The organism is Citrobacter sp. Cb041, from assembly GCF_030336655.1.
Taxonomy (GTDB): domain Bacteria; phylum Pseudomonadota; class Gammaproteobacteria; order Enterobacterales; family Enterobacteriaceae; genus Citrobacter; species Citrobacter braakii.
In genome coordinates this window covers 230687-461372 of sequence record NZ_JAOWDD010000028.1, presented here as the reverse complement: position 1 = coordinate 461372, position 230686 = coordinate 230687, and the positions used below count along the sequence as shown (strand labels likewise).

Sequence of the window (230686 nt, the reverse complement as noted above, 5' to 3'; positions counted from 1 at the left end):
GCATGATACGCAGCGGCTGTAGGTTGTTGCTAAATCCTGCGTAGAACAGATCCATGCCGCTTTGCATGATGAAATTGTCAGTCATGCGACGGTTCTGATAGCGCTTCAGCACCGGCTGACTTGCCCAGGACTCACCGTAGCTGCGCGCATTCACCAGCACGTCAATCAGCGCATCCACATCACGGAACCCCAAATTAACGCCCTGCCCCGCCAGCGGATGAATGGTATGCGCGGCGTCCCCCACCAGCGCCAGTCCTGGCTGCACATATTGCAGCGCGTGACGGCGCGTTAGCGGGAATGCCCCCGCTGCCACAGGCGTAACGTTACCGAGTCGCGATGGGAAATGTTTGGCGATCTCCGCCTGCAGTTGCGACATATTCAAACCTTGCAACTGACGGATACGCGCCGGTGAGTCGTACCACACCAGCGAGGCCCAGTTATCAAACAGCGGTAAAAATGCGCGCGGACCGTCAGGGGTGAATTGCTGCCAGGTGCTGTCTCCCGGCGAATTCTCGCATTGTACGGTTATCAACATACAGGACTGCGCATACTGCCAGGCATGGATACCAATCCCGGCCATTTTCCGCACCTGAGAATTTGCGCCATCGGCGCCGATGACCAGCTTCGCGCTGATTTTTTCGCCACCAGCCAGCTCAAGCTCATGCCGATCGTTATGTTGATGCAGAGAGAGCAGCGACGCAGGCACGCGCAGCGTGACTTTGGGGTGAACGTCCAGAGCCTGCCAGAGCGCCTGTTGCAGGACCGTGTTTTCCACCATATAGCCCAGCAAGGGCAGCTTAAGCTCGGCGGCATCAAACATCACATGGGCATTTTCCCATTCCCACGTTTCCAGACGACGGTAAGGATGGCTGCGCATCCCCTGAACCGTATCCCAGACGCCCAGCCCTTTCAGTAACGACACGGAGGCGGAGCTGATGGCCGAAATTCTGACATCAGGCTGTCCGTCAGCCACAAACGGCGCGGGAACGGCATGCTCAATGACCGTTACCGTAAATCCATGCTGCGCCAGTCCTAGCGCCAGCGCGCCGCCGACCATCCCCCCGCCGACAATGGCAATTTCCGTTGGTTGATTTGTCATGGTCAATTATCCTGTTACATGTATTGTGTAAGTTTACAGGATTTTTTACCCCTTGAGGCTGACATCCGTCATACTGGTCACAACCGCGCCAAAGCAGTACACTATGCGCCCTGCATTTCAGCCACAATTTCGCAAGAGCAAGTCGATGACCAAAAAACTCCATATTAAAACCTGGGGCTGTCAGATGAACGAATACGATTCATCGAAGATGGCCGATCTGCTGGATGCCACCCATGGGTATCAACTGACCGACGTGGCCGAAGAAGCGGATGTGCTGCTGCTGAATACCTGCTCTATCCGTGAGAAGGCTCAGGAAAAAGTCTTCCATCAGTTGGGCCGCTGGAAGCTGTTAAAAGAGAAAAACCCCAAGCTGATCATCGGTGTCGGTGGCTGTGTTGCGTCTCAGGAAGGCGACCATATTCGCCAACGCGCGCACTATGTCGATATTATTTTTGGGCCGCAAACCCTGCATCGTCTGCCGGAAATGATTAACAAAGTGCGTGGAAGTACCACCCGTAGCCCGGTGGTTGATATCAGTTTCCCGGAGATCGAAAAATTCGACCGCCTACCGGAACCGCGTGCTGAAGGTCCAAGCGCTTTCGTGTCAATCATGGAAGGTTGTAATAAATATTGTACTTACTGCGTGGTGCCATACACCCGCGGTGAGGAAGTGAGCCGTCCGGCGGACGATATCCTGTTTGAAATCGCTCAGCTTGCGGCGCAAGGCGTGCGTGAAGTGAACCTGCTGGGACAAAACGTGAACGCCTGGCGCGGTGAAAACTACGACGGCACGATCGGATCTTTTGCCGATCTGCTGCGGCTGGTCGCGGCGATCGATGGCATTGACCGTATCCGCTTCACCACCAGCCATCCGATCGAATTCACCGATGATATCATTGAAGTGTATCGTGACACGCCAGAACTGGTGAGCTTCCTGCACCTGCCGGTACAGAGCGGTTCAGATCGCGTACTGAACCTGATGGGACGCACCCATACCGCGCTGGAATATAAAGCGATCATCCGCAAACTGCGTGCAGCGCGTCCGGATATCCAGATTAGCTCCGACTTCATCGTTGGCTTCCCAGGCGAAACCACGCAGGATTTCGAGCAGACCATGAAGTTGATTGCAGACGTCAATTTTGACATGAGCTACAGCTTTATCTTCTCTGCGCGTCCAGGCACCCCTGCCGCCGATATGGTTGACGACGTGCCGGAAGAAGAGAAAAAACAGCGCCTGTATATTCTGCAGGAGCGTATTAACCAGCAAGCCATGGCCTGGAGCCGTCGCATGGTCGGCACGACCCAGCGCATTCTGGTTGAAGGCACATCGCGTAAAAGCATCATGGAACTGTCTGGCCGTACCGAAAATAACCGAGTGGTGAACTTTGAAGGCAACCCGGAGATGGTCGGTAAGTTCGTGGATGTAGAAATTACCGATGTCTGGACGAACTCCCTGCGCGGTAAAGTGGTGCGCACCGAAGACGAAATGGGTCTGCGCATCGCTGAATCCCCTGAGTCAGTTATTGCGCGTACCCGCAAAGAAAACGATCTGGGCGTCGGTATTTATCAGCCTTAATCTTCAATGCCCGATGGCGCTACGCTTATCGGGCTTACTCTTCTGGGCTCGCTGCCCCGGCGGGCCTTGTAATCTACCTCATCATCCCCATATTTATCGCAATGCTTGCGCCTTTCCCCCATGGCGTGAATAATTTCCTTAGATGCCGGTAAATGTTCAGCGTCCGGCAAGACATGCAAAAGAGGAACAGTTTGAACATAGACACTCGTGAAATCACCCTTGAACCCGCAGACAATGCCCGCCTGTTGAGCCTTTGCGGCCCATTTGATGACAACATCAAGCAGCTGGAACGTCGCCTCGGCATCGAAATTAACCGCCGTGATAACCACTTTAAGCTGACCGGTCGCCCAATTTGCGTCACCGCGGCGGCAGATATTTTACGTAGCCTGTACGTCGATACTGCCCCAATGCGGGGTCAGACGCAGGACATTGAGCCTGAACAAATTCATCTGGCAATTAAAGAAGCGCGAGTGCTTGAGCAAAGCGCAGACAGCGTGCCGGAATTTGGCAAAGCGGTGAACATCAAAACCAAGCGCGGGGTAATTAAGCCGCGTACGCCGAACCAGGCACAATACATTGCGAATATCCTCGACCACGACATCACCTTTGGCGTTGGCCCTGCGGGTACGGGTAAAACGTATCTTGCGGTTGCCGCTGCGGTCGATGCGCTTGAGCGTCAGGAGATCCGTCGAATCCTGCTGACCCGTCCGGCAGTGGAAGCGGGCGAAAAACTCGGCTTCCTGCCGGGTGACCTCAGCCAGAAAGTCGATCCCTACTTACGACCGCTGTATGACGCACTGTTCGAAATGCTCGGGTTTGAGAAGGTCGAAAAGCTGATTGAGCGTAACGTCATTGAAGTTGCGCCGCTGGCCTACATGCGCGGTCGTACGTTAAACGATGCGTTCATCATTCTTGATGAGAGCCAGAACACCACCATCGAACAGATGAAAATGTTCCTGACCCGTATCGGCTTTAACTCTAAAGCGGTTATCACCGGCGATATCACCCAGATTGACCTGCCGCGAAGCACCAAATCCGGTCTGCGTCATGCCATTGAAGTACTGGCTGAAGTCGACGAAATTAGTTTTAATTTCTTCCATAGCGAAGACGTGGTTCGCCACCCGGTGGTCGCCCGTATCGTCACGGCGTATGAAGCCTGGGAAGAAGCAGAACAGAAACGCAAAGCCGAGCTGGCTGCAGAACGCAAGCGCGAAGCTCAGGAGCAGGAACAAAAATGAGTCAGGTTATTCTCGATTTACAGCTGGCATGTGAAGACGAATCCGGTTTACCAACAGAAAGTCAGTTTCAGGGTTGGCTGGATGCGGTGATCCCCCAGTTTCAGGAAGAGTCTGAAGTTACCATTCGTCTGGTCGATGACGCGGAAAGCCACGAGCTGAACCTGACCTATCGCGGGAAAGATAAATCAACCAACGTACTCTCTTTCCCGTTTGAAGCCCCGCCGGGCATTGAAATGCCGCTGCTGGGCGATTTGATCATCTGCCGTCAGGTAGTCGAGAAAGAAGCGCAGGAACAAGGCAAACCGCTTGAGGCCCACTGGGCGCACATGGTGGTGCACGGTAGCCTGCATTTACTCGGTTACGACCACATCGAAGACGATGAAGCGGAAGAGATGGAATCCCTCGAAACAGAGATTATGCTTGCTCTGGGCTATGAGGATCCGTACATTGCCGAGAAAGAATAAGCATTTCGAAATCTTGTAAGCCTGATAAGGCGCAGCCGCCATCAGGTATTGCGCCTTATCCGGCTTACCTGGTTTGAAGTACGATGAAGAGACATGCCGTCAACAGCTGAATATACGCATGACGAGCTTTGTATTAACTAACATGAGAACCCATACGACGCCATGAGCGACGACAATTCACACAGTAGTGACACCTTAAACAGCAAAAAGGGATTTTTCTCCCTGTTACTGAGCCAACTTTTCCACGGTGAACCAAAAAACCGCGACGAACTGTTGGAGCTGATCCGTGATTCCGGGCAAAACGACCTTATCGATGAAGATACGCGCGATATGCTCGAAGGGGTGATGGATATTGCGGACCAACGCGTGCGCGACATCATGATCCCTCGCTCTCAGATGATTACCCTGAAACGCAACCAGACCCTAGACGAATGTCTCGATGTCATTATCGAGTCTGCCCACTCGCGTTTCCCGGTGATCAGCGAAGACAAAGATCACATTGAAGGGATTCTGATGGCCAAAGATCTGCTGCCGTTTATGCGCAGCGATGCCGAAGCCTTCAGCATGGAGAAAGTGTTACGCCAGGCGGTTGTCGTACCTGAAAGCAAGCGAGTTGACCGCATGCTGAAAGAGTTCCGCTCCCAGCGTTATCATATGGCTATCGTCATCGACGAATTCGGCGGTGTCTCAGGTCTGGTGACCATTGAGGACATCCTTGAACTGATCGTGGGTGAAATTGAAGATGAGTACGACGAAGAAGACGATATCGATTTCCGTCAGCTCAGTCGCCACACCTGGACCATTCGCGCTCTGGCGCCGATCGAAGACTTCAACGACGCTTTCGGTACCCATTTTAGCGACGAAGAAGTAGATACCATCGGCGGGCTGGTCATGCAGGCCTTTGGTCATCTACCCGCGCGCGGGGAGACTATCGACATTGATGGTTACCAGTTCAAAGTGGCAATGGCCGACAGCCGTCGTATTATTCAGGTTCATGTCAGAATTCCGGACGACTCACCCCAGCCCAAACTGGACGAATAAACCCGAAACTGGATCTAAGACTACATGGCATTTGCCCCATTAATTGAACGCCAGCGCATTCGCCTGCTGCTGGCGTTATTATTCGGTGCCTGCGGGACGCTGGCTTTCTCTCCGTATGACATCTGGCCCGCTGCGATCGTTTCGCTGTTGGGCCTGCAGGCTCTTACCTTCAATCGCCGCCCGCTCCAGTCTGCCGCAATCGGCTACTTCTGGGGATTGGGGCTGTTTGGCTCCGGCATCAACTGGGTTTACGTCAGCATCGCGCAGTTTGGCGGTATGCCGGGTCCCATTAATGTGTTCCTCGTGGTTCTGCTTGCCGCATACCTTTCCCTCTACACCGGCCTGTTTGCCGGCGTGTTGGCGCGTCTGTGGCCGAAAACCACCTGGATACGCGTGGCGATTGCCGCGCCGGTCGTCTGGCAAATAACCGAATTCCTGCGCGGCTGGGTACTGACCGGCTTTCCGTGGCTACAGTTCGGCTACAGTCAGATCGACGGTCCGTTAAAAGGGCTGGCTCCGGTAATGGGCGTTGAGGCGATTAACTTCCTGCTGATGGTGGTTAGCGGCCTGCTGGCGCTGGCGCTGGTGACGCGTAACTGGAAGCCGCTGATTGCCGCGCTAGTGCTCTTTGCTCTGCCCTTTCCGCTGCGCTATATCCAGTGGTACACGCTTGAGCCGGAAAAAACCACTCAGGTCTCGATGGTGCAGGGTGACATTCCGCAGTCGCTCAAATGGGATGAAGGTCAGTTACTCAACACCCTGAAGATTTATCTCGACGCCACCCAGCCTGAGATGGGCAAATCACAGCTGATCATCTGGCCAGAATCCGCTATCCCGGACCTGGAAATTAATCAGCAGCGTTTCCTGGGCATGATGGATGACCTGCTGAGATCGAAAAACAGCACGCTGATTACCGGTATCGTTGACGCGCGTCTGAACAAGCAGAATCGTTACGACACCTACAACACCATCATCACGCTGGGTAAAGACAGCCCGTACAGTTACGACTCCAGCAACCGCTACAACAAAAACCATCTGGTACCGTTTGGCGAGTTCGTCCCGCTGGAATCGATCCTGCGCCCGTTAGCGCCGTTCTTTGACCTGCCAATGTCGTCTTTCAGCCGTGGGCCTTATGTGCAGCCACAGCTGCATGCGCACGGCTTTAAGCTGACGGCTGCCATCTGCTATGAAATCATTCTTGGCGAACAGGTACGGGATAATTTCCGCCCGGATACGGACTACCTGCTGACGATTTCCAACGATGCCTGGTTTGGTAAATCCATCGGCCCGTGGCAGCACTTCCAGATGGCGCGTATGCGTTCCCTCGAGCTGGCGCGCCCTCTGCTGCGTAGCACCAACAACGGTATTACGGCGGTGATTGGTCCACAGGGTGAGATTCAGGCGATGATCCCGCAGTTTACCCGCCAGGTCCTGACCACCAGCGTGACGCCAACAACGGGCTTAACCCCTTATGCCCGTACCGGTAACTGGCCGCTCTGGCTGCTGACCGCGCTGTTTGGCTTTGGTGCGGTGGTAATGAGCCTGCGCCAGCGTCGTAAGTAACCTTCCTTTCCTGGCCGGATAACGTTTCGCTTATCCGGCCCACAAAACATTTCCCGCTCCCCATTCTGGCACGTCTATTGCTTTGTTCTACAAGACAAATGCAGTTTTGGCTGAATGTGCAACCTGGTCGCACCAACGTTGAGCGCCGGTAGCACCTGAAAAGTGCAACAAGATATTTTTGCCCCCAAATGGTGCGGCGCACCTCGCAAAAATAAACAATAAAACAGCAAATTCTTTACATTCATCCAAACTAAATGTTAACAAACATATACAAGACTGCACGTTTTAGTAGCAAACAATAACAACATCACAATGGGTATCAATGCGTCCCTGGCGCAGACGATAAAGGAGTTGGATATGCAATTACGTAAGCTCGCCACAGCCATGCTGGTCATGGGAATGTCCGCCGGTCTGGCGCACGCAGAAGACGCAGCACCAGCGGCAGGCAGCACGCTGGACAAGATCGCCAAAAACGGCGTGATTGTGGTCGGCCACCGTGAATCATCGGTACCGTTTTCTTACTACGATAATCAACAAAAAGTGGTCGGTTATTCACAGGATTACTCCAACGCGATCGTTGAAGCCGTGAAGAAAAAGCTGAACAAGCCTGACCTGCAGGTGAAACTGATCCCGATTACTTCACAAAACCGTATCCCGCTGCTGCAAAACGGCACCTTCGACTTTGAATGTGGCTCCACCACCAACAACGTCGAGCGCCAAAAACAAGCGGCTTTCTCTGACACCATTTTCGTTGTCGGTACTCGTCTGCTGGCGAAAAAAGGCGGCGACGTCAAAGATTTCGCCGATCTGAAAGGTAAAGCCGTAGTCGTGACTTCGGGTACCACCTCAGAGGTGCTGCTGCACAAGCTGAATGAAGAGCAAAAAATGGATATGCGCATCATCAGCGCGAAAGACCACGGTGACTCTTTCCGTACTCTGGAAAGCGGCCGCGCCGTTGCCTTTATGATGGATGACGCCCTGCTGGCTGGCGAGCGCGCGAAGGCGAAGAAACCAGACAACTGGGAGATCGTCGGCAAGCCGCAGTCTCAGGAAGCTTACGGCTGCATGCTGCGTAAAGATGACCCTCAGTTCAAAAAGCTGATGGATGACACTATCGCCAAGGCGCAGACCTCAGGCGAAGCTGAGAAATGGTTTGATAAGTGGTTTAAAAATCCAATTCCACCGAAGAACCTGAACATGAATTTCGAACTGTCAGACGAGATGAAAGCCCTGTTCAAAGAACCGAATGATAAAGCGCTTAACTAATTAATTAGAAGAGTACACAAAACCTTTCAAGTTATATCGAGGCGGCAACTGAGCGAATTCCCGGGCGCTTACATGAGTAAGTAACCGGGATGAATAAAGGCAGCCAACAACGAGATATCTTGAAGGATGAAGTGTAATCAGGGAGGCTTCCCCTCCCTCTCGATTGCTACTCAGCACGGACAGACTATAAGCCTGATGGTCGTTCCCCATCAGGCCTGAAAACCGCAAAACGCTGAATAACAATCTTCGGGGGTAGCGCTGCTACCCTTTTTTTTCTGGAGTAGATTTATGTCTATAGACTGGAACTGGGGTATTTTTTTACAACAAGCCCCGTTCGGCAACACCACCTATCTCGGCTGGCTCTGGAGTGGTTTCCAGGTCACTGTCGCGTTATCTATCACCGCCTGGGTTATCGCTTTCCTCATCGGCTCTTTATTCGGCATCTTACGTACCGTACCAAATCGTTTCCTTTCCGGGATCGGCACGCTGTACGTCGAGCTGTTTCGTAACGTTCCGCTCATCGTCCAGTTTTTTACCTGGTATCTGGTCATTCCTGAACTGCTGCCGGAAAACATCGGGATGTGGTTTAAGTCTGAACTGGATCCCAACATTCAGTTCTTCCTCTCATCCATGCTTTGTCTGGGGCTGTTTACCGCTGCGCGCGTCTGCGAACAGGTTCGTGCCGCTATTCAGTCTCTGCCTCGCGGGCAGAAAAATGCCGCGCTGGCGATGGGGCTGACGTTGCCGCAGGCCTACCGCTATGTTCTGCTGCCAAACGCTTACCGCGTGATTGTTCCGCCAATGACCTCAGAGATGATGAACCTGGTAAAGAACTCCGCGATCGCCTCCACTATCGGCCTGGTCGATATGGCTGCGCAAGCGGGAAAACTACTGGATTACTCCGCCCACGCATGGGAATCGTTTACGGCCATCACTCTGGCCTACGTACTGATTAACGCCGTCATCATGCTGGTGATGAATCTCGTCGAACGCAAAATCCGCCTGCCTGGCAATTTGGGAGGCAAATAATGTACGAATTTGACTGGAGTTCTATCGTCCCTTCCCTGCCGTATCTGCTGGATGGGCTGATCATCACGCTGAAAATCACCGTCACGGCAGTCGTCATTGGTATCGTATGGGGGACCATCCTTGCGGTAATGCGTCTGTCCAGCTTCGCGCCAATTGCCTGGTTTGCGAAGGGCTACGTCAACGTATTCCGCTCCATTCCGCTGGTGATGGTGCTGCTGTGGTTCTACCTGATTGTGCCCGGCTTCCTGCAAAACGTGCTGGGTCTGTCGCCAAAAACCGATATTCGCCTGATCTCAGCGATGGTCGCATTTTCGATGTTTGAAGCCGCGTACTATTCCGAGATTATCCGCGCCGGTATCCAGAGTATTTCTCGCGGGCAGTCCAGTGCCGCGCTGGCGCTGGGGATGACCCATTGGCAGTCGATGAAGCTCATCATTCTGCCGCAGGCATTTCGCGCGATGGTGCCGCTGCTGCTTACCCAAGGCATCGTACTCTTCCAGGATACCTCGCTGGTCTATGTATTGAGTCTGGCAGACTTCTTCCGTACCGCCTCCACCATTGGCGAGCGTGACGGCACGCAGGTTGAAATGATCCTGTTCGCTGGCGCCGTTTATTTTGTATTCAGTCTGAGCGCATCGTTGTTGGTCAGCTATTTGAAGAAAAGGACAGTTTAATGATTACCCTGAAAAATGTTTCTAAATGGTATGGTCACTTTCAGGTGCTGACCGACTGCTCCACGGAAGTGAAAAAAGGTGAAGTGGTGGTGGTCTGCGGCCCGTCAGGTTCAGGTAAATCAACGCTTATCAAAACGGTGAACGGGCTGGAGCCGGTACAACAGGGCGTCATCACCGTTGATGGTACCGTGGTGAATGATAAAAAGACCGATTTGGCCAAACTGCGCTCCCGCGTTGGCATGGTGTTCCAGCACTTTGAACTGTTCCCGCATCTGTCGATTATTGAGAACCTGACTCTGGCGCAGGTAAAAGTGCTTAAACGCGATAAAAAGCCGGCCCGCGATAAAGCGCAAAAGTTACTGGAACGCGTTGGTCTGTCAGCGCATGCCGAGAAGTTTCCAGCTCAGCTCTCCGGGGGCCAGCAACAGCGTGTCGCCATCGCTCGGGCGCTGTGCATGGATCCTATCGCTATGCTGTTTGACGAACCGACGTCAGCGCTCGACCCAGAAATGATCAACGAAGTACTGGACGTCATGGTTGAACTGGCCAATGAAGGGATGACCATGATGGTGGTTACCCACGAAATGGGCTTTGCGCGTAAAGTGGCTAACCGGGTGATCTTCATGGATGAAGGGAAGATTGTTGAAGACTCACCGAAAGAAGAGTTCTTCGCTAATCCAAAATCAGACCGTGCCAAAGACTTCCTCGCGAAAATCCTGCACTAATCTTGCTGGCGCGCACCTCCATGTGCGCGCCACCTCACGATTTATCTCTTCACTTCTCGAAACAGGCACAGCCCAGCGTTAACCTTGTCACAAAGTCCCACTTACAAGGAGCAACAATGGCACTTCCTATCCTGTTTGATTGCGATCCAGGTCATGACGACGCTATCGCAATTGTTCTCGCCCTCGCTTCACCTGAACTGGATGTAAAAGCGATAACCTCCTCTGCCGGTAACCAGACCCCCGACAAAACGCTGCGGAACGTATTGCGTATGTTAACGTTGCTCAACCGTACGGATATCCCAGTGGCCGGTGGCGCAGTCAAACCGCTGATGCGCGACCTGATAATTGCCGATAACGTCCACGGTGAGAGCGGGCTTGATGGCCCGGCGCTGCCTGAACCCGCTTTTGCTCCACAGGACTGCACCGCTGTGGAATTGATGGCGAAAACCCTGCGTAACAGTCAGGAACCGGTGACGATTGTCTCCACCGGGCCGCAAACTAACGTGGCATTGCTACTGAATAGCCATCCTGAACTGCACCCCAAAATTGCCCGTATCGTGATCATGGGTGGTGCAATGGGCCTCGGAAACTGGACGCCCGCCGCTGAGTTCAACATCTTCGTGGATCCAGAAGCCGCTGAGATCGTGTTCCAGTCGGGCATTCCGGTGGTGATGGCTGGACTGGATGTCACGCATAAAGCGCAAATACATCGTGAAGATACCGAACGGTTCCGCGCTATCGGCAATCCCATTTCGACAATCGTTGCTGAGCTACTCGACTTCTTCTTTGAATATCACAAAGATGAAAAATGGGGATTTATTGGCGCGCCGCTGCACGATCCATGCACCATTGCTTGGCTGCTGAAACCTGAACTGTTTACCACCGTTGAACGCTGGGTTGGTGTGGAAACTCAGGGCAAATACACCCAGGGAATGACCGTGGTTGACTACTACTTCCTGAGCGGCAATAAGCCCAATGCCACCGTAATGGTGGACGTGGATCGCCAGGGGTTTGTCGATCTGCTAGCGGAGCGTTTGAAATTTTACGCCTGATATTTATCATTGAGTAAGATCGCTATGTTGAATCATAGCGATTTTACTGTTAGCTAATAGCGAACGTGAATACTGCGTTACTTCATTAATTTGTCAGGTAATACTGAATAAATCCCCCAGCAGATTAATGTATCATGCAACATCCGGCACAACAAATCAGAGGAACATTGAATGAATGCTTCAGATTATCTCAGGGTAAGGTTTCAGAATAACAGGCAGTTATCCATATATATTGATAATGGATTCACAAATACGATACAGGCCGCAAAAGGTATCGCCTCTGATATTTATTCAGGAATAGAAAGAGCTAGCTGGTATTCGAGCTGTTTAATCCCCAGATATAATGATGTATGTCAGGAATTGAAATCTGAAGAGATAAGGACTGTTTATTCCATCATGTCTATATTCAGATACCGTGATGTTATTACATATATGCTGTATTTATATTTCCTGACCGTGAGCAAAGATGTTAAAGAAGGTAACAAAGAAGGATCTGCCCAAAAGATGGTTCGCAACGCAGCAAACCTTACTGCTCGTATAACAGTGGCAAGTGGTACACGGTTTGCTGTTGCCTCAGCTATGGCGGAAGCTATTGCACAGTCAGATTTTCTGTCAAAAGCCGTTGCGCAAAAACTGGCTGGTAAAATGCCAGTTGGCGTTTATCTTCTGCAGGTCTATGGGTTTCAGCAAAAAGCAGCTATGGCAGCCCGGGCACTGAAAGCAATAGATCCAAGTTATTATTGGATTCTTTACCAAGCAAAGCTGGAGATGCTCTATTACTTCGTTGAGCCAGCTCTTTCAGAAATAATTCAGAAAGTTCATGCTGGTATCTATTCTAACCTCGATCAGCTTGCCGACGAAATCATGGAAAGATTCGATGTTTAAGAGTCTAATATCAGTTGTACTCTATAATCTTGTACTCCCAGCAATCTTGATTTTTTTTGCCGTACTCTGGTTATATTTATTTCCTGAACACTGGTGGGAGCTAATGCTAATCAGTATTATTGCTATTTTTTGGTTTTATCCGTTCATTACAGAAAAATTCGAAAAATTCAAATAACCCAATATTATATATTTATTAAGCCAATACATAAAAGGAATTTATAATGTCTAATCCAGCTTATCTTTGGTTAGTTGATGCTAATGGTTCCCCGCTTGTAGGTTCGTCTCTGGTCTCTGATCGAGTAGGTGCTATAGAAATAAAATCCCTTACCCATAATGTAAATATTCCAACAGATGGTAATACAGGGCGGCTAACAGGTACGCGCATTCATGCTCCAATCCAATTTCAGAAAGAATTTGATCGTGTAACTCCCCTGCTATATAAGGCTCAAAGCGAAGGAGCGACACTTAAATGCGCAACGATAAAAATGTACACGCTCACCGAAGCTGGAATGGAAAAGGAGTATTTTAATATCATTCTAAACAATGTAAAAATCACATCCATTACCGCAGATCTTTATCCTGGAGCTTCAACCGGGACACATCTTGAAACCATTCTGCTACGCTATGAAAGCATCACATGGAAGCATTGCGATGGAAATATCATCTATACAGATGCCTGGAATCAACGCGTTGTGGCGTAACACATTCGCAATCCCTCACAGAGCCGCGTTAGCGGCTCTCAGGTGAAAATCACGGCTCAAACGGTCGACGCTGGAACTGATCGTGTCCGCATTTCGGGCATAGCGGCAGCACATCAGGAGTGTACACCGCCAAATGGAAGTGGCACTTCTCGCAGACCAGATTGCCCAACCCGACCACCTCGCCGCTGTGATAAACCCCGTGATGGCTGAGGTCCTGGAACACTTCGCGCCATTCGAGCTGCGTTTTATCGGTAATATCGGCCAGTTCCTGCCAGATACTCTCTTTGATAACCCGCATAAAGACGCTGTCGGTCTCCTCATCGAGGCTTTCTTCATAGCTCAGAGCAAACTCTTCCAGGTCGCGTCTGACGGCCCGGGTGAGCTCTTCCACCTCGGTGCGCGTTAACTCCCCGGTCTGCATAACGCGCTGACGCGCCTGTTCCACCAACGCATCAATATCGCGTTCGCCATTACGCAGGCGTTCACTCAGTGAAGCCACCAGTTCACGGTAATATTGAGCAACCTTGTTCATCGCTTCGCCTCCTGGGTCGTTAACTGTCTATAATAATAGACGTTATTTACGCTACGCTTTGCAAGACTGTCCACAGAGTGTGTAAATTCGTGCAAGAATTATCCTTACGGGAATTCAACGTTGAATGCGCGAAAGGCTGTTTTGGCGCGGGCGTTTGGGCTATGCTATGCGGATCTAAAACACCACATCTAGAGCTACGTTTGTAGCTGTATTGAAAACAGGACCACTGGCTGCCATGCAAGAGCAATACCGCCCGGAAGAGATAGAATCCAAAGTACAGCTTCACTGGGATGAGAAGCGCACATTTGAAGTTACCGAAGACGAGAGCAAAGAGAAGTATTACTGCCTGTCTATGCTTCCCTATCCTTCTGGTCGACTACACATGGGCCACGTACGTAACTACACCATCGGTGACGTGATCGCTCGCTATCAGCGTATGCTGGGCAAAAACGTACTTCAACCAATTGGCTGGGATGCGTTCGGCCTGCCTGCCGAAGGCGCTGCGGTTAAAAACAACACCGCCCCGGCACCGTGGACGTATGACAACATTGCATACATGAAAAACCAGCTCAAAATGCTGGGTTTCGGTTACGACTGGAGCCGTGAGCTGGCAACCTGCACCCCGGAATACTACCGCTGGGAACAGAAGTTCTTCACCGAGCTGTACAAAAAAGGCCTGGTGTACAAGAAAACGTCCGCGGTCAACTGGTGTCCGAACGACCAGACCGTACTGGCGAACGAACAGGTTATCGACGGCTGCTGCTGGCGTTGCGATACCAAAGTTGAGCGTAAAGAGATCCCGCAGTGGTTCATCAAAATCACCGCTTACGCTGACGAACTGCTGCGCGACCTGGATAATCTGGATCACTGGCCTGACACCGTGAAAACGATGCAGCGCAACTGGATTGGCCGCTCTGAAGGCGTGGAAATCACCTTCGATGTGAACGATTACGACAACACGCTGACCGTCTACACCACACGCCCGGACACCTTTATGGGTGCGACCTACCTGGCGGTTGCTGCAGGTCATCCGCTGGCGCAGAAAGCCGCTGAAAATAACCCAGAATTGGCTGCCTTCATTGACGAATGCCGCAACACCAAGGTTGCTGAAGCCGAAATGGCGACCATGGAGAAGAAAGGCGTCGACACTGGTTTCAAAGCCGTTCACCCGCTGACTGGCGAAGAGATCCCGGTTTGGGCAGCAAACTTCGTGCTGATGGAATACGGTACAGGCGCAGTTATGGCCGTTCCGGGTCACGATCAGCGCGATTACGAATTTGCGACCAAATATGGCCTGACCATCAAGCCGGTAATTCTGACCGCTGAAGGCGCAGAGCCGGATCTGTCTGAACAAGCGCTGACCGAAAAAGGCGTGCTGTTTAACTCCGGTGAGTTTGACGGCCTCGACTTCGAAGCGGCCTTCAACGCCATTGCTGACAAGCTGGTAGCTAAAGGCGTGGGTGAGCGTAAAGTTAACTATCGTCTGCGTGACTGGGGTGTTTCCCGTCAGCGTTACTGGGGCGCGCCGATTCCGATGGTGACGCTGGAAGACGGTACCGTCCTGCCGACGCCAGAAGACCAACTGCCGGTTATTCTGCCGGAAGACGTAGTCATGGACGGCATTACCAGCCCAATCAAAGCCGATCCGGAGTGGGCGAAAACCACCGTTAACGGTATGCCTGCGCTGCGTGAAACTGACACCTTCGATACCTTTATGGAGTCGTCCTGGTACTACGCGCGCTACACCTGCCCGCAGTATCAGGAAGGTATGCTGGATTCCGACGCGGCGAACTACTGGCTGCCGGTTGATATCTACATTGGCGGTATTGAACATGCCATCATGCACCTGCTCTACTTCCGCTTCTTCCACAAACTGATGCGCGACGCAGGCATGGTCAACTCTGATGAACCGGCTAAACAGCTGCTGTGTCAGGGGATGGTTCTGGCCGATGCGTTCTACTACGTTGGCGCAAACGGCGAACGTAACTGGGTTTCTCCGGTTGATGCCATCGTTGAGCGTGACGAAAAAGGTCGTATCGTTAAGGCTAAGGACGCAGAAGGCCATGAACTGGTGTATACCGGCATGAGCAAGATGTCCAAGTCGAAAAATAACGGTATCGACCCGCAGGTCATGGTTGAACGCTACGGCGCCGACACCGTACGTCTGTTCATGATGTTCGCTTCTCCGGCTGATATGACGCTGGAATGGCAGGAATCCGGCGTTGAAGGGGCGAACCGCTTCCTGAAACGTGTCTGGAAACTGGTTTACGAACATACGTCCCAGGGAGATGTTGCTGCCCTGAACGTTGATGTGTTGAGCGAAGATCAAAAAGCGCTGCGTCGCGACGTGCATAAAACCATTGCTAAAGTCACCGATGATATCGGTCGTCGTCAGACCTTTAACACCGCGATTGCGGCGATTATGGAGCTGATGAACAAGCTGGCGAAAGCACCGCAGGCAGACGAGCAGGACAGAGCCCTGATGCAGGAAGCATTGCTGGCTGTTGTACGCATGCTCAACCCGTTCACCCCACACGTTTGCTTCACCCTGTGGCAGGCGCTGAAAGGCGAAGGCGATATCGACAACGCGCCGTGGCCGGTGGCGGACGAAGCAGCAATGGTTGAAGACTCAACGCTGGTTGTGGTTCAGGTAAACGGCAAAGTACGTGGCAAAATCACCGTTCCGGTAAACGCCACTGAAGAGCAGGTTCGTGAACGTGCTGGCCAGGAGCATCTGGTGGCAAAATATCTTGATGGCGTTACCGTACGTAAAGTGATTTATGTACCGGGTAAACTCCTCAATCTGGTCGTTGGCTAAGCGCGGGAGGAAGCGTGCGACTTCTGACAACATTGTTGTTATCGCTGGCGGTGCTTGTCACCGCCGGGTGTGGCTGGCATCTGCGTAGTACTACGCAGGTTCCACCCTCAATGAAAACCATGATCCTGAACTCTGGCGATCCGAACGGCCCGTTAAGCCGCGCGGTGCGTAATCAGCTGCGTCTGAACGGCGTTACGCTGCTTGAAGACGGTACCATGCGTAAAGATGTGACGTCCTTACGTCTGGGTGCGGTCAGCCTTTCGCAGGATACGGCATCGGTATTCCAGAACGGTCAAACGGCTGAATACCAGATGGTGATGTCCGTAAGTGCTACTGTGCTGATTCCAGGTCATGATATTTACCCAATCAGCGCCAAAGTTTATCGTTCGTTCTTTGACAACCCACAGGCTGCACTGGCGAAGGATAACGAGCAGGACATGATCATAAAAGAGATGTATGACAAAGCGGCTGAACAGTTGATTCGTAAGCTGCCAAGCGTACATCTGGCCGATACTCAGTCATCCAATGCTGATGCTGAGCCTGCGGTGAATAAAACCGCAGCGCCTGCGTCATCTCCGGCGCGTGTCTCCACCACGCTGGGTAACTGATGCTCAAGTTGTACCCTGAACAACTCCGCGCACAGCTCAATGAAGGGCTGCGCGCGGCGTATTTACTCTTGGGCAACGATCCCCTCTTATTGCAGGAAAGCCAGGATGCCATCCGTCAGGCTGCCGCAACACAAGGATTCGAAGAACACCACGCCTTCACTCTGGACAACAGCACCGACTGGGGAGAGATTTTTTCACTCTGCCAGGCGATGAGCCTGTTTGCCAGCCGTCAAACCCTGCTTCTGCAATTGCCTGAAAATGGCCCTAATGCCGCCATTAATGAACAGCTCGCGTCACTCGTCACTCTGTTACATGACGATCTGCTGCTGATAGTTCGCGGCAACAAACTCACCAGGGCACAGGAAAACGCCGCATGGTATACGGGGCTTGCGAATAACGCGGTTCAGGTAAGCTGCCAGACGCCGGAACAAGCACAGCTTCCTCGCTGGGTTGCCGCCAGGGCGAAACTTAATAACCTGCAACTGGATGACGCGGCCAATCAGCTTTTGTGCTATTGCTATGAAGGTAATTTGTTAGCACTGGCGCAAGCGCTGGAACGATTAGCGTTGCTTTGGCCTGACGGCAAGCTAACGCTGCCTCGCGTGGAGAAAGCGGTTAACGATGCCGCGCACTTTACCCCATTCCACTGGGTAGACGCGCTGCTAATGGGCAAAAGCAAACGCGCGCTGCACATTCTGCAGCAGCTACGCCTGGAAGGTAGCGAGCCGGTTATTTTGCTGCGAACGATCCAGCGTGAGTTACTGTTGCTGGTTAACTTGAAACGGCAGTCGGCCCATACGCCTTTGCGCACGTTGTTTGATAAACACCGGGTGTGGCAAAATCGCCGGGGCATGATGGGAGATGCGCTAAACCGGATGAACCCGGCGCAACTGCGTCAGGCTGTTACGCTTTTAACGCGTACGGAAATTACGCTTAAACAAGACTATGGTCAGTCAGTGTGGGCGGAACTTGAGGGGCTTTCCCTTTTGCTCTGTCATAAATCGCTGGCCGATGTTTTTATTGATGGTTGATATGAAATCATTGCAGGCTCTGTTCGGTGGCACCTTTGATCCGGTGCATTACGGTCATCTTAAACCGGTTGAAATTCTGGCGAATCTGATTGGCCTTTCCCGGGTCATCATCATGCCCAATAACGTGCCGCCACATCGTGCGCAGCCCGAAGCGTCCGGTGAGCAACGTAAGCGTATGGTTGAACTGGCCATTGCTGATAAACCGCTGTTTTCCCTGGATGAACGCGAGCTGAAACGCGATACCGCCTCCTACACCGCGCAAACGCTAAAAGAGTGGCGCGAGGAGCAAGGCCCGAACGTGCCATTAGCGTTTATCATTGGTCAGGATTCGCTGCTAACCTTCCCTTCCTGGCATGACTACCACACGATTCTGGGTAATACCCACCTCATCGTGTGCCGACGTCCGGGCTATCCACTCGAAATGGCGCAGGAAAAACACCAGCAATGGCTGGAGGATCATCTGACCCATTCAGCAGATGACCTGCACAACCTGCCTTGCGGGAAAATTTACCTGGCCGAAACGCCGTGGTTTAACATCTCCGCCACGCTCATCCGTGAGCGCCTGGAAAAGGGCGAGCCGTGCGACGACCTGATGCCAGACGCGGTGCTTGACTATATCAATCAACAGGGACTGTACCGCTAAGCGCCTTGCGTAAGGCCGTCAGCAGGCGGTTATTCTCTTCCTGGCTGCGAACGGCTACCCGATAATAGCGCGCATCCAGCCCCGGATAATTGGCGCAACTGCGAATCAAGACATGCTGTTTCAGCAACGCAAGTTGCAGATCCATATCCGCACGATCGCAGCGTAATAAACGATAATTTGCCCGGCCGGGATACGCCGTCAGGCCGGGCAGATCTTGCAGTTGATGATCAAACCGCTCCCCCTCTTGTTCCAGCCATTTCCAGGTAGCCCGCTGATACGCGCTATCGCGTAAGATAATCTCGCCAGCCAGGGCAGCAAACGCATTAATTGACCACGGCATTTGTTGGCTGCGCATCTGTGCAACCGCCTGTTCGTTACTGTTGACCAGATACCCCAGACGCAGTCCCGGGATCGCATAGAACTTGGTGAGCGAACGCAGCACCCAAATATGCGGGTTCTCGTGCAGTAACGGGATAAACCCCGACTCCCCGGCAATAAAATCGATAAACGCTTCATCAAGGATCAGGGCGATCCCCAGCGACTCGCAACGCGTGGCAATTTCACGCAGCAGGCGGGTTTCGGGCAACAACCCGGTGGGATTATTGGGCGTACAGAGAAACAGGCAGTCCAGCTCAGGCGTTAACGCATCGAGGATCGCATCGGTAAGCTGCCAGCCATCGTCTTCGCACAGCGCAAACTCATGGATCGTACACTCTCCCCATTGCAGCGCCCGACGATATTCCGCAAACCCGGGCGTCACGATCATCGCGTGGCGTGGCTTCAGGCCATGCACCAGGGTAAAAATGGATTCGGTTTCACCGTTCCCGGCCAGGATCCACGAGGACGGAATTTGATGATGCTCCGCCAGCGCGGCATGCAGTTGCGCGTAATCGACATCCGGGTAACGCTCCGTGCAGTCCAGATTGTCGATAATCGCCCGTTTTAAACTTACTGGCATACCCAGCGGGTTAATATTCGCGCTAAAATCCAGCAACTGCTCAGGCAAGATGCCCAACAATTCGGCGGCTTCTCGGGTGTTACCGCCATGTGCGCTCTTCAATAAAGACATCGTGCCGCTCCACGTAAAAAAGGGTATTTTAGTGAAAAATCACTGCGCAATCAGGGCAAACATCATATTTTGTGCGAATAGCCTCACGAGGAAAACATGAGACTCTGGTTAGTACGTCATGGCGAAACCGAAGCCAATGTCGCTGGTTTATATAGCGGCCATGCCCCCACACCGCTAACGGAACGGGGGATCGCTCAGGCACAAACGCTGGGTACGCTGTTACGCAATGTCCCTGTCGACAACGTTCTGTGCAGCGAACTGGAACGCGCCCACCATACAACGCAGTTGATTCTGGCGGAACGTGAAGTTCCTGTGCGCAACATGCCTGAGCTTAATGAGATGTTTTTTGGTGACTGGGAAATGCGTCACCATCGCGATCTGGCGCGCGAAGACGCCGAAAATTACGCCGTGTGGTGTAACGACTGGCAGAATGCGACGCCCACCAATGGCGAAGGTTTTCAGGCGTTTTCCCAGCGAGTGGAACGTTTCATTGCCCAGCTTGCTGATTATAAAGCGTGTCAAAATCTGCTGGTGGTGAGTCATCAAGGCGTGCTGAGCGTGTTGATCGCCCGTCTGCTGTCCATGCCCGCTGCGGCAATGTGGCATTTCCGCGTCGAACAAGGCTGCTGGAGCGCAATTGATTTTTGTGACGATTTTGCGGTTCTGAAAGTGCTTAACAGCCGGGCCGTATGGCGCGACGGGGAGTGAAAACGCTGTTTTTTATGCCGAAGGGCCTCTCTCCCATTGACACCCCATGACAGGCTGTTATTCTCCGCAGCCTGACTTTTCCCGCCCTTCAGAGCTTTGCAGAAATTGTTTTACAAAAATGGCGATGCATTCTGTGGCGTGGGGTGGGATGATAGCGCACTTCACAAGCGCATTCGGAGACATTTGTCCCGATATCGCCTCTGGTTCAGGTATACTAACAGACGTTTTTAACTCTTTTCACCCAGGGGGAACACTTGCAGGGTAAAGCACTCCAGGATTTTGTAATCGACAAAATTGATGACCTGAAAGGTCAAGACATCATCGCCTTAGACGTTCAGGGCAAATCCAGCATCACTGATTGCATGATTATCTGCACCGGTACATCCAGCCGTCACGTTATGTCTATTGCAGACCACGTGGTTCAGGAGTCCCGCACTGCTGGCCTGCTGCCGCTCGGCGTGGAAGGCGAGAATGTCGCTGACTGGATCGTCGTTGACCTCGGCGATGTGATTGTCCACGTGATGCAGGAAGAGAGTCGTCGCCTGTATGAACTGGAAAAACTCTGGAGTTAATGCGTGAAGCTGCAACTTGTCGCTGTGGGTACGAAAATGCCTGACTGGGTACAAACCGGATTTACCGAGTATCTCCGTCGGTTTCCGAAAGATATGCCCTTTGAGCTGATCGAAATCCCGGCAGGAAAGCGCGGCAAGAACGCGGACATTAAACGCATTCTCGACAAAGAGGGTGAGCAGATGCTGGCTGCCGCAGGCAAAAACCGCATCGTCACCCTTGATATCCCGGGTAAACCCTGGGACACGCCGCAGTTGGCGACCGAACTGGAGCGCTGGAAACTGGACGGTCGTGACGTCAGCCTGTTAATTGGCGGGCCGGAAGGTCTCTCTCCTGCCTGTAAAGCCGCAGCGGAACAAAGCTGGTCACTCTCTGCATTAACCCTTCCACACCCTCTTGTTCGGGTTCTGGTTGCGGAGAGTCTGTACAGGGCGTGGAGCATTACCACCAACCATCCTTATCACCGTGAGTGATCATTGATTCTTGAGTAGATTAAGCAGCGGATGAAACTACAGAATTCTTTTCGCGACTATTCGGCTGAGTCCGCGCTGTTTGTGCGCCGGGCGCTGGTCGCTTTTTTGGGGATTTTGCTGCTAACCGGCGTGCTGATCGCCAACCTTTATAATCTGCAAATCGTTCGCTTCACTGATTATCAGACCCGTTCGAACGAAAACCGCATCAAACTGGTGCCTATCGCGCCGAGTCGCGGCATCATTTATGACCGCAACGGAATACCTCTCGCCCTTAACCGCACCATTTATCAGATAGAAATGATGCCGGAAAAGGTAGACAACATTCAGGATACCCTCGACGCGCTGCGTAACGTCGTAGACCTGACGGACGACGATATTGCTGCCTTTAAAAAAGAGCGCGCCCGTTCACACCGTTTCACCTCTATTCCGGTAAAAACCAACCTGACTGAAGTTCAGGTCGCACGCTTTGCCGTGAATCAATATCGCTTTCCTGGGGTCGAAGTTAAAGGCTATAAACGCCGCTATTACCCATACGGCTCTGCGCTGACCCACGTAATTGGCTACGTATCGAAGATCAACGATAAAGACGTAGACCGCCTGGACAAAGACGGCAAGCTGGCTAACTACGCGGCAACGCATGACATCGGCAAGCTGGGTATTGAACGCTATTATGAGGACGTGCTTCACGGCCAAACCGGGTATGAAGAAGTTGAAGTGAACAACCGCGGCCGCGTCATTCGCCAGCTGAAAGAAGTGGCGCCGCAGGCCGGGCACGATATCTATCTCACCCTTGATTTGAAACTCCAGCAGTATATTGAAACGCTGCTGGCGGGCAGTCGTGCCGCCGTGGTGGTTACCGACCCGCGTACCGGTGGCGTTCTGGCGCTGGTATCTATGCCGAGCTATGACCCGAATCTGTTCGTGGATGGTATCTCCAGTAAAGATTACTCCGGGTTGCTCAATGACCCGAACACCCCCTTGGTTAACCGCGCCACACAGGGTGTTTACCCCCCTGCTTCGACGGTTAAACCTTACGTTGCGGTTTCTGCGTTAAGCGCAGGCGTCATCACCCGCAATACCGGCCTGTTCGATCCGGGCTGGTGGCAGCTACCGGGCTCTGAAAAACGTTACCGCGACTGGAAAAAGTGGGGGCACGGCCATCTGAATATCACCCGCTCTCTGGAAGAGTCCGCGGATACGTTTTTCTATCAAATCGCCTATGATATGGGGATTGACCGGCTTTCCGAGTGGATGAGCAAATTTGGCTACGGCAAATATACGGGCATCGATCTTGCCGAAGAGCGCTCCGGCAATATGCCAACCCGCGAGTGGAAACAAAAACGGTTTAAAAAGCCATGGTATCAGGGTGATACCATTCCCGTCGGCATCGGCCAGGGTTACTGGACAGCAACCCCAATCCAGATGAGTAAAGCGCTGATGATCCTTATCAACGACGGTTTGATAAAAGTCCCGCATCTGCTGATGAGCACGGCAGAAAACGGCAAGCAGGTGCCGTGGGTACAGCCGCACGAACCGCCCGTTGGCGATATTCATTCTGGTTACTGGGAAATCGCGAAAGACGGTATGTACGGTGTTGCGAACCGCCCTAACGGAACTGCGCATAAGTATTTTGCTGGCGCGCCTTACAAAATTGCGGCGAAATCCGGTACCGCGCAGGTCTTTGGCCTGAAAGCTAATGAAACCTATAACGCACATAAGATCGCCGAGCGTTTACGTGACCACAAGCTGATGACGGCCTTCGCCCCCTATGATAAACCCCAGGTCGCTGTCGCCATGATCCTTGAAAACGGCGGTGCGGGTCCGGCGGTGGGTACCATTATGCGCCAGATCCTTGACCATATTATGTTGGGCGACAACAACACCAATCTGCCTGCGGAAAACCCAGCGGTTGCAGCAGCGGAGGACCAATAATCGTGACGGATAATCCGAACAAAAAAACATTCTGGGACAAAATCCACATCGATCCCACAATGTTGCTTATTTTGCTGGCTTTGCTGGTTTACAGCTCACTGGTCATCTGGAGCGCCAGCGGCCAGGATATTGGCATGATGGAGCGCAAAGTCGGCCAGATCGCAATGGGCCTGGTCATCATGGTAGTGATGGCGCAAATTCCCCCCCGGGTGTATGAGGGCTGGGCGCCCTATCTCTATATCTTTTGCATCATTCTGTTGGTGGCGGTAGACGCCTTCGGCGCCATTTCCAAAGGTGCGCAGCGCTGGCTGGATTTGGGTATCGTGCGTTTTCAGCCTTCTGAAATTGCCAAAATCGCCGTGCCGCTGATGGTTGCGCGCTTTATTAACCGTGACGTTTGCCCACCATCGCTAAAAAATACCGCCATTGCGCTGGTGCTGATTTTTATGCCCACGCTGCTGGTCGCCGCCCAACCTGACCTCGGCACCTCAATTCTGGTCGCCCTTTCCGGTCTGTTTGTCTTGTTCCTTTCTGGTTTGAGCTGGCGCTTAATCGGCGTTGCGGTAGTTCTGGTCGCGGCGTTTATCCCGATACTGTGGTTCTTCCTGATGCATGATTACCAGCGTCAGCGCGTCATGATGCTGCTCGACCCGGAAACCGATCCGCTGGGCGCGGGTTATCACATAATTCAGTCTAAAATTGCTATTGGCTCCGGCGGGTTACGCGGTAAAGGCTGGCTGCATGGTACACAGTCGCAGCTTGAGTTTTTACCCGAACGCCACACCGACTTTATCTTTGCAGTCTTAGCGGAAGAGCTGGGTCTGGTGGGGATCTTGATTCTGTTGACGCTCTACATTTTGCTGATTATGCGCGGATTATGGATCGCTGCCCGCGCGCAAACCACCTTTGGTCGCGTCATGGCGGGTGGCTTAATGTTGATATTATTCGTTTATGTCTTCGTAAATATTGGTATGGTGAGCGGTATTCTGCCCGTGGTTGGGGTTCCACTCCCACTGGTCAGTTACGGAGGCTCGGCACTTATCGTGCTGATGGCCGGGTTCGGGATTGTTATGTCGATCCACACCCATAGAAAAATGTTGTCGAAAAGCGTGTAAGGGGTACGCAATGCGTAAGCAGTGGCTTGGTATCTGCATCGCAGCAGGAATGCTCGCGGCGTGTTCGAGTGATGATGGTCAGCAACAGGTTGCTGTCGCACCGCAGCCTGCGGTGTGTAATGGTCCGATTGTTGAAATCAGCGGGGCTGATCCGCGCTTTGAACCCCTGAACCCAACGGCGAATCAGGACTACCAGCGTGATGGTAAAAGCTACAAAATCGTGCAGGATCCCTCCCGCTTTAGCCAGGCCGGACTTGCCGCTATCTATGATGCGGAACCAGGAAGCAACTTAACCGCATCTGGCGAAGCGTTCGATCCGATGCAGCTGACCGCTGCGCATCCGACGCTGCCTGTCCCCAGCTATGCCAGAATTACCAATCTGGCGAACGGCAGGATGATCGTCGTGCGCATTAACGATCGCGGGCCTTATGGCAACGATCGCGTGATTTCACTTTCGCGCGCCGCAGCCGATCGTCTGAACACCTCCAACAACACTAAAGTGCGTATCGACCCAATCATCGTCGCCCAGGATGGTTCATTGTCCGGACCGGGTATGGCTTGTACCACGGTCGCGAAACAAACTTATGCCTTGCCTGCGCGTCCTGATTTAAGCGGTGGCGGCAATATGGGAAGCATGCCTTCGCCATCAGATGCAGGTCAGCCGCAAGGCGATATTCGTCCGATCAGTAATTCCACGCTGAAAAGCGATGATCCAACCGGTGCGCCAGTAAACAGCAGTGGATTCCTCGGTGCGCCAACCACGCTCGCATCAGGCGTGCTGGAAAGCAGCGAGCCGACTCCGGCGCCGCAATCGACAACCACCGCACCGGTCACGTCAACCGCGCCGGCAACAACACCAGCAGCCGTCACAGCCCCTGCGCCTGCGGCAACTGCCAACGGACGCTATGTGGTTCAGGTTGGCGCAGTCAGCGAGCAGTCGCGCGCGCAGCAGTATCAAAAGCGTTTAAGCCAGCAGTTTGGCGTTCCTGGCCGGGTGGTACAAAACGGCGCAGTCTGGCGTATCCAGATGGGGCCGTTTGCCAGCAAAGCTGAAGCCTCCACATTGCAGCAGCGTCTTCAATCCGAGGCGCAATTACAGTCCTTCATCACCGGCGTGTAATAACGTAAATCAGGTATCTGAACTGTCAGTTTCTGTAAATGACATTAACAAAGTCACGCGGAAAGTCAGATGCCTGCCAGTTATGCATTTGCTATAGTAGGGCACTTTTTTTAATTTCATCACGGACGTCGTAGTTCAGACCATGAAGACCACTTTTTCCGCTCGTTTCGTGCAGCGTATGGCGCTCACCGCGGCTCTCTGCGCAGCCTCTCTCTCTGCTGCCCATGCCGATGACCTGAATATTAAAACCATGATCCCGGGTGTTCCGCAGATCGATGCGGAGTCGTATATCCTGATTGATTACAATTCAGGTAAAGTTCTGGCAGAACAGAACGCAGACACTCGCCGCGACCCCGCCAGTCTGACCAAAATGATGACCAGCTACGTCATCGGCCAGGCGATGAAAGCCGGGAAATTCAAAGAAACCGATCTGGTCACCGTCGGCAATGACGCATGGGCTACGGGCAACCCGGTCTTCAAAGGTTCATCGCTGATGTTCCTCAAGCCAGGCATGCAGGTTCCTGTTTCTCAGCTGATCCGTGGTATTAACCTGCAATCCGGAAACGACGCGTGCGTGGCGATGGCAGACTTCGCAGCCGGTAGCCAGGATGCTTTCGTCGGCCTGATGAACAGCTATGTGAATGCGCTGGGCCTGAAAAACACCCACTTCCAGACCGTTCATGGTCTCGATGCTGACGGTCAGTACAGCTCGGCTCGCGACATGGCGATGATTGGTCAGGCTCTGATTCGTGACGTGCCTAACGAATACTCTATCTATAAAGAAAAAGAGTTCACTTTTAACGGCATTCGTCAGTTAAACCGCAACGGCCTGCTGTGGGATAACAGCCTGAATGTCGACGGTATCAAAACCGGTCACACCGATAAGGCTGGCTATAACCTCGTTGCATCCGCAACCGAAGGCCAGATGCGTCTGATCTCCGCCGTTATGGGTGGTCGCACCTATAAAGGCCGAGAAACCGAAAGTAAAAAACTGCTGACCTGGGGCTTCCGTTTCTTCGAAACCGTGAACCCGTTGAAAGTGGGTAAAGAATTTGCCTCAGAACCCGCCTGGTTTGGTAACACCGATCGTGCGTCGTTAGGCGTTGATAAAGACGTCTACCTGACCATTCCGCGCGGCCGCATGAAAGACCTGAAAGCCAGCTATGTGTTGAACACCACTGAACTGCACGCCCCGCTGCAGAAAAACCAGGTTGTCGGCACTATCAACTTCCAGTTGGATGGCAAAACCATTGAACAGCGCCCGCTGGTGGTGCTGCAGGAAATCCCTGAAGGCAACTTCTTTGGGAAAATCATTGATTACATTAAATTAATGTTCCATCACTGGTTTGGCTAAAAATCGAACACTTGAAAGTGTGATTTACGTCCCCATATACTAGGTATCCAGATAACTCCCACGCGCAGTGGGAGTTATTATTTTTTGATGTAACGCCGGAGCTGACATGAAAACCAAACTTAACGAACTGCTTGAATTCCCTACTCCATTTACTTACAAAGTAATGGGGCAGGCGTTGCCTGAGCTGGTTGATCAGGTGGTTGAAGTGGTACAGCGCCATGCGCCAGGTGATTACTCTCCGACGGTAAAACCGAGCAGCAAAGGCAACTACCACTCGGTCTCAATCACCATCACTGCTACACACATTGAGCAGGTTGAAACGCTGTACGAAGAATTAGGCAATATCGATATCGTACGCATGGTGCTGTAAAAACCTGTCGGTTACCCGCTGCATCCCCGCTCGGGTAACCCCCCCCTGTGATATACTTTTCCCCTCTTTAACATTCTCTACGGAGATGCCGTTTTGTATCAGGATAAAATTCTGGTCCGCCAGCTCGGTCTTCAACCTTACGAGCCAGTCTCTCTAGCCATGCATGAATTTACCGATACCCGTGATGAAAACAGTCATGATGAAATCTGGCTGGTAGAGCATTATCCTGTCTTCACCCAGGGTCAGGCAGGTAAAGCTGAGCACGTATTGATGCCGGGAGATATTCCGGTGATCCAGAGCGATCGTGGCGGTCAGGTGACCTACCACGGGCCAGGCCAACAGGTCATGTATGTGCTGTTGAACCTGAAGCGTCGTAAACTTGGCGTTCGCGAACTGGTTACGCTGCTGGAGCAAACCGTCGTGAATACCCTTGCCGAAATCGGCATTGACGCCCACCCGCGAGCCGATGCGCCTGGCGTATACGTGGGTGAGAAGAAAATCTGTTCTTTGGGATTACGTATCCGTAAAGGATGTTCATTTCACGGCTTAGCGCTCAACGTGGATATGGACTTGTCGCCTTTCCTGCGTATCAATCCTTGTGGTTATGCCGGGATGGAGATGGCGAAAGTATCGCAGTGGGATAGCACAGCCACGACCGAAAGCATTCGCCCCCGCCTGCTGGCCAACATTCTCGCGCTGTTGGGTAACCCACCGCACGAGTACATTGCGAACTGAAAATACGGTCATACTTTGCCACGGCATATGTTGTGGCAAATGGCACAAAACAACAACTATTTTACATTTTGCCAGCCTGTCAGGCTGCTTTCTGGCCCGTTTCAATGATATACTGCGTATCACTAATTCAAAAATAGTTGATAAATGCAACATTCCCTTGAATTGAAACGCTTTCCTTCGTAATTCGCAACTGGAACACGCAAGCTATGAGTAAACCCATTGTGATGGAACGCGGTGTTAAATACCGCGATGCCGATAAGATGGCTCTTATCCCGGTAAAAAATGTGGCAACAGAGCGTGAAGCCCTGCTGCGTAAACCGGAATGGATGAAAATAAAACTGCCAGCGGACTCCACTCGCATCCAGGGCATCAAAGCGGCAATGCGCAAAAATGGCCTGCACTCTGTCTGCGAAGAAGCTTCCTGCCCTAACCTGGCTGAATGTTTCAATCACGGAACAGCAACCTTTATGATCCTCGGCGCAATCTGTACTCGCCGTTGCCCATTCTGTGACGTTGCCCATGGCCGTCCGGTTGCTCCTGACGCCAACGAGCCGTTAAAACTGGCTCAGACAATTGCGGACATGGCGCTGCGCTATGTCGTGATTACCTCCGTTGACCGCGACGATCTGCGTGACGGCGGCGCTCAGCACTTTGCTGACTGCATCACCGCGATTCGTGAGAAAAGTCCGTCGATTAAAATCGAAACGCTGGTGCCTGACTTCCGTGGTCGTATGGATCGCGCGCTGGATATCCTCACAGCCACACCGCCGGACGTGTTTAACCACAACCTCGAAAACGTACCGCGTATTTATCGTAATGTACGCCCTGGGGCTGACTACAACTGGTCGCTGAAGCTTCTGGAACGCTTTAAGGAAGCGCACCCGGAGATTCCGACCAAATCGGGTCTGATGGTGGGTCTGGGTGAAACTAATGCTGAAATCATTGAGGTCATGCGAGACCTGCGCAGCCATGGCGTGACCATGCTGACGCTGGGGCAGTATTTACAGCCAAGCCGCCATCACCTCCCGGTTCAACGCTATGTAAGCCCGGATGAGTTCGATGAGATGAAAGCAGAAGCCATGGCTATGGGCTTTACCCACGCTGCTTGCGGTCCATTCGTGCGCTCTTCATACCATGCTGACATGCAGGCCAAAGGGCTGGAAGTGAAGTAATCGTGTAATACTCACTTACATATCAGCAATAAAAAACCGGCAAATCGCCGGTTTTTTTCATGCAGAGTTTGCAGAATTACTCTTTATGAGAAAGCTTCTCAGCCTGAACGCTACCATCAGCCTCTTTCTTGGCATCGGCATTATCGTCGTTCATTGCTTTCTTGAAGCCCTTGATTGCCGTCCCCAGGTCTCCACCCAGAGTACGTAACTTCTTGGTACCAAACAGCAGAACAACCAGTGCGGCAACCACCAGCAGTTTGGTAATACTAATCTCACCCATAGATACCTTCTTGACTTAAACCAGGCTACATAAAGCGCCATATTAACCTGAGAATATTAACGGCCTTTCGACGCGCGCACACAATAGCAATCTGTAACAAGGTGAATCAAGCCTTGTTTAAAAAAACGTCATAATAATTGCGGTGGCGCAAAGCGTCGGTTACTTAACACCGGAAGTTGTGCCCTGACCTGCCTGACCCGCTCGGCGGAAACCTCGGCCATAATGAGCGCGGGCGTTTCAGCCGCCGCCGCAATAGTCACGCCAAAGGGATCGATGACCCGGCTTTGGCCGATATTCTTGTTGCCGCATTCTCCGGCCGCAACCAGATAACACGTGGCATCCAGCGCTCTTGCCGCCAAAAGCGTGGCCCAATGATGCTCTTTTAACGATCCCCGCACCCAAGCCGCAGGTAAAACGAGAATCTCAGCCCCCTGCAACGCGAGCGCCAGCGCCAGCTCAGGGAAGCGCAGGTCATAGCAGGTCATTAGCCCTACTTTTACTCCGCCTACCTCCAGCAGCGGCGCTATGGCGTCCCCTGCATCGACATTACGTGACTCCTGAATCGAAAAGGCATCATAGAGATGTAATTTAGCGTAATGGGCCACTACCCGACCAGCCCGTAGCGCCACCAGCATGTTAAATGCCCGGCCTGGCACAGAGGGAACATGAATCGTCAGGATTGTCGTCATCTCATTTTGTGCGCTTTCTCGCAACAAATACGTCAGAAACCCGCCTTCCAAAAGCTGAGCTGATTTCACTGACAGGTCAGGGTCTAAATCGTCACGCGCCAGCAATGCCTCCGGTAATACCAGTAGCGACGCCCCCTCTCCTGCAGCCTGAGACATCAGTAAGGCGCAAGTTTCTGCATTTTTTTCCCATGAAGGTCCCACGGCAAATTGCCCTGCTGCAACGAACATATTCCCTCCAGAAAACTTTGTTAGGCTCGCCAACAACAATTATTCAGCGTTACACTCACCCTCTATACAATCAAATAGCAGGATTACGCAGTGTTACAACTCCTTTTAGCAGTTTTTATCGGTGGTGGTACAGGTAGCGTAGCAAGATGGATGTTGAGTATGCGGTTTAACCCGCTGCATCAGGCCATTCCATTCGGTACGCTGGCTGCAAACTTACTTGGCGCATTTATCATTGGTATGGGTCTGGCATGGTTTAATCGCATGACAAATATTGACCCAATGTGGAAGGTGCTGATTACTACTGGCTTTTGCGGGGGACTGACAACGTTTTCCACTTTCTCTGCTGAGGTAGTGTTTTTACTGCAGGAAGGACGCTTTGGTTGGGCTATGGTGAATGTACTGGTTAATCTGTTGGGATCATTCGCGATGACCGCCCTGGCATTCTGGTTGGTTTCTGCCTCTCCCGCACATTGAAGCGAAAAAAACCCGCAATTAAGCGGGTTTTGAATGCTTGCTGTCGTATGCTTACAGAGCGATTACGTTTGCAGCAGAAGGGCCTTTGGCACCGTTAGTGATTTCGAACTCTACACGCTGACCTTCAGCCAGAGTTTTAAAACCATTGGTCTGGATTGCAGAGAAGTGTACGAACACATCTTTGCTGCCATCTTCCGGAGTAATGAAACCGAATCCTTTGGACTCATTAAACCACTTAACGTTACCTTTAATCTTAGACATCAAAATTACCTTTACATGAAAAATAGACACAAATGCTGTGTCGGGTATCAGTACAACAATTGTGGTGCACTTTGTCCAGTCGAACTTTATCAAAAAGTGATAAATGTCGCGTTATTTTTCAGTTAAACTTCCTATCGCTATGTTTTTAAAAGACTTTCCAATAAACCACCTGACAATACAGGTAGTCCATCAAAACTGGAACCGCATCCACGCAAAGTAGACGTTGCCGTTGTTATACGTTCCAGGAATGTAGGTCATCTGAAACGTTGCCGGACCATAACCAATTGATGCCAGCGGTAACAGCACCGGTACCGGAATGTAGTTCCAGTTATCACGCGCGGTGAAACCGGCGGTAAAGCCGAGACCTGTATGGAAGTTTTCATCAGCCAGCGGTCGCCAGGTTTTTTCCCAGCCATAGCCGCCAATGGGTTCCCATTTATTGTAGGAATCCTTAAACGCCATGATATAAAGTCCGTGCCAGTTACCTTTATCATCCCAACGGGATTGACCAAATCCTGCACCCCACGGCCGTTCATTGTAGCGATCCGTTTTTTCTTTATCGTAGGCAAAACGCGCATGCCAGGTAATAGCAGGTACATACAGATCATAATGTTCCGGCTGCTGCCAGGTTTCACTGACATTATCTTTAAAAGTAGCAAACCAGCCTTTATCTTCAGCAGCAGCCTGGGAAGTGAAAGCTAACTGAATAAAAATAAATGAAAAAATGAGAAAATATCGTTTAGCGAAAATCACAACTTAATTACCATCCTGGGATTTATTATTAATTTTAGCAAACCCAACCTTAATGTCAGCTTAACAAAAATGCGCAAATAAAAAATCAGAATATTCCTCAGCCTATAAGTTATCCCTTTATTTACTGAGCCATTTCATAGGAACTATTTTCTCTTTATTGCCAATAAATTGTGCTTTCCTGCGGCGAGAGTTAAATAACATCACAATAAATTAACAATAAGTCATCAATATCACCACAAAACACACACACCAACGCTGCGCTTCACAGTTTTTTATTGTGATATTGTTTTTTTAATCGCGATGCTGAAAAAACGGCTTAGCCATCGCTTGAATCCGTATTTTTATTGATTTCAATCAGCAAGAGTTATCGGTTTATTAGGCACATTCTGTCACCACTTTTTACTTTTTTTAGTTTTTTAACTTTCTGGGCAGCAATGCGACAGGGGAAACAATGTTGACATTTATTGAACTCCTTATTGGGGTTGTGGTTATTGTGGGTGTAGCGCGCTACATCATTAAAGGTTATTCCGCGACAGGCGTACTGTTTGTCGGCGGTCTGGTTTTGCTGATTATCAGTGCGTTGATGGGCCATAAAGTTTTGCCGTCTAGCGCAGCAACGACGGGCTATACGGCAACAGACATTGTTGAATATATTAAAATTTTGCTGATGAGCCGTGGCGGCGATCTCGGCATGATGATTATGATGCTGTGTGGTTTTGCCGCCTACATGACGCATATTGGCGCGAATGATATGGTGGTTAAGCTGGCCTCTAAGCCGCTGCAGTATATCAATTCACCTTATCTGCTTATGATTGCCGCCTATTTTGTCGCCTGCCTGATGTCCCTGGCGGTCTCTTCAGCAACCGGTCTGGGCGTATTGCTGATGGCGACATTGTTCCCGATCATGGTTAACGTTGGGATTAGCCGTGGCGCCGCAGCGGCCATTTGCGCCTCCCCAGCCGCTATTATTCTTTCGCCAACATCCGGTGATGTAGTGCTGGCTGCAAAAGCCGCGGAAATGCCGCTGATCGATTTCGCGTTTAAAACCACGCTGCCAATTTCCATTGCCGCCATCATTGCTATGGCGATTGCCCACTTTTTCTGGCAGCGTTACCTGGATAAAAAAGAGAACATTTCTCATGAAATGTTAGATGTGGCTGAAATTACCACTACCGCCCCGTCGTTTTACGCCATCTTGCCATTTACCCCGATCGTTGGCGTCCTGATTTTCGATGGAAAATGGGCCCCACAGCTGCATATCATTACGATTCTGGTGCTGTGCATGCTCATCGCTGCTGTACTGGAGTTCGTACGAGGATTCAACACCCAGAAGGTTTTCTCGGGTCTGGAAGTCGCCTACCGTGGTATGGCGGATGCCTTTGCTAACGTGGTGATGCTGTTAGTCGCGGCGGGCGTTTTTGCCCAGGGTCTGAGCACAATCGGCTTTATTCAGAGTCTGATTTCTATCGCCACCTCGTTTGGCTCCGCGAGCATTATTCTGATGCTGGTACTGGTGATCCTGACTATGCTGGCGGCAATGACCACGGGGTCCGGTAACGCACCGTTCTATGCCTTCGTTGAGATGATCCCGAAACTGGCGCACTCTTCTGGTATTAACCCGGCTTACCTGGCTATCCCGATGCTGCAGGCATCAAACCTTGGACGCACAATCTCTCCGGTCTCCGGTGTGGTTGTCGCTGTCGCAGGGATGGCAAAGATCTCTCCGTTCGAAGTAGTGAAACGTACCTCGGTTCCGGTTCTGGTTGGACTGCTGGTTGTGATTATCGCAACTGAAGTGATGGTGCCGGCGACGTCCGCCCTGATTGGCGGTTAACGATAACTGTCAGTATCTGACCTTGATACGCAAAATCATTTAAGCTGCATCAAGGCGGCAAGTGAAGACATCCCCAGTACCATAGATAATTATGTGCCTGGGGTTTCTTCACGCAGCCCACAAAGAGGCAGCTTCAAGGATGACGTGAATTAGCCGCCGTGATAAATACGCTGCGGCCTCCCCACCTTACCGTGAATAATCTCCGCAATAATCAAATGACGGCTGGCACAGTACTCCAGGTAGCGCCTGGAGGTGGTACGGCTGATAGTGAGCGCCTGGGCGATCGTTTCCGCAGTATGATGTACCGTCGGATCGGCAAATAATTTCAACACCGCATTCAGCGTTAACGCATCAATTCCGGTCGGCAAATCGCCTTTCGGTTCGCCGCGCGCATAAGCATTAAACATTTCATCAATCTGCTTTTGACTGGCGCTGTCATTACCGGCCAACATGCGTCTGCGCTGTTGATAACGCGTCAGCGTCTGTCCCAGGCGCTCGTAGGCAATGGGTTTAACCAGATAATCAAACGCGCCGCTGCGCACGGCCTCGGAGACCGTTTCCATGTCGCTGGCCGCCGTGGTAAACACCACGCCGCCCGGATAACGCGTCTGGGTTAGTTCATGCAACAACGTAATTCCCTTGCCGTCCGGCAAGTAGTTATCGAGCAGAATCAAACCGGGCTTAAAACGCTCAATCATCATCCTCGCTTGCGCAAGATTACCCGCCAGCCAAATCTGGCTGAAGCCGGGTATATGGCGGATATATTCAGCATGCATTTCCGCCAGTAGCGTTTCATCCTCAACGATCAATAGCGTTAATGGTTCCGTCATTATTTTTTTTCACTTTCGGAAGAAATAAAGAAAATAAGGTGCCGCAGGGGGAGTTATCTTCGAGTGTAATCACCCCGTTACAGCGCCTCACATAACTTGCAATCAGATACAAACCGATGCCATGTTCACCTGGTTCATCGGTACGGGTGCTCACACCCTGTTCAAATATTTTTTCACGCAATGCTTCCGGTACACCGCATCCCTGATCGGCAACTTCGATGATCACGTCATCCCCTTCATCGCTCAAATAGAGTTCGACGATCTTGTTGCCTTGCTGGGTGCGCAAGCTCGCTTCAAATGCATTATCAAGCAGATTGCCAACAATTGCTGCAAACTCTGTGCTATCCAGCCCCTCAGGGAGTTGATGCAGTTGACTGCCAGGAACGATAGTCATAGTGAGGCCCAGTTCACGTGCACGCTGCACCTTGCCAAACAACAGACCGGCTACCTGACGATCGGCAAACGCGCCACGCAGGCTGTCAATCAGTTGCTGTTGCGCCTGCGACTCCCCCTGCACCATTGCCAGCACCCGGTCATACTCTTTCATTTGCAGCAGGCCATTAATGGTCGACATCCAGTTAAGGTGTTCATGACGCAGCGTTCTCAGGCTCTCTACATACTGTTTGATCTGCGTTAATTGCGCATTAAGAGTAGCAATTTCATCTTTACTACGAAAACTGATGATTGCCCCAAGCAGTTCATCGCCGGAGCGAATCGCCTCACGGTTAGCGATAACGCTCAGGCCATTAAAGTTCACCATCGCGTCCTGTCGTTTTTCCGCAATCTGCTGGGTGAAAAAGTCAGTCGGCTGAACCACCTCACTAACCGGTTTTCCAAGCCACTTTCGTCCAGGCGAAGACAGTCCCAGCATTTTCCTCGCGCTGCGGTTTATTGCGGTGATATACCCATCAGGGTCCACGGCGATCAAACCTTCATATACCGAGCTGAATAGCGCTTCCTGCTGACGCACTACCCGCGCAATTTGCTTAGGCTCCATCCCCAACATCTGCCGGCGAATATGGGCGGCAAATAACCAGGAGAGCAGCATAAGTACCAGCAACAGCAGGATAAACACCCCTGCCATTGGGAGTAAAAAGTCCGATCGCCAGCTATCGATTTTACTGATCAGATAGCCAATTGAGACCACGCCAATGATTTTGCCATCGTCATCAAAGATGGGCGTTTTGGCGCGCATCGCCATCCCAATCGACCCTTTGCCGGTAATAAAGTAACTTTCCCCTCTTTCCAGCGCGCCGGGTTTGGTGAACTGCATCGGGTAGCCAATTTTTTCCGGATTTGGGTGGTAAAGGCGGACAGAGTTGGTATCCCCGATAACCACATAGTCGAAGTCAGTCCCGCTCTGCAGTTTGTCGGCAATGGTCGCCAGACGCTTGTAATCACGATGCTTCACCGCCGCGATGATACTGTCGTTAGAGGCGATGATTTTGGCCTGGTTCATCGCCATATCGCGGACATGCGTTGCCAGATAATCTTCAAAACTGGCGGTAAAGTATTGTGCTAACGCGGCGATAATAAAAACAGAAACGACCAAAATAAGCAGAAAGATACGCAATGGAAACGCCAGACTGCGAAAAAAAGGAAACCGTGTTTTATTTTTCTGCTCTGCCATATTTCTTCCTCAGCGACGATACCCGAAACTTATTTCTCATTGTAGTTGTAATAAAAATGTTTTATTTGCAAGTCGCGGTATAAAACAGGATCGTTGCAGATTCCCCACCTTAAATCAATTAAACAAATTAAAACCACACGCTATTTCGGAGTTAAATTAATTAAAAAACTTAAAACCATAAAACACATTAAAACCTTCTAACTTATTGTGAAATAAATCAAAAATTACCTCCAAAATACTCCTTACGATGTATGCAGCAGGGAAAAAAAGAAATACTCCGTAATAAAAAAACATTCCCTTCAATTGCAAACAAGAAGTTATCAGGTTGCTAAACAGAGCAACAAAAACAGAAACCCAGTAACAAATATAGCATCGGGGCTCTATTCACTATGTTCGGTAATAATATATTCACGCAAGTTAAACGCTCAGAAAATAAAAAGATGGCGGCTATCGCGCAATTTCTGAAAGAGAATGATTTGAGCGTTGATACAACTGTCGAAGTATTTATCACCGTCACCCGTGATGACCGTCTGATTGCCTGCGGCGGCATTGCCGGCAATATCATAAAGTGCGTCGCCATCTGCGAATCCGTAAGGGGTGAAGGCTTAGCGCTGACGCTGGCGACCGAGTTAATCAACCTCGCCTATGAGCGCCACTGTACGCACCTCTTCATCTATACCAAAACCGAGTACGAGTCGCTGTTTAAGCAGTGCGGTTTTTCTACGCTGACCAGCGTTCCCGGCATTATGGTGCTGATGGAAAACAGCACCACACGTCTGAAACGCTACGCTGAATCACTGGCGAAACAGCGCCATGAAGGGAAAAAAATTGGCTGTATCGTCATGAACGCCAACCCCTTCACCAACGGACATCGTTTTCTGATCCAACAAGCAGCCGCGCAATGTGACTGGCTGCATCTGTTTTTGGTGAAAGAAGATACCTCGCGTTTTCCGTATGAAGACCGACTGGATCTGGTGCTTAAAGGGACAAAAGACATTCCACGTTTAACCGTTCATCGCGGTTCGGAATACATCATTTCCCGCGCCACATTCCCGTGCTACTTCATCAAAGAGCAGAGCGTTATTAACCACTGCTATACCGAAATAGACCTGAAAATCTTCCGCCAGTATCTGGCCCCGGCTCTTGGCGTCACGCACCGCTTCGTCGGTACCGAGCCGTATTGCACCGTCACCTCCCAGTACAACAACGATATGCGCTACTGGCTGGAGACCCCAACGCTTCCCGCCCCACCGATTGAACTGGTGGAAATTGAGCGGCTGTGCTTCCAGGAGATGCCGATTTCTGCCTCCTGGGTGCGCAAGCTGCTGGTTAAAAAAGATCTCACGGCTATCGCATCCCTGGTCCCTGACGCCACGCTGCACTATCTGCAAAGCATGGTTGAGCGGGCCTCATCGGGTGCGGCAGTCCGCCAAAATACCCCCGCATTAGCAACAGGTGAAAAATGAAAATAAACCAGGCAGCCGTCGCAGGCACACTCGAGTCCGGTGATGTGATGATTCGCATCGCCCCACTCGATTCGCAGGATATTGACCTGCAGGTTAACAGTAGCGTCGAAAAGCAGTTCGGTGATGCCATCCGGGCCACCATTCTGGACGTTCTGTCCCGCTACAACGTACGCGGCGTGCAATTAAATGTTGATGATAAAGGCGCACTGGACTGCATTTTACGTGCGCGACTGGAAGCACTACTGGCCCGCGCTGGCGGTATTCCTGCACTGCCATGGGAGGATTGCCAGTGATTAGTGAATCTTTGCAGCAACGTAAAACCCGTACCCGCCGCAGCATGCTGTTCGTACCGGGCGCCAATGCCGCCATGGTCAGCAACTCGTTCATCTATCCGGCAGATGCGCTGATGTTCGACCTGGAAGACTCCGTCGCGCTGCGCGAGAAAGATACTGCTCGCCGTATGGTGTACCACGCGCTGCAGCATCCGCTGTATCACGACGTTGAAACTATCGTGCGCGTAAACGCCCTCGACTCCGAATGGGGCATTAACGATCTCGAAGCCGTGGTACGCGGCGGCGCTGACATCGTGCGTTTACCGAAGACCGATACCGCGCAGGACGTCATCGACATCGAAAGCGAAATCCTGCGTATCGAGAAAGCCTGTGGCCGTGAGCCCGGCAGTACCGGTCTGTTAGCTGCCATCGAATCGCCGTTAGGCATTACCCGCGCGGTAGAAATTGCCCACGCTTCCGAGCGCCTGATCGGTATTGCACTGGGTGCGGAAGATTATGTGCGTAACCTGCGCACTGAGCGCTCTGCGGAAGGGACTGAACTGCTGTTTGCCCGCTGCTCTATTTTGCAGGCGGCACGCTCTGCCGGCATTCAGGCGTTCGACACCGTTTATTCCGATGCCAACAACGAAGCGGGTTTCCTGCATGAAGCCGCACACATCAAGCAACTGGGTTTTGACGGTAAGTCGCTCATCAACCCGCGCCAGATCGAGCTCCTGCACAACCTGTATGCGCCGACACGCAAAGAGCTGGCTCACGCGCGCCTGGTCGTGGAAGCCGCTGAAGCCGCCGCTCGCGAAGGCCGTGGCGTAGTTTCCCTGAACGGCAAAATGGTCGACAGCCCGGTTATCGAGCGCGCCCTTCTGGTTATCTCCCGTGCAGAACTTTCAGGCATTCGCGAAGAATAAGGCAAAAAAATGACGCAGAAAATCGAACAGTCTCAACGCCAGGATCGCGTGGCGACCTGGAGCCGTCATGCAGAAAGTGAGCTTTCCGCTTATCAGAGCACCGCAAAAGTAGAATTACAGGCGCAAAAACCGCGCGACAAAAAGCTGTGCGCTAACCTGGAAGACGCCATTCGTCGTTCAGGTTTACAGGATGGCATGACCATCTCTTTCCACCACGCTTTTCGCGGTGGCGATCTGACGATTAACCTGGTGATGGACGCCATCGCCAGAATGGGCTTTAAAAATCTGACGCTGGCCTCCAGCTCCCTGAGCGACTGCCATGCTCCGCTGGTTGAGCACATCCGTCAGGGCGTAGTCAGCCGTATTTACACCTCCGGGCTGCGTGGCCCGCTGGCGGAAGAGATCTCCCGTGGCCTGCTGGCCGAGCCTGTGCAGGTCCACTCCCACGGCGGCCGTGTACACCTGGTGCAAAGTGGCGAACTCAGCATTGATGTGGCGTTCCTCGGCGTACCGTCCTGCGACCAGTTTGGTAATGCTAACGGCTATACCGGTAAAGCGTGCTGTGGGTCACTGGGCTATGCCCGCGTCGATGCCGAAAATGCAAAACAGGTTGTCCTGCTGACTGAACAGCTGCTGACCTATCCGCATAACCCGGCCAGCATTACGCAGGATCAAGTGGATCTGATTGTACAGATCGATCAGGTCGGCGATGCGGACAAAATCGGTGCTGATGCGACACGCATGACCACCAACCCGCGAGAACTGTTAATCGCCCGTAGCGCGGCAGACGTCATTGCTAACTCCGGTTACTTCAATGAAGGCTTCTCACTGCAGACAGGAACCGGCGGCGCTTCTCTGGCCGTTACTCGTTTCCTGGAAGACAAGATGCGCAGCCGCGATATCCGTGCTGACTTCGCGCTGGGCGGCATCACCGCTACCATCGTTGACCTGCACGAAAAAGGCCTGATTCGCAAACTGCTGGACGTACAGAGCTTTGACCGTAACGCGGCTGAGTCGCTGGCCCGCAATCCAAACCACATTGAGATCAGTGCCAACCAATATGCCAACTGGGGCTCAAAAGGCGCCTCCGTCGATCGTCTGGACGTCGTGGTGCTGAGTGCGCTGGAAGTTGATACCAGCTTCAACGTTAACGTACTGACCGGTTCTGACGGCGTACTGCGCGGCGCATCCGGCGGTCACTGCGATACTGCGGTTGCCGCTGCGCTTTCCATCATTGTCGCTCCGCTGGTTCGCGGACGCATCCCGACGCTGGTTGATAACGTCCTGACCTGCGTAACCCCAGGCTCCAGCGTAGACATCCTGGTCACTGACCACGGTATCGCCGTTAACCCTGCGCGTCCGGAACTGGCTGAACGTCTGAAAGAAGCCGGTATGAAAGTGGTGTCCATTGAATGGCTGCGCGAACGTGCACAGCAGCTCACCGGTCAGCCACGCGCTATCGAATTCACCGACCGCGTGATTGCCGTTGTGCGTTACCGCGATGGCTCGGTGATTGACGTTGTGCATCAGGTGAAGGAATAAGCCATGCGCCTGCTCCCTGAACACGCCACCCAACACGCGGTTTCGATTCCCGAGCTGCTCGCCAGCCGGGATGAGAGACAAGCAAGGCAACATGCCTGGCTGACGCGTCATCACGCGCCACTGGTCTCATTTACCGTGGTCGCACCGGGTCCGATTAAAGACAGCGCATTAACCCGTCGCATCTTTAATCACGGCGTCACCGCCCTGCTCGCGCTGGCGGAAAAATCCACCTGGATTATCAGGGAGCAAACGGCGCTGGTTTCTGCCAGCGGTCCGGAAGGTCTTTTGTCTATTGAAGCCCCGGCCCACGATCTCAAGCTCGCCACGATTGAACTTGAGCATTCACATCCGCTGGGACGGTTATGGGACATCGATGTCCTGACCCATGAAGGGGAAATTCTGTCCCGGCGTCATTTCGCACTCCCTGCCCGCCGCTGTCTGCTGTGCGAGCAAAGCGCTGCCGAATGCGCGCGGGGTAAAACCCACGCGCTTTCCGACTTACTCTCTCAGATGGAGGCTCTGCTGCATGATGCCGATTCCCGCAACATCAACCAATAACGCAGTCCTTCCTCTGGATCTGCCTGACGCTTACGCAACGCTTGCGTGGCGGGCCATGTTGACTGAAGTCAACCTGTCGCCCAAACCGGGTCTGGTGGATCGTATTAACAACGGCGCACATAAAGATATGGCGCTGGAAGATTTTCATCGCAGCGCTGAGGCAATTCAGGCCTGGCTGCCGCGTTTTATTGAATATGGGGCGTTTAGCGCACAGCTGTCGCCTGAAGATGTGTTGAAAGGACTGCGCCCACTGGGCATGGCCTGCGAAGCCGATATGTTTCGCGCCACCGAGGGGGTAAACACCCATAAAGGGAGCATCTTTTCACTGGGGCTGCTGTGTGCCGCCATTGGCCGCCTGCACCAGCTCCAACTGACTGTTACCGCTGAAACCCTTTGCTCTACGGTAGCAACATTTTGCCGTGGCCTGACCGAGCGCGAACTGCGCCAGAACAATCAACAACTCACGGCTGGCCAACGTCTTTATCAGCAACTGGGATTAACCGGCGCACGGGGCGAAGCCGAAGCGGGATACCCGCTAGTCATCCAGCATGCCCTGCCGCACTACCGCGCACTGCTGACTCAGGGCCGCGATCCTGAACTGGCGCTACTCGACACGTTATTGCTGCTGATGTCGATCAATGGCGACACCAACGTGGCTTCACGTGGCGGCGCAGAAGGTCTGCGCTGGCTACAGCAGCAGGCCACAACTCTTTTGCAGCAAGGGGGGATTCGCACCCCTGCCGATCTCGAATACCTGCGCCAGTTCGACCAACAGTGCATTGAACGCAACCTCAGCCCAGGAGGCTGCGCCGATCTGCTGATCGTCACCTGGTTCTTAGCTCAGATTTCACAAGTTCATCATTATCACAATTAAAGATCCTTTCCGGAGAATCACACACATGTCTTTAGCAAAAGATAAAATATGGAAATTACTGGCCCCATTGGTCGTAATGGGCGTCATGTTTCTTATCCCTGTCCCTGATGGAATGCCCCCGCAGGCCTGGCACTATTTTGCCGTTTTCGTGGCAATGATTGTCGGGATGATCCTGGAGCCAATCCCGGCAACAGCGATAAGCTTTATCGCCGTAACGATCTGCGTCATCGGCAGCAACTATCTGCTGTTTGATGCTTCAGAGCTGGCCGATCCGGCGTTTAAAGCGGGTAAGCAAGCGCTTAAATGGGGTCTGGCAGGCTTCTCCAGCACTACCGTGTGGTTGGTGTTTGGCGCGTTTATCTTCGCGCTGGGCTATGAAGTCACCGGTCTGGGTCGTCGTATCGCGCTGTTCCTGGTAAAATTCATGGGTAAGCGCACCCTGACGCTGGGCTACGCGATTGTCATCATCGACATTCTGCTGGCGCCGTTTACACCGTCCAACACCGCGCGTACCGGTGGTACCGTATTCCCGGTTATCAAAAACCTGCCGCCGCTGTTTAAATCATTCCCAAACGATCCGTCCGCGCGCCGTATCGGCGGATATCTGATGTGGATGATGGTAATCAGTACCAGCCTGAGCTCCTCTATGTTCGTTACCGGTGCTGCACCTAACGTGCTGGGTCTGGAATTCGTCAATAAAATTGCCGGTATTCAAATCAGCTGGTTGCAATGGTTCCTCAGCTTCCTGCCGGTTGGTATTATTTTGCTGATCGTTGCTCCGTGGCTGTCCTATGTTCTGTACAAGCCAGAAGTTACTCACAGTGCTGAAGTTGCCGCCTGGGCTGGTGATGAACTGAAAACCATGGGTAAACTGACGCGTAAAGAGCTGACCCTGATCGGTCTGGTTCTGCTCAGCCTGGGTCTGTGGGTCTTTGGCGGTAAACTGATTGATGCGACCGCTGTGGGTCTGCTGGCAGTCTCGCTGATGCTGGCGCTGCACGTTGTCCCGTGGAAAGACATCACCCGTTATAACAGCGCATGGAACACCCTGGTTAACCTCGCCACGCTGGTCGTTATGGCGAATGGTTTAACCCGCTCAGGCTTCATCGACTGGTTCGCCAACACGATGAGCTCGCACCTGGAAGGCTTCTCGCCTAACGCGACCGTGATCGTTCTGGTGCTGGTGTTCTATTTTGCTCACTACCTGTTTGCCAGCCTTTCCGCACACACCGCCACCATGCTGCCGGTTATTCTGGCCGTCGGTAAAGGCATCCCGGGCGTTCCGATGGAACACCTGTGTATCCTGCTGGTACTGTCCATCGGTATCATGGGCTGTCTGACTCCGTATGCAACTGGCCCTGGCGTTATTATCTACGGCTGTGGTTATGTGAAGTCCAAAGACTACTGGCGTCTGGGTGCTATCTTCGGCGTTATCTACATCTCTATGCTTCTGCTGGTCGGCTGGCCGATTCTGGCAATGTGGAGCTAATCATTCGGGTTCCCGCCTGATGAAAATGATGCCAGTCAGCTAAACCTGACTGGCATTTTTTATGATTAAATAGATGATATTCAGAATTTATATAAGTATCCGAAATCATCATGACATCAACATGGCGTTATTCTTCGCTGCTGGCAGCACTTCTGCTCCCAGTTTCTGTAGCTCAGGCCGACGAACTTCAGGCAAAACAGTACGCTGATTTTGACAGCTACGTGCTGGCCCTCTCCTGGCAAACCGGATTTTGTCAGAGCCAACACGAGCGAAATCGTCAAGAGCCCGCCGAATGTCGTCTGCAAAAAGAGAGCGCGGACAAAGCAGATTTCCTGACCGTTCACGGTTTATGGCCCAGCCTGCCAAAATCCATCGCCGCCCGTGGAGTAGACAACCGCCGCTGGATGCGCTTTGGCTGCGCGACTCGCCCTATTCCCAACCTGCCTGAAGCGCGCGCCAGCCGTAAATGCGCGGCTCCCGAAACGGGCCTGTCGCTGGAAAGCGCGGCAAAACTCAGTGCCGTAATGCCCGGTGCCGGCGGGAGATCCTGTCTGGAACGTTACGAATATGCCAAACATGGCGCCTGTTTCGGTTTTGATCCCGACGCATACTTCGGCACGATGGTACGGATGAATAATGAGGTTAAGAACAGCGAGGCTGGCAAATTCCTCGCTGAAAACTACGGCAGAACCGTCAGCCGCAGCGCATTTGACGCCGCCGTCGCTAAAAGCTGGGGCAGAGAGAACGTTAAAGCCGTGAAGCTAAGCTGCCACGGCAATCCGGCCTATCTCACAGAAATCCAGTTGTCCCTGAAAGCCGACACCATTAACCAGACGTTATCCGCACAGTCATTCTTACCGCAACCGCATCCGGGTAACTGCGGTAAACAGTTTATTATCGACAAAGTGGGATACTGAAAATAACGACCGGCGCGGCAAACTGGCGTCGGTCCATATGGTTAGCGTTTTGAACGAGCATCCGGGCGAACTAAATCAAAGCGGTGTGTTTCACTGATCGAATAATACGCCGTTGGCCCGCCCGCACGCAGTACCGGTTTTGCTTTCGCCGTCTGGTAGATGCCGCCTTCCAGTAGCGTTTCATCAATATGAATGCCCACCACTTCTCCCAGCACCAGCCAGGTTTCAACAGGCGAACCATCAGCGGTGGTCAGTTGCAGGCTTTGCGATAAACGACACTCAAAATTGACCGGGCTTTGCGCCACCCGCGGCACGCTGACTATCCGACTATCTGCCTTACTAAGCCCGGCGGCAAAAAACTCATCCTCGCCGTGAGGCAAGCTGGCTGACGTTTCGTTCATTGCACTGGCCAACTCAAGAGTCGTCAGATTCCAGACAAACTCACCGGTGTCGATAATATTCTGCACGCTATCTTTCCAGCCGCTGCTGGCGAAACCGATAATCGGCGGATGATAATTAAAGCAGTTAAAGAAACTGTACGGTGCAAGGTTATGCCGACCGTCGCTGTCGCGGGAGGCAATCCAGCCAATAGGGCGCGGTCCAATGATGGCATTCAGCGGGTCATGCGGTAAGCCGTGTCCTTGTGATGGTTGATAGAAATACATAGTGTTCTCTGTTGAAGTTAACATCAGCGCAGCACAAATTATGCTTCGCTCATCTCCCTGGAAAAAGAAGATCAGCGTAGAACAATCCGCTAAAGATTACGATTGAATAAAGTTGAGCAGATCGCCGTTGATCTGTTGTTTATGGGTAGTGCAAATGCCATGCGAACCGCCAACATACACCTTCAACTGCGCGTCAGGCAGTATTTCCGCCGCAACCTTTCCGCAGGTTTCAAACGGGACAATCTGATCGTCATCACCATGGATCACCAGCGTCGGGATAGTCATCCTTTTGAGATCCTCACGCAGGTCAGTTTCTGAAAACGCGTGAATACAGTCGTACAACGCTTTGATGGAACCTTGTAAGCCCTGTTCAACAAAGCTTTCACGAACGGCTTTCGACGCATTTACGCCCGGGCGGTTGTAGCCATAAAATGCAGCGGTCAGTTCATAGAAGAAAGCAGCGCGATCGTTTATCACTCCCTCACGGATGCCATCAAACACCTCTTTCGGCACACCATTTGGGTTAAAGTCGGTCTTGATCATTATGGGCGTCACCGCGCCGATTAACACCGCTTTGGCTACCCGCTGCGTTCCATGGCGACCAATGTACCTCGCCACCTCCCCGCCCCCGGTAGAGTGTCCGACATGTACGGCATCTTTAAGATTGAGATGCGCGGTAAGTTCAGCCAGATCGTCAGCATACTGATCCATATTGTGACCATCCCAGGGTTGGGCTGAACGCCCATGCCCACGCCTGTCATGGGCGATCACCCGAAATCCTTTCGACCCGAGGAACAGCATCTGATCCTCAAACGCATCTGCCGTCAGCGGCCAGCCATGGCTAAAGACGATAGGCTGTCCACTTCCCCAATCTTTAAAATGCAAATAGCTGCCGTCTTTCAAGGTAAGTTTGTCGTACTGGCTCATGAGATCTCCTGTCGCGGAACACTGAGTTGTTTGACGCGCCCGCAGCGAGCGCTTAAAAAGCATAATGCAAATTGGAGAACGATCGCGTTTTTCGGCTAAAATCACACCATACGCAACAATATTGATGATTTGCCTGAATGTGAACTAAATCACTTCAAACCAGGGGTAAGTCTCAGTATCATCATAAAAGCTAAACCCTTGCCGCCTGACGGTGAGGGTTTTCTTTTGGGATTATTTACCTGCGCACCCGCAGTATCGACGACATGGAGTAACAAATGTCCAGACCAACTATCATCATTAACGACCTCGATGCGGAACGCATTGACCGCCTGTTGGAGCAACCTGCGTTTGCTGGTTTACCGATTGCCGACGCCCTGAACGCCGAGCTGGATCGTGCCCAAATGTGTTCACCAGAAACCATGCCGCACGATGTCGTGACCATGAACAGCCGCGTGAAATTCCGCAATCTGAGTGATGGCGAAGTCCGTGTGCGTACCCTGGTGTATCCGGCCAATATGACTGACAGCAGCACACAGCTTTCGGTAATGGCACCTGTTGGCGCTGCACTTCTGGGCCTGCGCGTTGGCGACACCATTCACTGGGAACTACCAGGCGGGACCTCAACACACCTCGAAGTCATTGAGCTTGAGTACCAACCTGAAGCTGCGGGCGACTACCTGCGCTAACTCTGTCTTATCAAAGCCACTCGCTTTATCTTACAGGGGATGCATCCGCATCCTCTTTCCGGTTAGTCCCCAGTTCCTGACTCTCTCCTTATCTCCTGTTCGCAAAACATAAATCTGTGTCGTGACTGACAGAATCATTTTTAATACTATGCTGATATGTGTTCATGTAATGACAAGGAGAATGTTTATGTACAACACAATCATAATGCCTGTTGATGTATTCGAAATGGAACTGAGCGACAAGGCTATTCGCCATGCAGAATTTCTGGCACAGGAAAACGGGGTTATCCATCTGCTGCATGTGCTGCCAGGCTCAGCAAGCTTAAGCCTGCACCGCTTTGCAGCCGATGTCCGTCGTTTTGAAGAGCATCTACAACACGAAGCGGAAACCCGTCTGCAAACGATGGTCGGTCACTTCAGCATCGATCCTTCCCGTATTAAACAACACGTCCGCTTTGGCAGCGTACGTGACGTCGTCAACGAGTTGGGTGAAGAGTTGAATGCGGATGTGGTCGTCATTGGATCGCGCAACCCATCAATCAGCACTCATCTGCTCGGCTCAAACGCTTCCAGCGTTGTTCGCCACGCTACTCTGCCAGTGCTAGTTGTACGTTAATAGCCTCTAATTTGCTAAAGAAAACCCCTGCCAGGTTAACGCCTGACAGGGGTGACCATGAAAACGTAATGCAGGTTGATATAATAAAGAAAACGCCTCATCTTTCTTTGATGAAACTAATGATCAGACTCATTAAATGAATGTGTTACGCGGTTTATTGTTTCAAGAATTGACAATCTGAAAGCGTGGAAATAAAAAACCGCCAGCGGATGGCTGACGGTTTTGGCATTGCAGGTGTGTCTTACTTTTTTTATGCTACTGTCGTGCGAATCAGATAATCAAACGAACTCAATGAGGCCTTCGCGCCTTCACCGGTCGCGATGATGATCTGCTTATACGGTACGGTGGTGCAGTCACCAGCGGCGAAAACCCCCTTCACGCTGGTTTCGCACTTGGCATCGATGATGATTTCACCCATGCGATTACGCTCGACGGCACCTTCCAGCCAGTTGGTGTTTGGCAGCAGACCTATCTGTACAAAGATACCCGCCAGTTCCACACTGTGAACGTCGCCACTCACGCGGTCGCGATACTCCAGGCCGGTGACTTTGCTGCCATCGCCTTTCACTTCTGTCGTTTGCGCATTCAGAATAATATCGACGTTTTTCAGACTGCGAAGCTTATTCTGCAGCACCTGGTCAGCCTTCATTTCAGGTGCGAACTCCAGCAGCGTCACATGTTCAACAATGCCTGCCAGATCAATAGCAGCTTCAACACCGGAGTTGCCGCCACCAATCACTGCAACGCGCTTGCCTTTAAACAGCGGGCCATCGCAGTGCGGGCAGTAGGTTACGCCTTTGGTGCGATACTGATCTTCGCCCGGAACGTTCATGTTGCGCCATTTCGCACCGGTGGCAATGATAATGCTGCGTGCTTTAAGCACCGCGCCGGATGCCGTTTCAATCTGATGTAAACCGCCTTCCTGCGCCGCCGGAACCAGCTTACTTGCGCTCTGGCTGTCGATCACATCAACATCATAGTCATCAACGTGTGCTTTCAGCGCGCCCGCCAGTTTCTGGCCTTCGGTTTTCGGTACCGAGATGTAGTTTTCAATATCAACGGTATCAAGAACCTGACCGCCAAAACGTTCGCCCATCAGACCGGTGCGAATACCTTTACGTGCAGAGTACACTGCCGCTGCCGCCCCCGCAGGACCGGAACCGACAATCAGCACGTCATAAGCATCACGTTTGTTCAGCTCTTGTGCCGCACGTTTTTCTGCGCCGCTATCTACTTTCGCCACGATCTCAGTCAGCGTCATACGCCCCTGACCGAACTCTTTGCCGTTCATATACACCGCCGGAACGCCCATCACGTTGCGATCGGTAATTTCGTTCTGGAATGTACCGCCGTCAATCGCCGTATGCTTGATGCGTGGATTCAGTACCGACATCAGGTTCAGCGCCTGTACCACGTCCGGACAGTTATGACAGGAAAGCGAATAATAGGTTTCAAACTCAAAATCACCGTCGAGATCGCGGATCTGCTCCAGCAACGCCTGCGCCTCTTTTGATGGATGACCACCGGTCCACAGCAGCGCCAGCACCAGGGAGGTAAACTCATGGCCCAGCGGAGAACCGGCAAAGCGCGGCCCCTGGTGAGAACCTGGATTAGTGATCAGGAACGATGGCTTGCGTACCGCCAGAGTATTGTCTTCTTTAAAGGTGACTTTTTCTGACAGTTCAGCAATTTCAGTCAGCAGTTCCTTGATTTCTGCCGATTTGGCGCTGTCATCCAGCGTAGCAATCAGCTCAACAGGTTTGGTCAGTTTCTCAAGATAAGCCTTGAGCTGGGTTTTCATATTTGTGTCGAGCATTCTTCTTCCCTCTCTGAAAACATCATCATGCAAGCCGACTTTGCGGGACTGCATTAATGCAACTTGCGTCATGGTGCTGGAATGAAACAGGCGCAAACTGCGCCTGTGGAATGGCCGGATGCACTGCGTTTATCCGGCCGACAAATTATGCGACTTAAATCTTACCGACCAGATCTAAGGATGGAGCCAGGGTCGCTTCGCCTTCTTTCCATTTCGCCGGGCAAACTTCACCTGGGTGAGAGGCAACGTACTGTGCGGCTTTAATTTTACGCAGCAGGTCAGACGCATCACGGCCGATACCTTCAGCGGTAACTTCGATTGCCTGGATGATACCCTGCGGGTCTACAACGAAGGTTGCGCGGTCAGCCAGACCTTCATCTTCACGCATGTTGTCGAAGTTACGGGTCAGGGCGCCAGTCGGGTCGCCGATCATCGCGTATTTGATTTTCGCGATGGTGTCAGAGCTGCTGTGCCACGCTTTGTGGGTGAAGTGGGTGTCAGTAGATACGGAATAGACATCTACGCCCAGTTTCTGCAGTTCTTCGTAATGGTCAGCCACATCACCCAGCTCGGTCGGGCAAACGAAAGTAAAGTCAGCCGGGTAGAAGAAGAAGACGCTCCAGCGACCTTCGGTATCTTTCTCGGTTACTTCGATGAACTCACCGTTTTTGAACGCCTGGTTTTTGAAAGGTTTAATTTTGGTATTAATCAAAGACATCTGTACTTCCTCCGTGTTTTCGTTGAGAGATAAGTTAACGAAAATCTCTTCGCAGGGCTAATGCGTTTCCTTTATCAAATCAATAAGCGTTAACTAACAACCCACTCAAACTCATGTTGTGAACCTAAAGATAAAAGTAAAAAAGGCCCCCTTTGCAGGGAGCCTCATTACCCGAGCTACCCGCAGGTAACGTCAGTGCCAGCAGGGCTGGCTATGTGTTGCGCTCTACATTACCTTAACAAAGGTCGTAACAGCGATTGGGATTACATCACCCCACTCAAGAAAGGGCAATCGACAGACGGTCGATCTTACCTATGGCTGCGATAGGTTTTGCAACTTAGCCCCCTTTCCTTCTGATTTTATAAGGAAAATCAATGTTTAAACGTACCTTACTCTTAACCCTGCTTCCTGCCGTGGTGCACGCCGAAGAACTTCCTGCTCCCGTTAAAGCTATTGAGAAACAGGGCATTACTATTCTGAAACCCTTCGACGCGCCGGGTGGAATGAAGGGCTACCTGGGAAAATACCAGGATATGGGCGTTACTATCTATGTTACGCCTGACGGTAAACACGCCATTTCCGGTTATATGTATAACGAAAAAGGTGAAAACCTCAGTAATGCGCTGATAGAAAAAGAGATCTACGCCCCTGCCGGGCGCGAAATGTGGCAGCGAATGGAAAAAGCATCCTGGATTCTGGACGGGAAAAAAGAGGCTCCGGTCATTGTCTACGTGTTTGCCGATCCCTTCTGTCCCTATTGCAAACAGTTCTGGCAGCAGGCTCGCCCGTGGGTGGACTCAGGTAAAGTTCAGTTGCGCACATTACTGGTTGGCGTAATTAAACCCGAAAGCCCGGCTACCGCCGCAGCGATTCTGGCCGCAAAAGATCCGGCCAAGACCTGGCATGACTATGAGGCATCCGGTGGGAAAATGAAGCTACAAATCCCGACTTCCGTCTCACCGGAGCAGATGAAAGTGTTGAATATCAATCAAAAGTTGATGGATGATTTAGGCGCCAACGTCACGCCGGCTATCTATTACATGAGTAAAGACGATACGTTACAACAGGAAGTCGGCTTACCGGATAAGGAGAAATTAAACATTATCATGGGTAATAAATAAATGTGAAAAAATGAGTGGTTGTTATCATTCCCATGTCAATCACTCATTTAAATTAACTTTTTTGGTCAAAATTACGCAACATGTGCTATTTTTAGTTTAAATTAATAATTCATTAAGCACACAAACATAAATCACAAGAATATTCACAACTTAAAATATTTCAGAATTAAATTTTTCAAAACATGACCATCACAGGAAGGTATGTATGGCTAACCTCTATGACCTTAAAAAGTTCGATCTCAATCTATTGGTTATCTTTGAGTGTATTTATCAACATTTGAGTATCACTAAAGCTGCCGAAACTTTGTATATCACCCCCTCTGCCGTTAGCCAGTCACTGCAACGGCTACGCACACAATTTAATGACCCACTGTTTATCCGCTCCGGAAAAGGCCTAACGCCAACGATTATGGGGATTAACCTCCATCATCATCTTGAGAAAAACCTCAACAGTCTGGAGCAGACACTAAACATCATGAATAACTCCAGTCTGAAGAAAAAATTCGTTATTTACTGTCCACAACTGCCAACCATTATCAACATCGAGGAAGTTATTCATTTTCTCAGAGAAGACTCGCATGTCGAAATTGAGCACCATAACATACTGATCACTGCTGAAAGCACGGAAAATCTGTTGGCTTACAGAAAAGCAGATTTAGTCATTGCTACCGCTCCAGTGAGTAATCGTTCGATAATATGCTCGCCATTTAAAACTGCTGATACAATATTAGTTTGCAACAAAAACCATCCGAGAATTAATGGAGAAAGTACGCTTGAAACAATATTAAAAGAACAGTTCACGCAACTTATCTCTGAAGATCCTGGCGTTAAAGAATACTGGCAAAAAACCAGCGCATTGCTGGCTAATCGAGATATTGGCTTCCGCAGCGACTCATTAATAACGATCATTAATATTATTTCAAACACAGATATCATAGGTCTGTTACCAAGAGATGTTTACGAACAATATATCGGCTCATTTAATTTAAAAGAGATCCGTATCGATATCCCCTTACCCAAAATAAATTTATTTTTGATGTATAACAGAGCGTCACTCAACAATACTGGCTTCGTTAATTTAATTAATAAAATAAATGATAAAAATGACCAAAGGACTAACAAGTAGAGCTTTACCTATTCATTTTATATTTTTATGAATGAAGGCAATTCAAAATAACCATGAATGTATTAAAACGTTGCACCTGGAAAAAATTAGCATATCTTATTGTCAGCATTTGTTATTGTTTTAAATAATAATTTTGATATGAGTTTAATATGTCTATTTATAAAATCCCGCTTGATCAAAACGTGCTGGACGCCGCTCTGGAGCGCATAACCTGGGCGCTGGAAACTCTGCCTCGGGTTTGTGTCTCTTTCTCCGGCGGGAAAGATTCAGGACTGATGTTACATCTGACAGCTATGCTTGCACGCCAACTGCATAAAAAAATTGACGTACTATTTATCGACTGGGAAGCCCAGTTTTCCTGCACTATTGATTATGTTGAGGCGCTTCGTGCACGTTATTCTGATGTCATCGAGCGCTTTTATTGGGTGGCTTTACCGCTCACCACCCAGAATTCCCTCTCTCAATTTCAGCCAGAATGGCAGTGTTGGGAACCAGGTACTCCGTGGGTTCGCCAGCCTCCCACGGATGCCATAACCGATCCAGAGTATTTCTCCTTCTATCAACCCGGCATGACCTTTGAACAATTTGTTCGCGAGTTCGCTGACTGGTATTCAGAGAAACGTCCAGCCGGCATGATGGTCGGGATCCGCGCCGATGAGTCATATAATCGTTTTGTCGCCATTGCCAATTCGCAAAAGCAGCGCTTTGCCGATGATAAACCCTGGACCACCAGCGCCCCCGGCGGGCATACCTGGTATATTTACCCGATTTATGACTGGAAAACTGCCGATATCTGGACCTGGTTCGCAAAAACCAGAATGTCGTGCAATCCCTTATACAATCTCATGTATCAGGCCGGTGTCCCGACACGTTACATGCGTATTTGTGAGCCCTTTGGCCCGGAACAGCGTCAGGGATTATGGCTATATCACGTCATTGAACCCGAGCGTTGGGCAACCATGTGCGCCCGTGTCAGCGGTGTAAAAAGTGGCGGAATTTATGCCGGTCAGGACAACCATTTTTACGGGCACCGCAAAATATTGAAACCCGAACATTTAAACTGGCAGGAATACGCCATGCTGCTGCTCAACAGCATGCCGGAAAAGACCGCTGAGCATTATCGCAATAAAATCGCCATCTATTTGCAGTGGTATAAGAAAAAGGGCATGGACAATATCCCGCAAACTCAGGAAAAAGATATTGGCTCAGCGGATATTCCGTCATGGCGGCGTATCTGTAAAGTCCTGCTGAATAACGACTACTGGTGCCGGGCGCTGTCATTCAGCCCCACAAAACCCAAAAACTACCAACGTTATAATGAACGCATGAAAATAAAACGCCAGCAATGGGGAATCTTATGCAACACCGACTAACTCAAGAACTCACTGGTTTTCTTTCTGGGCTGTCAGAAGAAGAACGAATTGAAGCAATCAACCAATTCAGAATGGCTATCCACAGCGTCAGCCCTTTTCGCGAAGAGCCAGTAGACTGTGTACTATGGATTAAAAACGAGCATATCTCACCCAATGACTATAACCCCAATAACGTTGCGCCTCCGGAGAAAAAGCTGCTGCAGAAATCCCTCGAAGCAGACGGATTCACGCAGCCCATCGTGGTAGTTCACTCCACGGAGGAAGAATACGAAATTGTCGATGGTTTCCACCGTCATGAGCTAGGTAAAAGCAAACCGTCGCTGAAATCACGCCTGCATGGCTACCTGCCGGTCACCTGTTTACAGCGTGAACGCCATGAACGCATGGCAGCGACAATTCGTCATAACCGTGCCCGTGGGCGGCATAAAATTCATGCCATGTCGGAAATCGTTCGTGAATTATCACTACTGGGATGGAGCGCAGAGAAAATCAGTAAAGAGTTAGGTATGGACGACGATGAGGTTTTACGTCTGAAACAAATTAACGGTCTGCAAGAGTTGTTTGCCGACCGTCGCTTCTCCAAAGCCTGGACAGTAAAATAACTACAGTGCAACCACACGTTCGGCTGCCGCCAGCAGCGTCGATTCTTGCTTGGCAAAACATAGGCGAATCAGCTTATGCGGGAAAGGATCGGCGCAGAAAACCGACAACGGGATCGCGGCAACGCCCACTTCTTTGGTCAGCCACTGGCAAAACTCAACGTCGTTAAGCGTGGAGACGGCACTGTAATCGACCAGCAGAAAATAGGTGCCTTCACACGGCAAAATTTCCAGTCGGCTGTCACGCAGCGCGTTCACCAACACATCGCGTTTTTTCTGATAAAAGGCTGGCAACTCACGATAGTGTGTTGGATCCTCCCGCAGCATATCCGCCAGCGCCAACTGAGCCGGCGTATTAACTGAGAACGTCAGATACTGGTGTACCTTGCGTAATTCAGCGCTAATGGCGGCAGGCGCAACGCAGTAGCCGACTTTCCAGCCGGTCATATGGTAGGTCTTCCCAAACGATGAAACGGCAACGGCGCGTTCGCGCAGCTGTGAATGCGCCAGCACGCTGGCATGTCCTTGCCCGGCGAAGCAAATGTGCTCATAAACTTCGTCGCTGATGACAAAGATCTCGCGTTCTTTAATTGCCTGCCACAGGGCATCAAAATCGGCGTGATGCCATACGGTGGCGGAAGGATTGTGCGGCGTGTTAAGGATCACCAGTCGGGTGCGTTCGCTGAGTACAGCGCTAAATTCCTGCCAGTCGACGCGAAAAGACGGCGGTTGCAGCGCGATACGTTTAACTACGCCGCCGGATAATTCGACCGCGGGTGCATAGCTGTCGTAGCTCGGGTCAAAACAAATCACCTCATCGCCAGGACGCACCAGCGCCGTAATTGCGGCGAACAGCGCTTCTGTGGCCCCCGCCGTCACGGTCACTTCACTATTCGCATCAGGTTTATAGCCGTACAACTGCGCGGTTTTATCCGCAATGGCTTCGCGCAGCGGCTGTACGCCCGTCATCGGCGCATACTGGTTTGCGCCATGCGCGACGTGATACGCCAGACGTTCCTGCAAAAAGAGTGGGCCGTCAAAATCAGGAAATCCCTGCGAGAGGTTAATGGCCTGATGCTGCTGCGCCAGCGCGCTCATTTGCGTGAAGATAGTGGTGCCAAGACTAGGCAGTTTGCTTTGCGGAATCAGCGGGTTATTACTCATTATTGTTATCCCAGCGGGTGATGTTGTGGTTGAAGCCACTATAACACGATGCTAGTATTTGGCAATCAAGACGTTCAGACGTCTATATAAAAATAACCTGCATTGACAGGACAGCCAAAAGGACAACACAACATGAGTAATACCGAGATTCGCGTCGTCACCGGCCCGGCCAACTATTTTTCCCATCCCGGCAGCCTGTCAAGACTCAACGATTTTTTCACCGCAGAGCAACTCTCACGCGCCGTCTGGGTTTACGGTGAACGCGCCATCGACGCGGCTCGCCCTTATCTGCCTGAGGCATTTCATCTTGCCGATGCCAGGCACCTGCTGTTTACGGGACATTGCAGCGAAACCGATGTTACTCAACTGGCAAAAGAGTCAGGAGAGAATCGCAGCGTGGTGATTGGTGTGGGCGGCGGGACATTGCTCGACACAGCCAAAGCGCTGGCTCGTCGTCTGGGTCTGCCTTTTGTCGGTATTCCTACTATCGCAGCGACCTGCGCCGCATGGACACCGCTCTCCGTCTGGTACAACGATGCAGGCCAGGCGCTGCATTTCGAAATTTTCGCTGACGCCAATTTCCTCGTGCTGGTCGAGCCAGAGATCGTTCTCAATGCGCCTGAAGAATACTTACTGGCGGGGATCGGCGACACGCTGGCGAAATGGTACGAGGCCGTCGTGCTCGCACCTGAGCCGGAAAACCTGCCTCTGACCGTACGTCTGGGTATCCATGCTGCGCAGACGATCCGCGACGTCCTGTTGGAAAGCAGCGAACAGGCGCTGGTCGATAAGCAACAAGGCACGTTAAGCCGCACATTTTGCGATGTGGTGGATGCAATTATTGCCGGAGGCGGCATGGTCGGCGGTCTGGGTGAGCGCTACACCCGCGTGGCGGCAGCGCATTCGGTACATAATGGCCTGACCGTGCTCCCGCAAACGGAGAAGTTTTTGCATGGCACCAAAGTGGCGTACGGCATACTGGTGCAGAGCGCGCTGCTGGGACAAGATGATGTGCTGGCGCAGTTAATTACCGCCTATCAGCGCTTCAACCTGCCAACCCGGTTGGCTCAACTGGACGTGGACATCAACAACCGCGCCGAAATCGACAACGTGATTGCACACACCCTGCGCCCGGTGGAGTCCATTCATGCGCTGCCGGTAACGTTAACGCCACAGACGCTGCGCGCAGCCTTCGAAAAAGTAGAATCGTTTACGGTGTGATTATGGTGTGGGATGCCTGATGGCGGCAACGCAGCGAAACCCCTGGAGCTTACAAAGGTAAGTGACCAGGGTGAACACGCCTGCAGCTTGAATGATGAAGTGCATTAACAGCAGCGCGCGCCGCCTTTCCCCCCGTAGCGCGCATCCTGGCGTTCGCGGAAAAATTCTTCGTAGGTCATTGGCGTCAGGTCCGGATGCGTGACGCGCATATGCTCAACATAGTTGTCGTAATCCGGCACACCTATCATTAATCGGGCGGTTTGACCTAAATACTTCCCGGCTTTAGAGAGCGTTTCAAACATAGTGGTTCCCTGTCGAACAAACGCCCTCCCCATTCAGGAGAGGGCTCGTTGGTTAAGAGAATATTAGTGCGCGCCTTTCGCCTGCGCCACGATCTCTTCGACATTCTCAGGCATCGGTTCGTATGGCGTTTCTTTCGACGTAGGTTTGTCCTCTTTCAGTGCTGCCAGTGCAGTTTTGATGGAGAACAGACCTAGCACCACAACGACTACCATGAAGAAGATAGTGAGACCCGCATCCAGGCGGTTGTTAAACACCAACTGCGTCAGCTGCGACTGAGTGTACTGCGCCGGAATATTACCGCTGTCGATCATCGCCTGGAACTTGTTAGCGATGGCGAGGAAGCCAATTTTCGCATCCGGGCTAAACGCTTTCTGCCAGCCGGCGGTCAGGGTACAAATCAGCAGCCAGGCCGTTGGCACCAGCGCCACCCACGCGTAGCGCTGACGTTTCATCTTGAACAGCACCACCGCGCAAAGCATCAACGCCATACCGGCCAGCATCTGGTTGGCGATACCAAACAGTGGCCACAGGGTATTAATACCACCCAATGGATCCACCACGCCCTGGTGCAAGAAGTAACCCCAGGCCAGCACGCACAGCGCCGTTGCCAGCAGGTTCGCAGGCAGGGAATCAGTACGTTTCAGACCCGGTGACACCACGCCCAGCAGATCCTGCAGCATAAAGCGTGCGGCGCGCGTACCGGCGTCTACCGCCGTCAGAATAAACAGGGCTTCAAACAGAATGGCGAAGTGATACCAGAACGCCACATCCATCATGCCGCCCAGCGCACCATGCAGAATATACGCCATGCCCACCGCCAGCGTCGGCGCACCGCCTGCGCGGGAGATAATGGATTGTTCGCCGACATCGTTCGCAATCTGATGCAGCGTATCAGGCGTGATAACAAAGCCCCAACTGCTCACAACCTGTGCCGCTGACGCAACCACATCGGTGGTTCCGGCAGGTGCCAGTACAGCCATCGGGCTGTTCATCGCAAAATAGACGCCCGGGTCGATAACGCAGGCCGCCACCAGCGCCATAATGGCGACAAAGGATTCCATCAGCATCCCGCCGTAGCCAATAAAACAGGCCTGACCTTCATTCGCCAGCATCTTCGGCGTGGTGCCGGAGGCAATCAGCGCGTGGAAACCAGAGACCGCACCGCAGGCGATGGTAATAAACAAGAACGGGAACAGGTTACCGCTCCAGACCGGGCCTGTACCGTCAACAAACTTGGTCAGCGCAGGCATGGTCAGCGTCGGACGCATGATCAGAATCCCTACCGCCAGACCAACAATGGTACCGATTTTCAGGAAGGTAGAGAGATAATCACGCGGTGCCAGCAGCAGCCACACCGGCAACACAGCGGCGACAAAGCCGTATCCCACCAGCATCCAGGTCAACTGTACGCCGGTAAAGTCAAAGTACGGTGCCCAGGTCGGGCTTTCAGCCACCCAGCCACCGGAAATAATAGCAAACACCAGGAATACCAGACCGATAACCGACACTTCACCAATGCGGCCCGGGCGCAGATAACGCAGGTAAATCCCCATAAAGATCGCCAGCGGGATAGTAAAGGCGACGGTGTAGGTTCCCCACGGGCTGTGGGTCAGCGCTTTCACGACGATCATCGCCAGTACCGCGAGGATAATCACCATGATCATAAAACAGGCTACCAGCGCAATGACGCCCGCCGTTGGGCCCATCTCTTCTTTCACCAGTTCGCCAAGGGAACGCCCATCGCGACGGGTAGAAACAAACAGCACCATAAAGTCCTGCACCGCCCCCGCCAGTACCACCCCGGCAAGCAGCCAGATCATACCCGGCAGATAGCCCATTTGCGCCGCCAGCACCGGTCCAACTAATGGACCCGCTCCAGCAATCGCCGCGAAATGGTGGCCAAACAGCACTTTTTTATCGGTAGGAACATAGTCCAGACCATCGTTATGACGCACGGCAGGCGTCATACGCGTCGGGTCCAGCGCCAGTACATTTTTCGCGATGTACAGGCCGTAGAAACGGTAAGCGATAAGGTAGACACAGACCGACGCCACGACTATCCACAACGCGTTGATCTGTTCGCCACGATTTAATGCGATATAGCCGAGGGCAAATGCTCCCATAACGGAGAGCACTGTCCAGACGAGGTACTTCCCTGATTTATTCATACTTGGTTTTCCGTTGTCCTGGTCAGAGAGATGTTACATTTTGTTTCTATAACATCTTTTCCGAATTTAACAACCTGACAACCATGTAAACCCGAAGTATCACTGAGTATTTACATTGCATTGTTAACTGGATCACTTCATTTAGCCGTTAACCCTGCAATTTCATTTTACTTTGTCGGGCGACTCACCCCATCACCGCAGTGCCTAAACGACAGGTGCAACAGCGTCGTCCCTGCTCATCAAAGATGACGATTTCCCAGCTTTGACTCTGACGCCCGAGGTGCAACGGCTGGCAAACGCCGCGCACTTTCCCCTGCGCAACCGCCCGATGGTGCGTGGCGTTCAGTTCCGTACCCACTACACACTGCCCGTCGCGAGTCATCAGATAACCCGCCATCGAACCCAATGTTTCCGCCAGGGCCGCCGACGCGCCGCCGTGCAGCAGACCAAACGGCTGATGCGTCCGGCTATCCACCGGCATTTCGGCTTCCAGCACATCATCCCCCAGTCGGGTATAGACCATGCCTAAATGCGCCACCATCGTGTTCTGACTGGTGGCATTCAGTTCATCCAGCGTTAAATGACGTTTCCAGATCATCGTCATGCCCCCAGCGTGGAGCCGCCGTCCACCACGATATCCTGAAGCGTGATGTGGCTCGCCAGATCGGAGGCGAGGAATAAAATCGTGTTAGAGATTTCCTGTGGACGAGCGATTTTCCCCAGTGGAATGCCGAGCTTAAACTGCTCGCCAAACCCACGAATGCGCTGTTGCTCCGCATCATCGCTGACCCACAACGTACGCTGCATGTCGGTGTCGGTCGAGCCTGGCGAAACCACATTGCAACGCACACCGCTGCCTGCCAGTTCAAGACCGACGGTCAGTGCCAGGTTTTTCAGCGCGGCTTTTGACGCACCGTATGCGCTCATACCGATACGCGGCGTGTGCGCCGCATCCGACGCGACGGTCACGATTGCCCCGCCCTGCTGGCGACGAAACTGCGCCATCGTCTGCTGAAACAGATTGAACGCCCCACCAACGTTAACCGCAAACGTCTGCTGCCACTCCTCAATGCTCAGCGCATCGGTGGCCCCCATACGCAAAATACCCGCCGCATTGACCAACACATCCAACCGCTCGCGCGTTTGCAGGACGCGCTGACACACCTCAGCCACCTGTTCAGCATTCGCCACATCCAGCACTTCGGTGGCAAACGGGTAGTTATTCTGAGAAAATTCACGATCGAATCCTGTCACCTCAGCACCCGCTTTCACAAACGCCAGCGCGGTGGTGTAGCCAATCCCTTTTCCCGCGCCGGTTACCCAGACGGTTTTCCCTGCGAAGTCAAATCCAGACATTACTTCACCTCGCGAGAGAGCAGCGTCCACCAGGCGTCAATGGTCGGGTTTTTCGCCAGCATCACGAAGTCAATATCGCTATGAACCTTACGCCAGCGCGCCGCCAGCGCCATCATGCGCACAGAATCCAGTCCGTAGTCGATCAGGTTTTCGTCATCCATCGGCTCTTCGGACTCATCGAGCAGCGGCAGAATAATGCTGCGTAACGCATCTTTGCTGGCCGGTACCGGCGTCGGTAATAATTCCTGAGTCATCACCACACGCCCGGAGCGTCCCGCCACGTATTTCAGCGACATCAGATGTTCGTCACGGCTAAAGTCTGCCAACGCATCGGCAACCATAAACGGCTTGATGTCGCGCATAAAGGCGTCCGTTGCGGTGGTCATACAGCCAATATGCGCATACACGCCGGTAATGATCAGTTGATTACGTCCGGTTTCCTTAAGCATCTGCTCCAGCGGGGAGCGATGAAATGCGCTGTAACGCCATTTCACCAGAATGGTATCCGCTTCATCCGGCGCCAGCGCCTCTACGATTTTTTGCTGTTCCGGCGAACGCGTCAGTCCCGGTCCCCACATATCATTGAGCAGTGCGCGGTCTTCATCACTCTGTTCTTTCGGCTGAGCGGTGTAATACACCGGAATGTTATGCTCTTTGCAGTACTGACGCAGTGCGGCGATGTTAGCGACGACCTGCTCCATCATCGGGCAGTTATCGCCCCAAAAACCGATAAAATAGTCCTGCATGTCGTGGATCAGCAGCGCGGCGCGTTCGGGGTCAAACGCCCAGTCCACTTTGTTCACCGGAACATCAAGCGCCGTGGGTAGCGCATAAGCCTGCAGTTTAGGAATTGCCATCTCTTATTCTCCTTCAGGCCAGTGAACGTGATGCCAGCCACTGACGTAATTGTTTTTTATCTACTTTCCCAACCGGAGTCAGCGGTAACGACTCAACGCACTCCACGCGGTCAGGTAATTTAAATTCCGCTACGCCCTGTTCGCGTAGAAAACGACGCACCTGCACCGCTCGCAGCGGCTCTTTTACCACCAACCAGGCACAGCTTTTCTCGCCCATCAGTTCGTCATCCATACTGACCAGCGCTGCATGGATCACCATCGGGTGGCGCAGCAGCAGGTTTTCAATCTCTTCTGCAGCGATCTTCTCCCCACCGCGGTTGATCTGATCCTTCTCGCGTCCCTGGACGGTGATGTAGCCATCTCGATCGATGGCGATCAGATCGCCGGAGCAGTAAAAACCGTTGGCGTCAAAGGCGCTGGCATTGTGCTCAGGACTGTTGAAGTAGCCGCGGAAGGTGTATGGGCCACGCGTCATCAGGCGCCCGGTTTCTCCCTCGGCTAAAGGGTTGCCGTCAGCGTCTGCTACCCAGACTTCATCATCGGGACACATCGGGCGGCCCTGGGTATTGATGATGCGTTCAGGACTGTCGTCCAGACGGGTGTAGTTCACCAGCCCTTCCGCCATGCCGAAGACCTGCTGCAGCTGGCAGCCAATCTCCGCCGGAATACGCGCCGCAAGCGAGGCGGAAAGCCGAGCCCCACCGACCTGTAGCAGCGTCAGCGAAGCCAATTGCGCATTGCTCCCCCACTCCGCAATTGCCTGCAGCCACAGGCTCACCGCTGGCGGCACCAGCGCCGTGACGTTAACCTGATGCTGTTCAATCAGAGGGAAGCACAGGGTGGCGCTCGGGTCAGCCGCCAGCACGACGGTGCCGCCAGCCAGGAATACCCCCAACGCGCCAGGCGAACTCATCGCGTAGTTATGCGCCGCCGGGATCGCGCATAAATAACGCGTTTCCCCGGTGAAGCGGCAAATCTCATTACTGCGACGCACGCTGTAGTAGTAATCGTTATGGGTACGAGGAATCAGCTTTGGCGTCCCGGTAGTCCCGCCAGAAAGCTGGAAATAGGCCACCTCATCAGCAGGCGATGGCGTGGCGGAAAAATCAGTCGCAGGCTGGCTTATCGCCGTTTGCAGATTGTGTTCGCCTTCATCATTACGCAGTTGCACCACGCGCACTGAATTGTGTTCAGCCACAAAAGCGTTAAGAAAATCGTCTCCGCTAAACAACGCATGCTGACGATCGGCAATCAGCAGCGCCGGTTCAATCTGTTTGGCATAGGCGTTAAGCTCGTTTCGCTGATGGCTGAATAATGCCAGCACCGGAGCTACGCCCAGCTTGAGCAGCGCAAAGAAAGTGATATACAACTCAGCCACGTTGCCCAGTTGCACCAGCGCGGTTTCGCCGGGTTTGATCCCCTGACGGCGCAGACTGCAGGCGAGATTGTCAGTGGCCTGATTCAGTTGGCGATAGCTCAGGTGGCATTCGCCATCGATCACCGCCGTATGGTCGCTGTCGGCGTGACGGGTCAGAATGTCGGTCAGCGGCAAATCCTGCCAGTAACCTTTTTCACGATAGCGGCGGGCAAACTCCTCCGGCCAACGGGTGAAAGGAATACTCATTATCGCTCCTTAGAGGCCTGGTCAATAAGGCTCTTAATGCAGTCCAAAAACATTCAACATCGTGGAGAGTTTGGCTCCCGTTTCACGCCATTCCGCAACCGGAGACGAGGCCGGAACAATCCCGGCACCGGCAAAGAAACGTACCTGATTACGCAGCAGCTTCGCACAACGGATCGTCACCACCCATTCGCCGTTGCCTTGGGCATCACACCAGCCGACAATGCCACCGAACAGTTCGCGATCGAACGGCTCCAGCTCGGCGATAAGTTTGCGCGCAACCTGATGCGGGAAGCCGCTCAGCGCAGGCGTCGGATGCAGCAGACACGCGAGCGTCAGGGCGTTTTCTTGCGCGTTGGCTTTACCTTCAAACGGCGTGCCGAGGTGCCAGAGCGTAGGCGTGGTGACCAGTTGCGGAGAAGAAGGGAGTTGCAGTTCACGGCTGCGATCGCGCAGGACATTTTTCATGGCCTGCGTCACCAGTTCGTGCTCATGGCGATCCTTTTCGGACGCCAGCAGGCGGATGCCCGCCTCACGGTCCAGCACATCGTCCGGTTGACGACGTGCCGAGCCTGCCAGCGGTAATGAGCTGAAACGATCGCCTTCTTTGCGTAACAGCAGTTCCGGACTGGCGCCAATCAATACGCCACCGTCTTCAAGGGGAACGTGAAAGTTGTAGCTCGCCGGATTTTGCGCCACCAGGCGCTCCAGCAGCGCCCCACTGTCAATATTGGCATCAGCGGTAATATCGATCAGGCGTGACAACACCACTTTGTCGACTTCCGGGGTTGCCGTCAGCACAGCCGCGCGAGCGACCATATCTTCAAAGAAGTTCTGTTCCGGGATCGATTTACGTTCAACGACGTTCAGCGACTGATGCGCGTTAAAGTAACGAGATGATTGCTGCTTCGCCGTTCGGGAGAACGTCTGCCACGACTGGGGAATAAACAGCGATGACGGCTGGCGGGTGTCAAAAGGAATCGCCCCGACCATGATGGGGTTAGCGATACCCTGCGCTATGGCATCAGCAAACAGCGCATGCATTTTTTGTTGGAAAGGGCTGTCTGGCGAATCGCCATCAATTGCCGGTTCCGCATAGCGGGCGAAGCATCCTGACGTCGTAAAACTACGGTACGGCGACATAAAGAAAAAACTGTCGGGAGCGAGCGTCGGCATAGTCTGCGTTTTTTCCTCGGCCAGTGACGTTTCCATATCATCCTCCAAAAATGATAAAAGCTCTAATAATGATTATCATTTATATTTTCGGTCGCTAACCTAAAAGCAAAGCGGCGGTATGTCAACTCTTGTGGCAGCACAATGTGCGACTTTGGCTTGCATCCTTGTCCACTAACAATGAAAATGAGAAGCATTACTTATACTGATAACAGGATGCTGATTCGTGAGTCTCCCCTCTTTTTGCCGCACCGTGCTCTTACTGGCAGGTTTGTCTATTTCAGGAATTTCTTTAGGTTATGCCGCCGACTGGCCGCGTCAGGTTACCGACAGTCGTGGTACGCATACGCTGGAACATAAGCCGCAGCGAATTGTCTCCACCAGCGTCACCCTCACCGGCTCGCTGCTGGCAATTGATGCCCCGGTCATCGCCAGCGGCGCCACTACGCCGAACAATCGCATCGGCGACGCACAGGGCTTTTTACGCCAGTGGAGCGAAGTGGCAAAAGCGCGCAAACTGAGCCGCCTGTATATCGGCGAACCGAGCGCTGAGGCCGTGGCGGCGCAAATGCCGGATCTGATTCTGATCAGCGCCACCGGGGGAGATTCAGCCCTCGCGCTATACGATCAGCTGTCCACCATTGCGCCAACGCTCATCATTAATTACGACGACAAAAGCTGGCAGGCGCTGCTGACGCAGTTAGGTGAAATTACCGGTCAGGAGCAACAGGCGGCTGCGCGTATTGCCGAGTTTGATAAGCAACTGCAGGCGGTCAAGCAGCGTATTACCCTGCCGCCGCAACCGGTCAGCGCGCTGGTATACACCGCTGCAGCGCACAGCGCCAACCTGTGGACGCCTGAGTCGGCGCAGGGCAAGCTGATGGAGCAGTTAGGGTTCACCCTGGCACCGCTGCCTGCCGGATTGCACACCAGCCAGAGTCAGGGCAAACGCCACGATATCATCCAGCTTGGCGGTGAGAACCTGGCGGCTGGCCTGAACGGCGAAGCGCTGTTCCTGTTCGCTGGCGACAACAAAGATGCCGACGCCATTTATGCTAATCCGCTGCTGGCGCATCTGCCTGCCGTGCAGAATAAACGTGTTTACGCCCTGGGTACGGAAACCTTCCGTCTCGACTACTACAGCGCGACCTTGCTGCTGCAACGTCTGTCAGCTCTCTTTTAATCGCCAGCGCCGGATACGGCTAACGCCTTATCCGGCCTACAAACCGTAGAGGACAACGCTATCCGGCATTCACAGGCATTTGTCGGAATCGGCGCACTTCTCCCAGCAACAGCAGCAGTAGCAGACCGACAATCACCAGCCCAAACCCACTTACGCTTGCCGAAGCAACCGGTGTCATCATCGCCCCTAATCCCCCTAACAGCGCCGCGCCGATCGCATCTCCTGTAACGTTCTGCGCAGTCCACAAACCGTTAATTCGCCCGAGCATCGCTTCTGGCGTCTGCGTCTGTAACAGGGTGTACTGCAACAAAGAGCTGACTGCACTCAGCCAGCCGAACAGCGCCAGGCAGACAACGCCAAGCTCCCAGACCGGCATCAACCCAAACAGACCGATAGCCAGGAACGAAGCCACGGTCGATACCAGCATGATCAGTCCCGGACGAACGCTGTGCGCCAGTTGTCCGCTGGTCAACGCGCCCACCGCCGCGCCAAGAGGAATGGCCGCATACAGCAGACCTATTTGCGCACTCGACATTTGCCAGTTAATCGCCAACGCGGGATACAACACGCGCACGGCGCTCGCCATAGTCAACAGACCGCCAAGCAGCGCAATGCCGCCAATCAGCGGGCTGGCAAGCAGAAAGCGAAATGCTGCCAGCAGCGATTTTAGCGGATGCTCGCGCGGCTGCGGCGGAGGCGGCAGCGCGGGAAGGCTCAGCAACGGCAGCAAGGTAATGAAAGTGCCCGCCGCCGCCAGACCGTAGTTCCAGGCCACGCCACCGGTCGCGAGCAATACCCCGCCAAGCATCGGCGAAATAACCGAACCCAGACGTACCGTCAGCATGGTAATCGCCCCGGCCTGCATCAAATTCTCCCGGCCAACCAGCGCCGGTGTTGCCGCCAGCAACGCGGTCACGCCCAGCGAGGCAAAGAAACCGTCCCATAAGCCAAGCAAATAAATCGCCAGTAACGACGGTTCGGGCAGCAGCGCATTCAGACACAGACCAATAAAGCCGATTCCGCAGGTTCCACGAGCCAACAGGATCACTTTTTTACGCTCATAGCGGTCGGCCAGCACCCCGCCCACCATCAGACCAATAAACATTGCGCTGCCGGTCAACGTCACTGACAAACCTACCTGCCAGGTCGACTGGGTCATCATCTGGATCTGTACCGGAACCGCCACGCCGAGTAGCCCCAGAGAGACAATGGAAATAAAACGGGCGAGGAAGACGGCGCGAAATGCAGGGTGGGTCTTTAACAGGCTGAGATTGAGCAGCCAGGATTGTCGATTCATTACAGAGCCTTACCAGGTACTTTTTCAATATCCATTCGATGGCTGCACATGCTAACATATCCAAATAAGATCGATAACGATAATTACTATCATTATCAGGGAAGTTGATATGTCATGCTCTGTTTCCGCGACACGTGCCTTCGCCGTGCCCGGACTATTGTTATTACTTGTTCTCACCACGGTATTAAGTCTGGTTATTGGCGCCAAGTCGCTACCGGCCTCCGTGGTGCTGGATGCACTTACCAGCAGTTGTCAAAGCGCTGATTGCACCATCGTGCTGGACGCGCGACTGCCGCGCACGCTGGCGGGGCTTCTAGCCGGTGGGGCGCTGGGTCTGGCTGGTGCATTAATGCAAACGCTCACGCGTAACCCTCTCGCCGATCCCGGCATTCTGGGCGTTAACTCCGGTGCCAGCTTCGCTATTGTGCTGGGAGCCGCGCTGTTCGGTTTTTCCTCTGCGCAAGAGCAACTGCTGATGGCCTTTTCCGGGGCGCTGGCCGCGTCGCTTATAGTGGCATTTACCGGCAGCCAGGGCGGCGGGCAGTTAAGCCCGGTGCGCCTGACGCTGGCGGGCGTTGCGCTGGGCGCGGTACTGGAAGGATTATCCACCGGAATCGCCCTGCTCAACCCGGATGTCTACGATCAGTTGCGTTTCTGGCAGGCCGGTTCATTGGATATCCGCAGCCTGCAAACGCTGAAGGTCGTCCTGGTGCCGGTACTGATTGCCGCGGCTGTCGCGTTGTTCCTTAGCCGTGCTCTGAATAGCCTGAGCCTCGGGAGCGACACCGCCACCGCGCTTGGCAGCAAAGTCGCTCGCACGCAGTTTATTGGCCTGCTGGTGATTACCGTACTGTGCGGCAGTGCGACCGCGATTGTCGGCCCTATCGCCTTTATCGGCCTGATGATGCCGCATATGGCACGCTGGCTGGTGGGGGCAGATCACCGTTGGTCGCTGCCCGTTACCCTGCTGGCAACCCCCTCTCTGTTGTTAATTGCCGATATCATCGGTCGCCTGATTGTCCCCGGCGAACTGCGCGTTTCAGTGGTCAGCGCATTTATCGGCGCGCCGGTGCTTATCTTTCTGGTACGCCGGAAACCGCGCGGGGGTGGCGCATGATGCACCTCTCCCGCCGCCTGATCGTCAGCAGCCTGCTGCTGGTTGTAGGTTGTCTCGCCGTTGGCTTGTGGAGCCTGCGTAGCGGCGTCGTGACGCTGGAAACCCAGCAAATTATTGCCGCTCTGCTTGGCGATGCGCCGCGCAGTATTACGCTGGTGGTGACCGAATGGCGTTTGCCACGCGTGCTGATGGCGCTATTGATAGGCGCGGCGCTCGGCGTGAGCGGTGCAATATTCCAGTCGCTGATGCGCAACCCGCTGGGCAGCCCGGATGTGATGGGTTTCAATACCGGTGCCTGGAGCGGTGTGCTGGTGGCAATGGTGCTGTTCGGACAGCATCTCACCGCTATCGCGCTTGCGGCCATGGTTGGCGGGGTCCTGACGTCTCTGGTGGTCTGGGCGCTCGCTTGGCGCAATGGTATCGACACCTTCCGGCTGATTATTATTGGGATCGGCATACGCGCCATGCTGGTTGCGTTCAACACCTGGCTACTGCTGAAGGCATCATTAGAAACCGCGCTGACCGCCGGACTGTGGAACGCCGGATCGCTCAATGGCCTGACCTGGGCCAAAACCTGGCCTTCTGCCCCACTGATTATCCTTATGCTGGTGTGCGCCACGCTGCTGGTGCGCCGGATGCGTTTACTGGAAATGGGTGATGACAGCGCCTGTGCGCTTGGCGTCAGCGTAGAGCGCTCACGTCTGATGATGATGCTGGTTGCGGTTGTACTGACCGCTGCCGCCACCGCGCTGGCTGGCCCTATCTCGTTCATTGCCCTTGTCGCCCCACATATCGCGCGGCGGATTAGCGGCACATCGCGCTGGGGATTAACCCTGTCGGCGCTGTGTGGCGCGTTGCTGCTGTTGATGGCGGATTTATGCGCCCAACAGCTGTTTATGCCTTATCAGCTTCCGGTGGGCGTTGTCACCGTAAGCCTCGGCGGTATTTATCTTATCGTCTTGTTAATTCAGGAGTCCCGCAAAAAATGATCGAATCAGTAGCCCGTTTGCGTGGCGACCAGTTAACGCTGGGTTATGGCAAATTTACCGTAGCGGAAAACCTCAATGTGTCGATTCCAGACGGTCACTTCACCGCGATTATCGGGCCAAACGGCTGCGGAAAATCAACGCTACTGCGCACGCTTAGTCGTCTGATGACGCCCGCGCACGGTAAGGTCTGGCTCGACGGCGAGCATATCCAGCACTATGCCAGCAAAGAGGTTGCTCGCAGAATAGGTTTGTTGGCGCAGAACGCCACCACGCCGGGTGATATTACGGTACAGGAGCTAGTTGCCCGTGGGCGCTACCCGCACCAGCCATTGTTTACCCGCTGGCGAAATGAGGATGAAATCGCGGTCTCAAACGCAATGCAGGCGACGGGAATCACTCATCTTGCGTCACAAAGTGTGGATACCCTTTCCGGTGGACAACGCCAGCGCGCATGGATTGCGATGGTGCTGGCGCAGGAAACGTCGATTATGCTGCTCGACGAACCTACCACCTGGCTGGATATCAGCCATCAGATCGATCTGCTGGAGCTGCTGAGTGAGCTAAACCGGGAGAAAGGGTATACGCTGGCCGCCGTTCTGCACGATCTTAATCAGGCGTGTCGCTATGCAACGCATCTGATTGCGCTGCGTGACGGAAAAATTGTTGCCGAGGGTGCGCCGAAGGAGATCGTCACCGCGCAGCTTATTGAAAAAATCTATGGTCTGCGCTGTATGATTATCGACGATCCAGTTGCCGGAACGCCGTTAGTGGTGCCGCTTGGGCGCAATAAATAGCAAGATTTACCGTCTGGCGGACTGTTCGCCGCCAGACGAAAAGGCATCACACCAGTTGTTGGTCAATAAACGTCATTTTTTGCTTACGCGCCACCATGGCGTAATTCAGCAGAACACCACCACACGCCACCATGCCTCCCAGCAAAGCTGCCAAAATAACGATCATCGATTTTGCCGGACCATCTTTATGCACCGGTAACGAAGGTGAAAGTTGATATTTAAATGGCGTAAATTTTACATCATCCACATTCATAGCTAACAGCTGTTCAACGTGATATTGGCGGTTACGTAATTCCCCGTTAATTTCAGCAACATCCGTTACCGACTTTTCTATTTCTAATTTACGTGCAATGCCGTCAGCACCCAGTGAAATAGAAAAATCAGGGTCATCTTTCACCGCCTGGCCATTACTGTAGACCGGTTTTTTAATCCCAGCGGCATTCGCAATTTCCAGTGAATAATGCAGTCGCTGGATATTAGCGTTCAGTTGATTCTTAAGCCTGACGCGATCCATCTCCAGTCTTTCTTTCTCAAAACTGGTTTTGATGGACAGTTTATTGCGAATATCTTCCAGCGTTTCTTTCACCACAGCATCAGAAATATACTGGATATAGCCCTTCAGCACAGACTGGGCTTCTTCAGCCTGGGGCGCGGTAAAGCTTAGCGTCCATGCGGTATACAGCGAAGTCTCATTCTTTTTTCCCACATTGCTGTCAACGGCGTTCATTTTTTCACTGAGCCTGACAATTGCCCGATGCAGGTCCATTTCATCGATATCAGCGCCTTTCAGTTGTCCCATCACGTAAGGAGAAGAACGCAGATACTCTTCCAACAATGAGGGCGACTGAAATTTTTTGATAAACAGGTTAAATACATCACCACGGCTAACGTTAATATCCATATCCAGTACGCGCAATTTGGTCAACGTATTTTCGAGGTTCTGCCACTGGACGGGCTCGGCCGGCGTCACGATGGCCTGACTGGTCCATTTTTGCGGTAGTAGAAAAGAGACCAGAATACCCACACAGGCAAAGGCGAAAACGGTCGCCATAATTTTCGTCCTGGCGCGCCATAAGATTTCGATTAGATTAACTAAATCGATTTCGTTAGCATTTACCGCTGGCTGAGGATACGCAGTAAAATCCGAAACGTTATCTTGCTTAATATTTAATGATGACATGTGTGTGACCTGAGATCCGTACCCAAAGAAGAACATTTCCGAAAGAGAAGTCTACCAGTTAGTAAGAATTATCCGAAACACTCTTTGTGCACGAAGCCCTACCAAAAATTATATTCGGAATTTATTCACCCTTTTAATCGCCCTCATCACACCAAAAAAGATCAACCCCATAACATAATTATTACATCATGGGGTTATTTGATCGTCGCGATAGTAAGATTCGCTTTGTTACACCGATTTATTGATCAGGGTGTTTATTATTGGCCCTATCGCCTCAAACGAGCTGGGAGAGATAATATCGACATGCGCGCAGTCCTGACGATATACATCCAGACTGGATATCCACGGTGACCAACTGCGTTCAGGACTGACACCCGGCACTAAAGTGCGCTCAGCAACGAACAGCGTGGCGTGACCAGCAAACGGCACGCTGTGTGCCGTGGTGAGCAGGCGAACCGCATCGGCGTAGTTGCCTTCGATAGCATTAAATAAGGCCTCTGACGCATTCCCCTGCTGCGCTGCCAGAAACGCTTCACGTTCACGCTCGATCTCGGCCAGTACCGCGGGATCCAACCCATTAGCCTCCTTTTCCTGCCAGTTTTGCGTTTCCGGCGGCCAGGTATCCAGCAGCCCCAGGAATGCAACTGTCTCTCCTCTGGCATGTAAGCGTGCGGCGATTCCCTGCGCCAACGTCCCCCCCAGCGAGTAGCCTAATAAATAATAGGGACCATGAGGCTGCTGGCTGCGCAGCGTTGCCAGGTGATGTTCACATACCGCATCAAGGTTTTCCGCCGTCTGCATAGGGCCATCCGGTCGCGGTGACTGAATGCCAATAATCGACCACTGCGGGCTGAGGTAACGCGACAGCACGCTAAACTGCCAGGCGAAACCCGACGCCGGATGGAAGCAAAACAGCGTTGGGCCATGACTTTCACGCAGCGGCAGCAGCGTCTCGAATCCCAGACGCTGCGACTGTTCATCATCATTGCTCTCCAGCAGTGCACTCAGTTGTTCAACAGTAGAAGCCACCATTATCTGCCCAGGCGTTACCTGACGCTCAAAAATCTGGCTCAACTGCGCTGCCAGCTTCATCGCCAGCAGCGAATGTCCGCCAAGCGCAAAGAAGTCAGCCTCTACGTCATTAACCTCGCAATCCAGCAAAGCCGCAAAAGACTGCGCGATGGCGGTTTCAGTCCCTGCTCGCGGCGCACGTCCTGACGTACGCGACGTCAACTGCGGCATCGGCAGCGCTTTACGATCCAGTTTACCGTTTGCACTCAGCGGCAGCTCCGCCAGTTGCAACAATACCGTCGGCACCATATGCGCAGGCAGTTTTTCACGCAGAGTTTCCCGCAATGCAGACGTATCCAGCGGTAACCCCGATTGCGACACCAGATACCCCACCAACTGTCGTGCATCGCCGCCTGTCGCCGCCGCCTGGTTGAATACGCAGGCGTGGGCAACGGCATGTTCGACATCTGGCAGTTGCTGCATCACCCGATCAATCTCACCGAGCTCAATGCGCTGTCCGCGAATTTTAAGCTGGTCATCGCTGCGCCCGAGGTATTCCACTGCGCCATTCTCCAGCCAGCGCGCCACATCCCCGGTACGGTACATGCGTTCACCAGGGTTAAATGGATCGGCGATAAAGCGGCTCGCAGTTAGATCCGCTCGCCCCAGGTATCCTTGCGCCAGTTGGATCCCCGTCAGATAGAGATCACCTGCCACGCCAAAGGGCACCGGGCGCATCATGGCGTCCAGGATCCGTAAACCGGTATTCCATACCGGATAGCCAATCGGCACGCTATTGCCCGTTACGGCAGCGAGATCGTCCCCCCAGGCCGGATACCAGCTCACATCGACTGCCGCTTCCGTTGGCCCGTATAAATTGTGCAGTGGCGCATGAGTCAACTGTTCCCATTCGCGGCATAAATCTGCAGGTAAGGCTTCGCCGCTGCAGAATACCCGTTTCAGCGAGGCACAGCTCTCCCGCGCGGTTTCCGGCGTCAGTGAAGCAACAAAAGCGGCCAGCATAGAGGGAACAAAGTGCGTGGTCGTCACCCCTGACTGCGCAAAGAACTGCTGCATCGCCAGCGGATCGCGGTGCGCTTCAGGTTCTGCCATGACCAGTTTTGCCCCGGCAATAAACGGCCAGAAAAACTCCCATACCGAGACGTCAAAACTGCACGGCGTTTTTTGCGCCACCACATCATCCGCGGTCAGTGGATAGTGATTTTGCATCCACAGCAAACGGTTAACGATGGCTGTTTGCCCAACCATCACCCCTTTTGGTCTGCCGGTAGAACCGGAAGTAAAAATAATATAGGCCGTATGATTAGGTTGAGATAGCGCCAGCGGTGCAGCATCCTCTTCTGGCAGCGGCGCGTTGTAGCACAGACTTTCCAGCTCCGGAATATCGCTAAAGCGCGCCAGTTGCTCTTCGGTCGCGATCAACAATTTTGGCTTCGCGTCTTCGAGCATCATCCGCAGGCGATCGTCCGGGTATCCGGTATCCAATGGCAGCCAGGCGGCTCCCGCCTCAACAATACCGTGCAGCGCCAGCGTGAGGAACACGGAACGCGGTAATGCCACGGCAACGCTGTCACCAGGCTGTACGCCACGTTCGCGCAGGCGGCGCGCCAGCGCCACGACCTGTTGGCGCATTTCACGATAGCTAAACTGATAGCGGGCATCAGCCAGCGCCGGGGCATCCGGCGTTTTATCGGCCTGCTGTGCCACCAGCGCGCTCAGCGTGGTGGACGGGATCGCCACGGTCGTGTCGTTAATCTTCGCCAGCCGCTCATGTTCTGTCGGCAACAGCATCCCGGCATCGCCGCAGCATAGCGACGGATTGTCGGCAAACTGCGCGATAAGCGCGGTTAAACGCGATGCATGTTGCGCCAGCGTCGCGGCATCGTAGCGCTGTTTATTGGCCAGGATTTCAATACTCAGCCCGCCGTTTTCATCCGGGAACAGCGCCAGCTCCAGATCGTTCACCGGACCTGTCGCCAACGTATGGGTTTGCGCCTGAACACCAGGAATATTCAGTTGATAGTCGAATATTTTCACGTTCAGTACCGGGCCAAACAGCGGTTCGGCACCGGCTGCGCGCCCGCTGTCGCGAACAATTTGCTCAGCATCATATCGCTGATGTCGGCGCATTTTCTTCAACTGTGCGGCCAGTCGTTGGGCAAGTGCAGGCAAGCTTTCTGCCGCATTCAACTGCACGCCAAATGGCAGGACGTTTAAAACCGGTCCGGTGGACGTGAGCGCCGCCGACCCCATACGCCGCATAAAGATAAACCCGGCGGCATATTCCATTCGGCTGCATAAACGTCCGAGCCACAGCGCCACCAGCGCGAGGGCCAGATCCGCACGCTGAACGTCTGGCATACGTGCCGCAAGCCGGCGAAACTCCCCTTCAGGCGCGGTTAACTTCAGACGAATAATATCCGCGCTGGCCGACCGCCCTGGCAGGGGTTTGTTAGACAGAGAAGCCGGAGGTGGGAGTTGCTTTCGCTGCTCGGTCCAGAAGGCGCCGTCGCGTTGCCAGGCATCGCTTTGCCGATACTGTTGATACTCTTCCACCACCTCAGAAAATGGCGTAAAAGGTGATTCCGGCGTGGGCTCGCCATGCAGCCATGCGCGGTAAATTGCGGCTATCTGGCGGGTAATGGCAGGGAAACTGAAGCCATCAACCAGCAGATGATGGTAACGCTGATACCAATACCAACGCTTTTCTCCCACCTGAATGAGCAGGTGAAAAACCAGCGGCTTAGTGCCATCAGCACGGATGTCCTGCTGCAGGTCTGCCTGCATCAAGGCGCGCGCTGCCGCATGCGGATCGGATTTTTCGCGCAGATCGATAATTTCTGGTGTCGCAAAGGCAAGCGCAGAGTCTACCCATTGCCAGACCTCGCCGTTATCTTCGCTAAACCGCATCCTAAGAGTATCGGCCTGCTCCAGACCTGCCACTACCGCTTTCGCCAGCAACGGTGCGTCCAGTTCGCCGGTTAATTCTACGTAGTGCGCCACGCTCCACGCTGAGGGCAATGTGGAGAGTTTTTCCGCCATCCAGATCCCCGGCTGAGCCGCAACTAACGGTAAACGTTGAGTCATGGAGCCTCCTGCACATCGACGTAGTTCGCTGGCGTCAGCGTGGTCCAGTTGGCATCCAGCCATTGCTGGCAGGCTTCCTGTGATTGGGGTTCGCACGCGACCGTCCAGCCAGCAGGAAGTGAGCATTGCTGCGGCCAAAGGCTAAACTGACGTTGGGGATTTTGCAGAATGTAAAACTGGCCCTGCGGATTATCGAAGGGGTTACTGAATTCCATACTCAACTCCTGTCGTGGAACATCGTCCGGTTAAATCGTGTCGGTAAGCGGTTGCCAGAGCGTGATCAGCCCTTGCATCAGTCCGCCGCGCCAGCAAAGCGCATCGTGTCCACCATCAACCTGACGCCAGAAAATAGACTGTGGTGCAGAGGGTAACTGGGCATATAGCGCCTGATTTGCGCGATAAATAATGGGTTCGCGGATCCCAGCTTCCAGGACAATACGCAGCCCCTGGGCGCTTATCTTTCCGCTCTTCAGTTGCTCAACGATCGCCCCATCCTGATGACCACCACGATGCGGCCACCAATAAGAGCCCGACTGGCTGAGCACACAGCCAAAGCGCGCGGGCCAGTTCAGCCCGGCATACAGCGATGACAGCCCGCCAAAACTTTGCCCGGCGACGACGGTACGCTGCGGGTCGTCACTGAACGCGGTCGTGGTCTTCACCAGCGGCAATAACTCCTGCTGTACCGCCAACCAAAAATCCGCATTACACGGCAATTCGCGGCTGCGGTGAGCCGTGTCGATGGTATCAATCAGGAGATAAACGGCGGGCGGGAGGTGTCCGCGATGGGTGAGTGAAGTCAGCGCAGGCCAGACCGGCATACTCTGTGCCCAAAACTGTCCGTCCAGCAGGATAGCCAGCGGACGCGCTTCCGGCTGGGCTTCACCAGTGGTAAACACCCACACGCGGCGCGTATTGCCGAGCCTGGCGCTACGCCATTGCAGGCAAACTGCGGGCGAGTCGGGGTTTTCAGGTCGATCCCATCCCGGTTGTACGGGTGCATCAGGCATTTCCAGCGCAGACACCGCATGGCCACGACCGCCCTGCCAGCTCTGCGGATTGAGGGGATCGGCAATAGCCTGCGGCAACAATTGCCGCCAGCCTTCACGCAGCACGGTTCGGTCAGGCGCTTCGCCCGGCGTCTGCGCGGCAAAAATATCATTTCGTTCTGTTGGGATAAAACAGTAACTGCCGCGCCAGTTGGCGCTAAGGGAAACACTCCAGCACCAAACATTTGTTCCGTCAATGCGTTGCATCGACTGCGGGGTGGCATTTTGATGGTGGTCGGTGACGCCGGTGATATAGACCCATACGCGATGAATGGCTGACTCTTTTTCCGTTCCCTGCGGGTCGCGCCACCAGAAGGTTACCCGATAATTTCCGTTGTCTTCACGCTCCCACTCCGGGCCTTTTTTTGACTGCCACCACGCCTCGCTTCCCATCTTTAACGTCGTCACCGCCATAACCCCATGTTTATTGTCAAATTTTATGATCTAGCGTGAAATATATTGATAATATTATTGATAACTATTTGCATTTGCAATAGCGTATTGTCGCGCTGTGGGAAGCGCGCACAGTTTTTCACCACTTATAAACCGGCCTGGCGCTGCGTACTTTTTCTGGAATGGAGGGTTTACGCGGATGCGGGCGACATCAGACCAAATGCCGCACCACGGCACATTGGTACTCGTGGCTAAAAGAACAGCAGGACATACAATGAACAACAAGATTCATTCACTGGCCTTATTGGTCAATTTAGGGATTTACGGGGTAGCCCTGCCAGCGATGGCAGAAGATCAAACCGATAGCGCCGCTGTCTCTCATGAAGACACCATCGTGGTTACCGCCGCCCAGCAGAACCTGCAGGCACCGGGCGTTTCAACCATTACCGCTGATGAAATTCGTAAGAATCCTCCCGCTCGCGATGTGTCGGAAATCATCCGTACCATGCCAGGCGTCAACCTGACCGGTAACTCAACCAGCGGTCAACGCGGCAACAACCGCCAGATCGATATTCGCGGCATGGGGCCGGAAAACACCCTGATTCTGATCGACGGCAAACCGGTAACCAGCCGTAACTCTGTGCGTCAGGGCTGGCGCGGCGAGCGTGATACCCGCGGCGATACCGCATGGGTGCCACCAGAAATGATCGAACGTATTGAAGTGCTGCGCGGTCCTGCCGCGGCACGCTATGGCAACGGTGCGGCTGGCGGCGTGGTGAATATCATCACCAAAAAAGGCAGCAACGAATGGCACGGCTCCTGGGATACCTATTTCAACGCCCCGGAACATAAAGACGAAGGTTCAACCAAACGCACCAACTTTAGCCTGAACGGTCCGCTGGGCGGGGATTTCAGCTTCCGTTTGTACGGTAATCTCGATAAAACCCAGGCCGACGCCTGGGATATCAACCAGGGTCATCAGTCAGAACGTACCGGCACGTATTCAAATACTTTACCGGCCGGTCGTGAAGGGGTGATCAACAAAGACATTAACGGCGTGGTTCGCTGGGATTTCGCCCCGCTCCAGTCACTGGAACTGGAAGCTGGCTATAGCCGTCAGGGCAACCTGTATGCGGGCGACACTCAAAACACCAACACCAACCAACTGGTGAAAGATAACTACGGGAAAGAGACCAACCGTCTTTACCGCCAGAACTACTCTCTGACCTGGAACGGCGGCTGGGATAACGGCGTCACTACCAGTAACTGGGTGCAGTATGAACATACGCGCAACTCCCGTACGCCGGAGGGCCTGGCGGGGGGTACCGAAGGGATTTTCGACCCGAATGCGTCACAAAAATACCTCGACGCCGACCTGAGTGACGTCATGCTGCACAGTGAAATCAGCATTCCGTTAGATCTGCTGGTTAACCAAAATCTGACGCTCGGTACCGAATGGAACCAGCAGCGCATGAAGGACATGTTGTCCAATTCGCAGACCTTTATGGGCGGTGATATTCCAGGGTCCAGCAGCACCAACCGCAGCCCGTACTCAGACGCAGAGATTTTCTCTCTGTTTGCTGAAAACAACATGGAACTGACCGACAGCACCATGCTGACGCCAGGTTTGCGTTTCGATCATCACAGCATTGTGGGCGATAACTGGAGTCCGTCCCTGAACCTGTCCCAAGGTCTGGGCGATGATTTCACCCTGAAGATGGGGATTGCGCGCGCCTATAAAGCGCCAAGCCTGTATCAGCTCAACCCGAACTACATTCTGTACAGTAAAGGTCAGGGTTGCTACGCCACCGGCTCCGCGACCGGTATTGGTTGCTACATGATGGGCAACGATGACCTGAAGGCCGAAACCAGTATCAACAAAGAGATTGGTCTGGAGTTCAAACGCGACGGCTGGCTGGCTGGGGTAACCTGGTTCCGCAACGATTACCGTAACAAGATTGAAGCAGGTACAGTCCCGTTCGACAGAACGTCTATCACCAACAAAGGGAAAACGACTTATACCGATATCTATCAGTGGGAAAACATTCCTAAAGCGGTAGTTGAAGGTCTGGAAGGAACGTTGAACGTGCCGGTTAGCGAAACCGTTAACTGGACCAACAACATTACCTACATGCTGCAAAGTAAGAATAAAGAGACCGGCGAGCGTCTGTCGATTATTCCTGAATACACGCTGAACTCGACCCTGAGCTGGCAGGCACGTGAAGATCTGTCATTGCAATCCACCTTCACCTGGTACGGCAAACAGCAGCCGAAAAAATACGATTACCAGGGTAAACCCGTTACCGGTAGCTCGGCCAGTGAAGTCAGCCCATACAGCATCGTCGGCCTGAGTGCGACCTGGGATGTGACGAAAAACGTCAGCCTGACCGGCGGCGTGGATAACGTCTTTGACAAACGTTTATGGCGTGAAGGGAATGCCCAGACCACGGGCGATATCGTGACCGGGAACTATATGGCGGGCGCAGGCGCGCACACCTATAACGAACCGGGCCGGACGTGGTTCATGAGCGTTAACACACACTTCTGATAACGTTTTTCCCTCTCCTCGTTACGGGGAGAGGGAAACCGTAAGAAATCATGCACACAACGCACATCCCGCTCCCTTTCGCAGATCATATGCTGCACATTGTCGAATTTGATCCCGACACTTTCCATGAGCACGACCTGCTCTGGCTTCCCCACCACACTCAGCTCCACTCCAGTGGGCGTAAGCGTAAAGCTGAGCACTTAGCGGGGCGTATTGCCGCAGTACACGCACTGCGTGAATTTGGCCACAAAACCGTGCCCGGCATCGGTGTGCAACGCCAACCATTGTGGCCGCAGGATCTGTTTGGCAGCATCAGCCATAGCGCAACAACGGCGCTGGCGGTCGTATCAACGCATCCCATTGGGCTGGATATAGAAGCTATTTTTACACCACAAACCGCAGTTGAGCTGGCTGATGGCATTATTGATAACCACGAACATCAGATTTTACAGCATGCCTGCCTGCCCTTTCCGCTCGCCTTAACCCTGGTATTCAGCGCAAAGGAGAGCCTGTATAAGGCGTTTTCCAATCAGGCATCGGGGCTACCAGGTTTCACCAGCGCAAAAATCACCGCACTCACGACTCAGCAATTAACATTACAAATCATGTCGTCATTTTCGGCAAACCTCGGCAATCAAGAAGTTAACGTTCATTGGTTTCAGCGTGATAAAAATATCGTGACGCTATTTCCATCCTCACCATCAGGATCGTGATCCTTTTCTCTTTTTAAGAAATTAGCTGCGCAAATCGTAGACAGTTCGATTATCTCGACTTATCGTTAACTTGAATAATAAATCATATTTGAATAAATATTCAAAGTGGAGAAAGAGATGAACAAGACCTTGATTAAATCCGTATTACTGGCCTCGATCCTTACCACATCGGGTTCGCTGTATGCTGCCGACAACGGACTGATTGCGATTATTACCCCTTCTCACGATAACCCGTTTTTTAAAGCCGAAGCCGACGGTGCAGTCGCCAAAGCAAAAGAGCTTGGATACGCCACGCTGGTTGCCTCTCATGATGATGACGTCAATAAACAAAACCAACTGATTGAGACTGCTATTGCTCGTAAAGCGAAAGCGATCATTCTCGATAATGCGGGTGCAGATGCCACCGTAGGGCCGCTGGAAAAAGCCAAAGCAGCGGGTGTAGCTGCTTTTCTGATCGATCGCGAAATCAATAAAACCGGTATCGCGGTGGCGCAAATCGTGTCGAATAACTATCAAGGCGCACAGCTCGGCGCAGAGAAGTTCGCCAGGTTACTGGACGGAAAAGGGAAGTACGTTGAACTGCTGGGACGTCAATCCGACACCAACGCCCATGTACGCTCGCAGGGGTATCACGATGTACTCGATGACTATCCGGACATGAAAATGGTAGCCCAGCAGACGGCAAACTGGAGCCAAACCGAAGCCTTTACCCGAATGGAAGCCATTCTACAAACCAACCCAGATATCGTAGGCGTGATCTCAGGTAACGACACTATGGCGCTGGGTGCAGAAGCCGCACTAAAAGCGGCGGGGAAAAATAATGTCATCGTGGTCGGTTTTGATGGCAGCGACTACACCCGCGATTCAATCATTAATAAAAGCAATATTAAAGCGACAGTACTGCAGCCCGGCTGGCAACAGGCACAAATGGCTGTTGAGCAGGCGGATTACTATCTGAAAAACGGCAAAGCCCAGAAAGAAGAAAAACAGCTCATGGATTGCGTGCTGATTGACGAAACCAATGCCAGCAAGCTGAACAAGTTCAACCTGAGCCACTAAGCGGAGGCACTATGTCGTTAACACAATGGGGTGCCGCGCTGGTTGGATGCGCCACCCTGTTGCTGACGGCCTGTACGGTAGTTGACCTCGACGAAAACGGCAAACCAATTATCCCGGCCGATCCTCAGGCCAAAGCCAGTTTCGACAACCAGACTCCCGATCAGATCGCGCAACAAACCTGGCAATCCCGCGTCCTGGAAGCGGCACAGCAACATGTTCTGGATGCTTCAGCGCTGACCACTCGCCTGAAGGCCCCCTCACCCGCTCCCGAAAGCGTGTTTGTACGCCTGACCAGCCAGATTGATAGCGTCGACACCACCAATGGGCGAGAGCACACCATCGTGGTGAGGGTCAATGATATGCCCGTCACGATTCAGATTGGCCCGGTAATGCGTGGCAATGCTATTCGCGATGCCAGTGGTTTCAAGTTTGAAGATTTTACTAACCAGGTTCAGTTTGCCCAACTGTCACGGGCTTATAACCGTGAAGCGGCGAAACAGTTACCCGCCGTAGACACTAGCTGGCAAGGGAAAACTGCCACGGTGCTGTTCGCCGTGACGTTGAATGCTGGAAAAGCGGAAAACGCAGCAGCACTGACGCTGGAACAGGAGGCTCACTAATGCGCAATACCTCAGCTGATGACATCATCCTGCGCACGCATGCTATTTCAATGCTGTTTCCCGGCACAATTGCGCTGGACAGCGTCGATTATCAGGTCTGGCGTGGCAAGGTGAATGTGATTATTGGTGAGAATGGTGCGGGGAAATCGACGTTGATGAAGATCCTCGCTGGCGTTCAGCAACCCAGTAGCGGTGAGATGTCGCTCAATGGAAATCCCGTGCGCTTTGCCAGCACCCGGGATGCTGCGGCACATGGAATTGGTATGGTGCATCAGGAGTTAAACCTGTTTGAGAACCTCACCGTCGCGGAAAACATTTTCCTCGGTCGGGAGATTCAAAAAGGCGTGGCCCCCATTAATGAGGCCGAGCAAGAGAAACGCACCGCGGAATTATTAACCCGGCTCGATCAGCCGATATCACCGCGCGACCTGGTTGGCAATCTCAAAGTAGGGCAGCAACAGCTGGTCGAAATCGCCAAAGCACTGGCTGAAGATGCAGATATCCTGATTCTTGATGAACCCACCTCAGCGCTCAGTAAAACTGAAGTCGAGATTCTGTTTCGCGTGATCCGTGAACTTACTCGCCAGGGCGTGTCGATAATCTATATCTCCCATCGTCTCGAAGAATTGATGGCAATTGGCGATGTGATCACTATTTTACGCGATGGTAAATTTCAAGCCGAAGCCAAGGTTAGCGACATCGATGTCCCGTGGATTGTGCGCGAGATGTTGGGCAGTGATCCGGTAAGCAACTTTCTCGAACCCGGCCGCACGTTTGGAGCTCCGGTTCTGGAAGCTGAACATATCACCTGCGTGAATACCGCTGGCAGCGCAGTCGTCAATGACGTCACCTTTAACGTTCACGCCGGTGAAATTGTCGGTATCTATGGACTTATGGGGGCTGGGCGAACCGAATTGTTCGAGTGCTTGTTAGGTACTGAGCGCAACTACCTCGGAAAACTGTGGCTCGACAGCAAACCGGTCCCGCAGCGCTTAACCACCGCCGATCGCATCCGTATGGGAATGAGTCTGGTGCCGGAGGATCGCAAGCGCACAGGGATTTTCCCCATTTCATCCGTCGCCACCAATCTGGCCATTGCCAGCCTTTGGCGGCGTCTGCAACGTGGCTTTGCCATTGCCCGCAAAGATGAAGAGGCCGTGGTCGCCAGCACAATTGGCAATCTGTCGATAAAAGTCTCCTCGCCAGAGGTTGAAATTCAGGCGCTGAGCGGGGGGAACCAGCAAAAAGTGGTGATTGGTCGCTCTCTGCTCACCAATCCCAAAATTCTATTTCTTGACGAACCCACACGCGGCATCGATGTCGGGGCGAAAGCCGATGTGTTCCGCATGATGGTCCAGCTTTCCCAGCAGGGTATTGCTGTGGTCTTCTCCACCTCAGATTTAAAAGAAATTATGGCGGTTTCTGACCGCATTCTGGTGATGTCCGGCGGCAAGCTAACTGCCGATATCGCCCGCGATCGTGCCGAAGAATCGGCGCTGGTAACCGCAAGTGCTCAGGGGTTCTGATATGAAAACACTACAATCTGCCGCCATCGCGCCTCGCTCCACAGTCGCCTTCTCTCGGGAAAATATCCTGCTACTAATCCTAAAACTGCGCACTTTTATTGCACTGTTTTTAATCGTCGGGTTCTTTGCCTTCACCGTACCGGGATTTCTCTCTGGCGGCAGCATGGTCATTATGATCAAGCATATCGCCATTAACGCCTTTCTGGCGCTGGGGATCACGTTTGTCATTATTACCGCCGGGATTGATCTCTCAATTGGCGCTACGCTTGGGCTGTGCGGCATGGTCGCGGGATGGCTAATCACTAAAGGCATTGTATTGCCAATGTTCGGCATCGCAATTTTCCCCAGCGTCTGGGTGATTGTGCCTGTCGTCTTGTTGATTGGTGGGCTGATTGGCGCGGCGAATGGTTGGATCATCACCCACTATAACGTCGCACCGTTTATTTGTACGCTCGGAACCATGTACGTTTTGCGCGGGGCGGCGATGCTGACCTCCGATGGGCAAACCTTTCCCGGGCTTTCCGGCAATCCGCAGCTCGGCAATACCGGTTTTGATGAGATTGGTGCCGGTACATTGTTTGGGATTCCGTGGGCCATCTGGATGATGATTGTGCTGGCACTGGTCATTGCTTACGTCGCTCGTCGTCTACCCTTTGGTCGCCACGTATACGCCATCGGGGATAACGAACGCGCTGCTGAGCTGTCAGGGGTAAAAGTAAAACAGGTGAAAATCTGGGTGTATACCCTATCCGGACTGTGTGCCGCGATTGCTGGAATTGTGGTCTCGGCACAGCTTTCCGCCAGCCATCCGGCCAACGGTACGGCATTTGAGATGAACGCCATTGCCGCAGTGGTTCTCGGCGGTACGTCACTGGCCGGTGGACGGGGCACGATTTTAGGCACGCTGATTGGCGCTTTCGTTATCGGTTTTCTGGCCGATGGTCTGGTGATGATGGGCGTCAGCGAGTTCTGGCAAATGGTGATTAAAGGTATCGTGATTATCGTCGCGGTCATCATCGACCAGATGCAAAACCGGATGCAGCAAAAAGCCGCGGTGGTAGCACAAAAGGCGGCGATGGAAAGTCAGTAATCCCCTCTGAAAAGTCTGATATGCACAACCAGACAGCTCCAGGGGCCTCCTGGGGCTGTCAATTGTTTAACTCACCGTGACATCACCCTTTCACCAGACTGCGGGCTGTCGGGTAGTCGGTGATCAATACGTCAATATAATTCCCCTGCAATGCCCCGCGTATCGCATTCTGTTTTTCCACACCACCAGCCAAAGCAATCACGTGGTTACACTCCCGGATCTGCGAAAGCTCCATTCCGATGACCGGGTCTTCCTCATGGCTGAGTACCGGGTTACCTGCTGCATCGTAATAATGCAGACAGATATCGCCTACTGCGCCGCGCTCGGCGAGCAGTCGCAACATTTCTTCGTTGTAGTAGTTGCCTGAGTTTTTCAGCAATTGAGAAGGTTCTAGTTCGCCAATACCGACAATTGCCACATCCACTTCAGCAAACTTTTCAACCACCGCGGCAACGTCAGGGCTGTTAACCAACCGTGTACGCTCTTCAACCGAATGCTCAATACTTTGTGAAGGCAGCAGCCAGGCCGGACAGCCAAGGTGCGCTGCCAACTGTTGCGTAAGAATCGTGGCCTGCACGTTACCATTCGGCCCTACGCCGCCCAGCAGTTGGATCACCCCCGCCGCACGGATATTTTGCGGGTGCATCTCATCGACCATACAGCGAATGGTGCTACTCCAGGAGGAAATTCCAACCAGGTCCTCGGCTCGCAAGCGGGTTTCAACGTAATGCGCCGCCGCGCTGCCAATAGCATGCTTAATTTGCGTATTGCTGGGGTTGTCACCGACATCCACGACAATCGCCTGACGAATACCAAACTGCTCTTCAATGGCTTTTTCCAGCGCCACAAAGATATTAGTCGGCTGTACGACGGTGATTTTCACCAGCCCTTCTTTCTGACAACGCGTTAAAGCACGGGAGACAAAGGACTGCGACAAATGCAGCAGCGTGGCGATTTCAGACTGTTTTTTATTTTCGGCGTAGTAAAGCGTGGCAATCTTAACCAGCAACCGCTGTTCATCCTGCTTTGACATGGCATTCCCCCTGATAAACTGCCTGTTATTTTTATTCATACCTGAATAGATAACAAGTCATCAGTACCTTTCCAGTTATCACGTTAGTGTGATCCTTTTCTCTTTTCTCCAAAATTTGGTGGCACAAGCCGTAGACAAACCGCCAGACAAGGCATATCTTTAATCGTGAATAATAAATCAGTAGTGAATATTTATTCTAACCAATAACGACTGACTGTTTTATCTGCAGATTACGTAGTGGGTAGAGAGACAGTTGCACTACTGCACTCACATGGAATATTTATTCATTCAAGATTAAACATTCAAGAGGTGTCTTATGAATCCGTTTTCGCTCTCAATACCAGAGCTAGAAAAGAAAGCACGTGCCGTGCGTCGCCGCATTATCGTGTTGAATGCTGAAAGCCCGGCTGGCGGGCACACTGGCGCAGACCTGTCGCAGGTTGAACTGCTGACAGCACTCTATTTTCGCATCCTGAATTGCTCCCCGGAGATTAAAGAGAGCGACGAGCGCGATATCTACATCCAGTCAAAAGGTCACGCTGTGGGCGGTTACTACTGTGTCTTGGCAGAAGCCGGTTTTATTCCTGTGGACTGGCTGGCGACCTATCAACACGCTGATTCGCATCTGCCGGGGCATCCGGTAAAACATAAAACGCCAGGAATTGAATTGAATACCGGAGCTCTTGGTCACGGTCTGCCGGTTGCAGTAGGGATTGCGCTGGCGGCTAAACGCAGCAACAGCAAACGCCGGGTGTTTGTCGTCACCGGTGATGGTGAACTGGCCGAAGGCAGCAACTGGGAAGCAGCACTGGTCGCTGCCCACTATAAACTGGATAACCTGATAATCATCAACGACAAAAATAACCTCCAGCTTGCCGGATCAACCAAAGAGATCATGAACACCGATCCGCTGGATGAAAAATGGCGAGCCTTCGGTATGCAAGTCACAGAGTGTCGCGGGAACGATATGAGCGATGTGGTGCGCACGCTGGAAGGATTAACCCCTGAAGGCAAGCCATATGTCGTCATTGCACACACCACCAAAGGAGCCGGGATCTCTTTTATCCAGGGCCGCCCGGAATGGCACCACCGCGTGCCAAAAGGAGAAGAAGTTGAACTGGCGCTGGAGGAACTGAAAGATGCGTAATAGCGAACACCTCGCCACCGTCATGGTGAACACGTTAATTGCCGCGGTCAAACGTGGAATGGATGTTGTGCCGGTGGTGGCTGACTCAACATCAACAGCAAAAATCGCCCCATTTATGAAGGAATTTCCCGGTCGTCTGGTCAACGTGGGTATTGCCGAACAGACGTTGGTCGGTGCTGCTGCCGGACTGGCGCTGGGCGGTAAAATCGCCGTCACCTGTAACGCTGCGCCCTTCTTGATTTCTCGGGCCAATGAGCAAATTAAAGTCGATATTTGCTACAACAATACCAACGTGAAGTTGATTGGCCTGAACGCAGGGGCCAGCTACGGACCGCTCGCCAGTACGCACCACAGCATTGATGATATTTCCGTGCTACGCGGTTTTGGCAATATTGAGATTTACGCCCCGTCCTGTCCGGTGGAATGCCGACAGATTCTCGACTACGCCTTAAGCCACATAGGTCCGGTTTATATTCGCCTGGATGGCAAAGCCTTACCCGAATTACACGACGAAAACTACCAGTTCGCGCCGGGTAATATCGATATTTTGCGCAAAGGAAAAGATGTCGCACTGGTGGCAATGGGCTCAACTGTGCATGAAATTGTCGAGGCTGCCACAGTGCTGGAACAGGCGGGTATTGACGCCAGCGTAATCAGTGTACCGTCAATTCGTCCCTGCAATACCCAACAGTTACTGGCGGCTTTAACCCACTGCAAGGCAGTGGTTAGCGTGGAAGAACATAACATTAATGGCGGCGTGGGAAGTCTGGTGGCTGAAGTGCTGGCAGAAGCTGGCTGTGCCATTCCACTGCGTAGATTGGGGATTGCCGATGGCCAATATGCAATCGCAGCCGATCGTGCAGCAACGCGCGCACGCCATGAAATTGACGCGGCGGGTGTCGTGAAAAACGCCACCGCACTGTTGCTGGTAACACGATAAAACAATAACAACAACAGAACACTTACTGGAGAAAGCGATGTCACGAATTCCTCATCAGTTGACCATGGCGGTGATTATTGGCAATCGGGGATTTTTCCCGAGCTATCTGGTTGCTGAAGCCCGCGAACAAGCCAGCGTGCTCTTTGAGCGGCTGGGCATTAACACCATTATGCTCAACGATACGCAGACAGAACTCGGCGGTGTTGAAACCCGTCAGGATGCGAAAGTTTGTGCTGAACTTTTCCGCGCTCACCGCGACAAGATTCACGGTGTGGTGGTACTACTGCCGAACTTTGGCGATGAAAAAGCGATAGCGGAAACGCTGCGACTTTCCGGTTTAGATGTCCCGGTTCTGATCCAGGCGCAGGAAGACAACCTGGATAAAATGGGGCTTGCCACTCGCCGTGACAGCTTCTGCGGCAAGATCTCCCTGTGCAATAACATGCGCCAGTATGGTATTCCGTTTACGCTAACCACCCAGCATGTCTGCGACCTGTCAGGCGAGGTGTTTGCACAAGATCTGAAACGTTTCGAACAAATCTGTCGCGTGGTCGCCAGCATGCGCGGAGTTCGCGTCGGCGCTATCGGCGCACGTCCAGCTGGGTTTAACACCGTCCGCTACAGCGAAAAATTGCTCGAAAGACTGGGTATTGCCGTTGAAACACTGGATCTGTCTGAAGTCTTTACCCGCATCAAACGACTGCGCGACGACGATATCCGGGTGGATGAAAAACGCCGCCTGTTGATGGATAACGCCGACGCCAGCGCCATTCCAGCCGACAAACTGGTCACCATGGCAAAACTGTTTGTCGTTATCAGCGAATGGGTCATCGCTAATGATATTGATACGACTGCCATCCAGTGCTGGACCTCGCTGCAGGAAAATTTAGGCATCAACGTGTGCTCAATCATGAGCGTGATGTCCGGGCAGTTAATGCCCAGTGCCTGCGAAGTGGATGTGATGGGCGCGTTGTCAATGTACGCCCTCGCCAGCAGCAACTTAAGTCCAGCATCCATTGCCGACTGGAACAATAATTTCGGCGACGATCGTGATAAATGCGTTCTTTTTCACTGCGGTAATTTCGCATCAGCCAGTCTGGACAGCCCGAAGATGGGGACGGCGGATATCATCGGTACCACCGTCGGTAAAGAGAACACCTGCGGTGCAGTTCACGGTCGTATGAAAAGCGGTGCCTTGACCTACTTCCGCCTGAGTACCGACGATTTAACCGGCGAAATCAAAGCCTACGTCGGCGAAGGGCTATCGGTTGACGATCCGCTGGACACTGTCGGCTGCCGAGCGGTAATCCAGGTGCCTCATCTGGAGAACCTACTGGCCTGGATTTGTCGTAATGGCTTTGAGCATCACGTGGCAATGAACCATTCCGCCAGCGCAGAGGTACTGCATGAAGCTTTCACCCGCTATCTCGGGGTGGATACCTTTTTCCATCGCTAATACTCAGGGAAACCGAAGGGCTGGAGAAAACAATGTCAGCACAAAAAGACATTATTATTGCGCTTGATGAAGGCACCACCAATGCCAAAGCCGTAGCGCTGGATGGTCAGGGAAACGTGGTCGCGAAGTTCTCCCGCGCACTGGCGATCCACACGCCCCGTGAAGGCTGGGTTGAACAGTCAGGTGATGCACTTCTGGACGCATCGCTGGATGTTGTGGCACAAGCCATTACCTGCGTCGGCGCACAACGCGTCGCAGCGCTGGCGATCAGCAATCAACGTGAAACGGCGATAGGCTGGTATCGTGCCAGCGGTCGCCCTCTCGGCCCTGCTATCACCTGGCAATGTTCGCGCACGGCCGATTTTTGCCGTGCATTACGTGAACAGGGGCACGAGGCGTACATAAAATCCATCACCGGATTACCCGTTGCCCCACTCTTTTCCGCCTCTAAAATACGCTGGCTGCTGGAGTCAGTTCCCAACGGTATGACGCTCGCACAGCAAGGGGAAATATGTCTCGGGACCATCGATAGCTGGTTACTGTGGAACTTAACGCACGGCAAGGAATTTCGTTGCGACATCTCCAACGCTTCACGCACGCAGTTGCTCAATCTCAACAGCGGACAATGGGATAACGAGATGTTGGCTCTATTCGGTATTCCGCAGCAGGCGTTACCCGAAGTTTGCCCTTCCAGCCACCATTTTGGCGTAACAAAAGGTCTGGAGAGGATACCTGATGGAATCCCTATTCTGGCGATGATTGGCGACTCACATGCTGCGCTTTTTGCCCATGGGCTGGGTATGGAAGGCTGCGTCAAAGCGACCTATGGCACCGGATCTTCCGTTATGGCTCCCGTATTCTCTGCGCAGTCCGAGGTGAGCGCGCTGGCAACGACCATAGCCTGGCATGACGGTGACACCCTGGTCTACGGGCTGGAAGGTAATATTCCGCATACGGGAGATGCCGTCGCATGGATGGCCGATAGCACAGGTCTTAGCGAATTACCGGAAGAGCAACTGCTTCATGAGCTCAATACGCTGCCCGCGACGGTTGACTCCACGCTGGGCGTCTATTTTGTTCCGGCACTTACCGGGCTGGGCGCGCCCTGGTGGGATGAAGATGCCCGGGGGTTGATTCACGGTCTCAGCCGCGGAGTGAAACGCGCACATCTGGTACGTGCGGCACTGGAGTCGATTACCTATCAGATTGCCGATGTTGTTTTAGCGATGCGCCAGCACAACGGTTTTCGACTCAGCGCGTTAATGGTTGATGGCGGGCCAACAAAAAATGACTGGCTAATGCAGTATCAAGCCGATTTATTGGGCTGTCCGGTGATGCGCAGCGATATCCCTGAACTTTCCGCTATCGGTGCCGGATTGCTGGCACGCAAGAAGCTGCAGGGTGCATCTACCAGCCAGTTGCGAGATTATCTGCCCGATCACGTATCGTTCCAGCCAGACATGGCGCGCCATGGGAGATTGCAAAAACGCTGGCATGAATGGCAAGGAGCCGTCGAACGCACACGTTGGCAAACCCGTTAATAAATCAACGCTAATGATAAATGCGCCCGCAGCCATAACTGACTGTGGGTGCACTGTTAATTCTTCAAAAGCGAGCTACTGTTGCTGACACGCCGCCAGCGATCGGCGTTGCTGCCCTTTTTCATCGAAGTTGTCGGCAGCCAGCCAGCGCTGCAAAACAGCGTCGCACTGGGGCCATTCGCTATCAATCATCGATAACCAGTCGCTGTCGCGATTACGCCCCTTGCGCACAATCTTCTGGCGAAAACGTCCTTCGAAGATAAACCCAAGGCGCTCCGCCGCCCGACGGGAAGCCGTGTTCAGAGAGTCACATTTCCACTCCACGCGACGATAGCCCAACGCAAACGCCTGGCGCAGCAACAGCCAGATGCTTTCGGTGCCGAGTACCGTATTTTTCATGCGCGGTGACCAGGTTACATGACCAATTTCAACCGAACCATGCTCCCGTTCGATCGCCATAAAGCACACCAGTCCCACCGCACGACCGGAACGCTGTTCAATGACAGCATAGGGAACCAGAGATGCATCCGTGGATTTGCCCTCTACCCAGCAAGCTGTGGCCTCAACGCTCATGGGGCGAGAACTTGCAAGCCAGGTCCAGTCGCGATCGTCTGGCGCCTGCGCGTAAGCATCAAACAGATCGGCGGCATGGCTGTCGGCATCCAGGGGAACCAGTCGACAATATTGCCCTGCAAGTTCTTCCCGCGGCAGTACGGCGGCACCATTCCAGTCAGGCACAATATCGCCGACGGTCTGTCCATAAAGATTAATTTCCGGCACGATTCAACCCCTGTTGCGAAGTAAAAAATAGTTATAACACCGGCCATTTCGCCTTCAAAGCATCGCGGGGGGATTTCTGACATCGAACAGAAAATCAGCGGCCCTTCTATATGCAGCTTGCAAGATGACGCGTCTATACTGATTAAAAATCAACGCTGAAGAGAACACTATGTCCCTACCCGATTTTCATGTTTCTGACCCTTTTACGTTAGGCATTGAACTGGAAATGCAGGTGGTCAATCCTCCGGGCTACGACCTGAGCCAGGACTCTTCCCGACTGATTGACGCCGTAAAGCCGCAGCTCACCGCCGGAGAAGTAAAGCACGATATCACTGAAAGTATGCTGGAGATGGCGACCGGGGTTTGTCGCAATATCGACCAGGCGAGTGCTGAATTATCCGCCATGCAGCAGATAATCTCGCGGGTTGCTGCCGAGCATCACCTCGCCATCTGTGGCGGCGGTACGCATCCGTTTCAAAAATGGCAACGTCAGGAAGTCTGCGATGACGAACGCTATCGGCGCAACCTGGAAAATTTTGGCTATCTTATTCAGCAGGCGACGGTATTCGGCCAACATGTGCATATCGGCTGCGCAAACGGCGATGATGCTATTTACCTCCTGCACGGCCTGTCGCGATTTGTTCCCCATTTTATTGCGCTCTCTGCCGCCTCACCTTATATGCAAACGTCCGACACGCGGTTTGCCTGCGCGCGGCTGAATATTTTCTCCGGATTTCCCGATAATGGCCCGATGCCGTGGGTGAATAACTGGCAGGAATTTGAGGGGTTATTTCGTCGACTGGCTTACACCAGCATGATTGATAGCATTAAAGATTTACACTGGGATATCCGCCCCAGCCCGCACTTTGGTACGGTAGAGGTTCGCGTCATGGACACTCCGCTAACCCTTGAACACGCAGTCAATATGGCGGGACTTATTCAGGCTACCGCCCACTGGTTGCTCACTAAACGGCCATTCAAGCACCAGGAGCGTGATTACCTGCTGTATAAATTTAACCGTTTCCAGGCCTGCCGCTTTGGCATGGCGGGAATCATCACCGACGTCAATACTGGCGATGGGCACCGCCTGTCAGATGACACGCTACGGCTACTGGAGAATGTCGCCGCCTCTGCGGACAAAGTGGGCGCGACCAGCGCGATTAAATCCTTACGTCTGCAGGTTAAAAATGGTCATGATGAAGCGCAGAGCATGCGTGATTTTGTCGCCGATGGCGGATCACTAAGCGGTCTGGTGAAAAAACATTGTGAGATTTGGGCCGGGCTGTAAGCGTGGCGTTTGCGTTGCCCACAGAGATCCCGGACAATGGCTTTTTAACTCAAGTTTAACAATGCCATGAAACACCCGCTTGAATCACTGATGACCGCCGCAGGGATCCTGCTGCTGGCTTTTTTGTCTTGCCTGCTGCTGCCCGCCCCCTCACTGGGCATTGTGCTGGCGCAAAAACTCGTCGCCACCTTTCATCTAATGGATCTCAACCAATTTTATACTTTGCTGTTTTGTCTGTGGTTTTTACTGCTGGGGGTGATTGAATATTTTGTACTGCGTTTTATCTGGCGGCGCTGGTTCTCGCTGGCGGATTAGACCCGCGAGAACCCTTTGCCGTTAATGCGTTCGGCTATGATTTTCTTTGCGATACGCGCCCGGCGGCTGGCTGAACGTACGGGTGAAAATTCGCGTAAAGGTCTGCTGCGAATCGAATCCGTATTTCAAACAGATGTCATACACTTTCTGGTCGGTATCGCGTAGATCGCGCGCCGCCAGTAGCAGCTTACGCTCGCGGATGTAGCGCCCGAGGCTTTCACCTTTGTACTGCATAAAAAGACGCTGCAGGTGCCATTTGGAATATCCCGCATGGCGTGCAATATCATCAATGCGCAATGGCTGATTCAAATTATCATCAATCCATTCAACAATCGTATCAATGACCTGAGCAGAAATCGTCATCATGCTCTCCCCTGTATTCATTGAGTCGCCTGTTGCCACCAGGCCGTAAACGGTTGGTCCGGTTCGGACAGTATTACCGGTTCACCCAGCATTGGCGTCAGTAGTCGGTAATCCTGACGACGGCTGGCAAGCGCCAGTCGTTTGTAGGGATCATCCCAGGTATGTTTCGCCAGAACGAAACGGCCGGCATGCCCTGGCAACACGGCTTTCGCATGCAGATCGGCCGCGGCCTGCGCCGTCTCTTCTGGCATCATGTGAATAAACTTCCAGTCCTGGTCATATTGACCGTTCTCCATAATCGCCAAATCAATCGAGCCAAACTGCTCACCGATGGCTTTAAAATGCGGTCCATAGCCGGAATCTCCGCTGTAATAAACGTTCTGCTCCGGCGTTTCGAACATGAAGCTCGCCCATAGCGTCTGGTTGCGCTTGATACCGCGCCCCGAAAAATGACGAGCAGGCAGCACATGAACGATCAGCGAATCCGTCACTCTGACGGACTGATTCCAGTCCCGCTCTTCGATTATCTCGCTGCGCATCCCCCAGTAACGCAGATGCGACCCTACGCCGAGCGGCGTAATCACCCGCTTAATTTTCGGCATTAACGCCTTGATAGTGTCGAGATCCAGATGGTCATAGTGATCGTGCGAGATAATGAGCAGATCGATCTCCGGCATCGTCTGCGCAGTCCACGGATAATCCCCGGCAAAGGCTTTGTTCAGGAATGAAAACGGCGCGGCATAATTGCTAAATACCGGATCAATCAGGATACGTTGACCCGCCAGCTGCAAATACCATGAGGAGTGGCCGAGCCAGACCAGAGTATCCTGTTGTGGCGAAAGTCCGGCGAGATCGGTTGCCACCAGCGGTAACGGCTGCGCCGGGCGCGCATTATCACGCTTAGCGACCAGAAATTCCCACCAGGCCGCCAGCATGCCTTTGTTGCCGGTATAGCCCGGTGTCGGCACCTGGTTATGAAACTGTCCATCACGATAGTGAGGTGACTGTTCAACCAAACTCAGTTGTGCCCCTTGCGGGGCCTGACCAAACCCGGCATTGAGTACAAACGGTAAACTTGCAGCTGCGGCAATAAGCATAATAACAACCACACAAACTGTGAGACGCTTCATATCCTGACCTTAAACGCGCCCCTTTCCGCTGGTTTGCGCGACTGACTCTTGATTATGAGTGAGTAAGCACTCATTATAGAAATCGAAAGTTCGCCGTCAAGATGATTTTCAATCTTTGACATTCGCCGTTGCGGTGCTGCAAAGGCCGTGATTCAATCATGTTTTTTACAGACTTAAGGGTAAAGTGTAGTGGCTCGTCCGAAGAGTGAAGACAAAAAACTGGCATTACTGGAAGCTGCAACCACAGCATTTGCACAATCAGGCATTGCGGCATCTACCGCCGTGATAGCCCGCAATGCAGGGGTTGCGGAGGGGACGTTGTTTCGCTATTTCGCAACCAAAGATGATTTGATCAACGAGCTTTACCTCTTTTTGAAGCAAGACCTTTGTCAGTCGATGATGGCAAATTTGGATCGATCGGTGACCGATGCCAAAACCATGACTCACTACATCTGGAACAGCTACATTAGCTGGGGCCTGAACCATACCTGCGGGCATCGCACGATTCGCCAGTTGGCCGTCAGCGAGAAAATCAGCAAAGAAACGGAACAGCAGGCTGATGATATGTTCCCGGAACTGCGCGATCTTTGTCATCGCTCCGTACGACCTGAGTTTATGTCTGACGAGTATCGCGCCTTTGGCGACGCGCTGTTTCTTTCTCTGGCAGAGACCACCATGGAGTTCGCCGCCCGCGACGCGGCTCGCGCAAAAGAATATATTTCGATGGGATTTGAGGCGATGTGGCGCGCACTCACCCGTGAGGAAAAATAATGGACGGCCAGACCTTACATGCCTGTGCAAAGCGCCTTGCGCTCGAACTGCCTTTTACCGAGCACTGCTGGCCATTCGGCCCGGAATACGATGTCTTCAAAGTCGGCGGCAAAATTTTTATGCTGGTCTCAGAGCTTCGCGGACGCCCGCTGGTTAACCTGAAAGCCGATCCGCAAAAGTCACTGTTAAACCAGCAGATCTACCCCAGCATTGAACCCGGCTATCACATGAATAAAAAGCACTGGATATCGGTCTACCCAGGCGACGACATTACCGAGTCATTACTGACGGAGTTGGTAAATGATTCATGGCATCGCGTCGTAGACGGCCTGGCGAAGCGGGATCAAAAACGCCTGCGTCCAGGTTGATTTATCGTTAACTCCGATAAGTGTTTTTGCATTTTCCTGTCTTATCTTTTTCTTGCTAACCCTGTACCCTGCTGAAACAAAACGCACCCGCAGGGTATGAAAAATCACCAGGAGTAGTTATGGATATTGTTTCTGTCGCCTTAAAACGTTACTCCACTAAGGCATTCGATCCGAATAAAAAACTGACCGCTGAGCAGGCCGAAAAATTAAAAACGCTGCTGCAGTTTAGTCCGTCCAGCACCAACTCTCAGCCGTGGCACTTTATCGTTGCCAGCACTGACGAAGGTAAAGCGCGCGTGGCGAAATCCGCAGCCGGCGGCTTTGTATTCAACGAACGTAAAATGCTGGATGCTTCCCACGTCGTGGTGTTCTGCGCCAAAACGGCGATGGACGATGCCTGGCTGGAGCGCGTGGTGGATCAAGAAGAGCGCGATGGCCGTTTCGCCACCCCTGAAGCCAAAGCCGCAAACCACAAAGGCCGTACCTTCTTTGCCGACATGCATCGCAAAGAGCTGAAAGATGACAACCACTGGATGGCAAAACAGGTGTACCTGAACGTCGGTAACTTCCTGCTGGGCGTGGCGGCGATGGGTCTGGATGCGGTGCCGATCGAAGGTTTCGATGCGGCGGTGATGGATGCAGAATTTGGCCTGAAAGAAAAAGGGTTCACCAGCGTAGTTGTGGTCCCGGTGGGTCATCACAGCGTAGAAGATTTCAACGCCGCGTTGCCAAAATCTCGTCTGCCGCTGGAAACAACACTGACGGAAGTTTAATCCCCGCATTTGCATAAGCTCTACACAGCGGTCATCATAGACCGCTGTTTATTAAGGAGACGTTATGCAGGAATTGATATCTCAGGTAGAAGAACTCGGCATTGAAATAAATCACACCACCTCACTGGTGATGATTTTTGGCATTATTTTTATCACCGCCATTATTGTTCACGTTATTTTGCACTGGGTGGTATTACGCGCATTTGAAAAGCGCGCCAACGCCAGCTCCCGCCTGTGGCTACAAATCATCACGCAGAACAAGTTATTTCACCGGCTGGCATTCACCCTGCAGGGTATCATTGTCAATATACAGGCCGCACTCTGGTTACAGAAAGGCAGTGAAGCAGCAGAAATATTAGTAACCTGCGCACAGCTGTGGATCATGATGTACGCCCTGTTGTCCTTGTTTTCCCTGCTGGACGTCATTCTCAATCTGTCGCAAAAATTCCCTGCCGCATCGCAATTGCCGCTAAAAGGCATATTTCAGGGCATCAAGCTCATCAGCGCTATTGTCGTCGGAATATTGATGATTTCCCTGCTGATTGGTCAGTCACCGGCAATATTGATAAGTGGTCTGGGTGCCATGGCCGCCGTGTTAATGCTGGTGTTTAAAGATCCGATCCTCGGGCTGGTGGCCGGAATACAGCTTTCAGCCAACGATATGTTGAAGTTGGGTGACTGGCTGGAAATGCCAAAATACGGCGCAGATGGCGCGGTGATTGATATTGGCTTAACCACCGTAAAAGTGCGCAACTGGGATAACACCATCACCACTATCCCAACCTGGTCACTGGTATCGGACTCTTTTAAAAACTGGAGTGGGATGTCGGCTTCCGGTGGGCGACGCATTAAACGCAGCATCAGCATTGATGCTACCAGCATTCATTTTCTTGATGAGGATGAGCGTCAGCGGCTGCATAAAGCGCACCTGCTGAAACCGTATTTGACCACGCGCCATCAGGAAATTGACGAGTGGAATCAGCAGTTAGATGCGCCTGAATCGGTATTAAACCACCGTCGGATGACGAATATTGGCACCTTCCGCGCCTATCTGAACGAATATTTGCGTCATCATCCGCGGATTCGCAAAGATATGACGTTAATGGTGCGCCAGCTTGCGCCAGACGATCACGGTTTACCGATCGAAATTTATGCTTTTACCAATACGGTGGTCTGGCTGGAATATGAAAGTATTCAGGCTGATATTTTCGACCATATATTCGCCGTGATCGAAGAATTTGGCTTGCGCATTCATCAGTCACCCACCGGAAATGATATTCGCGCGCTGTCAGGCGCATTTCAACGCTAACGCTCAGGTACTGGCGCGTGAAATATAGCGCCAGTCCATCATCACCCTTTCCGTCTGCGCGTCAGGATTTTCTATTTTATTCAGCAGCAATCCTACCGCTTTGCGGCCTATATCCCGCGAGGGCTGCTCAATGGTCGAAAGCTGTGGGGAAACCATTTCTGCCAGTTCCGTACCGTCGAATCCCACGACGGCGATATCCTGGGGGATCTGTAATCCGGCATTGAGAATAGCACGCATCGCGCCAGCGGCCAGCGTGTCCGATACGGCAAACACCGCGTCGGGTTTCACCTCTGCGGCAAGCAATGTTTTCATCGCCGCAATTCCTGCACTGGAACTTAACTCGCTGGCGTATTCTACGGCCTGATACTCAAGCGACAGCGCATGCAGCGCCGCTTTATAGCCGCGTTCACGCAACCGGGCGTATTTATAACTCAGATCATGATTGATTAGCGCAATGCGTCGATAGCCCTTTTCCACCAGGTGAGATATTACCGACTGCGCAGCGTCAACATCGTTAATCCCTACGCAGGAAACCGCGCCTTTATCAGCATATTCCGCGCACTGAACCCAGGGAGCGTCGCCAATCAGCGTGGTCAGTTCCGGTAATTTTGAGAATGCATCCATGGTGATAATGCCATCAACGATTTTCCCCGACAGCAGCTTTAGCGCCGATTTTGAGCGGGCGGTATCCGAGCCGGAATTACACAGCAAAATGCGATAGCCATTCTTTTCCGCCTCTTCTTCAATGCCTTTAACAACCTCTGCACAAAAAGGGTTGGCAATGTTGGAAACCATCACCAGAATCATCGAACTGCGTGCCGTACGCAGCTGACGAGCCAGCAGGTTGGGCTGATAATTGCTTTCTTTAATAGCCTGTAGCACGCGCTCGCGATTTTTGGCTTTGACGGTATCACTGTGATTCAGCACACGCGATACCGTCGCCACCGACACACCGGCAAGCTGGGCGATTTTTTGAATAGACATAACGACGACAAGTCCTGCGGTTTAGGCTTTACGTTGAGGCTACCATAAAATCACTGCCCGGCGAACCGGGTGCGTGTTTAGCGCTGCACTGATACCCAGCGCTGCTGCTGATGGCTTTTTATAATCGCATCAATGATATACATCACATCCGCACCATCAGAAAATGACGCAAATCGACGCTCCGCCGTCGCGGGCATTTTGCCTGCCTGCACCGCCTGATAGAACTGCTGCATCATATTCTTGAATGCATCCGGCCAGCCCTCAATATGCCCACCCGGAAAGTGCGCACTGGCAGCAACATCCGCATTCATCAATCCTGGGTCATCCGTCAGGATCTGGTTCGCCTGCTGACGGTGCCCGACCCAAAGCTGTTGCGGCGTTTCCTGATCCCAGTGCAGTGAACTCTGGCTACCGTTAATTTCAAAGCTCAGGTGATTCTTGCGCCCGGCACTCACCTGTGAAACGCTAAAGCAGCCTTTGCTACCATCGTCAAAACGTACCAGCACCGATCCACAATCTTCCGTCGTCACCGCTTTATCCTCAAATTGCAGGTCAGCCGTTTGCTGGCCAAACGTAGCGTTACTGGCGATGCTGGCTTTTCGTACCGGCCAGACGATAGCCAGATCGGCCATCACCTCGACAATACGTTTTCCAGTGACGAATTGCACCGTGTCACACCAGTGGGAACCGATATCCGCAACCGCCCGTGAGTTGCCGCCCTGTTTGGCATCGACCCGCCAGTTGTAGTCAGTTTCCAGCAGCATCCAGTCCTGCAAATAGCTCCCCTGGACGGCAAACAGACGCCCCACGCTACCGCGCCTGACCATGCTGGCAGCCTGTTGTACCATCGCAAACTGACGATAGACAAAGCTCACGCCGTGCACCACTCCTACCTGCTCCGCCAGCGTTTCCAGTTCACGAGCCTCATCAGGCGTCATACACAGCGGCTTTTCTGAAAACACGTGCAGACCCGCGCGTAAAATCTGCCGATTGATGTCGGCATGCAGATGATTCGGCGTACAGTTATGCACCACCTGCAGTCCGGGATGCGCCAGCAGCGCCTCAACGCTGCCGTACGCCTGAGGAATATGAAGAGCATCTGCACGTTCCTGGGCAACCGCCAGCGAGCTATCGCACAGCGCCACCACGTTCACACCGCCGAGTCGACGCAACGCCTCGATATGTGCAGGCCCAATAAAACCGCTGCCAATAATGCCAACCTGTATCATTTGCGTACCTCATCGCCAGCGGCGAAATCATCAAATGCGCGTGAAGAAACCGGAATAATGTGGCGGCGTATAAAATCGCTCCCCTCACGCGCCCCGGTTTGCGCGTCTTTCAGGCAACACTCCCATTCCAGTACCGCCCAGCCAGGGAAATCATATTGTGTGAGCTTGCTGAAGATGGTTTTGAAATCGACCTGACCGTCCCCCAGGGAGCGGAAACGCCCAGCGCGATCGAGCCACGGCTGATAACCGCCATAGACACCACTGCGGCTACTGGCGTGGTACTCAGCGTCCTTGACGTGAAACGCTTTAATGCGCGAGTGGTAAACATCGATAAACCCAAGGTAATCCATCTGCTGCAATAACAGATGGCTCGGGTCATAGAGAATGTTGCAGCGAGGATGATGATTAACCAGCGCCAGAAAGCGCTCAAACGTTACGCCATCGTGCAGGTCTTCACCGGGATGGATTTCAAAGCAAACATCCACCCCATGATGATCAAAGCGATCGAGAATGGGTCTCCAGCGGCGCGCCAGCTCCAGAAAAGCCTCTTCGAAGCGCTGACGGTTATGCGGTGGCCACGGATAAAAGAAGGGCCAGGCGAGCGAACCTGAAAACGTAGCATGCGCCGTCAGCCCCAGTCTTTGCGAAGCCGCAGCAGCCTGGTGGAGGGTTTCGACGGCCCACGCCTGCCTGGCCTGCGGATTAGCGCGTACAGATGGCGGAGCAAATCCGTCAAAAGCGTCATCGTAAGCCGGATGGACGGCAACCAGTTGGCCTTCAAGATGGGTAGATAGTTCGCTAATCACCAGCCCATGCCCGGCCAGCATCCCACGAATATCATCACAATAGGCCTGACTTCTGGCTGCTTGTTCGACATCAAACAAAGACTTGTGATTACACGGGATTTGTAATGCCTCATAGCCCAGCTCCGCCGCCCATTTTGCCACGCCTTCCAGGGTGTTAAATGGGGGGCGATCCCCGATAAATTGCGCCAGAAAAATGCCAGGCCCCTTGATGGTTTTCATAACCCCTCCTGAAAATTACGCCTGCTCTTTGTCGTCATACTTGAAAGAGAAAAGGAAAATCACGGCAATCACTGCGGCAGCCACTGCCGGGATCCACCAGAATGTGGTCCACGCCTGAGGCACCGTTTGCCCCGCCACCAGACGGTTGTAAAGTGCGCCTGAAATTTGCGAACCAAGCAGCATACCGATCCCATAGGTAAACATAACGATCATGCTTTGCGCCTGACCTTTAACTTTCTCCCCGGCGATACGATCGGTGTAAATAAAGCCGACCACGAAGAAGAAGTCGTAGCACACGCCGTGCAGCAGAATGCCGAGATACAGCAGGAATCGGCCCTCTTCGCTGATGCCGAGGGCAAAGAATGCGTAGCGCACAAACCAGGCGCACATCCCGATTAACAACATGTATTTCACGCCCAGACGCCTGAACAGGAACGGGATCACCAGCATGAAGAAAATTTCAGACATCTGACCAAACGACATCGCCGTACTGACATCGCCAACGCCCGCATCAGCCAGAAACGACGCGGTATATGCGTAATAGGTTCCCAACGGTACAGAAATAAGCGTCGCGCAGAGCGAGAAGACAAAAAAGTGACGAACCTTGAGTAAGGCGAAAGCATCCGCACAAAACAGATCGCGCACTTTTACCGGCAGTCCTTTCGCCGGTGCGGGCGTGTTGGGCAACGTCAGGCTGTAGAGCGCCAGAATCACAGAAATAACCGCCGCCAGCGTAAAGATGCCGGTAGTATCCGAAATTCCGGTTACGCCGATAAAAATCCCCGCGACAATCCAGCCAATGGTGCCAAACACCCGCACCACCGGGAAAGTTTTGTCTTTATCCGACAGGCTATGAAAAGCAATGTTGTTGGTAAGCGCCAGCGTTGGCATGTAGCACAACGTGTAGCCAAACAGCAGACCAATCAACAACGCACCGTTTTGCGCCACCAATGCCTGCGGAACAAACCAGAGGATCGCCGCGCCTGCAAGGTGCATCACCGCCATCACCTTTTGCGAGGCAAAAAAGCGGTCTACCAGCATCCCTAAGACGAACGGCGACAGAATAGAGGCAATGGGCCCGGCTGAAAACGCATCGCCAATCAGCAGCGACATGTTGTGCTGGCTCATCACCAGCCCCAGCGTGACGGACCAACTTCCCCAGATAAAGAACTGTAAGAACATCATTAGCGACAGCCGGGGTACCAGCAGCCGGTACTGTACGTTCTGTTTTCCACTACTTTCGGTTGTTGACACCATTTTTTGCCTCACCTTTAAAAAGTAATCGATTACAAAATAGATTCAATAGAAAAGTAATCGATTACAAAATAAAGATCCTGCCAGCAAAGGCAAAATTGCGAGAGCGGTCACGATAAACATTGAGAGAAGATCCGATCCCATCCTGACGATGGGATCGGTAGAAACTTAGCGGGACTTACGACACAGCAGTTTGAAGGCAACGAACAGGAACAGGATCCACACCGGCAGGAGGATAGCTGACAGGCGCATATCGTCCATCGTACACATCAGCACCAGAATCATGCCAAGGAAAGCAATACACAGATAGTTCCCTGCCGGGTACAGCAGCGCTTTGAACTGCGTCTCACGTCCCTTACGACGCATCGCCGCCCGGAATCGCAGATGGGCCAGGCAGATCATAATCCAGTTCAACAGCAGCGTCGCCACCACCAGCGCCATCAGCAGACTAAAGGCCTTTTGTGGCAGGACATAGTTGATCAGTACGACCAGAGAGGTAATAGCACCGGAGAGGATCAGTGAATTCACCGGTACGCCGCGACGGCTGACGCGGGTTAAGAACTTCGGCGCGTTCCCCTGGACAGAGAGACCAAACAGCATACGGCTGTTAGAGTAGACGCCACTGTTATATACCGACAGCGAAGCCACCAGAATGACAAAGTTCAGCGCAGAAGCCACCACGTTGCTATCAAGATTATGGAAGATCATCACAAACGGGCTGCTGTTGGATTTCACTTCCACCCACGGGTACAGCGCCAGCAGCACCACCAGAGAACCGATGTAAAACAGCAGAATACGGTACACCACCTGGTTTACCGCCTTTGGAATGCTTTTCTGCGGATCCTGCGCTTCTGCGGCAGTAATCCCGATAAGCTCAAGTCCGCCAAAGGAGAACATAATCACCGCCAGCGACAGGATCAACCCGTTCCAGCCGGTGGCAAAAAAGCCGTTGTAACGCCACAGGTTATCAATGCTGGCATGTTCCCCGCCGTGACCGGAAAACAGCATCCACACGCCAAAACCAATCATGCCGATAATGGCCAGCACTTTAATCAGCGCAAACCAGAATTCCGTTTCGCCATACAGACGTACGTTGACCAGGTTAACCGCGTTGATGATCACGAAGAATGCCGCGGCCCAAATCCAGGTCGGGACATCGGGCAGCCAGTACTGCATGTAGATCCCAGCCGCGGTCAGTTCCGCCATGCCAACCAGCACAAACATCACCCAGTAGTTCCAGCCGGACAGAAATCCCGCGAACGGTCCCCAGTATTTATAGGCAAAATGGGCAAACGATCCGGAAACGGGTTCTTCCACCACCATTTCGCCCAGTTGACGCATAATCAAAAAAGCGATGATCCCGGCAACGCCGTAGCCCAGTAACACCGCAGGTCCCGCCATCTGAATAGCCGGGCCAATGCCCAAAAACAGGCCGGTACCAATTGCGCCGCCCAGCGCAATTAATTGAATATGGCGGTTTTGCAACCCCCGCTGAAGCGTCGGCTCATTCGTTGACGCGGCATCAGACACGCTGGTGTCAGATGCAGTTGACGCGTTTTTCACGCCCTTCCCCTGTGTCGTTTTTATTGAAGGGGCTTCTTTTAACATTTCAACCTGGTTGTCGCAAGGCGCAATAAGGACCCGCTGTGCCCGTGGCATTGCGTTTGTTCATAATTACAGTGAATTATTCTGGACGAAAAGGCATCGCAGGCCACAGAATGCGCTTTACTGTTTTTCTAACATTTTCAAACGGGTGAACCCGCTGTGTTTCAGCCACTCGTTTTTGAGCCAGGCCAGGCAACGACTGTCATGAATAAGATCATCAAACGACTGGAAATCGTCAAAAGCGCTATTGAACTGGAAGATGAGGAGATTATTTTCCAGCAGGTAGATCATCTGAAAAATGAGCCTATGTCAGTCTTGCCTGGCGCCATCGTTCAGGCGCTCGAAGCACGGCGCTTTAGTGATGCCCTACGTGAAATCACGGCCTGGCTGCAATCTCAACGGGCAGTCTCAACGTGGCAGGATCCTGCCATTGCCGCCAGTAAACTGGAACTAAAAGCGCTCGAAACACAGCTGCGTGACCTGATCGATAAGCGCAACACGCGCATTCAAATCCTCGATGATTTCAACGATCTGTATCATCTTCGCCTTGGGCCTCTGATGAGCCGGATCCTCGAGTTGCGTAAACAGCTCGCCGCCAGCGCCCAGCGCAAACAGGAAGCGGAGCGAAAACGCCGGGAACAAGACTATCAATCCTGCCAGCACTATATTTCCCAGGCCGTTGATCAACTGGCCAGGCTTAAGCAGCTCTGGATGAACCAGAATTCAGATTCGCGCGAATCGGTGGAAACACGTCAACGAATTCAGCAACAAACGGAGCTTATTACCGCCCTGCTGGCGGAGATTCGTGAGCTGGAAAACGACTTTTCTCGCCAGGACGACAGCGCAGCCCGTCAGGCACAGGAAGAAGCCAGCCATGAGTATGATGAATATCAGGAGCAGCAGCAGGATGCGCAACATCGTTTTAGCCAGGACCAACGACTTTCTTCTGAAGAGCGTAATGAGTTAAAACGCCTGTGGCGTCAGGCCAGCCGTCTTTGTCATCCGGACGTGGTGGCAGACGATCTGAAAGAGAAAGCGCATCAGATGATGGTGCAGCTTAACCAGGCGCGCCAGAATGCCGACCTTGCTGCCGTTCGGGCGCTACTGACTCAATTGCAAAGCGGCCTCGAACCGATGATGGCGAGTGACCGATTGAACGATCTGCAGCATTTACGCAGCAAAATACAGCAGCTCAGAGAACAAATTAACGCACTGCTCAAAGAGATTACCGAACTGGAAGCTGAGAACGCCTGGCGCCTTGCGACCTCCGTGACGGATAAAGAGGCTTACTTCTCCGATCAACAACGGGCGCTTACTGAAATCCGCAATACGCTGGAACAACAGGTGCAACAGGTTGAGCAGGAGCTGTTGGCGGGCTAAGCGCTATCAGCGATAGCAAGCAGAAAATACAACATCTTCAAGCGAGATTTGAAGATTAAGCACCAAATGATAAAAATAGCACAAAATGCTTAGTTATTAAGATAAGTCAGAGTTATCAACTTAAATACTCGAGTTTTAGGTCGATAACTGCAAATAAGACAATATTTCTCTCTCCCACCGCTTTCCCTCTCTCTTTATCCTGGCCTTGATTAAGAATTCTCCTACCTGCCAATAGTCCCATTAAGAAGAATGGTTATCTGTTTGAAATATAAGATTTTTCATATAAATCCCCTCCAGTACAAATAGGAATACCCTGTCTTTATAGAAATGGCTGAAACATTATTCGCGTGATCCATAAGCGAAATCTATCAATCATTTACTCAGAGCTGAAATAAACGATTTATCTTAAATTTTAACAAAGTGTAATATCTACTTTAAGAATAGTTAATGATTCAAATTAATACAGAAAATATCTGTTGAATCTGCAATAAATAAGGATGCGTTCACACCAAAGAACGTCATACGAGATTTAATTAACATTTCATGCGTCGCAAGAAACTCTTTTTTAGCCTAAAAAAAGAGGCGACCGCCTGCACCAAAATTTCAAGGAGATCGTTATGTCTAAGGCTATTTTTTTGGGTGAATCAATTTATCCCTGGCTAGGCATGCGAGAAATCCTACGTGGTTCATCATTATATATTGATATCGCGTACTACTCCTCTCAGACGCTTTCTGCCGTCAACATAATCCCTTATGAAATGGATTGCATCATTATTAATCCTGACAACTCAGATTTTTTAAAATATGCCAGGATTATCCGCAACATGGCTTTACGCCCTGCCACAAAAATTATTGTTTTGGCAGATGAAGCTACTTTTTCTATTTTTCAAACCGTTTGCGGGAGGAACATGCTGTTCCTCGATCAAGACGCCAGCCTTGATCGGTTACTGCATGCCGTGACGTGCATATCACAAAACAAAAAACCACGTAATATCAAAGAAATAAATAACAAAATCACAGCAAACGAATTTAACGTAATGATGATGCTTGCCCGGGGGTGGTCACTGACTCAAATCGCTGGGGCATCACAAAAAAGTGAAAAAACCATCGGGGCGTACAAAAGCAACATTGCCAGAAAACTCGGGAAAAATAACTCCCGACTCAAGTACACCATTTCTCACTATAGCCAGCCGTAACTGACTTATTTAAGGACAATTATCACGGTTATTATTTAAAAGATTTCCTTTCGGCTCACTTTTTAATTCCGCATCGCACGGAAGGGAATCCTATTTCCAAAAATCTATTACCGGGTAGCACATCCGCGTGCCAACCATAGCCAACAACTCAATGTATTAACAATACACATAACAGGAATGTAGACGAGGGTTATATATGAACAAAGTTTACAGCATTATTTGGAACGCGGTGCTCGGTATCTGGGTGGTCGTTTCCGAATTAACCAAAGGAAAGAAAAAAAGCAGCTCACGTAAAACTGTCGCCGTACTGGCGGCCGGCGCATTAAGCGCTGCTTCAATGCAAGCTTCAGCAACTCCGATCATCGACATCGGTGAACATAATATTTTCGCCGACTACCAGACAGGTATTTCTGTTGGGGATTATGAGGGTGTCCACGACTACGGATTCTTATATGAAGATATCACTGCTGGTCAGGCGCTCAATATCAGCGGCGCGATCCCAACCATCAGTCCGGGTCAAAGTGGCGTTGTTGAATCAACGACCATCAGAGAGCTACTGCAAACCGGTAAAATCACCCTACAGGCCACCAGCCCTGACCAGGGCGTAAAAACGATTACTACCGCCGAGGAGCTGGCGGAATACCTGACTTATAACCAATCATCAACGCCTTCGCAGAGCACAGAATTTGAGATTAACGACCCGGCGTTCCCCGGCGAAAAAACAACCATTAAAGTCTTTGATACTAACGCGTTAAGTAACTTTCTTACCGAATCACAGATTGGCGATTCGGCATTAAACACTTACGATCCGGCGCAGTCTAAAATCTACAAACAATTTGGCATCGCGCTGGCGACAAACGGCTCCACGGCCAATCTGAATTTGGGCGACGACACGCTCAATGTACGCGCCAAAACCAATACCATCGAATTACTGGCCAAAGACTCCTCCTTACTGGAGGCTCAGGACGCGGGTAGCCAGGTTTACTGGCAATCCGATAACTTTATCAAATTTAACGCCGCCCCGGTTATTCCTGAAAAAACCTTCGCCGGCTCAGCGCAAACCTCCGTGTTTGGCGATGCTGTCACGCTCATGACCTACGGCTATGATACGGACGGCAAAGTCGTCGAAACGGGTGAGCGCACATTTAACATCACCAACACGCAGGAGTTGGCCGAATTTAACGACTGGCTGTTGGGCAATAGCAGCGACGCGGCGGAAAACCCGGAAGGCGAAAAAGTCAGCCAAATCCAGCTGTGGCTGGAAACGGATGAAGTCACTACCGTCACCGCAGCACAAACGAAGTATGCCGAGCTGATTGATGGTCTGATCAATTCCAGCAAGCCCTCTGACGTGCTCAGTTGGGATTACGACGTCTGGACAGACGGCTTATCGCATGCCAATAACGCGACCGCTGACCGCGGTGAGCTGCATGCTATTTACGCCAACGGCGCAGGCACCTCCGGCACCCTGAACAAAGATGCGATTCTTGCCGTTGACGGCAGTATTAATGGCGTCATGAAAGCCGTTGATGGCGGGGTTATCACAAACTTTGGCGAACTGAACGCATTACGAACGTCTACCGGGCAGAGCCTGGCGATTGGCATGCTGGCAAAAGACGCGACGGCAACCAACAACGGGATGATCAACTCCGGGCTGTTTATCGATAAAGACGGCAACCAAAACGTCAACAGCTATGGCGCATTTGGTATGCAAGGTCAAGGCACCAGCCAGATCGCTAACAACGGCATCATCAACCAGGCGATCACCACCGATAACTTTGGTACCGCTTCGGCAGCCGATCCCTGGAGCAAAGACGTCCCCGCTTCTTCGCTGACGCTGGCGATTGGTATGCAATTGTCTGACGATGCGCAAGGGGTCAACAATGGCGAGATTAACGTCGTAGACGGACGTAAAAGCGGTACATCCTTTGCCAGCGGCACCGCTTATGGCGTAGAAGTCGCCGGGAATGCCACCTTTACCAACGCTCAGAATGCCTCTATTTCTCTTGGTCGCGACGCAAGCGATCCGGCTAAAGATGTCACCATGGCAGGCGGTTCCAGCCTGAGCGCCGGTATTATGATCAAGAGCGCCAAAGAGGTGATTAACAACGGCCTTATCACGCTGGGAACCGGCGTCCGTAACGCCGCGGGGATTTTGGTCGGAAATGCCACGGGCAACGTCCTCAATACCGGCAATATCGTGATCAATGGCGGTTCTACAGGGGGCAGCAGTAAGAACTACGGCATCTCCGTACACGACAGCGGCGCAGAAAATAATCAGGAAATCCGTAACGACGGCAAGATTAACGTGAATGGCACCAACAACGTAGGGATCCACGTTAGCGCCAATAACAAAAATGCCGAAGTCACCACCAGCGCTGCAGGCGCTATCGTGGTGGACGGTGAAGGCGGCGTCGGTAACCGTAACTACGCCATCTGGGCGGAAGGTGACGCCAACGGTCAGGCAGTGGTTAACGTCTATTCCAATATTACGCTGGATAAAGCCGGTAACATCGGCGTCCACGTGCGTGATAACGCCATCGCTAACGTTGACAGCTTAAGTAGCCCCTCATTTAATAGCACCGATCAGATTGGTTATTACCTGTATGGTAAGGGCGCTACCGCCAATATTGGTCAGGCGGTGATGAATGACAACGGTCAGGATCGCACCACCATTTTCCGTATCGCCAATGGCGCATTGCTGGCCGGTAATACCACTAACCCGAAAGATCAGTCCACCTCCAACCTGGATTTGACTCTCAGCGGTAACAATTCCGTGGGCGTTCTCGCCACTGGCGCAGGCAGTAGCGTAGATACCGGTGAAGCAACGTTTACCGTTAAGGGTACTGACTCTGCGGCGCTGGTTATCGAAGGCGGCGCGAAAGGGACCATCAGCGATAAAACCACCATCAATTTAACCGGTGAAAGAACCGTTGCCGGGGTTGTGGATGGTCAGGCGCATCAGTTGAATGGTAATACGCAGGGCAATGCCACGAGCACGACCCTCACCTCAAACGCGAAGATCACCTCTGAAGCCAGCGGCAACAAGGTAATCGCCTATGTGGCGAGGAATCTGGGCAACCTGATCCTCGATACCAAATCGATTATCGATCTGGCCAGCGTCGACAGCATTGGTGTCGATGTTCAAAAAGGCGGTAGCTTAACCAATAACTCCTCCCTCGCCCTGCATGTCAGCAACGGCATCGGCGTACGCGCCTCAGGCTCCAGCGCGCAGATTAATAAGCTGGGCAAAATTCAGGTTGATGATGGCACAGCTGGCGTTCTGTTGACCCAAGGGGCAAGCCTGCTGATTAACGGTATGACTGGCGACAGCATTACCACCGATGGCTCCGCTGACGGTATTCGCCTGGCCGAAGGCGCTGGCGCTCTGGCCGCGCAAAGCGTGATGATCCGCGCTGATGGTACCGGTGCCGGTATTCAAAACGATGCCAACAACACCAATATCACGCTGCGTGATGTCACCATCGACTCCAACGATGGCCCAGGGATCCGCACCAGCGTGGCGCTGACCATGAACGATGGGCTGAACAACATCCTCAACGTCAACGGTAAAGGTACCGGCTTCGCCTTTGAACAACGTAATGGCGACGCGGTGACGGGCAATCTAACCATCGGCAAAGGCTATACCATTGAGGTACTCAACAGCGAAGGCAGCGGTATCCGCGCCAATACGGACGGTCGTATCACCACCAATGCCGACATCAACGTGCATGACAGCGCAGGTGGTTCAGCAATCATCGCGAAAAATGTTAGCGCATTGACCAACAGCGGCAAGATTATCTCTGCCAGTACCACCTCACCGGTAATAGACGCCAGCGGCGACAGCAGTAAAGCCATCACCAACACGGGAACCCTGCAGGCCATCAACGACTCGGCCGTGGCAGTTCAGTCTGGTAAAGGCAATGACACCATCGATATCAGCGGCGGTGTGACCAGCGGCGTAATCAACACCGGTGAAGGTACGGATACCTTCAACTGGCGTAGCGGCTCTTATGCTGGCGAAGTGAATTTCGCGGGTACTGGCGGTAACAATAAAGCCAATATCGGCAATGTGACGCTGGATAAAACGCGCCACATCCTTACCGCAGCGGGAACGGGCAACGCCCTCACCTTCACTGATACAAAAGGTGCGAAGATTGGTACGCTGGCTAGCGACAACCTGAATACCGGTACCAACATTGGCACCGGCTGGGATTCACTGACCATCAGCGGGTCAAATGCAGATGTACGCATCGTTGAAAACCTGAATCTGGCGAGCGAAACCCTTACTGTAAACAATGGTGCCACGCTGCGTACCGGCGACCACGTCGAACCAACCAGCACTGCCGCAAGCATTGGCGATTACAATGTCACCACCCAGGGCGCAGACAGCAAGGTTATCTTCGATACTCAGGGGGATACCTCAGCAGCACAAATCTATCGCGGCATCATCAGCGGCGACGGGAAATTTGAACGTGCGGCGGGCGGCACCACGGTGTTTACCGCTAACAACAGCTACACCGGCTCTACCACCATTGATCAAACCGGTACGCTGCAGTTAGGTGACGGTGGAAATGAAGGCGAAGTGAGCGCCGTCTCTGACATCATCGACAACGGCGTATTGGCGATTAATCGCGCCAACAACGTGCTGCTCAACGGTGTGATCTCCGGTATCGGCGCGCTACAGCAAATCGGTGGCGGCATTACCCGTCTGAACGGTAACAATACCTATACCGGTAACACCACCGTTACTAACGGCACGCTGCTGGTGAATGGCGATCAAAGCGCGGCGCGCGGCGTCACCACCGTCAGCGGTACGTCCACACTTGGCGGTAAGGGCATTATCGGCGGCAACGTGCTGATGAACGATGCCACAACCATCAGCGCCGGTGACGGCGGTGCGGGTACGCTATCTGTTAACGGTAATCTGCAGCTTGGCAGCAAAACGACCTCCGCTTTCGAACTGGGCCAGGCCTTTACGCCAGGCGGTGCGCTAAACGATCTGGTGAACGTGGCAGGCGATCTGCAACTGGACGGGACCCTGGATGTTACCACGTCGCAAGGCGGTAACTTCGGACCGGGCGTGTACCGTATCTATAATTACGGCGGTACGCTGGATAACCAGACGCTGGAGCTGGGCGCAATACCGGACAGTCAGGATAAGAGCAATATTTTTGTCCAGACCTCTATCGACAAACAGGTCAACCTGGTGAACGCCAACGGCGTTACCCTGCAATTCTGGGACGGGGCGACGGTAAGTCAAAGCCACGGCGCGTCGGGCATTGAGGGCGACAGCAAAATTGATGGTGGCGATGGCAAATGGATGGCGATCGGCAGTCAGGGTGATAACAACTGGACCACGGCAACGGGCGAAGGTAACGCACCTTGGGCGCAGAAGTCCTTTGCCGTCTTCACCACCAAAGGTGGCACCGTTACCGTGGATAACGCCGCGGGAGAAGTTAACTTCTCCGGGGCACAGTTTGACGCCGATGGCTATGTCGTTAAAGGCGACGCACTTAACGCTTATGCCACCACGGAAAACGCGACTCACGCAGGCCAGACGCCGGGAACCGGTGAACTGCTGCTGCGCGTTGGCGCTGGTGGCGCGGGGCAAAACTATACCGCGACCATTGAGTCCGTCATCCGCGAAGCCAGCACGACTGACAAGCTGACGCTGGTGAAAACCGACCTTGGTCGTCTGATCCTCAGCGGTGATAACGCGTATCGCGGCGGCACACGCATTGATGGCGGTACGTTGCAGATTTCCGCCGACAGCAACCTCGGTCAGAGCGGAACCGACCTGGCTATCAACAACGGCTCCACGCTGCAGATGGGCGCGGACCTGACCAGCAATCGCACCATTGCGCTGGGCGCGAATGATAACGCGGCGGTGTTTGACCTCAATTCACATGATTTCACGCCAACAGGTGAGATTACCGGCGACGGTAAACTGAAAGTCACCAGCAGCTCAAGCGATGCGGGCAGTACTCTGTCGCTCAATCGCGCGAACAGCTATAAAGGCGACACAGAAATTGCCGGTACCGGAAATGCCAACAATGTGACGGTCAACGTCAGCAAAACCGGGGCCTTTGGTAGCAATGAAAACAGCACCGTGAACGTCAATAACGGGGCAACGCTCAATGTCAGCGGAACAGAGACCAGCCTGAAATCCCTGACCATGAACATTGCCGACAGTCTGTTAACGCTGGCGGATAACGTCACCGCCGCGAGCGCAAAACTGAACCTGACGGGCACAGCGAAAGCGCTGTTAACCGATAACGCCACCGCGGGCGAGGCGACGGTTAACGTGTCAAAAGACAGTACGTTGGCGCTGGAAGAAAATGCCAGCGGTGGTACTGCTAGCGTGAATAACAGCGGGCTGATGACCTTTGCGGACCAGGCGTTAGCAGAGAATACCGTCGTTAAAAACCTGGCGGGCGGCAAGGTCGATATCAGCGCAGTCGACAGCGCAACATCTATCGGCTCGTTGTCCGGCGCGGGGAATGTCGAACTGGGCAATAAAGAATTGTCACTGGGTAATCTGCATCTTGATGACACCATCAGCGGCATTATCAGCGGCAACGACGGCAGCCTGGTGAAAATCGGTGACGGCACGTTAACGCTCACCGGCGATAACACCTGGACCGGCACCACGGACGTCAATGAAGGCGTACTGCTGGTCAACGGTAATCAGTCTGCCGCGACCGGTCAGGTGACGGTGAAATCTGGGGCAACGCTCGGCGGGAACGGTATTATCGGCGGCGCGGTTGATGTACTGGATGACGGCCATATTACCGCGGGTGCGGCCATCAATAGCGTGGGTAAACTGACTACCGGTTCACTGACGCTCAGCGATAACGCACAGCTTGATTACCAGTTTGGTCAGGCCTATACCCCAGGCGGAGCCTTCAATGACCTGATAGATGTGAATGGCGATCTGACGCTCGACGGTAAGCTCAATATCCAGACCTCTCCAGGCGGAAGCTTTGACGTTGGTGTTTACCGCGTCATCAACTACACCGGCACACTAACCAACAATGTGATGGACATTGCCGACGCGCCGGAAGCTGCGGACAGCCTGTACGTACAAACCTCGGTTAAAAACCAGGTTAACCTGGTCAACCATGCCGGGCTGACGCTACGTTTCTGGGACGGCACCGGCGGTGAGAATGGCGAGCTGAAAAACAACGGCGTCATCAACGGCGGCGACGGTATCTGGCAATCCAGCCAGGGTAATGACAACTGGACAACGGATGAATCAACGCCAGAAGGCGCGCTGAATGCACCGTTTACCGATGCCGCGTTCGCCGTCTTCCAGGGTGAAGCGGGCAATGTAACCGTCGATAACAGCAAAGGCGACGTCATCATCAGTGGCGCACAGTTCGCCACCGATGGTTATCGCGTGGGCGGTGAAGCCATTACCACCGATACGGCTAATACGCTGATTCGCGTCGGCGATGGCACAGTAGACGGCGCTAACTACACCGCGACTATCGACAGCGTGATCCGCGGCACCGGCGGCCTGAATAAAGGCGACCTCGGTACGCTCATCCTCACTGGCGACAATACTTACAGCGGTGGAACCACCATCACCTCAGGTACGCTGCAGGTGGCGGGTGATACCAACCTTGGCGCACCAGAGACGGGAATTACCTTTAATGGTGGTACGCTGAAATATGGTGAAGCGTTTGATACCGCTCGTCAGGTGACTCTGGAATCCGGCGGCGGGACATTCGACACCAACGGACATAACGTTTCTCTGCTGACGGAAGTCGAAGGTAACGGTCAGTTGACCAAAACCGGTAAAGGCTCCCTCACCCTGACGCTGGATAACACCTACACCGGTGGCACCACCATCGAGCAAGGCGTTTTACAGCTGGGTAACGGCGGTGATATCGGCAGCATTCAGGGAGATATCGTTGATAACGGCGTACTCAACGTCAATCGTGGCGATACCCTGGCGCTGACCGGTAATATCAGCGGCGAAGGCCAGCTGCATCAAACCGGCAGCGGTGTTACGGAGTTGCATGGTGAAAACAGCTACAGCGGCGCAACGCTGATTGCCAACGGTGTACTGCAGGCGGGTAATACCAACACTCTGAGTAGCGCATCACACCACTACGTTGTCGCTGACACTACCCTCAACACGCAAGGTTACAACCAGACGGTAGCGGGACTGAGCAACGGCGGCGATGTTTCACTCATCGGCCAGCAGACTGGCACAACGTTAACCGTCAAAGGGGATTACACCGGCGAAAAAGGAACTATCAACATGGCGGCCACACAAAATGGCAGCGGCGCAGGCATTGCCGACCGTCTGATTATCGATGGCGGTAAAGCCAGCGGTAGTACGCTATTGGATGTCGATGGTTCTGGTCTCGGCGCACCAACTATTGGTGATGGTATCGAAGTGGTAACCGCGCTCAATGGCGCAACCACTACGGCACAAACGTCACGAGACGCCTTCCATCTTGCCGCCGATCGTATGGCTGCAGGCGCATTTGAGTATCAACTGCATGCGGGCAACGCTCAGGGTCAGGGTGAAAACTGGTATCTGAGAAGCGAATATCGTCCAGAAACTATGCTGTATTCTGGTCTCGCCAGCGTCGTTCGTCAGGGCGACATCAGCCTGTTAGGCAACATGCACCAGCGTATGGGGGACGAGGTTAAACCGGGTATTGATGAAGACAATCGAGCCTGGGCAAGAATGATTGGCTACTCCGGTAAAACCAAACTGGATGATGCGGCTGGAACGCAAACCAGCTCCCATACCATGGGGATTCAGGTTGGCGTCGATATGTATGCCAACGAAAGCTGGAAAGCCGGGATGTATACCAGCATTCTTGATATCGACAGCAACGTGAAAGGCACGAAGACAGGCAGCGACGGCAAAGGCGGCAACATCGACGACAACGCGTTTTATGTCGGCGGCTACGCCACCTGGTTCTCGGGCGACGGGATGTATGTTGATAACGTCCTGCAATACGGTAACCATAAATCCCGCCTGGCGGCGACCGGTAACAACGGCTCGTATACTGTCAGAGGCAACACGCTGACGGCGTCGACAGAAGTGGGTAAATCGTTCCGTTTAGGCGCCAGCGCATGGAGTCTGGAACCTCAGGCTCAGTTAATCTATCAATACAGCGACTTTGATAACGGGCGGCTTGATGGTGTGACCCAAACGAAAGTGAAAATGGATACCGCGGATTCCTTTACCGCCCGTCTGGGCGTGCGTCTGGTCGCTGACTATGACACCAACCATGGCAAATTCCAGCCTTACGGCAGGGTCAACGTCTGGCAGGGTCTGGGTTCAAAAGACAAAACGCACTTTAGCAATGCGGTAGCCACCACCACGCTTGAGTCTTCACAACAGTACTCCAGCACTGAAGTTGCAGCCGGTCTGTCATGGTCTATCGACAGAAACCTGCAGGTTTACGGAGAACTGGGTACGCAATTTAGCAACGGTGGCAGTAAGTCGCAGGTTGAAGCGCCGGTTAATGCATCAATTGGCTTTAAGAAATCGTTCTAAGCTGACATAAACTCGCTAGCCCTCTGTTTAACAGGGGGCTTTTTTTTGCCTGTCACGGATACAAAGCAACCTGATGCGCTTAACGTATCAGGCCTACGGACTTATTTTATAGGCAGGAAAAGCGCGGGAGCGGCCCTCTGGCAACGCGAAACAAACGAGATTCAGGGGAACAACAGAGAGGGAGAAGATTAAGGATTATACTGCGTCAGGAGTAACGGGATCTCTTCTGCCAACACCGGGGGAGAAATGAAAAAGCCTTGAATTTTGTCACAACCAATCTGCATCAGCCGGTCCAGTTCAGACTGGGTTTCCACCCCTTCAGCAAGAACTTCAATACCAAAATTGTGCGCCAGTGAAATTATACCCTCGACAATCTTTGTTGAGCGGGTATCGGGTTCAATGCCGGCGATAAATTCCTTATCAATTTTTAAGGTATCAAAAGGATATTTCAACAGATAGTTAAGATTGGCGTGGCCGGTTCCAAAATCATCAAGGGCAATTTTGACCCCTATCGCCTTCAGCTCCGTCATATTTTTAGCCGCGACCTGACTGTCGCACAGCGGCGACGTTTCCGTGACCTCTATCTGGCATCGATGGGGCGGGAGACCACATACAGTAAGATTTTTTCTGACGCGTTGGGGTAACAGCGGATCGCAGAATTCAAGCGCAGAAATATTGACGGACAATACAAGGGGCTCTGGCCAACGGGTTGCCACATCCCAGGGAGTGTGGGTAACCATATCTTCAATTGACATGATATTGCCGCTGTCTTCCAGCAAGGTAATAAAAACATCGGGAGAGATCATCCCCATCTGGGGGCTATTCCAACGCATTAATGCTTCAAACCCGCTAATACGCTGATTACGCAAATTAAAAATTGGTTGATAAACCATATAAAGCTGACTGGTATTCAATGCCTTTTCAAGCGCGGTTAACACCTCACTAGAATTAAACATTCCTCTCTCCCTCAACAAATCATAAAAATTAAAAACCAGTCAATATCACTCCCGAATTGTATCTACTATTAGGTGTGTTACATCAGAATAGAATGGCCAGGTTAGGGTAAAAAAGACATACGATGGGTAAATCTGACAATTAATTTATTTAATTCCGAGGTATTGGTCAGTCCCAGCTTGGTGACGACCCTCATTTTATGCGCCTGGATAGTTTTATAATTCAGGCTAACTAACTCTGAAATTTCTCTGGCGGTATATCCGTTTACCAATAAATTCAGAATCTGCTGCTCTCTCTCGGTTAATCTTTTCTGTGAACGATACAGCCGGGGATTCCATTTCCCGGCCGTTAACGACGCCAGTTGACCGAAATCGCGCAGTGAAGATTTCTCCGTCAAAACTATCGTTTTTTCAACATATAATAACTCTACACATAATTTCGCCACCAAACTATCAGCAATAATTACCACGACATTATTATAAAACTTGAAGCGGTTTTTATTCAAAAACTGCACGATAGTTGAACATGGTTGTTCGTTATCAATGATATTAAAAACCATGGTTTGATGCTGGCATAATGATGACTGATGCAACATATCCTCAAACTGGAATGTTTGTATCGGTACATGTTTGCTTGTCAGGTAGGCGAACAAACCGTTGCCCACAAAATTATCACTGCCACACATCAACATCCTGTTCATCGCTCCTTATCAGCATCAAATCTTGTTACTCATTAAAAATTTAATAATAATCTTCTCGACCTCTGCCTCTTCACGACGATTTTTAAAATCGAACTCACATGAAATCTGATGACAGGCATACAATTGATTATCCTCATCAAATTCATTGATCATGACGACATCGATCACTTTCAAATCCAGCTGTAAACTGCCAAACGTATCAAAATCCAGCGCGGCATTTTTAATCACCGCATCTTTATAGAGAAAACGGGAGTTCACATCTTTAACAATTAATGCACAACCGCCCTGCGAGATGTTTTTAATCTTCAGAGAGTAGTTTTCTCCGTTTTTGTAACGACCAAAACAGAAAAAGTCGTAACCCTTCAGGAAGGAAAAACGCTGATTTTGTCGCTGCTGGGCAAAGAAAATCATATCCGGGATGAAGTAGGATAATCCTGCTTGTGCACCTGCTGATAAGGTTTGTTCGAATCTGGCACTAAATTTTACAATCCCACTCTCACTGTGCAGGATAAAGTACTGGACCTTTTCAGGAACAATATCTTCGTGTCCGGAGATGACAAACCGCTCGAAATCAATCTTCTCTAACTGCGTGATAACACTATGGTTTTCACATAACACTTCCAGTTTCGTTTTCTTGTGCAACTCTTCACGAAGGGTAGCGATGATTTCAAACTTGTTGTCCTTTGCTAATCCAAAGCTCATTCTAAAACCCTTATTTCCATATTTAAGAGATGTCTCGCTTTTGGTTGCTCACGAAACGCGAGATCAGCATCCACCCCTGGTGCTTAATTACCATAGTGGATTCCATGTCGAACAGTTGGTTAAAAATTAAGTTTTTAACTATCTTTAGCCATTTATTGATACGTAAAAACATTTAATCAAAGTTAATTCTAGCTGAAGCCATGCCTAAAACCACATGAAGTTGTTGGCTAACTATAACAAAAGAGAATAATAAAATTTTTTGAGATGTCATTTTGAGATAACAAATAGCAAGAACTACACAGAAAAAAATAGAGGGAAATGAATGGGTTTTGATGGAAGGACCACGCAGTATGCGGACTGGCGTGCTATCGCAAGAAGAAGAGAAAATGCTTACTGCACTATATCATTAACCAGGAATATAGCTCCGACTAGTAATTGTGAAAAAGTGAATAATTATATTTCACCTGTAAAATAAATTTACCTTAGGGCAGAAAAAAGGCCAGCATCCTGCTGGCCCGGTAATTACCGAATCGAACTATAGAGGCTTACAGTCTTACAGAGGGTACAACGTTAAAAATTCAATACTTTTGCTTAATAATTGATCGCGATGAATCTGCGATGATCATCACCGCTCCCGCCAGCATTAATGTGTCTTTCAACACCAGACGCCCGGCTCCGGACAAGTACGGAAAACCGTGGTGCAAATCGCCCAGTGGCATCACCCATGCTTCCGGTGTGGTAATTAAAAATGATAAAGTCACAATCGGAGTAGCAAATGCCAGTACGCCACCAATTAATCCCAACCAACGGCTAACAGGATTAGCCAGCACCAGCAATGCGATCAGCACTTCGACTACGCCCAGGCCATTGGAGAACGTATAGGTGTTATTCGCCTTCTGCCATTCCCGCTCCTGCGGTTTAAACTCACCTTCGTGGGTTAAATGCTGCTTATATTCTTCTGGATGTTCATAAAAAAATGACATTACCGGACTATTGGCAACAAATGGCGTAATACTATCGGCTTCGTAAGGTACAAATTTCAATAAGCCAATCCAGATAAAAACAATGGCAATACTCAGGCGAATCAATGTTAATCCAATTCTATCGCCCTTGCTGAGTAAACGCAGATACTTTTCCATTCAGACTCTCCTCACTTGTACAAAATTGCGGTTGCGTGAGTGCTGCTATCAATGCGCATTGAGGTGATTTTCCAGGAAGTTGCCTTCTTTTCCTGCGCCAGTCTGGCGATTGCATGTTCAACAACAGAAGGTGCGGCGGCAATTGCCGACACGCTGACGCGGGCTACTTCGACCGGCTGTTGTGCCAGTGCAGAAAATGTCACCGGCGCGGTCAGTAAAGCAGTCAACAATAATGAAGTTTTAAGCATGTTCATTTCTATTTCCATTAACAAGTAATTTCACTCGTAATAGAATAAAACATTATTGCTTATCTTATTTCCTCCATAACGCCAGAATAACTGTTCATGAGTATTTCTTTATATATGATAAAAAAAAGCCCCACACAGGTGGGGCAATCATGCAAACTATATTATTATTTTATTAGAGAGAAGAGATCGTTCAGTGATTCGCTCATGCTCGGATGAGTAAATATTTGATCGCGCAATGTCGTGTAAGGTAAACCAGCATCCATAACGGTTTTAATGATATTAATCATCTCATGAGAATCCACGCACAGCAGCGATACGCCTAATATCTGTTTCGTTTCGCGATTTACCACCGCTTTAAGTACGCCACGCGTGTCATTCATCACCCGTGCACGCGGGATAGCCGCGACAGGCAGGGTGACAACCTGGACCGCCGCGCCGCTGGCGCGAGCTTGTTCTTCTGTCATCCCCACACGGGAAAGCGGCGGCGTCATAAAGACAGAATACGGTACGTTTTGGCGATCACCGGTGTTACGTAATCCCTCGCCTAACAGGTTGTCGCGCACAATACGGAAGTCATCCAGCGAGATATAGGTAAATTGTAACCCCCCCGTCACATCGCCCATGGCCCAGATATTGTCTGCCGAAGTACGCAGATATTTATTCACCACAATGGCACCGCGCTCGTTGACATCCACACCCGCATTCTGCAACTGCAGATTTTCAGTTGCCGGTTTGCGGCCCGATGCCACCAGTAGCGCATCCACAGTCTGGACGCCTTCCGGCATTTGCACCTGCACCGCGCCGTCATGGGACGAAACCGCCTGCACCCTGGCATTAAGGATAATCTCAACCCCTTTGTCGCGTAAAATGTTGGCGATAGCGTCGGCAATATCCCGATCTTCGCGGGCTAAAAACAGTGGGGCGGCTTCATAAATGGTGACCTTACTGCCAAAGTTGGCAAACATTGATGCGAATTCAACACCAATATAACCGCCGCCCAAAATCCCCAAACGTTCCGGACGTTGCGTCAAATTTAACAACCCGGTACTGTCAAACACGCCCGGTGTAGTCATTAACCCTGCCACGTTTGGCATCGTTGCCTGTGCGCCGGTATTAATAAAGATCTTTTCGCCGCTTAGTTCAATCGCACCTGTTGGCTGCACGACCCGCACCGTATGGTTATCAATGAATTCAGCACGACCCTCAATCACATCTACATTTTCCAGATCGGCAAGATTATGGAAGTTTTTATCACGCAGAAAGCTGACAACGGAGGCCTTGCGCTGCATCGCCGCAGCAAAGTCATGCTGAAGTTCAGCATCGTGTACCAGGGTTTTGGTGGGAATGCAGCCGATATTGATACATGTCCCGCCATACATGGTGTTTGACTGTTCAATAATCGCCACTCGCCAGCCCGTTTTCGCCAGGGTAGCCGCCAGCGTTTTACCCGCTTTGCCAAATCCGATAATAATCGCCTGATACTGATTCATGCTGTCTCTCCACCATGTCACTGTTCGTTTGTTGAACTGAAGTATAGGTTTAACGATGCATGAACAATGTATCCATATCGCGCAAATTACTGTCAAATCGTCTAAACAACTACTATCTCTCTTCCACTCAATCCATCGAGACAATAAACTAAGACCATAAATTTATTTAATAAATAATGAGTAACAGCGTTACTTTATCTCGACAAGCATCAACAAGAACTGCTCAGGAGTCTTTATGGATGCACTTAGCCGATTACTTATGCTTAACGACCCGCAGGGCTCGATTGATCAAAACTGCCTGCTGAGCAGGGACTGGCAACTGCCGCACGCGGCGGGCGAGCTGTCCGTTATCCGCTGGCATACGGTAACCCAGGGATTTGCTCAACTGGATATGCCAGACGGAACGTCTTCTACGTTACGCCCTGGAACAATAGTCATTCTGCCTCAAAACTCCGCGCATCGGCTGTGCCAGACAGGGGAAGAACAAACGCATATTGTCTGCGGAAGCCTGCGATTGCAGGCATCTTCACGCTATTTTTTAACTGCCCTTCCAGAAGTATTAATCCTGGCACCAGAAGATGACAGTCCCATTAGCCACTGGCTGAAAGCCATGATTGCGCTGATGCAGCAGGAATACATCAACGATCTGCCTGGCTCCAACATCGTTTGCAGCCAGCAATGCGCTACGCTGTTCGCGTTAGCCGTTCGCGAGTGGCTAGCCGAGCCGACACCCGCTAAAAATGTGCTGAATTTACTGCTGCACCCAAGGCTTGGGGCCGTTGTCTTCATGATGCTGGAGTCACCGGCTTTTCCCTGGACTGTCGAAGAACTGGCAAAGCGTGCCCATATGTCGCGGGCCAGCTTTGCGCAGCTATTTCGTGAAGTCTCAAACTCCACGCCGCTGGCGGTGTTAACCGAGCTACGCCTGCAATTCGCCGCCCAGATGCTGTCACGCGGATCGCAGCCGTTGATCGTTATTGCCGAGTCGGTGGGTTACGCCAGCGAATCGTCGTTTCACAAAGTCTTTTTACGGGGATTTGGCTGCACGCCGGGCGAGTACCGCAAACGCGTGAAAGCGTTGGCGGCATAACGCACCGCCTGCTTCGGCAACAAAACCGACGCAGGCGAGCGCTTTAAGGCACTACTTTTGGCTGCGATGCCTGTGCAGCCACATCAGCTTATAAGCTACCGGAATAATAAACAGCGACAGCAATGGCGCGGTAATCATGCCGCCAATCATCGGCGCGGCAATGCGGCTCATCACTTCTGAGCCCGCCCCTGTTCCCCACAAGATTGGCAACAGGCCCGCGATAATCACCGCCACGGTCATCGCTTTCGGACGCACGCGCAGCACCGCGCCGTGATACAACGCTTCATCCAGCTTATCCGCCGTAAAGGTTTGCGGATTTTCCAGTGCAGGCTCGGCTTCAATAGCATGGCGCAAGTACATCAGCATCACTACGCCAAACTCCGCGGCAACGCCAGCCAGGGCGATAAACCCGGTTCCGGTCGCAACCGACATATGGAACCCCATCCAGTAGAGGAACCAGATCCCCCCTACCAGCGCAAAGGGCACGCTGGTAATAATCAGCAGCGCTTCACCAAAGCGACGGAAAGCCAGATAAAGCAGGACGAAGATAATCATCAGCGTCATCGGCACCATCAGTTTGAGCTTATGGCTGGCGCGTTCAAGCAGCTCGAACTGCCCGGAAAACGCCACGCTGGTCCCCGGCTTTAACTGTACGTTTTCAGCGATCGCTTTTTTCAGATCGTTCACCACCGAAACCATGTCACGGTCGCGGGCGTCGATATAAATCCAGCTGGTGGGTCGTGCATCTTCGGTTTTCAACATCGACGGACCAGAAACCACTGTCACATCTGCAACATCAGCCAGCGTGATTTGCTGCTTCATGGGCGTCAGAATGGGCAGATTACGCAGCGCTTCCGGGCTATCACGATAGCTCTGCGCATAGCGAAGGTTAATCGGATAACGTGCAATCCCTTCCACCGTTTCGCCCACCATCGCGCCTCCGACCGCGGAGGTGACAAACAACTGTACCGCGCCGACGGTCATACCGTAGCGGGCTGCTTTCTCTCGATTAATGTCCACATTAATATAGCGCCCACCCACCAGCCGCTCAGCCAGCGCCGAAGCGACGCCCGGCACGGTTCTGGCTACCTCTTCGATTTGTTCCGCCGTGGCGTCGATATCAGCCAGAACGTTACCTGACACCTTTATCCCAATCGGGCTTTTGATGCCGGTAGAAAGCATGTCGATACGGTTACGAATAGGCGGAACCCACAGGTTCGCCAGCCCTGGCAAGCGCACGGTTTTGTCGAGTTCGGCGATGATTTTGTCCATCGTCATCCCCGGACGCCACTGATCCTGCGGCTTCAGTTGGATCGTTGTTTCGACCATTTCCAGCGGCGCGGAATCCGTTGCGGTTTCCGCCTTACCGGTTTTACCAAACACACGCGCCACTTCCGGAACGGTCATGATCAGCTTGTCGGTTTTTTGCAGCATATCCGCCGCCTGCGCCGCCGAAATCCCCGGCAGGGTTGACGGCATATACAGTAGATCGCCTTCGTTAATCTGCGGCAGGAATTCACCACCGACTTTATTCAGCGGGTAGATAACCGTCAGTATCGAAAGCACCGCCACCAGCAGGGTGGTTTTAGGCCAATGCAGCACCTTCAACAACAGCGGATGATAAATACGGATCAGGAAACGGTTAAGCGGGTTACTGCTTTCCGCCGGAATTTTGCCACGGATCCAGAAACCCATCAGGATCGGAATGACGACAATAGCCAGAAACGCCGCGCCTGCCATGGCATACGTTTTGGTGAACGCCAGCGGGCCGAACAGTCGCCCCTCTTGCCCCTCGAGCGTGAAAATAGGGATAAACGACAGGGTGATAATCAGCAAGCTGATGAACAATGCCGGGCCGACCTCTACCGAGGCATCGGTAATGACCTTCCAGCGCGTTGCGTTATCCAGTTTTTCATCCGGATGCTGATGTCCCCACTCTTCGAGCCGCTTATGGGCGTTTTCAATCATCACAATCGCGGCATCGACCATGGCCCCGACGGCAATGGCAATGCCCCCAAGCGACATGATATTGGCGTTCAGCCCCTGGAAATGCATCACGATAAACGCGATACACAGTCCCAGCGGCAGGGAAATAATCGCTACCAGCGCCGAACGCAGATGCCACAGGAACAGCGCGCATACCAGCGCAACAACGATAAACTCTTCCAGCAGCTTATAGCTCAGGTTATCAATAGCGCGATCGATGAGCTGACTGCGATCGTATGTTGTAACTACCTCAACGCCTTCCGGCAGGCTGCTTTTCAGCGTGTCGAGTTTGGCTTTGACGGCGGAGATCACTTCACGCGCATTTTTACCGGAACGCAGAATTACCACCCCGCCCGCCACTTCGCCTTCACCATTCAGTTCGGCGATCCCACGGCGCATTTCCGGCCCAATCTGCACACGCGCGACATCGCGCAGATAAACAGGTACACCGTCGGCCCCTGTTTTCAGGACGATATTATTGAAGTCATCAAGCGTTTGTAGATACCCACTGGCACGGACCATATATTCCGCTTCAGCCATCTCAACAGACGAGCCGCCCGCCTCCTGATTCGACGTATCCAGTGCAGATTTCACCTCCGCCAGGCTGATGCCATATTGCGTCAGCTTCATCGGGTCGATAACAACCTGGTACTGTTTAACCACGCCGCCTACCGAGGCCACCTCTGCCACGTTCGGAATCGTTTTTAACTCATACTTTAAAAACCAGTCCTGAAGAGTACGTAACTCTGCCAGATCGTGTTTACCGCTGCGATCGACCAGCGCATATTCAAAGATCCAGCCGACGCCCGTGGCGTCCGGTCCCATCTCCGCGCTGACCCCTGCCGGTAATTTCCCCTGAACCTGGTTGAGATACTCCAGTACGCGCGAGCGCGCCCAGTAAGGATCGGTGCCATCTTCGAAAATGACGTACACATAGGAATCACCAAACTGCGAGAAACCACGCACGGTCTTCGCGCCCGGTACCGACAGCATGGTGGTGGTCAGCGGGTAAGTCACCTGATTTTCAACGATTTGCGGTGCCTGCCCTGGATAGCTGGTTTTGACGATCACCTGAACATCAGAGAGATCGGGCAACGCATCAACCGGGGTATTGATGATGGTCCAGGTTCCCCAGATACTGAGAAACAGCGCCCCCATCATCACCAGAAAACGGTTTGCCACCGAACGGCGGATAATCCATTCAATCATTTATCATGTCCTCAGTGTGAATGGGTCGCCTGGGCTGGCTTTGCGGATGCGTCTTGCGCATCACTGTTCTGCGCGCGCATACGATCCAGTGCGCCAGAGATATTCGCCTCGGAATCAATCAGGAACAGACCACTGGACACCACTTTTTCACCTTCAGTCAGGCCTGAGCGGATAGCCGTCAGCCCTTGAGATTCATGGAATACCGCAACCTGCTTCGGTACAAATCGACCTTCGTTATCGACGGTGATCACCCGTTGCTCGGTGCCTGTATCAATCAACGCCTTTGAGGGGATCAGCAGCATCGGTTCACTTTGCGTTTTCAGTTGCAGGTAAGCATTCATCCCCGGCTTGAGCGCCTCATCAGGGTTATTGACCTGCAAACGGATCTGCAGCGTACGCGTGGTGGCATCGACACTTGGCAAGATATTCCACTTGCTAATGGTGAAAGGCTTATCCGGCCAGGCGGGCACGGTGATGGTAAATTGCGAGGCGTCTTTGATCAGCCAGGCGATAGATTCCGGGACCGACGCGCTGACCCATACCGGGTCCATCCCCTGAATTTTCGCAACCACATTGTCTTTGGAAATGTTCATGCCGGTACGCAAATCGAATGCGGTAATCACCCCATCAATAGGGGCTTTCAGGGTAAAGCGGGTCTGAATTTTACGCGTCGATTTTAAGCGCTGAATATCCGCTTCCGGCATACCGGCCAGACGTAATCTCTCCAGAATCCCTTCCACCTGCGTCGCACTGCCGCCGGTCTCCCGCAGTAACAAATATTCGCTCTGCGCCTCAACCCAGTCGGGAATCGTCAGATCGATAAGCGGCGCACCTTGCTTAATTTTGTCGCCCACGGTTAGCGGGTAAACCTTCTCGATAAAGCCTGCGGAGCGAGCCTGGACAATAACAAACTGGTATTCGTTATAGCTAACGTTAGCCGGGAAAGTTTGCGCATAGTGCAGCGGGCCACGGCGCACAGGTTCTGTTTTCAGACCCAAATTTTGGGTCTGAGTAGGATCGATACGCACGCCAGGCGCTGACGCGCTCGCGGTCTCTTCATCGGCATATTTGGGGATCAGATCCATATCCATAAACGGTGATTTACCCGGCTTATCAAAGCGCGTGTTCGGGTACATGGGGTCATACCAGAACAACACTTTTCTGGCTTCTTTTTGCGAAGCCTGCCCGGTTTCAGCCGTTACGTTTGCTGATGAATAATAAGTATAAATACCGACAGAAATAACCCCACCGGCAATCATGCCAGCGAGAATAAGCGCGGTATTTTTAATATTTAAAGACGCCATAGTGATTTCCATTGCGCGATAGTCTCACCCGAATTTCGAAGAATCCGGGCAAGAATAAAAGAGACCAGCGAGAACGTTATTTACTGATGTGAATATCGCGTAACACAGAGATATTTCCCTGCTGAACAAACGTAAACGCAACCTTATCGCCGGGTTTAATATCGTCAGCCTTGGTGTCGGCAACCCGCGTAAAACGCATCGTCATGGCAGGCCAGTTCACCGCGGGAATGGGATCATGCTTGATCGTGATTTTTTTACTTTCTTTATCAATAGCTTCAATCACCCCGGTGGCGCTAATGACGTCTTCCTGTTGGGCCGCTGGCTGCATGTTCATCATCTCGCCATGCTGATGCTCATTGGCCTGAGCGTTAAACATGACCACAGAGAAAAAGCTAAACAACACGGCTTTGGCAGTAGTATTCATACTTGATGCTCCTGAAAAGTTAATATTAAGGATTACTCCACCCAACCGCCGCCTAAGGCAGCAAACAGCTTAATTTCATTAACCTGTTGGGCGTAATTAAGATCGAGCAGCGATTGCTGCGTAGCGAATAAAGAACGTTCAGCGTCCAGTACTTCGATGTAGCTAACCGCACCATTTTGATAAAGCGCTCTGGCGCGTTGTAAGGTGATTTGCAATGACGTCAGGTAGCGCTGCTGACCGCTAATTTGATCGGCAATGCTTTGGCGCAACACCAGCGCATCCGCCACCTCTTTAAACGCGTTCTGAATTTTTTGTTCGTAATTCACCACCGACTGCTGTTGGCGAATTTCAGCGAGGTCGAGATTGGACTGATTACGTCCGGCGTTAAAAATGGGAATATCTATTTTGGGGACAAAATTCCACATGCCGCTGGCCGCATTAAATAAGCTGGAGAGATCGCTGCTGCTGCTGGAAACTGAACTGGTCAAGGTAATCGACGGGAAAAACGCTGCCCGTGCGGCGCCGATATTGGCATTCGCCGCCATTAATCCGTGTTCAGCTTCCAAAATATCCGGGCGCTGCAACAGGATTTGCGACGAGAGCGATGGCGGCAGCGTTACTGGTTTAATATCCCCGCAGCTGCGCATCTGGTCGTTGGGTAATTTCCCGTACGTACCCAGCAACAGTTGCAGCGCGTTGTTGGCCTGCGCCAGTTCACCTTTACGCTTCGCGATTTCGCTGCGCGTGCTTTCAATCACGCCCCGCGCCTGTTCCAGCGCCAGTACGTTGGTGCTTCCGGTCAGCAACTGCTTCTCAACAAAAGCGTAAGAACGCTGATAGTTTTGCAGCGTTTCTTCGGCAATTTGCAGTTGTGCATAAGCCAGACGCTGATTGAAATAACTTTGCGATACGTTGGAGATTAATGAGATGTGTACCGCCCGACGCGCCTCTTCGCTGGCAAAGAAGTTCTGTCGCTCGGCTTCACTCATATTTTTCAGCCGCCCAAAGAAGTCCAGATCGAAACTGAGATTGAGTCCAGCTTCGAATTCACGATCGGTGCTGCTATCGCCTTTTAATTTGCCGCTGTAAGTACCGCTGGAACCTGCCGTGATTTGCGGATAGCGGTCAGCGTCCGTGACGCCATATTGCGCTCTCGCTTCCTGAACTTTTAGCACTGCCATACGTAAATCGCGGTTATTGACCAGCGCCTCGCCAATCAGCGCCTTTACCTGAGAGTCAACGAAGAAGCTCCGCCAGCCCGTGTCCTGATATCCCACCGGTGCAGAAACCAAGGCGTTCTGGCTTAAGGAGAATTGCTGCGGTACAGGCAATGTCGGACGCTGATAGTCCGGCGCCAATGAACAACCGGCGAGAACGAATACAGCGCTGAGGGTAAGAAGCTTAAATTTGCTCATAGTTCTTCTCGTCCTGACCGGACTGATGGCCCTAAAAAATGTAGGAATTTATAGTGTTGTACTTTAACGAAGTGACTCTGTTTAAGCGGTGACAGGAAAATGACAAAACTGTCATTTTCCCAATAACCGATTGCTATCCGATCCCGCTTCCCTAGAATTGAAAGTCCGCACAACCCGTGTGAGAAGGAGAATGCGATGAAGGTGTTGATAGTCGAAGATGAGAAAAAAACCGGTGAATACCTGACGAAAGGCCTGACGGAAGCGGGTTTTGTCGTGGATTTAGCGGATAACGGCCTGAACGGGTACCACCTGGCGATGACCGGCGATTACGACCTGCTCATACTCGACATCATGCTGCCGGATGTAAACGGCTGGGATATCGTACGGATGCTGCGTTCCGCTAACAAAGGGATGCCCATTCTTCTCCTCACCGCGCTGGGTACCATTGAACATCGGGTTAAGGGTCTGGAATTAGGCGCTGATGATTATCTGGTCAAACCGTTCGCCTTCGCCGAACTGCTGGCGCGGGTCAGAACGCTGCTGCGCCGGGGTGCGGCGGTGATTGTCGAAAGCCAGTTTCAGGTCGCGGATTTAATGGTCGATCTGGTCAGCAGAAAAGTCACCCGCAGCGGGACGCGTATTACTCTGACCAGCAAAGAGTTTACCCTGCTTGAGTTTTTCCTGCGTCATCAAGGGGAAGTTTTACCCCGCTCGCTGATCGCTTCCCAGGTCTGGGATATGAATTTTGACAGCGATACCAATGCCATCGACGTCGCCGTTAAGCGTCTGCGCGCCAAAATTGATAACGATTTTGAGCCGAAACTGATTCAGACCGTACGCGGCGTGGGATATATGCTTGAGGTTCCTGATGCCCAGTAAACGATGGCGGCGCCCTTTTTCGCTGGCGACACGATTGACCTTTTTTATCAGTCTGGCGACGATCGCTTCATTTTTCGCCTTTGCATGGATAATGATCCACTCCGTGAAGGTCCATTTCGCCGAGCAGGACATCAATGATTTACAAGAGATCAGCGCCACGCTGGAGAGGATTATTAACCAACCCAACGAGCCGGAATCACGCCGTCTGGAAACGCTAAAAAACGTGGTTGAGGGCTACTCGAACGTCATTATTTCTCTGGAAGACAGTAAGCAGAAAGCCATTTTTCATTCGCCAAATGCGCCGGATCTCCGGCAATTTATCGCCAGCGCAAGACCGGATAAAAATGCCCATGCCAGCGATGTTTTTATTATATCCGGCCCAACACTGCAAACGTCCAAACATATTCACGGACAAAAAACGTCGTCTAACTGGCGAATGATTCGCCTGCCGGTAGGAAAGCTGACTGATGGAAAATCGGCGTATACGTTGTATCTGGCGTTATCGATCGATTTTCATCTGCACTATATTAACGACCTGAAAAACAAACTGATTATGACGGCATCGCTGATTAGCATGATGATTGTATTTATCGTGCTGTTCGCTGTGTATAAAGGCCATGAACCGATCCGTAATGTCAGTCGGCGCATCCAAAATATCACCTCAAAAGATCTTGATGTGCGCCTCGATCCGCAAGCGGTCCCTATTGAACTGGAACAGCTGGTAAGTTCGTTTAATCACATGATCGAACGCATTGAGGATGTATTTAAACGTCAGTCGAACTTCTCGGCGGATATTGCCCATGAGATCCGCACGCCAATAACCAACCTGGTCACGCAAACGGAAATTGCGCTCAGCCAAACCCGTAGCCAAAAAGAGCTGGAAGACGTGCTGTATTCCAATCTTGAAGAGTTTGGTCGTATGTCGAAAATGGTAAGCGACATGCTGTTTCTGGCGCAGGCAGACAACAATCAGCTTATCCCGGAAAAGACAGCGCTTAATCTGGCCGATGAGGTTGGTAAAGTGTTCGACTTTTTCGAAGCCTGGGCAGAAGAGCGCGAGGTGGGCTTACGTTTTGAAGGACGCGCATGCTGGGTTTCAGGCGATCCGTTAATGCTACGCCGGGCAATGAGTAATCTGCTTTCAAATGCCATGCGCTACACGCCAAAAGGCGAGTCGGTAACCGTGCGGGTGAAAGAGGCGGATGGCCTGGTCCAGATAGTCGTGGAAAATCCCGGCCCCCCCATTCCCCCACAGCATCTATCGCGGCTATTTGATCGGTTTTATCGGGTTGACCCTTCGCGACAGCGTAAAGGCGAAGGCAGCGGTATTGGCCTGGCGATTGTGAAATCGATTGTTATCGCCCATCAGGGGAAAGTCTCGGTGACATCCGATCAGCTTGCCACCCGTTTTATTCTGACGCTGCCCAAGCATGCGATGTAATTTATGATAATGGCGTTGATACCTTAAACAATTCGAGTTGCAGGAAGGCGGCAAGAGAGGGAATCCCCGGTCACTTACTTAAGTAAATGACTGGGATGAACGAGCACAGCCAACGCATATGCAGCTTGAAGTATGACCGGTATATATATCATCACCGATTCTCTGACATAACCGTCATAATCCTGTCACGCCGCTGACAGCCCTCACCAATTATAATTTCTTCCGTAAACCCAAACAGGAGAAATATGATGAATAAGATATCCTCTTTTTTCGCTATCGCGTTTTTTATTTCAGCTGGCGTTAATGCGGCCGACACCCCCAAAATGCATCAGCAGGCCGCAGCAGCCCATGAAATGATGAATAACAGCAGTGCCCCTGCACATCAACAAATGGCGCAAGAACACGTCGCGCAGACGAATAATTCAACGTCAACGCCATCCCAGGCACGCCCCTTTTCACAAATGAATAAACATGAAAAAGCGATGGTCGTTCACCAGTCAGTGAATAACGGTCATTCATATGCCCATGAGGCTCAGGCCAGGCAGCACCGCGCACAGATCCCCGCGCAAGGGTAACCTTGTCCTGTGTTGAATAAAATGTCCATCAATACGCTATGTATGAATATTGCGGACAAAACGCGCCACGCAGGCCTGTACATTTACAAGCCTGCGTTCCTGCCGTTAATGTCAATATTAATATTTCTTTAAACACTTCATTAAAAAGTAAATATAATTAAGCGTTTTATCTCACTTGTATAAACTACGTAATTCACCTGCTTGTAATGTTGCATATTACAGCCCCCACACCCTCACCATTAATATAAATTAGGATTCCCCCTGGTATGCGTCATTAATATTTAATGGGAGACTGCCGTCGTCGTAAACATGACATTCGAACAGTTCGTATTCCTATAAATAAACTTAATGATGATAGTGAGCAAAAAAATGAAAAAACGTCTGCTGACCCTCTTTGTCCTCGGCCTGACAACGGCCACAACGGCATGCGCAATTACCCCGGCAATGCAGAAAAAGTATGAACATTCAGGTTGTACACAAATGAGTGAACTCAATGGCTGCGATATCAATAAATCCTATCAGTGGAACCGCGATCATGGCTTTATTGAGAACGGCAACAGCCAGCAGAGCCGTCATCATCGTCATGGTGAAGAGCAGCAAAATACCGCTGACCGGGATAACCACGATAATGCCGATATTTACGGCAAATTCAGCGGAAATTACGTAGCCAAATTTGCCAATGGTCAACGCAGCGTTGATATTCACGTCGAGGGTTCCAGCGTGTACGTCAATGGTAATGAAGTGCGTGACGTAAATACCTATCAGGATACAATGACCTTCCGTGTCGGCTATGCCACTTACACCATTAAAACGAATGGTCGCGGTAGCTGGAATGACAGCGATGCCGGGAATGCTGGCAAAATTGTGCGCGAGTAACGGATACCGCCACAATGAAAAAACTGATTTCCACGTTGGTTATTATGGCTAGTCTGTCGGGCTGTGCCGAACATCCTTATCTTTCTGCAGCCGCTGCTGGTATTGGGGCCGCAGCAGTTGCCGCGGCGATCGCTAATCACAAAAATCGTGAAGCCAACCGTGATAAAGAGCATGAACGCCAGGAGCGCGAGCAAAGGGAGAACCAGCATGCGTGGCGGCATAGTCACCATCACTCCGATGATGACGGCCATTACTATCACCGCTAAGTCAGCACAAAGAGCGCTGCGATCACAGCGCTCTCAACGGTCATGTATTACAGTATGCCGTTTTAATACTGGAGTCAGGCATGGCATTAACCCTCACGGTATTGCTTGAAAACAGGCGCGCTGCGAGCGCAGATAAATCATTACGGGCAAAGCCTGGATTAAGTCTGTTAGTTCAGGATGAAACCACCACCATACTATTTGATACCGGCCCGGACGACAGCTTCATACTTAACGCCGCGCAAATGGGCGTAGACCTGACGCAATTGACCGCCGTGATTCTTTCGCACGGCCATTACGATCACTGTGGCGGCGTGCCGTGGCTGGCGGATAACAGTCGTATCATTTGCCATCCCCAAATAGCTTGCGAGCGGTACGCCTCAATAACCCTGGCGGGAACGCCAAGAAAAATAAAAAAACTCTCGCGTGATAACGACTACTCTCGACTAATCATGGAATACACCCGTGAACCGTTGGCGATCAGCGATCGATTTTTGTGGTCCGGCGAAATTAGTGTCGCCACTCCACAGGCCTATGGCGTTATTAGCGAGAAAACACCTCAACCGGATTACATCAGCGACGAAGGCGTATTGATCTATAAATCTGATCGCGGGTTAGTCATCATTACCGGATGCGGGCATCGGGGAATAGAGAATATCGTACGCCATTGCCAAAACATCACCGGCGTTAACCAAATTTACGCCCTCGTCGGTGGGTTCCATTTACGCACTGCCTCCCCCGCTAAGCTATGGCGAACCCGACAATTTATTAAGCAACAACAACCAGAAAAACTACTCGGCTGTCATTGTACCGGTTCGTGGGGTCGATTGTGGCTACCGGGAACTGGCGCCCCGGCAACGGGAGATGTGATTGTGCTGGCAGAGTAACGGCGGTAAGACATTGCCGAAAAAGCAATAAAAAGCGGGAGCCTTACGGCCCCCGCTTTTCAACCATCATTACAGAGTGACGATTGCTGGCTCATCAAAGACGGTGAGTTTTGGCGCTTCGCCGGTGAATTTTTCTGCGTATACCAGGCTGGTATTCCCCGCGCAGCCATTCGCCAGCCTTGAGGTTGGGATATCCGCCGTCAGCACGTTCGCGCCGCCATTTTTGCAGATACCGTTCTCAATATCTGGCCATGCGCCTTCATGGATACAGATGATTCCCGGTTTGATACCGTCACTGATGTGTGCCCCCACCAGCACCTGTCCACGCGCGTTCCATACGCGTACCAGATCGCCCTCGGCAATACCTCTGGCTTTCGCATCATCCGGGTGAATCGTTACCGGCTCACGATTGGCAATCGCGTACTCTTTGCGCAGCGAAGCGTAGTTCAACTGACTATGCAGACGATGTGCCGGGTGCGCCGTCAGTAGCTGCAGTTGATCTTTATCCGCAGTTCCTTTCCATTCATCGGGTTCAATCCATGACGCATGCGGCGGGCAATCTTTGTATTGATAGCCTTCAATCGTTTTTGAGTAGATTTCTATCTTACCGCTCGGCGTTCCAAGCGCATTCATCACCGGATCTCTGCGGAAATCCGCGTAGCGTACATATTTGTTATTCTTTTCATTCTCACGCATTTCGATCAGTTTGTTTTGCTGCCAAAACGCGTTGAACTGAGGCATGGCGATACGCTGGGCGCGGGCGGCTTTTTGTGCGGCATCATAGAACTGCTTCAGCCACGCCATTTCATCTTTGCCCTCGGTGTAGACCGCCTTACCGCCAGGCTTGAGCATCTCCGCCAGATCGGCAAATACGTCAAAATCACTGCGTGCTTCAAACTGCGGCTCAATGACCTGCTTCATCGGTACCAGATGTTGGTTACTGTAATCACCGGTCATGGTCAGATCGTTGCGCTCAAACGACGTGGTTATCGGCAGAACTATATCGGCATGTTTGGCCGCTGCGGTCCAGTAGCACTCAGAGATGACAACCAGTTCAGGCTTCTGCCAGGCTTTGATTAAACGGTTAGTATCCTGATGATGGGTAAAGTTAGCGCCGCCCGCCCACCAGATCATTTTGATATCCGGGAAGGTTTGCTCTTTACCGTTATGTTGATATTTGCCGCCTGGATTTTCCAGCGCTTCGACAATTCGCGCTACCGGCAGGCTGATCACCGCATCGGAAACCGCCCAGTCGTTACCCGCAGATGACCCACCCTCAATTTGGGCGGAGATGGCTGGCAATACTCCCCCGGTACGCGTTGGGTTACCGCCGTTGGAATAGTGATAAGAGAACCCGAAACCACCGCCTTCGGTACCAATTTGCCCCAGCATCGCCGCCAGAGTCACCAGCATCCAGTGTTTTTGCTCACCGTATTGCTGGCGCTGAATCCCCCAACCCGCCATGAGCATGGTTTGATTGCTGGAGAAAATTTCCGCCAGCTTCTCCAGTTGCTCCGCAGGCACGCCGCACACGCCGGAAGCCCACTCGGCGGTTTTCTCTATTTTGTCGCTCTTGCCGAGCAAATACTCTTCAAACTGCGGATATCCAGTGGTGTATTTTTCCAGGAAGGCTTTGTCATGGAGATTTTTCTTCACCAGCGTATGGGCGATCCCTAACATCATCGCCACATCGGTCCCCATATGTGGCGCAATCCAGGTTGCATTATCACCAAAGAACTCAATGGTTTCGGAACGCATCGGATCGATGGCGATGACGCTTTTCCCTGATTTCTTCAGCAGATTAAAGTATTCAATCCCCTGTTCATCCGTGCTGCTCCAGGCAATCTTGAGGGTATTGAGCGGGTTCATCCCCCACAGCACCACGACCTGACTGTGCTCAAGCACCATCGGCCAGGTGGTTTGCTGCTCATAGACTTCAACCGATCCCACAACGTAAGGCATGATCACCTGCGCGGCACCGGTTGAATAATCTCCGGTATGACCTGCGTAACCACCGGCCATGCTCATATAGCGTTGCAGTAAGGTTTGCGCTTTATGCAGAACGCCGCTGGAGCGCCAGCCATAAGAACCAGCAAATATCGACGCCGGGCCATAGCTGCTACGGATCCGGCTATGCTGCTCATGTATCAGTTTCAGTGCCTGCTCCCAGCTAACCCGCACGAAAGGATCGCTTCCACGTTTACCATCCGCATTACCCGGGTTTTCCAGATAGCTTTTGCGCACCATCGGATATTTTACGCGGATATTGGTATGGACCTGATCCGGCGCGGTTTGCTGTAACGAGTTCGGCACCGTTTTAGGCAACGCGCCTTTTGAGGAAACCACTTTGCCATCTTTTACTTCCACGTATACCGCGCCCCAACGCGCTGCCGTCAGAATCGCTCCGCCATTTTGGCCTTCGGCCCAGGCCGGCATTGGGATCACCGAAGAAATCGCCATTGTCCCGGTTGCCGCGCCAGCCGTCTTAATAAAGTCACGTCTTGTGAGTTTCATGATTTCTCCTGATTTATCGCTTATTTGTTCATGTCTTTAGCGTTGTACTGGAAGTAACGGCTCAGGATATCCAGTTCGTTTTCACTGATATTGGTGCGAGCGCCCATCCCTTTTGCTACTGAAGGCCAGGCGTTGAGCGTGAAATGATTCGCCGGAATTGGCGCATGGCAGCCCGCGCAGTACACATTGTCGAGTTTGCGTGCGTAATCCCACATCGGTTCACGGCTGGCGAGAGCGGAACCGCTCCATTCACCCTGCAGCACGACATCTCGCCACACATTGCCGTAATCATCTTTTTTCCAGTCGGAGAGGATCTTCAGCGATTGCTGACCTTTTTCACTCAGGCTGGCAAGAATCAAACGCTGTCCTGCCGCGTAGTAAATGACCTGTTCATTTCCCTGCATCTGGCTACCGCGAATCTCGACCTGTCGCGTATTGTCCGTTGTTTTCAGAACCTGCATTTTTGTTGCCGGGTAAACGGTTCCCAAATCGCCCAGCGCGGTGTTGCTTACGGCATAAAGCTCTGTTGCCGAAGCAGGGGTGGAGGCTGACTGCGCTTCAAGCCCTTTGAGCGCGCTGTCATCCATTTTTATTTCAGGTGGGAAATGGGCGACGCCTTTGTGGCAATCAATACAGGTTTGCTTTTCCTCGATGCCCATTTTGTGCATTTTCTGGGCCTCTGCGCTTTGTGCGGCAAGATCCATCGCGTCCATGCTGTGACAGCTACGGCAGGTCGCAGAATCGCTCGCTTTTAGCTGTGCCCAAACGGTTTGCGCCATCTCCAGACGGTGTTCTTCAAATTTTTCTGGGGTATCGATTTTTTTGGTTATGAACTGATGATAAACATCTTTTGAGGCCCGCAGTTTAGCCACCAGATAATCCAGGCCGCCCTGGGGGATATGACAATCAGCACACTCTGCACGAATACCTTTCTGATTCTGAAAGTGAACCGAACCGGTATATTCCTCATACGGTGCCTGCATCGTATGACACGATAAACAGAATTCCGTGCTTGAGGTTTTGTGCAACGTCCATTGCCCTGCCAAAACGATAACAGCACCAAGAACAATGCACAGCAGCATCGTCCCGAGGATGGTTTTATTTATTTTTCTCATCTTTTATTCCCACAAGATGAATACCCTTTAATGGGTAGACAATAATTACCCTAACGCGGCTACTTATTGATATTCATCAAACGCAGAGGGAAATGAGAATCAGCATGTGGGTAAGTTTGAAGGCGCTCGCATAATTAATACGAACGGAATTAAATATAAAATACCTTTTTAAATTCAGATAATTAAACCAAATCCAAGGTTTAATTAACCATTAATTATGGAAACGTCAGAATAAAAGTTTGATGAGTGCTGAATGGCATTAAAATTATGCCCTTGGCAATAGTCGCTATATAATAAAATATATAATGAAAAAACATAAAAACGAACCCTTTTCTATTACGTGATAACACGTATTAATGAAGATACCCCTCTTGTGGTTGTGCTCAGATATACATTCACGACAAGACTTGTGACACACACCTATCATTGACGCGCATTTATGCATGCAACCTTGATCTGGTCACTTATTATACAGATTCGATTTTCGCTACACTCTGGGTAGAGGTAAACAAACAGGAGGTAGTGAATATGTATCGCTCAATTCTGGTGCCCATTGATATCTCTGAAACCGATTTAACCCGCCATGTTGTTCCACAGGTCCTGGCGCATGCCAAAACCGCTAAGGTCCACTTTTTAGCCGTTATTCCTACCGTTCCGTTCTATGCCTCGCTGGGGCTGGCTTACTCAACAGAATTCCCGGACAGAAGCGGTCTGCAGGCCAAGGCCAGCGAAAAACTCGAAGAGATTATTAAGCAGTTCAATATTCCTGCAGGCAGGAGTCAGACTCACGTCGTTTACGGCCCGCCGAAGGATCAGATCCTCAAACTGGCGGAAGCGGTAGACGCTGAGCTTATTGTTATTGCCTCACATAAGCCTGGTTTTAGCACTTATCTGCTGGGTTCAACGGCGGCTGCCGTAGTACGCCATGCAAAATGTCCCGTGCTGGTTGTGCGGTGATAGGGTCAAAATGGGGGCGAATTTTCACTAACGTTTATAGGTTAAGCATTCTTGAGAACATGTGATTCTTGCTCAGGGTTCCATTCACCTCAGCGATAAATGTAGCAATATTCCGGAGGCAACAGATTCATTGCCTCCGGATGTCCCACTCTCAGTTACTCATTACGCCCTTTCATTTTCGTTAAAATGGCAAGCATTAGAGCGAATGTATTCCCGGTGTTCTGTGGCTTAGGCCATCACTCAGTTCTGAATATCCAGCCTGACCAGTGCCAGCAACAGCTGACTCAGCGCACCGTAGAAACCAAAGTCATCATAGCGGCGGCATTTGGCGGTAAATTCCGGTAACCAGCGTAACAGCCCCGCCAGCGTTTCTCTGCGCAGCGCATCAATACGCTGGCGGCTAAGCCCGGACTCTCCCAGAGAAAAATGCAGATGACTCAGCAGTTCGATAAAAATTGCCAGATGATCGGCTGACTCGCTAAACGTTTCGCTTACCTGCATGCCAGCATCGGCTAACAATCGTTTAATGACCCCGTAATTCGGCCCTCCTTCAAGATGGGCCGACGCATAGGGTAACGCCGCGTGTTTTTCCGTCATCAGAAACAGGCTACAAAAATCAGCCGCCAGTTCGAGGGTAGCGTCCTCACGCACCTGAAGCGCAGCAATTTTCTCCTCCAGCTGAAGGACTTCCGCTTCAAGCGACGGTTCACCTTTTAGCACCGCGAACCACTCAGCCATTTCGCTGGACTGCAAAAGTGCCAGGCTGTCATCGTCACGTTCCCGGGAAAACAACTGCGCCAGCCAGGCGTAAACGCAGGCCATCTGTTCTGTTGTCAGGGAAGAGTGTTTTATCATGACGATACCTTCTCCGCCGGAACATATTCGCACTGCGCCACCATTTTTATCGGGCCGCTGAACGCCGTCACGTTATCCACCTTGCCGGTATATTTCTCAATTTCCACCAGCGTGGTATGAGCGCTGGTCGCCTGTGCCAGTTGAGACGTGCCGATATCGATTGTTAATACGTTCGGATTGCCGTATTTACACAGCGCCCCAGTTTCTCCGCCGTTATCAGGGTCGTACCAGGCACCTTCATGAATACGCGCCACGCCTGGCGAGTAGAGATCGGAGACAACCGCCCCGGCCAGTACTTGTCCACGTGCGTTAAACACACGGACAATATCACCGTTGCGAATCCCCCTGACGCTGGCATCCTGCGGGTTGATAAACACTGGCTCTTTACCACTTACCGCATAATGCTTACGCAGCGCTTCAGATTCACAAAGCTGCGAGTGCAGACGGAAATCAGGGTGAACAGATTGCAGATGCAGTGGCCAACGCTGCGACCCGGGTCCACCATGTGAGCGTTCGATTTTCTCAAACCACATCGGATGCCCCTGGCAGTCGTCATACTGCATACCGGCAATGGTTTTCGAGAAAATTTCGATCAATCCGCTCGGCGTGCCCAGCGGCTCAAGATCGGGGTCATCGCGGAATGCCTGATGACGTACAAACATCTGCGGATGTTCGAACTCAACGTACTCTTGCTGATTCCAGAAAACGTCAAAAGCGGGGAGATGAACGCCGCGCCCTTTCCCCTGCTGGCTTCCTTCCTGCCAGATCCGTTTCAGCCAACCCATCTCATCCAGCCCTTCGGTAAAGGCTTCTTCACGATTAAAGCGGCGGCAGAGATCGCGGAAAATATCGAAATCATTACGTGCTTCAAATTGCGGCTGCACCAACTGTTTCATGGCGATAATGCCGCGGTTGGAGTGGTTGCCATACTGATCAAGATCGTTACGCTCAAACTGGGTCGTCGCGGGCAATACGATGTCAGCGAATCGACAGGTCGAGGTCCACTGATTATCGATGGCGATAACGGTTTCCAGCTTACGCCAGCCCTCAATAATACGATTGATCTGCTGGTGACGATGGAAAGGGTTGGTCCCGGCAAAAACGCACATCTTCAACGGCGGCAACTTGACGGTTTTGCCGTTCCAGTTAATTTGTTTACCCGGCTCAAGAATCGCATCGATAAAACGCGCGATCGGGATGGTGCTGCTGTACCCCTTATAATCAGTGCTGTCATGCACAGGAGGTACGGTGGTGGAGCCAGAAAAACCGCTCAGGATAATCCCTTTGCGGCTTGGCGTGCCCGCGCCGTTGTAGTGCCAGCCAAAGCCGAAGCCACCGCCGGGTAAGCCGATTTGTCCAAGCATTGAGGCCAGCACCACGATCATCCACGCCCACTGTTCCCCGTGCTGCATACGCTGGACGCACCAGCCGGCAATAATCTGCGTTCTTCCGCCCGCCATTTGCCGCGCCAGTTCACGAATCGTATCGGCATCAATCCCGCATATTTTTTCCGCCCACTGGGCATCTTTAGGCTGTCCGTCACTTTCCCCCAGCAGATAAGGCAGAAACTGCTCAAACCCTACGCAGTAGTTATCGAGAAAATGCTTATCGTAGAGCTTCTCGGTATAAAGCGTGTGCGCCAGCGCCAGCTGTAGCGGCACATCGGCCTGCGGATTCACGGCGACGTGTTTAACCTTGTCGCGGCCCAGGTAGTCGTGCGTCGAGGTGATGACCGGATCAACGCTGATAACCGAGATCTCGCCGCGCGCCACTTTTTCTTTCAGTTGTTCGTAGTATTCATAAACATCATGATCCGGGCACCACCAGTTCGCCTGCTGGTTTTTAATCAGGTCGGAACCCCACAGCACAATCGTTTTGCTGTTTTTCAGCACCAGCGGCCAGGAGGTCTGCTGTTCATATACCTCCATTGACCCGACCACGCGCGGCAGAATCACCTGGGCTGCACCAGTGGAATAGTCGCCCCCGGTACTTACGCTGTTGCCGTGCAGCGCAATGGCGCGCGCCAGCATCCCCGAGGCGTTATGGAACATGCCGGTTGATTGCCAACCGCTGGCCGTCAGCAGCGCGCTCGGGCCATAGGTCTTCTGAATTCGCTCCAGCTCCTGATAGAAGAAGTCCAGCGCTTCATCCCACGAAACGCGCACAAAGCGGTTATCTCCACGCTGCGTGGTATCGCTCTGATGGCGTTTACGCAACCAGTCGACGCGGACCATTGGATAGCGAATACGCGCCCCACCATGCACGTGATCCGGCAGTCCGGCGATCATTTTTGACGGGTACTTATCACGCTCAAACGGTTTGGCTTCAATAAAACGCCCATCAACCACGGTGGCGCGGATTGCCCCCCAGTGAGATCCGGTCAGGATCCCCTCTTTGACGCCAGTTCCCTGCACCTCTGCGGCGTTGGCGCTGCGCGGTGTGAGCAGCGAAGGTCCTAACATACCAGCGACGGTCAAGCCGCCCAACTGCAGTAGAAAACGACGGCGAGATGCCTGAAAGAGATCGTTATTTTTCATTGCTTTCTCCCTTATCGCCATGCGGCTTGTCCGTGGTGTCAGAGGCATTCATCTGCAAATATTTCAGTAAGGTACGTTCTTCACGTTTATCCAGACTGGTAAATCCAATCATGCCGTTCAACGTGCCAATCCAGCCGTTGGCGTCAAAGTGTTCTTTCTCCGGTGCGCCGTGGCACTGGTTACAGGTTCCGTTATAGAGCGAGTCGGCATAAGCCCAGATTGGCTTAATGTCGTTAACCATATCGCCCTTCTGCATCCAGGCGGTGGCCTGCAGCTTGCTCCACTGCGTGTTCGTTTCCGCGACGGTCGTTTGCTCCAGGGTTTTCACGTGCTGCTGGATGTCGCCACGAATGGAGGCCACAAAAATGCGTTTACCTGGCAATTGCGCCAGCACGCGCTGACGCCCGTTACTCTCGGTCCAGCCCACAATTTCAATTTGCAGCCAGTCGCCGTCACGCTTTAACACTTTTACTTCAGAAGCAGGCAGCAGTGAGCCCGCAGGTTCTTTATCCCCTTTGGCGGCATAAATAGGTTTGATGTCCAGGGAATAGAGCGTATCGCCATCGTCGTTTGCGTTGGCGCGTAACTGGTCAAACTGCTTGCGGAAACCGCTGCTCATATCGGGAAGCTGATGCGCAATACCTTTATGGCAGTCAATACAGGATTGATTGTCCTTGGCCGCAATCTTCATCTGACGCGCAGCTTCAGGGTGCTGTTTCGCGTGATCCATCGCATCATAGTTATGACAGGAACGACAGGTCGCGGAGTTGTTCTCTTTCATTCGCGCCCATTCGCGCTCCGCCAGCTCGGCACGTTTGGCTTCGAATTTCTCAGGAGTATCAATAGAGTGGGCAACAAAGGTCTGGTAAATATCGTTGCTGGCCTCCAACTTACGTTTCACCATGCCAGGGATATCGGATGGAATGTGGCAATCATGACACTCTGCGCGCACCCCGGAGGCATTCTGAAAATGCGCAGACTGTTTATATTCTTCATAAACCGGCTGCATGCTGTGGCAGCTCACGCAAAATTCGGTTGAACTGGTTAATTTAATGCCAACGTGCGGTAAGACGATCAGCGCGATACCGACCACCATCCCGATGACGACCAGCGCCAACACTGACCAACGTGCGCTCGGTCTGAGCAGCGCCCTCCATAGTTTCCGCATAATAGCCCCTGTAAATATATGGTTTAGTTACAGAGGATCTTATTTCGCAAATGTGAACGGCAACACTGGTCAGGATGAATGGCTTACGGCACAATGTGAACAGATATGAACAGAAAGAGACAACAACCAGGATGTCGCATCACATTGTCATTGTTGAGGATGAACCCGTTACCCAGGCACGATTACAGGCTTATTTTGAACAGGAAGGTTATCACGTCTCGGTCACAGCCAGCGGAGCCGGCCTGCGTGAAATCATGTCACAACACTCTGTCGATCTTATTCTGTTAGATATCAATCTCCCGGATGAAAATGGCTTAATGCTGACCCGCGCCCTGCGTGAACGCTCAACGGTGGGGATCATCCTGGTAACGGGTCGTAGTGACCAAATTGACCGTATCGTTGGCCTGGAAATGGGGGCTGATGATTATGTCACCAAGCCGCTGGAGCTACGTGAACTGGTGGTGAGAGTGAAAAATTTACTCTGGCGTATCGACCTTGCCCGCGAGGCGCGACCGGAGGCCAAAGACAACTGCTATCAGTTTGCCGGGTATTGTCTGAACGTCTCCCGTCATACTCTGGAACTGGGCGACGAGGCAATCAAACTCACCCGCGCCGAGTATGAAATGCTGGTCGCGTTTGTCACCAATCCGGGGGAAATTCTCAGTCGCGAACGTTTACTGCGCATGCTTTCGGCACGACGGGTAGACAATCCGGACTTACGCACCGTGGACGTACTGATCCGCCGTTTACGCCACAAGCTGCGGGCTGATTTACTGGTGACGCAGCACGGGGAAGGCTATTTTTTAGCGGCCGACGTGTACTGATACAGATAAACAGGACGGAATCCGCCGGGTGACAACGAGCACTTTACATGCTGGCTGTCGGCATTTTTCGGGGTGAGCACCAGGATCGGGGGACTGATATTTTCCGGCACCGGTTGTCCTTGTAATACTCTGATAGCCTGCTGAATCGCCAGTTCACCTTGCCAGACCATTTGATCGCTGGCAGCCATAATGATTCTTTCGCGTTTAAGCCCGCGATACACCTGATGCGACAGATAAAAAGAGACGACAGTTAACGGCGCGCCCTGATTGCGCTTCTCCCCCATTGCCGCTTCCGCAGCAATTGCCGTACCGGCCACCACGTCGGCATCCGGGTGACGCTCAAGCATCTCCTGCAACAGATTACGCTGTATTTCAATATCATTATCGCCCAACGCCACATCCACGATGCGCACCTGACTGCCGGCAATCGCCTGACGGAATCCGGCCACCATCTCACGACTGCCCCCGGCGTCATCAGGTCCTGGCAATAATAAGACCTTTAGCGGTTTGCCCGCGCTCCACTTAACCAAATAGCGGCCTGGCTGATAACCCATCTGGAACCACGGAACCCCAACCCGGGCTTTTACCGTTGCGTCATGGATAGCATTCACCACCTCGATAACCGGTAGCGTGCCAACCTGTGCCTGCAAATCCGGAAAAGTCGTCGTGCTGCTGCCCAACAAAATGGCATCCGCGCCCCATTGCTGGCATTGAGCGATTTGTGATTTTTGCGTGTCGAACTGGCGATACCCTCCCGCCTCGAGCACCTTCAGGCTTACGCCGTATTTTTTCGCCGCCTCCAGCATGCCGTAATTCACGGAAAGCCAGTAGGAATCCTTCAGGCTGGGATACAGCGCGCACAGTTTCCAGACTTTGTTTGCAGTAACGTCCGTTAGCGGCTCCGGCACTGCCTGCTGGGTATCCTGCCAGCGTAGCAGTGCGGACCCGGTCGCGTGACCTAAGCCGGGAAAAAGTGTGATAAGCAGGAAAACCAATACGCGCATGATAGCCTCAACATTGATAAGGCTTTATCCTAGTTGCTTTCCTCTTTTGGACTCAACCTTTTTAATCTGTGGCGACCCGACAGTGAATTTATCTCTGACCAAACGACTGTGGATAGGCTTCGGGCTGATGGCGGCACTGACCCTCATTAGTACGCTAGTTGGCTGGTATAACCTGCGTTTTGTCAGCCAGGTTGAGCAGGCCAATACCCAGGCGCTGATCCCGACCATGGACATGGCGCGCCAGCTCAGCGAAGCCAGCGCCTGGGAACTGTTTTCCGCGCAGAATCTGACCACCGCAGATAATGAAAATATGTGGCTGGCTCAGGGGCGTATGTTAACCGCCCAAAGCCTGAAAATAACCGCTTTACTGAAAACCCTGCGCGAGCAGGGCTTTGATACGTCGGCCATTGAACAACAGGAAAAAGAGATCGCCCAGTCGTTAAGCCATCAGGGGGAGTTGGTTGGCGAACGTCTGAAACTGCGCGATCGGCAGCAACAGCTCAGCCAACATATTGTTGAGGCTACCGCCGACGTTGCCGAAATGGCGCGTGGTCAGGCCAGTAATGCCGCCACCTCGGCGGGCGCTACGCAGGCAAGCATTTATGATTTGATTGAGAGCCATCAGGGGCAGGCGGCGGAACACGCTCTCGACAGGCTTATCGATATCGATCTGGAATATTATAACCAGATGAATGAACTGCGCCTGAGCGCGCTACGCGTGCAGCAAATGGTGATGAATCTGGGGAATAACCAGGCGCAGAATAACCTTGCAGCGCTGGAAACCCAGCTTAATGCCGCCGTCAGAGTGCTTCACCGCCGACAAATACGCATTGAAGATCCGGTGGTACGCACCCAGGTTGCCGGCGCTGTAAATTCGATAAGCCGTTATGTCGATCTGCTGGCCCTGTATCGTCAGGATAATGACATCACCACCCGCTTACAGATCTTATCGCAGAACAATATCGAGCAATTTACCCGTTTCAGTAGCGAAGTCAGTCAGTTGGTAGAAATCATTGGCCAACGCAATCAGACCGGGCTGGCGCATCTCAAACAGGCCAGCCAGCGCGGGCAAACGCTGCTGCTGCTGTTAGGTGCGGTGTCATTGTGCTTGTTAATTCTCATTCTTTGGCGCGTAGTTTACCGCTCGGTCACGCGCCCGTTGGCGCAGCAAACCCAGGCGTTACAGCGTCTGCTTGAAGGTGATATTGACTCCCCATTTCCGGAAACCGCGGGCGTTCGCGAACTGGATACCATCGGGCGGTTAATGGACGCCTTTCGCGGCAGCGTTCACGCCCTTAATAGCCATCGCGAACATCTGGCCGCTCAGGTAAAAGCTCGCACCGCCGAGCTGCGTTCTATGGTGTCTGAACACCGGCAGGCGCGGGCAGAAGCCGAAAAAGCCAATCAGGCAAAATCGGCGTTTCTGGCCGCCATGAGCCATGAAATACGCACCCCGCTGTATGGGATCCTCGGCACTGCGCAGTTGCTCTCAGACAATCCCGCTCTGGCGCAGCATCAGGAGAATCTGCGCGCAATCACCGACTCTGGCGAGTCTCTGCTGACCATCCTCAACGATATCCTGGACTATTCCGCCATCGAAGCGGGCGGAAAAAATGTGGCGATCGGCGATGAACCTTTTGAGCCCAGACCCTTGCTGGAAAGTACGCTTCAGCTCATGCATGGTCGCGTTGTGGGTCGCCCGGTCGTGCTGGTTACGGATTTTGCCGACGATGTCCCCGACTCCCTACGCGGCGATCCGCGCCGCATTCGGCAAATCATAACTAACCTATTAAACAACGCGCTGCGCTTTACCGATCGCGGACACATCACCCTGCGTAGCCGATGTAAAGATCAGGACTGGTATATTGAGGTTGAGGACACGGGATGCGGGATTGACCCTGTCCATCAGCGCGATATTTTTCAGCCGTTTGTTCAGGTTAGCGGTAAACGTGGGGGGACCGGGCTTGGACTCACTATCAGTGCCAGCCTTGCGCAGGCGATGCAGGGAGAACTGAGTGTCACCAGTACGCCGGGAGTCGGAAGCTGCTTTCATCTGCGTCTGCCATTACGGGCTGGCGCGATGCCGGTAGCTAAATCCGTTCCACGTGCCATATCGTTACAGGGTTTACGCTTACTGCTAATCGAGGATAACCCCCTCACGCAGCGCATCAGTACAGAAATGCTCACCCTCAATGGCGCCCAGGTCACCGCTGCCGACAGTGCGGCTGCGGCGCTCACCATACTGCAGCAAGACGCCCAGTATAATGCCGCGCTGGTTGATTTTGATCTTCCGGATATCGACGGCATCACGCTGGCGCAACAGTTAACCCACGAGTTTCCGACGTTAAAGCTAATAGGCTTTAGCGCACACGTCATCGACGAAACGCTAAGCCAAAGAACCAGCACCCTGTTTCTCGGCGTTATTCAAAAACCGGTTCCCCGGGATGAACTTAGTCGGCTCATTACCCATTATCTCCACGGTAACGCCCCTCTCCCGGTTGCATTAGAAAATAACAACCAACGGTTAGATACCCAGCAATTAGCCGGGGATATCCAGCTAATGGGATGGCAAAAGGTGCACGAATGGTTAGCGCTCTTTAAGCAACACACCCTTCCTGTATTAGATGAGATTGACGCAGCGCGCGCAGCATGTGAGTACGAGAAGATAAAACGTCTGGCACATCAGCTAAAAAGCAGCTGCGCCAGCATGGGGATGCGTTCTGCCAGCAGGATGTGTGCAGCGCTTGAACAGCAGCCGCTAGCTGATTTTTCACTCAGAGAGGAAGTACAACTAAGTCTTACAGAAGTGGAAATGTGGTTGGCAAAAGAAAATTTGTCGCGATTAGCCGAAGCTGAACATCAGAAGTGACGTTGAAATGGTACGCCCTGTAGGATTCGAACCTACGACCTACGGCTTAGAAGGCCGTTGCTCTATCCAACTGAGCTAAGGGCGCATTGCGAAGTGATTACTTCATGCAGATGAAACGCGTGAATTATACGGTCAGCGCTTGCTGAGTCAATGCCTTTTGTTTCGGTTGCTGGCGAAGTGTACGAATGTTGATTTTTTCTGCTCGTTCAAAGGTATCCAGGAAATCACCTGGTAACAACTCAGCCCGCAAAACGTCAGATTTAGGGATGCATGTATTTAGAATATTTATGATTTTGCTTAACATTCCTTTATCCCCTCTCCAGTGGTTCAGGAACTCTTTAATGTTAAGTATCGCCATCAAGGAAGAAAACAGTCACTTCGAACATGGACTGAAAATCATCATCTCCCATCTGGCAAATCAGTGGCATCAGGAGATTAGCTTTTTACCTGTCGAAGATATCGATCGCGCTGAAATCGCGTTTATCTCACTGGATGAAGATTGGCTCAGCGCCGATTGTTACATGGTTCCTGTCCACACCAGGCGCCAACACCGGGTGGTCATCTGTAGCAAAAACGACAAAGATAAGCTGATGTTCCGCCCCTGCCTGTACATGTTGCCACTGATTTATCGGGAAGATGACGTCGACGAGATAACCAAAAAACTGGTCCTCATCCTGCAAAAACGCGCACTGCGCACTAGCGTGCCCGCGACTATCTGCCATTACTGCACCACCCGCAACTTTTCTATCGAAGAACGCCAGTTCTTAATGTTTCTCGCCAGCGGGTATACGTTAGCCGAAACGGCTCATCTGCTCTCAGTCAGCGATATCCAGGCCAAAGCGACCCGCCGCAGCATTATGAAAAAGCTGCATGTGAAAAACGATCAGCAATTCTTAAGATACATCCGCGCACATCTGAACTTTCTGCAAAATTAGACGGGGTATCTCTGCCTAATTTTTATTGAGAAATATCTCATCATCGATTAAGCATCGGCTCCTACTGTACCTGGCTTCAGGCTGCGAGAATAATCCGGCCATACTATTTCCGGGGAAAAAGAAAGACACACCCGGTAATATTTTATCTAATCTCAGAGAGAGGTTGAACTGGATAAAACGATCTTTTGGGCATTGAGTAAGACATCAGAAAACTTCCGGCAAATTATTCTGATGGGGTACGCAATCGCCAGTCTGATGATTGTTGAAGCACTGAAACCCAACGGCATAAGTCAACTCACCTTTGCGCTGACAAAAGTTTGGTTCAGGGATGTCTGTAGTCAGCAATTTATCCAGACCTGCCGCAACAGAAATGGAATGGAAAAGGATGCACAGTGCAAAACGCCGGGACCGCTATCGCCGTATACGAAACGCTAACTGTAGCTGGCAATTTCCCCACTGTACCTCACAGGTATTTGACCGGATCGAGTATCTGGCGCAAAAACTCGAATGCACCTTACCAGACGGCACTATATCTCAGGCGATAATTACGACAGACTACTATCTGGCCTATGCGCTGAGTCGACATTTATTCTCAGGTACTCGCACGGCGATCTTCCAGAGCGTTGAATCGACCTTGCTCAGCATGCAAGAGCCGGTAATTAGCCAGTTAGTGATTGACATTGAAAGCTTAACAACCCCTTATTTCGATATACTTGAAAGCCTGCGCCAGCTAATTAAGAAGCATAATGACATCCAAATCTTCATAATGCTTTCCAGTCGCGATGAAGACCTCACTACATTTATTACACTGTCCGGTCCATTTTATATCTTGCCACGCAATTTGCGCCTCCCCGAGATGCGTCATGCCTTATTATCTCCGGTTCTTAGCTATATTCATTCCAGACGCATAAATCAGCTCGACTGGGAGCTGATTACCTTACTATTACAGGGTAACTCCTTAAAAAAGATTGCATTGTTACAGACACAACCCTATCACCGTATCATTTATCGCCTGAATCAGTTGATTACGCGCCTTGGATTACCCAGCAGGCAGCGCTTTTTGCATCTGATACACCGCCTCAACGTTACCTCTACCCATTTAATTTAACACCATAACTCATTGTGCTATAAGATTTTTTAGGAAATTACTTATTTTCAAATAAGAAAACAGATCTAATTTTTACAAATATTTAATATTTACAACTATTCCTGGTATTATGCCTGGAGCCACTCCCACACTTAACCTTACTGATCCTGTGCTTTTCAATAGAAAATAGTCCCATTGCAGTCTTAACAAAACCTAAACAATTGGTTTATTGTGTCGTTTTTACTGTTTAAAAAAAATTTTCAATCTGCCATAATTCGAACCGCAGATAAATAATACCAATAGTCATTAACACATCTGGATCTTTCAGAATATCCTAACTGACATTAACAACCAGGATGTTGTAAGTCTTTTCCGAATGAGCAGAGCAGGTATAATCCCCACAGTTTCCTGATTAATTGTTAGTTTTCCCGGTGTGAAATGGATTTTCCACAAATTCATTGTTCTGCAGAAGAACAACCGAATAAACAAGGATGAAATAATATTTATTCGGCTCTCCCTCAGAACAATTCTTGGCTATTTGACAATATTATAACGCCTGATGTTTTATCAAATTCGCAAGATACGCAAACAGTTTGAGGCATACAACAATGAAACCAGCATCCGTTATCATTATGGACGAACACCCTATTGTCAGAATGTCGATAGAAGTACTACTCGAGAAAAACAGTAATATTCAGGTAGTGTTGAAAACCGATGACAGCCGTACGGCAATAGAACACCTGCGCACGTACCCGGTCGATCTTGTCATCCTGGATATTGAACTGCCTGGTTCTGATGGGTTTACATTACTCAAAAGAATAAAATCATTGCAGGAGAAAACTCGGGTACTGTTTCTGTCCTCAAAATCCGAGTCGTTTTATGCCGGGCGTGCTATCCGGGCCGGTGCAAATGGGTTTGTCAGTAAACGAAAGGATCTCAATGATATCTACAATGCGGTAAAAATGATTTTATCGGGATATTCCTTTTTCCCTTCGGATACCCTTAATTTCATTAACAATATAAATGCACAAAAAGGCGTCTTACATGACATGCCGCTCTCTAACCGTGAAGTTACCGTTTTGCGTTATCTGGCAAACGGGCTATCCAATAAGGAAATTGCTGAGCAGTTGTTACTCAGCAATAAAACGATTAGCGCTCACAAGGCTAATATCTACTCCAAGCTCGGGTTGCACACCATCGTTGAGCTGATCGATTACGCAAAAATGCATGAATTAATGTAATAACACTCCCGGCGAGATTTCGTTCGGGAGTGTTTTGTTAGCGCATTGATTAGTTATAGTTAATCATGAACGTGGCATCAGCCTTGGCAATGCCAGGCTGAACCCCAGCAGCTAACGCGATATAGTTTGCGAAAAAGGTCAGCGTGGCGTTGCCGTTGTCATCAATCCCCACGGTCTGGCTGGCCTGCTCGAGCGGCAATCGCGTACGGTCGCTGTCGTGCAGTTCGATCGCCACCTTTTGCGCCATCACCGCGTCATCAAGCGCCAGCAACGTCGTGCCCGGGGCCGGAGTTCCGGTAAACGTTATCGAAGCGGATCCCGGCGGGCAGCCTTCTAGCTTCAGCGTAAACGCGACCGGTTGAGTGGTATCTCCGCTGGTCTGAAGCTGCTTTGTCGGCCAGGTGCCTAGCTCCACAGACTTATTGCTGTCGCCGGCAATTACCGCGCAGGTAAAGTCCACCACGTTACCGCGCAGTTCAATATTGATTTCCCCCAGCGACGAAGCGGCATGGCACAACGAGCTGAATGTCAGCAGGCACACCATTGCCAGAAGTGTCCCTGCGGCTGGCGTTTGTTTGTTAGTCATAATCCACTCGCAGATAGCCACGGGCTGTAAAAGGTCCTTCGGTAGGCTTATTGCCCGTTACGCTGACCGGCCATGTTCGGATCCCCACGCTCGCCGCGGCGTTATCATCCAGTTGAAACGGGATAGTGCTGGACAGATTATTGGGCGTTAGCGGTTTACCGCTGCTGTCGGCGACAATAAAACCTAAATCCGGGTTGTCAGATACCATCATTTGCCCGGTGGCTTTCTCGGCCTCTACACGCATGGTTAAGTAGGCCTGTGCAGCGACGTTGGTACATTTTATCGCCACCGTTTTGGTCTGCGGATTGATGCCTTCAGGCCGGTTTCCCGCCCCTGCCTTGCTAAACAGCGATGCGCCAATATCACCAAAATCAAACTCAACAATCTGCCCGGCGTTTACTTCGCAGTTTTGTGGAACCTCCACCTTGCCGCTGTAGCTGATGGTATAAACCGGCACGCTTAGCGCATCTCCGGTACTGGTCGTGACATAGACGCTAAACATCGTCTGCCGCGGAATCGGCACCATGTTAATAAACGGGCGGATCACTTTGAGCTTAAACACCAGCTTTGAATCCATCACGCCAAAAGGCTGCTGCTTAGGTACGTTTGGGTGAGTCCCCATGCGAATGTAATTACGCGGGGGATAAAATAACCCGGCATAGTCATCAGTTATGCTCATGGCCCCCAGCAGGTAGTCATTGAGCTTCAGATACTGAAAACCGCCTTCGGTACTTTGCACCGGAAGTTCAGTGGAATAGCTTCGATAGGTGTAATTTACCGTTGTCCCGGCCGGACAGGTGGCCTTCACGCCAACCCAGCCAGATTTTTCCGGTAACGTCACCACCTGTCCCGGCTGGTTGTTACTACTGTTGAAGACATTCGACAGATCGTAAAAAACATCCGTTGACGTGCCATTCGAGTTTTGGCAGACCGTCGCCCAGGACGAATGGGTCATCAGCAGTAAAGCGCTTCCCAGTAACAAACCCGTTTGTCGTTTCATCGTATTATTCCTGTCGTGCTGACGGAGATTCGCACGTCACGTTCGTGAGCGTTACCGCTTGTTTCAGGTTCTCCTCTGGCAAGGCATAGCGCGCCACGCAGCGCGCGTTTGCGCCTTCCCCCCATTGGATCAACAACTCGCCTTTTAGCGGCAGGCCGCTCAGGTAGATTTGCCCGTCTTCACCCACCATGCTGGTCACGCCGCTGGTGTTTTCACGCACGACGGAGCCAAACGGCACTGGTTTACCGGCATGTTTGGCGGTAATCAGCGCCCGCACACCGATTCGTGTATCAAACGCCGCCCGCACCAGCGCCCCTTTCGTTGGCACTACGCTACTGACGTTATTCTCCACATCGGTATTGTTGTTCATGGAATTGGTGTCTAACGCGACGCGGTTATAGCGATAGACGGTGGCATATGGCATCACCGCGTATCCGCGCCAGTCGGTTTGAACGCCGGTCTGGTTCTCTATCCGTACACCCTGCGCGCCCGGCGCTTTAATCAGCACGTTGGTATCGCCCAGAGGCTGACTGAGCGTAATGCCGTCCGCATGCCCCACTACGCCGCCGGAGAGCTGCCAGTTGTAGTCATGCTGGTCACGGTCGTAGTTGTAACCCACGCCCAGCGTGCCATAGGCCGCCTGCCAGTTGGCGCTGGCGTTTCCGCTATAGCCATTGGTGCTGCTGTGCCCCTGATTCACGCTGTAGCTCAGGTTGCGCCCATCCAGCAACGTACCGCCGATCCCGCTCTGCCAGCTGTTCTGTCCGTTGCTATTACGGTTGGCATTAAAGGTGGCGTAGGTGCGATCGAGGGCGTTATCACGCGAGTAACGCCGTCCGCTCAGCAGGCTGAACGGTACAGACATATTGAACGCCAGAATACGATCGGTGTCGGAGATGCCAACCGATTCATTCCACGACCAGGAGAGTGAATAGCTAATCCCCTGCCAGCCGCTGGCATAGCCCAGTTGATACCAGGTATTGGTGTCTGAAGTATTCCAGTACATCTGCTGACTACCCGAGATATACAGCGATCCGTAATCCCCCAGATTCTGCGAAATGTTGATCTGGAAACGGCCCTTTTTGCTGTAGCTCAGGTTGTGGTAACTCGTCACATTGGGCACGTCGTGGCGATTGCCCTCACTGTCGTATTCGTACTCATAGCCTTCCATACTGCGATACGCCACATCGTCGAGGGTATAGAAGCCACGCGTTGAGTAGCGATACCCCAACAGCTGGAAGTTAGTGCCAAAATTGTTCAGCGATTTCGCATACAAGAAACGTAGAGACTGCCCCTGGTGCGTACTGTCATCCGCCAGTTGGCTGCGCGCATGGGTGAGATCGACAGAAACCGCCCCCCAGTCCCCCAGGTTTCGACCTGTGCCTAAAACCACCGCGGTGTAACGTGAGGCCAACTGCGTACCACCGTAGGCGGTATAGCCCTCTGGTAACCCGGCAATTAATGTTCCCTGGAAAAAGAACGGTGAAGATTGCTGGCTATTGCCGCTGCGAAAATCCCCGGCGACAACGTCATATTTAAAACGCCCTTCTCGTTGTAATAAGGGAACGGTGGAGTACGGCACCGTATAGCGTTGCTGGCTGCCGTCCTTCTCATCCACCGTGACCTCAAGATCACCGCTGGATGACGTTGGGTTGAGATCGGTTATCGAGAAAGCGCCGGGTGAAACATAGCTTTGATAAATCACATAGCCATTCTGACGAATGGTCAGTTTCGCTGCGGTACGCGCAATGCCGCGCACGGTAGGCGCGTAGCCCTGTAAGCTGTCGGGATACATACTGTCTGAGGAATAGAGCCGCGCACCGCGAAACCCGACGCTGTCAAAAACGTCGTTGCCAGTGTTGCTGTCGCCCATCACCAGTTCGCCCTTCAGCGGGATAATTGCGCGCTGAAGCCATGTACCGATGTTTTTCCAGCTTTGTGAGTGGTATCCGTCGCCCCTGGAGTAGCTCCACGCACCGTTGTTTCTCAGCCGCCAGGGGCCATAGTTCAGACCACTGAGCATACTGAGGAAATAGCTGTCAGTATCACTGCCACGGCTGCCGGTAAAGCTGTAGTTAACCAGCGCGGCCGGGATCCCTTCATCCCACTCTTCCGGTGGAATATAGCCGCGCGCGCTGTTTAACATTGACGCCTGTGGCAGGCTGACGTTTAAGCGCAGGGTAGAAAAATCAAACGCAATCTCGCTGCCGGGAATCGCCTCAGGTAGATTGATACAGGTATCGTTCGGATCCTTACTGAGTGCCGGAAACGCGGCGATATTGACGCCAAGGCGCTTCACCCAGTCGAGTCCAAAGCACGGCATCAGCCCACCGGACTTCTCCCCGGCTTTTGCCGCACTGGTAGTAAAACGAATATCCTGAGTGGCAACAAACTCATCGTTGCGCCAGATATCCACGCGATAAACGCCTTCAGGCTGGTGATTGCCTTTTTCAAAACGTGATAAATCCGCCACGGTTGCCGTATCCGCAGATAAAAAGGCCGGATTAAAATAGCTTTCCCCATAGCTTAGAGAGGGAAAGAGCGCCGCCAGCGTGGACAACGCCACCCCCGCCAGCGGTGGCGTAACCCCCGGTAACAGGCCAGGAAAATACGTTGTCTTATTCATCGTTATCTCAACGCACACTAACCGTTTTGGCCGGGGTCACAGCGCCATAATCATTGACCGTCTGGAACGTGACGTTGCCCTGAACGCCCGTGGGTAGCAGGACCTGCGCATCGCTTTTCGGCGCAACCATCACGTTGTCGACCTTCGTTTTCCCCACATTGAGATTGACCAACGTGACGTAGTACGCTGACGGATTGTTGATTTTCAGGTGGTTGCCGGAGCGGGAAAAGGTCAGCATTCCTGGTGCATCTTCCGGGATTTGCGGCAGATTATTCGGACGAACAAAAAGTTTGATGCGTGACAGAATTGCCAGTTGCAGAACGTTTTTGCCCTCAAGGCTGTTTTTATTGACTGACGGAATGGCTTTGACGTTCATCCAGAACAGCGACTCACGGTCTTTGGGCAGCGGTTCACCGGCATAGATGATACGCAGCGTGTTTTCGCTTTTGGGTTCACTAACAAACAGCGGAGGCGTAACCACAAACGATTTTTCTTTAGCGCCGGCGCTATTCTCAATCCATGAATTTACCAGGTAACGTTCTTTGGTATCGCTATTGCTAATAGACAGGGACGTTTGTTTAGCATCGGCCGGATAAATAACGCGAGTGGCGCCTAATGCAATGCCTCCGGCAGCCTGAACACTGGCAGCAGAAAATAAGGCCAATAAAAGGATAAAACCTGATTTTAGATAATTAAACATAGCTAAAAATACCTTTGATGCGATTATCGTTGGGAAATAAATCAGGGATAAACCAACGTAAACCACACGTCTGAGCGAAGCGTTCCCGGCGTTATATTTTCCGAGACAGCCCGATAGCGGGCAGTGAAATGAAACGTCATCTCTTGCGTTATAATCGGCGCATAATGAAGCGGCAGGGCATTCGGTATAATTTGCCGTTGGCGCTCGTCAAATAACGCCAGACCAATCCCCGAAGCCGCAGACGCATCACCGCTGGCAAGAAAAACCTGCGGATCTTCCGCTGGCGTCACGCCCGCAAACGCAATCCCAACATGGTCATAAACATCGGAGCTGCACGACGTTAAGCGCAGTGAAAACGGTACGCTGGTAGAGGCGAAGCTTCCCGTCCCAGAGAAAGCATTGGTGCGATACTGCCCCATTTGCACCCGCATATCCTGACTGTCAGTGGCGACCGTACAGGCGCCGTTGACGAGCTGCCCCCGTAAGTGGACGCGGCCACTTTCCAGTATTACCGTATGTGAAAGCACAGGCATTACGCACAGCATTCCCGCCAGCGCCACGCCTTTCCCTATCATCTGCCGCATCCTTCATCATCCCCGGATATTGCCTCATCCATTGAGGCGAACGTCTTCCTTGCGCAAATCAAAACGGCTTATTCGTACTTCATGATGAACGTCGCGTCGGCATTTGCCTGACCCGGCGTTGCGCTTGCGGCAGTGGCTTTGTAACGCGCAGAGAAACGCAGGGTGTTGGTCCCTTCTACCAGCGCCTGAGCGGTAGAGAAGGTTGCACCATCCGGCTTCAGCGCGGTGGACGTATTGTCCAGAATTTCAATCCCAACACCGCCCGCAGTGGTACCGTTGTCTGCAGAAGAGACGGCCAGCAGATTGTTATTGGTATTATCGGACTGGCCAGAGAAAGCAACGGCTGCAGTTGCGGCAACGTTCGGGTCACAGTCGTTCAGCACGATAGAGAACGGAATTTGTGCTGTAGTGTCACCCACTGCGGCAAAACTGGCAGTACGATACTGGCCTAGCGTCACAACCTGATCGGATGACTGAGTACTGACTGCACAGGCTGCATTGACCAGTTCACCTTCAAAATGCACAGTACCGCCGCTAACGCTTACCGGATCGGCTGCAACCGCTGCACCGGCGACTAACATCAGGCTGGCAATAACAGAAGAGGTCATTAATTTACGTTTCATGGATTTCCCTTGAATTACACACATCCGGCTCCAGCATCCTGCGGGATCCGTTTGAATCATTATCGACATTAAATGTCAGGCTAATTATCTCTGCATCCTGTAAAGATATATATCGCATGAGAATTAGCTAACCTTTTACCCCAATTCTCCTGAGTATTTGATTCACTAATTATTCCTCGCGAATATGACTATTCGTCACAGCGATAAATTAAACATTTCAATTAATGAAAAATACCTGCAAATCCTTTTAATGACCCTAGCTAATTCTTAATGGGACCTAGGAAAAATCTGGGTGGGAATGAGGTAAAATCTCTCATAATTAACCGTAACAGACTGGTTTGTGACGCATTACCCCTGAAAATACCAGGGTGATGAGTTGTTTCATTCACGTTAATTTTAATTAGCATGCTCATTAATTATCCGTAAGGCTTAAGCCTCTGTCCTGACCCCATTCGCAGATCGTGACGCCCCCTGGCGCACGTAAAAATGCAAACGAAAACTGACAGCACGTCCCGCTTCTGACAAAATAGCGGCATCCCCTTCGATTTAACGTAACAGACGGAATCCTCTCTCTGATGGCAGCAAAGATTATTGACGGTAAAACGATTGCGCAGCAGGTGCGCTCTGAGGTTGCTCAAAAAGTTCAGGCGCGTTTAGCGGCTGGATTACGCGCCCCAGGCCTGGCTGTTGTGCTGGTAGGTAGCAACCCGGCTTCGCAGATTTATGTCGCGAGTAAACGCAAAGCCTGTGACGAGGTGGGGTTTGTCTCCCGCTCCTATGACCTGCCTGAAACCACCAGCGAGGCGGAGCTGCTCGAGCTGATCGATACGCTCAATGCAGATACCACCATCGACGGTATTCTGGTCCAACTGCCGTTACCTGCGGGTATCGACAACGTTAAAGTTCTCGAGCGTATTGCGCCGGATAAAGACGTTGACGGTTTCCACCCGTATAACGTTGGTCGCCTGTGCCAGCGTGCGCCGCGCCTGCGCCCGTGTACTCCGCGCGGTATTGTGACTCTGCTTGAGCGTTACAATATCGACACCTACGGTCTGAATGCGGTCGTTATTGGCGCGTCGAATATTGTTGGCCGCCCGATGAGCATGGAGCTGCTGCTGGCTGGCTGCACCACCACCGTCACCCACCGGTTCACCAAAGATCTGCGTCGCCATGTAGAGCATGCAGACCTGCTGATTGTTGCCGTCGGCAAACCTGGCTTTATTCCCGGCGAGTGGATAAAAGAAGGTGCGATTGTGATTGATGTCGGCATCAACCGTCTGGAGAATGGTAAGGTTGTTGGCGATGTGGTCTTTGAAGATGCCGCCGCACGCGCGTCATACATCACGCCGGTACCCGGCGGCGTAGGCCCAATGACGGTCGCCACACTTATCGAAAACACGCTGCAGGCGTGTGTTGAATATCATGATGTAAAGGACGTTTAAGATGGCCACATTTTCACTGGGTAAACACCCACACGTTGAACTCTGCGATTTGCTGAAGCTGGAAGGCTGGAGCGAAAGCGGCGCCCAGGCAAAAATTGCTATTGGCGAAGGGTTAGTGAAGGTCGATGGTGCTGTAGAAACGCGTAAACGCTGCAAAATCGTTGCCGGACAGACCGTCAGCTTTGAAGGCCACAGCATTAACGTCGTGGCGTGATCCCAGGTGCCGGATGAGGTTAACCCCTGTCCGGCCACTTCCTCTCTCCTTTTCAGATAATGACTTCATCACCACTTCACAGTGAACTGTTAGCATGTTGTTTTTCCACACGAAGCGATCATCATGCCAACAATCGTTACCCACGCTGCCGTTCCACTCTGTTTAGGATTAGGTCTCGGGCGTAAAGTCATCCCCCCGCAATTACTGTTTACTGGCGTCATTTTGGCTATGCTGCCGGATGCCGACGTACTGTCGTTTAAGCTTGGCGTCGCCTACGGCAACGTGTTTGGTCACCGCGGTTTTACCCATTCGCTGCTGTTCGCCTTCGTGGTGCCGCTGCTCTGCGTATGGATGGGTCGACGATGGTTTAAGGCAGGCTTAATTCGCTGCTGGCTATTTCTGACGGTTTCACTGCTGTCGCACAGCCTGTTGGATTCGGTCACCACTGGCGGCAAAGGCGTCGGCTGGCTGTGGCCGTGGTCGGATGAACGCTTCTTTGCGCCGTGGCAGGTGATTAAAGTCGCCCCGTTTGCGCTATCACGCTACGCCACACCATACGGGCACCAGGTGATAATTTCGGAGTTGATATGGGTATGGCTACCGGGAGTTATGATGATGGGTGTGCTGTGGTGGTATCGGAAATATTAATTTGCCGGATACGACAAGCGTCTTATCCGACCGACATTCGTACATTGATTGCCGGACAGGGCGCGAGCCGCCATCCGGCAATCAATATCATTACTTACGGCGCCAGGTAGTGCCCTGCGGGCCATCTTCCAGCACGATACCCATCTCATTGAGACGGTCACGCGCGGCGTCAGCTGCCGCCCAGTCTTTGGCTTTACGGGCATCCAGACGCTGCTGGATTAACGCTTCAATTTCAGCAACTTCACCGTCATCCGCCTGCGCTCCGCTTTGCAGGAATGCTTCAGGCTCCTGTTCCAGCAGGCCCAGCACGCTGGAAAGCTTACGCAGATGCGAAGCCATACCGTTAGCCGCCGCCATATCTTCACCCTTCAGGCGGTTAACCTCACGCGCCATATCAAACAGCACGGAGTAGGCTTCCGGCGTATTGAAGTCATCGTCCATCGCTTCAATGAAGCGTGCTTCAAAGGCTTCGCCACCGGCTGGGGCAACGGACTTATCGGTGCCGCGCAGCGCGGTATACAGACGCTCCAGTGCAGAGCGCGCCTGCTTCAGGTTCTCTTCGCTGTAGTTTAACTGGCTACGGTAATGACCAGACATCAGGAAGTAGCGAATGGTTTCGGCGTCGTAGTATTTCAGCACGTCACGCACGGTAAAGAAGTTGCCCAACGATTTGGACATTTTCTCCCGGTCAACCATCACCATCCCGGAGTGCATCCAGTAATTAACGTATTCACCGTCATGCGCACAGGTGGACTGAGCGATTTCGTTTTCATGGTGCGGGAACATCAGATCCGAACCACCGCCATGAATATCAAAATGGTTGCCCAACTGTTTGCAGTTCATCGCCGAACATTCGATGTGCCAGCCAGGACGACCCGCGCCCCACGGAGACGGCCAGCTCGGCTCGCCTTCTTTGGACATTTTCCACAGCACGAAGTCCATCGGGTTGCGCTTCACATCAACCACATCAACGCGTGCGCCCGCCTGCAGCTGATCCAGATCCTGGCGTGACAGCTGACCATAGTTCGGGTCAGTCGGCACGTCGAACATCACGTCGCCGTTATCAGCGACATATGCGTGACCTTTGGCAATCAGTTGTTCAGTGATTTCAATGATCTCAGCGATATGGTGCGTAGCGCGCGGCTCCAGATCCGGGCGCAGAATATTCAGCGCGTCGAAATCGCTATGCATTTCCGCGATCATTCTGTCGACCAACGCCACAAAGCTCTCACCGTTTTCATTCGCGCGCTTGATGATTTTGTCATCGATATCAGTAATATTGCGCACATACTTCAGCTTATAGCCGAGGAAGCGCAGATAGCGCGCGACAACGTCGAAAGAAACGAAGGTACGTCCGTGGCCAATATGACAGAGATCGTAAACGGTAATACCACACACGTACATGCCGACTTCCCCGGCATGAATAGGTTTGAATTCCTCTTTTTGGCGCGTCAGTGTATTAAAGATTTTTAACATCGAAGATTCCGTGTAGACGTGTGTGGATAGTAAAGTCTGTATAATACCCATAATTTAGACCGGAAGCAGCACACTTTGCGAGGTGATCGCAGCTTGCGGTTATGCTATAACACACCCCTAACTCTGACCCTTCACGGGGTCGAAGCACCAATCTATCGGAACAGGATGCAAAAATGGTTACTTTCCACACTAATCACGGCGATATCGTAATCAAAACGTTTGATGATAAAGCGCCTGAAACAGTTAAAAACTTCCTGGACTACTGCCGCGAAGGTTTTTACAACAACACCATTTTCCACCGTGTTATTAACGGTTTCATGATCCAGGGCGGCGGTTTCGAACCGGGCATGAAGCAAAAAGCCACGAAAGAAGCGATCAAAAACGAAGCGAACAACGGTCTGAAAAACACCCGTGGTACGCTGGCGATGGCGCGTACTCAGGCTCCGCACTCCGCAACCGCACAGTTCTTCATCAACGTTGCAGACAACGACTTCCTGAACTTCTCCGGCGAAAGCATGCAGGGTTGGGGTTATTGCGTGTTTGCTGAAGTTGTTGAAGGCATGGACGTGGTTGATAAAATCAAAGGCGTTTCCACTGGTCGCAGCGGTATGCACCAGGATGTGCCAAAAGAAGACGTCATCATCGAAAACGTGACCGTCAGCGAGTAATCGTGACGACACTGTTTATTGCAGATCTTCACCTCTGCACAGAAGAACCGGCGATCACCGCCGGTTTTCTGCGTTTTTTAGCCGGTGATGCGCGAAAAGCTGATGCACTGTACATTCTCGGCGACCTGTTTGAAGCCTGGATTGGCGACGACGACCCAAACCCACTGCATCATGAAATAGCCGCGGCGATAAAATCACTGGTTGATTCCGGCGTTCCCTGCTTTTTTATTCACGGCAACCGAGATTTTCTGCTCGGCAAACGTTTTGCCCGTGAAAGCGGCATGAGCTTGCTGCCTGAGAAAAAAGTACTCAACCTGTATGGCCGCAAGGTATTGATCATGCATGGCGACACTTTGTGTACCGACGATGCAGGCTATCAGGCGTTTCGCGCCAAAGTACATCAACCCTGGCTACAGAAGCTGTTCCTCTCCCTACCTCTGTTCGTTCGCCAACGTATCGCCGCGAAAATGCGCGCCAACAGCAAAGCGGCCAACAGCAGCAAGTCACTGGAGATCATGGATGTGAATCCGCAGGCCGTCATCACCGAGATGGAAATGCATCAGGTCCAGTGGTTAATTCACGGCCACACCCACCGCCCGGCAGTCCACGAACTTACGGCCAATGAACAACCCGCTTTCCGCGTGGTATTAGGCGCATGGCACACCGAAGGGTCGATGATCAAAGTCACGCCAGATGACGTTGAACTGATCGCATTTCCGTTTTAATTCCGCAGATATCCAGTTCCTCTTTACACAAAACTCGTTGCGATGTAGCCAACTACAAAGGCTGCCTGAAGGGTGAAGTGTAAAGCGCGCAATCGTTTTCCTTGACGGCGAATTATGCTATTCTCTGTGGCCTCAAAAGTCGAGTGTAGTGCATCACAGGAGTTTTCAGACGCATGTCTTCCCGCAATAACCCGGCGCGTGTCGCCATCGTGATGGGGTCCAAAAGCGACTGGGCTACCATGCAGTTCGCCGCCGAAATCTTCGAAATTCTGAACGTGCCGCATCATGTTGAAGTCGTCTCCGCCCACCGCACCCCTGACAAGCTGTTTAGCTTCGCCGAAAGCGCAGAAGAGAACGGCTATCAGGTGATCATTGCCGGTGCTGGTGGCGCTGCGCATCTGCCGGGCATGATTGCGGCGAAAACGCTGGTGCCTGTTTTAGGCGTCCCGGTGCAAAGCGCGGCGCTGAGCGGCGTAGATAGCCTTTACTCCATCGTACAGATGCCGCGCGGTATTCCGGTCGGAACGCTGGCTATCGGCAAAGCGGGCGCGGCAAATGCGGCCCTGCTGGCGGCACAAATTCTGGCAACACACGACAAAGCATTACACCAGCGTCTGAACGACTGGCGCAAAGCACAAACCGACGAGGTGCTGGAGAATCCGGACCCGCGAGGTGCGGCATGAAGCAGGTCTGCGTACTCGGTAACGGTCAGCTAGGGCGCATGCTGCGCCAGGCCGGTGAGCCGCTGGGCATTGCAGTCTGGCCCGTCGGGCTGGATGCCGAACCAGCAGCGGTCCCTTTTCAGCAAAGCGTGATCACCGCTGAGATTGAGCGCTGGCCGGAAACGGCGCTCACCCGCGAGCTCGCGCGCCATCCGGCATTTGTCAACCGCGACGTTTTCCCAATTATTGCCGACCGTCTGACGCAAAAGCAGCTTTTTGACAAGCTCGGCCTGGCAACTGCGCCGTGGCAGTTGCTGGCGGATAAAAGCGAATGGCCTGCAGTATTCGACAAACTCGGTGAGCTGGCGATCGTGAAACGTCGCGTCGGCGGTTACGACGGTCGTGGGCAGTGGCGTTTGCGCGCAAATGAAACCGAACAACTGCCGGACGACTGCTACGGCGAGTGCATCGTTGAGCGGGGAATCAACTTCTCTGGTGAAGTCTCACTGGTTGGCGCTCGTGCGCACGACGGTAGCACCGTCTTCTATCCGCTGACCCATAACCTGCACCAGGACGGCATTCTGCGCACCAGCGTGGTCTTCCCGCAGGCTAACGCCAAACAGCAGAAACAGGCCGAAGCGATGCTCTCTGCCATCATGCAGGAGCTGGGCTATGTCGGCGTGATGGCGATGGAATGTTTCATCACCCCGGAAGGTCTGCTGATTAACGAACTGGCTCCACGCGTGCACAACAGCGGGCACTGGACGCAAAACGGTGCCAGCATCAGCCAGTTTGAGCTGCACCTGCGCGCCATTACCAACCTGCCGTTACCCACGCCGGTAGTGAACACTCCTTCGGTGATGGTAAATCTGATTGGTAGCGACCTGAACTATGACTGGCTGAAGCTGCCGCTGGTGCATCTGCACTGGTATGACAAAGAGGTGCGTGAAGGGCGTAAGGTGGGACACCTGAACCTGAGCGACAGCGATACCGCGCGTCTTAGCGCGACGCTGGAAGCGCTTATCCCCCTGCTGCCGCCGGAATATGCCAGCGGTATTATCTGGGCGCAGTCAACGCTGAAATAAGCCATTAATGCCGGGGATTTGATTTTATCCTTCCCCGGCCCCGCCTCTGGCGCGTAAAATCCCCTCCATTGCTGTTTTTGTATTTTCAGGATCACACATGAACGCTGGAACGGACTATCGCGCAATTTTGCTCGCTGGTACGCCTATAATCGATGTACGCGCCCCCGTCGAATTTCTGCAAGGCGCAATGCCGGGAGCAATCAACCTTCCCCTGATGAACGATGACGAACGTGCCGCCGTGGGTACCTGTTATAAACGTCAGGGACCCGAGGCAGCCCTCACGCTCGGCCATCAATTGGTCTGCGGCGAGACTCGCCAACAACGTATGAAGGCCTGGCTGGATGCCTGTCGTCAAAATCCTGCGGGTTATTTATGCTGCGCGCGCGGCGGTCAGCGTTCGCACATTGTGCAGCAGTGGCTGCACGAGTCCGGGATTGACTACCCGCTGATACACGGCGGCTACAAAGCCCTGCGTCAGGCGGCGATTCAGCTGACGGAAGAATTAGTGCAAAAGCCGATCGTCTTAATTGGCGGCTGTACCGGGAACGGTAAAACGCAGCTGGTGCAACAGCAGCCGAACGGCGTGGATCTCGAAGGTCTGGCGCACCATCGCGGTTCCTCGTTTGGTCGCACCGTTGAACCGCAGCTGAGTCAGGCGAGTTTTGAAAACCTGCTGGCGGTCGAAATGCTCAGAACCGACAGCCGTCAGGATCTGCGTCTGTGGGTACTGGAAGATGAAGGCCGCATGATCGGGGCTAATCATCTGCCCGAATGCCTGCGCGAACGCATGACCCAGGCATCTATTGCAGTGGTGGACGATCCTTTTGAGCGTCGTCTGGAGCGACTGCGCGAAGAGTATTTCGTGCGGATGCACCACGATTTTACCCATGCTTATGGCGAGAGTCAGGGCTGGCAGGAGTATAGCGAGTATCTGCACCACGGCCTGTTTGCTATTCGCCGCCGTCTGGGTTTACAACGTTTTGCCGAGCTGACCGCCCTGCTCGACGTGGCTCTGCGCGAACAGCAAGCGACGGGCAGTACCGACGCCCATATGGGCTGGCTGGTACCGTTGCTCAACGAGTATTACGACCCGATGTATCGTTATCAACTGGAAAAGAAAGCCGCGAAAGTCGTCTTTCGCGGCACATGGCAGGACGTTGCCGGATGGCTTAACGCACAGTGATCAGTGTCTGTCGCGCTTATCCGCGCGTTTCGCCAGCCAGTCGCCCAGCACCTGAACGACCTGCACCAGAATAATCAGCGCCACCACGGTGACGATCATGACCTGGGTTTCGTAGCGGTAATAACCAAAGCGAATCGCCAGGTCGCCTACCCCACCGCCGCCAACGATTCCGGCCATCGCGGAGTAACCGATCAGACTCACCAGCGTTATCGTCAACCCACGCAGCAGACCCGCGCTCGCTTCAGGTAACAGAACGGTGCAGATGATGCGCATCGGGCTGGCGCCAAAGGCTTCCGCCGCTTCAATAATGCCTTTATCGACTTCGCGCAGTGCGCTGTCGACCAGACGGGCATAAAAAGCGATTGCCGCCACCGAGAGCGGGACCGACGCCGCAATCGGCCCAATGGTATTTCCGAGTAAAAACTGGGTGAGCGGCAGCAGCAGCACCAGCAGGATCACAAACGGCACCGAACGGATGATATTCACCAGCACGGAGCTGAGCAGATACACAAAACGGTTTTGCCAGAATAAATGCCGGTCGGTGACGAAAATAAGAAAACCGAGCGGCAGACCGCCAATAATCGCCAGCACCGTAGAGATGCTTAGCATCTGAAAGGTTTCATTAAACGCCAGCGTCAAATCAGGCAATAAATCATCCACGAATCACCTCCACCTGTGCCGTGCGTTGACGAATATGCTCCACGGCGACATCCACCGCAGAAGGGTTATGCGGCGCGGTCAGTTGCACCACCAGAATCCCCAGCGCACGCTCGCCGATATATTCAATTTTGCCGTGCAGAATGTTCACCGCCACACCAAATTTAACCGCGACTTCAGACAACACCGGCTGTTCCGCCGAATCGCCGATGAACAGAATTTTCAGCAACTGGCCAGGCAAATGTTGACGCAAGCGTTCGGGTAGCGTCAGATTGAGGGTATGCGACACCAGTTGCTGCGTGAAAGCGTGCTGCGGGTGAGCAAAAACGTCAAACACCTCACCGGACTCCACCACCTTGCCGCCGGACATCACCGCCACACGATCGCAAATCGATTTGATCACGTTCATCTCGTGAGTGATCAGCACGATCGTGATCCCCAGCTGTTGGTTGATCTGCTTAAGCAATGCCAGAATAGTGGCCGACGTTTCCAGATCCAGCGCAGAGGTCGGTTCATCACACAGCAGCACATCCGGGTGATTGGCAATCGCACGGGCAATACCAACGCGCTGCTTTTGCCCGCCGCTGAGCTGCACAGGAAAGCGGTTCGCCTTGTCAGACAGCCCCACCAGCGTCAGGATTTCGCTGACGCGTGGGCCAATTTTACTGCGCTCCCATCCGGCAGCTTTCAGGCTGAAAGCGACGTTTTGCGCCACGGTACGGGTATGCATCAGATTAAAATGCTGAAAAATCATCCCAATACGCTGACGGGCTTTACGTAGTTGCGCCCCTTCCAGCGCGGAAATTTCTACGCCGTTAACCTTTACGCTTCCCAGGCCTGGTCGCGTTAAGGCGTTCAGGGTGCGCAGCAGCGTACTTTTCCCCGCGCCGCTGGTCCCGACAATGCCAAATATCTCACCTGCGCCTATGCGCAAGCTGACGTCATCAACCGCCCGGGTTGATGGTCCACGGCAGGCGCTAAAATCCACGCAAACCTTTTCTATCTCAATCATAGCCACCTCAGAAATGCGAAAAGGGCAGTCGCCGCTGCCCCTGTTAACCTTGTGCGCAGCGATTATTGGGCTGCCGACATCCATTCCGGTTTCTGGAAGGCGCTGTAAATATTTTGCGGATCGTCGATCACCGCGCGATACGCCGGAGATTTCACCGCCGCCACAATATCTTTCGCGAACGGTTTATCCGCATCTTCACTGCGTACCGCTATGATATTTTTCAGATTTTCGTCCAGATGCTCTTGCTTGATGGCGCTGGCGAGATCCAGTTTTGCCGCCACGGCAAAGTTACCGTTGACCAGCGCGCCGGTCACACCGTCCAGGGTACGCGGCAGCTGCGCCGCTTCCAGCGGTTTAAACACCAGCCCTTTCGGGTTGCTGGCGATATCGCGCTCAGAGGCTTTAGTCGGATCGATAGTGTCTTTGATGGTAATAAGGCCAATAGACTGCAGGAAACGCAGACCGCGAGCCAGATTGGTTGGATCATTGGAAAGCGTGATCACATCCCCTTTTTTTAACTCATCCAGGCTTTTGATTTTATGTGAGTAAAAACCCATCCCGGCCGTCGGGACCACAATCAGCTTGCTCAGTTTCAGTCCTTTATCAGCGGTGAATTTGTCAAAGTAGAGCGAGTGCTGGAACAAGTTGGCATCAATACTGCCGTTGGAAAGCGCCATGTTCGGCTGCACGTAGTCGCTGAATTCGCGCACCACTACCTTATAGCCTTTCTCTTTCAGCGTAGGGGCAATGGCCTGTTTCACCATATCGCCGTACGGACCAGGTGCGACGCCAAACACGATGGTATGCGGGTCACTGTTCGCATGAGCAAGTTGTAATCCACAGGCAAGTAACAGCGCTCCGGTCGCGACGCGTAAACTCTGACGCAATCCCATAATTTCTCCATTTTAACGTTGTGGTGTCATGTCTCACGCCGTTCTTGCGGCGTTGTTCTTGTTGGCCTGTTAACAGGCTGATTGTTAACATGACACAGATCACAACCTGCTGTCCTTGAAATTATTTCATGATGTTGCGGGATATGTCGTTGAATGTACGCTGAAGGTACTAATGTGTTTTTCAGCAAAGGATAGTAAAAAACCGGATAACCTTCTGGTTACCCGGTTTTGGCAGGGAAATTGACTTAGAAGTCGTAACGCAGACGAACCAGGTTCATATCACCCAGATCGTCGGTGCTGGAGGTGAAGACGTGTTCGTAATCCACACGGAAACCGTAGTCCAGCTGGAAGCTGATACCCACACCATTGTCGGTACGCAGGTAGTTACGACCATTCACGTATTCAATACGGTCGCCCATAACGTAGGGTTGAACGGATTTCAGCGCATACTGACCAACCGGGAAGGTATAACCCGCGAAATATTCCAGACCCCAGGCATCACCGGCAAAGTAATCGTTAACAGAGACTTTTTTGGTGGTCATGAAGTTTTGATACCAACCGCCGCCCATCGAGAAGGTCCAATTGTCCGGTTTCCAGCTCAGCGCGGTACCGACGATGTTTTGATCGTAGGTTTTGCTCGTGTCGCCACGCATTTCCGCGCGGGTGTAGTTCCACGCTGTACCCCAGGTCAGGTCATCGGTGATGTGATAATCCACACCCAGCGAGCCACCGCCTTTACGCTTGTAGCGCAGACCGTTGTTCGGGTTGTAATCATCGCTGAACAGATAAGATGCGTAGAGATCAACATCGCCAACCGTTTTCTTATACTTCAGTGATTTACGCGTACGATAGGAACCGTCATAGTCGCCATTGATACCGTTACCTGGTGCCTGACCGATCATGTCGTAGTCCCAGATATCCGTTTTCGCACCAACCACATCATAGTAAATGCTGTTCTGTTGACCGAAGGTCAGCGTACCCCAGGTCGCGCTCTTCAGACCGGTGTACAACATACGACGCGTGGTATCGTTGGCGCCGTTAGCATAGTGATTATCCCAGTTGAACATTGCCGGGAAGTTTACGCCCAGCTCGTAATAACTCACCCAGCTGATGTCATCAAACAGATAGTAATCAGCGGCGAAGCGGAAACGCGTCCCGCCGTCGAAACCATTACGTTTGTAGCCATTCTTACCATCATCACCGGCCATATTCTGGAACTGCGGACGAATACTCCCGCCAACGGTGAAGTTAAGACGGCTCAGCGGGTTGCCCGCCTGTGGATCTTGTTTCAGGACCGTGATTTCCGCCTGGGAGGCGAACGTCGTTAATGCCACTGCTGCGCCGATCGATACCGCCAGCGCCGTTTTTTTTATAGTCATTATTTGTACCTTGATAGATAGCCTGCCAATTATTCAGCATACAAATATTAACGTTTATTAATACACTCGTGTTGTCGGGTTTTTATTGTTCTGTGCTGTTAAATATCAATGAGTTATCAATTTGTGCTACATAGATAAAAAACGCACCGATTTAAAAAACCGGTGCGTAATCATCACGAATATGAATTAACTACTGAATTGACGGAACAGCGCTTTGCCTTTTAGCAGACGTGAACCGAGCCATCCGCCGCATAACGAGAGCAACAATGCCCCACAAAGCGGCAACACGACCCACAGTCGCCAGTCTGGCTCCCACGGAAAATCAAACACTCGGGTTTGCAGCACCGCCAGTGCGGTTTCCGCGCCGATGGCAGCCACCAGTCCGGCGACCATTCCGAGCATGGCGAACTCGCACCATAGCGTGGTACGCAATAGCTTCTTACCCGCGCCCAGCGTGCGCCAGACCACCAGTTCCTGATGACGCTGACGCATTCCGACCTGGACCTGCGCCAATAGCAGCAACATACCGCAAGCGGTAACCAGCACCACCATCACCTCCAGTGCCCGGCTCACCTGCTCCAGCACCTGGCTCACCTGTTTGAGGATTGCGCCAATATCCAGCAGGCTGATAGTCGGGAATTCGCGGTTAAGCTGCGTCAGCATGCCGTTGCCGTTCTCCCAGCGAAAGCTGGTTAACCAGCTTTGCGGCTGAGCGTCCAGCGCGCCGGAGGGAAAGATAAAGAAGAAGTTGGGGCGCAGGCTTTCCCAGTCCACTTTGCGCAGACTGCTGACCGTGGCGCTGAAATCCTGGGTATCGCCCATAAAGGTCACCCGATCGCCAAGCTTGACGTTCAGCCGTTTCGCCAGCCCCTCTTCCATTGAGACTTCGCCCGCTTTTGGCGGCCAGCTTCCGGCAACGATCGGGTTATGATCCGGTCGGGTATCCTGCCAGGTCAGATTAAGCTCGCGGTTCAGCGCCTCATCGTGATTGCCTTCGGTCGGCTTCTCATTGATCGCCGTCAGACGCGCCCGCACAATCGGATAGAACGATTCCGGGATCACCTGATGCTCAGCCAGGAAAGCCTTGAGTGGAACCACCTGTTCGGTGGCAATGTTGATGAGAAAATAGTTCGGGCTTTCCGGCGGCATTTGCTGCTGCCAGCGGTCGAGCAGGTCGCCACGCAGTACCAGCAGCAGCGCCAGCAACATAAAGGAAAGCGAAAATGCCGACAGCTGACTGAGCGTTGACCACGGCTGGCGCAACAGCCGACTGACCGCTAAACGCAGCGGCAGCGAGGTGAGCGTCAGGCCACGCAGCACGTTGAGCAGCATCCAGCCGAGCACCCCGCACAAAAGCGCCAGCACTACCGCTCCGGCCAGCACGGCCCACAGCAGCGGGCTTCCGCCCATCAGTCCGGCGAGCAGGGCAATCACGACTATCAATACCACCGGCAAATAAAACTTCAGCGGCCAGACGTTTGCCACCACGTCACGGCGCAGTACCCGCAGTGGCTGAGTCGCCAGCAGCAAACGGTAAGGGCGTAACCCCACCAGCAGAGAAATGACCGTCATGGTGCCTAATGCCCATAGCCACGGCCAGGGACTGGCAGGCGGCAGTTCGCCGGGCAGTACCGGCTTAAGTAATACCACCAGCACGCGTTCAAACAACAGCCCGAATAACCCTCCGGTCACGCCAGACAGCACCAGCACCATCAGCCATTGACCAACAATCAGCCTGCGCAACTGTGCTCTGCCCGCGCCAAGGGTTTTCAGAATAGCCACCAGATCGTAACGACTGCGGCAGTAATGGCTCATCGCCACGGCAACCGCAGCGACCGCCAGCAGCAGGGTTAGCAGCGCCGACAGCAGCAGGAACTGTTGCGAACGCTCCAGTGATTTCCCCAGCGCCCCTTCATCCTGCTCCAGCCCATACCAGCGCTGTTCAGGCTTTAACTGCGGGAGCAGCCATTTTTCATAGGCTTCCAGTTGCTGCGGTGTCCCGCCAAATTTATAGCGCCAGGTCACCCGGCTCCCCGGCTGGACCGCCGCCGTTTTTTCGACATCCGCCACGTTCATCATCAGGCGCGGCGCTATCTGGAACGGATTAAAACCGGCATCCGGCTCCTGCACCACTTCCCCGGCGATGCGCAGCGTGGCATCACCCACGTCGATGGAATCACCGATTTTTAAGTTCAGCAACGCCATCAGACGCGGAGCCAGCAGCACCGAGCCAGGCTGAGGTTTCAGTCCCGGCGGATTGGTTTGCAACGTGCCATACATCGGATACACATCATCCACCGCTTTGACGTTCGCCAACTGCGGCGTATCCCGGGCAAAGGTCATAGTGGCAAAGGTCAGCTGTTCGCCCACTTTCAGGCCACGCTGTCGCGCCTCGTCAATCCACGCTTTCGGCACGGTACGCGAACTTTGCAGCGACCGATCTCCCGCCATAAACTCACGGCTTTGCTGGCTCAGCCCTTTTTCCATACGATCGCTGATATTGCCCAGCGCCAGCACGCAGGCCACGGCCAGGCTCAGCGCCAGCCAGACAATCAGTAATGAAGGCGAGCGCCATTCGCGCCAGAACCAGCGTGCAATCATGCCTCCTCCTGCAACTGTCCGTTCACCAGGCGTAAACGCCGATCGCAACGCGCCGCCAGTTGAGAATCATGGGTCACCAGAATCAGGGTGGTGCCATGTTCCCGGTTCAGAGAAAACAGCAGGTCGGCGATTTTGTCTCCGGTCTGGCGGTCCAGATTGCCCGTCGGTTCATCGGCAAACAGCACGTCAGGACGACCGTTAAACGCCCGCGCCAGCGCCACGCGCTGCTGCTCCCCACCGGAAAGCTGGGCCGGAAGATGATCAAGACGTTTTCCCAGCCCCAGTTGCTCCAGCAACGTTTTTGCCCCGTCGCGACTTTTTCCGCTGTTTTCGCCGCGCAACAACGCGGGCAACTCGACGTTTTCCAGCGCGTTAAGGGTCGGAATTAACATGAATGACTGGAAGACAAAACCCACGTGTCGCGCCCGTAGCTGTGCCCGGGCTTCTTCATCCATGGTGTGCAGCGCCTGCCCCACCAGGCTGACTTCACCGCTGGTGCCATCGTCCAGCCCGGCGAGGATCGCCAGCAGTGTGGATTTTCCTGAACCCGACTCGCCAATCAGCGCAATGGTCTCGGCGCGTTTGACAACCAGTTCAACTCCGGTAAGGATGGATAGCTCATGATCACCCTGACCGACGGATTTCTTAAGATGATGAACTTCAACAATGTTTTCCGCTGGCATTGGCCTTTCCTGTTCCTGGTCCTGTTAACTTTCCGCGCCGCCGCAGCGGACACGTTATTAATTCTGGGTGACAGCCTGAGCGCCGGATACCGTATGTCCGCCAGCGCCGCGTGGCCTGCGCTACTTAATGATAAATGGCAAACCAAAACGCCGGTGGTGAATGCCAGTATTAGCGGCGACACCTCGCAGCAGGGTCTGGCCCGTCTGCCTGCATTACTGAAGCAGCACCAGCCGCGCTGGGTGCTGGTCGAACTTGGCGGCAACGACGGTCTGCGCGGTTTTTCGCCTGCGCAAACCGAACAAACCCTGCGCACGATTCTGCAGGATGTGAAAGCAGCAAATGCCGAACCGCTGCTGATGCAAATTCGTCTGCCGGCAAACTACGGTCGCCGTTATAATGAAAGCTTTAGCGCGATTTATCCAAAACTCGCCAAAGAGTTTGATATACCTCTGCTGCCCTTTTTTATGGAAGAGGTTTATCTGAAACCCCAGTGGATGCAGGATGATGGTATTCATCCTAACCGTGACGCCCAGCCGTTTATTGCCGACTGGATGGCGCAACATCTCACTCCTCTAGTAAATCACGACTCGTAAAACAACGGAGATCCTGACAGGTAAAGTTATGCAAAAATCGGTCTTAATAACAGGATGTTCCAGCGGAATCGGTCTGGAAAGCGCGCTTGAGCTAAAGCGCCAGGGTTTTCAAATTCTGGCAGGCTGTCGCAAACCTGACGATGTGGCGCGTATGAACAGCATGGGATTCACCGGCATATTGCTGGATCTGGATTCACCCGAGAGCGTAGATCGCGCGGCTGATGAGGTGATCGCTCTGACCGAAAATCGTTTGTATGGGATCTTTAACAACGCCGGATACGGCGTCTATGGCCCACTGCCAACCATCAGCCGCGAGCAGATGGAACAGCAGTTTTCCGCCAACTTCTTTGGCGCACATCAGCTTACCATGCGCCTGTTACCCGCTATGCTACCCCACGGCGAAGGACGAATTGTGATGACCTCGTCGGTAATGGGATTGATCTCAACGCCGGGACGCGGGGCCTATGCCGCCAGCAAATATGCGCTGGAAGCCTGGTCCGACGCGCTGCGTATGGAGCTGCGCCACAGCGGGATTAAGGTCAGCCTGATTGAGCCAGGCCCTATTCGCACCCGCTTTACCGAAAACGTCAATCAGACCCAGAGCGATGCTCCCGTGGAAAACCCCGGAATTGCCGCGCGTTTTACGCTGGGGCCACAAGCGGTTGTCGCCAAAGTGCGTCATGCGTTTGAGAGCGACAAACCAAAGCTGCGTTATCCGGTTACGCTGGTGACCTGGGCAGTTATGCTACTGAAGCGCCTGTTGCCAGGCCGCATAATGGACAAAATTTTACAGGGTTGAGTTGAAGCACGCGCGTCAGCCCCCATGTAACAAGAAATCGACAAAAGAGAGTAACTCCATGTCCACACAGAATATTGTTAACATTAACGAATCGAACCTCCAGCAGACCCTTGAACAGTCGATGACCACGCCGGTCCTGTTCTATTTTTGGTCTGAGCGCAGCCAGCATTGTCTGCAATTAACACCAGTACTGGAGAGCCTTGTTGCTCAGTACAACGGTCAGTTTATTCTCGCTAAGTTAGACTGCGACGCCGAGCAGATGATCGCCTCCCAGTTTGGTCTGCGCGCGATCCCCACGGTTTATCTGTTCCAGAACGGTCAGCCGGTAGATGGATTCCAGGGCCCGCAGCCGGAAGAAGTTATTCGCGCGCTGCTGGAGAAAGTGTTACCGAGCGAAGAAGAGTTGAAAGCGCGCCAGGCGATCGAGTTCATCGAAGCCGGCAATCACGCTGATGCGCTGCCGCTGCTGAAAGAAGCCTGGCAGATCTCCAACCAGAGCAGCGAAATTGGCCTACTGTTGGCGGAAACGCAAATCGCCCTGAACCGTTCAGACGAAGCTGAAGCGGTGCTGAAAACTATCCCATTGCAGGATCAGGACACCCGTTATCAGGGCCTGGTGGCACAGATCGAACTGCTGAAGCAGGCGGCTGATACGCCTGAAATCCAACAGTTGCAGCAGCAGGTCGCCAGCAATCCACAGGATGCGGCGCTGGCAACTCAACTGGCCATTCAGTTACACCAGGTTGGACGTAACGAGGAATCGCTGGAATTGCTGTTCAGTCACCTGAAGAAAGATCTCACTGCAGCCGACGGTCAGGCGCGTAAAACCTTCCAGGAGATCCTTGCCGCACTGGGCACCGGCGATGCGCTGGCCTCGAAATACCGCCGCCAGCTGTACGCGCTGTTGTACTAATCCGCTGCATTTGCCTGATGGCGCTTGCGCTAATCGGGCCTACAATCTCCCCGTAGGCCCGCGCCATCCGGTACTCCATTAGTTTTTTTTCAAATGCGTCACCACCAGTTGGTGACGTGAATTATAGAACTTCCGATAGGTCAGGTAGCAGGCGATAATGGTTGACAGACTGGCGGTCGAAAGCAGCATAAACGTCACCATAATCTGATACTTAATCGCTTTTACCGGATCAATACCTGCAAAGATCAACCCGGACATCATCCCCGGTAAACTCACCAGTCCCACGGTCTTCGCTGAATCGATCGTCGGGATCAGCGAAGCGCGAATACTGTCGCGAATCAGCGGCGCGGAGGCAACTTTCGGCGTCGCACCGAGGCTGAGTTTTTCCTGAATTTGCTGCTGTTCGCTGTTAAACCGCTGCCCCAGATTGTTGTAACACAGCCCTACCGCAACCATCGCATTGCCTGCAATCATGCCGGAAATTGGGATCACCTGCATTGGGGTAAACTCGATAGAGCCTGACAGAACCAGCACCGCCAGCGTTAACCCCGCCCCCGCCGTGATGGCGATAAATGACGAGAGAAAAGCTTTATCAATATATTTACTGCGCTTTTGCGCGTTATAGGCCGCGTTGAAACAGATAAACAGCACCATCAATAAGGTCAGAATGCTGTGGTTAACGCCGAAAATATATTTCAGCACATAACCAACGATAATAAGCTGAACCACCGCCCGGCAAACGCTCCAGAGAATATCTTTTTCCAGCGCCAGTTTTTCTTTGTTGCTGATCAGTATCGCGACCACCACCAGCATCATCGCTAACGCCAGTGATTCATTGGTAATATTATGCTCGTTCATTGCTTACTTCCTGCATTTCCCCGGCGTGCGGTTGAAGGGTTATGACATTATCCGCATGATTAATTTCATCTTTGTCGTGCGTCACCCACAGCACAGCAATATTCTTATCGCGAACATAGTGGTGAATTAATTCGTTCACATTCCGTTTATTGGCTTCATCCAGCGCGCTGGTGATTTCATCAAGCAGCAGGATTTTTGGCAGAAACTGTAAATTACGAATTAACGAGACGCGTTGCTTTTCACCGCCGGACAGCTCATTAATGTTTTTTTTGAGGATCGTTTCGGGTAGCTCAAAACGGGCCAGATCGGCAAGAAACACATCCGGATCCGGACGTTTATCGCGGATTTGCCAGGGGAAAATGAGGTTGTCGTAAACGGTGTCACCAAACAACGCGGGCGTTTGCGCACAATAAGAAACCTGCTGGCGATATGTTTCAGGCTTAAGAGTGTTTATCTCCTTGCCCTCAAAGAGAATTTCACCGGCAGTCGGGCTAATTAATGACGCCACAATCTTGAGTAACGTACTTTTACCGCAACCAGACTGGCCGGTAATCAGCTTAAATTCTCCGGCCCGGAGATTAAAACAGATGTTATTGAGAACCTGCGTCGCCCCTGCCTGCCATGCGACATTTTTTAACTGAAGCAGAATGCTGCTTTCTTCCATTACCAATCCCTTTTTTACCTCTTTCGTGCAGACAGTCTATCCCTGTAATTTATTATAGGGGAGCCCACCCTGATAAATCGGGTATAATTTGACTAATGAGGCAGTAAAGGACAACACAACAGGAGGTTTCATCAATGCTCATTTTTATTCCTATTCTCATTTTTGTCGCGCTGGTCATCGTCGGTGCTGGCGTCAAAATCGTCCCGCAGGGATATCAGTGGACGGTCGAGCGTTTTGGCCGTTACACCAAAACCCTGCAACCGGGTTTAAACCTTGTTGTACCGTTCATGGACCGCATCGGTCGTAAGATCAACATGATGGAACAGGTGCTTGATATCCCCTCTCAGGAAGTCATCTCCAAAGACAACGCCAACGTCGCGATCGATGCCGTCTGCTTTATTCAGGTGATCGACGCGCCAAAAGCGGCTTATGAGGTCAGCAACCTGGAACTGGCGATCATCAACCTGACCATGACCAATATTCGTACCGTTCTCGGCTCGATGGAACTCGATGAAATGCTCTCCCAGCGCGACAACATCAACACGCGCCTGCTGCATATCGTTGATGAGGCCACGAATCCCTGGGGCATCAAAATCACCCGTATTGAAATCCGCGATGTGCGTCCCCCAGCAGAACTTATCGACGCCATGAACGCGCAGATGAAAGCCGAACGTACCAAGCGTGCCTATATTCTTGAAGCGGAAGGGATCCGTCAGGCAGAAATCGTCAAGGCCGAAGGTGAGAAACAGTCGAAAATCCTCAAAGCGGAAGGTGAACGCCAGTCGGCATTTTTACAGGCTGAAGCGCGTGAACGTTCCGCAGAAGCCGAGGCCCGCGCGACGCAGATGGTTTCGGAGGCCATTGCCGCCGGGGATATTCAGGCCGTGAACTACTTCGTGGCGCAGAAATACACCGAAGCGCTGCAGCACATCGGTTCGTCGAATAACAGCAAAGTGGTGATGATGCCGCTGGATGCCAGCAGCCTGATGGGGTCCATTGCCGGGATCGCCGAACTGGTGAAAGACAGCGCCAGCGAACGGAAAAAATCATGATAGCGATGATTCTGGTGCACCCGCACATCTTCTGGCTCAGCCTCGGCGGTCTGCTACTCGCCGCCGAGATGCTGGGCGGTAACGGCTATCTGCTGTGGAGCGGCGTGGCGGCGGTGATTACCGGCCTGGTGGTGTGGCTTATCCCGCTTGACTGGGCGTGGCAGGGGGCGATGTTCGCCGTACTCACCCTACTGGCAGCCTGGCTGTGGTGGAAGTGGCTGGCAAGGCGTGTACAAGATCAGAAACCCGCCGACAGCCATCTTAACCAGCGCGGGCAGCAGTTGGTTGGCCGTCGATTTATTCTGGAAACCGCCCTGGTCAATGGCCGCGGACATATGCGCGTCGGCGACAGCTCATGGCCCGTCAGCGCCCGCGACGATTTGAGCGCCGGAACGCAGGTTGAAGTCATTGCCGTTGAGGGAATTACCCTGATTATTACAGCGGTATCACACTGAAAAGACAGGAAATAAGACTATGGTCAGGAAGACATCCCTTACCTTTGCCCTTTGCTCATTATTGGTCGCCGCCCCGCAGGTATTCGCCTCTTTCGATATGGAAGACTGCAAATGGAGCGACGACAGCTGCCTGCTGAAAGGCACGCCCACCTTCAATCCGGAAAACGACAGCCGCGATAACCTGCTGCGGCTGCTGAGCCAGGAGAAATCATTTGCTCTGCCGGTGCAGTCGATGCCGGCGGACATCACCCGCTCCCGCGATTTCTATTTTGCGTATCATCCGCAGTGGGATGACATTGCCCCACAGCCAGCCGCAGCGCAGGTATCTGCCGAAGACAGCCCCCTGTTCCGACAGATAGCCGAACTGAACATTAGCGCAGACGAAATAAACGTCAACGACGCTGAGCTTGAGAACCGTCATGTTTCGAACAATACCGCGAGCGTCAGCGCGTTTTTTGCCGCACTGCTGGCCGACTCAACGTTAACGGCAAATCAGCGTCAGGCCCTGGCCCAGGCGCGTACAGGACTGTTATCCGGGGCAACCCGCGAGCAGATTGAGTCATCGCTTGCCACTCTCCCAGCAGATTCTCCAGCTCAGTCCTACAAAAGCTATCTGGCAGCGGCCGCCAGTTTTTATGCCGGTGATTATGCCAGCGCCGAACAGGATTTCGCTCAGCTAGCCAAAAGCGATCGTCCGTGGCTGGCTGAGACCGCACAATACATGCTGATACGTGCGGCGTTGAACAAAAGCAGCCAGAACAGCGTGGGCGAGTACGGCGATTTTGATATCGCAAAAATTAACCGTGAGGACGCTTCTCAGGCTCAGACGCTGGCGCAAGCCTATCTGCAACACTACCCGCAAGGCCTGTACGCCGCTTCCTCGCACGGTATGCTGCGTCGTATCAACTGGTATTTACAGGCGTGGCCGCAATTGGCGGGGTTGTATGAGCAGACGCTCCAGCAGTCGGCTGACGCACAGCAACTGCGTGAGATCGTCATCGAATACGATAATGTCTACGGCATGGCGTTCTACGAACAGTCCGTGGAGGAGGCTTTCCCCGATGCGCCGCTTGTCAGCTATATCGAACTGCTGCGCGCGTTGCGCCTGAATAACAACAACAAACCAACGCTGACGCAGGCCCAGCTTGACGCCAGCAAACCGGTGTTTGAGCAGAGCCAAAAACTGCCGCTATGGCGCGATCTGCAGCTGAATCTGTGGCTGGCAACGGGCAACTACGCGGCGATTATTTCGGCAGTTACTCCGGCGCAGAAACTTCCGGCCCACGATACGCTGGCCTTCAGCGAACAGGTGCTGTACGGCGAAGCGCTGATGGGCCAGCAGAAATGGACCACCGCACGTGATTTCTGGCAGACATTGCTGAAGCTCAGCCAGGACAACGAACAGCAGCAGTATGTGCAGGCTAAGCTAGCCGCGACGCTGGTTTATAGCGGCGACGTAGCGGCAATTTTCGCCCCAGAAAGCGCAGTGACCAACCTGCGCTTTCGCTCGCAGGTGCTGAAAACCCAGGCCACGCCTGAACTGCTGCGCCAGCAAGCCGTCCACGGTCCTAATAACGAAGAGCGTACCATCGCCCTGCATACGCTGCTGGTGCGGGATCTCACTGAGCATCGCTTTGACGACTGGCTGAATGACAGAAAACTGGCCAGCGCCATTACGCCGCCAGTCATTGGCGAAGCGTTTGATGACGTTAATCTGAGTATTTTCGACTGGAACGGCGACTCTGCCGAGAGCGGTTATACCTGTCGCAGCCTCAATGAAACGGTAACGGTTCTGAGCAAACAAGCGCATGATGCCCACGCCCTGAACTGCTTAGGCGAATTTTTCCGCACTACGCAAACCCACGTTGATTTATGGAAAAACAGTTCCGGCAACGATGTGCTTGAATCAGCAATCTCGCGCAAGAAACCGTTCGGCCAGTTCGACAGGCAAAGCTACTACCAGCAGGTGATCACATCGCCAAAAGCAGAGGTTGAAGATAAGAGCTTTGCGCTGTATCGCGCCATCATGTGCTATGCGCCGTCAGGCTCTAACGAGTGCGGCGGTGAGGAAGTAGATAAACTACAGCGTAAAGGCTGGTTCACCCAACTGAAAACGCAGTATCCGGGAAGTCCGTGGGCGCAAAAACTCAAATACTACTGGTAACTGCGCTACTGCTCGGCCAGGCACAGGCGGCGGAAATCGTCGCCGCCCGTGAACATCCGGCCTTCTGGCTATGGTCCGGAGTGAAGGCCAGTGACGAGCTGAAAAACGCACAAACGGTCTATCTGCATCAGGGCGAGGTACTGGTACGTTCAGGTAACGTGGTGTTCCAGCGTCTCGGACTGCCTGTTAATCGCCTGACTTTCCCCTCTATCTGGTTGACCGTGCGCTTTACCACTCTCGACGTACCGGAGGAGATTCCGGCGCGCATCATACGCTTGATGCAACGCTGGCAGGCGGCCGGGAATCACGTCATCGGCCTGCAGGTTGATTTTGACGCGGCGACCCATCAGCTTGCCGATTACGCCCACTTTCTGCAGCAGTTACGCCAACGGCTACCGACCGAGTTTGCACTTGGCGTAACCGGACTACTGGATTGGGCAAAAACGGGCGACGTTGCCACGCTGAACGCGCTGGCGGTCGATGAACTGGTGGTCCAGAGCTATCAGGGACGTCACACGGTACCGAATTATCAGGCGTATCTGCCCGCCCTCAGTCGTCTGCGCATTCCATTTAAGCTGGGGCTGGTACAAAACGGTAGCCGGGACCCGCAGGCTGAAGCGCAACTTGAGAAATCACCGTGGTACCGCGGCACGGTGGTGTTTATGCTTAATCCGCCACTTCGTTAAGCCTTCGCTTTATGGTGGCAGCAGCCGGAGAGATTATCAATAATCGGGCATTCGGCGCTGTCATCGCCAGGGCAACTCTCCGCCAGCGCCAACAAATGCAAGCGCATAGCCTGCAGCTCGCTGATATGGCGCTCAATATCCGCCACCTTTTCTAACGTACGCTTTTTCACATCTGCGCTGTGACGCGCCGGATCGTTAAACAGGTTCACCAACTCGCCGCACTCTTCCAGGTTAAAACCAACCTGTCGTGCCTGTCGCAACAGCGTAAGCTCATTCAGATGCTGTTGGTTGTATGTGCGATAGCCATTTTCGCTACGCAGCGGCGGCGTCACTAACCCCTTTTCTTCGTAAAAGCGTATCGCTTTGCTGGTTAAACCGGTTTTTTTCGCAACATCGCTAATATTCACATTCCCCCCGCTGATCTTGTTGGTACTGAGCCACATTATAGCCCACATTGCCGTAATCCTTTACCCAAGAACCCGCGCATTTTCCACCATCACAGCGATGCACAAATCCTTTTAATTCACATTGTTATATCCGATTCAGATCACATTTCAGCATTTATTGACCACGCAAAATTGACTCAAATCAAAAGATGCATCGGTTCTGCACCTTTCATCTTGAACAAAGGGAAACAATTTTATATACAAACGCGAATGATAATGATGGTCATTTACATTCAATAAAGGTTCTCTTATGTTGCCACGGATTAACCAAAGGCCATTTATTCTTTCAGCCCTGACATTATGCATGTCCGGCGCTACTTTTGCAGCGACCTCTCCAACACACGGTTCAACGTCCGACGAAGATACGGTGATCGTTACGGCTAACCGCACAGAAAGTAGTCTCTGGGATAGCCCGGCAACCATTCAGGTTATCGATCGCCAGACGCTACAAAATTCCACCAGCGTTTCTCTTGCTGATGATTTACAAGATATCCCCGGTGTCGAAGTTACCGATAACGCTCTCGCAGGTCGGAAACAAATTCGTATCCGTGGCGAAGCTTCTTCGCGGGTGCTGATTTTGATAGACGGCCAGGTCGTCAGCTACCAACGTGCCGGACAAAACTACGGAGCCGGTTTACTGATTGACGAATCCGCGCTGGAACGTATTGAAGTGGTCAAAGGCCCTTATTCTGTCCTCTACGGTTCGCAGGCAATTGGCGGCGTCGTGAACTTTATTACCAAAAAAGGCGGCGATAAGCCTCTGGGTGGTAGCGTTAAGGCTGTTTATAACTCCGCAACGGCAGGATGGGAAGAGTCAGCGGCAGCCTGGGGAAGCATCGGTAACTTTGACTACCGTATCAATGGCAGCTATTCCGACCAGGGGGATCGCGATACACCTGACGGAAGATTGCCCGACACCAACTTCCGTAATAACGGCCAGGGAGTGTGGCTTGGCTACAACCTCGATCGCCACAAAATTGGGCTCTCACTCGACCGTTATAAGCTATCCACTCAAACCTGGTTTGACGATCCCGAAGGTCAGTTCGATGACTTTAGCGTCAAAATTCCTAAGCTGGAACGCGAGAAAATCGGTCTTTTCTACGACTACGCGGCCGACGGGGATTACCTGAAGAACATCCATTTTGACGCATACACCCAGACAATAGAGCGCAAATTTGAAAACCGGGTCAAAACGACCCAGATTATCCCCAGCCCGATGATTAAAGCGCTGACGGTAAGCAATCGAACCAATACCAACGACAAACAATATACCCAGGGTGTAACGCTGCAGGGCAATATCTCCCTTCCGGCTAACAACACGCTGGTGATTGGCACTCAGTATCAGCATGACAAAATAAAACAGGACACGGACGGCAGTACGCGCCAGACTGCGGCTACCGGCTTCTTCGATACGCAAACCCGTACCCTGTCATATAACGAAGCGGAACAAAGCAACACCTCACTGTTCGCGCAAAACGACTGGCGCTTTGCCGATGACTGGACGTGGACCGTGGGCGCACGCCAGTACTGGCTGTCTTCGAAACTCAATCGCAACGATACGCAAACTATCCAAAGCAGCGGCACCACCTGGCAATCCACCGGGGGAAATTCCGTTCACGATGATGAACTGGTGACCTCGACCAGCCTGCGCTATTCCGGCTTTGAAGATCTTGAACTCCGGGCTGCATACGCCCAGGGCTATGTCTTCCCCACGCTTACTCAGTTGTTCATGCAGACATCCGCCGGCGGCAGCGTTACCTACGGCAACCCAAACCTGAAGGCGGAACACTCAAATAACTATGAGTTGGGCGCGCGGTATAAAGGGAATATGTGGCTGATTGACGGTGCTATTTATTACTCCGAAGCCAAAGACTATATCGCCAGTCTGGCCTGTTCAGGCCAACCCGTTTGCAACGGCAACACCACCTCTTCCCGCGGCGGCTATTACTACTACGACAACATCGATCGTGCCAAAACCTGGGGCATGGAATTAACCGCAGAATACAACGGCTGGGCGGTTTCCCCCTACCTGAGCGGTAATCTCATTCGCCGTCAATACGAAGGCAACACCATAAAAACCTGGGATACCGGCGAACCCACGCTGACCGGGCGCGTTGGCCTGAAACATACCTGGTTGATGAATGTCGCTAACGTGACGTCCGATGTCTTTATTCGCGCGGCGTCCCGCGCCAAAGATAATACCGGCACCACGGAAATAAACTACCCAGGCTGGGCCACGCTTAACCTCGCATTCAACACCGAGTTTGGTCCGCAGGACCAGTATCAGGTCAACCTCGCGCTCAACAACCTGACCGACAAGCGTTACAGAACCGCGCATGAATCTATCCCAGACGCTGGTTTCAATGCCGCTGTTGGCTTTGCGTGGAATTTCTGACGATGAAAAAACTCATGATTGGCTTACTGAGCCTCGCCTGTGTTTTCAGCGCCCAGTCCGCTGACCGCCTGGTGGTGGCGGGCGGTTCGCTTAGCGAACTGATTTACGCCATGGGCGTCGGCAACCGGGTGGTTGGCGTCGATGAAACCACCTCATACCCACCTGAAACTGCCGCACTCCCGCATATCGGCTACTGGAAGCAGTTAAGCAGCGAGGGCATTTTATCGCTGCACCCGGACAGCTTTATCACCTGGCAGGATGCAGGCCCTCAAATCGTTTTGGATCAGCTCCGGGCGCAGAAAGTTAACGTCGTTACATTGCCGCGCGTACCGGCCACCGTCGAGCAGATGTACGCCAACATTCGGGAGCTGGCTCAAACGCTGCGCATTCCTGAACAAGGTGAAGCGCTGGTCAATCGCCTGCATCAACGTCTGGATCGTGTTCAGCACAGCGTGGCGGCGAAGAATGCGCCGGTCAAAGCCATGTTCATTCTCTCCGCTGGCGGCAGCGCGCCGCAGGTCGCCGGCAAGGGCAGCGTTGCCGATGCCATTATGACCCTTGCGGGCGCACAAAATGTCGCCACCCACGCGCAGTATAAAAGTTACAGCGCGGAGTCGCTGATCGCCGCCAACCCGGAGGTGATCGTGGTGACGTCGCAAATGGTGGATGGCGATCTGGCTCGTCTGAGCGCGATTGCCGGTATTACCCACACTGCGGCCTGGAAAAATCAGCGCATTGTGGCGGTAGACCAGGCGCTGATTCTGGGAATGGGGCCTCGCGTCGCCGATGCGGTTGAAGCCCTGCACCAGCAATTCTGGCCTCACTAACTGGATTTATAAAAAAGAATGAAAACTGAACACTCGCTGGATCTCACCGCGCATTTTGCGCTTGAGGGAAGTCAGCCCTTTAAGGATCGCCGCGCCACAATGCCATGGCGCGGGGCGATTCCGATTGCCAAAGAGCTATTGTCACAAACCTGGCAGGATGTTATCAGCCAGCCTACCCCGCCGCGTAAACGGCTGGTGTACTTGCATATCCCTTTTTGTGCAACGCATTGTACTTTCTGTGGTTTTTATCAAAACCGGTTCGAAGAAGATCACTGCGCCCGCTACACCAACGCGCTGTTGCGCGAAATCGAGATGGAAGCCGATAGCGCGTTACATCAGTCAGCCCCAATTCACGCCGTCTATTTTGGCGGCGGTACGCCTTCAGCGCTGTCAGCACGGGATCTGGGCAGAATCATCACCGCGCTGCGTGAAAAGTTACCGCTGGCGCCGGACTGCGAAATTACCATTGAGGGACGAGTGCTCAATTTTGACGATGCGCGAATTGATGCCTGCCTTGACGCTGGCGCCAATCGGTTTTCGATCGGTATTCAATCTTTTAACAGCCGGATCCGCAAGAAAATGGCGCGCACCTCAGACGGCCCGACCGCAATTGCCTTTATGCAGGGGCTGGTAAAACGGGATCGTGCCGCCGTGGTATGCGATCTGTTGTTTGGTCTGCCAGGACAAGATGCAAAACAGTGGGGCGACGATCTGGCGATTGCCCGTGACATCGGCCTCGACGGCGTAGATCTTTATGCGCTGAACCTGATCCCCAATACACCGCTTGGCAAAGCAGTTGAAACCGGGCGCACAACCGTTCCCTCTCCCGCCGAACGTCGCGATCTCTATCTTCAGGGTTGCGATTTCATGGACAACGCGGGCTGGCGCTGCATCAGCAACAGCCACTGGGCGCGTACCACGCGTGAACGCAATCTGTACAACCTGCTGATTAAACAGGGAGCGGACTGTCTGGCATTCGGCTCAGGCGCCGGGGGATCAGTCAATGGCTATTCCTGGATGGTCGAGCGCAATCTGACGACATGGCATGAATCTATCGCCGCCGGGAAAAAACCGCTAATGATGATGATGCGTACCGCCGAGCGTGGTTTCCAGTGGCGACACACTCTCCAGGCGGGCATTGAAACGGCCCGCGTCCCGCTGGATGAACTGACGCCTCATGCACAAAAACTGACCCCGCTACTGACCCAATGGCATCACGCAGGACTGACGCGAGATGCCAGCACCTGTGTGCGCCTGACCAATGAAGGGCGTTTTTGGGCAAGCAATATTTTGCAGTCTCTTGATGAACTTATTCAGGCACTTAACGCGCCGCGCATTGCGGTAGAACAACCATACCAGGAGTGAATTATGAGCCATGTCTCTTTACAGGATTTTTTGAAAACTGAACCGGACGGTACGCTGGAAGCTATCGCTGCCCAGTACAACACCACGCTGCTGGAGGTGGTGAAAAACCTCCCCTCCCCGACGCTGGTTTCCGGCGATCAATTTGATACCGTCTGGGAAACCGTCAGCGAATGGGGCAAAGTCACCACCCTGGTCCATACTGCTGATGTCATTCTGGAATTCACCGGTGAATTACCTTCCGGATTCCACCGTCATGGCTACTTCAACCTGCGCGGCAAAAAAGGCATGACCGGTCATATCAAGGCAGAAAACTGTACGCATATTGCCCTGATTGAACGCAAATTTATGGGAATGGACACCGCGTCCATTCTCTTCTTTAACCAGGCGGGTAGCGCGATGTTCAAAATTTTCCTCGGTCGGGATGAACATCGACAGCTACTGGCCGAACAGGTCAGCGCCTTTCACGCGTTGTCTTCATCTTTAAAGGAACATGCCTGATGGCTCCATGGCTCATTTTTGGTGCGGGTGGTAGCGGCGTCGGTGCGAAAACGCTTGAACTCGCACTGGCGGAACAACGTCCGGTGATTGCCGTCGTTCGCAACGCACAGGTCGCTGCTGGGTTGCAGGAAAAAGGTGTGCAGGTCTTCATCGGCGACGCCTGCGATAGTCAGGTCACCGCCTGTGCCTGCCGCGCAGCGGGTCAACATGCCACGGTGATCTCCTCCATGGGCGGCGCCCAGGATTATCTGGCGCACAGAACCGTCATTGATGAAGCAGAAAAAGCGGAGATCAAGCGCATGATTCTGGTGACCTCACTCGGCTGCGGTGACAGTTGGCCTTTTCTTTCTTCACGCGCAAAGGCCGCATTTGGTCAGGCTGTACGGGAAAAATCGTTGGCTGAAAGCTGGCTACAAACCAGTCGACTGGACTACGCCATTCTCCGCCCCGGCGGTTTGCTGAACGGTGCAGCCACAGGCCAGGCGCAACGAATACAGGCTCAGGAGTGTCACGGCTTTGTGATGCGTGCAGATGTTGCGAAGCATATCCACGAACTGGCCACTGCGCCGGCACTCAATAACCAGATTTACAGTTTGGTTGAGCCGGGACTGAAACCCGCGTAAACCCCTCACGGCGCGGGAACTCCGCGCCGCAAAGACGTTATGGAGCGTTACGTGCTTAAGGACTCGCTTTCTTCCGTCAGCATCCTGACGGGTCTTTCTCTTTTGCTGGTTGCTCTGATGCTCTTCGGTGCCAGCCAGGGAGCGCTGAACATTAGCTTCAGCGCCCTGTTCAACGACGAATATCGTGATATCTGGTTAAACATCCGCTTGCCTCGCGTGCTGCTGGCCGTTCTGGTCGGTGCTGCGCTGGCGACGGCAGGGGTCATCATGCAGGGACTTTTTCGCAATCCGATGGCCGATCCTGGCCTGCTTGGCGTCAGCAGCGGCTCCGCGCTGATGGTCGGCATCGCGATAGTTATCCCATTTTCGTTCCCCGTAGTGCTGGTGCTGTATGAGCAGATGATTTTTGCCGTTGCAGGCAGCATGGTGGTCTGCACGATTATTTTCCTGATAAGCCAGCGTCATAACCACGGTGGAATGATGCAACTGCTGTTAGCCGGTATCGCTATCAATGCCCTGTGCGGTTCGGCTATTGGCGTACTGAGCTATGTGGGCGACGAGCAGCAGCTACGTCAACTTACATTGTGGATGATGGGAAATCTCGGCCAGGCCCAGTGGCCAACGCTGTTGGTTGCCAGCACGTTTGTTCTTCCAGCCATTGTTGTCACCATCTGCATGGCGGGAACGCTTAATTTACTGCAGTTGGGTGATGAAGAGGCGCATTACCTCGGCGTAAACGTCAAACGTAAGCGTCAGCAGTTACTGTTGCTCAGTTCGCTCCTGGTTGGCGCTGCGGTTTCCGTCAGCGGCGTAATTGGTTTTATTGGCCTGGTGATCCCACATCTGATCAGAATGACGACCGGTGCCGATCATCGCTGGTTGATTCCCTGCTCTACGCTGGCCGGTGCCTGTTTACTCCTGATTGCCGACACGTTGGCCCGCACACTTGTTCAGCCAGCCGAAATGCCCGTTGGCCTGTTAACCAGCCTGATCGGTGGACCGTATTTCCTGTGGTTAATACTGCGTAGCCGGAGGGTGTCATGATCGTCGCTGAAAATCTGGTCTACCACATTCAGGGAAGACGACTGACCGACGACGTTTCCCTGACGCTACCTGATGGAGAGATCATCGCGATTCTTGGCCCGAACGGAGCCGGGAAATCGACGCTGCTACGCCAGCTTACGGGATATCTGCAGCCCCACAGTGGGCGTTGTAGCATGTTTGGCAAGCCGCTGGACAAGTGGTCAATCACCGAGCTGGCAAAAACCCGTGCCGTGATGCGCCAGAATAGTCATATGGCCTTCCCGTTTAGCGTGCAGGAGGTCATTCGCATGGGCAGACATCCGTATCGTACGCGCAATACGGGCGATGAAACGGAGCACATCATGGCATTGTGTGATTGCCAGACGCTGGCCGCACGCGATTACCGGCATCTGTCGGGAGGAGAACAACAGCGGGTACAGCTCGCGCGCCTGCTGGTTCAGCTTTGGGAGCCCGAGCCTGGGCCGAAATGGTTGTTTCTTGATGAACCCACCTCCGCGCTGGATATTCACCACCAGCAGCACCTTTTTCGTCTGCTACGTCGTCTGGTGCGTGAACGGCAGTTTAACGTCTGCTGCGTCCTGCACGATCTCAACCTCGCGGCGCGCTATGCCGACCGTGTGGTATTGATGGAAGGCGGCAGGATAGTTGATAACGGATATCCGCAGGATGTTCTGAAGCAACGGTCGCTGAACGCGCTGTACGGTGCCGATCTCACGGTCATAAATGAACCGAAGCATCGAACGCCGATTATCGTCCTCAATCAATAACAGACCGGGAACCCCTGACGTGGCGTTCCCGTTTTTTCTCCCTTTACACCCTTTTTTCACCTTTTCTAAAAACGCCCTTGACCTTCCCCTTGCTGGAAGGTTTAACCTTTATCACAGTCAGTTAATCCTGCAAAAAAGGAGTTGGTTATGTCTCAAACAATCGATCTAACCCTGGACGGCCTGTCCTGTGGTCACTGCGTAAAACGCGTTAAAGAAAGCCTGGAACAACGTCCGGACGTTGAGCAAGCGGATGTCACCGTGACAGAAGCGCATGTTACCGGGAGCGCCAGCGCAGAAGCGCTGATTGAAACCATCAAACAAGCCGGTTACGGCGCGGAGTTAAGCCACCCAAAGGCTAAACCGCTGACGGAGTCATCAATCCCGTCGGAAGCACTGGCAGCGGTCCCTTCCGAGCTTCCGGCAGCTACGGCTGATGATGACAGCCAACAGTTGCTGTTAAACGGCATGAGCTGCGCCAGTTGTGTGACCCGCGTACAAAATGCATTGCAAAGTGTACCGGGCGTCACGCAGGCACGGGTAAACCTGGCGGAACGCACTGCGCTGGTAATGGGCAGTGCCTCCGCCGCAGATTTAGTACAGGCGGTTGAAAAAGCGGGCTACGGCGCAGAAGCGATTGAAGATGATGCTAAGCGTCGCGAGCGTCAGCAAGAAACCGCCGTGGCAACCATGAAACGTTTTCGCTGGCAGGCAGCCGTCGCGCTGCTCCTGGGTATCCCGGTCATGGTATGGGGCATGATTGGCGACAACATGATGGTGAGCGACGACAACCGCAGCCTGTGGCTGATGATTGGTCTGGCAACGCTTGCCGTGATGGTTTTCGCGGGCGGTCACTTTTACCGCAATGCGTGGAAAAGCCTGATGAACGGCACCGCGACCATGGATACGCTGGTGGCGCTGGGTACGGGGGTGGCATGGCTCTATTCCATGAGCGTCAACCTCTGGCCGCAATGGTTCCCGATGGAAGCGCGACACCTCTATTATGAAGCCAGTGCCATGATTATCGGTCTGATTAACCTCGGACACATGCTGGAAGCGCGGGCTCGCCAACGCTCGTCTAAAGCACTGGAAAAACTGCTCGATCTGACACCGCCGACCGCACGCGTCGTCACTGACGAAGGTGAAAAGAACGTGCCGCTGGCAGAGGTGCAGGCTGGAATGTTGCTGCGCCTGACCACCGGTGACCGCGTTCCGGTTGATGGCGAAATCACTCAGGGTGAAGCCTGGCTGGATGAGGCCATGCTGACCGGTGAGCCGATTCCACAGCAAAAAGGTGCAGGCGATAGCGTCCACGCCGGTACGGTCGTACAGGACGGTAGCGTGCTGTTCCGCGCCAGCGCTGTTGGCAGTCACACCACGCTGTCGCGCATTATTCGTATGGTGCGCCAGGCGCAAAGCAGCAAACCGGAAATTGGCAAACTGGCCGACCGCATCTCCTCGGTGTTCGTTCCGGTCGTGGTCGCCATTGCGCTGGTCAGTGCGGCTATCTGGTATTTCTTTGGACCGGCGCCGCAGATTGTCTATACGCTGGTAATCGCCACCACCGTCCTGATTATTGCCTGCCCTTGTGCGCTGGGTCTGGCAACGCCGATGTCGATTATTTCCGGCGTCGGGCGTGCCGCTGAATTTGGGGTGCTGGTACGTGATGCCGATGCGCTGCAGCGCGCCAGCACGCTCGATACCATCGTGTTTGATAAAACCGGGACGCTAACTGAAGGCAAACCACAGGTTGTCGCCATCAAAACGTTTGGCAATACCGACGAAGCGCTGGCAATTCGTCTGGCAGCGGCCCTTGAACAGGGTTCCAGCCACCCGTTAGCCAGGGCGATTCTGGACAAAGCAGGTGATGTCACGCTGCCGCAGGTCAACGGTTTCCGTACGCTGCGCGGTTTAGGCGTCAGTGGCGAAACGGAAGGCCATTCGCTGCTGCTGGGGAACCAGGCGCTGCTCAATGAACAGCAGGTAGATACCACTGAAATGGAGGCTGAAATCACCGCTCAGGCTTCCCAAGGCTCAACCCCGGTTCTGTTAGCGATTGACGGTAAAGCGGCAGCGCTGTTAGCGGTACGTGATCCTCTGCGTAGCGACAGCGTGGCAGCGCTCCAGCGTCTGCACCGCGCCGGGTATCGTCTGGTGATGCTCACCGGCGACAACCCAACGACCGCCAACGCCATTGCCAAAGAGGCGGGTATTGATGAGGTGATTGCTGGCGTTCTGCCGGACGGTAAAGCCGAGGCGATTAAACGTCTGCAGAGCCAGGGGCGTCAGGTTGCCATGGTCGGTGACGGTATCAACGATGCGCCTGCGCTGGCTCAGGCTGATGTAGGGATTGCCATGGGTGGCGGCAGCGATGTGGCGATTGAAACCGCCGCGATTACGCTGATGCGCCATAGCCTGATGGGCGTTGCCGATGCGCTGTCTATCTCCCGGGCAACGCTGCGCAATATGAAGCAGAACCTGCTCGGCGCGTTTATCTATAACAGCATCGGTATCCCCGTTGCCGCCGGGATTTTGTGGCCGTTCACCGGAACACTGCTCAACCCGGTCGTTGCCGGGGCGGCGATGGCGCTCTCCTCCATTACCGTGGTGAGCAACGCTAACCGACTGCTGCGCTTCAAACCTAAAGAGTAAGCCTTTACCGGATGCCGCTCTGAACGGAGCCCCAAATCATTCGCGTTGCATTAAGGCGGCAAGTATAAAAACCCCAGGAGCATAGCCAACTATGTGACTGGGGTTTTTGCTCGCTGCCAATAAAGAGGCTGAGGGAATGATGAAGTGTATTTGCACCTTCCAGGACCACGCGCTAGCATGGAAGTCTACTTAGGGAGGCCGTATGGATCTGTTGTACCGGGTAAAATCATTTTTCACCGCGCTACGCGGCAACCACTATACCTGGCCTGCCATCGACATCTCCTTGCCCGGTAACCGCCATTTTCACCTGATTGGCAGTATTCACATGGGCAGCCGCGATATGGCGCCTCTGCCTGCCAAATTACTCAAAAAGCTCCAGCGTGCCGATGCGCTCATTGTCGAAGCCGATGTTTCCGGCGACGACGCGCCGTTTGCCAACCTTCCGACCTTTGCCGCACTGGAAGAGCGCATCAGCCCAGAGCTGTTAGATAATCTGCACAAAGTCACCGACGAGCTGGGTATTTCCCCTTCCCTGCTGTCTACCCAGCCGCTGTGGCAAATCGCCATGGTCTTGCAGGCAACGCAGGCGCAGCAGTTGGGGTTGCGGGCAGAATACGGCATTGATTACCAACTCCTGAATGCGGCAAAACAGGTGCATAAACCCATAATCGAGCTGGAAGGCGCATCCAGCCAAATCGAGCTGTTGTGTCAGTTACCCGATAACGGACTGGCTCTGCTGGACGATACCCTGACGCACTGGCATACCAATGCCAGACTGCTACAACAGATGATGGGCTGGTGGCTTAAAACGCCGCCACGCAATAGCGAACTCACTCTACCCAATACTTTTAGCCAGTCACTGTATGACGTTTTGATGCATCAGCGTAATGCGGCCTGGCGCGATCGACTCAGGGCGATGCCTGCCGGGCACTATGTCGTGGCCGTTGGCGCGCTGCATTTGTACGGAGAAGGAAATTTGCCGGAGATGTTACGGTAAAAAAATGGCCAATATTGCTATTGGCCCGTCAAAGAGGAATTTCATCATTATTATGATCCCGACGCTTAAAGCATCGGTGTAGTTCGATTGTCGCTCAAAGTCATCATCCTGCCAACACTATTGCGCAAGATGGTACTATTTTTTAGACAGACATCAGGCGTATGCTTGTGTCGTATTTTGTCTGGGCCAGGAAAATTGCTATGACACCCGCCGTTAAATTACTCGAAAAAAACAAAATTTCTTTTCAGATCCACACCTACGATCACGATCCGTCCGAGACGAACTTTGGTGACGAAGTGGTACGCAAGTTAGGTCTGAATGCGGACCAGGTCTACAAAACGCTACTGGTTGCCGTGAATGGCGATATGAAGCACCTGGCGGTTGCCGTTACGCCGGTAGCCGGTCAACTGGATCTCAAAAAGGTCGCCAGGGCGTTGGGAGCCAAAAAGGTCGATATGGCCGATCCGATGATCGCGCAGCGAACCACCGGGTATCTGGTAGGCGGCATCAGTCCGCTGGGGCAGAAAAAAAGATTGCCGACGCTCATCGACGCTCCCGCCCAGACGTTTGACACCATTTATGTGTCCGGCGGCAAACGCGGGCTGGATATTGAACTGGCAGCAGGCGATTTGGCGAAAATTCTGGATGCGAAATTCGCCGATATCGCACGCCGTGATTAATTGTCTTTTGCCCGGTGATACGGCGATTGAGCCTACTGCGATTACAGGGTGTGATTGGTGAAGACAGTTTGGACTCGGCCAGCGCGCAGGAACCGGAGCATAGAGGTAATAAGTAGGATTATTGGGCCGCCATGAAGGGCGGCCCGGAGGAGCGGATAAAATGATGCCCCAAATTGCCCTGTTACTGCCAGCTTACCTCGCCCTTCGGCTCATACGCACCGGCATCGAGCGGTGAGTTCTTCTGCACGTACTCTTTCAGCACCTCCGCATCAATAAACCCGGTATTCACATAGCCTGGCTTGTTATCAATTCGCGGATAGCCATCGCCGCCGGTGGCATTGAAGCTCAGCGTTGCCATGCGATAGGTTTTGGCTGGATCAACGGGTTCGCCTTTAATTTTCAAATCGTTAAGCTTGCCGTCTTTCGCCACGAAGCTGACGTTGGCAAACTGCGGATAGGCCCCGGAATCCGGCTTCATTTGTGCCACGGCGGTCAGATAGTCAATCACCTCTTTCCCGCTCATATCGGCGTACACCACGATGTTACCGAACGGCTGCACCTTCAGCACGCTCTTATAGGTGATATCACCGCCTTCGATGGAGTCACGGATACCGCCGCCGCTCATCACGCCAAAATCAGCGCTGGTTCGCGCCATTTGCGCAGCCAGCAGTAAATGCCCCATGTTGGTCTGTACGAAACGGACTTTGCTACGGTCGCCTTCGAGGCGCGCATTGACGCTACCAATTTTCACGTCGAGCTGCGCTTTGCCTTTATTCTGGAATGGCGTCAGCAGAGAAAGCATTTGCTGATTTTCTGCAATTTCCGGGGTGTAGAGTACGCGCTCACTTTTACCGTTGTCCCAGGTCACTTTTTTCTTCAGGTTGACGGGGATGAGCTGGTAGTTAACCATTTTCATTTCGCCATTGCGGAACTCAAAGTCCGCCCGCCCAACGTATTTCCCCCACTCATGCGCCTGCACAATCCAGATCCCGTTTTGCTTGTCTGGCGCACACGGCGTACCCGGTACGTAATCAACCTGCTTCTTGTTTTCCGCGGCCATACATACCGGATCCTGCGAGTGACCACCCACAATCATTGCCAGCGATCCCGCCGGCAGGCTGCGCGCCATTTCTACGTCGCCAGGCGCGTTCGAGCCGTGATTGCCATTGTCATAATGTCCCATATGGGTGGTCGCAATAATGATGTCCGGCTTTTCCCCCATATTCAGTTCCTGGATAACCAGTTTGGCTTCATCAGCAGGTTTACGGAACTCAATATCGGTAAAGAACTCTGGGTTGCCAATTTTCGCCGTATCGTCAGTGGTTAAACCGAGTACGGCAATTTTTAAATCCTGACGCTTAAAGATGGCCCACGGCTTAAACAAACGCTCGCCGGTGCTTTTCTGATAGATATTGGCCGAGAGAAACGGGAATTTGGACCATTTTTCCTGCTGGCGCAATACGCTAAGCGGATTATCAAACTCGTGGTTTCCGACCGCCATCGCATCATAGCCAATCAGGTTCATTCCGCGAAAATCAGGTTCCGCATCCTGCAGATCGGACTCCGGTACGCCAGTATTAATGTCGCCACCGGAAAGCAGCAGTACACTGCCTCCTTCCTCAGCCACCTCTTTACGAATACCGTCCACCAGCGTTTTTTGTGCCGCCAGCCCGTATTCACCGTATTCGCTACGCCAGAAGTGACCGTGATGATCGTTGGTATGCAGAATGGTAATTTTGTAGGTTTTATCTTTTTCGTACGCCTGTGCAGGTTGACCTGCCAGCGCAAATGCGGCTAATAACGCCAGCGCCACGCCCCGTTTTAAAAACTTCATATTTCACTCCCTGACTCAATATCAACCGCCATACCCGTTATCATTCAAATTACATGTGCGTTGGCTGCGCTCACTTCCCCCTGTCGCTTATGCAGTAAGCTCCTGGGACTCTCGCGTTTGCCGCCTACCTGTAAGTCGAATTAGTTCGGGCATAAAATTACAGCTACTGAAAATAATAGCCGAAAATGTTTTCAGAAATGAGACTTCCTTCAAACACCTTCCGCAGGTATGTTAGTCAGGTAATAATAACAAATTAGATTACCCTCATAATCGCAACCCAAACAGAAGTGACTTTCTATGGCAATAAGTGAACCAACCCAGCCAGTGGCTGGCGCGTCAGCGTCGGTTGCTAAAGCACGCACCTCATTTGGCATTTTAGGGGCAATCAGCCTCTCCCATCTGCTAAACGATATGATCCAGTCGCTGATCCTGGCGATTTATCCGCTATTGCAGTCAGAGTTCTCGCTGACGTTTATGCAGATAGGGATGATTACCCTGACCTTCCAGCTTGCTTCCTCACTGCTGCAACCGGTTGTGGGTTACTGGACGGATAAATACCCGATGCCATGGTCGCTGCCCATTGGGATGTGCTTCACGCTGAGTGGGCTTGTTTTGCTGGCCATGGCCGGCAGTTTCCATATGGTCCTGCTCGCCGCAGCGCTGGTTGGTACCGGCTCTTCGGTATTTCACCCGGAATCATCCCGCGTGGCGCGAATGGCCTCCGGCGGTCGTCACGGTCTTGCCCAGTCAATTTTTCAGGTTGGCGGCAACTTCGGTAGCTCTCTGGGACCGTTACTGGCGGCTGTCATCATCGCGCCATATGGTAAGGGTAATGTGGCCTGGTTTGTGCTGGCTGCGTTATTAGCGATTGTCGTTCTGGCGCAAATCAGCCGTTGGTATGCTGCGCAGCACCGGATGAGTAAAGGAAAACCGAAAGTCGCCATCGTGAATCCGTTACCACGGAATAAAGTGGTACTGGCGGTAAGCATCCTGCTGGTGCTGATTTTCTCCAAATACTTCTATATGGCGAGCATCAGCAGCTATTACACCTTTTATCTGATGCAAAAATTCGGATTATCGGTACAAAATGCCCAGTTTCACCTGTTTGCCTTCCTGTTTGCCGTCGCAGCCGGGACGGTGATTGGTGGACCATTGGGCGATAAAATTGGCAGAAAATATGTTATTTGGGGCTCTATCCTCGGCGTAGCACCCTTTACCCTCTTTTTACCCTACGCAACGCTGGAATGGACCGGGATTTTAACCGTGATCATTGGTTTTATCCTCGCATCGGCATTTTCTGCCATTCTGGTCTACGCGCAGGAACTGCTTCCTGGCCGTATCGGCATGGTTTCTGGGCTATTTTTCGGTTTTGCCTTCGGCATGGGCGGCTTGGGAGCCGCGGTGTTAGGGCTGATTGCCGACCATACCAGCATCGATTTGGTCTACAAAATATGTGCTTTCCTGCCACTACTGGGGATACTGACCATATTCTTACCTGATAACCGACATAAAGCCTGATTTTCTGACGGCCAAAAGTAAATTTTGGCCGTCAGACTTACAGTAGCCATCAGCCTTTGCCTCTCACATACCGCTGTACTTTTCCGATCCGTGCTTTTTTACGTCTAAAATCCTATTTTCATCAAAATTCAATAATTATTCACAAACAAAAACATCAAAATTGTCATAAACTATTACTCGTCGTTTGAGTTTTCAGGATTATCACAGCAACCAAAGGAGACGGAATGCATCACGCCACCCCGCTTATCACCACCATTGTCGGCGGCCTTGTGCTCGCTTTTATATTAGGCATGATTGCCAATAAACTACGTATTTCTCCTCTGGTGGGATATCTGTTAGCGGGCGTTCTGGCCGGTCCATTTACACCTGGTTTTGTTGCTGATACCAAGTTAGCGCCTGAACTGGCCGAGCTTGGCGTAATCCTGCTGATGTTCGGCGTGGGGCTGCACTTTTCGCTGAAGGATTTGATGGCGGTAAAGTCTATCGCCATTCCCGGCGCGATTGCCCAGATAGCGGTGGCAACGCTGCTGGGCATGGCGCTTTCAGCGGTGATGGGCTGGTCGCTGATGGTTGGGATCGTATTTGGTCTGTGTCTTTCAACCGCCAGTACCGTAGTGCTATTGCGTGCGCTTGAAGAAAGGCAGCTCATTGACAGTCAGCGCGGGCAAATCGCCATTGGCTGGCTGATTGTCGAAGACCTGATGATGGTGCTGACGCTGGTTCTCCTGCCAGCCGTCGCTGGAATGCTGGAAAAAGAAGATGTCGGCTTTGCCTCGCTGGCCGTAGATATGGGCATTACCATCGGTAAGGTGGTGGCGTTTATCGCAATTATGATGCTGGTCGGTCGTCGCCTGGTGCCGTGGATTATGGCCCGCAGCGCCGCAACCGGCTCACGCGAACTGTTTACCCTGTCAGTCCTCGCCCTCGCATTAGGTATCGCATTTGGCGCAGTGGAGCTGTTCGATGTCTCCTTTGCACTGGGGGCATTCTTCGCCGGCATGGTGCTGAACGAATCTGAACTGAGTCACCGTGCGGCGCATGACACCCTGCCGCTGCGCGATGCGTTCGCCGTACTGTTCTTCGTTTCCGTCGGGATGCTCTTTGATCCCATGATTCTGATTCAGCAGCCGCTGGCGGTGCTGGGCACGCTGGCGATTATCATCTTTGGTAAATCCCTTGCCGCCTATTTCCTGGTGCGCCTGTTTGGTCACTCCCAACGCACAGCGCTCACCATTGCCACCAGCCTGGCGCAGATTGGTGAATTTGCCTTTATCCTGGCGGGTCTGGGCATGGCGTTAAACCTGCTGCCGCAGGCCGGACAGAATCTGGTGCTGGCGGGGGCGATCCTGTCCATCATGCTTAACCCGGTGCTGTTCGCGGTGTTAGAAAAATATCTCGCCAAAACAGAAACGCTGGAAGAACAGACGCTAGAAGAGGCTATTGAAGAAGAGAAGCAAATTCCGGTGGATATCTGCAATCACGCCCTGCTGGTTGGCTTTGGGCGCGTCGGTAGCCTGCTGGGCGAGAAATTGATGGCTGCGGGGATCCCGCTGGTAGTTATCGAAACCTCACGTACCCGAGTGGATGAACTGCGCGAGCGCGGGATCCGCGCGGTGCTGGGAAATGCCGCCAACGAAGAAATTATGAATCTGGCGCATCTGGATTGCGCACGCTGGCTGCTGCTGACTATTCCCAATGGCTATGAAGCGGGTGAAATTGTCGCTTCAGCACGCGAGAAGTGCCCGTCGATTGAAATTATCGCCCGCGCGCATTATGACGACGAGGTGGAATACATTACCGAACGCGGCGCCAATCAGGTCGTCATGGGTGAGCGTGAAATCGCCCGTACCATGCTGGAACTGATTGAAACGCCGCCTGCTGGTGAGGTGGTCGTTACAGGCTGATGTCGTTGCCGGATGACGCTATCGCTTATCCGGCATGTGCATGATTTAACGATCCCAGTACGACTCTTCGAGGCTATCTTCGCGTTCCGGCAAACCGCGCGTCAGGCGCGGGGAATGCTGGTTCAGCACCTGATAACTCACGCGATTCGCATATTTACACACCTGGGCTAACGACGAATAGGTCAGCCAGGTGAACTTGTGCTTGCTGGAGTTAGGCACGTTGCTGCGGTGATAGCTGTTAGCGGTAATATCATGCAGTAATGCCGCCAGCGCGCCGTCGCCAGCGCCGTTGGTATTCATGATCTTCTCTGGCCCGCCCATATACGGCGCGATGTGCGAATACACACGCAGCGGATTAGTACAATCTTTATGGCGCATGGCGCGGCTAAACTCGTACTGGTTGAATTCGGCAATGGCCCCAGGCAGCAGCGGATGCTGGGTTTTACGTTTGACTTCTTCTTCCGTAAAGCCCGCCATATACAGACCCGCCGGACCCGCTGTGCACAGCACCAGATCCACCCAATCCAGCGCCTTGTCGGACGCCAGCAGCGGATCGTTTTCGCCGGTCAGCGCTTCGGCCTCTTCTTCATTCATCGCCAGAATTGAGACATGCTCTTTCAGGAATGCCTGCCACCACTGCGGATTATCGGCAATGACAAATTTGGTGCCCAGCGTCAGTACCACCGGTACATTGTGTTTTTTAGCAAATTCGATCGCCTTCATGGTCGCTTCCGGCATTGGCTCGCCCGGCTCGCAGCGCACCAGATAGGACGTCAGCACCAGCGCGGACGCTCCGGCAATCACCGATTCAGGGATGCTATCCGCCCGCAGCTTGTTCATATGCCCAGGGCTGATTGCAAAGGTACGCTCACCGGACTCGCCAATCAGCGTAAAGCAGCGACCAATCGGTCCATCTACGCCCTGCAGGTAGTTCAGATCGGTACGACTGGAGGTATTGCATAAATAGCGGTACGCATAGCTGCCAATCTCGATATTGCTGCACATCACACCCAGCAGCACCGAGCGGTCATCCGCCAGCACGGAGTAGTTGTGCATCGTATTACCGATAGTACCGCCCGCAAACTGATGGGTGATCAAATTTTCACGCACCAGTTCCTGGTAGAGCGCTTCAGCGACATCATCTGCAATCACCAGAGAGTGCCCGGCACTTAATCCATAACGTTTTACAAAGTTATCATCAACTTTGGCTTCAATATCCACCAGCGTCTGGTCAATACCCACCACCCAGGCTGCGCTGGTTTCATTTTCTGGCTGAATTTGTTGCAGCAACGGATCGCGCGCGCTGACGGGGAAATAGTGTTTGGATTTACGTTTACCGGGAAATTTCATGGTCGATTTTACGGGTGGTTAGCTGAGCGATGCATGGTAGCACATTCCCCGCTGCGCATGCGATGCGGCGCTGAGTTTCAATATCGGACGGTGAGATCGCAGTTTATCTGGGATGAATTTCTACAATAACTCACCTTCACAAGGAGCGCTTTATGAAGCCGGAAAACAAGATCCCCGTACTCGACAACATTTCGGATGAAATGAAAAGTGTGGTGAATTTTCATCGCGAAGATTTGCCGCCGTGGCCCGCTGCCGATGACTTTGTGGCCCAGCGTAAACACTACATTCATGAACGGCAGTTGTGGAATGCCGATGCCCCACAGATGAATACCCGAGAATGTGTTATTTCCACCGCATGCGGCCCCGTTGCCACACGAATTTACGCTCCGCAGCCCCATAGCCAGGCGACGCTATATTACCTGCACGGCGGCGGTTTTATTCTCGGTAATCTGGATACCCACGATCGCATTATGCGTTTACTGGCGCGCTATACGCAGTGCACGATAATTGGCATCGACTATTCGCTTGCGCCAGAGGCCCGCTACCCGCAAGCCATCGAAGAGATAGTCGCCGTCTGTCAGTACTTTTATCAGCACGCTGGCGATTATTCCCTTAATGTGAATCATATTGGTTTTGCGGGCGATTCCGCCGGGGCCATGCTGGCGCTTGCCAGCGCGTTGTGGTTGCGGGATAAACACATTGCCTGCGGCAAGGTGGCTGGCGTGCTGTTGTGGTATGGGCTTTACGGCCTGCAGGATTCACTGAGCCGACGGCTAATGGGCGGAGCCTGGGATGGTTTAACCCGCGAGGATCTGCAGATGTACGAAAACGCGTACCTGCGTAGCGCTGATGATCGCGAATCACCGTACTATTGCCTGTTTAATAACGACCTGACGCGCGACGTGCCGCCGTGTTTTATCGCCGGTGCGGAGTTTGATCCGCTGATTGACGACAGCCACTTATTGTTCCAGACGCTACAGGCGCATCAGCAGCCCTGCCAGTACAAAATGTACCCCGGTACGTTGCACGCCTTCCTGCACTATTCGCGGATGATGAAAACCGCCGACGATGCGTTGCGGGAGGGCGCGCGTTACTTCAGAGCGCAGCTTTAACGGTAGGCTGCGGTCAGTTTAACCATCATTTCGATATGTTCCGGTGTGGCATTCAGCGCCGGAATATACTCATATTGCTTACCGCCTGCCTCAAGGAAAATCTCCCGGTTTTGCACCGCTATCTCTTCCAGCGTTTCGAGACAATCAGCCGCGAAGCCCGGACACATGACCTGGATATGTCGGGTCCCTTTCTCCGCCAGCATTTTTAACGTTTCATCGGTATATGGCGTCAACCACGGTTCACGGCCAAAGCGAGACTGGAAGGTCATCATCACTTTTTCCGGCGGCAAGCCAAGCGCTGAAACCAGCTCACGAGTGGTATCGCGGCAGCGCTGCGGGTAGTCATCGCCTTCATCGGCGTAGCGCTGCGGAATGCCGTGGTAGGAAAGCAGCAGCAAATCGGGTTCACCATGTTGAGCAAATGAATCACGGGCGCTCTTGGCCAGCGCATCAATGTAGCTGCTGTCATCGGCGTAATCACGAATAAATGAGATGCCAGGAATACTGCGTTTACGCGCTAAGATTCGCGCCAGTTCGTCCCAGACCGCCGCCACGGTAGAACAGGAATATTGCGGGTACAGCGGTAACACCACCATGTGTTCAACTCCGCTTGCCAGCAGTTCATCGACCGCGCTTTCAAGCGACGGTGAACCGTAGCTCATCCCCAGCGCGACAGGCGTATTTGGCAGACGTTGTGCCAGCGCCTGCTGTTGCGCCTTGCTGTAGACCATCAGCGGGGAACCGTCTTCCATCCAGATTGACTGGTACAGCTTTGCCACACGTGGCGCACGCAGCGGCAAAATCACTCCACGCAGCAGCGGCCACCACAGCGCAGGTGACGTATCGACTACGCGTTGATCGCTTAAAAACTGGCGCAGGTAGCGCTTAACGGCTTCGGGGGTTGGGGCATCGGGAGTGCCGAGGTTTGCCAGCAGGATACCGGTTTTCGTCTGACGCATTACCGCCTCTTATCGATTCAAATTGTTGATAATTGTAGCGGAAAAGCGATAAAGAAGAACTAATTGCTGTGAAAGGTAAGACGAGAATTTGCCTGATGGCGCTGCGCTTATCAGGCCTACATAAAATCGTAGGCCGGATAAGGTGTTGACACCGCCATCCGGCATTGACTGCGCTAAAACTTAACCGAGGATTTTTTCCAGCGCTGCGCGAACGTCAGCCACAGCCTGGGTGCCGTCAACTTTCGCGTATTTGGTGTTACCCGCCTGCGCTTCTTTAGAGTAGTAGCCGATCAGCGGAGCGGTCATCTGATGGTATTCCACCAGGCGCTTACGTACGGTCTCTTCCTGATCGTCTTTACGGGTGGTCAGCTCTTCGCCGGTTACGTCGTCTTTGCCTTCAACCTTAGGCGGGTTGAATTTGATGTGGTAAACGCGGCCAGAAGCAGCGTGTACGCGACGCCCCACGATACGGTCAACGATCAGCTCGTCCGGAACGTCGAATTCAAGAACGTAGTCCACGTTGATGCCTGCTTCTTTCATGGCATCAGCCTGCGGAATAGTACGCGGGAAGCCATCAAGCAGGAAACCATTACGGCAGTCTTCCTGAGCAATACGCTCTTTTACCAGCGCGATCACCAGCTCATCAGTCACCAGCTTACCGGCGTCCATGATGTCTTTCGCTTGTTTGCCCAGCTCGGAGCCAGATTTCACGGCAGCACGCAGCATATCACCGGTGGAGATTTGCGGAATACCATACTTCTCCATGATGAACTGAGCCTGAGTTCCTTTACCCGCGCCCGGAGCGCCAAGCAGAATGATACGCATTACGAAAATCCCCTTAAAGGTTGTCGATATTTTTTAAAAAGCGCTAAACGATACCACCATCACGCAATTGGCTCAAGGAAGACGCCCGACGCTGAAACGGTTAACGGTGGGAAAATTAAAAATGAGGAGAGAAAATGCCGGATCGCGGTGTAAACACCGTATCCGGCCAGGGATCGACGAGATGGTGTAAGCCGGACACGCGTTAGCGTCATCCGGCATTACCTTACGGCTATCAGGACACCAGCAACTGGTTCATACGACGAATGAACTGGTTCGGATCTTCCAGCGTGCCGCGTTCGGCAAACAGCGCCTGATCCAGCAGCAGTTCAACCCATTCTTTGAACTGCGCTTCGTCCTGGGTATCCGCCGTGCGTTTGACCAGCACGTGATCCGGGTTGAGTTCAAAGATATATTTCACTTCCGGTACGGCCTGGCCAGCAGCTGCGAACAGTTTCGCCATCTGGGTGCTCATTTCGTCCGCATCGGTGGTAACGATGGCCGGCGTGTCGGTCAGACGGTGAGTCAGACGCACTTCTTTTACGCGATCGCCCAGCAGGGTTTTCACGCGCTCAACGAACGGCGTCAGCGCTTTTTCCGCTTCTTTTGCCGATTCGTCAACGTCATCCGCCAGCTTGTCGATGGACTCGTCAGCTTTGGCTACGGACTGGAATGCCTTACCGTCGAACTCGGTCAGGTAGTTCATCATCCACTCATCGATACGGTCAGAAAGCAGCAGCACTTCGATGCCTTTCTTACGCAACAGTTCCAGGTGCGGGCTGCTCTTCGCCGCCGCATAGCTGTCTGCGGTGATGTAGTAGATTTTCTCCTGCCCTTCTTTCATACGCGACACGTAGTCTTCCAGCGACACGGTTTGTGCGGAGGAGTCAGTGTGCGTGGACGCGAAGCGCATCAGCTTAGCGATCGTTTCCTGGTTAGCGTTGTCTTCCGCCGGGCCTTCTTTCAGCACCAGGCCGAACTGTTTCCAGAAGGTCTGGTATTTTTCCGCGTCGTCTTTCGCCAGTTTTTCCAGCATCTGCAGTACGCGTTTGGTCAGCGCGCTACGCAGGTTACGGGTGACGGTGCTGTCCTGCAGGATCTCACGAGAAACGTTCAGCGGCAGATCGTTAGAATCTATCAGGCCACGCACAAAGCGCAGGTAATTCGGCATAAACTGCTCGGCGTCGTCCATAATGAACACGCGTTGAACGTACAGTTTCAGACCATGCTTGTGATCGCGGTTCCACATATCCCACGGAGCCTGAGACGGGATGTACAGCAGGCTGGTGTACTCCTGCTTACCTTCCACACGGTTATGACTCCAGGTCAACGGATCAGTGAAGTCGTGCGCGATATGTTTGTAGAATTCGTTGTACTCGTCGTCTTTGATTTCCGACTTGTTACGGGTCCACAGCGCCTGCGCCTTGTTGATCTTTTCCCAGGAAACCACGGTCTCGCCGTCTTTCTCTTCGGATTTTTCGATCTCTACCGGCAGCGCGATATGGTCGGAATATTTGCTGATGATGGAACGTACGCGCCAGTCATCAAGGAACTCGTCTTCGCCTTCGCGCAGATGCAGCGTGATTTCGGTGCCGCGATCGTCTTTGGTGATGTCGGCAACGGTGTACTCACCTTCACCCGCAGATTCCCAGAACACACCATTTTCCGGTTTATCGCCCGCTGCGCGGGTACGCACGGTGACTTTATCCGCCACGATGAACGCAGAGTAGAAGCCAACCCCGAACTGGCCGATCAACTGGCTGTCTTTCGCCTGATCGGATCCCATGGATTCAAGGAAAGATTTAGTACCGGATTTCGCAATGGTCCCCAGATGATCGATAACGTCATCACGGTTCATCCCCACGCCGTTATCGGCAATGGTCAACGTACGCTTATCTTTATCGAAGGAAACACGCACACGCAGCTCACCGTCACCTTCATACAGGTCCGGGTTAGACAGTGCGCGAAAACGCAGCTTGTCTGCCGCATCCGAGGCGTTAGAGATAAGCTCACGCAGGAAGATTTCTTTATTGGAATACAGAGAATGGATCATCAGGTGCAGAAGCTGTTTTACTTCTGACTGAAAACCACGAGTTTCTTGTCCTTTCATGTAGGTCTACCTCAACAATGCCATTTTCAATGGTAAAAACAGGTTGAGGGTGAAATGGGGACAAGCGGGAAGGATTTCAAGCGGAAGCCGCCGTCGCGGCCTCCGTTTGTTCAGAATTTAATCTTGTGTCGTCCTGCCAGAGAGTGCGACAGCGTGGTGCCATCGACCATTTCCAGCTCGCCACCAACCGGAACGCCATGGGCGATACGGCTGGCTTCAACGTCATATTGCATGCAAAGCTCAGCAATATAGTTGGCGGTCGCCTCTCCTTCGACCGTGGGATTGGTCGCCAGGATCAGTTCGCTGATTTGCTCAGATGCCAGCCGCTGCTCAAGACGATCCAGCCCGATATCATCAGGGCCAATACCGTCCAGCGGCGACAGGTGTCCCATCAGCACGAAGTAACGTCCGGAAAATTGCCCGGTTTGCTCAATGGCGTAGATGTCCGCCGGACTCTCCACCACGCAAATCTGACCGTTTTCCTGGCGACGCGGGTTCGAGCAGATGTTGCAGACGTCCTGTTCTGTGAATGTGCGGCAATCGGCACAGTGGCCGATTTCCGACATCGCCTTCGTTAACGCCTGCGCCAGACGCATCCCGCCGCTGCGATCGCGCTGAAGCAGCGTGAACGCCATGCGCTGCGCAGACTTCGGGCCAACGCCCGGCAGACAGCGCAGAGCTTCCATAAGCTGAGTTAACAGCGGGCTGGTTTGCATCAGAACGGCATCTTAAAGCCAGGCGGCAGCTGCATTCCGGAGGAAACAGAGGCCATCTTCTCTTTCTGCGTCTCTTCAATACGGCGCGCGGCGTCGTTGAATGCCGCAGCAACCAAGTCTTCCAGCATCTCTTTGTCGTCTTCCAGCAGGCTTGGATCGATCTCCACACGACGGCAGTTATGCGCGCCGTTGATGGTTACTTTTACCAGACCCGCGCCAGATTCGCCGGTCACTTCCAGCTTGGCGACTTCTTCCTGCATCTGCTGCATTTTTTCTTGCATCTGCTGGGCCTGTTTCATCAGGTTACCCAGACCGCCTTTACCAAACATAGGCTTCTCTCTCAATCACGTTAAGGGATGACGACCGTCAAACCGTAATGGCTGACGATCAAATGGGGCGAATACTCTCTTCGTCCAGGTCCGCATCGAAAAAACGACGCAGCGTCTGAATGTTATTATCCGCAATAATCGACTCACGCGCCTGCGCGAGTTTCTCTTCATAAATGGCCTGACGCCACTCCAGCGGCGTGCGCACCGCTGGATTATCATCTTCAACGATGGTCAATTCAACCGTTGACCCCGTTAAGGAGCTCAATGCTTCGGCCAGTTTTTGCTGCGCGCCGCTGGAGTTAAGGTGTCGCTGCGTGGAACGCAGATGCAGGCAAACCACGTTGCCATTCTCTTCTTTCCAGGCATTAAGCGCCACCTGCTCCACCAGTTTAGGCAGCGAGAGCTGGCTTACCTGTGCGGTCCACGGGTCACGTTCGATGGCCTCAGCCGCCAGCTTTGCCGCCAGTTCTGGCGTTTTTTCATGCTCAAGCGCTTTTTTCAGCGCTTTCGGCGTAGCGACGACTTCTTTAACTTCTGCAACAGGATTGGTCGCTTTCCAGCGATACGCTTCTTTCTTCGCTGGCGCTTTTTCCAGCGCAGAGACCGCTGGACGCGCCTGAACACGTTCCGACACCGAAGCCAGTCTTTCCAGCGCAGCATTATTCACCGGCCGCGCGCGGGAAGCGGCTGCCGGTTCACTCTTTTTTGGTTTGGTTGCTCCCTGAGCGCGTTGCAGCTGGCTGCGTGCCGCCAGCACCTGGCTGGTAGCATCGGAGAGCGGCACATTCTGTTGCTGTTGCGCTGCCGCAGGCTGCTGCTGCGGCACCTGCGTCGGGTTCATCACCGCAGTAGGTGCGACCGGGGCAAACGAGTGTCGTGGGGCTTCAGGTTCCGGGAGCGGCATGCGCGGATGAAAAGCCAGCGCACGTAGCAGCGTCATTTCAACGCCCATTCGCCTGTCCGGCGCATACGGCAGTTCTTTGCGCCCGATTAACAGGGTCTGGTAGTAAAGCTGCACATCGGTTGGCGGGACGATTCGCGCCAGTTCGCGCATACGCTGTTCAATAGCGGCCATATCGCTGCCGAGCGCGGCAGGTGAAAGCTGAACCATGGCAATACGATGCAGCAGAGCCGACATCTCAACCAGTAGCGCTTCCCATTCAATACCGCGCGCGGCGGCATCGTTCACCAGCGTCATAACGCGTTCGCCGTCCGCAGCCACAACCGCTTCAACCAGCGAAAGCGCCTGGTCGTCGTCCAGCGTGCCAAGCATGGTGCTGACCGCGTCGGTCGAGACCTGACCATCGCCGCTGGCGATCGCTTGATCGGTCAGGCTCAGCGCATCGCGCAGGCTGCCGTCCGCGGCGCGAGCCAGCAGTTGCAGCGCACGTGGCTCATGGGCGATATGCTCTTCTTTGAGGATATGCTCAAGTTGATGGCGAATCTGTTCGACATCCAACGCTTTAAGATGGAATTGCAGACAGCGCGACAGGATAGTCACCGGCAGTTTCTGCGGATCGGTGGTCGCCAGCAGGAACTTAACGTGCGCGGGCGGCTCTTCGAGCGTTTTCAGCAAGGCGTTAAAACTGTGGCGCGACAGCATGTGCACTTCGTCGATCAAATAGACCTTAAAGCGACCGCGCGCTGGCGCGTACTGGACGTTATCCAGCAGGTCACGGGTGTCTTCGACTTTGGTGCGTGAGGCGGCGTCGATTTCAATCAGATCGACAAAGCGCCCCTGCTCGATTTCACGGCAGTTATCACACACGCCGCACGGCGTAGCGGTGATGCCGGTTTCACAGTTTAATCCCTTCGCCAGCAAACGGGCGATTGACGTTTTCCCGACGCCACGGGTGCCGGAAAACAAATAAGCATGATGAATACGCCCTAACGACAAGCCGTTCGCCAGTGCCGTCAGCACATGTTCCTGGCCGACGACGTCAGCAAAGGTTTGTGGGCGCCATTTTCGGGCTAAGACCTGATAACTCATTGGCAGGCTCTGAAAGGCTGGAGGGTGGATTCACAGGGGGATAATGCTAACACAACCTCGCAGCGACGGCGAGGTTGTGTGTCTCGGTATTAGTCTGCCGAGATAAGATAGCCCGAAATTAGTGGCCCGGGAATGGAACCAGGCTATAACAGGTCAGCCCCTGCTTTTCCAGACGCTGCTCGCCGCCCAGATCAAACAGGTTAATGATAAATGCAGCATCGGTCACTTCGCCACCCAGACGGCGGATCAGTTTCACGGTCGCTTCAATCGTGCCGCCAGTTGCCAGCAGGTCGTCCACAACCAGGACTTTATCGCCAGGTTTGATGGCATCAACGTGGATTTCCAGTTGATCGGTGCCGTATTCCAGCTCATAGCTCTCAGCAATAACTTCACGCGGAAGCTTACGGGGTTTACGTACCGGAACAAAACCAACGCCCAGACCCAACGCTACCGGCGCGCCAAACAGGAAGCCACGCGCTTCGGTACCAACCACTTTAGTGATACCCGCATTTTTGTAGCGTTCAACCAGCAATTCAATACTGAGGGCGTAGGCTTTCGGGTCTTCCAGTAAACTGGTGACATCACGAAAAAGAATGCCCGGTTTTGGGTAATCGTGGATGCTTTTGATGCTATTTTTGAGAAACTCAAGCTGCTGTGCAGTCGCGGTCATAAGTTTGTGCCTGATTAATACAGTATTACTTCACGGCGCACTATACACTTCATCCTCGACGTATCTTGAATGATTTTGTGTCTGTATAAGAGCCAAGGTTATATTTGCTTAACCTTTGACCACCTGCGCCTGTGCTCGAAAACGGTCGAATTTACTGGCTGTGAGAGACAATTGCAACAGCGTTTATTGCGCTTTACTGCTTTTGTTGTTTTTCATCAATCACCGGGATCCGCCACATAAAAATCAGTAAACAGGCGAGAATAACCAGCAGCAGGCCGCGTACCCACATCATATTGACCAGCCACAGTGAAATACTAAACGTTACCAGGATCAACAAAATAGCGCGCGGCTTTGCTCCCGGCGGCATCGCGCGGTGTTTTTGCCAGTGGCGCAGATACCCGCCGAACCACGAACGGTACAGCAACCAGTCGTGAAAACGCGGCGACGAGCGAGCAAAACACCAGGCGGCCAGCAAGATAAACGGCGTTGTCGGCAACAGAGGCAATACAACGCCCAGCGTTCCTAACACTACCGCTATCCAGCCTATGATGATTAGAATAATGCGTTGCATAATATGAATACTTAACACAGAGAATCGCTACTTTATCATAACAGTTCTCATTTTCATCGGAGTGTTGTCGTGAAAACCGTCATGCTGCTTCAGACGCTCGAAAACCAGCTTAACCGCTTACGGCAGCGTTGTGCCCCACTGGCACACCATGCCACGCTTAGCGCCCGCTTTGACAGGCATCTGTTTCACACCCGCAGCACGTTGCTACAGGCCTGTCTGGATGAAGCTGATGATAATCTCACTGCTCTACGTCGCGCAGTTGAACAGCAACAACTACCACAAATTACCTGGCTTACGGAACACCTTGCCTCACAGTTAGAGGCGATTTCACGTGAAACCGCCAGTTGGTCGCTCCGGGAGTGGGACAGCGCCTCTCCTGGCCTGGCGCGCTGGCAGCGTAAGCGAGTTCAACACCAGGAGTTTGAGCGCCGCCTGGTTGAAATGACGCGTGAACGTAAAGAACGCCTGGCACAGGTTACGGGCTTTGAAGAACAGCAAAAACTGCATCGCGAAGTAGAGGCATTCGAGGCACGACTGGCACGCTGTCGTCATGCACTGGCAAGAATAGATAATGTGCTGGCGCGTTTAACCCGCTAATCCCCGGAGAATTTATGTCATTAGAGAACGCCCCAGATGAAGTCAAACTGGCCGTCGATTTGATTGTCCTGCTTGAAGAGAATCAGATGGAGCCTGAAACAGTTCTGAAAGCACTGGAGATTGTGAAGCAGGATTACGAGAAGAAACTGCTCTCTTTATCTAAAAAAGAGCGGTAACTGAAAACCTGATGGCGTTGCACTTATCAGGCCTACGAATGAATCGAAGCTCGCAGGCCTGATGATTATTTCTGTTAACCTACCGAAGGCGTCGGATCGTCACCTTTAATGATGTCACGCTTAACCTCGGTCACGGTGTCACCTTTCGCGTTATGCAGGTGAACTTCGAGCTGGTTAAAGGCGATATCAATGTCATTTTCACGGCACAAACGATCGACCGCCCGGTTAAGTTCATCAACCGTGTGGCTACGATCGCGCAATTCACGCACGTATAAACGCAGCTCATGATCCAGCGTGCTGGCACCGAAGGCGGTAAAGAACACTGCAGGCTCCGGATCGTGCATCACTTTCGGGTGTTCTGTCGCCGCCTGCAACAGCACCTTCTTCACTTTGTCCAGATCCGAACCATAGGCCACGCCAATGCGGATCACCAGACGCGTGGTGGTATCGGAGAGCGACCAGTTGATCAAACGCTCCGTCACGAATGCTTTGTTCGGGATGATCACCTCTTTGCGATCGAAGTCAGTAATGGTGGTGGCACGGATACGGATCTTGCTGACCGTTCCGGAGAACGTACCGATGGTCACGGTATCGCCGATGCGTACCGGGCGTTCAAACAGAATAATCAGACCGGAAACAAAGTTACCGAAAATTTCCTGCAAGCCGAAACCAAGACCAACCGAGAGAGCAGCGGCCAGCCACTGTAGCTTATCCCACGAAACGCCGAGCGATCCGAAGACCGTCATCGCACCAATGGCGATGATGGCGTAATTCAGGATCGTGGTGATCGCATAAGAAGCCCCCTGGCGCATCTTCAGTCGCGAGAGCACCAGCACTTCCAGCAGGCCGGGTAAGTTGCGGATCAGCGCCCACGCGACCATTGACGCAATAATCGCAAACAACAGGCTGCCCATGGTGACGTCTTTCACCACTGTCGCACCCGCTTCGGTGCCGTTGTAATGCCAGAGCGTTATGCTGTCGAGATAGCTGAACACGGTGATCAAATCAGACCAAATGGCCCAGAACAGAACACCAAACAGGGCAACCATCACCAGCATGGTTATACGCAGCGTTTGCTGGTTAACCTGCTCCAGCGCAATAGTCGGTTCTTCCTGCGGCTCTGCGCCTTCGGCCCCTTCTTTCACCAGGTTTTGACGACGCGCTAACGCACGACGCCAGGCGATACGGCGAGCCGCTACGCTCAACCCTCGCAGTACCGTCTGGTACAGCAGATTCCAGAGGATAACCAGATAGACCGTTTCAATCCAGCGGCCCGCCAGGCGCAGCGTGGTGTAGAAATACCCTGTCGCCGTCAGCACCATTAATGCAATCGGAATAATAGACAGCACGGTAATGGTGACCAGACGCAGACCATGCGACTCTTTGTCACGCCAGCTTTCGCGGCACATTGGCCATACCAGGAAGGCGATCAGCAGCAGGTTGAGGAAAATGACCACCTGGCCAAGCACATCGTCCATCAAATTAAGCGGCGACAGCTCAGCAATGACCGACCAGAAGTTAAGCGGCAACAGCGCAAGGCTAATACGCACAATCTGGCGACGCCAGTGGCTGGTCTGCTTCGCTGGCATGCCAAAATGACGTATCGCCACGCCATCTTTTTCCAGCACCTTCCAGCACAGACCAAACACCAGCCAGAAGATGGTCATCTTCTTACTGAACGCCCACAGCAGGTCGCTAATATTCAGCTGCATAGTCAGCAGAATCAGACCCACCGCGAGGATAATCAGACACGCCGGCAAGGCTCTGATGAGATCGATCAGAATCGCTTTTGGCGTATTAAGCTGACTGTCATTGCGCAGGTTCCCCACCGCGGCGGCTAATGTTGCCTGATAATCCTTCAGCCACTTCAAACGCCAACGGATTAACCCAGCGATAAGCAGCAGCGGCAGCCCTGCCAGGAACGCAATAAACACGGCGGGCCAGGCTTTTTCCCAGTTCACCGTGATTTTCATCGACTTAAACTGGTCTTTTAGGGTTTGCGGGAAGGCTTTGATCCAGTCCCAGTCCATCGGACGGTTACTGTTAACCCAGAAGATTTGCTGCGTGAGGATCTCTTTCAGGTTTTTCGACACGCTCATTAACTGCTGCTGGTTGATTTGCAGATTAATCGCCATCATCAACTGGTTGCCCAGCTGCTTATTTAGCTGATCCAACAGTTCACGACGCATATCCACAACCTGCAGCAGGGCATCATGGACTTCAGGATTAACGTCGTTGCTGTGCCCTTCTTCCAGTTTGGCAACAAACGCATCATTCTGGAACAACGTATCGCGCTGCTGGTTAACTTCGAACTGCTCCAGACGCAAATCGGCGATCCGGTTGGTCATATCGGCAAGCTCATCCGCCGACGGCAGCGTTTGTTGTTGCTGATATAAAATGCGCGACAGCAGCAGACTGCCTTTCAGGACGGCGATCTGCTCTTTAATGTTGCGTTCGGATTGCAGCGCGCGGTCAAGCCAGTTTTTGACCTTGATATTTTGCTGCATCAGGCTGTTGCCGTTTTCAGTCGCGGCAATCAGGCGCTGGCTGAGCTGATGGTTAACATCAAGTTCCTGCTTCACTAACGGATTGGACTGAATACGCTCGGCTTCGTCCGGCGTTACCGCTTCCTGTGCCGTCTTTTCGGTTAACGTCAGTCGTTTGCTGTTCACCGCCTCTTGCAGGAGCTGGAGCTGGTGTTCAAGGCGGTTACTGTGCGCCGTCACATAATCGCGTTGTTTTTGCAGGGTATCCTGCAAAACGGTATTCCCTTCGAGGCTCTTACGCTGCTGGTCGATCTGCGCGTTCAGCAACGCTTGCTGCGCCTGCAGCAGCACCTGCTGGCTGGGGCGTAAAGCCGCCTCTCCCACAGTGGTGCCATCGAGTCGATTGCGGATTTGCTGCATCTGTTGCGATGCGGTGTACATCGCATTTTGTACACGCTCTGGCTGTGTCTGCAGCGATACCAGTTGGCTGTTGTAAGCGGCCAGATCGTTTTGCGAGCTTTGCAGGTCATCCAAGACCTGCGACACGCGCGACTCAAGCTGTCGTAAGGAGAGCGTACTCAGCGTTTTTCGCGTTTCATCGTCATTATCGACATCACTAAGCGAATTTAGCGCATCCGTAGCCTGACGCATTTTCTCCGGTGCCTGGGCAACTTTTTGCCGAAGCTGTACGGTTTCATCCTTCACACGATCGATTTTATCCAGCGTGGCAATGGTATCGATGAGATCCTGTTGAACCAGCTTATCCTGTGCGGAGAGATCTTTTTGTTTATTCAGCGTGTCTAACTGGCTCTGAATATCCGCTTTCGTCGGCAGTTCACTACTCTGTTGCGCCCGCGCAAATGCAGATGACTGGCAGGATAGCAAAAGAATGAAGAAAAGAATGGTAATAGCAATAAGATGCTGTGAACGTTTATAGAGCTGCAACATAGTCATGAGAATGAAGGTTTCTGAACCGGAAAAGTGACCGAAAATAGTCAAGCGGCAAGAATATCACGGCTGTGACCGGCAGAATAGCAGGAGGCAAAATGACCAGGAGAATTCCTGGTGCGGACCCAGAGAGTTAACAGGTTTCCGCTACGTTAACCCGCAAGGTTGGGCAGAGAAGACACATCTCAAGCAGCACGGCGACGTATTCCCGTGCCTCTTTTTTCAGATCAAAAGATTCAGGGGCAAATAACCAGTTCTCGATAATTCCGGTAACATAACTACGCAGCAGCACCGCCACGCGACGCGTGTTCAGATTTTCCGGCAGCATGTTGGCGTTCATGCAGTGCCGCAATGTTTGTTCGATACGGTCGTAATTTTCAATACACAGACTACGTTGAGCTAGCTGAACTGAGGCCATTTCCCCGACAAATTCGCATTTGTGGAATATAATTTCCAACAATAAACGTCGGCGTTCTTCTGTCACGGTAGCTTCAAGAACGTAAATTAAAATTTCTCTTAATACTGATAGTGGATCGTCGGGGAATTTTGCCTGATACTCAGTCTCTAACTCATCAATGTTAGGTTTTGCTAGCTCCCAGATTTCACTGAATAAATCCGATTTGTTTTTGAAATGCCAATAGATCGCGCCGCGCGTGACACCAGCGGCTGCTGCGATCTCCGCAAGCGAGGTGGATGATACCCCTTGTTGCGAAAACAAACGCAGAGCGACATCGAGAATGTGCTGTCGAGTTTCCTGTGCTTGTTGTTTGGTTTTTCGTGCCATAGGTCAGTGAATTTACAGGCGTTAGATTTACATACATTTGTGAATGTATGTACCATAGCACGACGATAATATAAACGCAGCAATGGGTTTATGGGCTTTCAGCCATTGATCAATTTGAAATCGGACACTCGAGGTTTACATATGAACAAAAACAGAGGGTTAACGCCTCTGGCAGTCGTTCTGATGCTCTCAGGCAGCTTAGCGCTAACAGGATGTGACGACAAACAGGCCCAACAAGGGGGCCAGCAGATGCCAGAGGTTGGAGTTGTTACGCTCAAAACTGAACCTCTACAGATAACAACCGAACTCCCGGGTCGCACCAGTGCGTATCGCATTGCAGAAGTTCGTCCTCAGGTTAGCGGTATTATCCTGAAGCGTAATTTCACGGAAGGTGGTGACATCGAAGCGGGTGTATCTCTCTATCAGATTGATCCTGCTACTTACCAGGCCGCTTATGAAAGCGCAAAAGGCGATCTGGCAAAAGCACAAGCCGCAGCAAATATCGCTCAACTGACGGTCAAACGTTATCAGAAACTGTTGGGTACTAAGTACATCAGTCAACAGGATTACGATAGTGCACTGGCAGACGCACAGCAGGCGAACGCCTCCGTTGTCGCCGCGAAAGCCGCGGTAGAAACTGCACGCATCAATCTGGCTTATACCAAAGTAACGTCGCCGATCAGCGGCCGCATTGGTAAATCATCCGTTACTGAAGGCGCTCTGGTGCAAAACGGTCAGGCAACCGCACTGGCAACCGTTCAGCAGTTGGATCCCATCTATGTCGACGTGACGCAGTCAAGCAACGATTTCCTGCGCCTGAAACAAGAGTTGGCCAACGGCACGCTGAAGCAGGAAAACGGTAAAGCGAAAGTCGAACTGGTGACCAATGACGGCATTAAATTCCCGCAGTCCGGTACGCTGGAATTTTCTGATGTCACGGTAGATCAAACCACCGGGTCGATTACGTTACGCGCAATCTTCCCTAACCCGGATCACACCTTACTGCCGGGTATGTTCGTCCGTGCTCGTCTGGAAGAAGGGACTAACCCAACTGCATTACTGGTTCCACAGCAAGGCGTTACCCGCACACCGCGTGGCGATGCCAGTGCATTGGTTATCGGTGCAGACAACAAAGTTGAAACCCGTCAAATTGTCGCCGCACAAGCGATTGGCGACAAATGGTTAGTCACTGATGGACTTAAACCGGGCGACCGCGTGATTGTCACTGGGCTGCAAAAAGTACGTCCTGGCGCGCAGGTAAAAGCGCAGGAAATCACCGCTGATAACAACCAGCAAGCTGCAAGCGGTAGCCAGCCTGAACAGTCCAAGTCTTAACTTAAACAGGAGCCGTTAAGACATGCCTAATTTCTTTATCGATCGCCCAATATTTGCGTGGGTGATCGCCATTATCATCATGTTGGCAGGGGGGCTCGCGATCCTCAAATTGCCGGTAGCGCAATATCCGACTATTGCACCGCCAGCAGTGACGATCTCCGCGACCTACCCTGGCGCTGATGCCAAAACAGTACAGGATACTGTTACGCAGGTTATCGAACAGAATATGAACGGTATCGATAACCTGATGTACATGTCCTCAAACAGTGACTCCACGGGTACCGTGCAGATCACGCTTACCTTTCAGTCTGGTACTGATGCGGATATCGCGCAGGTACAGGTGCAGAACAAACTGCAGCTGGCAATGCCGCTTCTACCGCAGGAAGTACAACAACAGGGTGTGAGCGTTGAGAAATCATCCAGTAGCTTCCTGATGGTTGTCGGCGTAATCAACACCAACGGCACCATGACGCAGGAGGATATTTCCGACTACGTGGGCGCCAACATGAAGGACGCCATCAGCCGTACTTCAGGTGTGGGTGATGTTCAGCTGTTCGGTTCCCAGTACGCGATGCGCATCTGGATGGATCCGAACAAACTGAATAACTTCCAGCTGACGCCGGTTGATGTGATCAGCGCCATCAAAGCGCAGAACGCCCAGGTTGCAGCCGGTCAGTTAGGCGGTACGCCGCCGGTGAAAGGCCAGCAACTTAACGCTTCGATCATCGCGCAAACCCGTCTGACCTCCGCCGATGAGTTCAGCAAAATTCTGCTGAAAGTGAATCAGGACGGTTCCCAGGTGCGCCTGCGTGACGTAGCGAAAGTCGAACTGGGTGGCGAGAACTACGACATCATTGCGAAGTTCAACGGTAAACCGGCATCCGGTCTGGGTATCAAGCTGGCGACAGGCGCTAACGCCCTGGACACCGCAAACGCTATCCGCGATGAACTGAAGAAGATGGAACCGTTCTTCCCGTCAGGTCTGAAGATCGTTTACCCGTATGACACCACGCCGTTCGTGAAAATCTCTATTCACGAAGTAGTGAAAACGCTGGCGGAAGCCATCATCCTCGTGTTCCTGGTAATGTATCTGTTCCTGCAGAACTTCCGCGCGACGCTGATTCCGACTATCGCCGTGCCGGTGGTGCTATTGGGTACGTTTGCCGTCCTTGCGATTTTCGGCTTCTCGATAAACACGCTGACGATGTTCGGGATGGTGCTCGCCATCGGCCTGTTGGTGGATGACGCCATCGTTGTGGTCGAGAACGTTGAACGTGTAATGGCTGAGGAAGGGCTACCACCGAAGGAAGCAACGCGTAAATCGATGGGCCAGATTCAGGGCGCACTGGTTGGTATCGCCATGGTGCTGTCAGCGGTATTTATTCCGATGGCCTTCTTCGGGGGATCTACCGGTGCAATTTACCGTCAGTTCTCCATCACCATTGTTTCGGCGATGGCGTTATCAGTCCTGGTGGCATTGATTCTGACCCCTGCCCTGTGTGCGACCATGCTCAAACCGGTTGCTAAAGGCGATCACGGAGAAGGCAAAAAAGGTTTCTTCGGCTGGTTTAACCGCATGTTCGATAAGAGCACGCACCATTACACCGACAGCGTGGGCGGAATTCTGCGCAGCACCGGTCGTTATCTGGCGCTGTATCTGATCATCGTCGTGGGTATGGCCTATCTGTTCGTTCGTCTGCCAAGCTCGTTCCTGCCAGATGAAGACCAGGGGGTATTCCTGTCAATGGCTCAGCTGCCAGCGGGTGCAACGCAAGAGCGTACCCAGAAGGTGCTGGACGAAATGACGGATTACTATCTGACCAAAGAAAAAGCGAACGTTGAATCGGTGTTTGCCGTTAACGGCTTCGGTTTTGCAGGACGTGGTCAGAACACCGGTATCGCGTTCGTCTCTCTGAAAGACTGGAGTGAACGTCCAGGCGAAGAGAACAAGGTTGAGGCAATTACTCAACGTGCGATGGGCGCATTCTCGCAGATTAAAGACGCGATGGTCTTCGCTTTTAACCTGCCAGCGATTGTGGAGTTAGGGACCGCGACCGGTTTCGACTTCCAGCTGATTGACCAGGCAGGTTTAGGTCATGAGAAGCTGACTCAGGCGCGTAACCAGCTGTTTGGTGAAGTTGCGAAACATCCTGATCTGTTAGTCGGCGTACGTCCTAACGGTCTGGAAGATACGCCGCAGTTCAAGATCGATATCGATCAGGAAAAAGCGCAGGCTCTGGGTGTATCCATTAGTGATATTAATACAACGCTGGGTGCAGCATGGGGCGGAAGCTACGTAAATGACTTCATCGACCGTGGTCGTGTGAAGAAAGTTTACATCATGTCTGAAGCGAAATACCGTATGTTGCCGGAAGATATTGGAAACTGGTATGTCCGCGGCAGCGATGGACAGATGGTACCGTTCTCCGCCTTCTCTACCTCACGTTGGGAATATGGTTCACCGCGTCTGGAACGCTATAACGGTCTGCCTTCCATGGAAATCTTAGGCCAGGCCGCACCGGGTAAAAGTACCGGTGAAGCTATGGCAATGATGGAGGAACTGGCCAGCAAACTGCCATCCGGTATCGGCTATGACTGGACCGGTATGTCCTACCAGGAACGACTGTCCGGCAACCAGGCCCCTGCTCTGTATGCCATTTCACTGATTGTCGTATTCCTGTGTCTGGCGGCATTGTACGAGAGCTGGTCAATTCCGTTCTCCGTCATGCTGGTGGTACCGTTAGGTGTTATCGGTGCATTGCTGGCGGCAACGTTCCGCGGCCTGACCAACGACGTTTACTTCCAGGTAGGCCTGCTCACAACCATTGGGTTGTCGGCGAAGAACGCGATACTTATCGTCGAATTCGCCAAAGACTTGATGGATAAAGAGGGTAAAGGTCTGATAGAGGCGACGCTGGATGCGGTCCGCATGCGTTTACGTCCGATCCTGATGACATCGCTGGCCTTTATTCTGGGCGTAATGCCGCTGGTTATCAGCTCCGGCGCAGGCTCCGGCGCGCAGAACGCCGTTGGTACTGGCGTAATGGGCGGGATGGTGACGGCAACCGTGTTGGCTATCTTCTTTGTTCCGGTGTTCTTTGTGGTGGTACGCCGCCGCTTTAGCCGCAAAAGTGAAGATCTTGAGCATAGCCACTCAGTAGACCATCATTGATAGATCTCTAAAGATAAGGCCGCGCAAGCGGCCTTTTTTCTGGAAAAATCATAAAAATCACTTATTGCTATTTCGTTTATTTTCTCCAGGGTAAATAAGCGATATAATCCCTGTAGCCTTAAAGGCTATTCTTAAAAAAACATTGAGAGTTCTTATTTACTTTAATAAATATTAAGATTATTCCTGGTAAGCGGTTCACATTGTCGATTGTTACCTTTCGTTGCTAAACCTAATCAAGATAACTCGATGATTGCCCGAAGAATAAAGAAATTGTCCGATTCCGAATAACCGCATTTATCTGTTAAAATGTAAAAATGACCTGACATCATAAGTTTGCATAATTGTAATTTTTCGTGATATGACGATGAAATCTTTTTTAGACTAGATTATAGTTAAATCATCAGGAGTCGCGGGCAAGTTCCAGGTAGTCTGTTGTATCCATCCCGAAGGTGTTCGGTTAGTTTAAGCCACGAAGAAGGGGATGCGTTATGGATGAATACTCACCCAAAAGACATGATATCGCGCAGCTTAAATTTCTCTGCGAAACTCTGTATCATGACTGTCTTGCAAACCTTGAACAAAGTAACCATGGCTGGGTTAATGACCCTACCTCTGCCACCAGCTTGCAGCTCAATGAACTGATAGAGCATATTGCAACCTTCGCACTTAATTATAAAATTAAGTACAATGAGGACAATAAGCTGGTCGCGCAGATAGATGAATACCTGGATGACACTTTTATGTTGTTCAGCAGTTATGGTATTAATACGCAGGATCTGCAGAAATGGCGGAAGTCAGGTAATCGACTGTTTCGCTGTTTTGTCAATGCCACCAGGGCTAATCCTGTTAGTTTGTCTTGTTAAAAATTATTACAATCATAGGTAAGATTTATGTCCGATAAACCATTAACTAAAACTGATTATTTGATGCGCCTGCGACGTTGTCAGACAATTGACACACTTGAGCGCGTTATTGAAAAAAATAAATATGAATTGTCCGACAACGAACTGGCTGTATTTTACTCAGCAGCAGATCACCGCCTTGCTGAATTGACTATGAATAAGCTCTACGACAAGATTCCAACTTCTGTTTGGAAATTCATTCGCTAATTGCTCACGGGTTAAGTCAGGTATAGCGGTACATTTGTCTGGCTGACCATTTTCGTATTTACAATGGTTATTTAAATCAAATCACGTGACTACGATCACAGCGAAGAAGTGGGAACGTTCCCCTTGTTTGCATTGCGTTTTACTGTGTTGAAATGACCTCCAGTACACAGGAAATTCGTAATGAGTAATGAAAAGCAAAAAATGATCGCCGGTGAACTTTATCGCCCGGCGGATGAAACATTGCGCCACGACCGACTACGCGCTCGTCAGTTGACCCATCGCTACAACCTCACCGCTCCCGATGAAAAAAATGCGCGACAAGCTATCCTGCATGAGCTGTTGGGCCAGAGCGAAGGGGCTTATATTGAACCCTCTTTTCATTGTGATTACGGCTATAACATCTATCTCGGTAAAGAATTTTACGCCAACTTCGACTGCGTTATGCTCGACGTCTGCCCGATCCATATTGGCGACAACTGCATGTTAGCCCCAGGAGTCCATATTTATACCGCCACCCACCCGCTGGATGCCACCGAGCGAAACAGTGGCATGGAGCTCGGCAAACCCGTGACTATTGGCCACAACGTCTGGATAGGTGGACGCGCAGTGATAAACCCTGGCGTAACGTTGGGTGATAACGTGGTTGTGGCCTCAGGCGCGGTGGTCACGAAAAGCGTTCCGGCAAACTGCGTGGTTGGGGGCAATCCCGCCAGGATTATCAAAACGCTGTGATCTTAAATGTAACTGTTATGCTAAACTGTGGTTAATCTGTTACTTTCTTCACAAGGTATCCCCTTTTAAAATAGGGCGATCGCATCTGAATATCGCAGACACCACAAAGGCAAGAGATGACAGAAATACAGCGCCTGCTTACCGAAACCATCGACGACTTAAATATTCGCGAAAAGCGCGACAACAAACCGCGCTTTAGCATCAGCTTTATTCGCAAACATCCCGGCTTGTTCATCGGCATGTATGTTGCGTGGTTTGCCACGCTGGCGGTGATGCTGCAGTCAGAAACGTTAGTCGATTCAGTATGGCTGCTGGTGGTTCTGTTCGTCATACTCAACGCGTTTTTCTTTTTCGACGTTGCGCCGCGATACCGCTTTGAAGATATCGACGTACTGGATTTCAGAGTTTGCTATAACGGGGAATGGTATAACACGCGCTTTGTCCCCCCTTCACTCATCGATACCATCCTGCACTCACCTTCCGTCGATAGCGAACATAAAGCGCAGCTGCAAAAGATGATATCGCGTAAGGGTGAACTCTCGTTTTACGATGTCTTTACGCTAACCCGCCCCCAGACCAGTCAGTAACGACATCTCAACGCAGATAAAAAAAGTGCGTCCCGATGAAGGAAACGCACTTTAATCCCTGAAATGTTGGTAAAGAAACTAACGTCTTTTTTTACGCCCCTGAACAGCTTTAAAGCGCGGATTCGTTTTGCAGATGACGTACAAACGCCCTTTGCGTTTCACTATCTGGCAGTCAGGATGACGCTGTTTTGCACTACGAAGTGAATTGAGTACCTGCATCTTAACCTCGCTTAGTGCCAATAAAATGACCAAAACGTTTCTGGAAACGTGCTGCACTGCCTTCGTTATCAAAGGTTTTTTGTTTCCCGGTATAGTACGGATGCGATTTGGAAGAGATATCCAGGGTCACGTACGGATACATTTTCCCCTCAAACTCAATCTCACGTTCCGTTTTAATGGTCGAGCCGACCTTAAAAAATTCATTGGCACTGGTATCGTGAAACACCACAGTACGGTAAAAAGGATGAATATCCGGCTTCATGGCAACCTCAATTTGCTACGTTATAACATAACAATCAAAATACACCACTCTTGTATAAATCACAACCTGGTTTACGCGATTAAGAGTTAAACGGGATGATAAGTGGCCGTAAATATATGATGCCAATCGAATAGCTTTTTCGGCTTTCGGATATACTTTCCCTACGCTGTGTTAATAAGGATATCACTGTGATAACACGACATCTGATAAGCCTGGTGACTGGGGTGCTGTTTCTTTCCATCCTCGCGCCCGTAGGTTTAAGCCTGTGGCTGGCGCATCGTCAGGTCGAAACGAAATTTATCGATGAACTCGATATGTTCTCAACCCGAGTCGCATTACGTACGGAACGCGTAGGTGAACAGGCCAAAAAAGCGTTGCGCCATATTGAAGCTTTTCAGGGTGAACCTTGTAGTGAAGAGCATCTGCTTGAAATGCGTCGTTTGTCATATAGCTATCGCTATATTCAGGAAGTGCTGTACCTCAAAGATAACGTTCCACAATGCTCATCCCTGGAAAAAAGAAGCCGGGCAGCCGCGTTTCCTCCAGCAATGAAAATCACGCCCGATGGCTACCACGCATGGTTGACCATGCAAAACGATTTGGGCATCAAGCGTTTTATGGCGGCATTAGGTAGCAAGCATTACGTCGTGATGATCGATCCCGGTTCTTTTATTGATGTCATCCCGTTTGGCTCATGGCCGATTGAAGTCGCTATCCTTGGTACCGCGCGTAACACGGTGGTAGCCAGTAGCACCGATCTGCCACCGGATGTTTTACAACATGTGCAACTAGAGCATTCGATTACCCATCTGCAGAAAGACGGCAGTATTTATAACGCCCGCCCCTTCCCCGAACTGGGCATTACGGTTGTAACCTGGGCATCCACTGTACCTTTGCAAAAAAGCTGGCACCGACAAGCGCTCATCTGGCTGCCGGCAGGGATCCTTCTCGGCTTACTCACCGCAGCCTTTATTCTGCGTATTTTGCGCCGTTTACAGTCCCCTCATCACCAGTTGCAGGACGCTATCCAGCATCGGGATATTAAGGTCTACTACCAACCGATTATCTCGCTCAAAACGGGGAAAGTGGTCGGGGCAGAGGCGCTGGCTCGCTGGCCACAGGCCGACGGGAGCTATCTGTCGCCTGAGATTTTCGTCGCACTGGCGCAAGAGACCGGGCTTTCAGAGCCGCTCACCCGTTTGATTATTGAAAGCGTATTTGACGATTTAGGAAAATGGCTGCGTCAATATCCCCACCAGCATATATCCATTAACCTTGAGTCAGCCGATCTGACCTCCGAAACACTTCCTGCTCTGTTAAGCCAGAAGGTGAACCATTGGCAACTTAAGCCTGCACAAATCGCACTGGAACTGACCGAACGCGAATTTGCCGACCCAAAAAACAGCGCGCCGTTTATTGCTAAATACCGACAGGCAGGCCATTCGATCTATATTGATGACTTTGGTACCGGCTATTCAAGTCTTAGCTATTTGCAGGATCTGGATGTGGATATCCTGAAGATCGACAAATCGTTCGTCGATGCGCTGGAGTACAACAACGTCACGCCGCATATCATCGAGATCGCGAAAACGCTGAAGCTGGAGATGGTGGCAGAAGGTATTGAAACCGAGAATCAGGAAGCCTGGCTACGCCAGCACGGCGTGCAGTACGGTCAGGGCTGGCTTTACAGTAAAGCGCTGCCGAAAGCAGAATTTATTCTGTGGGCAGAAAAACGGCTTTAGCATGGCTGTTGATGGTGAGATGGCTGGCGGCACGCCGCACAGCCAGTCACATCACTCTTCCATAATGGGCGCAAATCCACCGTAGATCATTCGCTTGCCATCAAATGGCATAGATTCACCGAATTCCTTCATACGGGGATCGGACATCATCTTCTGATTCGCCGCATCGCGGACCTCTTTGGAAGGGTATTCAATCCAGCTGAATACCACTTCTTCATGATCCTGCGCTTTCACAGCCATGCGAAAATCGGTCAGTTTGCCGTCGGGGACATCATCTGCCCAGCACTCCACCACGCGCAATGCACCGAACTCCTTGAAAAGCGGAGCTGCTTTTGCCGCCATCGCAATGTACGCCTCCTTGTTTTCAGCGGGTACGGCAACCACAAAGCCATCAACATACTTCATGAGAAAAACCTCCGAAGTGTACTGCGCGGCAAGCCGATTCCGGCCGCGTCAGTCGAGGTTAAGTTTAGTCGCCAGCAGGCGATCGTGCCCCAGGCGCATTCCTGATACGAATACGCGCCTGCGGCTGATGGCAAAACCATGGCAGGCAAATTTGAATCAGCGGCCCAATAGCCAGTGCATACAGCACCGTTCCAAACCCAACGGTTCCCCCCAACAGCCAACCAATAAGCAACACGGACACTTCGATTGCGGTTCGAATTCGTCGTACTGGCCAGCCGGTACGCGCGTGAATTCCAGTCATCAGACCGTCACGCGGGCCCGCGCCAAAACCGGCACCAATGTACAGAGCGGTTGCTAACGCATTCAGTATCACCGCTGACACCAGCAGCCCGCTGCGCGCCAGCAGGGATTCAAATCCCGGAATCACCAGCAGCGCGACATCTGCCGCCAGCCCAATCATAATCACGTTGCTTAACGTGCCAAACCCTGGGCGCTGGCGTAGCGGTATCCACGCCAGAAGCACCAACACACCCACGGCAATAATCACCACGCCGATATTCATCGACAGTAAATTTGCCACCCCCAGGTGAAACACGTTCCACGGATCGGCCCCTAAATCGGCACGGACAAACATCGCCGTCGACACACCGTACAGCGTCAGCCCGATAAACAGCTGAAGTAAACGACGCAGCATGTTCTTCCCCTCTTACTCTCAGATAACTTTCATCTTCACCGCAATTGGCACTATGATTAATGTCCAGTTTTCAAAAAGTGGACTGCTATGTCATCTCGCCGTTACGGAAGCCAGTCTTTGCAACGCCTGCTCGGACACTGGCAGGAAAGTCCCTCGCGAACGCCCATCTGGCGACAGTTGGCAGAAGCGTTACGTTTGCTGATCCTCGATGGGCGACTGGCGCTGGATAGCCGCTTGCCCGGTGAACGCGAACTCGCTGCCGTTCTGCAAGTCAGCCGAACCACCGTCGCCAGCGCCATGGCGCAACTGCGTGAGGAGGGATATCTGGAAAGCCGACATGGTAGCGGTTCACGGGTGATCCTGCCGGAACACATTCGCCATGTGCCAACGCGGACCAGCACTGGCACAGCGCTTGATTTGTCCACGGCAGCGCTGAGTGCCGGTCCTGAAATTCATCAGGCTTACCAGCAGGCACTGTTCGCAATGCCGCAGCATCTGCTGAGCTCCGGGTATCTACCGCAGGGACTGTCGGTTTTGCGTGAATCCATCGCCCGGCATTATTGCGAACGCGGACTCCCGACGCAGCCCGACGAAATAATGGTCGTGAACGGCGCGGTCAGCGGTCTGGCGTTGATCCTGCGTTTACTCACCGGCCCCGGCGATCGCGTAGTGGTAGATCATCCCACTTATCCGCTGGCCATTGCAGCAATACAAGGGGCGTCATGTCGCCCCGTCGGCGTGTCGCTGCCCGAGCACGGTTGGGATACGGCGGGTCTGGTCGCCACCATCGCGCAAACTGCACCGAGAATGGCCTATCTGATGCCGGATTTTCACAACCCGACCGGGCGCTGTATGGACACCGCTACTCGCCAGGTCGTGGCGGATATTGCTGAAAGAACCCACACGACGTTGGTGGTCGATGAGACCATGGTGAACCTGTGGTATGACGCCCCACCGCCACCGCCGCTTGCCGCATTCAATCGCGATGCCCCAATCATCCTGCTCGGTTCAGCAGGGAAAAGCTTTTGGGGCGGATTACGTCTGGGCTGGATTCGGGCGTCGGCGCGTACCATTGCCGCGCTGGTCCAAACCCGCGACACCTTCGATTTGGGCTCCCCGGTGCTTGAACAACTCGCCACCAGTTGGCTGCTGGATAACGCCGAGGACTTTCTTCCTGACAGAAGACGCCGGCTCACATCACAGCGAGACCTGTGCTCGCGCCTGATGAACTCACATTTTCCGGAATGGCAATTTACCCAGCCACAAGGAGGACTCTCTTTCTGGGTTGAACTGCCTGATACGCTGGCGACGCTCTTTGCCACGCGCGCCGAAAGCGCAGGCATTCAGTTGGGAACCGGTACGCGGTTCGGCCTTGATGGCGCATTCGACCGATTTTTGCGTATGCCCTTCACGTTGCCGGATGACACAGCGTGTGCCGCCTTCAGAGTGTTGCAACCCATTTGGGATAGCCTGCGTTTGCAGGCCAGCGGCGGGAAAATGCGTAAAATAATCTAAACGACGAGTTAAAGGACTCGCTCTTGAATGCCGTGATGGACGAGGAGGTCCTGGCAATACTACCGCTGAGGAGGAACCGGAAAACCCTTCAGGGAAATCACGAAATTCTCACCGTCTTTCTTAATTTTTGCCCCGGCATCACACCAGTCGGAGGCAATACGGAAGAATTCATCGCTGCCGACATTCCAGCTCAGACGAACGTGTTTCACATAACCGGAGCGCAGCATTTCACAGGCTTCGCCGTAATTACAAGCGGTTGAGAGCGATTGTTGTTTCATTTTTTCTTCTTCAGTAATCTTCGCAATGCTTTGATTTCTTTAGGAGTCAGTGCGTCAACTACGGATTCTTCCGTATGCTGGCTATCGATATCCTCAGCGGAGACTCCCACCTCTTCAATGACGGAAAACGCGATCAGTAGCAGTTTTTCCGTGGCGATACTCAAATTTTCATTATGCACTTCAGCATAATGGCGAAGCTTTTCTTTTAGCGCCTCATCAACTTTGACATTCAATACAGCGGTCGACATCGTAGAAAATCCTTGTGGTCAGCCACAACACACCGGATGTAAGACCATGTCATTACAGCGCAATGGCGGCGGCAAAAGCTCAAATAACATCCCCAAAACACAGTGACAGTATTTGATGACAATAAAATGACGATCCGATGACAAAGAAAAGAAGATAAACAGAAGAGAAATTGCCGGACGGCAGAATTGGGTGGGGGCCCTGCCAGCTACATCCCGGCACACACGTCATCTGCCTTGGCTGCTTCCTTCCGGACCTGACCTGGTAAACAGAGTAGTGTTGCGGGAGAACCAACAGAGCCCCCATTGAGAGCGTTGTTAACCAACGCGCAGGCGCATTATCACTGCTGCACCCTGTAATTGCAACCCATCCAGCATCGGATGCTGTTTTCTTGTGCAATGCGGCTTCACTCCTTCGCCATTCGGCATTATGCTGGAGGATTAGCGCAGGAATAAATGATGGATATACAGGACTCTTTCCCCCAACGCGTCTGGCAAATTGTCGCTTCAATCCCCGAAGGTTTCGTCACCACGTATGGCGATGTTGCCCGGCTTGCGGGATCGCCGCGCGCTGCGCGTCAGGTAGGCGGCGTGCTTAAGCGTCTCCCCGAAGGCAGCGCCCTGCCCTGGCATCGGGTGGTCAATCGCCACGGAGCCATTTCGCTGACGGGCCCCGACCTGCAACGACAACGTCAGGCGTTGCTGGCAGAAGGAATAGTGGTTTCAGGAAGCGGACAGATCGATTTACAGCGCTATCGCTGGGTGTACTAACCCTCTCCAGGCGGAGAGGGTTACAACGACTTTAGTACTGCGTGGGAGCCGGAACCGCAGATGACGGATTCACCTGGGTTGGTGAAGTAGACGGAACCGTGGTAGTAGCCCCACCGCTCGCCTGAACCGGTACTGCTGTTTGCTGTACAGGGACCAACGTCAGGTCGGCTTTAGTCCCACCCTGATTGATGACCGTCTGAACGGTATCAGTAATAAAGACCAGTTTATCATTTACCGTAATAGCCGCACTCAGCAGAATACGGGCGTTAGGTTGAATATCTGCCGGGTTGAACGGTAATACAAAGCTGAATGGCGCTTGTTTACCTTCAGTACGAACCGCTTTTTGCGACAGCACTTTTGACGGCGCATCGGCCAGTGAAGCATCTGACAGCGTAACGGTTAGCACCGCATCGGGTGGCAAGGCCACTTTCTGACGGATCCATACTGTACCGGAGACATTTGGCTGCTGAATTTTAGACTGTGTGTCAGAAATTGACGTATTAGGGCTTGGCGCAGGTGTCTGAATATCAGCGCTTTTATCGGCACAGGCCGCCAGAGCGACTGCAACCGCTAAACCACTTACCATGTGCACGAGTTTCATTAAATTCTCCTTATCATCTATGCACCAGCGAGAACTTTCCTCGCCAGAAGAGTGGTTAACAAAAACATAACGTGACTAAGTGTGGCACAAGACAGCTATTTTTGCCTGTAATAGGCCAGTAATTCAGACAATTGCACCCATCGGACCACTTTTAAAATTGCGTTATACTCTGCCTACCTCGCTGCGACATCGATATCACCTGGAGAGCACGTATGAGTCTGGCACTGAAAAATTTGCTGACATTGTTAAATCTGGAAAAAATTGAAGAAGGACTCTTTCGGGGCCAAAGTGAAGACTTAGGGTTACGTCAGGTTTTTGGGGGACAGGTTGTCGGTCAGGCGCTATATGCCGCAAAAGAAACCGTACCGGAAGAGCGTCTGGTACACTCTTTTCACAGCTACTTTTTACGCCCCGGCGATAGCCAAAAGCCCATCATCTATGATGTGGAAGTCCTGCGTGATGGTAACAGCTTCAGCGCGCGCCGCGTTGCCGCGATCCAGAATGGTAAACCCATTTTTTACATGACCGCCTCTTTTCAGGCACCGGAAGACGGATTTGAACATCAGAAAACCATGCCGGATGCGCCGGGTCCCGATGAGCTGAAATCAGAAACGGAAATTGCCCGCTCAGTGGCGCATTTGCTGCCGCCGCTGTTGAAAGAAAAATTTATCAACGATCGTCCGTTGGAAGTACGCCCTGTCGAGTTTCATAACCCCCTAAAAGGTCACGTCGCACCTCCGACGCGCCAGGTATGGATCCGAGCTAACGGCGTGCTGCAGGACGATCTGCGCGTCCATCAGTATCTGCTGGGTTATGCCTCAGACCTGAACTTCCTGCCTGTTGCGCTGCAACCGTATGGGATTGGCTTCCTGGAAAAAGGGATTCAGATCGCCACCATTGACCATTCCATGTGGTTCCACCGTCCGTTTAATATCAATGAATGGCTGCTGTATAACGTCGAGAGTACTTCGGCATCCGGTGCCCGGGGCTTTGTACGCGGAGAGTTTTATACCCAGGATGGCGTGCTGGTCGCTTCTACCGTACAGGAAGGGGTAATGCGTAATCGCAATTGAGAATTGCCGGATGGTGGCGCAAAAGCGTTGCCATCCGGCAAATTGAGAATCAGGCGTTGTAAGCGTTCTCGCCGTGACTGTTTACATCCAGACCTTCGCGCTCCTGCTCTTCCGGTACGCGCAAACCAACCGTCATATCCGCCAGCTTATAGCCAATGAAAGCCACCACGCCAGACCAGACGATGGTGATCGCCACGCTTTCCAGTTGCACCAGCAGCTGATGCCCCATGGTCACGCCTTCGGCAAAGCCCACGCCTCCCAAAGAGCTGGCAGCGAAAACTCCGGTCAGGATACAGCCGACAATGCCGCACACGCCGTGAACGCCAAACACGTCACACGGATCGTCCACACGCAGAAAACGCTTCAGCATGGTCACGCCCCACAGGCCTGCCAGACCCGCAACGACACCGATAATCAGCGCGCCGCCGACACCGATATAGCCACATGCAGGTGTTACGCCCACCAGACCCGCAATGGCACCAGAGCAGGCGCCCAGCAGAGACGGTTTACCACGCAGCGCCCATTCACCGAAGATCCATCCGAGGATGGCTGCAGCGGTGGCGACCACGGTATTGACGAAGGCCAGTGCGGCGATTTCATTTGCCGTACCCGCTGAACCAGCGTTGAAGCCAAACCAACCAATGTAGAGAATAGCGGTACCGGTGAAGACCATCGGAAGGTTATGCGGTTTAAAAGCTTCTTTGCCAAAACCGACACGTTTGCCAATCAGATACGCGCCTACCAGACCGGCAATCGCCGCGTTGATGTGCACAACCGTTCCGCCGGCAAAATCCAGCGCGCCGTGGGAAGCCAGCAAGCCGCCGCCCCAGACCATATGAGCAATGGGGATGTACGACAGCGTTAACCATACCACCACAAAAATCAGCACCGCGGAGAAGCGAATACGTTCAGCCAGCGCACCGACGATTAGCCCAACGGTGATGCAGGCGAACGAGCCCTGAAAAGCAACGTGAATGTACTGGTAGAAGCTCCCCGTTACCGCCGTCAGCGCAATATTCTTCAGCAATACCCAGTTGAAGTTGCCGAAGAAATTATTACCTTCGCCAAAGGCCAGTGAGTAGCCATAAACCACCCATAAAATACAAACCAGAGCAAATGTCACCGTAACCTGAGTCAGCATCGACAGCACGTTCTTACCGCGAATCAAACCGCCGTAGAACAGCGCAATGCCAGGGATGGTCATAAACAGCACCAGCGCGGTACAGATCATCATAAAAGCGTTATCCGCTTTATCCGCAACCGCCGGTGCCGCCATCGCCAGTCCCGGCAGCAGCGCCAGTGAAGCAATACCTGTTTTCATCGTTGCTATCTTCATTTTTTGGTTTCCTATCACTGTGTGCCAGACGTTACAGTGCGGCTTCGTCGGCTTCGCCGGTACGAATACGAATCACACGTTGCAGCTCGGCGACGAAGATTTTGCCGTCGCCAATTTTTCCGGTGTATGCCGCCTTACTGATGACATCAATCACGCCATCCAGTTGGTCGTCGGCAATCGCCACATCAATCTTCACCTTCGGCAGAAAATTGACGCTATATTCAGCCCCACGGTACAGCTCAGCATGACCTTTCTGTCGGCCAAACCCCTTCACTTCGGTGACGGTCAGCCCCTGAATACCAATAGACGACAATGCTTCACGGACGTCTTCCAGTTTGAACGGTTTGATTACCACGGTAACCAGCTTCATAGATCCCCTCCAGTCAGAATTCAGTAGTGGCTGCAGATACACGAGAGGAATATTGCAAGGGATGTGCCAGAAATGAAAAAGGCGGGATGATTCAGGTTCTCAGGGTACTTCCGGGAGAGGAAAAGAAAAAACGCACTATAACGGTGCATAGTGCGTTACATTTTTGCACCAGATTGTTGATTGCCGGATGGCAGCGTAAACGCCTTACCCGGCCTACGAGACCGTGCTGGCCCCAGACCGGATAAGCGCCGCGCCATCAGGCGATAACAGAATCGTCTTGCGTGCTGGCGGCTAACTCTTCACCCGCCAACTGTAGCTGATACATCTGCCAGTAACGGCCTTGCGCCGCCAGTAATTGCTGGTGCGTACCACGCTCCACCGCCTGACCGCGATGCAGCACCAGAATGGTGTCCGCATCGACAATCGTCGATAACCGATGCGCAATCACCACCAGCGTGGTGTGTTCACGTACCGCCGCCAGAGCTTGCTGAATGGCCTGTTCAGTACCGGAGTCAATACTGGCCGTGGCTTCGTCGAGGATCAACACCTGTGGCGTTTCAACCAACACCCGCGCCAACGCCAGCAGCTGTTTTTGACCAACGGAGAGATTATTGCCCTGCTCGCCCAGCCGGGTATGAATCCCCTCGCTCAGACCTCGCGCCAGTTCTGCCAGTTGCACGGTCTCCAGCGCCTGCCATACCCGCTCTTCTGAGATATCGCGGCCCAGCGTAACGTTCGCCAGGAAGGTATCTGCCATCACCACCGGATCCTGCTGCACCATGGCGATGCCCTGACGTAACGCACCGTGGCTCAGTGAAGATAGCGGCCGTCCATCAAGGCAGATTTCCCCCTGCGTCAGCGGGTAGTAACCCATCAGCAGGCTGGCGAGCGTGCTTTTACCACTGCCGGTGTGTCCGACCAAAGCCACAAAGCTGCGCGAAGGCACGGACAAACTGATATTTTGCAGCACCAGATTGTCGTCGCGATAGGCAAATGAAACGTTATCCACCTCAATGTCCCCGCTCTTTAGCGGTCGCTCATCTTCACCATAGCGCTGACGTGGCCCATCCATCAGTTCGAACACTCGCTCACCGGCGACAACCGCCTGCTGCAGCATTGATTGCTGAGTGGTCAACTCGATCAGCGGTTCGTTCAAACGGCCGAGGTAGCTGATAAACGCGTACAGCACGCCAACCTCGATCGAGCTGCCAGAGGTAAAACTGAACAGCATCAGCAATCCGCAGAGGATCAGTGCCGAGAAAAGGCTAAGCAGCGGGCGCAACAAAAAACCATCCAGTCGCAGGGTCTGCATACGCGCCATATAGTGCGAGCGGCTTGCTTCGCCCATTCTCTCGCCAAATCGCGCCTGCTGGCGGAACTGCTGGATAACACTCATGCCGTTGATGACTTCGTTAAAGCCATCGTTAATATCCGCCAGATAAGCGCGAACCCGGCGCACAATCGGGGTGCTGTAGCGTTGATAAATCACCATCACCACCAGCACGGCCGGGAAAATGGCCATCGCCACTAACGCCATACGCCACTCAAGGCTGAACATCGCTAC

General features: G+C 52.6%; 208 protein-coding genes, 1 tRNA gene, 1 other RNA gene, 1 pseudogene and 1 other annotated feature (2 of these 212 cut by a window edge). Of the genes and pseudogenes, 119 read left to right on the top strand and 92 right to left on the bottom strand.

The features are described from left to right. On the bottom strand, positions 1-1099 hold the 5' portion of the coding sequence (ubiF, locus tag OGV52_RS04680; RefSeq protein WP_287108154.1) for a 3-demethoxyubiquinol 3-hydroxylase. Its footprint begins 77 nt before the window's first position; only the first 1099 of its 1176 coding nucleotides appear in the window; the start codon lies at positions 1097-1099; its stop codon lies off the left edge, out of view. A gap of 145 nt (positions 1100-1244) precedes the next feature. On the opposite strand from ubiF, the gene miaB reads away from it, so the two are divergent. The 12 genes from miaB (at position 1245) to OGV52_RS04620 (ending at position 13313) form a co-directional block, all read left to right on the top strand. Beyond that, positions 1245-2675, top strand: a complete 1431-nt coding sequence (miaB, locus tag OGV52_RS04675) for a tRNA (N6-isopentenyl adenosine(37)-C2)-methylthiotransferase MiaB (RefSeq protein ID WP_016152245.1) — start codon at positions 1245-1247, stop codon at positions 2673-2675. A gap of 191 nt (positions 2676-2866) precedes the next feature. Further along, a complete protein-coding gene (locus OGV52_RS04670) occupies positions 2867-3913 on the top strand; it encodes a PhoH family protein (RefSeq protein ID WP_019076268.1) in 1047 nt (348 codons plus the stop codon). Continuing rightward, complete coding sequence (ybeY, locus tag OGV52_RS04665) at positions 3910-4377, top strand: rRNA maturation RNase YbeY (RefSeq protein ID WP_003835559.1); 468 nt, start codon at positions 3910-3912, stop codon at positions 4375-4377. Before OGV52_RS04670 ends, ybeY begins: the two co-directional genes overlap by 4 nt. A gap of 162 nt (positions 4378-4539) precedes the next feature. Then, on the top strand, positions 4540-5418 hold the full coding sequence (corC, locus tag OGV52_RS04660; RefSeq protein WP_005121418.1) for a CNNM family magnesium/cobalt transport protein CorC: 879 nt from the start codon (positions 4540-4542) through the stop codon (positions 5416-5418). A gap of 24 nt (positions 5419-5442) precedes the next feature. Beyond that, positions 5443-6981, top strand: a complete 1539-nt coding sequence (gene lnt, locus OGV52_RS04655) for an apolipoprotein N-acyltransferase (protein ID WP_137381013.1) — start codon at positions 5443-5445, stop codon at positions 6979-6981. Between the two features lie 357 nt (positions 6982-7338). Further along, complete coding sequence (gene gltI, locus OGV52_RS04650; protein WP_016152242.1) at positions 7339-8247, top strand: glutamate/aspartate ABC transporter substrate-binding protein GltI; 909 nt, start codon at positions 7339-7341, stop codon at positions 8245-8247. 288 nt (positions 8248-8535) lie between these two features. Then, positions 8536-9276, top strand: a complete 741-nt coding sequence (gene gltJ, locus OGV52_RS04645) for a glutamate/aspartate ABC transporter permease GltJ (protein WP_016152241.1) — start codon at positions 8536-8538, stop codon at positions 9274-9276. Next, on the top strand, positions 9276-9950 hold the full coding sequence (gltK, locus tag OGV52_RS04640) for a glutamate/aspartate ABC transporter permease GltK (protein ID WP_003022757.1): 675 nt from the start codon (positions 9276-9278) through the stop codon (positions 9948-9950). Before gltJ ends, gltK begins: the two co-directional genes overlap by 1 nt. Continuing rightward, entirely contained in the window at positions 9950-10675 is a 726-nt protein-coding gene (gene gltL, locus OGV52_RS04635) for a glutamate/aspartate ABC transporter ATP-binding protein GltL (protein ID WP_003022754.1), read from the top strand. The genes gltK and gltL overlap by 1 nt, the downstream gene beginning before the upstream one ends. A gap of 116 nt (positions 10676-10791) precedes the next feature. Beyond that, positions 10792-11727 (top strand): pyrimidine-specific ribonucleoside hydrolase RihA, encoded by a 936-nt coding sequence (gene rihA / locus OGV52_RS04630; protein ID WP_047501740.1) that lies wholly within the window; start codon positions 10792-10794, stop codon positions 11725-11727. A gap of 171 nt (positions 11728-11898) precedes the next feature. Next, entirely contained in the window at positions 11899-12612 is a 714-nt protein-coding gene (locus OGV52_RS04625) for a hypothetical protein (RefSeq protein WP_287108152.1), read from the top strand. Between the two features lie 221 nt (positions 12613-12833). After that, positions 12834-13313, top strand: coding sequence for an Hcp family type VI secretion system effector (locus OGV52_RS04620; protein WP_181628985.1), 480 nt, complete (start codon positions 12834-12836; stop codon positions 13311-13313). 49 nt (positions 13314-13362) lie between these two features. On the opposite strand, the gene OGV52_RS04615 is transcribed toward OGV52_RS04620, so the two are convergent. Then, positions 13363-13845 (bottom strand): zinc ribbon-containing protein, encoded by a 483-nt coding sequence (locus OGV52_RS04615; protein ID WP_003022748.1) that lies wholly within the window; start codon positions 13843-13845, stop codon positions 13363-13365. A 235-nt stretch (positions 13846-14080) separates the two neighbouring features. Here OGV52_RS04615 and leuS point away from each other — a divergent pair, with 235 nt between their 5' ends. Genes leuS through nadD form a run of 4 tightly spaced genes read left to right on the top strand, consistent with a single transcriptional unit; the run spans position 14081 to position 18945 of the window. Beyond that, positions 14081-16663 (top strand): leucine--tRNA ligase, encoded by a 2583-nt coding sequence (gene leuS / locus OGV52_RS04610; protein ID WP_049040670.1) that lies wholly within the window; start codon positions 14081-14083, stop codon positions 16661-16663. A gap of 14 nt (positions 16664-16677) precedes the next feature. Next, positions 16678-17271, top strand: a complete 594-nt coding sequence (lptE, locus tag OGV52_RS04605) for an LPS assembly lipoprotein LptE (protein ID WP_016152238.1) — start codon at positions 16678-16680, stop codon at positions 17269-17271. Continuing rightward, a complete protein-coding gene (gene holA / locus OGV52_RS04600; RefSeq protein WP_103766010.1) occupies positions 17271-18302 on the top strand; it encodes a DNA polymerase III subunit delta in 1032 nt (343 codons plus the stop codon). Before lptE ends, holA begins: the two co-directional genes overlap by 1 nt. 1 nt (position 18303) lies before the next feature. Further along, positions 18304-18945 (top strand): nicotinate-nucleotide adenylyltransferase, encoded by a 642-nt coding sequence (gene nadD, locus OGV52_RS04595; RefSeq protein WP_087121840.1) that lies wholly within the window; start codon positions 18304-18306, stop codon positions 18943-18945. On the opposite strand, the gene cobD is transcribed toward nadD, so the two are convergent. Next, a complete protein-coding gene (cobD, locus tag OGV52_RS04590; protein ID WP_200051411.1) occupies positions 18920-20014 on the bottom strand; it encodes a threonine-phosphate decarboxylase CobD in 1095 nt (364 codons plus the stop codon). The two genes, nadD and cobD, sit on opposite strands and share 26 nt — an antisense overlap. 96 nt (positions 20015-20110) lie before the next feature. Here cobD and OGV52_RS04585 point away from each other — a divergent pair, with 96 nt between their 5' ends. From OGV52_RS04585 to lipA, 10 genes are all read left to right on the top strand, one after another. Further along, entirely contained in the window at positions 20111-20722 is a 612-nt protein-coding gene (locus OGV52_RS04585) for an adenosylcobalamin/alpha-ribazole phosphatase (protein ID WP_200051410.1), read from the top strand. A 254-nt stretch (positions 20723-20976) separates the two neighbouring features. Continuing rightward, complete coding sequence (gene rsfS / locus OGV52_RS04580) at positions 20977-21294, top strand: ribosome silencing factor (protein WP_003022728.1); 318 nt, start codon at positions 20977-20979, stop codon at positions 21292-21294. Positions 21295-21297: 3 nt separating this feature from the next. Next, a complete protein-coding gene (gene rlmH, locus OGV52_RS04575) occupies positions 21298-21765 on the top strand; it encodes a 23S rRNA (pseudouridine(1915)-N(3))-methyltransferase RlmH (RefSeq protein ID WP_003022725.1) in 468 nt (155 codons plus the stop codon). 30 nt (positions 21766-21795) lie between these two features. Beyond that, entirely contained in the window at positions 21796-23697 is a 1902-nt protein-coding gene (gene mrdA / locus OGV52_RS04570; RefSeq protein WP_016152233.1) for a peptidoglycan DD-transpeptidase MrdA, read from the top strand. Positions 23698-23699: 2 nt separating this feature from the next. Next, positions 23700-24812, top strand: coding sequence for a peptidoglycan glycosyltransferase MrdB (gene mrdB, locus OGV52_RS04565; protein WP_006685529.1), 1113 nt, complete (start codon positions 23700-23702; stop codon positions 24810-24812). Between the two features lie 10 nt (positions 24813-24822). Then, positions 24823-25932, top strand: coding sequence for an endolytic peptidoglycan transglycosylase RlpA (gene rlpA, locus OGV52_RS04560; protein WP_046274587.1), 1110 nt, complete (start codon positions 24823-24825; stop codon positions 25930-25932). A 142-nt stretch (positions 25933-26074) separates the two neighbouring features. Then, positions 26075-27286 (top strand): D-alanyl-D-alanine carboxypeptidase DacA, encoded by a 1212-nt coding sequence (dacA, locus tag OGV52_RS04555; protein WP_003022711.1) that lies wholly within the window; start codon positions 26075-26077, stop codon positions 27284-27286. A 106-nt stretch (positions 27287-27392) separates the two neighbouring features. Further along, entirely contained in the window at positions 27393-27656 is a 264-nt protein-coding gene (gene ybeD, locus OGV52_RS04550; protein WP_003022706.1) for a DUF493 family protein YbeD, read from the top strand. A gap of 93 nt (positions 27657-27749) precedes the next feature. Next, complete coding sequence (gene lipB / locus OGV52_RS04545; RefSeq protein ID WP_235116621.1) at positions 27750-28391, top strand: lipoyl(octanoyl) transferase LipB; 642 nt, start codon at positions 27750-27752, stop codon at positions 28389-28391. A 206-nt stretch (positions 28392-28597) separates the two neighbouring features. Next, a complete protein-coding gene (gene lipA / locus OGV52_RS04540; RefSeq protein WP_003022702.1) occupies positions 28598-29563 on the top strand; it encodes a lipoyl synthase in 966 nt (321 codons plus the stop codon). Between the two features lie 76 nt (positions 29564-29639). On the opposite strand, the gene tatE is transcribed toward lipA, so the two are convergent. Both tatE and OGV52_RS04530 read right to left on the bottom strand, forming a co-directional pair. Then, complete coding sequence (gene tatE / locus OGV52_RS04535) at positions 29640-29843, bottom strand: twin-arginine translocase subunit TatE (RefSeq protein WP_016152230.1); 204 nt, start codon at positions 29841-29843, stop codon at positions 29640-29642. Positions 29844-29971: 128 nt separating this feature from the next. After that, positions 29972-30760, bottom strand: a complete 789-nt coding sequence (locus OGV52_RS04530; RefSeq protein WP_287108145.1) for a deaminated glutathione amidase — start codon at positions 30758-30760, stop codon at positions 29972-29974. A 90-nt stretch (positions 30761-30850) separates the two neighbouring features. Here OGV52_RS04530 and crcB point away from each other — a divergent pair, with 90 nt between their 5' ends. Then, the gene (gene crcB / locus OGV52_RS04525) at positions 30851-31234 is read left to right on the top strand and encodes a fluoride efflux transporter CrcB (RefSeq protein ID WP_003831281.1); all 384 of its coding nucleotides are present in this window, start codon (positions 30851-30853) and stop codon (positions 31232-31234) included. 51 nt (positions 31235-31285) lie between these two features. Here crcB and cspE read toward each other — a convergent pair whose 3' ends face one another. Beyond that, a complete protein-coding gene (gene cspE, locus OGV52_RS04520; RefSeq protein ID WP_000034825.1) occupies positions 31286-31495 on the bottom strand; it encodes a transcription antiterminator/RNA stability regulator CspE in 210 nt (69 codons plus the stop codon). Between the two features lie 189 nt (positions 31496-31684). Continuing rightward, entirely contained in the window at positions 31685-32248 is a 564-nt protein-coding gene (pagP, locus tag OGV52_RS04515; protein WP_016155963.1) for a lipid IV(A) palmitoyltransferase PagP, read from the bottom strand. A 451-nt stretch (positions 32249-32699) separates the two neighbouring features. On the opposite strand from pagP, the gene dcuC reads away from it, so the two are divergent. Continuing rightward, entirely contained in the window at positions 32700-34082 is a 1383-nt protein-coding gene (gene dcuC, locus OGV52_RS04510) for an anaerobic C4-dicarboxylate transporter DcuC (protein WP_287108143.1), read from the top strand. 149 nt (positions 34083-34231) lie between these two features. Here the strand turns inward: dcuC and dpiA are convergent, their stop codons facing one another. Both dpiA and dpiB read right to left on the bottom strand, forming a co-directional pair. Beyond that, the gene (gene dpiA / locus OGV52_RS04505) at positions 34232-34912 is read right to left on the bottom strand and encodes a two-component response regulator DpiA (RefSeq protein WP_016152226.1); all 681 of its coding nucleotides are present in this window, start codon (positions 34910-34912) and stop codon (positions 34232-34234) included. Next, positions 34881-36542: a sensor histidine kinase DpiB gene (gene dpiB, locus OGV52_RS04500; protein ID WP_046274583.1), complete on the bottom strand. Its 1662-nt coding sequence runs from the start codon at positions 36540-36542 to the stop codon at positions 34881-34883. Before dpiB ends, dpiA begins: the two co-directional genes overlap by 32 nt. A 389-nt stretch (positions 36543-36931) precedes the next feature. Between dpiB and citC the strand changes: the two genes are divergently transcribed. From citC to rna, 8 genes are all read left to right on the top strand, one after another. Continuing rightward, a complete protein-coding gene (gene citC / locus OGV52_RS04495; protein ID WP_016152224.1) occupies positions 36932-38008 on the top strand; it encodes a [citrate (pro-3S)-lyase] ligase in 1077 nt (358 codons plus the stop codon). Further along, positions 38005-38301, top strand: a complete 297-nt coding sequence (citD, locus tag OGV52_RS04490; protein ID WP_003831276.1) for a citrate lyase acyl carrier protein — start codon at positions 38005-38007, stop codon at positions 38299-38301. Before citC ends, citD begins: the two co-directional genes overlap by 4 nt. Further along, a complete protein-coding gene (locus OGV52_RS04485; protein WP_019076252.1) occupies positions 38298-39206 on the top strand; it encodes an aldolase/citrate lyase family protein in 909 nt (302 codons plus the stop codon). The genes citD and OGV52_RS04485 overlap by 4 nt, the downstream gene beginning before the upstream one ends. A gap of 9 nt (positions 39207-39215) precedes the next feature. Continuing rightward, the gene (gene citF, locus OGV52_RS04480) at positions 39216-40748 is read left to right on the top strand and encodes a citrate lyase subunit alpha (protein WP_016152222.1); all 1533 of its coding nucleotides are present in this window, start codon (positions 39216-39218) and stop codon (positions 40746-40748) included. A gap of 3 nt (positions 40749-40751) precedes the next feature. After that, positions 40752-41306, top strand: coding sequence for a citrate lyase holo-[acyl-carrier protein] synthase (gene citX / locus OGV52_RS04475; protein ID WP_287108142.1), 555 nt, complete (start codon positions 40752-40754; stop codon positions 41304-41306). Beyond that, a complete protein-coding gene (gene citG, locus OGV52_RS04470) occupies positions 41275-42180 on the top strand; it encodes a triphosphoribosyl-dephospho-CoA synthase CitG (protein WP_047501763.1) in 906 nt (301 codons plus the stop codon). Before citX ends, citG begins: the two co-directional genes overlap by 32 nt. Positions 42181-42205: 25 nt before the next feature. Beyond that, complete coding sequence (gene citT / locus OGV52_RS04465) at positions 42206-43669, top strand: citrate/succinate antiporter CitT (protein ID WP_016152219.1); 1464 nt, start codon at positions 42206-42208, stop codon at positions 43667-43669. 110 nt (positions 43670-43779) lie between these two features. Further along, positions 43780-44586, top strand: a complete 807-nt coding sequence (gene rna, locus OGV52_RS04460; protein ID WP_200046388.1) for a ribonuclease I — start codon at positions 43780-43782, stop codon at positions 44584-44586. A gap of 41 nt (positions 44587-44627) precedes the next feature. Here rna and OGV52_RS04455 read toward each other — a convergent pair whose 3' ends face one another. Together OGV52_RS04455 and OGV52_RS04450 are read right to left on the bottom strand one after the other, a co-directional pair. Beyond that, positions 44628-45251, bottom strand: coding sequence for a flavin reductase family protein (locus OGV52_RS04455; protein WP_016155958.1), 624 nt, complete (start codon positions 45249-45251; stop codon positions 44628-44630). 96 nt (positions 45252-45347) lie between these two features. Beyond that, positions 45348-46178, bottom strand: a complete 831-nt coding sequence (locus OGV52_RS04450) for an alpha/beta fold hydrolase (protein ID WP_053388577.1) — start codon at positions 46176-46178, stop codon at positions 45348-45350. 275 nt (positions 46179-46453) lie between these two features. On the opposite strand from OGV52_RS04450, the gene rnk reads away from it, so the two are divergent. Together rnk and uspG are read left to right on the top strand one after the other, a co-directional pair. Next, entirely contained in the window at positions 46454-46864 is a 411-nt protein-coding gene (gene rnk, locus OGV52_RS04445) for a nucleoside diphosphate kinase regulator (protein WP_005120853.1), read from the top strand. A gap of 187 nt (positions 46865-47051) precedes the next feature. Then, positions 47052-47480 carry a universal stress protein UspG gene (uspG, locus tag OGV52_RS04440; protein ID WP_016152215.1) on the top strand — a complete coding sequence of 143 codons (429 nt, stop codon included), beginning with the start codon at positions 47052-47054 and terminating at the stop codon, positions 47478-47480. Between the two features lie 250 nt (positions 47481-47730). Here the strand turns inward: uspG and ahpF are convergent, their stop codons facing one another. Together ahpF and ahpC are read right to left on the bottom strand one after the other, a co-directional pair. Then, positions 47731-49296: an alkyl hydroperoxide reductase subunit F gene (ahpF, locus tag OGV52_RS04435; RefSeq protein ID WP_016152210.1), complete on the bottom strand. Its 1566-nt coding sequence runs from the start codon at positions 49294-49296 to the stop codon at positions 47731-47733. Between the two features lie 154 nt (positions 49297-49450). Next, a complete protein-coding gene (ahpC, locus tag OGV52_RS04430; RefSeq protein WP_004859485.1) occupies positions 49451-50014 on the bottom strand; it encodes an alkyl hydroperoxide reductase subunit C in 564 nt (187 codons plus the stop codon). Between the two features lie 374 nt (positions 50015-50388). Between ahpC and dsbG the strand changes: the two genes are divergently transcribed. The 4 genes from dsbG to OGV52_RS04410 all read left to right on the top strand — a co-directional run bounded on the left by dsbG (position 50389) and on the right by OGV52_RS04410 (position 54236). Next, a complete protein-coding gene (gene dsbG / locus OGV52_RS04425) occupies positions 50389-51135 on the top strand; it encodes a thiol:disulfide interchange protein DsbG (RefSeq protein ID WP_049282448.1) in 747 nt (248 codons plus the stop codon). A 205-nt stretch (positions 51136-51340) separates the two neighbouring features. Continuing rightward, entirely contained in the window at positions 51341-52261 is a 921-nt protein-coding gene (gene citR, locus OGV52_RS04420) for a DNA-binding transcriptional repressor CitR (protein WP_287108141.1), read from the top strand. Positions 52262-52410: 149 nt separating this feature from the next. Then, positions 52411-53634, top strand: coding sequence for a phosphoadenosine phosphosulfate reductase (locus OGV52_RS04415; RefSeq protein ID WP_049282451.1), 1224 nt, complete (start codon positions 52411-52413; stop codon positions 53632-53634). Continuing rightward, positions 53619-54236, top strand: coding sequence for an IbrB-like domain-containing protein (locus OGV52_RS04410; protein ID WP_047501774.1), 618 nt, complete (start codon positions 53619-53621; stop codon positions 54234-54236). The genes OGV52_RS04415 and OGV52_RS04410 overlap by 16 nt, the downstream gene beginning before the upstream one ends. On the opposite strand, the gene OGV52_RS04405 is transcribed toward OGV52_RS04410, so the two are convergent. Further along, positions 54237-55397, bottom strand: coding sequence for a pyridoxal phosphate-dependent aminotransferase (locus OGV52_RS04405; RefSeq protein ID WP_287108139.1), 1161 nt, complete (start codon positions 55395-55397; stop codon positions 54237-54239). Between the two features lie 132 nt (positions 55398-55529). Between OGV52_RS04405 and OGV52_RS04400 the strand changes: the two genes are divergently transcribed. After that, positions 55530-56618 carry an oxidoreductase gene (locus OGV52_RS04400; protein ID WP_016155948.1) on the top strand — a complete coding sequence of 363 codons (1089 nt, stop codon included), beginning with the start codon at positions 55530-55532 and terminating at the stop codon, positions 56616-56618. Positions 56619-56722: 104 nt separating this feature from the next. Here the strand turns inward: OGV52_RS04400 and OGV52_RS04395 are convergent, their stop codons facing one another. The 7 genes from OGV52_RS04395 to entC all read right to left on the bottom strand — a co-directional run bounded on the left by OGV52_RS04395 (position 56723) and on the right by entC (position 64135). Continuing rightward, on the bottom strand, positions 56723-56920 hold the full coding sequence (locus OGV52_RS04395) for a YbdD/YjiX family protein (protein WP_019076244.1): 198 nt from the start codon (positions 56918-56920) through the stop codon (positions 56723-56725). A gap of 63 nt (positions 56921-56983) precedes the next feature. Then, a complete protein-coding gene (cstA, locus tag OGV52_RS04390) occupies positions 56984-59089 on the bottom strand; it encodes a pyruvate/proton symporter CstA (protein ID WP_016152202.1) in 2106 nt (701 codons plus the stop codon). Positions 59090-59273: 184 nt separating this feature from the next. Then, positions 59274-59687: a proofreading thioesterase EntH gene (gene entH / locus OGV52_RS04385; RefSeq protein ID WP_029139447.1), complete on the bottom strand. Its 414-nt coding sequence runs from the start codon at positions 59685-59687 to the stop codon at positions 59274-59276. 2 nt (positions 59688-59689) lie between these two features. Beyond that, positions 59690-60445, bottom strand: coding sequence for a 2,3-dihydro-2,3-dihydroxybenzoate dehydrogenase EntA (gene entA, locus OGV52_RS04380; protein ID WP_200051405.1), 756 nt, complete (start codon positions 60443-60445; stop codon positions 59690-59692). Then, a complete protein-coding gene (locus OGV52_RS04375) occupies positions 60445-61302 on the bottom strand; it encodes an isochorismatase (protein WP_153690631.1) in 858 nt (285 codons plus the stop codon). Before OGV52_RS04375 ends, entA begins: the two co-directional genes overlap by 1 nt. Positions 61303-61315: 13 nt before the next feature. Continuing rightward, entirely contained in the window at positions 61316-62926 is a 1611-nt protein-coding gene (gene entE, locus OGV52_RS04370; protein ID WP_181546071.1) for a (2,3-dihydroxybenzoyl)adenylate synthase EntE, read from the bottom strand. Between the two features lie 33 nt (positions 62927-62959). After that, positions 62960-64135 (bottom strand): isochorismate synthase EntC, encoded by a 1176-nt coding sequence (gene entC, locus OGV52_RS04365; RefSeq protein WP_287108137.1) that lies wholly within the window; start codon positions 64133-64135, stop codon positions 62960-62962. Positions 64136-64322: 187 nt separating this feature from the next. Here entC and fepB point away from each other — a divergent pair, with 187 nt between their 5' ends. Beyond that, complete coding sequence (gene fepB, locus OGV52_RS04360) at positions 64323-65279, top strand: Fe2+-enterobactin ABC transporter substrate-binding protein (RefSeq protein WP_046275114.1); 957 nt, start codon at positions 64323-64325, stop codon at positions 65277-65279. 58 nt (positions 65280-65337) lie between these two features. Here fepB and entS read toward each other — a convergent pair whose 3' ends face one another. Continuing rightward, positions 65338-66576: an enterobactin transporter EntS gene (entS, locus tag OGV52_RS04355; RefSeq protein WP_016152195.1), complete on the bottom strand. Its 1239-nt coding sequence runs from the start codon at positions 66574-66576 to the stop codon at positions 65338-65340. Between the two features lie 109 nt (positions 66577-66685). Between entS and fepD the strand changes: the two genes are divergently transcribed. From fepD to fepC, 3 genes are read left to right on the top strand one after another with little or no spacing between them, the layout of a single operon-like run. Beyond that, positions 66686-67693: a Fe(3+)-siderophore ABC transporter permease gene (gene fepD, locus OGV52_RS04350; protein WP_046275115.1), complete on the top strand. Its 1008-nt coding sequence runs from the start codon at positions 66686-66688 to the stop codon at positions 67691-67693. Then, positions 67690-68682, top strand: coding sequence for an iron-enterobactin ABC transporter permease (fepG, locus tag OGV52_RS04345; RefSeq protein WP_016152193.1), 993 nt, complete (start codon positions 67690-67692; stop codon positions 68680-68682). The genes fepD and fepG overlap by 4 nt, the downstream gene beginning before the upstream one ends. Continuing rightward, positions 68679-69476 carry an iron-enterobactin ABC transporter ATP-binding protein gene (gene fepC / locus OGV52_RS04340; protein ID WP_046275116.1) on the top strand — a complete coding sequence of 266 codons (798 nt, stop codon included), beginning with the start codon at positions 68679-68681 and terminating at the stop codon, positions 69474-69476. Before fepG ends, fepC begins: the two co-directional genes overlap by 4 nt. A gap of 46 nt (positions 69477-69522) precedes the next feature. Here the strand turns inward: fepC and wzz(fepE) are convergent, their stop codons facing one another. The 4 genes from wzz(fepE) to fes form a co-directional block, all read right to left on the bottom strand. Beyond that, complete coding sequence (gene wzz(fepE) / locus OGV52_RS04335; RefSeq protein WP_287108135.1) at positions 69523-70656, bottom strand: LPS O-antigen length regulator Wzz(fepE); 1134 nt, start codon at positions 70654-70656, stop codon at positions 69523-69525. Between the two features lie 228 nt (positions 70657-70884). Continuing rightward, positions 70885-74775, bottom strand: coding sequence for an enterobactin non-ribosomal peptide synthetase EntF (gene entF / locus OGV52_RS04330; RefSeq protein ID WP_287108134.1), 3891 nt, complete (start codon positions 74773-74775; stop codon positions 70885-70887). Then, positions 74772-74990: an MbtH family protein gene (locus OGV52_RS04325; protein ID WP_016152190.1), complete on the bottom strand. Its 219-nt coding sequence runs from the start codon at positions 74988-74990 to the stop codon at positions 74772-74774. Before OGV52_RS04325 ends, entF begins: the two co-directional genes overlap by 4 nt. A 30-nt stretch (positions 74991-75020) precedes the next feature. Further along, the gene (gene fes / locus OGV52_RS04320) at positions 75021-76238 is read right to left on the bottom strand and encodes an enterochelin esterase (RefSeq protein ID WP_016152189.1); all 1218 of its coding nucleotides are present in this window, start codon (positions 76236-76238) and stop codon (positions 75021-75023) included. Between the two features lie 253 nt (positions 76239-76491). On the opposite strand from fes, the gene OGV52_RS04315 reads away from it, so the two are divergent. The 6 genes from OGV52_RS04315 (at position 76492) to OGV52_RS04290 (ending at position 83773) form a co-directional block, all read left to right on the top strand. Continuing rightward, on the top strand, positions 76492-78765 hold the full coding sequence (locus tag OGV52_RS04315; RefSeq protein WP_016155941.1) for a TonB-dependent siderophore receptor: 2274 nt from the start codon (positions 76492-76494) through the stop codon (positions 78763-78765). 50 nt (positions 78766-78815) lie between these two features. Then, the gene (gene entD, locus OGV52_RS04310) at positions 78816-79478 is read left to right on the top strand and encodes an enterobactin synthase subunit EntD (protein ID WP_141874952.1); all 663 of its coding nucleotides are present in this window, start codon (positions 78816-78818) and stop codon (positions 79476-79478) included. Positions 79479-79595: 117 nt separating this feature from the next. Then, positions 79596-80537, top strand: coding sequence for a D-ribose ABC transporter substrate-binding protein (locus OGV52_RS04305; protein WP_016152186.1), 942 nt, complete (start codon positions 79596-79598; stop codon positions 80535-80537). Positions 80538-80548: 11 nt separating this feature from the next. Then, positions 80549-81157 carry a DUF2291 family protein gene (locus tag OGV52_RS04300; RefSeq protein ID WP_016152185.1) on the top strand — a complete coding sequence of 203 codons (609 nt, stop codon included), beginning with the start codon at positions 80549-80551 and terminating at the stop codon, positions 81155-81157. Further along, complete coding sequence (locus OGV52_RS04295; RefSeq protein ID WP_287108132.1) at positions 81157-82683, top strand: sugar ABC transporter ATP-binding protein; 1527 nt, start codon at positions 81157-81159, stop codon at positions 82681-82683. Before OGV52_RS04300 ends, OGV52_RS04295 begins: the two co-directional genes overlap by 1 nt. Before the next feature lies 1 nt (position 82684). Then, a complete protein-coding gene (locus OGV52_RS04290; protein WP_016152183.1) occupies positions 82685-83773 on the top strand; it encodes an ABC transporter permease in 1089 nt (362 codons plus the stop codon). A gap of 82 nt (positions 83774-83855) precedes the next feature. On the opposite strand, the gene OGV52_RS04285 is transcribed toward OGV52_RS04290, so the two are convergent. After that, positions 83856-84806: a sugar-binding transcriptional regulator gene (locus tag OGV52_RS04285; protein WP_047358065.1), complete on the bottom strand. Its 951-nt coding sequence runs from the start codon at positions 84804-84806 to the stop codon at positions 83856-83858. 316 nt (positions 84807-85122) lie between these two features. On the opposite strand from OGV52_RS04285, the gene OGV52_RS04280 reads away from it, so the two are divergent. From OGV52_RS04280 to OGV52_RS04265, 4 genes are read left to right on the top strand one after another with little or no spacing between them, the layout of a single operon-like run. Beyond that, a complete protein-coding gene (locus OGV52_RS04280) occupies positions 85123-85953 on the top strand; it encodes a transketolase (protein WP_016152181.1) in 831 nt (276 codons plus the stop codon). Beyond that, entirely contained in the window at positions 85946-86893 is a 948-nt protein-coding gene (locus OGV52_RS04275; protein ID WP_287108131.1) for a transketolase family protein, read from the top strand. Before OGV52_RS04280 ends, OGV52_RS04275 begins: the two co-directional genes overlap by 8 nt. A 37-nt stretch (positions 86894-86930) precedes the next feature. Next, the gene (locus OGV52_RS04270; RefSeq protein ID WP_016152179.1) at positions 86931-88349 is read left to right on the top strand and encodes an L-fucose/L-arabinose isomerase family protein; all 1419 of its coding nucleotides are present in this window, start codon (positions 86931-86933) and stop codon (positions 88347-88349) included. Positions 88350-88381: 32 nt separating this feature from the next. Further along, positions 88382-89890 (top strand): FGGY family carbohydrate kinase, encoded by a 1509-nt coding sequence (locus OGV52_RS04265; protein ID WP_287108130.1) that lies wholly within the window; start codon positions 88382-88384, stop codon positions 89888-89890. Positions 89891-89965: 75 nt separating this feature from the next. Here the strand turns inward: OGV52_RS04265 and OGV52_RS04260 are convergent, their stop codons facing one another. Beyond that, on the bottom strand, positions 89966-90670 hold the full coding sequence (locus tag OGV52_RS04260) for a GNAT family N-acetyltransferase (RefSeq protein WP_141874948.1): 705 nt from the start codon (positions 90668-90670) through the stop codon (positions 89966-89968). Positions 90671-90839: 169 nt separating this feature from the next. Between OGV52_RS04260 and OGV52_RS04255 the strand changes: the two genes are divergently transcribed. Both OGV52_RS04255 and OGV52_RS04250 read left to right on the top strand, forming a co-directional pair. Next, complete coding sequence (locus OGV52_RS04255) at positions 90840-91958, top strand: YbdK family carboxylate-amine ligase (protein ID WP_137367285.1); 1119 nt, start codon at positions 90840-90842, stop codon at positions 91956-91958. 66 nt (positions 91959-92024) lie between these two features. Beyond that, on the top strand, positions 92025-92273 hold the full coding sequence (locus OGV52_RS04250; RefSeq protein WP_016152175.1) for a DUF1158 domain-containing protein: 249 nt from the start codon (positions 92025-92027) through the stop codon (positions 92271-92273). A gap of 21 nt (positions 92274-92294) precedes the next feature. Here OGV52_RS04250 and OGV52_RS04245 read toward each other — a convergent pair whose 3' ends face one another. Beyond that, positions 92295-92636 (bottom strand): RamA family antibiotic efflux transcriptional regulator, encoded by a 342-nt coding sequence (locus OGV52_RS04245; RefSeq protein ID WP_003021996.1) that lies wholly within the window; start codon positions 92634-92636, stop codon positions 92295-92297. A gap of 17 nt (positions 92637-92653) precedes the next feature. Then, positions 92654-93766, bottom strand: a complete 1113-nt coding sequence (locus OGV52_RS04240; protein WP_287108129.1) for an MBL fold metallo-hydrolase — start codon at positions 93764-93766, stop codon at positions 92654-92656. Positions 93767-93955: 189 nt separating this feature from the next. Between OGV52_RS04240 and OGV52_RS04235 the strand changes: the two genes are divergently transcribed. The 4 genes from OGV52_RS04235 (at position 93956) to OGV52_RS04220 (ending at position 96987) form a co-directional block, all read left to right on the top strand. After that, the gene (locus OGV52_RS04235; protein WP_016152173.1) at positions 93956-94537 is read left to right on the top strand and encodes a TetR/AcrR family transcriptional regulator; all 582 of its coding nucleotides are present in this window, start codon (positions 93956-93958) and stop codon (positions 94535-94537) included. Then, a complete protein-coding gene (locus OGV52_RS04230) occupies positions 94537-94905 on the top strand; it encodes an MmcQ/YjbR family DNA-binding protein (protein WP_016152172.1) in 369 nt (122 codons plus the stop codon). Before OGV52_RS04235 ends, OGV52_RS04230 begins: the two co-directional genes overlap by 1 nt. A gap of 119 nt (positions 94906-95024) precedes the next feature. Next, positions 95025-95678, top strand: a complete 654-nt coding sequence (gene nfsB / locus OGV52_RS04225; protein WP_016152171.1) for an oxygen-insensitive NAD(P)H nitroreductase — start codon at positions 95025-95027, stop codon at positions 95676-95678. Positions 95679-95742: 64 nt separating this feature from the next. After that, positions 95743-96987, top strand: a complete 1245-nt coding sequence (locus OGV52_RS04220) for a mechanosensitive ion channel family protein (RefSeq protein ID WP_016152170.1) — start codon at positions 95743-95745, stop codon at positions 96985-96987. A 3-nt stretch (positions 96988-96990) separates the two neighbouring features. On the opposite strand, the gene OGV52_RS04215 is transcribed toward OGV52_RS04220, so the two are convergent. From OGV52_RS04215 to pheP, 5 genes are all read right to left on the bottom strand, one after another. Next, positions 96991-97971: a LacI family DNA-binding transcriptional regulator gene (locus tag OGV52_RS04215; protein WP_016152169.1), complete on the bottom strand. Its 981-nt coding sequence runs from the start codon at positions 97969-97971 to the stop codon at positions 96991-96993. Between the two features lie 77 nt (positions 97972-98048). Continuing rightward, positions 98049-99200 (bottom strand): Gfo/Idh/MocA family protein, encoded by a 1152-nt coding sequence (locus tag OGV52_RS04210; RefSeq protein WP_141894951.1) that lies wholly within the window; start codon positions 99198-99200, stop codon positions 98049-98051. Then, on the bottom strand, positions 99197-100225 hold the full coding sequence (locus tag OGV52_RS04205) for a sugar phosphate isomerase/epimerase family protein (RefSeq protein ID WP_115190853.1): 1029 nt from the start codon (positions 100223-100225) through the stop codon (positions 99197-99199). Before OGV52_RS04205 ends, OGV52_RS04210 begins: the two co-directional genes overlap by 4 nt. A gap of 15 nt (positions 100226-100240) precedes the next feature. Next, positions 100241-101482 carry an MFS transporter gene (locus tag OGV52_RS04200; RefSeq protein ID WP_016155933.1) on the bottom strand — a complete coding sequence of 414 codons (1242 nt, stop codon included), beginning with the start codon at positions 101480-101482 and terminating at the stop codon, positions 100241-100243. Between the two features lie 165 nt (positions 101483-101647). Beyond that, complete coding sequence (gene pheP / locus OGV52_RS04195; protein WP_047415083.1) at positions 101648-103042, bottom strand: phenylalanine transporter; 1395 nt, start codon at positions 103040-103042, stop codon at positions 101648-101650. A 246-nt stretch (positions 103043-103288) separates the two neighbouring features. Here pheP and OGV52_RS04190 point away from each other — a divergent pair, with 246 nt between their 5' ends. The 3 genes from OGV52_RS04190 to OGV52_RS04180 all read left to right on the top strand — a co-directional run bounded on the left by OGV52_RS04190 (position 103289) and on the right by OGV52_RS04180 (position 115189). Beyond that, positions 103289-104464 (top strand): coiled-coil domain-containing protein, encoded by a 1176-nt coding sequence (locus tag OGV52_RS04190; protein ID WP_047501814.1) that lies wholly within the window; start codon positions 103289-103291, stop codon positions 104462-104464. Positions 104465-105081: 617 nt separating this feature from the next. After that, positions 105082-105660 carry a helix-turn-helix transcriptional regulator gene (locus OGV52_RS04185; RefSeq protein WP_047501815.1) on the top strand — a complete coding sequence of 193 codons (579 nt, stop codon included), beginning with the start codon at positions 105082-105084 and terminating at the stop codon, positions 105658-105660. A gap of 196 nt (positions 105661-105856) precedes the next feature. After that, complete coding sequence (locus OGV52_RS04180) at positions 105857-115189, top strand: autotransporter outer membrane beta-barrel domain-containing protein (RefSeq protein ID WP_287108126.1); 9333 nt, start codon at positions 105857-105859, stop codon at positions 115187-115189. Positions 115190-115377: 188 nt separating this feature from the next. Here the strand turns inward: OGV52_RS04180 and OGV52_RS04175 are convergent, their stop codons facing one another. The 6 genes from OGV52_RS04175 to rclA all read right to left on the bottom strand — a co-directional run bounded on the left by OGV52_RS04175 (position 115378) and on the right by rclA (position 120422). After that, positions 115378-116145 carry a putative bifunctional diguanylate cyclase/phosphodiesterase gene (locus tag OGV52_RS04175; protein ID WP_016152160.1) on the bottom strand — a complete coding sequence of 256 codons (768 nt, stop codon included), beginning with the start codon at positions 116143-116145 and terminating at the stop codon, positions 115378-115380. A gap of 101 nt (positions 116146-116246) precedes the next feature. Then, positions 116247-116834 carry a helix-turn-helix domain-containing protein gene (locus OGV52_RS04170; RefSeq protein WP_019076223.1) on the bottom strand — a complete coding sequence of 196 codons (588 nt, stop codon included), beginning with the start codon at positions 116832-116834 and terminating at the stop codon, positions 116247-116249. Positions 116835-116858: 24 nt separating this feature from the next. Next, positions 116859-117545: a flagellar brake protein gene (locus tag OGV52_RS04165; protein ID WP_016152158.1), complete on the bottom strand. Its 687-nt coding sequence runs from the start codon at positions 117543-117545 to the stop codon at positions 116859-116861. A 578-nt stretch (positions 117546-118123) separates the two neighbouring features. Continuing rightward, a complete protein-coding gene (rclC, locus tag OGV52_RS04160; RefSeq protein WP_016152157.1) occupies positions 118124-118684 on the bottom strand; it encodes a reactive chlorine resistance membrane protein RclC in 561 nt (186 codons plus the stop codon). Positions 118685-118695: 11 nt separating this feature from the next. Then, complete coding sequence (gene rclB / locus OGV52_RS04155; protein WP_029139445.1) at positions 118696-118932, bottom strand: reactive chlorine resistance periplasmic protein RclB; 237 nt, start codon at positions 118930-118932, stop codon at positions 118696-118698. A 164-nt stretch (positions 118933-119096) separates the two neighbouring features. Beyond that, the gene (gene rclA, locus OGV52_RS04150; RefSeq protein ID WP_049282482.1) at positions 119097-120422 is read right to left on the bottom strand and encodes a reactive chlorine resistance oxidoreductase RclA; all 1326 of its coding nucleotides are present in this window, start codon (positions 120420-120422) and stop codon (positions 119097-119099) included. A 235-nt stretch (positions 120423-120657) separates the two neighbouring features. Between rclA and rclR the strand changes: the two genes are divergently transcribed. Then, positions 120658-121512, top strand: coding sequence for a reactive chlorine-specific transcriptional regulator RclR (gene rclR / locus OGV52_RS04145; RefSeq protein ID WP_185654254.1), 855 nt, complete (start codon positions 120658-120660; stop codon positions 121510-121512). A gap of 51 nt (positions 121513-121563) precedes the next feature. Here the strand turns inward: rclR and OGV52_RS04140 are convergent, their stop codons facing one another. From OGV52_RS04140 to OGV52_RS04125, 4 genes are all read right to left on the bottom strand, one after another. Beyond that, positions 121564-124707 carry a CusA/CzcA family heavy metal efflux RND transporter gene (locus OGV52_RS04140; protein WP_287108125.1) on the bottom strand — a complete coding sequence of 1048 codons (3144 nt, stop codon included), beginning with the start codon at positions 124705-124707 and terminating at the stop codon, positions 121564-121566. A gap of 11 nt (positions 124708-124718) precedes the next feature. Further along, positions 124719-126011: an efflux RND transporter periplasmic adaptor subunit gene (locus tag OGV52_RS04135; RefSeq protein WP_287108123.1), complete on the bottom strand. Its 1293-nt coding sequence runs from the start codon at positions 126009-126011 to the stop codon at positions 124719-124721. A gap of 76 nt (positions 126012-126087) precedes the next feature. Next, positions 126088-126435 (bottom strand): cation efflux system protein CusF, encoded by a 348-nt coding sequence (gene cusF / locus OGV52_RS04130; protein ID WP_016152151.1) that lies wholly within the window; start codon positions 126433-126435, stop codon positions 126088-126090. Positions 126436-126467: 32 nt separating this feature from the next. Continuing rightward, positions 126468-127850: an efflux transporter outer membrane subunit gene (locus OGV52_RS04125; protein ID WP_287108121.1), complete on the bottom strand. Its 1383-nt coding sequence runs from the start codon at positions 127848-127850 to the stop codon at positions 126468-126470. Between the two features lie 195 nt (positions 127851-128045). Here OGV52_RS04125 and cusR point away from each other — a divergent pair, with 195 nt between their 5' ends. The 6 genes from cusR to OGV52_RS04095 all read left to right on the top strand — a co-directional run bounded on the left by cusR (position 128046) and on the right by OGV52_RS04095 (position 132771). Beyond that, entirely contained in the window at positions 128046-128729 is a 684-nt protein-coding gene (gene cusR / locus OGV52_RS04120; protein ID WP_016152149.1) for a copper response regulator transcription factor CusR, read from the top strand. After that, complete coding sequence (locus OGV52_RS04115; protein WP_049282488.1) at positions 128719-130170, top strand: Cu(+)/Ag(+) sensor histidine kinase; 1452 nt, start codon at positions 128719-128721, stop codon at positions 130168-130170. Before cusR ends, OGV52_RS04115 begins: the two co-directional genes overlap by 11 nt. Positions 130171-130418: 248 nt before the next feature. After that, positions 130419-130745, top strand: coding sequence for a PcoE/SilE family metal-binding protein (locus tag OGV52_RS04110; RefSeq protein WP_181633709.1), 327 nt, complete (start codon positions 130419-130421; stop codon positions 130743-130745). Between the two features lie 369 nt (positions 130746-131114). Further along, on the top strand, positions 131115-131621 hold the full coding sequence (locus OGV52_RS04105; protein ID WP_047358081.1) for a hypothetical protein: 507 nt from the start codon (positions 131115-131117) through the stop codon (positions 131619-131621). A 14-nt stretch (positions 131622-131635) separates the two neighbouring features. Continuing rightward, complete coding sequence (locus OGV52_RS04100) at positions 131636-131887, top strand: membrane lipoprotein lipid attachment site-containing protein (protein ID WP_200107515.1); 252 nt, start codon at positions 131636-131638, stop codon at positions 131885-131887. An 80-nt stretch (positions 131888-131967) separates the two neighbouring features. Then, positions 131968-132771: an MBL fold metallo-hydrolase gene (locus OGV52_RS04095; protein ID WP_287108118.1), complete on the top strand. Its 804-nt coding sequence runs from the start codon at positions 131968-131970 to the stop codon at positions 132769-132771. Between the two features lie 69 nt (positions 132772-132840). Here OGV52_RS04095 and OGV52_RS04090 read toward each other — a convergent pair whose 3' ends face one another. Beyond that, complete coding sequence (locus OGV52_RS04090; RefSeq protein ID WP_287108117.1) at positions 132841-135285, bottom strand: trimethylamine-N-oxide reductase 2; 2445 nt, start codon at positions 135283-135285, stop codon at positions 132841-132843. 20 nt (positions 135286-135305) lie between these two features. After that, positions 135306-136400, bottom strand: coding sequence for a NapC/NirT family cytochrome c (locus OGV52_RS04085; protein ID WP_016155916.1), 1095 nt, complete (start codon positions 136398-136400; stop codon positions 135306-135308). Between the two features lie 528 nt (positions 136401-136928). Here OGV52_RS04085 and uspF point away from each other — a divergent pair. Beyond that, entirely contained in the window at positions 136929-137357 is a 429-nt protein-coding gene (gene uspF / locus OGV52_RS04080) for a universal stress protein UspF (protein ID WP_016152141.1), read from the top strand. A gap of 240 nt (positions 137358-137597) precedes the next feature. Here the strand turns inward: uspF and torD are convergent, their stop codons facing one another. The 3 genes from torD to torC are packed head-to-tail and all read right to left on the bottom strand — an operon-like array spanning position 137598 to position 141917. Next, a complete protein-coding gene (torD, locus tag OGV52_RS04075) occupies positions 137598-138212 on the bottom strand; it encodes a molecular chaperone TorD (RefSeq protein ID WP_019076213.1) in 615 nt (204 codons plus the stop codon). Further along, positions 138209-140749 (bottom strand): trimethylamine-N-oxide reductase TorA, encoded by a 2541-nt coding sequence (torA, locus tag OGV52_RS04070; RefSeq protein ID WP_200079455.1) that lies wholly within the window; start codon positions 140747-140749, stop codon positions 138209-138211. Before torA ends, torD begins: the two co-directional genes overlap by 4 nt. After that, positions 140739-141917 carry a pentaheme c-type cytochrome TorC gene (gene torC, locus OGV52_RS04065; RefSeq protein WP_016152138.1) on the bottom strand — a complete coding sequence of 393 codons (1179 nt, stop codon included), beginning with the start codon at positions 141915-141917 and terminating at the stop codon, positions 140739-140741. Before torC ends, torA begins: the two co-directional genes overlap by 11 nt. Positions 141918-142048: 131 nt before the next feature. Between torC and torR the strand changes: the two genes are divergently transcribed. Beyond that, entirely contained in the window at positions 142049-142741 is a 693-nt protein-coding gene (torR, locus tag OGV52_RS04060; RefSeq protein WP_016152137.1) for a two-component system response regulator TorR, read from the top strand. Here torR and torT read toward each other — a convergent pair. Continuing rightward, positions 142714-143745, bottom strand: coding sequence for a TMAO reductase system periplasmic protein TorT (gene torT, locus OGV52_RS04055; RefSeq protein WP_047501845.1), 1032 nt, complete (start codon positions 143743-143745; stop codon positions 142714-142716). The genes torR and torT overlap by 28 nt on opposite strands. Before the next feature lie 82 nt (positions 143746-143827). On the opposite strand from torT, the gene torS reads away from it, so the two are divergent. Next, positions 143828-146614, top strand: a complete 2787-nt coding sequence (torS, locus tag OGV52_RS04050) for a TMAO reductase system sensor histidine kinase/response regulator TorS (protein WP_287108116.1) — start codon at positions 143828-143830, stop codon at positions 146612-146614. An 8-nt stretch (positions 146615-146622) separates the two neighbouring features. On the opposite strand, the gene OGV52_RS04045 is transcribed toward torS, so the two are convergent. Both OGV52_RS04045 and OGV52_RS04040 read right to left on the bottom strand, forming a co-directional pair. Then, positions 146623-146699, bottom strand: a tRNA-Arg gene (locus tag OGV52_RS04045). A gap of 39 nt (positions 146700-146738) precedes the next feature. Further along, positions 146739-146918 (bottom strand): hypothetical protein, encoded by a 180-nt coding sequence (locus tag OGV52_RS04040; RefSeq protein WP_016152134.1) that lies wholly within the window; start codon positions 146916-146918, stop codon positions 146739-146741. 37 nt (positions 146919-146955) lie between these two features. Here OGV52_RS04040 and fimW point away from each other — a divergent pair, with 37 nt between their 5' ends. The 3 genes from fimW to fimZ all read left to right on the top strand — a co-directional run bounded on the left by fimW (position 146956) and on the right by fimZ (position 149877). Beyond that, positions 146956-147549 (top strand): fimbria biosynthesis transcriptional regulator FimW, encoded by a 594-nt coding sequence (fimW, locus tag OGV52_RS04035; RefSeq protein ID WP_016155913.1) that lies wholly within the window; start codon positions 146956-146958, stop codon positions 147547-147549. 385 nt (positions 147550-147934) lie between these two features. Next, positions 147935-148657: a fimbria biosynthesis regulator FimY gene (fimY, locus tag OGV52_RS04030; protein WP_047501853.1), complete on the top strand. Its 723-nt coding sequence runs from the start codon at positions 147935-147937 to the stop codon at positions 148655-148657. A gap of 587 nt (positions 148658-149244) precedes the next feature. After that, positions 149245-149877, top strand: coding sequence for a fimbria biosynthesis transcriptional regulator FimZ (fimZ, locus tag OGV52_RS04025; protein WP_016152131.1), 633 nt, complete (start codon positions 149245-149247; stop codon positions 149875-149877). 49 nt (positions 149878-149926) lie between these two features. Here the strand turns inward: fimZ and sfmF are convergent, their stop codons facing one another. The 6 genes from sfmF to fimA form a co-directional block, all read right to left on the bottom strand. Next, positions 149927-150463: a fimbria assembly protein gene (gene sfmF / locus OGV52_RS04020; RefSeq protein WP_047501855.1), complete on the bottom strand. Its 537-nt coding sequence runs from the start codon at positions 150461-150463 to the stop codon at positions 149927-149929. Continuing rightward, positions 150456-151463 carry a type 1 fimbria D-mannose specific adhesin FimH gene (fimH, locus tag OGV52_RS04015; protein WP_287108113.1) on the bottom strand — a complete coding sequence of 336 codons (1008 nt, stop codon included), beginning with the start codon at positions 151461-151463 and terminating at the stop codon, positions 150456-150458. The genes sfmF and fimH overlap by 8 nt, the downstream gene beginning before the upstream one ends. A gap of 4 nt (positions 151464-151467) precedes the next feature. After that, complete coding sequence (locus OGV52_RS04010) at positions 151468-154089, bottom strand: fimbrial biogenesis usher protein (RefSeq protein WP_287108112.1); 2622 nt, start codon at positions 154087-154089, stop codon at positions 151468-151470. A 7-nt stretch (positions 154090-154096) separates the two neighbouring features. Next, a complete protein-coding gene (gene fimC, locus OGV52_RS04005; protein ID WP_016152127.1) occupies positions 154097-154789 on the bottom strand; it encodes a type 1 fimbria chaperone FimC in 693 nt (230 codons plus the stop codon). Positions 154790-154830: 41 nt separating this feature from the next. Further along, positions 154831-155364 carry a type 1 fimbrial protein subunit FimI gene (fimI, locus tag OGV52_RS04000; protein WP_016152126.1) on the bottom strand — a complete coding sequence of 178 codons (534 nt, stop codon included), beginning with the start codon at positions 155362-155364 and terminating at the stop codon, positions 154831-154833. Between the two features lie 77 nt (positions 155365-155441). Continuing rightward, on the bottom strand, positions 155442-155996 hold the full coding sequence (fimA, locus tag OGV52_RS03995) for a type 1 fimbrial major subunit FimA (RefSeq protein ID WP_032931075.1): 555 nt from the start codon (positions 155994-155996) through the stop codon (positions 155442-155444). A gap of 575 nt (positions 155997-156571) precedes the next feature. On the opposite strand from fimA, the gene folD reads away from it, so the two are divergent. The 3 genes from folD (at position 156572) to OGV52_RS03980 (ending at position 158300) form a co-directional block, all read left to right on the top strand. Continuing rightward, a complete protein-coding gene (gene folD, locus OGV52_RS03990; protein ID WP_003021887.1) occupies positions 156572-157438 on the top strand; it encodes a bifunctional methylenetetrahydrofolate dehydrogenase/methenyltetrahydrofolate cyclohydrolase FolD in 867 nt (288 codons plus the stop codon). Between the two features lies 1 nt (position 157439). Continuing rightward, positions 157440-157652: a ribosome-associated protein YbcJ gene (ybcJ, locus tag OGV52_RS03985; RefSeq protein ID WP_016152124.1), complete on the top strand. Its 213-nt coding sequence runs from the start codon at positions 157440-157442 to the stop codon at positions 157650-157652. Between the two features lie 123 nt (positions 157653-157775). After that, positions 157776-158300, top strand: coding sequence for a metal-dependent hydrolase (locus OGV52_RS03980; protein WP_046276061.1), 525 nt, complete (start codon positions 157776-157778; stop codon positions 158298-158300). Positions 158301-158390: 90 nt separating this feature from the next. On the opposite strand, the gene cysS is transcribed toward OGV52_RS03980, so the two are convergent. Next, positions 158391-159776 (bottom strand): cysteine--tRNA ligase, encoded by a 1386-nt coding sequence (cysS, locus tag OGV52_RS03975; RefSeq protein ID WP_006685638.1) that lies wholly within the window; start codon positions 159774-159776, stop codon positions 158391-158393. 173 nt (positions 159777-159949) lie between these two features. Here cysS and ppiB point away from each other — a divergent pair, with 173 nt between their 5' ends. From ppiB to mnmH, 5 genes are all read left to right on the top strand, one after another. Then, positions 159950-160444, top strand: a complete 495-nt coding sequence (ppiB, locus tag OGV52_RS03970) for a peptidylprolyl isomerase B (RefSeq protein WP_003021875.1) — start codon at positions 159950-159952, stop codon at positions 160442-160444. 2 nt (positions 160445-160446) lie between these two features. Beyond that, positions 160447-161169, top strand: a complete 723-nt coding sequence (gene lpxH / locus OGV52_RS03965; protein WP_049282498.1) for a UDP-2,3-diacylglucosamine diphosphatase — start codon at positions 160447-160449, stop codon at positions 161167-161169. Positions 161170-161342: 173 nt separating this feature from the next. Beyond that, on the top strand, positions 161343-161852 hold the full coding sequence (purE, locus tag OGV52_RS03960; RefSeq protein ID WP_016152120.1) for a 5-(carboxyamino)imidazole ribonucleotide mutase: 510 nt from the start codon (positions 161343-161345) through the stop codon (positions 161850-161852). Continuing rightward, positions 161849-162916, top strand: a complete 1068-nt coding sequence (gene purK, locus OGV52_RS03955; protein WP_047358033.1) for a 5-(carboxyamino)imidazole ribonucleotide synthase — start codon at positions 161849-161851, stop codon at positions 162914-162916. The genes purE and purK overlap by 4 nt, the downstream gene beginning before the upstream one ends. Positions 162917-163013: 97 nt before the next feature. After that, positions 163014-164099 carry a tRNA 2-selenouridine(34) synthase MnmH gene (gene mnmH / locus OGV52_RS03950; RefSeq protein ID WP_287108111.1) on the top strand — a complete coding sequence of 362 codons (1086 nt, stop codon included), beginning with the start codon at positions 163014-163016 and terminating at the stop codon, positions 164097-164099. Here the strand turns inward: mnmH and OGV52_RS03945 are convergent, their stop codons facing one another. The 6 genes from OGV52_RS03945 to ybbA form a co-directional block, all read right to left on the bottom strand. Then, positions 164100-164759, bottom strand: a complete 660-nt coding sequence (locus OGV52_RS03945) for a methionine ABC transporter permease (RefSeq protein WP_003831085.1) — start codon at positions 164757-164759, stop codon at positions 164100-164102. Beyond that, the gene (sfbB, locus tag OGV52_RS03940; RefSeq protein WP_287108110.1) at positions 164752-165768 is read right to left on the bottom strand and encodes a virulence-associated ABC transporter ATP-binding protein SfbB; all 1017 of its coding nucleotides are present in this window, start codon (positions 165766-165768) and stop codon (positions 164752-164754) included. The genes OGV52_RS03945 and sfbB overlap by 8 nt, the downstream gene beginning before the upstream one ends. Before the next feature lie 62 nt (positions 165769-165830). Then, positions 165831-166661 carry a MetQ/NlpA family ABC transporter substrate-binding protein gene (locus OGV52_RS03935; RefSeq protein ID WP_016152116.1) on the bottom strand — a complete coding sequence of 277 codons (831 nt, stop codon included), beginning with the start codon at positions 166659-166661 and terminating at the stop codon, positions 165831-165833. Between the two features lie 245 nt (positions 166662-166906). After that, positions 166907-168040, bottom strand: coding sequence for a porin (locus OGV52_RS03930; RefSeq protein WP_047416825.1), 1134 nt, complete (start codon positions 168038-168040; stop codon positions 166907-166909). Positions 168041-168226: 186 nt separating this feature from the next. Further along, positions 168227-170641 (bottom strand): putative ABC transporter permease subunit YbbP, encoded by a 2415-nt coding sequence (ybbP, locus tag OGV52_RS03925; protein ID WP_103765970.1) that lies wholly within the window; start codon positions 170639-170641, stop codon positions 168227-168229. Then, positions 170638-171324, bottom strand: coding sequence for a putative ABC transporter ATP-binding protein YbbA (ybbA, locus tag OGV52_RS03920; protein WP_016152113.1), 687 nt, complete (start codon positions 171322-171324; stop codon positions 170638-170640). Before ybbA ends, ybbP begins: the two co-directional genes overlap by 4 nt. Here ybbA and tesA point away from each other — a divergent pair. From tesA to OGV52_RS03905, 3 genes are read left to right on the top strand one after another with little or no spacing between them, the layout of a single operon-like run. After that, positions 171295-171918 carry a multifunctional acyl-CoA thioesterase I/protease I/lysophospholipase L1 gene (gene tesA, locus OGV52_RS03915; protein ID WP_047418383.1) on the top strand — a complete coding sequence of 208 codons (624 nt, stop codon included), beginning with the start codon at positions 171295-171297 and terminating at the stop codon, positions 171916-171918. The genes ybbA and tesA overlap by 30 nt on opposite strands. 28 nt (positions 171919-171946) lie before the next feature. Continuing rightward, positions 171947-172717, top strand: coding sequence for an SDR family oxidoreductase (locus tag OGV52_RS03910; RefSeq protein WP_047501869.1), 771 nt, complete (start codon positions 171947-171949; stop codon positions 172715-172717). Between the two features lie 58 nt (positions 172718-172775). Beyond that, a complete protein-coding gene (locus OGV52_RS03905) occupies positions 172776-173630 on the top strand; it encodes a co-chaperone YbbN (RefSeq protein ID WP_016152110.1) in 855 nt (284 codons plus the stop codon). Between the two features lie 78 nt (positions 173631-173708). Here OGV52_RS03905 and fetB read toward each other — a convergent pair whose 3' ends face one another. Then, entirely contained in the window at positions 173709-174488 is a 780-nt protein-coding gene (gene fetB / locus OGV52_RS03900) for an iron efflux ABC transporter permease subunit FetB (RefSeq protein ID WP_016155894.1), read from the bottom strand. Then, a complete protein-coding gene (fetA, locus tag OGV52_RS03895) occupies positions 174475-175152 on the bottom strand; it encodes an iron efflux ABC transporter ATP-binding subunit FetA (protein WP_019076194.1) in 678 nt (225 codons plus the stop codon). Before fetA ends, fetB begins: the two co-directional genes overlap by 14 nt. 134 nt (positions 175153-175286) lie before the next feature. On the opposite strand from fetA, the gene OGV52_RS03890 reads away from it, so the two are divergent. The 4 genes from OGV52_RS03890 to OGV52_RS03875 are packed head-to-tail and all read left to right on the top strand — an operon-like array spanning position 175287 to position 179509. Continuing rightward, the gene (locus OGV52_RS03890) at positions 175287-176204 is read left to right on the top strand and encodes an SPFH domain-containing protein (protein WP_016152106.1); all 918 of its coding nucleotides are present in this window, start codon (positions 175287-175289) and stop codon (positions 176202-176204) included. Beyond that, positions 176201-176659, top strand: coding sequence for an NfeD family protein (locus OGV52_RS03885; protein ID WP_016152105.1), 459 nt, complete (start codon positions 176201-176203; stop codon positions 176657-176659). The genes OGV52_RS03890 and OGV52_RS03885 overlap by 4 nt, the downstream gene beginning before the upstream one ends. A gap of 19 nt (positions 176660-176678) precedes the next feature. Next, positions 176679-178823: a PA5441 family protein gene (locus OGV52_RS03880; protein WP_287108108.1), complete on the top strand. Its 2145-nt coding sequence runs from the start codon at positions 176679-176681 to the stop codon at positions 178821-178823. Then, positions 178793-179509 (top strand): DUF3142 domain-containing protein, encoded by a 717-nt coding sequence (locus OGV52_RS03875; protein WP_053389379.1) that lies wholly within the window; start codon positions 178793-178795, stop codon positions 179507-179509. Before OGV52_RS03880 ends, OGV52_RS03875 begins: the two co-directional genes overlap by 31 nt. Here the strand turns inward: OGV52_RS03875 and cueR are convergent. Continuing rightward, positions 179506-179916: a Cu(I)-responsive transcriptional regulator gene (gene cueR, locus OGV52_RS03870; protein ID WP_029139441.1), complete on the bottom strand. Its 411-nt coding sequence runs from the start codon at positions 179914-179916 to the stop codon at positions 179506-179508. The genes OGV52_RS03875 and cueR overlap by 4 nt on opposite strands. 289 nt (positions 179917-180205) lie before the next feature. Between cueR and OGV52_RS03865 the strand changes: the two genes are divergently transcribed. The 10 genes from OGV52_RS03865 to ybaK all read left to right on the top strand — a co-directional run bounded on the left by OGV52_RS03865 (position 180206) and on the right by ybaK (position 191800). Next, positions 180206-182350: a TonB-dependent receptor plug domain-containing protein gene (locus tag OGV52_RS03865; protein ID WP_287108107.1), complete on the top strand. Its 2145-nt coding sequence runs from the start codon at positions 180206-180208 to the stop codon at positions 182348-182350. Positions 182351-182352: 2 nt separating this feature from the next. Next, a complete protein-coding gene (locus OGV52_RS03860) occupies positions 182353-183177 on the top strand; it encodes a heme/hemin ABC transporter substrate-binding protein (protein WP_016152100.1) in 825 nt (274 codons plus the stop codon). Between the two features lie 18 nt (positions 183178-183195). Then, positions 183196-184542 (top strand): heme anaerobic degradation radical SAM methyltransferase ChuW/HutW, encoded by a 1347-nt coding sequence (hutW, locus tag OGV52_RS03855; protein ID WP_287108106.1) that lies wholly within the window; start codon positions 183196-183198, stop codon positions 184540-184542. Between the two features lie 3 nt (positions 184543-184545). Continuing rightward, complete coding sequence (gene hutX / locus OGV52_RS03850; RefSeq protein ID WP_016155886.1) at positions 184546-185040, top strand: heme utilization cystosolic carrier protein HutX; 495 nt, start codon at positions 184546-184548, stop codon at positions 185038-185040. Beyond that, on the top strand, positions 185040-185663 hold the full coding sequence (chuY, locus tag OGV52_RS03845) for an anaerobilin reductase (RefSeq protein WP_016152097.1): 624 nt from the start codon (positions 185040-185042) through the stop codon (positions 185661-185663). Before hutX ends, chuY begins: the two co-directional genes overlap by 1 nt. A gap of 51 nt (positions 185664-185714) precedes the next feature. Further along, on the top strand, positions 185715-186707 hold the full coding sequence (locus tag OGV52_RS03840; RefSeq protein WP_016152096.1) for a FecCD family ABC transporter permease: 993 nt from the start codon (positions 185715-185717) through the stop codon (positions 186705-186707). Further along, a complete protein-coding gene (locus OGV52_RS03835) occupies positions 186704-187474 on the top strand; it encodes a heme ABC transporter ATP-binding protein (RefSeq protein ID WP_287108105.1) in 771 nt (256 codons plus the stop codon). Before OGV52_RS03840 ends, OGV52_RS03835 begins: the two co-directional genes overlap by 4 nt. A gap of 147 nt (positions 187475-187621) precedes the next feature. Then, a complete protein-coding gene (copA, locus tag OGV52_RS03830; RefSeq protein ID WP_016155883.1) occupies positions 187622-190123 on the top strand; it encodes a copper-exporting P-type ATPase CopA in 2502 nt (833 codons plus the stop codon). Positions 190124-190325: 202 nt separating this feature from the next. Continuing rightward, positions 190326-191120 (top strand): TraB/GumN family protein, encoded by a 795-nt coding sequence (locus OGV52_RS03825; RefSeq protein ID WP_047358021.1) that lies wholly within the window; start codon positions 190326-190328, stop codon positions 191118-191120. 200 nt (positions 191121-191320) lie between these two features. After that, positions 191321-191800, top strand: coding sequence for a Cys-tRNA(Pro)/Cys-tRNA(Cys) deacylase YbaK (ybaK, locus tag OGV52_RS03820; protein WP_016152092.1), 480 nt, complete (start codon positions 191321-191323; stop codon positions 191798-191800). 181 nt (positions 191801-191981) lie between these two features. Here ybaK and ushA read toward each other — a convergent pair whose 3' ends face one another. Further along, complete coding sequence (gene ushA, locus OGV52_RS03815) at positions 191982-193634, bottom strand: bifunctional UDP-sugar hydrolase/5'-nucleotidase UshA (protein ID WP_016155880.1); 1653 nt, start codon at positions 193632-193634, stop codon at positions 191982-191984. A gap of 297 nt (positions 193635-193931) precedes the next feature. Here ushA and fsr point away from each other — a divergent pair, with 297 nt between their 5' ends. Both fsr and ybaL read left to right on the top strand, forming a co-directional pair. Next, positions 193932-195152 carry a fosmidomycin MFS transporter gene (gene fsr, locus OGV52_RS03810; protein ID WP_016155879.1) on the top strand — a complete coding sequence of 407 codons (1221 nt, stop codon included), beginning with the start codon at positions 193932-193934 and terminating at the stop codon, positions 195150-195152. 224 nt (positions 195153-195376) lie between these two features. Beyond that, positions 195377-197056, top strand: a complete 1680-nt coding sequence (ybaL, locus tag OGV52_RS03805; RefSeq protein WP_016152087.1) for a YbaL family putative K(+) efflux transporter — start codon at positions 195377-195379, stop codon at positions 197054-197056. A gap of 45 nt (positions 197057-197101) precedes the next feature. On the opposite strand, the gene gsk is transcribed toward ybaL, so the two are convergent. Then, on the bottom strand, positions 197102-198406 hold the full coding sequence (gene gsk / locus OGV52_RS03800) for an inosine/guanosine kinase (protein ID WP_016152086.1): 1305 nt from the start codon (positions 198404-198406) through the stop codon (positions 197102-197104). Between the two features lie 152 nt (positions 198407-198558). Between gsk and aes the strand changes: the two genes are divergently transcribed. After that, on the top strand, positions 198559-199518 hold the full coding sequence (gene aes, locus OGV52_RS03795; RefSeq protein WP_200051366.1) for an acetyl esterase: 960 nt from the start codon (positions 198559-198561) through the stop codon (positions 199516-199518). Here the strand turns inward: aes and hemH are convergent. The 8 genes from hemH to OGV52_RS03755 form a co-directional block, all read right to left on the bottom strand. Next, positions 199515-200477, bottom strand: coding sequence for a ferrochelatase (gene hemH / locus OGV52_RS03790; RefSeq protein WP_016152084.1), 963 nt, complete (start codon positions 200475-200477; stop codon positions 199515-199517). The genes aes and hemH overlap by 4 nt on opposite strands. Before the next feature lie 180 nt (positions 200478-200657). Beyond that, on the bottom strand, positions 200658-201302 hold the full coding sequence (adk, locus tag OGV52_RS03785) for an adenylate kinase (protein WP_003021773.1): 645 nt from the start codon (positions 201300-201302) through the stop codon (positions 200658-200660). A 232-nt stretch (positions 201303-201534) separates the two neighbouring features. Then, positions 201535-203409, bottom strand: a complete 1875-nt coding sequence (gene htpG / locus OGV52_RS03780) for a molecular chaperone HtpG (protein WP_016152083.1) — start codon at positions 203407-203409, stop codon at positions 201535-201537. A 110-nt stretch (positions 203410-203519) separates the two neighbouring features. Continuing rightward, positions 203520-204125 (bottom strand): recombination mediator RecR, encoded by a 606-nt coding sequence (gene recR / locus OGV52_RS03775; RefSeq protein WP_016152082.1) that lies wholly within the window; start codon positions 204123-204125, stop codon positions 203520-203522. Next, entirely contained in the window at positions 204125-204454 is a 330-nt protein-coding gene (locus tag OGV52_RS03770; protein ID WP_003021764.1) for a YbaB/EbfC family nucleoid-associated protein, read from the bottom strand. Before OGV52_RS03770 ends, recR begins: the two co-directional genes overlap by 1 nt. Positions 204455-204512: 58 nt before the next feature. Beyond that, positions 204513-206444: a DNA polymerase III subunit gamma/tau gene (gene dnaX / locus OGV52_RS03765; RefSeq protein WP_286455287.1), complete on the bottom strand. Its 1932-nt coding sequence runs from the start codon at positions 206442-206444 to the stop codon at positions 204513-204515. Next, positions 205116-205180, bottom strand: a sequence feature (DnaX frameshifting element). It overlaps the preceding gene by 65 nt. A gap of 118 nt (positions 206445-206562) precedes the next feature. After that, positions 206563-207114: an adenine phosphoribosyltransferase gene (gene apt, locus OGV52_RS03760; protein WP_006685676.1), complete on the bottom strand. Its 552-nt coding sequence runs from the start codon at positions 207112-207114 to the stop codon at positions 206563-206565. A gap of 193 nt (positions 207115-207307) precedes the next feature. Next, on the bottom strand, positions 207308-207685 hold the full coding sequence (locus tag OGV52_RS03755) for a DUF454 family protein (RefSeq protein ID WP_029139439.1): 378 nt from the start codon (positions 207683-207685) through the stop codon (positions 207308-207310). Between the two features lie 69 nt (positions 207686-207754). On the opposite strand from OGV52_RS03755, the gene priC reads away from it, so the two are divergent. Next, positions 207755-208282, top strand: a complete 528-nt coding sequence (gene priC, locus OGV52_RS03750; protein WP_016152078.1) for a primosomal replication protein N'' — start codon at positions 207755-207757, stop codon at positions 208280-208282. Between the two features lie 14 nt (positions 208283-208296). Further along, positions 208297-208458, top strand: a complete 162-nt coding sequence (rsmS, locus tag OGV52_RS03745) for a pleiotropic regulatory protein RsmS (RefSeq protein ID WP_019076177.1) — start codon at positions 208297-208299, stop codon at positions 208456-208458. A 74-nt stretch (positions 208459-208532) separates the two neighbouring features. Here the strand turns inward: rsmS and mscK are convergent, their stop codons facing one another. Beyond that, positions 208533-211898, bottom strand: coding sequence for a mechanosensitive channel MscK (mscK, locus tag OGV52_RS03740; RefSeq protein WP_287108104.1), 3366 nt, complete (start codon positions 211896-211898; stop codon positions 208533-208535). Positions 211899-212025: 127 nt separating this feature from the next. After that, positions 212026-212676 (bottom strand): multidrug efflux transporter transcriptional repressor AcrR, encoded by a 651-nt coding sequence (acrR, locus tag OGV52_RS03735; RefSeq protein WP_016152075.1) that lies wholly within the window; start codon positions 212674-212676, stop codon positions 212026-212028. Positions 212677-212817: 141 nt separating this feature from the next. Here acrR and acrA point away from each other — a divergent pair, with 141 nt between their 5' ends. From acrA to OGV52_RS03705, 6 genes are all read left to right on the top strand, one after another. Continuing rightward, positions 212818-214011, top strand: coding sequence for a multidrug efflux RND transporter periplasmic adaptor subunit AcrA (gene acrA / locus OGV52_RS03730; protein WP_016152074.1), 1194 nt, complete (start codon positions 212818-212820; stop codon positions 214009-214011). Between the two features lie 22 nt (positions 214012-214033). Further along, the gene (gene acrB / locus OGV52_RS03725; protein ID WP_016152073.1) at positions 214034-217183 is read left to right on the top strand and encodes an efflux RND transporter permease AcrB; all 3150 of its coding nucleotides are present in this window, start codon (positions 214034-214036) and stop codon (positions 217181-217183) included. A 488-nt stretch (positions 217184-217671) separates the two neighbouring features. Then, a complete protein-coding gene (gene tomB / locus OGV52_RS03720; RefSeq protein ID WP_019076175.1) occupies positions 217672-218046 on the top strand; it encodes an Hha toxicity modulator TomB in 375 nt (124 codons plus the stop codon). 27 nt (positions 218047-218073) lie between these two features. Further along, a complete protein-coding gene (gene hha, locus OGV52_RS03715; protein WP_002892050.1) occupies positions 218074-218292 on the top strand; it encodes a hemolysin expression-modulating protein Hha in 219 nt (72 codons plus the stop codon). Between the two features lie 180 nt (positions 218293-218472). Further along, positions 218473-219024 (top strand): maltose O-acetyltransferase, encoded by a 552-nt coding sequence (gene maa, locus OGV52_RS03710; protein WP_287108102.1) that lies wholly within the window; start codon positions 218473-218475, stop codon positions 219022-219024. A 116-nt stretch (positions 219025-219140) separates the two neighbouring features. Further along, positions 219141-219611, top strand: a complete 471-nt coding sequence (locus tag OGV52_RS03705) for a YlaC family protein (protein ID WP_016152071.1) — start codon at positions 219141-219143, stop codon at positions 219609-219611. Positions 219612-219689: 78 nt separating this feature from the next. On the opposite strand, the gene ykgO is transcribed toward OGV52_RS03705, so the two are convergent. Then, positions 219690-219830, bottom strand: a complete 141-nt coding sequence (gene ykgO, locus OGV52_RS03700) for a type B 50S ribosomal protein L36 (RefSeq protein WP_005125190.1) — start codon at positions 219828-219830, stop codon at positions 219690-219692. Between the two features lies 1 nt (position 219831). Further along, complete coding sequence (locus tag OGV52_RS03695) at positions 219832-220092, bottom strand: type B 50S ribosomal protein L31 (protein WP_016152070.1); 261 nt, start codon at positions 220090-220092, stop codon at positions 219832-219834. A 188-nt stretch (positions 220093-220280) separates the two neighbouring features. Between OGV52_RS03695 and pdeB the strand changes: the two genes are divergently transcribed. Further along, complete coding sequence (gene pdeB / locus OGV52_RS03690; protein WP_047501906.1) at positions 220281-221834, top strand: cyclic di-3',5'-guanosine monophosphate phosphodiesterase PdeB; 1554 nt, start codon at positions 220281-220283, stop codon at positions 221832-221834. Between the two features lie 51 nt (positions 221835-221885). Here pdeB and OGV52_RS03685 read toward each other — a convergent pair whose 3' ends face one another. Next, positions 221886-222239 (bottom strand): DUF1428 domain-containing protein, encoded by a 354-nt coding sequence (locus OGV52_RS03685; RefSeq protein ID WP_003831033.1) that lies wholly within the window; start codon positions 222237-222239, stop codon positions 221886-221888. A 64-nt stretch (positions 222240-222303) separates the two neighbouring features. After that, entirely contained in the window at positions 222304-222933 is a 630-nt protein-coding gene (yczE, locus tag OGV52_RS03680; RefSeq protein WP_016155872.1) for a membrane protein YczE, read from the bottom strand. A gap of 87 nt (positions 222934-223020) precedes the next feature. Here yczE and yczR point away from each other — a divergent pair, with 87 nt between their 5' ends. Then, positions 223021-224448: a MocR-like transcription factor YczR gene (gene yczR / locus OGV52_RS03675; protein ID WP_047501908.1), complete on the top strand. Its 1428-nt coding sequence runs from the start codon at positions 223021-223023 to the stop codon at positions 224446-224448. 59 nt (positions 224449-224507) lie between these two features. Here yczR and OGV52_RS03670 read toward each other — a convergent pair whose 3' ends face one another. The 3 genes from OGV52_RS03670 to ffs all read right to left on the bottom strand — a co-directional run bounded on the left by OGV52_RS03670 (position 224508) and on the right by ffs (position 225268). Further along, positions 224508-224726, bottom strand: coding sequence for a hypothetical protein (locus tag OGV52_RS03670; protein WP_016152066.1), 219 nt, complete (start codon positions 224724-224726; stop codon positions 224508-224510). Beyond that, the gene (locus tag OGV52_RS03665) at positions 224723-224974 is read right to left on the bottom strand and encodes a hypothetical protein (RefSeq protein WP_259685574.1); all 252 of its coding nucleotides are present in this window, start codon (positions 224972-224974) and stop codon (positions 224723-224725) included. The genes OGV52_RS03670 and OGV52_RS03665 overlap by 4 nt, the downstream gene beginning before the upstream one ends. Before the next feature lie 197 nt (positions 224975-225171). Further along, an RNA gene (gene ffs / locus OGV52_RS03660) (signal recognition particle sRNA small type) lies at positions 225172-225268 on the bottom strand. A gap of 84 nt (positions 225269-225352) precedes the next feature. Here ffs and OGV52_RS03655 point away from each other — a divergent pair. Continuing rightward, positions 225353-225742, top strand: a pseudogene (locus OGV52_RS03655) (MGMT family protein). 31 nt (positions 225743-225773) lie between these two features. On the opposite strand, the gene OGV52_RS03650 reads toward OGV52_RS03655, so the two are convergent. Next, the gene (locus tag OGV52_RS03650) at positions 225774-226343 is read right to left on the bottom strand and encodes a YbaY family lipoprotein (RefSeq protein WP_016152063.1); all 570 of its coding nucleotides are present in this window, start codon (positions 226341-226343) and stop codon (positions 225774-225776) included. 212 nt (positions 226344-226555) lie between these two features. On the opposite strand from OGV52_RS03650, the gene tesB reads away from it, so the two are divergent. Continuing rightward, positions 226556-227416: an acyl-CoA thioesterase II gene (tesB, locus tag OGV52_RS03645; RefSeq protein WP_016152062.1), complete on the top strand. Its 861-nt coding sequence runs from the start codon at positions 226556-226558 to the stop codon at positions 227414-227416. A 49-nt stretch (positions 227417-227465) separates the two neighbouring features. On the opposite strand, the gene amtB is transcribed toward tesB, so the two are convergent. The 3 genes from amtB to OGV52_RS03630 all read right to left on the bottom strand — a co-directional run. Continuing rightward, a complete protein-coding gene (amtB, locus tag OGV52_RS03640; protein WP_008783954.1) occupies positions 227466-228752 on the bottom strand; it encodes an ammonium transporter AmtB in 1287 nt (428 codons plus the stop codon). A 31-nt stretch (positions 228753-228783) separates the two neighbouring features. Next, positions 228784-229122: a P-II family nitrogen regulator gene (gene glnK, locus OGV52_RS03635; RefSeq protein ID WP_003021657.1), complete on the bottom strand. Its 339-nt coding sequence runs from the start codon at positions 229120-229122 to the stop codon at positions 228784-228786. Positions 229123-229378: 256 nt separating this feature from the next. Next, positions 229379-230686: the 3' portion of a SmdB family multidrug efflux ABC transporter permease/ATP-binding protein gene (locus OGV52_RS03630; RefSeq protein ID WP_287108100.1), read on the bottom strand. It continues 471 nt past the right edge of the window; only the last 1308 of its 1779 coding nucleotides appear in the window; the start codon falls outside the window, past its right edge; the stop codon is at positions 229379-229381.

Coding starts and splice junctions, on each gene's coding strand:
- miaB (WP_016152245.1), top strand. CDS start 1,245: ATGACCAAAAAACTCCATATTAAAACCTGGGGCTGTCAGATGAACGAA.
- ybeY (WP_003835559.1), top strand. CDS start 3,910: ATGAGTCAGGTTATTCTCGATTTACAGCTGGCATGTGAAGACGAATCC.
- corC (WP_005121418.1), top strand. CDS start 4,540: ATGAGCGACGACAATTCACACAGTAGTGACACCTTAAACAGCAAAAAG.
- lnt (WP_137381013.1), top strand. CDS start 5,443: ATGGCATTTGCCCCATTAATTGAACGCCAGCGCATTCGCCTGCTGCTG.
- gltI (WP_016152242.1), top strand. CDS start 7,339: ATGCAATTACGTAAGCTCGCCACAGCCATGCTGGTCATGGGAATGTCC.
- gltJ (WP_016152241.1), top strand. CDS start 8,536: ATGTCTATAGACTGGAACTGGGGTATTTTTTTACAACAAGCCCCGTTC.
- gltK (WP_003022757.1), top strand. CDS start 9,276: ATGTACGAATTTGACTGGAGTTCTATCGTCCCTTCCCTGCCGTATCTG.
- gltL (WP_003022754.1), top strand. CDS start 9,950: ATGATTACCCTGAAAAATGTTTCTAAATGGTATGGTCACTTTCAGGTG.
- rihA (WP_047501740.1), top strand. CDS start 10,792: ATGGCACTTCCTATCCTGTTTGATTGCGATCCAGGTCATGACGACGCT.
- OGV52_RS04625 (WP_287108152.1), top strand. CDS start 11,899: ATGAATGCTTCAGATTATCTCAGGGTAAGGTTTCAGAATAACAGGCAG.
- OGV52_RS04620 (WP_181628985.1), top strand. CDS start 12,834: ATGTCTAATCCAGCTTATCTTTGGTTAGTTGATGCTAATGGTTCCCCG.
- OGV52_RS04615 (WP_003022748.1), bottom strand. CDS start 13,845: ATGAACAAGGTTGCTCAATATTACCGTGAACTGGTGGCTTCACTGAGT.
- leuS (WP_049040670.1), top strand. CDS start 14,081: ATGCAAGAGCAATACCGCCCGGAAGAGATAGAATCCAAAGTACAGCTT.
- holA (WP_103766010.1), top strand. CDS start 17,271: ATGCTCAAGTTGTACCCTGAACAACTCCGCGCACAGCTCAATGAAGGG.
- nadD (WP_087121840.1), top strand. CDS start 18,304: ATGAAATCATTGCAGGCTCTGTTCGGTGGCACCTTTGATCCGGTGCAT.
- cobD (WP_200051411.1), bottom strand. CDS start 20,014: ATGTCTTTATTGAAGAGCGCACATGGCGGTAACACCCGAGAAGCCGCC.
- OGV52_RS04585 (WP_200051410.1), top strand. CDS start 20,111: ATGAGACTCTGGTTAGTACGTCATGGCGAAACCGAAGCCAATGTCGCT.
- mrdA (WP_016152233.1), top strand. CDS start 21,796: ATGAAACTACAGAATTCTTTTCGCGACTATTCGGCTGAGTCCGCGCTG.
- rlpA (WP_046274587.1), top strand. CDS start 24,823: ATGCGTAAGCAGTGGCTTGGTATCTGCATCGCAGCAGGAATGCTCGCG.
- dacA (WP_003022711.1), top strand. CDS start 26,075: ATGAAGACCACTTTTTCCGCTCGTTTCGTGCAGCGTATGGCGCTCACC.
- ybeD (WP_003022706.1), top strand. CDS start 27,393: ATGAAAACCAAACTTAACGAACTGCTTGAATTCCCTACTCCATTTACT.
- lipA (WP_003022702.1), top strand. CDS start 28,598: ATGAGTAAACCCATTGTGATGGAACGCGGTGTTAAATACCGCGATGCC.
- tatE (WP_016152230.1), bottom strand. CDS start 29,843: ATGGGTGAGATTAGTATTACCAAACTGCTGGTGGTTGCCGCACTGGTT.
- OGV52_RS04530 (WP_287108145.1), bottom strand. CDS start 30,760: ATGTTCGTTGCAGCAGGGCAATTTGCCGTGGGACCTTCATGGGAAAAA.
- cspE (WP_000034825.1), bottom strand. CDS start 31,495: ATGTCTAAGATTAAAGGTAACGTTAAGTGGTTTAATGAGTCCAAAGGA.
- dcuC (WP_287108143.1), top strand. CDS start 32,700: ATGTTGACATTTATTGAACTCCTTATTGGGGTTGTGGTTATTGTGGGT.
- dpiA (WP_016152226.1), bottom strand. CDS start 34,912: ATGACGGAACCATTAACGCTATTGATCGTTGAGGATGAAACGCTACTG.
- dpiB (WP_046274583.1), bottom strand. CDS start 36,542: ATGGCAGAGCAGAAAAATAAAACACGGTTTCCTTTTTTTCGCAGTCTG.
- citC (WP_016152224.1), top strand. CDS start 36,932: ATGTTCGGTAATAATATATTCACGCAAGTTAAACGCTCAGAAAATAAA.
- citD (WP_003831276.1), top strand. CDS start 38,005: ATGAAAATAAACCAGGCAGCCGTCGCAGGCACACTCGAGTCCGGTGAT.
- citF (WP_016152222.1), top strand. CDS start 39,216: ATGACGCAGAAAATCGAACAGTCTCAACGCCAGGATCGCGTGGCGACC.
- citX (WP_287108142.1), top strand. CDS start 40,752: ATGCGCCTGCTCCCTGAACACGCCACCCAACACGCGGTTTCGATTCCC.
- citG (WP_047501763.1), top strand. CDS start 41,275: ATGATGCCGATTCCCGCAACATCAACCAATAACGCAGTCCTTCCTCTG.
- citT (WP_016152219.1), top strand. CDS start 42,206: ATGTCTTTAGCAAAAGATAAAATATGGAAATTACTGGCCCCATTGGTC.
- rna (WP_200046388.1), top strand. CDS start 43,780: ATGACATCAACATGGCGTTATTCTTCGCTGCTGGCAGCACTTCTGCTC.
- OGV52_RS04455 (WP_016155958.1), bottom strand. CDS start 45,251: ATGTATTTCTATCAACCATCACAAGGACACGGCTTACCGCATGACCCG.
- OGV52_RS04450 (WP_053388577.1), bottom strand. CDS start 46,178: ATGAGCCAGTACGACAAACTTACCTTGAAAGACGGCAGCTATTTGCAT.
- rnk (WP_005120853.1), top strand. CDS start 46,454: ATGTCCAGACCAACTATCATCATTAACGACCTCGATGCGGAACGCATT.
- uspG (WP_016152215.1), top strand. CDS start 47,052: ATGTACAACACAATCATAATGCCTGTTGATGTATTCGAAATGGAACTG.
- ahpF (WP_016152210.1), bottom strand. CDS start 49,296: ATGCTCGACACAAATATGAAAACCCAGCTCAAGGCTTATCTTGAGAAA.
- ahpC (WP_004859485.1), bottom strand. CDS start 50,014: ATGTCTTTGATTAATACCAAAATTAAACCTTTCAAAAACCAGGCGTTC.
- dsbG (WP_049282448.1), top strand. CDS start 50,389: ATGTTTAAACGTACCTTACTCTTAACCCTGCTTCCTGCCGTGGTGCAC.
- citR (WP_287108141.1), top strand. CDS start 51,341: ATGGCTAACCTCTATGACCTTAAAAAGTTCGATCTCAATCTATTGGTT.
- OGV52_RS04415 (WP_049282451.1), top strand. CDS start 52,411: ATGTCTATTTATAAAATCCCGCTTGATCAAAACGTGCTGGACGCCGCT.
- OGV52_RS04410 (WP_047501774.1), top strand. CDS start 53,619: ATGCAACACCGACTAACTCAAGAACTCACTGGTTTTCTTTCTGGGCTG.
- OGV52_RS04405 (WP_287108139.1), bottom strand. CDS start 55,397: ATGAGTAATAACCCGCTGATTCCGCAAAGCAAACTGCCTAGTCTTGGC.
- OGV52_RS04400 (WP_016155948.1), top strand. CDS start 55,530: ATGAGTAATACCGAGATTCGCGTCGTCACCGGCCCGGCCAACTATTTT.
- OGV52_RS04395 (WP_019076244.1), bottom strand. CDS start 56,920: ATGTTTGAAACGCTCTCTAAAGCCGGGAAGTATTTAGGTCAAACCGCC.
- cstA (WP_016152202.1), bottom strand. CDS start 59,089: ATGAATAAATCAGGGAAGTACCTCGTCTGGACAGTGCTCTCCGTTATG.
- entH (WP_029139447.1), bottom strand. CDS start 59,687: ATGATCTGGAAACGTCATTTAACGCTGGATGAACTGAATGCCACCAGT.
- entA (WP_200051405.1), bottom strand. CDS start 60,445: ATGTCTGGATTTGACTTCGCAGGGAAAACCGTCTGGGTAACCGGCGCG.
- OGV52_RS04375 (WP_153690631.1), bottom strand. CDS start 61,302: ATGGCAATTCCTAAACTGCAGGCTTATGCGCTACCCACGGCGCTTGAT.
- entE (WP_181546071.1), bottom strand. CDS start 62,926: ATGAGTATTCCTTTCACCCGTTGGCCGGAGGAGTTTGCCCGCCGCTAT.
- entC (WP_287108137.1), bottom strand. CDS start 64,135: ATGGAAACGTCACTGGCCGAGGAAAAAACGCAGACTATGCCGACGCTC.
- entS (WP_016152195.1), bottom strand. CDS start 66,576: ATGAATCGACAATCCTGGCTGCTCAATCTCAGCCTGTTAAAGACCCAC.
- fepD (WP_046275115.1), top strand. CDS start 66,686: ATGTCATGCTCTGTTTCCGCGACACGTGCCTTCGCCGTGCCCGGACTA.
- fepG (WP_016152193.1), top strand. CDS start 67,690: ATGATGCACCTCTCCCGCCGCCTGATCGTCAGCAGCCTGCTGCTGGTT.
- fepC (WP_046275116.1), top strand. CDS start 68,679: ATGATCGAATCAGTAGCCCGTTTGCGTGGCGACCAGTTAACGCTGGGT.
- entF (WP_287108134.1), bottom strand. CDS start 74,775: ATGACTCAACGTTTACCGTTAGTTGCGGCTCAGCCGGGGATCTGGATG.
- OGV52_RS04325 (WP_016152190.1), bottom strand. CDS start 74,990: ATGGAATTCAGTAACCCCTTCGATAATCCGCAGGGCCAGTTTTACATT.
- fes (WP_016152189.1), bottom strand. CDS start 76,238: ATGGCGGTGACGACGTTAAAGATGGGAAGCGAGGCGTGGTGGCAGTCA.
- OGV52_RS04315 (WP_016155941.1), top strand. CDS start 76,492: ATGAACAACAAGATTCATTCACTGGCCTTATTGGTCAATTTAGGGATT.
- entD (WP_141874952.1), top strand. CDS start 78,816: ATGCACACAACGCACATCCCGCTCCCTTTCGCAGATCATATGCTGCAC.
- OGV52_RS04305 (WP_016152186.1), top strand. CDS start 79,596: ATGAACAAGACCTTGATTAAATCCGTATTACTGGCCTCGATCCTTACC.
- OGV52_RS04300 (WP_016152185.1), top strand. CDS start 80,549: ATGTCGTTAACACAATGGGGTGCCGCGCTGGTTGGATGCGCCACCCTG.
- OGV52_RS04295 (WP_287108132.1), top strand. CDS start 81,157: ATGCGCAATACCTCAGCTGATGACATCATCCTGCGCACGCATGCTATT.
- OGV52_RS04290 (WP_016152183.1), top strand. CDS start 82,685: ATGAAAACACTACAATCTGCCGCCATCGCGCCTCGCTCCACAGTCGCC.
- OGV52_RS04285 (WP_047358065.1), bottom strand. CDS start 84,806: ATGTCAAAGCAGGATGAACAGCGGTTGCTGGTTAAGATTGCCACGCTT.
- OGV52_RS04280 (WP_016152181.1), top strand. CDS start 85,123: ATGAATCCGTTTTCGCTCTCAATACCAGAGCTAGAAAAGAAAGCACGT.
- OGV52_RS04275 (WP_287108131.1), top strand. CDS start 85,946: ATGCGTAATAGCGAACACCTCGCCACCGTCATGGTGAACACGTTAATT.
- OGV52_RS04270 (WP_016152179.1), top strand. CDS start 86,931: ATGTCACGAATTCCTCATCAGTTGACCATGGCGGTGATTATTGGCAAT.
- OGV52_RS04265 (WP_287108130.1), top strand. CDS start 88,382: ATGTCAGCACAAAAAGACATTATTATTGCGCTTGATGAAGGCACCACC.
- OGV52_RS04255 (WP_137367285.1), top strand. CDS start 90,840: ATGTCCCTACCCGATTTTCATGTTTCTGACCCTTTTACGTTAGGCATT.
- OGV52_RS04250 (WP_016152175.1), top strand. CDS start 92,025: ATGAAACACCCGCTTGAATCACTGATGACCGCCGCAGGGATCCTGCTG.
- OGV52_RS04245 (WP_003021996.1), bottom strand. CDS start 92,636: ATGACGATTTCTGCTCAGGTCATTGATACGATTGTTGAATGGATTGAT.
- OGV52_RS04240 (WP_287108129.1), bottom strand. CDS start 93,766: ATGAAGCGTCTCACAGTTTGTGTGGTTGTTATTATGCTTATTGCCGCA.
- OGV52_RS04230 (WP_016152172.1), top strand. CDS start 94,537: ATGGACGGCCAGACCTTACATGCCTGTGCAAAGCGCCTTGCGCTCGAA.
- nfsB (WP_016152171.1), top strand. CDS start 95,025: ATGGATATTGTTTCTGTCGCCTTAAAACGTTACTCCACTAAGGCATTC.
- OGV52_RS04220 (WP_016152170.1), top strand. CDS start 95,743: ATGCAGGAATTGATATCTCAGGTAGAAGAACTCGGCATTGAAATAAAT.
- OGV52_RS04215 (WP_016152169.1), bottom strand. CDS start 97,971: ATGTCTATTCAAAAAATCGCCCAGCTTGCCGGTGTGTCGGTGGCGACG.
- OGV52_RS04210 (WP_141894951.1), bottom strand. CDS start 99,200: ATGATACAGGTTGGCATTATTGGCAGCGGTTTTATTGGGCCTGCACAT.
- OGV52_RS04205 (WP_115190853.1), bottom strand. CDS start 100,225: ATGAAAACCATCAAGGGGCCTGGCATTTTTCTGGCGCAATTTATCGGG.
- OGV52_RS04200 (WP_016155933.1), bottom strand. CDS start 101,482: ATGGTGTCAACAACCGAAAGTAGTGGAAAACAGAACGTACAGTACCGG.
- OGV52_RS04190 (WP_047501814.1), top strand. CDS start 103,289: ATGAATAAGATCATCAAACGACTGGAAATCGTCAAAAGCGCTATTGAA.
- OGV52_RS04185 (WP_047501815.1), top strand. CDS start 105,082: ATGTCTAAGGCTATTTTTTTGGGTGAATCAATTTATCCCTGGCTAGGC.
- OGV52_RS04180 (WP_287108126.1), top strand. CDS start 105,857: ATGAACAAAGTTTACAGCATTATTTGGAACGCGGTGCTCGGTATCTGG.
- OGV52_RS04175 (WP_016152160.1), bottom strand. CDS start 116,145: ATGTTTAATTCTAGTGAGGTGTTAACCGCGCTTGAAAAGGCATTGAAT.
- OGV52_RS04170 (WP_019076223.1), bottom strand. CDS start 116,834: ATGTTGATGTGTGGCAGTGATAATTTTGTGGGCAACGGTTTGTTCGCC.
- OGV52_RS04165 (WP_016152158.1), bottom strand. CDS start 117,545: ATGAGCTTTGGATTAGCAAAGGACAACAAGTTTGAAATCATCGCTACC.
- rclC (WP_016152157.1), bottom strand. CDS start 118,684: ATGGAAAAGTATCTGCGTTTACTCAGCAAGGGCGATAGAATTGGATTA.
- rclB (WP_029139445.1), bottom strand. CDS start 118,932: ATGCTTAAAACTTCATTATTGTTGACTGCTTTACTGACCGCGCCGGTG.
- rclA (WP_049282482.1), bottom strand. CDS start 120,422: ATGAATCAGTATCAGGCGATTATTATCGGATTTGGCAAAGCGGGTAAA.
- rclR (WP_185654254.1), top strand. CDS start 120,658: ATGGATGCACTTAGCCGATTACTTATGCTTAACGACCCGCAGGGCTCG.
- OGV52_RS04140 (WP_287108125.1), bottom strand. CDS start 124,707: ATGATTGAATGGATTATCCGCCGTTCGGTGGCAAACCGTTTTCTGGTG.
- OGV52_RS04135 (WP_287108123.1), bottom strand. CDS start 126,011: ATGGCGTCTTTAAATATTAAAAATACCGCGCTTATTCTCGCTGGCATG.
- cusF (WP_016152151.1), bottom strand. CDS start 126,435: ATGAATACTACTGCCAAAGCCGTGTTGTTTAGCTTTTTCTCTGTGGTC.
- OGV52_RS04125 (WP_287108121.1), bottom strand. CDS start 127,850: ATGAGCAAATTTAAGCTTCTTACCCTCAGCGCTGTATTCGTTCTCGCC.
- cusR (WP_016152149.1), top strand. CDS start 128,046: ATGAAGGTGTTGATAGTCGAAGATGAGAAAAAAACCGGTGAATACCTG.
- OGV52_RS04115 (WP_049282488.1), top strand. CDS start 128,719: ATGCCCAGTAAACGATGGCGGCGCCCTTTTTCGCTGGCGACACGATTG.
- OGV52_RS04110 (WP_181633709.1), top strand. CDS start 130,419: ATGAATAAGATATCCTCTTTTTTCGCTATCGCGTTTTTTATTTCAGCT.
- OGV52_RS04105 (WP_047358081.1), top strand. CDS start 131,115: ATGAAAAAACGTCTGCTGACCCTCTTTGTCCTCGGCCTGACAACGGCC.
- OGV52_RS04100 (WP_200107515.1), top strand. CDS start 131,636: ATGAAAAAACTGATTTCCACGTTGGTTATTATGGCTAGTCTGTCGGGC.
- OGV52_RS04095 (WP_287108118.1), top strand. CDS start 131,968: ATGGCATTAACCCTCACGGTATTGCTTGAAAACAGGCGCGCTGCGAGC.
- OGV52_RS04090 (WP_287108117.1), bottom strand. CDS start 135,285: ATGAAACTCACAAGACGTGACTTTATTAAGACGGCTGGCGCGGCAACC.
- OGV52_RS04085 (WP_016155916.1), bottom strand. CDS start 136,400: ATGAGAAAAATAAATAAAACCATCCTCGGGACGATGCTGCTGTGCATT.
- uspF (WP_016152141.1), top strand. CDS start 136,929: ATGTATCGCTCAATTCTGGTGCCCATTGATATCTCTGAAACCGATTTA.
- torD (WP_019076213.1), bottom strand. CDS start 138,212: ATGATAAAACACTCTTCCCTGACAACAGAACAGATGGCCTGCGTTTAC.
- torA (WP_200079455.1), bottom strand. CDS start 140,749: ATGAAAAATAACGATCTCTTTCAGGCATCTCGCCGTCGTTTTCTACTG.
- torC (WP_016152138.1), bottom strand. CDS start 141,917: ATGCGGAAACTATGGAGGGCGCTGCTCAGACCGAGCGCACGTTGGTCA.
- torR (WP_016152137.1), top strand. CDS start 142,049: ATGTCGCATCACATTGTCATTGTTGAGGATGAACCCGTTACCCAGGCA.
- torT (WP_047501845.1), bottom strand. CDS start 143,745: ATGCGCGTATTGGTTTTCCTGCTTATCACACTTTTTCCCGGCTTAGGT.
- OGV52_RS04040 (WP_016152134.1), bottom strand. CDS start 146,918: ATGTTAAGCAAAATCATAAATATTCTAAATACATGCATCCCTAAATCT.
- fimW (WP_016155913.1), top strand. CDS start 146,956: ATGTTAAGTATCGCCATCAAGGAAGAAAACAGTCACTTCGAACATGGA.
- fimY (WP_047501853.1), top strand. CDS start 147,935: ATGCACAGTGCAAAACGCCGGGACCGCTATCGCCGTATACGAAACGCT.
- fimZ (WP_016152131.1), top strand. CDS start 149,245: ATGAAACCAGCATCCGTTATCATTATGGACGAACACCCTATTGTCAGA.
- sfmF (WP_047501855.1), bottom strand. CDS start 150,463: ATGACTAACAAACAAACGCCAGCCGCAGGGACACTTCTGGCAATGGTG.
- fimH (WP_287108113.1), bottom strand. CDS start 151,463: ATGAAACGACAAACGGGTTTGTTACTGGGAAGCGCTTTACTGCTGATG.
- OGV52_RS04010 (WP_287108112.1), bottom strand. CDS start 154,089: ATGAATAAGACAACGTATTTTCCTGGCCTGTTACCGGGGGTTACGCCA.
- fimC (WP_016152127.1), bottom strand. CDS start 154,789: ATGTTTAATTATCTAAAATCAGGTTTTATCCTTTTATTGGCCTTATTT.
- fimI (WP_016152126.1), bottom strand. CDS start 155,364: ATGATAGGGAAAGGCGTGGCGCTGGCGGGAATGCTGTGCGTAATGCCT.
- fimA (WP_032931075.1), bottom strand. CDS start 155,996: ATGAAACGTAAATTAATGACCTCTTCTGTTATTGCCAGCCTGATGTTA.
- folD (WP_003021887.1), top strand. CDS start 156,572: ATGGCAGCAAAGATTATTGACGGTAAAACGATTGCGCAGCAGGTGCGC.
- ybcJ (WP_016152124.1), top strand. CDS start 157,440: ATGGCCACATTTTCACTGGGTAAACACCCACACGTTGAACTCTGCGAT.
- OGV52_RS03980 (WP_046276061.1), top strand. CDS start 157,776: ATGCCAACAATCGTTACCCACGCTGCCGTTCCACTCTGTTTAGGATTA.
- cysS (WP_006685638.1), bottom strand. CDS start 159,776: ATGTTAAAAATCTTTAATACACTGACGCGCCAAAAAGAGGAATTCAAA.
- ppiB (WP_003021875.1), top strand. CDS start 159,950: ATGGTTACTTTCCACACTAATCACGGCGATATCGTAATCAAAACGTTT.
- purE (WP_016152120.1), top strand. CDS start 161,343: ATGTCTTCCCGCAATAACCCGGCGCGTGTCGCCATCGTGATGGGGTCC.
- purK (WP_047358033.1), top strand. CDS start 161,849: ATGAAGCAGGTCTGCGTACTCGGTAACGGTCAGCTAGGGCGCATGCTG.
- mnmH (WP_287108111.1), top strand. CDS start 163,014: ATGAACGCTGGAACGGACTATCGCGCAATTTTGCTCGCTGGTACGCCT.
- sfbB (WP_287108110.1), bottom strand. CDS start 165,768: ATGATTGAGATAGAAAAGGTTTGCGTGGATTTTAGCGCCTGCCGTGGA.
- OGV52_RS03935 (WP_016152116.1), bottom strand. CDS start 166,661: ATGGGATTGCGTCAGAGTTTACGCGTCGCGACCGGAGCGCTGTTACTT.
- OGV52_RS03930 (WP_047416825.1), bottom strand. CDS start 168,040: ATGACTATAAAAAAAACGGCGCTGGCGGTATCGATCGGCGCAGCAGTG.
- ybbP (WP_103765970.1), bottom strand. CDS start 170,641: ATGATTGCACGCTGGTTCTGGCGCGAATGGCGCTCGCCTTCATTACTG.
- tesA (WP_047418383.1), top strand. CDS start 171,295: ATGAACTTCAACAATGTTTTCCGCTGGCATTGGCCTTTCCTGTTCCTG.
- ybbA (WP_016152113.1), bottom strand. CDS start 171,324: ATGCCAGCGGAAAACATTGTTGAAGTTCATCATCTTAAGAAATCCGTC.
- OGV52_RS03910 (WP_047501869.1), top strand. CDS start 171,947: ATGCAAAAATCGGTCTTAATAACAGGATGTTCCAGCGGAATCGGTCTG.
- OGV52_RS03905 (WP_016152110.1), top strand. CDS start 172,776: ATGTCCACACAGAATATTGTTAACATTAACGAATCGAACCTCCAGCAG.
- fetB (WP_016155894.1), bottom strand. CDS start 174,488: ATGAACGAGCATAATATTACCAATGAATCACTGGCGTTAGCGATGATG.
- fetA (WP_019076194.1), bottom strand. CDS start 175,152: ATGGAAGAAAGCAGCATTCTGCTTCAGTTAAAAAATGTCGCATGGCAG.
- OGV52_RS03890 (WP_016152106.1), top strand. CDS start 175,287: ATGCTCATTTTTATTCCTATTCTCATTTTTGTCGCGCTGGTCATCGTC.
- OGV52_RS03885 (WP_016152105.1), top strand. CDS start 176,201: ATGATAGCGATGATTCTGGTGCACCCGCACATCTTCTGGCTCAGCCTC.
- OGV52_RS03880 (WP_287108108.1), top strand. CDS start 176,679: ATGGTCAGGAAGACATCCCTTACCTTTGCCCTTTGCTCATTATTGGTC.
- OGV52_RS03865 (WP_287108107.1), top strand. CDS start 180,206: ATGTTGCCACGGATTAACCAAAGGCCATTTATTCTTTCAGCCCTGACA.
- OGV52_RS03860 (WP_016152100.1), top strand. CDS start 182,353: ATGAAAAAACTCATGATTGGCTTACTGAGCCTCGCCTGTGTTTTCAGC.
- hutW (WP_287108106.1), top strand. CDS start 183,196: ATGAAAACTGAACACTCGCTGGATCTCACCGCGCATTTTGCGCTTGAG.
- hutX (WP_016155886.1), top strand. CDS start 184,546: ATGAGCCATGTCTCTTTACAGGATTTTTTGAAAACTGAACCGGACGGT.
- chuY (WP_016152097.1), top strand. CDS start 185,040: ATGGCTCCATGGCTCATTTTTGGTGCGGGTGGTAGCGGCGTCGGTGCG.
- OGV52_RS03835 (WP_287108105.1), top strand. CDS start 186,704: ATGATCGTCGCTGAAAATCTGGTCTACCACATTCAGGGAAGACGACTG.
- copA (WP_016155883.1), top strand. CDS start 187,622: ATGTCTCAAACAATCGATCTAACCCTGGACGGCCTGTCCTGTGGTCAC.
- OGV52_RS03825 (WP_047358021.1), top strand. CDS start 190,326: ATGGATCTGTTGTACCGGGTAAAATCATTTTTCACCGCGCTACGCGGC.
- ybaK (WP_016152092.1), top strand. CDS start 191,321: ATGACACCCGCCGTTAAATTACTCGAAAAAAACAAAATTTCTTTTCAG.
- ushA (WP_016155880.1), bottom strand. CDS start 193,634: ATGAAGTTTTTAAAACGGGGCGTGGCGCTGGCGTTATTAGCCGCATTT.
- fsr (WP_016155879.1), top strand. CDS start 193,932: ATGGCAATAAGTGAACCAACCCAGCCAGTGGCTGGCGCGTCAGCGTCG.
- ybaL (WP_016152087.1), top strand. CDS start 195,377: ATGCATCACGCCACCCCGCTTATCACCACCATTGTCGGCGGCCTTGTG.
- gsk (WP_016152086.1), bottom strand. CDS start 198,406: ATGAAATTTCCCGGTAAACGTAAATCCAAACACTATTTCCCCGTCAGC.
- aes (WP_200051366.1), top strand. CDS start 198,559: ATGAAGCCGGAAAACAAGATCCCCGTACTCGACAACATTTCGGATGAA.
- hemH (WP_016152084.1), bottom strand. CDS start 200,477: ATGCGTCAGACGAAAACCGGTATCCTGCTGGCAAACCTCGGCACTCCC.
- adk (WP_003021773.1), bottom strand. CDS start 201,302: ATGCGTATCATTCTGCTTGGCGCTCCGGGCGCGGGTAAAGGAACTCAG.
- htpG (WP_016152083.1), bottom strand. CDS start 203,409: ATGAAAGGACAAGAAACTCGTGGTTTTCAGTCAGAAGTAAAACAGCTT.
- recR (WP_016152082.1), bottom strand. CDS start 204,125: ATGCAAACCAGCCCGCTGTTAACTCAGCTTATGGAAGCTCTGCGCTGT.
- OGV52_RS03770 (WP_003021764.1), bottom strand. CDS start 204,454: ATGTTTGGTAAAGGCGGTCTGGGTAACCTGATGAAACAGGCCCAGCAG.
- dnaX (WP_286455287.1), bottom strand. CDS start 206,444: ATGAGTTATCAGGTCTTAGCCCGAAAATGGCGCCCACAAACCTTTGCT.
- apt (WP_006685676.1), bottom strand. CDS start 207,114: ATGACCGCGACTGCACAGCAGCTTGAGTTTCTCAAAAATAGCATCAAA.
- OGV52_RS03755 (WP_029139439.1), bottom strand. CDS start 207,685: ATGCAACGCATTATTCTAATCATCATAGGCTGGATAGCGGTAGTGTTA.
- rsmS (WP_019076177.1), top strand. CDS start 208,297: ATGTCATTAGAGAACGCCCCAGATGAAGTCAAACTGGCCGTCGATTTG.
- mscK (WP_287108104.1), bottom strand. CDS start 211,898: ATGACTATGTTGCAGCTCTATAAACGTTCACAGCATCTTATTGCTATT.
- acrR (WP_016152075.1), bottom strand. CDS start 212,676: ATGGCACGAAAAACCAAACAACAAGCACAGGAAACTCGACAGCACATT.
- acrA (WP_016152074.1), top strand. CDS start 212,818: ATGAACAAAAACAGAGGGTTAACGCCTCTGGCAGTCGTTCTGATGCTC.
- acrB (WP_016152073.1), top strand. CDS start 214,034: ATGCCTAATTTCTTTATCGATCGCCCAATATTTGCGTGGGTGATCGCC.
- tomB (WP_019076175.1), top strand. CDS start 217,672: ATGGATGAATACTCACCCAAAAGACATGATATCGCGCAGCTTAAATTT.
- hha (WP_002892050.1), top strand. CDS start 218,074: ATGTCCGATAAACCATTAACTAAAACTGATTATTTGATGCGCCTGCGA.
- maa (WP_287108102.1), top strand. CDS start 218,473: ATGAGTAATGAAAAGCAAAAAATGATCGCCGGTGAACTTTATCGCCCG.
- OGV52_RS03705 (WP_016152071.1), top strand. CDS start 219,141: ATGACAGAAATACAGCGCCTGCTTACCGAAACCATCGACGACTTAAAT.
- ykgO (WP_005125190.1), bottom strand. CDS start 219,830: ATGCAGGTACTCAATTCACTTCGTAGTGCAAAACAGCGTCATCCTGAC.
- OGV52_RS03695 (WP_016152070.1), bottom strand. CDS start 220,092: ATGAAGCCGGATATTCATCCTTTTTACCGTACTGTGGTGTTTCACGAT.
- OGV52_RS03685 (WP_003831033.1), bottom strand. CDS start 222,239: ATGAAGTATGTTGATGGCTTTGTGGTTGCCGTACCCGCTGAAAACAAG.
- yczE (WP_016155872.1), bottom strand. CDS start 222,933: ATGCTGCGTCGTTTACTTCAGCTGTTTATCGGGCTGACGCTGTACGGT.
- yczR (WP_047501908.1), top strand. CDS start 223,021: ATGTCATCTCGCCGTTACGGAAGCCAGTCTTTGCAACGCCTGCTCGGA.
- OGV52_RS03670 (WP_016152066.1), bottom strand. CDS start 224,726: ATGAAACAACAATCGCTCTCAACCGCTTGTAATTACGGCGAAGCCTGT.
- OGV52_RS03665 (WP_259685574.1), bottom strand. CDS start 224,974: ATGTCGACCGCTGTATTGAATGTCAAAGTTGATGAGGCGCTAAAAGAA.
- OGV52_RS03650 (WP_016152063.1), bottom strand. CDS start 226,343: ATGAAACTCGTGCACATGGTAAGTGGTTTAGCGGTTGCAGTCGCTCTG.
- tesB (WP_016152062.1), top strand. CDS start 226,556: ATGAGTCTGGCACTGAAAAATTTGCTGACATTGTTAAATCTGGAAAAA.
- amtB (WP_008783954.1), bottom strand. CDS start 228,752: ATGAAGATAGCAACGATGAAAACAGGTATTGCTTCACTGGCGCTGCTG.
- glnK (WP_003021657.1), bottom strand. CDS start 229,122: ATGAAGCTGGTTACCGTGGTAATCAAACCGTTCAAACTGGAAGACGTC.